The following is a 230,686-nucleotide window of genomic DNA, read 5'->3' on the forward strand; positions in this document are numbered from 1 at the left end:
ACTTAGGGCATTTGCTTTTTCAAACCAGTGGAAAAATCTTTATCTCTATAAATCAAGTCTATTTTCTCGTAGTGGTTTTCAATCAAAATCAGATGAGGACAAGTTTTTTTTCTCACCTATGGGAATTAAGGATCCTTACGCTGAACTAGTTGAGGCAATAAAAACTTTTCAAGAAAATAAGAAAGTTGGCCATATCAATTTAGAAGCAAGATGTGCCTTTCCGGCGCGCTATTATACTTTAAAAAAAAGATGGCCCTCACTTTTTAAAAATGAATCACAATGTCCAGATTTAGATGAGTGGTTAAGCAGGCTTGATACACAGGAAGTTTACCTCGTCTATGCTGGGCCATATCCGAATAATCCAGCTTCAATGTTTGGACATACATTTATTCGACTCAGGGCCAAACGAAATCCTCTTTTGGATTATATCGTTGGTTTTCAGGCCTCAGTTGATCCCAGGGATGGAATGATTAGTTATTCAATTAAGGGTATAACAGGGCAATATATGGGTTTTTTTAATTTAAAACCTTATTATATGAATATTGGTTTATACAATAATTTAGAAAGTCGAGGACTTTGGGAATACAAAATAGATTTTACAAAAGAAGAAATTCAATTTCTTTTAAAATTTATTTGGGAGATTTCAAACAATACAGGTTTTAAATATTATTTTTTAGATGAGAATTGTTCTTATTTTCTTTTAACTCTCTTAGAAGCAGTCAGGCCAGAATTAGACATTTCAACTTTTCATAGCTTAGCGATTCATCCAATTGAAACTGTAAAAAATGCGAAAAATATACTCGTCAAAACCAAATCCCTCTACAGAGCTCCTATAAAAAAGAAAATAATTCATCTATACAAACAATTATCTAGTGATGAACAAAAGATTTTTCAAAAATCATTAAAAAATGAAACAAAAATAGCTCAAGTATCTTCTCCTAAAGTTCTAGATTTAATTAACGAATATTGGAAATATGAAAACTACATTGAAAGAACCAAACTTGATGAAGAATCAAAAAAAATTATGAACACAGCACTTATTCAAAGGGCCTCATTGAAGTCCAAAAGTAATTTTATTCCACTAAAGAGTGATCTGGACCCAATACAAATCCACTCTCCAAGTAGAATTTCTGCTGGATTTAAGAAAAATAAAAAAAGCTCTGGTGAAACACTTTCTTATAAAATGGGCCATCATGGACTAACAGATTCTGAGAACGGTTTAACGAGATGGAGTTTTATTGATTTTTTGGAGCTCCAGTTCATAAGATCGAACAATAAAGTTCAATTTGAAAAATTTAAACTTGTTGAAATATTGTCTTTAGAGGGCATGGACCCCGTTTTTACCAATATCAGTTGGAGGGTAAAAGCTGAAACTATAAAAAATTGCTTTTTTTGCCGAGGACGACCTAGAACCTCAATTCTCACTTCGATAGGTCTATCAAAAAATTTTGAATCTTCTACATTTTGGTCTCTAATTGGGCAGGAATCTGTGTTTAATTTTTATCATTTTAACATCTATCCATTGCTCAATCTTGGCCTAAAAACAAAGTGGGATATCCTTTCGTACGCTTTAGATTTTAAAAGTACTTTTTGGAATGATACATATTTATGGGAAGTCATTAATTATTTAACAATAAATTTGAACGATGATTATACTTTAGAATTTTCACACCGTTTACAGACAGAAAACAGCAATGAGTTTGAAATTAAATTAAATTTGCATTTTTAAATAAGCATATAATCAAGATAAAAAAGAGGATACTTCTCCTTGAAGAAGGATCCTCGTTTTGAATCTATTCGTCCGCACATTCTAAGCATAATGAACTAAACGGCATTGCAGTAAGTCTAGCTTCAGAAATTTGTTCTCCACAAGACATACAACTTCCATAAGTGCCGTTTTCAATTTTCACTAATGCAGTATTAATCTTTTTAATTTCTTCACGTTCTAAATCACTTAAAGCGTCTAATACCTCATTATTTTCAACTTCTACGGCCTGCTCAGCAAAATCAGGGTTAATAGGTCCCTGTTTCTCTCTTCTACGGTCTTTTTCTATATTATTTATTCTACTTAGAAGTTTTTCCTTTTTCGCTACGAGTCTATCTTTAATTTCTTCTAGGTTTTGCATCCCCTTCTCCTTATACCTTTTTTAATCGTCTAGATTCTAGTAATATGTCCTCGTGAACGTAACGATTTTACGTGAATTATTTAATGATTTAAATCAAATTATGAAGCGATTTTTACCTATATTTTTACTTTTTTTACCATACGCCAGAGCAGCAGTAAAATTTCAACTCTATAAAACATCAAACTTTATTGAGATTATTCCCTATCATACCAAATTTAAAAATTTTATTGTTGGTGGGTTGTCTGACTTGACATGCCAAGGAAGTAAACTTCTTGCGATTAGTGATGACAGAGGAGATTATGGCCCTTTAAGAATATTTGAGTTTGAAAACGATCAAAAAATTAATCTTACTAATGTGATTCAAATTGGTATAAAAAATTCATCTGTAGATTTTGAAGGTTTAACTCAAGTGGGATCATTTTATTTTGCCACTTCAGAAGGACAGCTCTCACTGGCCCGGACAGTAAATTCTTATCTTTTTAAATTTGATCAAAAAGGAAATTTAATTAAAAAATACCCCTTTCCTTCTGCCTACAATATCTCTCCATTTAAGGGCATAAGAGATAATTCTTCTTTTGAATCCTTAACCTATAATCAAAGTAAAAATTTCATCATCACTGCTCTTGAAAACTCACTCATTCAAGATGATCAGCTCCCAAATTTTGAGGAAAAGACAGATTTGAGAATACTGCAATTCGACTTAGAAAAAGAGCGTTTTAAATCTGAAACATTCTATCAGCTAGAAAAACTTAAAAAAATAAATAATCAAAATACTGTAGGAAGCCTTGGTTTAGTGGCCTTAGAGCATCTAAAAGGCAATTATTATTTATCTCTAGAGAGAGCATGGATCCCGAAAATTAAAAAAAATTTCGCTCAACTGTTCCTTGTTGAAATAACAGATCATCATTTTGCTCCGGTAAAAAATCATGTCGAACGATCCCTTAGAAAATATGTAAATAAAACACTGATTGGAAATATTGAAGATTTCATCACGCCAAGTGAATTGAAAAATATTGATAATGTTGAGGGTTTATGTGTATCTCCACTTAAAGATGGTGAATACAAAATTACATTAGTCACAGATAATAATTTTAACAAATATCAGCAGACTATTTTTTTCCATTTTCTACTTAAGGAAGTCAAATGAGTTTTTTTTATCTAAAAGCACTGCATATTATATTTGTCGTCACTTGGTTTGCAGGCCTTTTCTATATTGTGAGACTCTTTATCTACCACAGTGAGGCCTTAAAATTTGAAAATACAAAAAAAGAAATACTTTGTAAGCAGTATACCATTATGGAAAATAGATTGTGGTATATCATCACATGGCCATCAGCGATTTTAACACTCATTTTTGGCCCTTCATTACTCCATATGTATTTTCCTCTCACTGATCACCCTTGGTTGCTTACAAAAATTGCTTTTGTGTGCTTTCTTTTCATCTACCATTTATATTGCGGTAAAATTTTAAAATCTCTTCAAAAAGGTATTGCTTATTCAGGTAGTAAGCTCAGAATCTTTAATGAAATCGCAACTCTATTTCTGTTCTCTATCGTTTTTTTAGTCGTTTTAAAAGATTTGATAAATGCGACACAGGGTCTAATAGGTTTTATGGCCTTATCAATTATACTTATGCTAGGTATTAAAGTTTACAAAAAATATAGATCTGATACATAAGATTTATCCACAAAAATATTTCAATCAATTCCTTACCTGAATTTAAAAGTAAATGACAATACCTTGAATTTTTGTCACGATAAGCGTGAATATACTATTTAGATCAAGGAGCGATCATGAAGTTTATATTACTAGCACTATTTCTGTCTTTTAAATTACATGCAACAGAATCTCAAAAAATTCTAATCAAACTAAAACCAGGAATAGATGTCTCTAAATTTTTAGAAGAATTCGACTTAGGCAAGGCGACTACTTATTTTGACAATTTGATATCAATAAAATTAGAGTCAAATATTGATCCAAATTTATTTGTTGAAAGACTCAGTAAATCTGAAAAAATAGAATTTGCTGAAATCGATTTAAAACGCAAGAGAGATTTTGGCATACCTACGCCAATTAAGAATAAAAAAAATTTAAGTATCTTTAATCAAAGTTTTTTTAATGATGAGTATGCTGGCCGTTTGTGGAGCTTTTACAATTCCACAGAATTTGGGACTGATTTAAATCTTGCTTATCTCAATGGATTAGTCACTCCTCAAAAAGATATCATCGTTGCTGTTGTTGATACGGGGGTTGATTATAATCATGATGACCTCAAGGCGAATATGTGGATTAATCATAATGAAATTCCAGACAATAATATTGACGATGATGGGAATGGTTATGTGGATGACATTTATGGAATAGATACCCTAAATAGAGATGCAGATGACAAGGCATCCAGTGATCCAATGGATGCTCATTACCATGGTACCCACGTGGCCGGAACAATAGGTGCAGTACAAAATAATAGAACAGGTATTCCAGGGGTCGCTCCAAGAGTTAAAATTATGGCCATCAAAACTGTTCCATCTCGAGGAGACGAAAAAGATTCAGATGTTATAGAAGCATTACTTTATGCTGCGAGAAATGGAGCGAAAGTAATTAACTGTTCGTTTGGAAAAAACAGTGTCTCTCTTGGTAAATCTCTTAGTGAAACGATAGATTATATTGGTAAAAATTATGGAACTTTAGTTGTCGTAGCTGCAGGAAACAACGGGCGTGATATTGATAAAAATCCAATTTTTCCAGCTTCTATGAAAAACCAAAATATTTTTACAATTGGTGCAAGTCAAAATAAAGGAGAACCTGCCTATTTTTCAAATTTTGGTCAGATAAGTGTTGATTTGTTTGCACCAGGAATGGCCATCTATTCGACTTCTCCAAGAAACAGCTATCGTGGATTATCAGGGACCTCAATGGCCGCTCCATTTGTGAGTGGAGTTGTTGCGTTAATATGGTCAATATATCCAGATATTTCTCTAAATGAAATCAAAGAGGTTCTTATGAAGAGTGTTGATATTCGAATCCCTTTCAGAGATAAGGCAAATGCTCCAGGCCATATCAATGTTTATAAAGCTCTATCCCTTTTAGAAGCTCATTAATTATTAAGAAAAAATTATACAATTGATACGCTAAAAAAATTGTTTAAAATCAATTTATAGAACATCATTTTAATTTGGAGAAATTATGAAATTTCTATGTTGTGTGATTTATCTTATCTGTTGCACTGAAGGGTTTTGTAGTAATTGGAAAATTGATATTGAGGCCTCAAAGATAAAATGGACTGGAAAAAAACTTTCTGGTCAACATTGGGGCCATGTAAAAATCAAAGAAGGTTATGTCATTATTCAAAAGAATCGACCAATAAATAGCAAAATTGTTGTAGATATGAATACAATAACATGTGAAGATTTAACTGATGTAAAATACAATCAAAAACTTCTGACCCATTTAAAGAGCGAAGATTTTTTTTCGACTAGCAAATATCCATACTCCCAAATTATTTTAAAGAAGATAGAAGACAAGGGTGAAAATCTTAAAATACAGGCAGACCTAACCATCAAAGGAAAAACTCAGTCTATCGAATTTTTAACAATAAAATCTATCGGTGATAAATTAGCAACTTTTAAGGCCAAGCTTATCTTTGATAGGACAAAGTATGGAATAAAATATAATTCCGGAAATTTTTTCAAAAGTTTGGGTGATAAACTTATCAAGGATGATGTGGAGCTTGATGTCACACTGATAGCTAAAAACCAACATTAATGTCCCAATACAGTACCAACTAAATACTAGGCATCACTTAACGCGATAATTTATTTATTATTTTTCAGATATTTAGGCAACTAAGCTTGTTTTTCTGTGAAAAATCTTCCATAGCGAATTTTCGTTGACTTCTAAATAAAATATCCGATATGATGAGTGTGTGAAACGAATGGCATGGAGAAAAAGCATGGTTCCACTAATACATGATGATGGAAAAGATTTAAAAAGAAACATTTGGGTTGAAGGGATTTGGGGTGAGCAAGTTGTATCTATTTTTGATAATGAAATTATTGAAACAATTGCTAAAGCACACCGAGCACTTGAAGAAAGCAGAAAACTCATAATGAAAAGAAAAGGATTAAACGAAACTGAAACCACTGTTGGAGAATGGGAAAACACTGTGAATGCATATCAAAGTATGCGATATCCAATTAGAGGATTATCGAAAAGTGAATCTTGTTTTCTGGTTGATGGTGAGCCAGTTTGTGCAACTATAATTGACTATGTCATCAGCTCAAAAAAAGGCCACAAAGTTACAATTGATGAGAGTAAACTTGATGAACTCGAAAGAGAGTGGTTTGGAAAGCTAGATAAAGTCTGCGCTTAAAAACTCTATCCAAATATTGTTTACAATAAAAAAATTCGCTGTGAGTGTAAAAATAACCATACAACATATTGAATTTTCGTTCACACTTGCTAAAGTTCTTATTTATGGGTAAGTAGACAATCCATGGCAGCAAATAAAGATGCAATTAGATTTATTTTAGGACTAAAAATCAAGCAACTCCGGGATGCAAAGGGGCTCTCTCTAAAAGGTCTCTCTACATTATCAGGTCTGTCACAGTCTTATATTAATGAAATTGAAAAAGGTAAGAAATACCCTAAAGTTGAAAAGTTAATCTCGTTAGCAAAATCTCTTGAGGTATCTTTCGATAATCTTGTATCTGCACAGTTAGACAAAAAATTACGCCCTATACTAGATTTTCTTGAAAGTGATTTTTATAAAAATTTGCCCCTTGAGATGTTTGGAATAGACCAATATGATCTCTATGAACTTATGTCGGATGCACCTGATAAATTTTCATCCTTTATCTTAATGATGCTTTCCTTGGCCAGAAACTACGACATGAACCCGGAAGAAATTCACAGGGCAGCTCTTCGTTCATTTATTGAGGCCCACAATGGTAGTTTTGAAGATGTAGAATTAGCGGTGGCCCAAGCAAGAATTAGATACAATCTACCAGAAAAAGGCCCGATTACAATTGAGAAAATTGAAAAGATTCTTATAGAGGAATATAAATATAAAATTGTCTTTGCGACCCCTGGCAAACATCCTCTGTTGCAAACTTTAAGATCAATTTACACTTTTGATAGAGGCCCTATTCTTTTTATCAATAAAGAACTTCTTGAGACACAAAAACTGTTCACTATCATCAAAGAGTTTGCCTTTTGTGCTTTAAATCTAAGAGAAGAAGTTTCAGAGACAAGGGTTGATGGAGTTAAAAATACATTCCGAGATGTTTTAAATGATTTTAAATCAAATTATTTTGCAGCTGCACTTCTATTGAACGAAGAAGTATTCATTGAAATTATGCAGAAATTTTTTGATAATCAAACTTTCTCAACTTCTTCCATCGAAGAAATTTTAAAAGAACTAAACATAGGCCCTGAAACTTTTTTTAATAGACTCATTCAAGTTCTACCTAAACAATTTGGGATTGATAGACTTTTTTATTTAAAGTTTCAAACCTCTGATGTTTTTAAAGGAATTAGAAGATTTAAAATTACAAATGAAATTCATCTTAATGGGCCACACGGTCCACAAGGAATTCGCTTAAATGAACATTATTGCAGAAGATGGATTACTGTTTCTTTATTAGATAGTTTTTGTGAAGATGATGCTCTGACAGATTATAAATTGGGAATTCAAAAATCAAAAATGCTTGAATCGGGAAAAGAGTTTATGTGTTTTTCTGTGGCCAGAGGCCCTAAAAAACCACATTTGCCAAATACATGTATTACTCTGGGGATTGAGTTAAATGAAAGGGCCCGTGAAATTATTAAATTTCACAAAGACCCTAGAATAATAACTAAAGATGTTTCTAAAACTTGTGAACGATGTCCATTAACTGATTGTGATGAAAGAGTAGCGCCACCGACTATTTATGAAAAGATCACTCAAGTTGAATGTAAAGATAATGCTGTAAAAGATCTAATAAAAGAAATTAAATCTTTATCCAACTGATATTTGGCATAAATCATTTAATTGATTTTCAAAAAACTTTTCTCTATCTTCTAGTAGTACACTTTTTTCTTCAAATTCTTCGTAAAACTCTTCTAGTTTCTTTTTTTTCTGTCCTAGATCTTTAGCTATTTCAGAAATTTTTCCAGGATTTCTGGCCAAAGAACTATCCATTAAGAGAAGTTCTAATGATTTGATATCATCTTCATATTCAAAAATATGTTCTTCTAATTTCTCTACCCTTTTTTTGAGTGGGTTTAACTCTTTTGATCGTTGGGAAATAATTTCTTCTCGGAGGTATTTGATTTCCTTTTTTGATTTCTTATTGCTGTTTTTTGACTTTTTATCCTCACTTTCTGGTTCTATCCAACCAATTTTTTCTAAGAAGTGGTCATAATCTCCATCAAAAAATTCAACTCTATTATCTTGAAAAACGATAAGCTTTGTTGCTAAGGATCTAATCATTTTTTCATCGTGAGAAACTAAGAGTACAGCACCTTCATAAATCTCTAACTGATTAATTAAAGACTGAACTGATTCTATATCCAAGTGGTTTGTTGGCTCATCCATAAGGAGCATATTTGTCTTATAGGCCAAAATTTTACCAAGCAACACACGACTTCTCTCCCCTCCTGAAAGTACTGATATTTTTTTTTCTGCTAAATCCCCTTCAAACATCAAATGCCCACAAATTGACCTTACTTGTGAGATGGAAAGATCACTATTTGCATTTTGAATTTCTTGAATAATTGAGTTGTCTTGAAATAATCGTTCAATATTTGTCTGTCCAAAGAAGCCTTGTTGCACTTTAGAATGAAAATTAATTTCACCAGTATTTGGACTTATATTATTTGCAAGTAAATTTAATAAAGTGGATTTTCCTTTCCCATTTGGGCCTATTATTGCTAAACAATCATCAGTCTTGAGGGAAAAGGATAGACCTCCTAGAAGCTCTGGCCCATTAGGATAAGAAAAAAAGAGATCTTTAACCTCAAGGATATATTTACTAGGACAAGGAGTATATTGAAAACAAGGTCCAAAATTTTTCTCTATGGAAAGTTTTTCAAGTGCTCCCAATTTATCTAATTTTTTTTGTTTTGATTTTGCTTGAGTTGCTTTAGAGGCCTTAGCTTTGAAACGAGTGATAAAATCTTCAAGATGTTTTTTTTTGCGTTCTAAATTTAGTCTTGTTTGTTCATGTATAATTTCTTCTTGAGTAATTTGCTCATAATATTTTTCGGTATCTCCTTTGATTTTTTTTACAAGTCCTCTTTTAATACCCATGGTGTGTGTAATAACAGCGTCCATAAATGTTCTATCATGGGTGATAATTATCATTTCACCTGGATATTTTTTTAAGAAATTTTCTAACCATCTAATTCCTAAAATATCTAGATAGTTTGTCGGTTCATCTAAAAGTAAAAGGTTTGGAGCTTGCAGCAATACCTTTGCAAGAGAAACTCGTAGTTGTAGTCCCCCCGATAAATCGTAAGGATTTTTTAAAATATCATCATTGTCTAAACCTAATCCAAGTAAGATTTTTTCTACTTTATATTGATCGTATTTTTGATCTTCAGGAAGTGAATCAACACATTCTTGCAATACTGTTGCTCGATTGAAATTGATATGTTGTTTAAGAATACCTATTTTATAATTTTTAGGAATAACAACTTCACCTTCATCTGGGGTCATTTCTCCGGCAATTATTTTAAACAAAGTAGATTTACCTGTTCCATTTCTTCCTACAAGTCCAACTCGCTCACCTGAGTTTAATAAAAAACTGACTTGACTAAATAATTCCTGCTTACCAAAACTCTTTGTTAAATCGAATACTTTGATCACGCGCTGCAACCCCTCTATTAATATGATGACTCATCACGTAGCTTTGTGTAAGGTTATAGCAAAACTTTACAGGAATTTATATGACGACTAAGCTAAAAAACATCGCCATCGTGGCCCACGTTGACCACGGGAAAACAACACTAGTAGACGGACTACTCAAACAATCAGAAACTTTAAATGAGAGAGAGCATATTGAAGAAAGAGTTATGGACTCTGGAGATATTGAAAAAGAACGTGGAATTACAATTACCGCCAAGAACTGCGCGCTAAAATGGAAAGATCATAAAATCAATCTACTCGACACTCCTGGGCACGCGGATTTTGGTGGAGAGGTTGAAAGATCTCTCAATATGGTTGATGGTGTTATCCTTTTAGTTGACGCCGCCGAAGGCCCTCTTCCTCAAACTCGATTTGTATTACAAAAAGCAATGGAAGCAAGAATTAAAGTCGCAGTGGTTATTAACAAAGTTGATAGACCTGATCAAAGGATAGAAGAAGTTAAAAGCGAAGCGGAAGATCTCTTATTAGAACTCGCAACCCATACAGAAAATGATGAATTTGATTTTGACATTCCTTTTCTCTACGCCTCAGCAAAAGAAGGTTGGGCCACAACAGATATGGAAATTCAATCTGATAATTTAAATTGTATATTGGATCTAATGATATCAGATTATTTTCCATCACCTAAGGTTCAGTTAGAAGGAGGACTTCAACTACTTGTTACGAATCTAACTTATTCAACTTACCTAGGTCAGCAGATTGTTGGTAAAATCACCCGAGGAAAAGTGAGCAAGAATGAACAAGTAACTCTTGTAGGGGAAGAGAAAAGTAAAAACTTCAAAGTAACGGCCATCCAAGTTTATGATGGTTTACAAATTTCAGAATGTGATAGCGCAACAGCTGGTGAAATTATCATTTTATCAGGAGCAGAAAATGCAAAAATCGGAGACTCTGTTTGTGCCAAAGAGAATCCAGCACCACTTCCACGCATTTCCGTTGAACCACCTACTGTTTCTGTTTTTGTTTCTGTGAACACTTCTCCACTTTCAGGAAGAGAAGGTGAATATTTAACATCAAGAAAATTAGAAGAATATCTTATAGATGCCTGCCATCACAATGTTGCCCTTAAATATGAGGCAACGGAAGACCCAAAAGTCTATAAACTTATGGGAAGAGGTGAACTGCAATTGGCCATTGTTTTTGAAGAAATCCGAAGACAAGGATATGAGCTCATGGTTGGACGACCAATGGTTCTTATGCAAGAAGAGGATGGGAAAAAAACAGAACCTTATGAACATGTTGTGATTGATACTCCAAGTGATTCAGTAGGTGCTGTTACCGAAAAGCTTTCACAAAGAAAGGGAATTATGATGCAACTTCAACCTTTAGGTGAAGCAAGAAGTAGAGTTGAATTTGAAATCCCATCTCGTGGTCTTATAGGTTATCGTTCAATTTTTCTGACAGATACTCGTGGAGAGGGAATAATGTCTTCTCAATTCATAGGATATCGCCCCTACGCTGGAGATATGTTGGCCCGACAAAATGGCGCTATCATCGCAGATAGAGATGGAAAAACTACGGCCTACGCTCTTTTTAATCTTTTAGACCGAGGTAGACAGTTTATTAAACCAGGTGAGCAGGTGTATTCCGGAATGGTTGTTGGAGAGAGTACAAAAACAAATGATATCAACGTCAATGTTGTCAGAGAAAAACATCTCTCCTCTGTCCGCACGGCCGGAAAAGATCAAAACATTATTCTTCCACCAATTCCCCCTAGAAACTTAGAGTGGGCCATGGATTGGATAGATAATGATGAGTGGGTAGAAGTTACGCCCGAGACAATTCGAATTCGAAAAAAAGAATTGGATACGACTAAAAGGTCCGTCATACGCTCAAGTAAAAGCTAAGTTTGGCCAAAGAAATTTATTTGAATATTTGAGGTTTTCTGAACAAAACTGCCTCAAATATTTGCTTTGTCGTAAAAAGTAATTTTATTTACTAAATATGAACAAATTTTCATACTTTTCTCCAATGCTTTTTTAGCATGTTAAGAGTCTTAACTTAAGATTATTTCAAACCTTAAATAAATCTATTGATGTTTTTCATCGGTCTTAAGATAATACACAGAAGTTAATAATTTTATTTAAAGAGTTAAGGAAAGTTAACTCTGTACTGGAGGCCCTATGATGCATATTACCATCGTGGACGACGTGAAAGAAAATCTTGATCTTTACAGTGAGCTTCTAAACGGTCGGTTTGAGCTTGAGCTCATCCAAGAGCCTTTACACTTAGTTGAGTATCTAAATAACAATGAAACAGATTTAGTTTTACTTGATATTCATATGCCTTCAATTAATGGTTTTGACTTGTTTGAAAAATTTAAGAATAGTTTTCCTGAATTACCAGTAATTTTTCTATCAGGGGACCCTTCAGAGGAATCTCTTGTAAAAGGTCTTAATTTAGGAGCAGTAGATTTCATTGTAAAGCCTGTTTCACTTAAAGAGCTGGTTGCTAGGATTGAAAATAAAATTAAACAGGGCCAAAAATTAAGAACAGAATCTAAGATTATAGCTATAGATAATTTTAAATTACACTGTGAAATGCAGCTTGCTGAAATCAATGACAAGAAAATCCAACTTACACCAATTGAGTATAAATTAATTCACCTTTTTTCGAAGAATCCCAATAAAATCTTCTCAAGAAAATATATTACAAAACTCATCTGGCCTGATGTACATGTTCAAAACCAAAATATTGATACTCACTTGTCAAATTTAAGAAAGAAACTGCGCCCATTTTCAGAAAATTTGAAAACAATTAAATCTCGAGGCTATATCTTAAGGATCTAATTTTATTTTGCACTTGTCAGCTCTAGGCCTAAATATTCTGCTGAATTAAAGTCTGATTCAGCAGTGGGTTTTGCTTGTTTTAAATTAATAATTTTATCTATTTCGAACATTATATCTTTCGAATCTAATTCATCTTCTTCAATAATTACTGATCCCAATTTTTCTACTGCTTCTTTAGCATTATAAAATTGTTCATTTTTCTGTGCTATTTTAAGAGGAATAAAAATACTTGGTCTCTTTAGGGCCAACAATTCACATACTGTACCCGCTCCGGCCCTGGAAATTATGACATCAGCTTTTTTATAAAGATCAATCATCCCTTGAGAGATGAAGTCGATGACTTTATAATTTGCGTATTTCTTAGAAAGTGTAGAAATACGTGGGTAATCTAACTTCCCAACTTGATGTATGATAAAGAATTGATCTGATAATTTTTCTATATGACTTATAATAAAATCATTAATTTTCACGGCACCATTTCCTCCACCTGTAACAAATAAAACTGGCAGGCCATTTACATTCTCTTCTAATAAAGTCAATTCTGATGTACTTTGGTTAAAACATTCATCCCTCACAGGATATCCAGAATAGTAAGTTTTATTCTTTGGAAAATATTTTGCTGACTCTTTAAAACTAATAAAAATTTTATCTGAAAAATAGGAAGCTATTTTGTTTGCTAGACCCACTCTACTTGTTTGTTCATGGATATAAACTTTTTGTCCAAGAAGCTTTGCTGCAATTACAGGAGGTAAAGAAACATATCCACCTGTTGAAAAGAGTATAAATTTTCCCTTTAATCTTAGTTTCAGTAAAATAAAAAAAGATTGAACAATCCCCATTAAAAATTTTAAAAAGTCTTTTACATTTTCAAAAGATAAATATCTTCTAAGCTTTCCGGTTGAAATGGAGTGATAATTGACATCATCTATTTCGCAGATAATTTCTTTTTCAATTGTTTTTTGCCCACCTATATAGTGGATTGATTCAAATTTACCTCTGATTTTATTAATAACTGAAACGGCAGGAATTACATGGCCACCACTTCCACCTCCAGTGAACACAACAATTTTCAATCAATCACTCCCCTTTTAAAGAACATATGCCATTTTAAACAGAAATTAACGTTTGAGAAGTATTAAGTTTGTTTTAACTAATTACGAGATGCAATAACAGCAACACATCTAACTTATATCTAATCAATTGTTATGTATGATTGAGAGACTTTCCCATATCTAAAGTTTAGGACTCAAATGTTATTGCATTATTTTTGAAAATGAAAATAACTATTATTTTTTTATGTGAAGTTTATTACTTGTTTTCATCTTCATAAAAATAGTTGGTACTTACATAAGCAAAACTCGTTGCAGGCATGTAGTCATTAACTTCCTTATGCTTACCCTTATTAACATCAAGATCTTCACAAAGAATATTGTAATTTCTGTTATTTGCAAATTTGTCTAGAACGGTTTTTGTACATGTACCAAATATAAGTACGGCAACTTTCTTAGTAATAAAGCGAATTTTAACTTCTTGTGATAACTTCTCAAATGGAGCAATGTAAACCGTACTTTCATTCAATTTAGATGGTAATGTTTCTATATACTCAACTGGTGTTGGAGTTTTATCTTTAAACTCTTTTGTAAATGTTTCTAATATATGATCATTTCCAGAAAATAATAGAATTGTAGCCGGCTGTTTCATAGACTTAATTTCATCAAGCATTCTCACAATTTTAGGTGCATCTGAAATATTACAAATTCCAACTCTTAAATACTTATCAGTATCTTTTATAATGAGATGGTGTGCATTTTCTTGATCATAATCTGTGACAACTTTTGTTTCACTATTTTTGAATGCAACATATACCTTATTTAATATTTCTTCAGAGCTCATTTCAAAGTTTTCCATTGAAGGCTTGTGAACAAAGTCACTTGCACCAAGTCTTAACGATTTCAGGGCAAGATCTTGATCATCCCTAGAGACAGAAGAAATCATAACAACAGGAGGATGCGATGAATTAAAATATTTTTCTAAATAATTAACACCATTCATCTCTGGCATATGAATATCCAGGGTTACAATATCTGGTTTAAGTTCAGCAATTTTTTTATGAGCTTCGATTCCATTTTCAGCGCTACCTAAAAATTCAAATCTATTATCAGATTTAAAAACATGCTCCAAAATTTTAATAACACTTCTCGAATCATCTACACTTAAAACACGAATTTTGGGCCGTGGGGCCTTTTTCGCAAATGAGGCCACTTGTGGGATAGAAATTTCATGTGGTTTTTCATCAGTATTATATTGATAAATTGAAGGGCCAATAGGCTTTAAATTTAACTCTAATGTACTCAGTGACTCGGAAACCCCTGTAAAAATGTATCCCGAAGGGAATAAATGTTCTTGAAATTTTTGAGTGATAGATTTTACATCATCCATTTTAAAATAAATAAATACATTTCTACAGAAGATGATATCAAATTTTACACCATTTAAATTAGGTGCAAATTTCATCAAATTATTTGTGAAAAATTTGCATTGGTTTCTAATATGGTCTTTTACTTTTACAAAATGAGCAATGTCACCTTTTCCTTTGGCAAAATGGTCTCCAAGATACTGAGCAGGTACTGCATCTATGTCCGTTTTTAAATAAACACCATTCATTCCAAATTTGACTGATTCGTCATCTATATCGCTACCCCAAATTTCATAGTCCATCATAGGTGCGATTTTTTTCATGTGATATTCTAAAAAGAGGGCCAGAGTATAAACTTCTTGTCCTTTACTACAGGCCGCAGACCAGATCATTATCTTGTTACGGCCCTGATCTTTTGCATTTTGAATTATTTTCTTGAGTCTTTGTTCTAGAACTTCAAATTGTAAAAATTCACGAAAAAAGAAAGTATGATGTGTGGTTAATAGGCTGATTAGAGCGTTTGTTTCTGTTACTTCATGTTTAGTATAAAAACTATAATATTCATCATAATCTTTCAACCCTAATTCTATTATTCTTTTTTTCAGACGACTTTCAATCATCGGAAATTGTTTGTCTTTAAGTACGTTTCCTGAAATCCGTCCTATATGGATCGCAATCTTTTTAATAACATCTATTGTTGTTAGTTTTTTTGCAGTACTCACAAATTATCCTTTCAGGCCGCGAATGCCCTAGATGAAGTAAAAACTTTTTCAAGATCTAATAAAGTCACAAGGACTCCATCGAACCTAGCTGATCCAATAAAATAGTCAGTATTTATTTTTCCTTTCAAACCTGAAATATCACTTAACTTAGTCATATCAACTTCTAAAACTTTATTAATTGAATCAACCACAATACCTAGATTGATCCCATGGATATCAACAATGATCACGGCCTCTTCTTTATGTTTGCATTCAGAGTTTATTCCCATTTTTTTACGTAGGTCGACAACTGTTATCACTTGTCCACGCAAGTTCATAATCCCTACGAAATAAGAAGGAGAATTCGGAATCAATGTGGTATCTGGTGTTGAAATAACTTCTCTTACCTTTAGGAGAGGAATTGCATAATTTTCTTCTCCGAGAGAAAATTCCATATAATGTGAATCTACATTTGAAGCTTGATTTGAAATGGCTTTATCGTTTTTATCATCATTTTCTTTTTGAGAGTCATTACTTATATTTTTTTCCATGTTGTTACCTATGCTACTCTTTTATTAAAAACATCTGATAGATTTTTAACTGAATTCAAATTACTAAACATTTCATTTAATTCTAAGATAAAAGCCGGCTTTCCATCTCCAAGAATGGAACTTCCCATAAATCCTTTTGAAACTTTTATCTCTGGCCCAATTTTCTTAATAACAACTTGTTGTTGATGGAGTACATCATCTACAACAACTCCGAATTTAACATGTGGAGAATTTACAATAATTGCAATTTGTTCATCTAATTTCTTTTCACTATTCCCTAAATTTAAGGCCTGAGAGAGACTCATCAATGGATAAACATCCCCCCTTAGATTTAAACAATTGCCTATTCCACTTACATAAGTAATGGCCTCATTTTGTGGTTTTAATGATTCACTGACTTGAGAAATTGGAACAATAAATTTTTCTTTTCCAACTTGAACAACCATTCCATCAATAATTGCGGTAGTTAATGGTAATGTAATTCTGAACAAACTTCCTTGTCCTACATCTGTTTCTACATCAACAAGTCCAGAGAGTCTTTCAATATTCGTCTTTACAACATCCATTCCAACGCCACGCCCGGAAACTTCTGAAACCTGTTCCTTTGTAGAAAAACCTGGAGCGAAAATTAATTGGATGATTTCATAATCACTAAGTTCAGCATTTGGAGCAATAATATTTCTCTCAATTGCTTTCCTTTTTACATTTTCAGGATCTATCCCTTTTCCATCATCTTTAATTTCAATAATTAAATTATTGCCTTCGTGAAATGATCTAATTTCAATCATTCCAACACTTCTTTTTCCAATAGCTCTTCTCTCATCTGGTAGTTCTAACCCGTGATCTAAAGCATTTCTTACAATATGTACGAGCGGATCAGAAAGGTGTTCTAATACTGTTTTATCAACTTCAGTTTCTTCACCAACAAGTTTTAAATCAACATCCTTTCCTAAGCTTTTAGAAGTATCTCTCACAATTCTATTAAGTTTATGCATTGTGGACTTAATTGGTGTCATTCTTAAACTCATGGATATTTCTTGTATCTCTTTAGATAATTTCCCTAATTGTGAAATTGATTTTATAGCTAATTCATCTTCGATTCCAACATACTTTCTTTGTTCTAAAACGGTTTGAAGAATGACAAGTTCTCCAACAAAGTTATTCAATTTTTCGACTCTCTCAAGACTTACTCTAATACTATCATCTTCATTTTTTTTAGATTTTGGTTGGTCTTTACTTTTTGAATTATCTTCTGTTTTGCTAAATTCAAATGAAAGCTCAGTTGATTCAATTGTAGGTGTGTCTTTCAGGTTTGGAACTTCATTAGTTGTTTTTATTGGAATAGGATTTTGAGTCACCTCGCTAAATACATTTGTATCAAATGAATCATCCTCAAATTGAGAAGCATTTGGAGTTGAGACTTCTTCTTTGACACTTTTACTTTCACTATCAAGTTCTCCGTTAAGTCCTCTCGTAATAGCATCTTTAACTCTATTTGCAAGAGATGAAAAATCAAATGAAGCATCAGGATTTGACCTTAACTCAACTAAAAAATTGTTTATTACATCATTACATTCTAATAATAATTGTATACAAAAATCATTAATGTGAATTCTTCCCTCTTTAAATTGAAGTATAAGATTTTCAATTTCATGAACAAACTCAGAAATAAAACCATACCCAACTGCTCTTGATGTTCCTTTGATATTGTGAGCAAGTCTAAATAGTTCGTTAATATGCTCTTGATTATTCTTATCTGATTCGAGTGCCAATAACATATCTTCCATGCCTTGAATATTATCTTTGGCCTCATCTAAAAAATCCATCTTGAGTTGTTTCTCGAAATCACTCATGTTTACATATCCTGATTAAGGTATAAGGTCAGATATTTATCGGGATTAATATAGATTTTTTTAGATAAATATATATATTTGAATGGTTTTAATGTACCATATTAGTGTAGTGCTTAATCAACTTAAAAAATGACTTTTATATGATTGATTTTTCTATATACAACCCCCCTGGAGTCGGTAATCATGTTCACGGTTCGACAATGGTTGAACGAGGAAATGAGATTGTTTTAGTATGGTATTCTTATAAAACTGAAGAGCATATAGATGGATCTTTATCCTTAAACACACTTGATATTACGAGAAATAAATGGAACAACCCTAGAAAAATTCTAGACGACTTTTCTAGTAGGTCATTGGGTAACCCAGTTCTCTTTTTAGATCAGGAAAAGCAAGTTCATCTCTTCTTTGTCAGATTAGAAGGAACTTATTGGGATTCAGCTCAAATTTTCAAAACGACATTACTAGAAAATACATGGTCCCCGCCTCAGAAAGTTAATACTCCTCAAGGGATGATGATTAGACATTCTCCTGTTTCGTTTGGAAAAAGATCTTTTCTTATTCCTGCCTATGATGAAAAAACTAAAACTACAATAATTTTTGAATCTGAATTTCCCTTTACTCAGTGGAATGAAGTTTCAAGAATTGGTGATGGTTTAATACAAGGCGACCTTTTGCAGGTTGATAAGAATCAATTTCAAATTTATTTAAGAGCAACTGATGATCCTCGTTTTGTTTTTCGAGCAGTTTCATATGACAACGCAAAAACTTGGGAAGAACCCCAAAAAACGAACTTATATTGTCCATTAAGCGGTATTGCAGCTTTAAAATCTCGCAGCGGTAAGATTATTGTGTCAAATAACCATACAGAACAACATAAAAGAAACCCCATAAATATCGCACTTTCAAACAATTTGGGTGAAAATTTTAACATTATTAATGAAATAGATACTACAGGTAATGAAATGTCATACCCATGTCTACTTCAAACATCTAATGGACAGATTCATATTTCTTATACCTTTAACCGAAAAATGATCAAACATGCTATTTATGATGAACATGAGTTATTATGCTAATCAATGGAAATGACATCACAAAATTCAAAAATATTCATACAATAAAACATGCTTTTATCATATCTTCAGGGCCTAGCTTAGAAGACTTAGATTTGAGTGCGATGGAAAGAAGAATATGTTTTGGACTAAATCGTTCTTTCTTAAAATATGAAAAGGCCTACTATCATTGTGTCATGGATGAAAGGCTTATAGAACAATATCCAAATGAATTCTCTTCGCAAAGACAATTATTTACAATCGAAGGAAGATCAATGGGTCTAGGTTTAAAACTTTTAGGCTCGGAAGGTTTTAGTTGGGACTTGGCAGAAGGTATATATTCAGGATATACAGTTAGCTATTTTGCCTTACAAATTGCTATCTATATGGGAATTAAAGAAATTTATTTTTTAGGACTCGATCTTAAAAACACTGAAAATAAAACTCATTTTTTTGGGCAAGACTACAGCTCATTAAAACATGACACCACTGAATATCCTAAAATGATTAGATGTTTTGAAAAAATTGCACCCACTTTAAAAGATAGAGGCATTAGAGTTTTTAATTGTTCAAAAGTAAGTTCTTTAAAATGTTTCCCTTATATGTCCTACGAAGATGCCATCAAATTATAATTCTCTTAAAAGTAAATTCTGATGGACATCAAATAGACAGGTACTTGCCAGTTGTTTGTAAAGACTTATAGAATAACATTAGAATTTAAGAAATCTATATAGAAATAACAATGGAGATATTTTATGAATTCAATTATATATAAATTTTTATATATTAGTTTTCCTCTAATTTCTCTTTTTTCTTGTGCAAGTAATGATAGGGTCCTAAAAGAAATCTATTGGCCCTGCATGGACAAACTCAATATCGCGTATAAAGACCGTCTTACTCTCTATGATGAAAATGGAAAATTTTTTGCAAGATCCGATTCTCCCAAAATAAGAGCACTCGCAGGAATTGATGTGACAGGAGTTCCATTTGTGCAAATTAAAGAGGCAAAAAAAATCTCTGATAAAACCAAAGTTCGAGAAAATATTATTAGAATCATCATTCAAGATGGGAGATGCAAGATCGTAAAAGGAGGATAGGAATCAAGATTATATGGCCCTTCAATCTTAATACACTTAATTTTTTTGCATAATGGTATCAAATTCATTTCTTTTTTCATTCGCGAAGGATCAGGACATCTCATCTTTGTAGATACACACTCATAAAAGTGTGTACCTTTTCCTTATAAGATTTTTTTATACCTGTAAGCCTCTCACAAGAACCTTTGATAAGCTCACAATTACGATCAGTTTTGCACTCAAATCACTCTCTCCTAAACTCCTCACAGGCCATACTCGTTCTAAAAAAGAATACAAATAAAATCATTTTCTTCACAAAAATTTCAAAAAATGAAAATAACCAAAGATAAAAATTTTTACCTTTTATATAATTTTGCATCCAATGAAAAGATTTCAAACTAAGTATATCTCAACCGAAGGTAAAGCAAGGATTCTTGGCATAAGTAAAAGGATCTCCAGGAGTATTAATAATTCCTTAAAATGTTTAGGAGCAAAAAGACAAATTAAATCGGGCGCGAGACTAAAATTCAGAAAGAATATAATCAAGCTCGATATAGTAAAATGGCAGAATATTATCTGTCGAAGTTGAAGATTTCATTTCTATCCAATTCCGAGTTATTGTCTTAACTTCTTTCAGAGTAAAAGAACTAATGTTTTTTTGAATAGTCAGGGCATATATCATTTCCCGTGGGTTAATCTTGGGATGGGCAGGAGTATCATAGAGGCCATTTTCAAAAGCTAAAAGAAGATTTTCTTCAAAATGAGGAGAACTTAAAATTTTTTCGACACAGGAAGTTTTCCATCCATAAATTACGGTTTCATTAATTTCTGTAACTTTGTGAATCTTCTGCATCTTGGAGTAATACTAATCGAGTACTTATGCGAATGTCCAGAATACAAATGTTTTAAAAATCAAATACTCTCACATCCTCCCGGATTCTCTAAGTAAAACAGATCTTTTAAATAACTTATAAAGCACAGTGTATCACATCTTGAATGGATAAGAGACATCCAAAAATCTTGGCCCACTAGTGGTCGATTATCGAACCAGTGTGACGGAAATAATTGAGCAAGGTATTGGTTTCTCATTATAGTCTTCCATAATTTTAGTCCCAATGCTCACCAATTGGACATTTTCTCCATGGATGTTGTTTTATTATCGGTCATTATTTTATTTCCGTTTTCGCTGTCTATTCTCTTGATAAATCTTTATTGCCATCAATCCTTTTTAGTAATATTTGAATTTGATTTTTCACACCTTATCCTTAATATGGCATACGTTAATTATTACGCTATCCCATATTATAGGCAAAGACGAAAATTTTTTAATTTTTAAGATCTGTTTTGAAACTTATGGCCACATCATTCTCAATGTAAAAGTCACTCACCTGGTCTAGAAGACCAGGTTTGAAGATGGGGCCTCGAAAGGCCCCTAGTATTGTCAAATCATGAGTGAATTTTACTGGAATACTCCCCAAAAATTGCATTTGAAAATTCCTCACACTTAGCATTGATGCAATGAGTTAATTTTATTGATTCACGAGCACTTCATTGTTTTTATAGAATAAAAGGATACAAAAAAGCACGTGTCGCGATAGATAAGATGATTGAAAGGTTTAAAAAATCGAACACCAAAGAGGTAAAAAGGCTTGGCGACATATTGCAACATTGGAGGCATGAAGTTCTTAATTATTTTAGAAAAAGGCTCATAAATGCTCGGCCGGAGGGATTTAATAATAAAGCTTCCTTTGCAAGAAGAAGAGCTTACGAATATAAGAACATCGGTTACGTCTCTTGTGTGTCTGTAGTTGAGCCGTTTGCCCACCATGAATCGGGAAGAATCAGAATCTTAATAGATTATTAATAATGGTGCCCAATAGTGGTCGATTATCGAACTAGCGTAATGGAAATAATCGAGCAAGATATTGATTTTACGTTATGATTAATGCTCAATTAGTCACATGCTAGAGGAAGTCTCGAACTTAATAAAAGAAACTGAAATAGCTATTATTAAACTTTGATATAAATCATGAGGCGATAACATTTCTTCAATTAAAAGTTCAAGTCTTTAAAAAAATATTCATTTTCTTGGTAGATTTTAGAATTTTTAATTCTTTTTAATAAGTCTTGATAAGATGAATATTTATATAATTTATTTTTATTTTTTAATAGACTGCTAATTATTACATAATAGGTTCCTGTATGTGTTTTTGATGAGTCTAATATTAAATTATAGGTTTGAATGGTGTTTTCATTTTGAATTTCGAGTTTATTAATAGATTTTGTGACATGCTCCAATGTAAGTGCATTACTTATTGGATTTTTAATAATATTATTTAAAACAGATAACTTGTCATCAGTAGAAATTTTAGAATCATTAAGTGCAAATGCAACTAGAGTATTTTGAAGTGGAGAAATAGAGTTTTTAACAATATCTTGATAATCATCTTTTATAAAAATGTCATTCTTTGTTAAAGACATCATTAAAGTTCTTTGAAAATCTAGTCTATTATGATCACTAAATTTTACGAGCTTTAAAAGCATTTTTCTTCCGGCATCTCTTATTTTTTCATCAATAAATGATGATATATCTCCATAAATTGCTTTGTAGAATGCGTAATAATCAATTTTGCGTAAAATCCCAAGTCGATTAGACATTATCTTTTTAAAAACAAATTGGTTAAGAAGAGTTGACTCTTTTAACTTCGTTGCAAATTTTTTGAATTTTAAATGAGAAGATTGTTGATACTGTTGTAATTTTGCCCAAAGAGAGCTGAAGTTATATCCAATGAGTCTTTCATCACTCAAAATTGAATCAATAATTAAAGTAAAATCTGTATCATTAAGAGTATTATCTTTTAATAGGCAATTTAATGTTCTGGCTTTTTCAAGTAATGGATTTCCAGCTTCTGCAAGAGAAGGAAATCCCATTAAGTCTGGATTGTTAAAGCTAAATGGTAGATTAACTTCTCTGCCCTGTCCATGATCAAGCCAAGCATCAATTGCTGTTTGTTCGATACCTACACTATACAAGCATTTTTTAGCACTGGACTTATTTCGATTTAATAGATCTAAAAGTGAATTTGAATATTTTACTGCAACTTCTACGGTCAAATCACCCTTAATCGGATCCATGAAATACTTATTATTATCATTAGTTAATCTTGTTATATGAGCTATATGATAGGGAATAGAATTTTCACTTTTTGATTTTGCTCCAGGAGCACTCTTGCTCCAGCCAAAAACGGTTGAGTTGGGGAAAATTCTTAAATAGCGACTGGAAAGCGGGTTATCTTGATCCATTGTTGCTGAGAATTCTAAATTAAGGGCGACGCTATTTTGATCTAAATTATCTTCTTCTAGTGCATTGGTAACTCTTTCCATATTTGAATCAGCAATAGACTCACCATCTCTTAGGCTTGCCGGGTCAACAATCTCACTTGATCCAAGTGTTCGGCAACCTTGAAGCCAAAGAGCACTAATATTCTCAAACCATTTTCTATACTTTGAGTTACATGAAAGACTTTCGAGAAAATCTAATTCAAGTTGTCCATTTCCTCTTTTTCCACCAAAACTACCTGTGTGATGACCACTGATAACCAATCCATCACATCTAACACCTGAGTTTACGAGTTTTTCAAATGAATCATTTGGGTTACTTCCCTCAAATTGATATTCAGAAACAGTAATTTTTTCGCTCGAATAGGGGGTGAGCTTTCCAATAAATTTGCGCATTGATTGGTACTCTTTTTCATTATTTAATGAAAAATAACAAATATGAGTTTCAGCTTTGGAGTTAAAAGAATATAGAGTAACAAATATTAAAACAATAGATAGAGTACTAAATTTCATAAAAAATTTTCGGTTTTTAAAAAAATATCTTGATTATAAAACTAGTAATCAGAATAGATTAATGGTGCCCAGGAGAGGACTTGAACCTCCACGCCAATGGCACTAGATCCTAAGTCTAGCGTGTATACCAATTTCACCACCTGGGCGCTTAAAATGAGTCACCTTTTTACATAATTTGCAATCTATTGACAAGAACTAAGAGGCCTTTTTCTTATATAATGCGACTTGTTTTTCAAGAAGTTCAATCTTATTTCGCATTGAATTATTTTCTGCCTTAAGCTTACCTGACTCAACTTTAGTTTCAGTCAAATTTGCTAAGGTCCTTTTTGAAGCTTTTGAAAGATTATTATTGAGCTCTTCAAGCTGCCTTAATTTAAGTTGTAACTGAGATATTTCCTTTTTATCGCCGCCCTTTGATGTAGATGATCCCATGTCAGCACCAAAGCCCAAGGTCCTTTGGGCCGCCTCATATACTTTTATTTTGTGTTCAAGTTCACCTATTCTAACATTGGCCTTTTCTAAGGCCTCTTTTAATCCATCTTGATTTTGAGTAATAGCACCTTTTTTGATGGCCTCTTCCATTTTTGATTTTAATTCATGGTTTTCCATCATTAACTCTTCAACTTTTTCTTGTGAATTTTTCAAAGATTCTAAATTTTTAGTTAGCTCTTCTACAGTACTTTGTAATTCCAATTTCTCCAATTTCAGATTATCCAAATTTTTCTCTGCAGATAATAGTGTCTCTCTAAATGAATTATCTTCAAATTTCTGGAGTCCAAATTCAACATTTTTGAGATCACTAATTTCATTAGACATAATGGCCATTTTCTCATTCGCACTATCAACAAGAGTTCTTAAACCTTCGCTTTGTTGTACGTGTACAAATTTATCGCTATTAATGTTTTTATTTTCTAGTTGCAGAGAATAATTTTTTACTTGTTCATCTAATGAAATTATTATTTGGTTTTTACTTTCCACAATCTCTGAAAACCGTTGTTTAACTCTCTGCATAGCGAGGTTCCGACTTTCTATTTCCTTTCTTAATTCATGTGCTTCATTTTTAAAGTCTATCAATTCATATCTATCCTGATCTGTTAACGAACAATTAAATACTGTATTTGCTTTCTTTAAGCTTAAAATTTCAACTTTAAGTGCATCAATTTTTTTAGAAAGATTTTCTACTTGAATATTTTTAAGTTCAATTTCTTTAATTAATCGCCCTTCATTCAATTCTTCTTCTTCAAATATTTCACGTAATTTATTATTATATCTTCTTTCAATTAGTTCATCAGAAGCATTGTCTAAATATTTACTCGTGAACTTTTTTGCTTGTGCTTCATCTAAATCGAAATTTTCCATAAGCAATTTTTTCGCACTATTTATCACGGTATCTAGATCTTCAATTTTTTCTTCACTAATTTTTACTTTTAGATTTTTGAATTTCTCCACAAGATTTTCTAAATTAATTTCAGGAACATTTCCTTTCACTAAAATATTTTCTTCACTTATATTTTGAGTTACACCTTCAATAACTTTGTAATCATCAAGAAAATTTTGTCCACTTAAGGTGATGCTACTAGATTCTTCTGTATTCATTAAAATTCCTTGAACTTCCTGCATATCTGCATTCAGAAAACGATTAATGAATTCTTCTACTAATTGACTTCTAATTTCTTTATTACCACTTACTTCCGTTAAATGCTCAGAAATTATTTTATCAATACTTGTATAAAGATCATCTGTCCAAAAACATTTGAGAAGTATGTCGTAATCTTGCGCCTTTAGTTTTTTTATTAGATCTTGTCCTGGGTATTTTTTAAGATAAGTTATAATATCCTTTAAGTTTAGGGCCTTAGCTTCTTTTGGAAAACTTTCTGTTTCTCTTTTTTTATTAATAAATCCTATTGTTTTTTTAAGATCTATTGGATGTTTAACAAACCATGATTTTGGAGTAAGAATTAACTCAGATAAACCTCCTGGAACATTCTTACTTTCAAGTTTTTCAATGATTTGTTCTCTTTTGGTATTTAAAGCAATTCCTGGTTGACCAATAAAATTAATCCAAGTTTCCTTTCCCATCTCAAATGTATTAATATTTCTGACATTTAGAGAATTAAATGAATCTTCTGATTTCAATATATCAGCAGATAACCATGCTGAAGTAATGACCAATTTTTCATTTTTCTTAAGAAAATGCATATCCATTATATGTGAATTTTGAAAACAATTCTGTAGAAGTCCAATATAAGGGTTTAAAAATGAATGTTGTGAAAATGACTTCCAAATTTCTTCTGAGATAAAATTTAAAATAGAAGTATGCACTTGCACAACGAATGTATTCGAATTATATCCGAAATCTAAAGACAATGGATAAATTGCTTTTTTCGCCTGTTTTAAATAAAAAAAGAAATTAAGGACAGAAGATAGATAGTTTCGAATTTGTATAGGATTAAAATTTCCTTCACTCGCATCTTGAATAACAATATCTGTTTTTAAACCAATATTTAAATGTCCATCAATTTTGATTGTTTTAAAAATATCTAAATCTTTTTCAAAATATGTTTCAAGAAAATAGCTTCCTTTTTTGTCAAATATTCTTTTTATCAGATGTTGAACTATTTTACTTTCCATATAGGATTCTGGAAAATATGAAGCTCCACCATAACTAAAAAAATCAATCTTGTCTTGAATTTCACTTAGAGAAATTATTGGTATTTCTTTGAGAAGTACATCAAAGCTTGTGTTTAATTGACTATAACTTTTTTGATAATTCCGTACAATAATCGCTTTGACCCGTTTTTTTTGACTTTCCTGAAGATAGGGAACAATTTCAAAATGAGCTTCTTTTATTACAGATTCTAGTTTTTCTGAAATTTTACCGGCCAAATTTAAGACAAGATTTTTTTCATTCATCAACTTGCCCTCTCACTATTTCGTCCAATTTCAGAGAAAATATGTGAAATCATATATTGAATTCTTTGAGACAAAATTTCAGAAATATTCTCAACTGGATTCGTAAACAATAACTTCTTTAAAATACCAGTTCCATCGTCTTGTTCTAGAGTGATATTAGTGAAAGTGAATAAATTATTAAATAAAATAATTGTCATTTCAAGGTCAGTTAAATTAATCTCTGAAAAGGAAAATGGAAATCCCTTACTATCTACTTTTTCATTAACCCTTTTAATTAGATTTATCACATCTGGTGAATTAAAAAGATGAGAAAATTTTTCATAAATTTTCTTTGTTCTTTCAAGTGGAGACTTTAAAAATAGATCCAGTTCTGGCCCAGGATTTTCTCCAATAAAAAGTAAAGACACTCCGGTTCCTGATTTTTGTCTTTCTCTTTCCATCGCTTTGATTGTGTTAAAACCAATACCTTTTTCTTCGACATTATAATTCATAAAAAATGCAAGTTTATAAATATCATTCAAAAAATTGAAATCTGTATAACCTAGGGCCATGGCGAAAGTAACAATAAAGGGAGCGACAATGATAGATCTTTTAAAAAAATCGAATGAGTTATCAATAAGATGGTTTGTCATTTCACTATCAAACTTGTAAAAAGTTCTTGAAAAAATTATTCCCAAGTCTAGTAGGCCACATTTCTTCTTTCCCATCCAAAAATGCTCATAAAACCAACTTAGATATTTTGATCTGGCCATTAATACTTCATTATAATTCCTGGCCTTCTGAAGCATCATTAAACAAACTTCACCATTTGCAATAACTTCACCATTTTTAATATATTCAATTCCAAGTTGGGATGAAAGTTTTGCATACTTATTTAGAAATGATTGTTCAATTGGATCGCCGGCCTTCAAAATCATTAAGGGTGTACCAACTTTTTTTAGCCAATAGATATTTCCTACAGAAACAATAGTTTTTTCAAGTTCTTTAAAATTAAGAACTTGAAAATTTAAAAATTTTTTTCCATGATATGTACTTTCGCTAGTAGTAGCAACTTCTTCTTCCAGAAGAAAGCTTCCACGGCCATCTTTATCTTCCATATATTTTCCTGTACTAATTCAAAAAAATCTCCACAACACTCGTACATATCGGAAAAATAAGGTTTTTTTTTACTCTGAAATAGGATGAAAACAACTAAAACTATGTGTTTCACTCAGTTTTTTGCTCTCAGGATATCGCATGAGACACTCTTCATTTGATTTCCAGCATCTCGGATGAAAGTGACAACCATTGGGTGGACTAAGAGGAGAGGGCAAATCACCGTTCAAAATAATTCTATGCTTTGTTGAATCTGTATTTAGATGTGGCATGGCCGAGAATAATGCTTTAGTATATGGATGGTGTGAATGTCCATATAATTCTTTGGGACTGGCCTTCTCAACAACTTTTCCTAAGTACATGACTGCTACTTCAGTAGATATGTACTCAACTACTTTTAGATCATGAGCTATAAAAATATAAGATAGACCAAGATCTTTTTGTAAATCCATCAAAATATTTACGACTTGTGCTTGCACAGAGACATCTAAAGCAGATACTGGCTCGTCACATATTATTATTTCTGGATTGACTGCAAGTGCCCTAGCAATACATATTCTTTGTCTTTGCCCACCAGAAAACTCGTGAGGATATTTATTTAAAGTATCTACGGGAAGTTGAACTTGATCTAATAGTTCATAAAGTCTTTTTTTACGATCTATTTTATCCATGTGTTCTTTATGTAAATCCATAGGTTCACTTAAAATATTATAAACAGTCATTCTAGGATTTAGAGAAGCGTATGGATCTTGAAATATAATCTGCATTTTTTTTCTAATTTTTTGCATTTGTTTATGATTATATTCGAGAATATTTTCACCATTTAGCAAAACCTCTCCACTCGTAGGTTCTGTCAATCGCATTAAACAACGGCCCAAAGTAGATTTACCACAGCCAGATTCTCCTACGAGGCCAAGAGTCTCTCCTTTTTTTAGTGAAAAACTAACATTATTTACAGCTCTTACAAGATTTGTAACACGATTTAAAATTCCACTTTTCACTGGATAATTTTTACAAAGATTTTTTACTTCTAAAATAGACTTAGACATGGTTGTTCTCCAGTAATAATGGCCGAAAACAACTTACCCAATGGCCAGAGTGTTCTAAAGATAATTCTGGACACCCTTTCACTCCCTTACAGTCTTCACTCACATAAGAGCATCTATCTTGAAATGAACAACCTTTGGGAAGTTTGAAAAGAGATGGGACGATGCCAGGTATTGTTATCAAACGATCTTTTTTTTCATTTGTAGTTGAATCAAACCTTGGGACTGAATTTATTAAGCCTTCAGTATAGGGATGAAGAGGATGTTTAAAAATATCATTACAACTAGTTTTTTCCACTATTTTTCCACAATACATAACAGCGACGTCATGGCATAGCTCTGATACAACCCCAAGATCGTGTGTAATAAAAATTATTCCCATGCCAAATTCTTCTTGTAGTTTAAGCATAAGCTCTAAAATCTGTGCCTGAATAGTAACATCTAAAGCGGTCGTTGGTTCATCAGCAATAAGAATATCTGGCCCACATATAAGAGATATTGCGATCATGATTCTTTGTCTCATTCCACCGGACATCTGATGAGGATATTCATTATATCTTTTTTCTGGATCCGGAATACCTACAAGCTTTAGCATATCTATACTTTTTTCAATTCTTTCTTTTTTATTAAGACTAGGAATATGCAATTTAACGACTTCATTGATTTGATTGCCTATTGTATAGACAGGATTGAGAGAAGTCATTGGTTCTTGAAAAATCATTGAAATTTTATTACCTCTAATTTTCCTCATTTCTTTGGAATTTAACGCCAAAAGATTTCGTCCATTATAAAGAATTTCTCCCTTTGTGACTCTTCCCGGAGGATTTGGAATTAGTCCCATAATAGATAAAGCTGTTACTGATTTTCCTGAACCAGACTCTCCAACAAGACCTAATGTTCTTCCTTTATAGACATCAAAGCTAACATTTCGAATTGCTTTCACAGGGCCTTTATCAGTAGCAAATTCAACCTCTAGATCTTTAATCTCTAAAATTTTATCCATATATATTATTTTCCTTTAAGTTTGGGATCTAGTGCATCTCTCAATGAATCACCTAGTATATTTAAAGAAAGGACAACAATAAACATTGCAGCTGTTGCAGCAACTAATTGCCACCAAACGCCATTAAAAAGTTCTTGCTTAGCATCGTCTATCATTTTTCCCCAGCTTGGTAATTCCTGAACACCAATTCCTAAATAAGATAATATGACTTCAGCTTTAATTGCGTATTGAAATTGTAGTGAAAAGTTAATAATAATTATGTGACCTATATTGGGCAATATATGAACAAAAAGTTTTCGCATGTGTCCACATCCAATAGCATGTGCGGCCTGAACATACTCTCTATCCCTGTGACGGATAACCTCTCCTCGTACAAGTCGACATAAATTTACCCAAGAACTCAACCCCAGGGCCAGGAAGACAACTACTAATCCCTTTTGACCAATTATAAATGATAGAGCAACGAGCATCAGAATATAGGGAATTGAAGAAAACGAAGTATAAAACCAAACTATAACTTCATCGACAATGCCACCAAAATATCCTGCGATTGCTCCCAAAGTAACTCCAATAAGAGTAGCGATTAATGCTGTCACTAATCCCACAGTAACAGCGACTTCTGCGCCTTTTATTGTTTTAAGAAATACATCTCTACCAAGTAAATCTGTGCCAAAGAAATACTTTGAACTTGGTGGTAAATACGAACTTCCCACATCAACATTCCAGTCATTTGCAATAATTCCACAGAAACTTAAAACTGCAACAAGGACATATATTGCAAATATTGAAAATGAAATTATAGCCATTTTATCCGACAATAATTTTTTAAAAGCATGTTGCCATAAAGAGAGTGACTCCTCTTTTTCTTGTTCTTTTTCTATTGAAATCATTTTTTCTTCGATCTGTGTTACAAGTTCACTCATGATTAACTCCTATTTCAATCTCGCTCTAGGGTCAAAAAGTGCATACATGACGTCTGTTAAAACACTAAAAAATATTAGTCCTACTGCACCTAAAATGGTCATGGCCTTAAGGACAGGAAAATCTGAAGCATTTATGGCATCTACTATAATACTTCCAAGTCCTGGAATACTAAAAAAATTTTCTAATAATAAGGAGCCCAAAATTAAATATGGAATCTGAATTACGAGATAAGTGAGAATTGAAATCATAGAGTTTTTGAGTACATGTTTAAACATAATTTTAAATTCACTAAGTCCTTTGGCCCGAGCAGTTCGTACGTAGTCCTGGTATATTTCATCTAGCATAATCGTTCTAAAAAAACGTACATCAGGCCCAACATTTAGAAAAATCCAAATAAGTACGGGAAGTGCAACATATGGTAAAAAGTTAGGAAATTCATAACCTGAAATTTCAAAAATCCCAAGTTTAAAAGCCAAGAAATATTGTCCAAATAATATATAGGCCAGTGAAGATATACTCATCAAAGCAACACAGGCAAAAACAATTGTTTTATCAATCAATTTACCTCTAAAAAAAGAAACGACTAATGAAATACAAATTGCAATAATGCTTGATAAAATAAAACTAGGTAGAGAGATAGTTAGAGAAGGAATAATTCCTTGTGAAATCATTTCTGAAATTTTTTGTTTTGTGGACCATGAACGACCAAAATCAAAAGTAAAAGCAGATTTAACCACATCGATGTATTGAACAACTGGAGAACGATTTAACCCTAGTTCACGTCTAATTTGCTCCATTTGTTCAACAGATGCATGTTTTCCTAACATAACTCTGGCCGGATCAGGGGCAACAACATTGAACATAATAAATATAATTAAACAAACTCCAAGCAATATAGGAAAAATGTAAAGAATTCTTCTAAAAACATAACTCCAGATGTTCATTTACAATCCTTTTAAAGAGTAGGAACAATTTCGGCTTTCTCTTTCAAATCTACATTCAAATATTTTGCTCTTCCAAATTCAAAATCTGAATGAATATAATTTTTTAACCACTTATGTTTAATAATATAAAATTGTCTGTGAACGTTTGGAATAATAGGAACATCTTCGGCCATTATCTGGTTAAGTTTTTCATAGATTTGTGTACGCTCTGGTGAATTTTGCATGATGGCCGATTTTTTATAAAGTTCATTATAAGTAGGATTATTATATCCAGTATCGTTTGTTCCAGGAGATTTATTTGGGCCATACAGAAGTTGAAGAAAATTTTCAGCATCCGGGTAATCAGCAGACCAAGCGATTCCAAATAGATCAACTTTTCTATCATTTATCTTTTGTTGTAAGACAGGAAATTGATTAGTAAAGACTCTTAATTTAATGCCTATTTGTGCCAGGAGTTTTGCAAAAAATTCACCTTGTTGTCTATGGGTTGTAGAGTTTGATGTATCATACGTTAATTCTGGAAGACCTTTGCCACCAGGGAAACCTGCCTGTGCTAATAACTCCTTAGCTTTTTGTATATTAAAAGTAAGATACTTATTTATGAAATTTGAATCAAATCCAGAAACTCCAGGAGGGATAATTCCATTTGCTTCTTGAGCAACTCCATTATGAAATAATTTATTATGTGATTTATTATCAAAAGCTAAAGCAATTGCTTGACGTAATTTTTTGTTTTTGAAAATTTCTTTGTCGAAGTTAAAACCAATATATGTTAAATCAAGTGATGGAGCAACTTCAAGTTTCACGCCTTTACTCGTGTATTCACTTTTAAGCTCTTTTTGATCATTGAGAACAGAATTAAAATTATCTTTTGGAATTTCAAGTGTATCAATATTACCTTTCGAAAAATTAAGCCACCGAGGTTGTTCTGTTGGCATAAATGATACTGAAATCTTATCAACTAAAGGAAGCCTTTTTCCAGCATCTTTAAGGTGTCCAAGCCTTTCAAATTCTGAATAAGCTTCCTTTGGATAATACATCTCTCTGAAAGTGGGATTTTTGTAATAAACAACTTTATTTGCGCCAGCGCTAAATTTTGATAACTTAAATGCCCCTGTACCTATGGGGTGATTTTGAAAATCTTTTCCATAGAAGTCGACAACTTCTTTTGCCACTACAAAGCAAAAAGGCATCGCCAAAGCATAGAGAAATTGTGGAAAAGGTCTTTTTAACTCAAACTGAAGGGTGTATCTATCAAGTGCTCTAATCCCTTTAACCACTTCGTCGTAGTCTACAGTCTCAAGTTCTGAATGCTTTTGTCTCCATTCATTGAGACCTACAAGTTTATCATCAAGAAGCCACCATCCTTTTGACATTAACTTTGGGTCGGCAAGTCTTTTAATCGAATAAACAAAATCCTCGGCCACAAGTTCACGTCCCTTATTATTAGGGAAGGCCTTGTCATCTTGAAAAACTACGCCTTTTCTCAATTTGAAAGTATAGGTCAACCCATCAGCAGAGACTTTGGGCATCTCCTCAGCAAGATTGGCCCTTAACTCAAAAGGTCTTTTTAAGTAATGATACTCCAGAAGTCCTTCATAAATTCTAGATATTTCTACTGATCCATATGTATCATTCGCTTGAATGGGATCATATCCTTTAATAACGGCCTTAATGCCAATATTAATTTCTTTTTCTGAAAATGTTTTCTCAGTTGTGCATGAACAAATTATTAATAAATAGGTCATAATCAAAGTTTGAATAAGGATTTTCATATCCACTTCCTCTGTTTGATGAAAATTCAATTAAATTTGTATACCATTGGAGAATTGATTATTTCCAGCCTAATGCAACAAATATCGCCAGGTGTAATTATATTTGAGTTTTGAGTTAAGATTTTAGATCATTTTCTTACTTCAAAGTAAGATTGGTGTCGGTTTGGCCCTCACCATTAAGAAAAACTTAATTTAGATATCAATGAGTAACCTTAAGCTCATAAGTTCACTCTCTGACCATTTAAAAAGAAATTTAAAGTCCTTTTTTAAGATAATATTCGTTAAGTCCTTTCCTTTGTAGTTTTCAGTTTTTGCAACAATATAAGGGAGGCTACTATTTTTGGCCTTCATTATAATTTTTACACTTTGAGATTTTGACTGATCTATACTGATAACTGCTCCATCTTTTGAACAGTTAATTTCTTGTTCACTACGAACACAATATTCGGTGAATTTTTCATTTTTTAAGTCTTGTAAAAACAGAAGTGATTTTGCAAAAAAAAGGACAAATTCCTTTTGTTCTTTTTCATATTGATAGTTTTTTCTTAAAAATTCATTCAATAAACTTCCATGGAGTTGAGCAAATTTTAGAGGATTTTCAAATTTCCAACTTACTCCAAATTCTTCTTCCCCTTTTCCGAAAATATTTGCATAGATCATATATTTAGTTTTTTCTAACACTGACTCAAATGAAAAGATGAGACGCTGGCCTCCAGCTTTAAATTCTCCTTTTCCCTCTCCTTCCAACCGCAAGGATGATACTTTTTGAGCAAGAATTTTTTTTTCATTTTCAAGTATAGGCCTATTTTTGTTTTGAAACATTGAACAAGAAGAAATCAGAAAAGATAGAACAGTTAGGGACCAGATGCCGGCATTCGTACGGCCTCGACTTCGCCTAAAAACGAACGAATCTTCTCTTTTTCTTTTTTGTCTTTGCATTTTGAAATCGCCTCCTTAAGAAACTTTACTGAATCATCATACAGTTCTAATTTCTGGTAGACCATTCCTAAATGTTTTAAAATGACATGATCACTCGGAGCATATTTGTTGGCCATTATTATTTGTTTTAGTGCTGCTTTAAAGTCACCAATCTTATAATAATACCAACCTAAAGAATCTCTAATATAGCCATCAGTAGGACTTAGATCAACGGCCTTTCTTATGAGCTCAAATGCTTTATCCAAATTTGAACCACTCTCTATATAAGAGTAGCCCAAATAATTCAAAGCATCAACGTTATCAGGTTCATCTGTAAGTATGTCCTTAAGTAGTTCTTGTGACTTTATTATTTCATTATCTTTCTCGTAAAGACCTGCCAAATAATATTTATGACCGTTAGTAAAACCTTCTACTTCAGAAATTTCTTCAACTGAAGCGATTGCTCGTTTGTAGCTTTCCTTTGCTTCGTAATAGTCTGCCAACAATATGTTCATTGTCAATCTTACATAGTCAGGCGAATTGACTCTATATTTATTCACAAACGACATAAACTTCTGGGCTTTTGATTCATCGATGAGAGCTTGTGTATGCAAAATTTCAGAAATATTTTTTATACTCTCGAAGTAATATTCACTTTTTTCTGAAATTTTTTCGTAGGTCTCTATTGAATTTTCATAATCATTTATTCGTTGATAAAGATAGGCCAAGTCATATAATATTTGATCCGATGTCGGTATCACTGCTAAAATTTCTTTGAATACAGCAATTGCTTTTTTATACTCTCCTTTTCGAGTATATAAGATCCCCAGCCTGGATTTAAGATCTAGGTCAGCTTGCTCAAGACCAGAAAGTTTTTCAGCGTATGGAATGGCCTCATCAAATTTTTCAGCTGCAAACATTAATTGAACTAATCTCGACAAAACTGGGTTGTTGCCCTCATTTTTATCAACAAAATGTTTATAGTTTTCGATTGCTTTTTGCACTTTATTATCTTGTTCATAGATCATTCCAATTGCAAGTGCAGCTTGATAATAAGATCCCTTTATTCGAAGTGCTTTTTTGAACTCACTAATGGCCAACATCGCCTGACCCTTATCTAAGCGAAGCTTTCCTGCGTAGTAGGCAAATAGTGGGTTTTTAGGCATATATTTTTGACAAGTTCTTAGTTGGGAAAATGCATCATTATACATATTGTCCAAAGAATATGATTTGGCCAAAAACACACAGGCCTCCTCGTTTTCCTTATTGAGTTCAATTAACCTACTATACGTTTCTCTGGCCTCTTTTCTGTTTCCTACTACAGTTAGTACTCCTGCGTAAACTAGTCCAACAGATTCATCCTTAGGATCTTGTTCGTAGACTTCTTTGAGAAACTCCAAAGATTTTTTTAGGTCCCCTATTCTTATTAACTCAACAGCATATTTTTTTTGCACGTATAAATCGTTTGGTGTTAATTTCAATAAGTTTTTGTAAAGATAAGACGCAAGTTGTGATTCCCCTCGAAGAGAAGCATCATTGGCCTTTATAAACAAATCAGTTGAAAGAAATCGAATGGCATCAGGGCCTTTTTTAATGGCCATCTCGATTGCTTTTTCCATTTGTTCTTCATCATTTTCATTTTCGTTTTTACCGCTTTGAATTTCTTCATTAGGAAAGATCGTATTAATTTTTAAAGACTGGCCTTTACCATCGACACTATCAATTATATTTTTATGTGCACAGCTGTTGGTTAAAACAGAAATGAATAAAAAAATAAATAACATCCTGTGCATATAGGTTCCTTCGCCCTGGCAACTCTATGGCCTATCGACATTTTTTCTTAAATATTTAGAATTTCGTAGTCGAGCGAAGCATCATTCTTGATATCTAACTTATTGTTTTTACTATTTTTAATGCAATTTTATATGCAACCTGCTAAGTTTACCCCAATCATGGTTGACAGCATCAAAAGGAATCTGATAATCCATGTCTTGTTTGTCATCAGACTTTTGTTTAGTGCTACGCTTAAATAAAATGAGTTGCTTAGCATCGTTTTAAACACGTTGTATCACTCAAAAGTTGACCAAACACAAAAAATATTCTAAACCGCAGTTGTTATTGTTAACACGCACCTATAGGGGAAAGTGATGAAAGAAGTAAGAACCATTAAGCGTTACCAGAACAGAAAACTTTATGACACTCATCAGAGCTGTTATGTTACTTTGGAAGAAATTGCTCAAATTATCAGAGAAGGTAATGAAATCCAAGTTATCGACAACAAAACTAAGAATGACATCACTTACATGACTCAAATTCAGTTACTTTTTGATCAAGAAAAAAAGTCAACTAAAGCAGGTGATGTTGAGCTACTTAAGAGAGTTATTCGTTCAGAAGAAGGAACTTTCACTGGCCATATTAGAGCATTAGAAGCTGAACTTCGTGGAGAAGATTCAAGTGCAGCTACTGAGCAAAATGATGGTTTTCAGAATTTTATGCAGCAAACAGAAAACAATGCATTATCTTCTGAGATTGCGCCAACTCTCAACTAATTATACAATCGTATTAATGAATAAACATAACCAACTGGCCTAAAAAGGTCCGTTGGTTTTGTTTTTATAAAGTTTTAGAAATGGATTTTTTATGAACTTTTTCAAAATCACTCTTTTATCAACATTACTTTTTACAAACGGCCTATTCTCTCAAGAAAGCAATACAGAAATTAAAGCTAACGAGAATAAGATTCCCGAAAATATCTCTAAAAAAACAATTGCTAGGCCTGCACCTAGTATAAATGGACTACAAGTTCATTCACTTGGAATTGGACTAGGACAAACCTTTTTAAAGGGAGACTTTGGCCGTAACGGAGAAGACTCAATTACAATCGATATCTATCACAATTATTCAGCAAGTTATTCGTTTGATTTTTTATCAAATATTCATCTTTCCAAACATACATATGGAAATCATCATACAGTTATTCCAGGTATTGCCTTTGCAATTAAATCCAAGTTTTTTCAATTTGATAACTTTTCTCCTTATGCTCTTGGAGGTTTAGGGTTCTACAGACCTTATGTAAAAGATGAGCTTGGAAGATCTGAGGCAAAAACTAGATTTGGAGCGAATTTTGGTTTAGGAGTAGAATTAAAACTTAACAATCGAATGACAACAGGTATAATTGGCCATTATCATAACCCTTTTGATACAAAACAGTTTGGGAGGCCAGAAATTGACGGATCGTATTTCAAACTACTCCTCACAGCTCTCTATTCATTCTCAGGATTTTAAAAACCTTTATATCGTCACAGGTAAAGGGGGAGTTGGAAAATCACTGTTATCTCTGTCTTGTGCTTATTACATTTCTGAACATACTAAAGGGAAAAAGAAAGTCTTGTACTTAAATTTTGATGACCAACTTCCAGTTGAAAAGAAAGTACTAGATGAGCTCAAAATTGAATATTTCCCACTTTCTTTAGAAAAAAGTGCACAAGAATATATGTCTCGGAAATTGGGTTCTGCAACTATTTCAAGCTGGATAATGAAAACTCCATTTTTCAATGGACTATTTAATATAGTTCCTGGACTTGGAAATCTCATTCTCATAGGACATGTAATAGATATTATAAATAAAGAACCAGACACGATAATTGTGGCCGACTCTCCTTCTACTGGACATTTACTTTCTATTTTGGAGTCTCCTAAAAACTTTTTCCAAATTTTCAAAGAAGGTGCAATTGTCAATGATATAAAAAAAATGCAGACGTTTATGGAAAACAAAGATTATTTTCAAATAATCATTTCTTCTCTTCCAACAGAACTATCTGTAAAGGAATCACTTGACCTTGAACAAGAACTTAAAAGTATAGGAGATTTTGCTATCAGATTGTGTTTAAATGAAACTCTAAGCGATTTTTTTAATGGCCCACAAATTCAGACTCAGTTTCTTAAAAACAAAGTCGAAACCGAAAAAAATTTATTACAACTTTTCAAAAATCAACATGTCACAAAGATAGCTTATTCAACAAATTTTGATACTGTTGATAAAATTCGTGATATTGCGAAGAATATAGGACAATTGGTATGTCACAAAGATGTGAATTAGAAGTATTTTGTGGGACAGGTGGCGTTGGGAAAACAACATTAGCAACATCTAGGGCCATTCATCTTGCTTCCCTAGGACGAAGAGTACTTCTCATCACAATAGATCCTGCAAGAAGACTAAAACAAGTCTTAGGACTAGACCTACATAAATTTGGGAAAATTGAAGAAGTTAATTTAACACTTGAAAACAATCAACACATTACTTTTGATGCTGAATTACTTAATCCAAAAGAAACTTTAAAAAGAATTTCTGGTGCAAATGATGATGTACATTCAAATCCTATCCTTGATATTTTATTAAGGCCATATGGAGGACTTAATGAAATTATGTCTGTGTTAGAAGTACAATTTCATTTAGAACAAAATAATTATGAGACGATTGTATTAGATACACCACCTGGTCAACATTTCATTGATTTTGTTGAGGCCGCAAAAAAAATAGAAACTTTCTTTGACAATTCCTTCTTAGATTTTTTTGCCTATTTAAATAAGAAAATTGAAACCAATGTGAGGCCACCATCTTTTCTAAAAAAAATTGTCTCTTCAGGTGTAAAGAAATTATTAGGATATCTCGAAATTGTCACCGGTAAAGATTTTGTCGAGCTGTTTGTTGACACAATTTATATCCTCAATTTAAATAAAGAAGTCTTTCTCACGGCAAAAGATTTTCAACTCCAACTTAAAAACGAAGAATATAACCATTGGTTTGTAATCTTATCTGTTGAACAGAGTAAAGTCGATAGTATGCAAGATTTACTTTCGCAGTTTAATGAAATCACAAAAGGGAAGAAAACGATTTTAATTAACAAATCCCTCAAATCTACTCTTGATGCAATAAATCTTGATACCATATCTGAAATTGAAAAAACTTTACTTAACAATTTCTTAACGAAAGAAAATATTGCATTGAACTCTTTAGACAAACATAATATTCCTGTTCTAAAATTTGGTCTGATTTCTGATCAAGACCCTTTGAATCAGGCCAAAGAGTTAGCTGTATATTGGAAATCTTATTAATTTTCATGGAGGAGCTATGGCCCATATTACAAGTAAACAGATGCTTGAAGAGTTTGTTCTGTCAAATTGGAATTGTATCAACAAACATATTGATAAGCTCATGGAAAAAACCCCTCCCCCGCTCTACACAAGTGTTGATATTCGTGAAGGTCATGAAAAATTTGCTCCAGTAGATAATAATCTCTTTCCTGCAGGGTTTAACAATCTTTGTCAGAGAGATCTCGATAACGCTTCATTAGTTTTTGCAAACATATTCGAAAAACAAAATATAAAAGTAGTTGGAATCTATCCCGAATCAAACACAAGAAATCTTTTTTACCTAGATCATCTGGCCATACTAGGAAAAACAATTCGAGATGCAGGGGTAGAAGTCTATTTTTTGACATTGGATGAAACTCTTTTCGAAGATAACGATCAGATCGTTTTAACCAGTCAATCAAAATATTCTTTAACGTTTCATTTAGCGAATGTCGTTGAAAATAGACTTAAAATTAAGGCGGCTCACAAGATTGATCTATGTATTTTGAACAATGACCAATCTAAAAAAATTGGAATTCATTTAGAAGATTTGGATACTAAAATTTGCCCACACCCGGAACTAGGATGGTACAATAGAGAAAAATCAATCCATTTTGAACTTTATTCACAAGTCCTTGAAGAGTTTTGCAAAGAATTTTCAATCGATCCAAACCTGATGCAAGCAAAGTTTAAGGCCGTTCACGATGTCGATTTTAGTGAAAAAGAAGGACTGGAGTTACTTGCAACTCAGGTAGACAACTTAAAGAAAGAAATCGACACAATGCAAAGTGTCTTTATAAAGGCCAATAAAGGTACATATGGAATGGGTATTAGTGTCGTCGAAAGCGGGCAAGAAATCTTAGATTTAAATCGTAAGGGCCGCAATAAAATGGATATAGGAAAAAATAACTTAAAATTCACATCAATTATTGCTCAAGAAGGTGTTGAGACCATCATAAAGTATGATAGTATGCCCGCCGAGATTACAATATATTTGGTGAATGGCCAAAGCGTAGGTGGCTTTATGCGGGCAAATAATCAAAAAGATGCTAGAAGTAATTTGAATAGTAAAGGAATGGTTTTCAAAAAGTTTTGCATCAGCGAGATTAAAGAAAACCAAGATCACAATATTAAAGAGGCGCTCTACTCTATCATAGCAAGGTTATCAACTCTTGCTGCAGGCCATGAGATAAAGAGATTTGGGGCCGAATAAAGGATAAGGATTTATTATGATGAAAGGGGCCAAAGAAAACATCTTGCAAGCAATTGGTAACACGCCCATTGTGAAGCTCAACAGTATTACTAAAAACATCGCGTCTGAAATATATGTAAAATGTGAATTTATGAATCCCGGTGGTTCTATAAAAGATAGAATTGGGGCTTATATTTTAGAAAAATCAGAAAAAGCTGGTTTAATTAAACCTGGTGCGACAATTATTGAAGGTACTTCTGGAAATACAGGAGTGGGTCTGGCCATGTATTGCAATATTAAAGGTTATAAATCAATCTTTGTCATGGCAGACAAACAGTCACAAGAAAAAATAAATAATCTTAAGGCCTTTGGTGCACAGGTTATTTTATGCCCTACCAATGTTGCTCCTGAATCGCCTGAATCTTACTATAGTGTTTCAAAACGACTAGCAAATGAAATTCCAAATTCAATTTATATTAATCAATACGACAATCTTTTGAACCGAGATACACATGTTAATATGACTGGCCCTGAAATCTATAAGCAAACGGAAGGTGATTTCGATGTTTTTATGGCCGGAATTGGTACTGGGGGAACAATTTCAGGGAATGGTATGTATTTAAAATCAAAAATGCCTAATTTAAAAGTTGTAGCAGTTGATATAGATGGTTCAATTCTTAGGCACTATCACGAAACTGGAGAAATCTCTCAGGCCAGGCCATATGTCTTGGAAGGTATTGGAGAGGATATTATACCTCTAAATGTAAATTTTGATATTATCGATCAATTTGTCACTGTCTACGATAAAGAATGTTTTCTTATGACAAGAAGACTTTTACAAGAAGAAGGGATCTATGCGGGAGGATCATCTGGAGCAGTTGTGCAAGGAGCACTAAGATATGCGGAGTCTCTTAAAGAACCCAAGAAAATCCTCTGCATCCTACCTGATTCAGGAAATCGTTATGCTTCAAAGATTTATAATGACGAATGGATGAAAAAGGGTGGCTACCTTTCAGAATAAGATTAATACTTTTTAGGAGCTTATATGTCCAAAAATTTTAAGGACCTGCATTTTGATAGTAAAATTATTCACGTGGGTAATGAACCGGATAGAACGACAGGATCTATCATTCCTCCCATATATCAAACTTCAACCTATGTCCAAAAATCCCCTGGTGACCATAAAGGTTATGAATATACCCGAAGCCACAATCCGACTCGATCTAGATTAGAAGAATGCCTGGCCTCATTGGAAAATTCAAAGCACTGCCTCGTCACTGCAAGCGGAATGTCTGCTGTGATGCTCATAATGCATGCTCTTCCGGCCAAGAGTAAAATAATCTGTGGAGATGACGTTTATGGAGGAACCTATAGACAGTTTTCGACAATTATGAATTCAATGCATGAATTTACATTCGCTGATACAACAGACTTAAAACTACTTGAGAAATTATTAAAAGATAAAAGGCCAAATCTTTTGTGGTTAGAAAGTCCAACCAATCCAATGCTTAAAATAACGGATATTAAAAAGGTTTGTGCCTTAGCTAAAAAGACCAACACAATGGTTGTGGTTGATAACACTTTTATGAGTCCGTATTTCCAAAACCCACTTGAATTAGGTGCTGATATTGTACTTCATTCAATGACGAAATATATAAATGGGCATAGTGACGTTGTTGCAGGATGCTTGATGACTAATGATAAAAAATTCTATGATCGACTTTGGTATATGCAAAACTCAATTGGCCCTTGTCAGTCTCCCTTTGATTCATGGTTAATTTTAAGAAGTTTAAAAACGTTGTCTGTTAGAATGCGCGCACATGAAGCGAATGCTAAAAAAATAGCTTTATTCCTAGAAGGACATCCCAAAGTAAAAAGAGTTATCTATCCAGGTTTGAAGTCTCATCCACAACACTTAATTGCAAAAAAACAAATGCATGGTTTTGGAGCGATGATTTCTTTTATGATTAAAGGGGATCTAAAAGCTGCAAAGATTTTTCTAAAAAATGTAAATCTCTTTTCACTAGCAGAAAGTTTAGGAGGAGTAGAGAGTTTAATTGAACATCCAGCAATAATGACTCACGCTTCAGTTCCTAAGAGTGAAAGAGAAAAGTTAGGGATATCAGACAGTCTTATTAGAATCTCTGTCGGGATAGAAAACGTAGATGATCTTATTGATGATCTTAAATCAGCTTTCGCCAAATGTTAAAACTCAACATTTGGCACAGGTGCTTGAGGAGTCTGTTCTTGTTGATCAGTTTTTTCATTCGAACTTGTTTCTGATGTTTCAAGAACAGCTTTGTAATCCTGTCCCCTCGTAAGGACTTCTTTATCTCTAAGATACTTAAGCATTAGCTGATAGGCGCAGAAAAATTTTCCATGGGAAGAGTCTAAATCTTCTTTATATCCTTCTGCAAAAATCAATCCATCATCCTGAACAATTGATACAAGCTCTGAAAAAGATTCACAAAAACTTGATTTGGAATTATTACAATTTTCCCATTTAAAAACATCTAGACCTGTTTCGCCATATTTAATATGAACTGGTGCCCTACAAACATCAACAATCCATCTTCTTTTGATAAAATGATAGCTTTGATGCTTTAGTTCAATGACACAACCTCTTTTGTTCACAGATATATTTCTTTGCAATAAACCAAACAAACCAGTTTTATGTGAAACCTCAGTTTTAAAGTTTGTATCAAGACATTGTTTTTCATCCATTGAGTACGTTGTAAGAGAAATGATGAAAGCAATAAGAATAAAATTAAACTTGGACAATAACATTTTGATCGACCTCGATTACAATGGCCGTTGCATCATAATCAAGAAAACTAGCGGCCATATCTTTTTTAAGCTGATAGAAGAGTTCAGTTAAAATCTCCCTCGGTTCATTATGAATGATACTTTCAATAAAGTCATCTATTTCCATACCATTTATGACATCATTACAATTTTTCAGAAAGCCAGGAGATAAAACAATTATTTTTTCTCCCCTATCTAGCATTTGAGAAATTGAGGCCTTCTTAAAGTTTTCAGGGACAACTTTTAGATCATTGCTCAAAAAGAGGTGTTGGTTAAAATTAGAGATAAAATGAGTTTCACCAAAATTATGTCCATCTACACTCATTGTCCGAAGATTAAATCGTAATAAGATGAGGTCAAGGTCTTTTTCCGTTGGTTTTTTAAATTGTAGTGTTGAAATTTCTTGATGTACACCTTTGAGAAAATTTTCCATTACTTCATCACTAAAATGAGTGAGTGATTTTATGGCCTCAAAATGAGACAAGATTATACTTGAAACAATATAAGAGCTAGATGAAGAGACAAAGAGAACAATTTCATTTTCTGTTTTCAAAATGTCATAAAACTCACCGCCAGATTTCACTCCTGCGGCATATTTACTATAGAGTTTGAGACCTTTTAGTTCTTCAGATCTTAAGGGAACAACTGCTTCATGGATCCTTTTAATTCGTTCGAGCTGTCCTACTGAATATTGGGTCAATTCTTCTACTTGCTGAACCATATTTTCATCAACAATCTTTTCATTTGTTTGAAAAAAACGTTTTAAAGTTTTCTTTAAATCCATGCCCAATAAGTCATCATTTGTAGAAATATCAATTATATCAACTGATCCCTCATTTAAATTTCCATAGGACGATATTTCTTTTGAGTCCTTATCTGAAATATCATTTGAGTTGTAAAGTATGACATAATTCTTATTTGTTTTTTCTAAATAAGAAATATAATGAATAGAGTCTTTGCTATACATCACAAAAAATAGATGCTTGGTTGTATTTAATTCCTTAAGTTCATCTATACTTTTGCAAATAGTAGATTCAACATCGGTAGGCAAAAGAGAGACAATCCTTTTTTCAAGTTTTAAATCAAAGTCGACCAGTATGATCTCCATACACCCCTCTAGAAAGATAATAGAACAATATGACACAAAAATGCCTCTTTTTTGAGGTTTTTTTTCAAAAAAAGTTATTGACTAGTAAATATAACATACTGAAATTGCACCTTTTTGAAGGATTTACTCAAGTTTGTCAGCAAATTGACCGAAAATAGTATCGTGCGTAGTTAGTAAAATGCATAGAGGAAATAGAGTTGAAAAAAGATAATGTAATACAACTTGATTCAGTTTACCTAAATGTTACTTTATTAAAGTTAATTGAGGAAAACAAAAATCTGAAAGTATTTAGTGAGAAGGCCTTTGAAAATTTATCCAAGTCTCTTCTTAAGGCCCTGCAATTAAAAGATGACTACACATACGGACATAGTGCTAGAGTTGCATTTTATTCAAGAAGACTTGGAGTTGAATTAGAATTAAGTGACCAAGAGTTATTTGAGCTTGAATTGTCTGGTTTATTTCATGACATTGGTAAAATTGGGGTACCGGATAGTATACTTAAAAAACCGACACGTCTTGATCATGAAGAATTTCTAATGATGAAAGAGCATCCAACGATGACCTATGAAATTCTCTTAGAAGTTGAGGGCCTAGAAAAAATTGCTTTAAGCGCCAAGCATCATCATGAAAGATTTGATGGACGAGGATATCCAGAGGGTTTAAAGGGTGACAATATCCCTCTCTTTTCACGTGTTATTCTCATAGCTGACACATTTGATGCAATGACCTCAACCAGACCCTACAGAAAAGGTCTTCCCTATGAAGTGGCCTTTCGAGAGTTACGTGATTTTGCTGGTGAACAATTTGACCCACATCTTGTTGAAAAATTCATCGAGGCGATGATCAAAGATCAAAATGAAAAAACAGATAATTTCTCAATTGAAGTTCTTGGTAAAAAATTCAATAAGGAAGCGGCCTAAGTTATTCTCTAAGAAATATAAATTTTATATATCTTTTTGTTCTTTTGGCCTTGTCATTTTTATGCGGCATCTTTCAGTATGCCTGGTCTTTTCTTGAAATTTTTGACAAGGTAATCTCCAGACAAGACTGCAATATTTTTATTATTTATAAAGATAGTGCCAAGAATTGATTTATGATCATTTGTAAATTCTTCAACCTTATTAAGAGTTGCTCCGATATCATCTATATTTCTTACCATAAGTCCAAATAATTTATTTTCAAATCTCACGACAATCACATTTAGAATATCTTTTTCTAGATAGATATCAGTTGTATTACTTCCAATTCCACCAATAATTTCAGGATTAATTAAAGGAAGCACTCCTTCTCGATAGCGCATGAGAGATAAAGATCCTGAATATTCAACGCTTTTAGATTTAAATTCTTCTAGTCTGTGTACAGAATCAAGTGGAATTGCATATTGCTGGCCATTAAGAAGAGAAAAAATCATATATTCATCTTCCTCACCTGCAACTTGATTACTACCAAAATAATTTTCATAATTTTCATCGAAATCATTCATGATATTGTTATTTTTTGCAATGCCTTTGAGATTAAGAATTAGTGCAATTTCATCATCTCCTATTAAAGTAGCACCTAGATAGTGTTCAATTGGTTTTAATTGATCAGAGAATTTTTTAACAACAATTTCTTCAATATCATAAATTTCATCTACAATAAGTCCAAACTTAAAACCTTCACCTTTCACTATTACGATCTTCTCAATAACTTCGTCTTCAACTTTCATAAGAACATTAGATAGAGAAAGTATAGGAATCAATTCGTTATGATGTTTAAGAACTTTCCCTCCTTCAATTTTGTGAATTTTGCTGTGATAATCTTTTTCATCAGTACTGGCCAACGAGATGACTTCTGCAACTTCATCAAGAGGTAAAGCAAATCTTTTATTTTTGCTGGTTATCATAAGTGAATTGATAATAAGAACAGATCGAGGCACAGGGAGAATCATTAGAAATTTTGTTCCCTCCCCCAATTTTGAATCAATGAGAATTTTGCCACCGATTTCTTCAACAGATGAGCGAACCATATCCATACCAACACCACGTCCTGAAATATCAGTAACTTTTTCTGCGGTTGAAAATCCTGATTCGAAAATCATCGTAAAAATTTTGTAGTCAGACATTTTAGAGACTTGCTCTTCTGTATAAAGGCCCTTTTGGATTGCCTTATTTCTTAATTTCTCTGGATCCAATCCTTTCCCATCATCTTTAATTTCGACAAAAATATTTTCGCCATCTTGATAGGAATTTAAAATAACAGTTCCCTGCTCAGGCTTTCCAGCGGCCTTTCGCTCTTGGGCATTTTCCACTCCATGGTCTACACCATTTCTGACAAGATGGACTAAGGTATTATTTAATATTTTAGCAATTATAGTATCTACTCGTAAATCATCGCCTTTTAATATAAGTTCAATATCTTTTCCTAAAGATTTTGAAGCATCTCGAACAATACGTTTCATTGGACGATAAATAACTTCCACAGAAACTTTTCGCATTTCTGTAATTTGTCCCTGAAGTAATGACATTACCTTTGATAGGTCTTCAAGATTTTCTCGAACACCTTCAACATCTCTATCCCCAAAAAACTTTTGTTCAAGTGATTCAGTCGACTTGAATAATGTATTTCTTAAAACAGTTAATTCTCCAGATAATTCCATAGATCGATCTAAAGTGTTAATCCCGACACTGACTTTATCTTGTTTTGCACCTTCCTCATTTTTTGCAACTTTTACTTTTTTCTCAGTCTCAACATCATTTTTTACTTTTGTTACATTTTCTTTTTCAAAATGTTCAAGATTAAATATTTTAACAGCTTCTGCTACATCAATATCAATTTTTCCAAACTCTTGATAAGAACTATACATATTTTTCAATGTATCAAGTCCTCTCAATAAAACATCAATCACTGTATCATTTACTGCTCGAATTCCATTTTTTAGATCATTCACCAGATCTTCATACTTATGGGTGTAGTCAGAAACTTTTGTTAATCCAACACATGCAGCTGTTCCTTTAATTGTATGGAGTAATCTGAAGTAAGTATTTAACGCTGAAATATCTCCTGGTTCATCTTCAAGAACAAGAATTAAAGACTCTATTTCTTCAAGCATAGGAGTAGATTCTTCAACAAAAGAAGAAATCATTTCGAATTCTTCCATGATCATTTTTTTTCTAGTCTGAGCAAAATTATCAATTATTTCATTTAAATCTTCAGGTTTAAATGGTTTATCCACAAATTTACAAATTTGACATTCCATGGCCTTAATGGCCATATCTCGATTCATATGTCCTGTGATCAATGCAAAAGGGATATCACTCAATTGTGGTAACATTCTTGATCTAAGTTCATACCCTGTCATTTTTGGCATTTTAAAATCTGAAAATACCATCAAAACACGTTTTTGGTTTAGATAGAGATAATCAATTGCTTCTTCTGGATCTGTAAACGTAACTAATTTTTCTTCTCTTGAAGCTAAAAATCCCTCATAGACTTCAAGAATATCCTCATTATCATCAATGCAGACGATCTCCAGTTGCATCTCTTAACTCGCTTTCAAATTTTGGAGTTCTTTTTTCTGCTCCAATATTTGTTGAAGATCTTTTTTCAGGGTCATTCTTATAGTTTCTTTACCTTCTTTTTTAAGAAATTGATCTAAGTCACTAAACTGATAGAGAATGAAGTTGATACTCTTATTAAGTAGCTTCATCGCCATGTGTTTTTTTACTGATGCTGTGACAATACTTAGAACTTTTGCATCTTTAAAAGGTTTTTCAATGAAACCATAAGCACCATAACTTAATGCTTCTAAAACAGTGTCTTTTGTTATGTAAGCACTATTTAGAATGACTGGTATGTCTGAATCTATTTCATGAATTTTTTTAGTAAATTCAACTCCAGTGATTCCAGGCATTTTTATATCAGAAAGAACTGTATCAGGTCTAATTCTTTCAATGTCTTTTAATGCTTCATCGGCCCTCAAATATGTATATGCTTCAAAACCTTCAGACTCAATAAGTGATTTTAAAATGAATATAATATCTTCCTCATCATCAACAATCATAATTACCCCTTTAGAATTTCTTTTCTTCTTCTTCGGAGTTAAAGATGTAACATTTTCAGTTTCATTTTCAATTTCAATATCTATTTGTTTCATTGATTCTTTTTTTGTAGGAGTCTCAACTTTGGATGTTTGACCCTTAATGACTTCTTCTAAGGTGTTATTTTTAAGTTTTAAAAATTGTTCCATATTTATACGTTGGAACTCGGCCTGTTCACCTTGTAAAAGTTTGCGAGCTACATCTATTCCATTTAGAAAATAATCAACTTGATTTCGTGCTAATATGTGCCCATCTTTAGTTGATTCAAATAAGCTCTCAAGTGAATGCATATGAGTTTGTAATGAATCCAACCCGAACATACCAGCAGCACCTTTAAGGCTATGAAATGCTCTAAAAATTTCATTAAAGTTATTGTCAAAGTCTGTGTCATCATTGTCTAAGTTTAAAAAGCCATCTTCTGCTGTATCTAGCATTTCTTCAGCTTCAATTAAAAACTCATTTAACATCAAATTATCCATCTTTGACCTTCTTAAAGTTGGTGACAGATTACTTATCGTTAGATAATCGTAAAATTTAATGTTTTTAAGGAAATTTTAGGTTAATTGAACTAGTCAACTTTTTGAAAAATAATAGACTCTTCCACTTTCTTTTGTTTGAATTTTACATTCATGCCAATAAGACTCTCACCAGCCCCCATAAAAAGATACCCTTCTGGCCTTAGAGCATCATAGAGCTTATTGATAATTTTCTCTCTATTAACGGAATCTTGATAAATGAGTACATTTCGACAAAATATAATATGGTATTTTTCTGAAGGAAAATCTTCAGTTAATAAATTGAGCTCTGAAAACTGAACTTTTGATCGAATTTCACTATTAATTGTCCAGCTTTCATCTTCATTCTGACTAAAAAACTTCATTAATAAGGCAATTGGTAGTCCTCTTTGAACTTCCAAACCGTTATAAGTTCCACTTTCACCCTTTTTAATTGCTTGAGTTGAAATGTCAGTTGCTGTCATTGTAATTCTAGATATGACTTCTGGTTTTGCAGTTGAAAAAATAGACATCAAGATTGAATAGGGTTCTTGTCCTGTACTGCAACCAGCACTCCAAATATTGATATTTCCTGCGGGGATTTTTTCCACAAATTCAGGAATCAAACTTCTTGTTAGAGTTCTAAAGGGTTTATTATCTCTTAAAAAATATGTTTCATTATTAGTAGACAAATCTACAAGTAAGGTTAGTGTTTTTTGATCAGGTCCAAGTCTGAATGCTTTATGTAATTCTTCAACTGATCCCAATGATAATTCTTTTACAAGAGTATTCAATCTCGCATCTAGACGATAATAATCGTTTTCAGCATATAAAATACCAGATTTTTTATAAATTAATTCCGCAAAGAATTTATAAATTTCATTTGATATCATCAGAATATTCCCATGACTAAATCGATTTTATTAAATAGGATATCACTAGTAAAAGGCTTCATAATATATTCACTTGCACCTAAACTCATTGCCTTTTTAATATAATCAGGTTTATTTTCAGTAGTCATCACCATGATTGGTGCTTGAGTTAAACTTTCTTTCTGATTGGCCTCTAAAAATTCAGGACCGTTCATATTTGGCATATTCCAATCAAGAAGAACTAAGTCAATTTTTTCATTATTTTTAATATGTTCAACTGCCTTTAGTCCATCTTCGGCCCATAAACTTTCGTGCCCACCTTCGTTGAGCATTTCTGAAACCATCATGTATATGGCCTTTGAATCATCAACAACTAAAACTCTCATATATTGAAACCCCTCATTAAGCTGCTAATAAAGTTAGAACTTTTGAATAATTATCTTCAAGTCCATCATTTGTTGCTTGCTTACCCTTTAAATTTTCTTTAATTTTTTTGAGAATGTCTACTGTTTGCACAACGACTTCTGTTTTATTTGAAAACCAAGACCTAATGTCTTTTTCTGTCTTATCAAATAAATTTTCGAGAACAGATTCCCATTTGTCTAAGAGATTTTCGATTTCATTAACTTCAGCTAAACATGCAGCTCCTTTAATGATATGAAAATCTTTATACAATGTATTTAAATATGTGTTAACATCACCTTCATTTTGAACAGCTTCCTTAATAATCGTATCAATCTTTAACAATTTATTAAATTGCTTTTCATCTAAGCTTTTAAGAAGTTCTTGAGCAAAAACATTATCTTCTCTAGTATTTGTTTCTTCAGTTCTCTTATTGTCACTGCTTTGTTCTAGATCAGCAATCATTGTTTCATCTGATATTCCAAGTTCCTTCAATGATTCCAAGGCAGCTTCGCTTATGGAAACGTTTTCATTGACTTTTTTAGGTTCTTCTTCTTTTTTAGCATCTTCAATTTTATATTTATCTACTGCATCAACCAATACCTGATGGGACAGTAAATTCTTTTCGAGGAGTACATCAATCAGTGTTTTCCCTGAAGAATTCATTTTATCAATTGCAATATTTAGTTTTTCTGCAGTAATAATTTTCTCTGTGATTAGAATTTCTGAAATGCTCAAATTTGACTTGAGTTGTTTATCGATTATTGAAATTGCTTGATCTTCTGAAATAATTTTTTCATCAATTAAAATTCTTAAAAGTGATGGTTGAGATTCACTTACTGTAGCAACAGCATATATTAAGTCTTTTTTTGAAACTAGATTATTAGTTACGAGGTAATTGACAAACATAAAAATTCCTATACACAATACTTTAAAAGTAGTTCATTTATTTTATCTAAAGGGATTATCTTTGCTCCAACATTTGCTCTATCAACTGCACCGGGCATTCCCCATACTATGCTTGTGTGTTTATCCTGAATAAATATATAAGTATCTTTTTTAGCTAGTGCTTTAGAACCCTCGGCCCCGTCATCCCCCATTCCAGTAAGGACAATCGACAATACTTGTCCATCAAAACAATCTGCTACAGATTTAAAAGTAACATCTACAGATGGTCTTACGTGACAAACTTTTTCACCTTGATTAAGAACAATTTTATAATTTCTTCCGTCTTTCAGCAGTTTCATATGATAATCACCAGGGGCCAGATAACATACTCCGGGTTCAAGATACTCACCCATTTTGGCCTCTCTAATTTCAACAGGAGTTAATTTATTCAAAGATTCAGCAAGTTTTGCTGTGAAATACGGAGGCATATGTTGAACTAATAAAATCGGAATACTTAATCTTGTGTCAATTCCTCTAAATATACTTGCCAATGCCTCTGGCCCACCAGTTGATGCCCCAATACAAAGAAGTTTAGGCTTTATCAGAAACTCTGGCATAGTAAAGATTTCAGAGTCTTTTTCAGCGTTCTTTTTTTCGTAAATATTCTTATCAATTACAGAACGTTTCACTTTACGACTGTTTAGTGCCTTAATTCTAGGAACTAATTCATTTCTTATCATTGTGATACTGTCTTCAATATCACCCTTACCTTCTATTTTTGCGACAAAGTCATCTGCACCAAGCGCCAAAGCTTCAATTGTTTTTTCTGCGCCTCTTACAGTGAGGGATGAAAATAAAATAACATTTACATCCCTATTAAAACTTCTTAGAACTTTAAGAGTTTCCATCCCATCCATAACTGGCATTTCAAGATCAAGAGTCACCAAGTCTATTTCTGAATTTTGTTTTAGATAATCAATTGCAATCTTCCCATTGGGAACAGCGTTCACAACATTAATGTTTTCCTCCCCCTCAAGGGCCTTGCTTATTGCAGATCTAAAAACAATGGAATCATCTACTATTAAAATATTCACGCTCTTCCTAACTGTTTAAGTTCCTAACCATCTCAGTAAGTCTATTTGCTAACTCTCCAAGTTTTTGCGAAGATGTTTGCGCACTTTGTGCCTCTTTACCTGTATTTCCTGCGGCCTGTGAAACTTGAGAAACATTTTCATTAATTTGGGCAACCCCTTCAGCTGATTCGGTTACAATTCTAGTCACTTCATTTGTTGTTGCTGCCTGCTCTTCCACTGAAGCTGCTATATTACTTGCATAACCGTTTACTTTTTCAATGGCATCTGAAATTTCACTAATAGAAGTTACAGCATTTTTTGAATCAGATTGAATAGTTTCAATTTTCTTAGTAATATCATTTGTTGCTTTGGCCGTTTGTTTTGCAAGTTCTTTAACTTCATTCGCAACAACAGCAAATCCTTTTCCGGCCTCGCCCGCTCTTGCTGCTTCAATAGTAGCATTTAGTGCGAGAAGATTTGTTTGTTGTGCAATTGAAGAAATAACTTTAATAACATTTCCGATATCCATGCTACTTTCACCAAGTTGATTGATAATTTCATTTGCATTTCTGGCCATACCAAGGGCATCATTTGTCATTTTTGAAGCTTCATTGGTTGTTTTTGTAATTTCTTTAATCGAAGCAACCATTTCTTCCATATTTGTTGAAACAGTTTGTACTCCAGCATTTACTTCTTCAGAGGCAACACTTGCTGTATTGGCCTGTGCTGATGTTTCTTCAGCTGCCGCTGACAGTGTATTTGCCGTTGCAAGAAGGCTGCTCGCTGCCTCAGTAAGTTGCTTAGAAGAATCAGTTAACTCATCAATTAGTTTAACACTTGAGGTAATTAGTGACCAGTTCACCATTGGCCCAAGAAATACGCCATCATTATCATAAACAGGAGAAATAGTAAGATCTAGAGTTTCTGGCCCAAGACGAATTTTTGCTCTATGTGGTAAATTGTTTGGATTAGAAAAAATTCTTTTTGCTCCGGCCGGATTTTTATGTACCAAATCTACACTCTTCCCAATTAGATTTTCAACACGGTCTGGTAAATATTGCTCTAATGTTTTTAATGTTTTTATTGATGTTTTATTCAAGTACTCTAGCGTTCCATCAGGAGAAGCAAGCATTGTATTAACAGGTGATAGATCAACCATTTGCTTCATTTTAATCATAATTTCTTCACTTTTCACTCTTTCTGTAACTACATCCCAAGTTACCATTGGCCCAATATATTCTCCAGACTTATCAACAATAGGAGAAACAAGAAGATCTAAAACTTCAGGTCCTAATTGTATTCTTGCTTTGTGAGGCAAATTTGAAGCAGAAGAAATAATTCTCCTTTGAACATCAGGGTTTTTATGAAAAATATCTATACTTTTTCCAATCAAGTTTTCAACTTTATCTGGAAGGTACTGTTCTAAACCTTTGAGGGTTTCAGTAGATTTTTTATTCATATAAAGAAGTTCACCAGTTCTACTGGCCAGCATTGTATTTATTGGTGATAAATCAATCATTTGATTAAGTTTAGAAGATTGAGATTCAAGTTCAAGCTTTTCAGTCACGATAGACCAGTTAACCATTGCTCCTAGATATTTTCCATTCTCATCCTGGACAGCAGATACTAAAAGGTCAAGTTTTTCAGGCCCAAGTTGAATAATTGCTTTATGAGGAAGATTTGAAGGATCTATAATAATTCTTCTTTGAACTTCAGGATTTTTATGAAATATATCGATACTTTTTCCAATAAGATTTTCAACTTTTTCTGGTAAATATTGCTCAAGTGTTTTTAATGTTTTTACTGAGTTTTTATTCATGTAGAGAAGCTCACCAGTTGGCGAAGATAACATTGTATTAATGGGGGATAAATCAAGCATACTTCTTCTAATAGATGCCTCAATGGATATTTTTTTGGAATCAGTAATGTCAGATCCATAAAAAACAATTTGGTCATCAGTCGGAATAAAAGTACCATGAATCCAAATGGGGTTTCCATTTAATGCAAGAAATTCAAAATCACCATTGACAGGCATTTTATTTTTAAGATCATTCCAAAGTCTTTTATACGACATTCCATCTATCAAATCTTTGCGAATGAGTTCTTTATAAGATTGAGGTCCCTTACGATTATCTTCAAATCCAAAAAGTGAACAAAATTTTTCATTTGCATTTAGAAGTTCTTGTGATTTGTTAAAAATTGCAAATGGAAAATGAGAGCTGAGAACTTCGAAATTATTTTCAGAGTTAACTGAAAGACCCTGATTACTTTTTAATTGACCCATAGATATATCCCCTTCCTAAAGATCGACACTTAATATCTTTTTTAAATCTAATAAAATTAATAAATTATCATTCAATTTATATACACCAGAAATAAACTTACTCAAATTTTCATTGATCGTATCTGGGGTATGCTCAAATCTTTTTTCCTCTACATTCATCACATCTAGGATTTCATCGACAATTAATGAGTAGAGAGATTCTTCTGAACGCACAATAATGTTCATATGAGATTGATTATTTGTTTCACCAATCTTAAAAAGTTTTTTCAGATCAATGCTTGTAACAATTTGCCCCCTCAAATTAATGAGCCCTTTTACATAATCTGGGGCCAACGGGACATCGGTTACTTTTTGAGATTTAATCACTTCTTGAACATCGAGAACAGAAATAGCATATAGGCCATCTCCTATTCTGAATCCACATAATTGATGCTCATCATTTTGAATTGATACTGCTTCCTGCATAATCTTCCTAGGCAATTAATTGCTTTATAGTTTCTATTATATCCTCTTTGTTTAATTTTTCCAGATGTTGTGTAAAACCAACCTCTTTAGATTTCCTTAAGTCTACTTGGTCAAAACGAGTCGTTAAGGCAATCAGAGGAATATCCTTATAATTATGACTTGATCTTCTAACTTCTTTTGCAAAAGACCAACCATCCATGTGTGGCATTTCAATATCTGAAATTACTAAGTCAATTTCTTCTTTTTTAAGTACTTCTAGTCCCTCTAGTCCATCTCTGGCCAATAGAACTTTCGCCCCAAATTCTTCGACAAGGTCCTTGATAACTTTTCTGTACATTTGAGAATCATCAACAACTAGAATCGTTTGATTCTTAAAGGCCGTTCCTTTTTCAATGTCACGGGAGACAAATCCAGATTTTTCAAGAATAGTATATATGTCAACTAAAGTAACAGTTTTTTCATTTACAAAAAGTGTCCCCATTATGCCTTCTCTATCAGATGAATCGAAATCTATTTCTGAAGTAGAGATAGCAATATCATTTATCTCTTTTACAACAAAACCCACATATTTATCTTTAATTTTTACAACTAAGGCGGGAATGATTTTTACACTTTTATCCTCAAGGATTGAAGGAATATTCAAATCTAGTTTTTTCTCAAGACTAACTAGAGGCATTGTTGTCCCCCGATATCTCACAAGAGGAATATCTCCGCTCCACTCCACTATAGATGAATCAATTTCTTCTAATCTATTTATCAATGATAAAGCAATTGCATAGGGCCTATTATCTGCCAATTCAAAAAGTAATGTTTCCGTAATATCCACACCTAGATCTGTTTTAACCGCATGTGATTTATCTTTCTCTTCACCCTTGAGAATATGTCCAGTATTAACCGTATTATAGAATCCAAGAGCATCTATAATAAGTGAAACTTGACCATCTCCCATTATTGTTGCTCCACCGTATAAAGAAAGGATTTTTAGTTTTCTCGATAATGGCTTAACAACAATTTCTTCAGTATCCAAAACAACATCTACAATCAGCCCGTAAGTCTGTCCATCAGCATTTAAAATGACTATATTGATATTTTCCTCATACAAATTAGTACTACTTCCTTCAACTAAACCTAGATGATCATTTAATCTAAAAATTGGGATGAGCTCACCCCTAAGTCTATAAAATTCTGAATTGTGGATTTTCTCAATAAGATTTTTTTCATTATCTTCGAGCATTACGAGTTCAACTAAGTTAGTCTGTGGTATAGAAAACCGTCGCCCACCAGACATGATAACTAGAGCAGGAACAATTGCTAGAGTAAGTGGAATTCTTAATTTAAAAGTAGTTCCTTCTCCTTCTGTGGAGTCAATATCAATTGATCCGCCTATTTTTTCTATATTGGTTCGAACAACATCCATACCGACACCACGGCCTGATATGTTTGTGACTTGTTCAGCAGTTGAAAAACCAGCTGTAAAAATCAAATCTAGAATTTGTTTATCACTTAGCCTCTCTGCTCTTTCTTGCGTAATAAGTCCTTTTGATAGAGCTTTGTTTAGTATTTTTGCTTTTGCTAATCCATTACCATCATCGGAAATTTCAATTGTGACTTGTCCACCCTCGTGATAGGCCCTAATTGTAACTTTTCCGGTTTCTTCCTTACCTTTTTCAACTCTTACATCTGGTAATTCAATACCATGATCCGTCGAATTTCGTACTAAATGAGTCATTGGATCTTTAATTGCTTCTAAAAGAGTTTTATCAAGTTCAGTGTCTTGTCCTGAAATTTCTAATTTTATTTTTTTATTTTGTGATCTGGCCAAATCACGGACAACTCTTTCAAATTTATTTAAAACACTACCCACAGGTTGCATTCTGGTAGTCATTATATCAGTTTGAAGTTCTGTGGTAATAACATTAAGTTGTTGGGCCAGACGATTTAAATCTGCTGACTCAAAATTATTTGCAAATTGTAATATTTGATTTCGATTTAGAACGAGTTCCCCAACAACGTTCATAATCTTATCTAATAATTGCACGTTTACCCGGACTACTGAATCTTTAAGAGAAGTTCTAGGTCCCATGGTTTGTTGAGTTTGAGATGTATTTTTTTCAACTTTCTCAGAGATCTGAATTAGACTTTCCCTAGGATTAAATTTTTTCAAATTGGATTGATTAGGTTTTACTGTTTTATTTGTGGCCTCTTTTCTTGAAGTATTTTCGTCCTTCATTCGATTAATACAAGCTGCCCCTGTTGATTTGTTTTCGATATTGTTTGATTTTGTGATTGGAGTAACGTTTTCGGGAAGTTTCAAATTTTCCAGAGCAGAATTATTCATTTTTTCATATTTTTGAAACTTTAATTCCTCGAGATTTTCAATTTCATCCCCTGAGCATGTTTTTTCAAGTTTACTTAAGAGTTCTGAATAATCTCCATCACCTTCTTCTGCTGAATTCTCAATCACTTTTAATATACTAAGACACGTATCAAAACTCTCATATAGAACATCAATGATATTGGAGTTGAGATTTAACGTACCTTCTCTGAGGTAATCTAAAATATTTTCACTGATATGGGTAATTTTCTCTAATTTTTTTAGGCCTAAGAAACTTGCAGAACCTTTTAGAGTGTGAACTTTCCTATAAATTGAGTTCAAAAGTTCGCTATTAGATACGTCTTGCTCATATCTTGTAAGTTCATCGCTTATATTGGACAAGTTCTCAAATGACTCGATTAAAAATTCTTTAAGAATAGGGTTATCATCTTCAGACATACAGTTCCCTAACAAATTATAAAGGGTGAATAAGCTATACAAATTTTAACATTTTAAACATTTTTATATAGCGGAAAAAATTACTTACACGAAGCAGGAATATTTGCATAACTGACTTTTTCAGTTTGCATAACTTCACATTCATCAGTTGTATTGTAGACTTCAACAGGTACACATTCTTTTTTTTGATTTTTTTTGGTTTTCAAATTGTAGTTTTTTTGACATCTTCGATATGAGGATCGATTGAGACAGGCCCAAAATTTCTCCTTACAATTATAAACAAGTCCTCTTCCCTGGGCCAAATAGTCAGGTGTTGTATTAATTTTCTCCATTTCTTTTTCACTAATTTTTTTCTTTGTTCTTAATTCCAACTCTTTTACTTTTTTTGCTAATTCTTCATTTTTTAAAATTGTTTCTTGAGAAGGAGTGTTAATTGGAACTAAGATTTTCTCTCCTTCATTAATTTTTTCAGTATATCCTTCTTTATTTAAAGGTAATTTATTTTCGTTTTTGACATTTGGTGGAGAGACTTCTTTATCATTTTTTTTAGTTTCTTGAGTATTTTGCTTAACTTTCGCTTCATTATCAGGTTTTTTTTTTAAATCTTTTACAACATTCTCTTTATTTTCAACTTTATTTTCTTTTATCTTTTTTGAATCTTTACTAACTTCTTTAGTTGTTTTTACTGTTTCATTGTCTTTCTTACCATTATCCACATCGAAAAAAATAAATACCAAAATAGCAATACCAATAATGACTCTAATTAAAATTTTCATAAACAGTACTCAATATTTGAGAAGGTACAAATTTATTATAATCAAAGATTAGATAAAAGGTATTAAATTTTTTATTTCCTGGTGATAGTCGAATTTTCTCTTTCCATCCTTTGATATTGTAATCAGCGATATTTTCATTTGGTTTCAATATAATGAACAGAGCAAACTCAAATTTTTTCAACTTTTTAGATATTTGATATGTAATGCAACCGATTGTATTTCTATAATTAAATTCAATAAGTGTGTGAACACAGTTTTGACTAACTAGTGAATCCATCTGTATAAAATCAACTTTTTCATTTTTGAAGATATATTCATTAATTTGATCTCTTTCTTTTTGAAAATTATTGTATCTGAGTTCACCAAGATAATTTCTGAGTTCTGTTTCATAATTTGTATCATTTGAAAAAAGTAAATTTCCTGCATACCTCCCTGTTTTTGTCGTTAATGACATAATCGTCACAGGTGTCTTTCCTCGTAAAAAAATTGTACTTAAATCGAGTTTTTTAAGCTCATATTTTGAAAATATCACTGGAAATTTAAATTCAGTGTTCATCTGCCTAGAAATTTTCTTAGACCCCATCCCTGAAAAAAGATAAAGGTCTCTCATAAATATCTCTTTTTCTTTTTCGAGATATATACTTGCTTCTTGTTTATTCTGAATTAACTGTGTATTTAACTTATCAATATTTAATTTTTTTGATAATTCAACTGCATATTTTTTATTATTTAGTTTTTTTTCGAGATTAGTATCCTCTAGTGCTCCCCACCAATTTTTAACTTCAAAATTTGTCTTATTTGTTATTTTTGGATAAAAACCAATTCTTTTAGATACTTCACTTAAAAAGTCTTCATCATATTTCAAATCAGTGACTAAATAATCATTTTGATCTTGAATATAAAAAAAAAGATATTCAAATTCATTTGGAATTTTTTTTGAAATATTAAAAAGTTCACACTCATAATTAAAATTACTTTTCCAATAATTTACATGATTGTCTTTTCGTAATAGTAAATTGATCATTATAACATTCCAGACTTTCCACAAAATCTACGTTAAGTTTTGCTTTAATCCTCAGATCTCGATTGTAATTGATGCCCTTCGATCTTTCAGGAGTTAATGGGTGTGGAAGATGTTCTAAATAATAGTCCCATAATTTGCTATTTTTTTTCCACTTGTTCAAATAGTGGCACCCAAATTGAACATGAGATATTTCATCTTTTAAAACAACTCCAAGAACATGTGCCGTGGCCTCATCTTGATAAAATTTAAATAGATTTTCATAGAAATAAGCAAAGTCTAAATTGGCCGATTCAAATGTTAGCGCCATAACACTTAAGTAATGAGATGGAGTTTCAAAATTATTTATATGTCTCCAAAAATAATCATTCAAAGAAAAGTCACCAAATTCATATCCTAAATCATTTAAACGTGAAACATAGAGTTTCAAATGTTTCTGCTCATCTTGTAAAGTTTTTGCAAGTCCAATAATAAATTTATTATCTTCCTTGGCCATATATGAAAATTTCAAAATTGCATATGCCATTATTTCAATGGCCAGTAATTCATGATTTGCAAAAAAATGGAGGGCCATTGCTTTTTCGTGATTCTTAAAGAGATTACCTTTTTTGGGAAATTTGACTTTATCATTGCTAAAAGAAATCTTCTTGATCCTCGCTGGGTCTTTGGGAAGTTCTCGATTAATTTTATGAGATAAATCAATCGAGTTCAGATCAATTTTAATAAGTTTGTCTTCAAGTTTTCCATGAAAAAGAATATGCTCGGAAATAGAAAATAGGTTCATTTTCTTGGCCCACTAAACTTTCTTCCCTTGCCTCTTCTTGTAGATTTCTTTTTATTACCGTGAGTTGCTTTATGAATGTGTCCTGGCCTAATTTTACGTTTAAATGAAAACCTTTTCAGATTAAAACACTCTTCGCATATATTAAAATTAAATTTAACCGGTAACTCAACTCCACAACTTGAACAAGTTGGAACCATCTTTTTAGAGAGTAGTTCGTTAAGTTTCTCAATAGCATTTCCTTTGTTTTCTAACAATTCAACTTCAGTGAAAACAAAGTTTTTATTTTGAAAATGTCTTGCTAACCATTGATAAAGTTCTGTGCACTTTATAGAGGTCTCCAAATAATCGATATCCTTCGATTTTGCATCTATTTTGGGAAATTCGATGGCCATACCTTGCACATAATAGGTCAGTATCGAATGAAAATACTCCACGTGATCAATTAATCCCAAATTTACAGGAGCACACGAAAACCCAAAAATTTCTGAAGAGCTTAAAATTTCCTTCTCATCGGCCTCTTCAACCATTTCGGCCAGTTCAATCATCTCTTTCAATTCCACACAGAAAAAAGGATTTTTAAAAGTCATCGTATTAAAAAGTCTTAAAAATTCAGAAAGTTTTAATAATGGTAGCCCATTGGTTTTCAAGGCAGAATTAACTTGATTATAAATTTCAAGATCAGGGCCAACCATTGCGTGTTCACTCTGTTCAAGAATTGTTTCAAGGGCCTTTTTAATATCTACTAATCCTGACTCCTCTCTCTCTAGACATGTCACATGCCCAATAGGAAATCTATTAAATCGCCCGGCCCTTCCTGCGATTTGCTTAATTTCACTATCTGAAATCCTAAATTCTTTGGAGTCTATGTATTTTAACAAAGTTGAAAATACAATTCTTTTGATTGGAAGATTCATACCCATTGCGATAGCATCAGTACTAACAATTATATCAGTTTCTCCAATATCAAATTTTCTGGCCTGCTCCCTTCTAACCTCAGGACTGAGTCGACCATAGACGATAGACACTTTAAAACCCAATCCTTCAAGTTCTCTTTTATATTTTAAGGCGTTTCTCCTAGAAAATACGATCAGAGCATCATTTTTTTTCAAACTTTTTAGAAGTATTGGAGATCTTTCGACAATTAATTCTGTCATTCTTTCATATTCTTTGACTTCGAGTTTATCTCCACAAAGATCACAAATTATTTTAACGAGATCGAGAACACTTTTATCACCACATAAATGAATCTCATCGGCCTGTAAATTAACAAGCGCCCTGGTCCATGCCCATCCCCTCTGAGGATCGCGAATCATCTGAATTTCATCAATTACACAACAATCAAAGTGATCTTGAAGTTTGGCCATTTCAATGGTGGAAGAATAGTGAGTGGCCCCTTGCGTTTCAACAACTTCTTCACCTGTTAATAGTGTCGTCTTAACACCTTTTGAATTCATCGTATCATACAACTCTGAGGCCAATAATCTTAGAGGAGCTAAATAGGATCCTTTTTGAGATTTACAAAGGGCCTCAATAGCGTGATATGTCTTACCTGAATTTGTAGGGCCGCAGTGATAAATAATTCTACGATTGATTCTTCTAGCATTGCTGTGAATCCAAAACTCGCCTAGATATTCTTTGAGAATATTTCCTGAAATATCTTTCCTTTTAAGCAACATGACCGATTGAACTAGTTTTTTAAATTCCCTTTCATGATAACGTTCATCTCGCCAAATATTAGTCTTAAGTTGAAGAAAGTAGCGCTCAAACTCTTTCTGACTGATAAGATCTCCCCTTAAACCTTGAGACCTTAAATTTTTTACAAATTCTATTTTAAGATTTTCACAATGTTTTGAGGCCAATTCTGAAGGAAATACAATCGCACTTCTAAAAGACTGTTTTAAATTTGACTCGAGTTTAGTTAATGTTGATTTTCTGAGATCTTTTTTGAACTGATTAACTAACTTTTCTAAAGACTTATTGATGGCAGAATAAAAATTTTCAAAAAGAATAAGACCTTCATCAACATTGGATTCAATTTCATCAATTCTCTCTTGAATAAGATTCTTTCCTCGCTTTTCAATCTGATCACGTAGTTTCGAACGAAACTCAGATTGGCAGTCCATACACAAACACTTGAGAGTACTTAAATTTAACTTTGGAAAAGAATCAACTTCAAAAACTTTCCTGATTTCATCCTTACTCTGTTCGTGATGAGTTAAAGTGGACTTCATCCACGATTGAACTTCCTCTATGGATTCAATCAACTTATTTTCAACAAAATTTCCTTCATCATCAGTAAATTTCCCTTTTAAAGCTTCTGGAAATAAATATTGTTCAAGTAGACCTGTCTCAATCAAATTATCTACATTGATGAAAATATCGTAAGGAATAAAATCTTTTTCAAAAATTGAACTTAAACTCGTAAACTCATGAAAAAAATCCTTCAATGACTTTGCTAAAGGACAAACTTTAGCAAGAAATTGTTCAACATCTTTTGTATTCCTTAAGTCACTTTCTTCTAAATCATTTTCTTCAATGAGTAGTTTTTTTGTTGAAATTATTAGTTCTGAAATCTGCTTTGAATTTAAGTCAATCATTCAATACCATTACCTATAGCGTTATAATAAATCAAGTGAGAATTGATTCCCAAACTTGCTGCTAAAACGAAAATTGTTGTGTAGAATTTAGCAACTAATCTTACCACTAAATTAAGGATAGAAAATGATTAATACATGGCTAACTGAAACTTTTCAAATTAAATATCCCATTATCCTTGCTCCCATGTTCCTTGTAAGCAATGAAGATATGCTCATCGCGGCCGCAAATGGTGGATTTATGGGTTGTGTACCTGCTTTAAACTACAGAACTCCTGAACTTTTTGAAGAGGCCTTAAACAAAATTAGAAAAGAAACACAAGGGCCCTTTGGTGTAAACTTAATTGTAAATAAATCAAATATACATCTAAAAAAACAATTAGATGTTTGTGCCAAAGTTAAACCTGCCTTCATCATTACTTCATTAGGTTCGCCTAAAACCGTCATTGAAGTTTGTAAACCTCTAGGTATCAAAGTTTTCTGTGATGTTGTTGATATTGAGTATGCATTGAAAGTTGAACAGTTAGGGGCAGATGCAATTATTGCTGTTAATAGTGGAGCAGGAGGACATGCTGGCCCAACGCCCGCTTCAATACTTATACCAATGTTAAAAAAGGCCTGTTCAATTCCGGTTATATCAGCTGGTGGAGTTGGAACTGGAGCTGGACTTCTTTCTGTGCTGGCCATGGGATCTTCAGGTGTTTCGATTGGAAGTCCTTTTATTGCAACAAAAGAAAGTCACGTAAGTGAAGAATACAAAAAAGCTGCGGTAGACTATGGAGCAAAAGATATTGTATTAACGACTAAAGTTTCAGGAACTCCATGCACTGTTATTAAAACCCCATATGTAGAAAAGATTGGGGTTGATCAAAATATGCTTGAGCGATTTTTAAATTCAAATAAAAAAATAAAAAAGTACGCTAAAATGCTCACCTATTACAAGGGCATGAAACTAGTTGAAAAGGCGGCCTTTGCAGCAACATATAAAAGTGTCTGGTGTGCAGGGCCCTCGATTGAATTCGTTCATGAAATTTCTTCAGTCAAGGAGATCATTGATCGTATTATTTCTGAATATAATATTGCTTTTGAGGAGTTAAAAAATTTAAAGAATGTTTGAAATCCTGAAAAAACCCAATTATCGAAAACTCTATATTGCTTCATCTATATCTGAGCTAGGATCTTTCGTTACAGATATGGCCCTTACGGTTTTTCTGTTTGAACTTTCTAACAAAGACAATTCAATTTTAGGTATTAACAGGGCCGTATTCTTATCATTCTATACACTAGGAACTATGCTTGGAGGTGTAAGCGCGGAGAAAATCAACCGCAAAAAAATTCTCCTTTTTTGTGAATTCATTCGTTTTCCAGTGGTTCTATGTCTTCTATTTTGGCAAAACGTTTCATTAGTCATATTCATCAACGGGTTCATCGGTCTATTTACTGGACTTTTCAACCCTGCAAGACAGGCCATGATTAATGATATGATACCTCCGATACAAATGAATCAGGCCAATTCATTATTTGGATCAACAATGGCCATTTTACATCTTGTGGCCCCTCTGATTGGGCCGGTGTGGTATTCATATTCTAAATCTATTAATGAAATCATCATTTTTGACTTGATCACTTATGCATTTGGTATTTTTTTACTTTTAAAACTTGTCTACAGGCCTCCTTCACATCAAGAAAAGAATAAAAAAGAAACTTCAAAATTTTTTCATGACCTTAAGGAAGGAGCAATTTTTATTTCAAAACGACCTGATCTAAAAGCAATGTTTATGAACTCTGTAATCACAGGTCTTTGTATTGGAGTTCTCATTCCCCTATTACTTCCCTATTTAAATGAAGAATTCTCTAAAGGAAGTGCCGAATATGGTTACTTGCTCGGGGCCTTTGGTGTTGGAGGTATCTTTGGTGGCCCATTATGTAGTTTTCTATCTAGAAAAATTAAAACTGGCCCACTAACAATATACTCGGTGATGGCCGAACCGTTTTTCATGTTTTTTTGGTTATTATCTTCAAATCTATACTTATCTATGCTTGTTTTTGCAGTTTGGGGAGTGGTTGTTATTTTCAGAATAACTGCTCACCTGAACTATATTTCTCAATCAGTTGAAGGAAATTATCTGGCCCGACTTCATTCTTTATTGGACCTCTCGTTCGTTTTTCCAAATGTCACTGGAGGAATTTTGATTGGGTTTATTGGAGACTACTATCCAGCAAGTAATATTTTATGGATAACACTTGCTTTTTTTGCATTTTTTATTTTTATTCGACTTCCTTCTTCGAATATGAAAGCTTTATTCAAAGGAATCGAAGGTCAAGTTTATCGTGATGAAAACTCATTTGATCAGGCCTAGATATTTTCTGAAATAAGTGTATATAATGAATTTGCCTATGCACTTCTTTGTCTTTTCAAATAGTTGAAGTCTGAATAAATATCCTCTGGAGTATGTATCTTTTACAATCATGCTGTGAACAAACTTTTGGGAATATATAATTATTGCGGACAATCTCTTCTTTAAAGAAGAGATTAACATCTTAAAATATAGGGTAAATCTATAAAAATGAAGTTTTATACATTATCTACATTTTTGATCATTTTAAGTAACATACTTATAAGTTCCATATCACTTGCTATTGAAATAAATACTAGTGATAGGATAGATTTTTTAGACTTTGAAGATTTCCAATACAAAATAACGAGTGTAGATTTTCAAAATGCTTTCAATCGTATTGTTCATCCAAGCTTAAAATATGAAAAAAACCTTAATTTTTTAAGAAATGATAACGGAATTTATGCGATTGAATTTCTAAGAAACCCTGATGAACCTATTCTTAACGAACAGTATCCTGACATATTATATACTCTCCATTTTGGCGATCAAACTGATCTAAAATCTACTCAAAATAAATGTTTTAGCTCTTCGGATGATTTAAGTGATCTAAACATTATTTTAGACCCAGGACATATGGATGAAGAATATGCAGATTTAGATGATAGAAGAGTTACAATGATTGAGACCGGTTACACTTTTACTGAAGCAAGATTAAACCTGTTCACTGCATATGCATTAAGAGATTTACTAGAAGCGCGAGGAGCAAAAGTTTTACTTACTAGAACACTCGAAAAGAAATCTACATTAGGAATTTCATTTAAAGAGTGGTCTTCTAACATTGAAAATATAGTAAAAGCATACCGCTCAAATGTAATTTTTAAACAAGGAAGACTTCCAACTGACATCGAACAAACAGAAGCTATAAAATGGTTCTTAGAACCTGGATCAATTATGTCTTTGTTTAGGTTGTATTCAAGAGATGAAAGGTTGGCCAGACAAGATTTTGTCAACCAACAGCACCCTGAATTTTCATATTCCAAGGCCGATCTCTTTTTATCAATTCATTACAATGGTATGCACATCAAACATGATATCAATGGCCAAAGTACATTTGATCCCAAAAATGAAAAAGGACTCAACATTGGACATTCATATAATTTCAATATGGGTTTTGTTCCTGGAAGTTTTATGAGTAATTCTGCTGGAGTTTCTGAATTAGAGGAAAATAGCTCTAAGTATCACTTTTTAAGACAAATTCTTGATAAGAACCTTATCGATGAGAGTATTAAATTCTGTAAGGCCATTGTAGATGAACTGTCCAACTCAACAGGTATAAGACAAGCAACTCAAGATGATGCTTATTACTTAGTTGACTATAGTACTCAGGCACATGACAAAAGTGGAGAAATTGTGCACGGAATTTTTCACCGTAACTTAGACATGACGAGAATGGCCAGCGTCCCCTTATGTGCAGCAGAGGCCTTAGTCCAAGATAATTTTGATGAAGCTGCAAGACTTTCTCGGTATGAAGAAAACCAAATTGACGGTTTAAATGGGCCAGATCGAGCACTTCAAGTTGCTCAAGGTTTCTACAAAGGAATATTAAAGTACATAAATCAAAAAAAATGTAACGCAGAAGACCTTTAAAGTAGACCAGCTCTTTTTAAAAGAGGTTCTATACTAGGATCATGTCCACGAAATTTTCTATAAAGATCCATCGGATGTTCGCTGTTCCCCTTAGATAATATATTATCTCTAAAAGAATTTGCAGTTTCTTTATCAAATATGCCTCTACTTTTGAAAAGCTCAAATGCATCAGCATCTAACACTTCGGCCCATTTGTAGCTGTAATAACCCGCTGAATATCCTCCGGCAAAAATATGTCCAAATGATGTAGAGAAAATAGCACCTTCTACAGGATCTAAGATTTGAAACTTTTTCATAACTTCTTTTTCAAACTCATAAATACTATGGATAGAAGATGGGTCTGTCACGTGCCAAGCAAGATCTATTGCTGCAAAAGATAGTTGCCTCATGGTCTGCCTGCCTTCTTGAAAAGAAAGTTCTTTTTTAATTTTTTCAAGCATTTCAGAAGAAAGTTTTTCACCAGTTTCATAATGTTCAGCAAATAAGTCTAAACACTCTTTTTCATAACACCAATTTTCTAAAATTTGGGAAGGAAGCTCAACAAAATCCCAAAGAACATTAGGTCCAGATAAAGTTTCATATTTCACGTTTGATAGCATTCCGTGTAGCGCATGTCCAAATTCATGAAACAGTGTTCTCACATCATTTAGAGTGAGAAGAGAGGGAGTTTTTGATGTGGGTTTAGGAAAATTACACACAATGCTCACATGAGGACGAACATTCACATCATTTTCGATGTACTGTCCTCTAAACTCAGTCATCCAAGCACCTTGTCTTTTAGATTCACGAGAATAAAAATCACCGTAAAATAGAGAAACTAATTCGTTTTTTTCATTGTAAACTTCATAAACTTTTACATCTTCGTGATAAACAGGAATTTTATTATTTTCTTTAAAACTTAAACCATATAGTTTACTTGCAACAGAAAATACTCCCCTAATGACTTTATCAAGTGAAAAGTAGGGCTTTAAATCTTCATCATTAAAATCCAAGACTTCTTTTTTCAATTTCTCACTATAATATGAATAATCCCAAGCTTTTAGTTCATCTTTTAATCCACTTGCCTGTGCAAATTTAAAAACATCTTGAACATCCTGCCTGGCCTTTTTGATTGATTTTTCGAAGAGACTTTCTAAAAAATCTTGTACTGTTTCGACATTTGTGGCCATTCTATTTTGAATTACAAAATCTGCATGATTCACAAATCCTAATAATTTTGCTCTTTTATTTCTTAAATTTAAAATCTTTTTGATATTTTCTTCATTATTGTTTTCATTTTTTTGGTTTGCTCTCATTGACGATGCTGTAAGAATTTTCTGTCGAAGTTCTCTGTTATCACAATATGTAACAAAAGGAAAAAAAGAGGGAAATTGTAAAGTAAAAACCCAACCTTCCTTTTTACGAGATTGGGCCTCGTGTTCAGCTGCTTCGATCACGTCTTTAGGAAGTCCTCTTAGATCATCTTCTTTTGTAATATGAAGCTCATAAGAATTGGTTTCTTTAAGTACTTTTTCACTATAGTCCAAGGATAGTTTAGAAAGTTCATTGTCTATTTTTCTTAATTCTTCTTTTTCTGAATCATTTAATAAGGCACCATTTCGAGTGAAGTCCGTATATGTTTTTTCAAGAAGTCTTTGATCTTCACCGGATAATGAAAACTGATCTTGCCTATCGAAAACACTTTTTATTTTAGTAAAAAGTTTATCATTCAATGTAATATCGTTGCTATATTCAGTAAGAATTGGTGAAATATCTTTGGCCAGTGCTTGCATTTCATCACTGGTATGGGCCGAGTTCAAATTAAAAAAAGCTCCTGAGACAATACTTAATTTTCTGCCTACTTTTTCCATCGCAATAATCGTATTTTCGAATGTAGGTTCATCTTCATTTGAAACAATATGATTGATATCTTCTTTTCCTTCTTCAATTAATTTCTTTATCGCAGGTAGATAGTCTTGAGTTTTGACTTTATCGAAAGGAAAAGACTGAAATGGTGTTTTAAATTCATCTAATAATTGGTCTGACATATACTCTCCTTTCTCAAGCGAAATCTGAGATTTATTGTATCAGAATTTGTTTATTTTTCATTAAAACTTCTGATCTTTTTTTAAATAAAAAAATCAAAACAACAAACCAGCTACTCAAGAAAAGACAAAGTGCACCATTTATAAAAGCGATACTTTGAAAATAGATGAGTACGATTGAGATAAGTCCTTTACTAAAACGATAGCAGACCATGTCGACTATATACTTTGCACCATATTTTTGTTTGTTTGTGAGTGGAAAATAGAGAATTTCTTTTGCTGTAGAAAAAAGAGAATAATCAACTCCTTTATAAATAATGAAAGTAATTGCAACTGGAATAAGTGAATTTCCATAAATTGCAAATCCAATAATTGTGGCCAGGGAATAGATTGTAGTAATAGAAAAATGTATATTTCTGTTTTTGAAATAGCGAAATAATAATGGTGTGATAAAAATTTGAACGAAGACTGATAATAAATTAATTAAACTGTAGAGAAGTCCAAAATAGCGTGTTTTTTCAGTTTTATCTGGAACTAATTCATGGAAGAGGAGATTAAACTTAAAATTTCCTACATTGATCACAAATTGAGTAATAGCTATAAGTAAAGTCAACATGGCGACGTATGATCCAACACCGTGAATTGAATTTAGGGGAGATTCATATTTCATTGAGCCATCATCACTGCGTGCTTCAAGGTTGAAACTGTGATCTGTTTGCCAAAATATAAATACTGTTGCTGCAATAAAAAGAAGAGAAAATAGAAAAATCCATTCAACTGGCCAGTAATTTGTAAGGAAGGAGGTTAACAGACCCCCTAATACGCCACCTATGCCACCAATGGCCCCGATAGGCCCATAGACTAATTTGGCCAATTTTACGTCTACGATACTGTTCACATAGCCAAAAACAATATTCACAAGCAAGACTATATATACTTCTTTGGCGACATAGAGAGGATAGACCCAAAAATTAACTCCGGCCTGTAAGATGAGAAAGGATAAAATAAAGAAGCAAACAGTAAAAATAGCAGAGATATTATAGATTCTTTGAATTTTAAACTTTATTTGAAATTTATTATAGAAAGCAATTGCTGCACCCAATACTATTATAGAGAGTCCCCACACAACTGGAGTATTTTTAGCTCCATAATGCTCCATAAAAAGGGCCTGAGTTGTTGAACGCATAAACGGGTATGAAAAAAGAAGAAGAAACATGCAACCACAGCAAAAAAGGAGATTTTGACGTGTTCGTCCTTCAACTTCTCCAAGTTCGTGATGGATATCTTTGATAGTCTGAATCAATGACATGCTTCCTCCGTTTAAGTGAAAGCTATATGAGAGAATTATATAAGGAGTCAATGACCGTGGACGTTTTTAATCTAGATAAAAACAAAATTTTCGCTAATGTATTGTTAAAAAATATTTCGTTTTTACTTTTTGATTACTTAGGCCACTTTTTGTTGCAAATTCAGTTTTTTTGCTTTTTAGGTTTTGGATTAACTCAGCAATTTCGATGGATTCACCAAGGTGAACGATTAAATTGGTAAGAATTTTTTCTTGGTTAAATACCACTGATAAAGAAATTTCATAGACATCTATGGCCTTTGACAAACACATCACACTCACTTCTTCTTCATTGATAGAAAATGAGCCCCAAAGACCTTCTGAGAGTAGAATACTTGTACTTTCATCTATGGTATCAAGATTTTTTTCGCTTTTAAGATTTAAAGTCGTACTCAGTTTAAGTGTTTGATTCTGTTTCTTGGTTTGTTTATTTTTTGATATATTGATTTTGCATTGTTTTTTTGTTGGTTCTAAATCATTCCAATACATTGATTTTACGTTGAAATTTCTACGAATAATCTTATCAATAAGTCCTTTTCGACTTTCTTCTGAATTGATTTCAATACAATTAGAATGTCTTTTAAGAGTAAAATCATCTTGCGGTTTAAGAAAATCGGAGACAGTTTTATAAACTTCATTTACTGAAGTTGTATCATCAAAACAATAGGTCTCAGCATAACTTTTAATCGTGATTAATGCAATAAAAGCTAAATATACAGGTATATACATACTCAGTCTTTTTTGAGAACAGAATCTCCAGTTTGTCTTTCTATGAATTCTTCTGCTGTATCAAACTTACACAGATCTAGAGTTGTCTTAAAATTGAAACTTTGTGGTAAGTCTGATGAAGGTATTTTCTCACATGTACAAACGAGTTCTTTCATAAAATCAAAAAATTTTGTCCTTGTTTGTTCGCTCATCAAGTGTTCCATAAGACATGCATCATTTTCTGCTGTTGATTCGTCAACACCAACAAAATCTTTTAAGAAATAGAACAGTAAGGTTCTTGATGAAAGTATTTTATGAACTTCGTCATGCCCTTTTTCAGTTAAAATTAAGAATTTACTGTCATCTTCTTCGTTTACTAATTCTTTTTTCTTCAGGTTATTAAGGGCAGTTGAAACTGAACCTTTGGTAAGACCCAGATCTTTTGCAATGTCAGTCACTCTAGCGTAACCTTTTTTTTCCTTTAATTTGTGAATAGTAAGTAGATAGTGAACCATTGAATGAGACAGTTCAACTTCATGATTTTGGTTAGTGGTTTTCTTTTGTGCCATTTCAAAAATCCATAGGGATAAGTGTCAATAAATGTTTGCATGGATAAAACTAATACGGCCTTACCCAAATGACAAGAATCATCAAATAATCAGTAACTTATACAAATTTCACATTTTTTCCTGCTTTTTGCCTTGTAAGTCTGTGTTAAAATGGGGTTTTGAGGGGAATTATGAAAGCATTTTTAATATTCATAACATTTTTTTTTCTTTCGGTTTTGAATGCAGAAGATACTACTGACCAAACTGAAAAGGATTATGACTCTCCTATTGTCAGAAATGGATCGGTTGTTAATTCTGGCGGCCTTACAGATCAAGAAAAACAACTCTCAGAAGAATATCATAATTCTTCTCGTTATAATCGAATTGTTAAAGAACAGTGTGATACTCTTAAAACTGATGCTTGCCATGAGGATGCAAATAACGCACTTATTGAATCGGTTGCAAAAGCATACTCAGCTTTTAATTTAGCTTCGGCCCCTGATATTACCAATAGTAAATTCTCTTTTGGTAAAGAAAGTGAAAAAAGCACACAGATAGCTACTGATGCTAAAACAGATCCTAATTCTACAGATGATACAAAATCGATGAAAGACTACTGCGTATACATTCCTGTTGGATTTGAAGCATTTGCTTTTGCTCAAGATATGGCCCAAGAAAAAACTCAGCTTTATGAATATGAAAATGCGAAGACAAATAAACAACGAGAGTCACTGGTTCAAATAAAAAAAGAGCATGAAAATCGAGCAAAAACAGCTGAATTTCAAACTATTGGATGGGGAGCAACAACAGCATGCTATCCCATAATGATAGCTTATAATTCAGGACTAACTAATTGGAAACCAGATGCTATGACAATGCTTAGATTTGCAGGAGCTGGTCTATTAACCTGGTTTTATAACGAGCAAGCTAGTGATCATAAAAACTATGCCAAGGACGTTGGAGATGTTTTAGAACATATGGATAGTCTTGGTAATTGTAACCCTGTGACGCAAAAAAAATGTTATTGTAATGATCCAAGTACTATGAATGATCCAAAATACTGTTCCGATGAAATTAAGGCCCGTATTGCAGCAAAGTATGATTCAACATTTAATAAGTGTACTAATTCACAACTAGATCAAGATCCTGATTGCGAATGTTTAAAAAATAATTCCTGTATAGATGAGGTTGTAATGAAGAGAATAACTGTTGATCCAAGTAATATTCACTTACAAAATTTCCCTCAGGATGTGGTTAAAGATGGTTTAACAGGAAAGATCAAAGATGCAGATTTAAACAAAAATGCAGCAAACACAAAAGCAATGGCCGATAAAGCGCTTGAGGAGCTTAAAAAGAATGATATTGATCCTATTGGCCGGGATTTGAATGCACAGGAGCTTAAGCAGTTTGATCTTTTAAAGAAATTAGGCGTTCCCGATGGGATTGCTTCAAATATTGCTGGTAGGCCATTAGATGATAAAGCAAAGGAGTTTATTGCAAATACGAAAGGTTTATCAAATATGCCTGACCTTCCAAAATTTAATCCCCAAGAAGACAGCAGAACACTTTCCTATACAAGTGGATCGGGTCTTAACAAGAAAAAGAAAAAAAGTTCAGATCAATTGGATTTTTTGAAACAATTTCAAGGAAAGAACAAAAATCAAGGTTCGGGTACAAGAGTTTCAGATTACGCAAATCAAGCACATGACAATGCGGCGATTTCAAATAAAAGAACAAAAAGCATCTTTAAAATTATTTCATACCGTTATCAAATGTCTGGATTGAAGGCACTTGAAAGGCCCTAATAAAAAAAGAATGAGTAAATCTATCAAGTTATCGAATTTTTTTCTCATATAAACATTTGCAATATAAAGCGTATAATTTGCTTATGACTCTTGGAAAATACCAATACCCTATTTTACTTTTTGATAGCGAATGTCCATTGTGTTTGCGTTTTAAGCAATCCCTTGAAAGAGTTATAGACTCTGAAATGCTGAATTATGCCTCTATTCATGACGAGGCAGTTTATAAAGTATATCCCTTTCTTACTAAAACAGCTTGCAATGAAGATGTTCATCTTATTCTATCGCCTGATAAAGTGTTGGTTGGAGCTGATGTTATTGAATATCTTATAAAAGATTTTCCAGTTGTAAAAAAATTCACTTGGTTATTAGATGGCGAAATGGGCAAAAAGGCCGTGGATCTTTTTCATAATTCAGTTAAAACTTATCGAAAATCCCTGCTTAAATGGTGTTCTAAGTGTAGGTGATTTATCAACTCAGAGCATAATTCAGATTAACCTTAAATTTGTAAATCATCCATCACTTGCAGATGATTGCTTATCTGGGCGTAAAGAGGTAAAACTTCTTTTTAAGAAATTCTAATGGAGGATCATTTTGCTGCCGTTTGACAAATCATTGGTAATCATCCCCACCTATAATGAAATCGATAATATTGAACGAATGATTAGAACTGTATTCAATGAGGTTAATTCAGATTTGTCTGTTTTAATCATTGAGGATGGCTCACCTGATGGAACTGCGGAAAAAGTTAAAGAATTACAAAAAGAGTACAAAAATCTCCATATGATAGAACGAAAAGGTAAGCTTGGACTAGGAACAGCATATGTAACAGGTTTCAAATGGGCATTGGAAAAAAGCTTTGAATTTGTTTTCGAAATGGATTGCGATTTTTCTCACGATCCAAAAGATCTTCCTAGGCTATTAGAAGCAGCACAGGAAAATGATCTTGTCATAGGTTCAAGATACATTGATGGTATCCGAATCATAAACTGGCCATTTAGAAGACTTCTCTTATCATATTGTGCATCTATCTACACTCGGTGTATTACAGGAATCCAAATTAAAGATGTTACTGGTGGGTTTAAGTGCTTTACTCGTAAAGCACTTCAGTCTCTTAATTTAGATAAAATCTTTTCCAATGGATATTCTTTTCAGTTGGAGCTTAACTACAAAATATGGGCAAAAAAAATGAGAATCAAAGAGGTTCCCATTATTTTTTACGAAAGAAGAGATGGCCAGTCAAAAATGAATGGGGGAATAGTATTTGAAGCGATCTTTGCTGTTTTTAAGTTAAGATTTAGAAAAATACTAGGTATCTTAAGTTAATTTTGTCGATCAATTTTTTTTGTTTTTAAAAATTCACTTTGTCTAAAAAATAGATGGATAGACGTTCAAAGTATTCTGGTGTTGTTATAAAAAATCCTTGAGAGGAATTTGACCTTCAGGCAATTAATACGTTTTTCGCATATCTTCAATTATAGCTAGCACTAATTTGGCCCATTTAGATAACACTATAGTTGCTTCCTGATTTACCGATTTCAACATCACAGACTTTGAAAGGGGCCGGAGCAATCAATCTGATTTATAGAGATCGTCATTCAATGGCCATAGACAGATAAGAAAGAAAATCCAAGTCGTTCCATATTCGAGAAGTTCACCCTTTTTGGGCGAAGGGCAAGTGGAAATCAAAGCAAAGAGAAATATTTGCGAGAGAATAAAAATATTTCTCGGGACAGGGATGGCCAATTTGCTTATATAATTTTTTATTTTTGAACTATATCTGTAGAGAACTGGTAGAATCAGAAGATAAAAGGAAACACAAATTCCCAGAAATGTTCCAAAGATAATTTTATTAATTTTTTTACCACCAAGAACAAGGTTATGAATGTTCATTTCTCTTTGAGAATTATTGTGCTTAAAAAACTCCGATGGCTCTATCCCAAAAAGTCTTTGTCCCCATGAAATTTCCTCTCCAGCACCAAAGAAAAATACTGCTGCGACTCCTAACATAAGTGCCAAAAATAAAAGGGATTTCTTTTTCCTTAACTTAACTACTCTAACGATCCAAAGAATGCACGATGACATTAGAGCAACTACAGTTAGCCATTCAATAGGGCCATCTTCGACCGTATAAACAGAACCTAAGTAAGTTTCATTGCAAAAACATAGGTAGTATCCATAAAATATTGGAAGGAAAATTAAAATTAAAGGAAGTATATGTTTTTTTTCTATATTAAGACTTAGTTTCACTTTCACCCAATCCGTTAAACATTTCAATTCTCATTTGATGTCTTCCACCTTCAAATTTGGAGGTGAGCCATGAATCTGTAATCGCAATTAATTCATCTACAGTATTTGTTCTTGCGCCCAAACATAGAATATTAGCATCATTGTGTTGTCTACTTAAAGCTGCGTCTTCCTTTGTTCGACAAAGAGCTGCTCTAACATTCTTAAATCGATTGGCCACCATTGAGACACCAATACCTGAGCCACATAGCAGTATTCCAAGATCATTTTCACTATTTGCAACTGAAGTGGCAACTTTTTTTGCAAACTCAGGATAATGACAACTTTTAGTTGAATTAGTCCCTAAGTCCACGACTTGAATATTTTCTGATAAATAAATCTTCAGTTGCTCCTTGGCCTCAAAAGCTGCGTGATCACATCCAATGTAAATTTTCAAAATTATTCCTTTAAAATATAAGGGGCATAATTGCCCCTTTTCATTTTTTAATAACGATAATGTTCTGGTTTATATGGGCCATTAACGGGAATATCAAGATACTCAGCTTGCTGAGTTGTAAGTGTATCTATATTAACATTTATTTTAGCGAGATGAGATCTAGCAACTTTCTCGTCGAGGTGTTTTGGTAACATATAGACTTTATTTTCGTATTTACTATGATTTTCCCATAATTCAATCTGGGCCAGAACTTGGTTTGTGAATGAATTACTCATAACAAAAGAAGGATGTCCTGTTGCACATCCCAGATTCACAAGTCGCCCTTGAGCAAGTAGGATAATATTTCTCTTACCATCTTTTGAAGTATACTTATCAACTTGTGGCTTTATATTCAATTCAGTGTAATTATTATGAAGATGTTTAATATTGATTTCAGAATCAAAATGTCCAATATTACATACAATTGCACCATCTTTCATCACATCAATATGATTTGCATTGATAACGTCAATACATCCTGTTGTCGTAACAAAAATATCGCCAATTTTGGCCGCTTCATCCATTTTCATGACTTCAAATCCTTCCATTGCTGCCTGAAGTGCACATATCGGATCAATTTCAGTTATGACAACTCTTCCTCCTAAACCTTTCAAAGATTGGGCAGAGCCTTTACCAACATCTCCATAGCCTGCGACGACACATGTTTTTCCTGCAACCATAACATCAGTAGCTCTTTTAATTCCATCGACGAGAGACTCTCTACATCCATAAAGATTATCAAACTTTGACTTTGTAACAGAATCATTAACATTGATTGCTGGCATTGTAAGAGTACCTTTTTTAATTCTCTCATACAGTCTATGCACACCTGTCGTAGTTTCTTCAGAAAGTCCTTTTATATCTTTAACAAGTTGTGGATGCTTATCAAGAACCATATTCGTTAAGTCTCCACCATCATCAAGAATTAAGTTCAAATATGTTCCATCTGGCCATTTAAGAGTTTGCTCAATACACCAGTCAAATTCTTGTTCGTTCATGCCTTTCCATGCAAAAACAGGAACACCGGTTGCTGCAATGGCCGCGGCCGCATGATCTTGTGTAGAATAAATATTACATGAGGACCAACGTACCTCTGCACCCAGTGCAGTTAGGGTTTCAATCAGAACAGCTGTTTGAATAGTCATATGAAGACAACCAGCTATCTTAGCACCTTTAAGGGGTTTGGACATTCCAAACTCATCTCTAAGGGCCATTAGACCTGGCATTTCAGTCTCGGCGATGGTGATTTCTTTACGGCCCCATTCGGCCAAAGAAATATCTTTTACTTTGTAATCAGACATCATTTCCTCCTATGTCTCAAGAGATTTTCACTATTCAAGTATTTAGGGTGTGAATATATCATCCCATTCTAGAGGTCTCAAGAAGAGTTTCTTTGACACAAGACTAAAATAAGGGCAGTATGCGCGCATGAATAATGAATTTTTTGTTTCATGCCCTGTTGGGCCAGAAAACCTTCTCAAACAAGAACTTTTAGATTTAGGTCTAAATAGTGAAGTCATTGTTAAAAGAGGTGGAGTACAATTTAAAGGTCTTTTCCGCGATGCTTTATCCGTTATAATAAACTCGCGTATTGCCAGTAGAGTCTATCACAAAGCATTTGCTTTTACTTTTGGAGTAGAGAAAGATCTTTATGATAAGGCACTTGAAAAGGAATGGGATCAATTAATTGACCCGTGGCAAAATTTAAAAATATCTACGCTTGTGGATCTTGAAGGGAAGAAAAAGTTTCCAAATACTAAATTTCTCTCTTTGAAGCTCAAAGATGCAATGGCGGATTTCTTTATAAATAAGCATAAAAAAAGACCTAACGTAGAACTTGATAATCCAGACGTTTCAATTTTGTTGCGAATAGATAAAAAAGAAAATTCTCGAAAATTTATTGCTCAAGTTTATATCGACTTGTGTGGAATTCCACTTAGTAACCGAGGGTATAGATTTGAAGGTCACACTTCACCACTTCGAGAAAACTTAGCAGCGGCAATACTGGCCTATATGAATTATGACTCAAGCAAAGGTTTAATAGATCCTATGTGCGGGACAGGAACATTTTTAATTGAGGCAATTTATAAACATTTCAATATTGTTCCAAGTCTTAAGCGAATAGAATCTTTTTTAGAAAATGAAGATAAAGCTTGGAACTTTTTAAAGTATAAGAAGTTTAAAAGTGAATTGCCGGTAAACAAGATTCATCAAATTTTGAAAGCAATATATATGCAAAACATTAAAAAGCTTGAATTAATTCCGTCGAAACAATTATTTGTTGGACTAGATAATGATGAGAATTCCTTAAAAATGACAAGGAAAGTTCTAAGAAAACTAAAGCTATTTAAGGCCTGTCGTATTGAGAACAGTAATTCCTTAAAAGTAAACCTTTCTCAATATAATGTTGATACTTTAATTGTAAATCCTCCCTATGGAGAGAGAATGAATCAACAAGATGAAAATCAACTTCATTTTGAATTTGCTGAAAATTTAAAACATAGTTTTAAAAATAGAACTGCTTTCATATTTACAAAAAAAGATTTACATAAAAACATTTCACTTACGGCCAAGAGAAAAATTCCACTTAAAAATGGAAATATTGAGTGCCGTTTATTGGAATATCAATTGTATTGAGAAAGTAGTGAACAAATTTATTCACTACTTTCAAGATTTCTGTTAATTATTTGTGATTTAAAATATCGCTATTTATTTTTGAAGCTTCGATCGCAGAGATAATTTGTTGTTGAATTGAGCTTGCTCCGTCAGGACCACTCGGCAGTAAAATTGTACTCATTTTCCCGGTGCTGGCCATTTTCTCAAGTGTTTCAAGATATTGAGTTGTTAGAATCATCGATGTTGCAGACATTGGGTCAAGACCTGAATTTCGAAGAGTATCCATTGACTCTTTTATACCTTTTGAAATTTCTTTTCTTAGATTTGCATACCCTGCACCAGTGAGTCTCTTACTTTCTGATTCAGCTTCTGCATGTTTAACAGTTCTAATTTTTTGGGCCTCTGCTTCGTACTCTGCCGCCAATTTATCTCTTTCTGCTGCATTAATTTTATTCATTGAATCTTTTACTCTTTCATCTGGATCAATATCAGTTACCAGAGCAGTAGATATTGCATAACCAAAATCATCCATAGATTCTTGTAGACTATCCTTAATTGCAGTGGCCACAGAATCTTTATTTTCAAAAACAGAATCAAGTGCCATTTTAGGAATTTCGGCCCTTACTACATCGTAAACATATGAAGTAATTTGACGTTCAGGGGACTCTAATTTGTAGAACGATTCATATATTTTATCTGGCATAACGTAAAATTGCACAGAAACATGAGTTCTTACAAAAACATTATCTTTTGTTTTAGTTTCAACTTCAACATCCAGTTGGTTGATTCTTAAGTCTCTATTTACACATATCTTATCAACTATTGGAATTTTTAAGTTAAATCCAGGTTGAGCTATTCTGTGAAACTTTCCCAACCTTTCAATAATTTTTGCATTTTTGTGGGACACAATAAACCAACCGTCTACGAGACATAAAAAAGCTATAAGAAAAAGTGGAACTAGAATTACTAAGGTAAAATTTATGAAATATCCTTCAAAATACATAGGAAATCCTTTGGAATATGTTAATATTTTTAAATATCATAATTGAGTATAGATTCAATCTGATAAATAAAATTTTTCAATTTTGAAGAGATATTATTATGGAATTAATAATCGCAAAATCTTTGAATTCACGATACGATTTAATTAAACAATGAGGTTTAAATGATTAAAACAGTAGGTTTTCTTTTCTTTTTTTTCTTCAATAATTCTTTTGCTCATGATTATAAAAATATTTTTGATGGACTAGATTTAAATGACCTAGAAAATGATGACCAGTATTATATAAACGATCAAGCTCCAATAATCTCTCCGATCAAAAGTACTTGGAAAAAAATAGCTTCACAAGAGTATCAACATTTGGGATCAATTGCTGAAAAATATGCTAGAAGTTATGTAAATAAATTTTTTGACCAGGAATATCGAATTGCTTCGAGTACCAATAGAGAAATGTTTGATCTTGGAAAAAAAAGATTTGAAATCCAATATGGTAGATCCGGTAAATATTTTAAGGGTTATGTTTTAGGAGCTGAAGGAGAACACATTCTATCGGGAACAGATTGTACTCGTTTTTTACATAAAATATGGGATCATGTAATTAAAATAAATTTCGCTAAACCAAATGTAACATTTCCCTATACAGTGACTCTCATTCTACATGATATTGCAAAGGCCTGGGAGTTAACCTTTGAATCAGCTCCAAAAAAGACAGATCTAACTCTATTAAAAGAAATCGCTTTCAAGAAATACAATCAATTGCTTCTCATGAAATGGAGAACCATAAATAAAGAAGCAAAAAAAAATCACTTACCTCGTTTACCACGTGAATGGGTAGACATTAATCTAGATAAATTTCATTATTATGAGTTCATCCCAAATTTCGAAGATGCTGTACCTGGCGATATTGTATTAAAAGTACTTAGTAATAAAAGACATTTGGAAAGAGGGCATGCCTATATGTATCTAGAACAGACAGGGCAGAAGGCCGGTATAGGAGCTCAGTCAGGGAAAAAAGGTCTAGCTTACAATAAACATTTTTCACATAGATTTCGATATATTCTAAGACCAAATTTAACTTATATACGTTCTCTCTAGTTTATATCGAATCGTCAAATAAATATTATTGCAAATGATTTAAAATCAGTCATGTGCAGTTTGTTATTTTAAACTTATTTTATTTTAATGAGTAATATTTTTATGTTTATCAAGATTTGAATAAGTTAATTTATTGATTTGAGGAAATATTGAATTGAGTTCAATACATTGAGATGTTAGGAGGTACGCAATTGTTTTCAGCAAGTTTTTTTGGGGGATAACATTATGGCCAAGAACCTATTATGGGTAGCAGTTTTGATTTCCATACAAATAATAAAGACTGCAAGTGCCAATATCCATACGGAATTTGCTGACTTCAAGTTAATCGATATTCTTGAACATAATAAAACACTCTCTACCATAGGTATAATAAAAGACGAAAACGAACTCAAAGAAATAGTATCACAGGTATCTGAATCTCATCTGAATTTAGTTGGAATAAAAATAAAGAGTAGCTTTTATCAAAAACTTGAAAGTGCAGTAGAGTGGTACAGACAATATTTTTTGATTCGCTCCCTAACTTATGAAAATGATCTCATACCATCCACTATCGGAAGAAAAACCAATATCATGCATAGGCCTGAAGAAGTTAAAGAGTTAAATATTGGCCCGGCCATGAGTTATATTCTAAATAAAAGAAATGCATTATGGAATCTACCAACAAATCATTTACTTGTTTATGAAATTGCTCAAGATATTTTACTTCGTCTTGGAGGAAGTTTTGATAATTCGGAATTTATCTCTGGTATTGGACCTGTTGTGAATGATGAAGATTCAACTAGAGATTATAAAAAGGCCCTCTATGTTTGGAATCAGCTTCAAGATATTAATCTTTCTATTTTAAAAACATTTAACTCTCAAAAATATTCTCACCTAATGAATAATGATCTATTGGAGCTATTAAAAGATATTGATCATCAACTATCGCAGATAGAACCCAAAAAAAATGAGACATTTTTAGTTGTAGGTAGGTCTAGATTTACGTCAATCCATTTAACTCAAATGGCGTATATAAAAATGGCCGTTAAAATCTGCAGTTCTATGAGAAGAATTTTCTATCGAAAAATTAAATCTCAATCTGTTTATACGAAGGCCATTAATGCTTCGTTTCAAACATTAGATATCGAGGGAGCAAATTCAGAAATGCTTGTAAGTGCAATTTTGTCTAATAGAATTAATTTTGGAGCAGTAAATGCAAATGCTATCGCTAAAAATCTTTTTGAAAATTTGCAATTAATATTTAAAAATATTCTTCCTTCAAACGATGATGAATTTCTCAATAATATTCCAACAACACATTTCGAACATTATAAGATTATGAAAAAAAATATTAATATATTACTTAATACTCCACTCAGTGTTGAGAACAATATACTAAGTGCAAAAATAGTTAATTGGCTCTTTTTAACGACTTATATGGGTGACAAGAAGAGTACCTATGAAGAGTCCGTGCTAAATTTTATAACTAGATTCAATAATTTAATTGAATATGACTATATCCTTGCAAAAGGGTTAGATCTATTTATTCAAATGAAATCTGAACATAAAGGAACAAAAGAAACAACAGCTTTACATTTTGAGCTTATGAACAGGTTTCTCTCTATCGTTGAGCAGTGGAAAAACAAAAATTTAGGAAATAATGCCTATCCTATTATTGAAAAAATATATAAAACTATATTCAATAATTTTGAAACTCATTTTTTAGAACGAGTTAGATATTCAAATTACAATGATGAGAATTTTCTAAACTTTAGAGTCTATGGAACACTAGATAGAATTGAATCATTTATAAACTTTTTGGACTTTTACCTCAAATACCCATCACACTTAGTGAACGAATCAATATTAACTACTACATTTATTACTTTTATAGAAAAGCTCTTGGTATTTTCAAATACTCTTAGTGGAATAGATGCTAAAAACAAAATATTTGCACAGAATTACATACCAAAGGTGCTAGTTCATTTATCAGAAGTCATAAATCGGTCGGATATCACTGATTCGACGAGGATTCAGTATATTTATTTGCTAACAGACAGCTTGATAAAACCAGATAAGATTTTTGAGTTCGAAAAGAGATTTGGTCCTTCAAGTTTATCTGTAAGTCCTTTAAATCGACAAATTATAGATCGAGAAAGAGAAATCATTAGAGATTCATTTAAGATAAGATTAAATACTGGATTTCCAAGACTTGTCGCTCCTGTAGATTGTGAGAAAATCTATACTGAAAATTGAGCCAAAAATTTTTTTTTAGATATTTCCCAACTTGAGGCCACTGAAAATTTTTTTCCATTATAATTCACATTTGTATTTTCTTTTTTTTGAAAGCCAATTTTCTGTAAAATTCTGGTACTACTAGTATTCTCATCGTAATTATGTGCTTTTATTTCATTGATATGTAAAATCTCAAACGCATATTTTAAAATAGCAATCGTTGCTTCTGTCCCAAGGCCCTTATTCCAATGTTTTGAAATTCCAAAACCTCCAATATCTGGCCCTTCTGTTGTTGGATCGACATCTTTTCGAAGATACTTTATTGAAGCAACACCGACAACTTCTTTAGTTTTTTTCAGATATACTAAATAATGTCCAAAGTTATATGTTTTCCAATGCCAAAAAAGAAAATCCTTAAATGATTTTTTAAAATCATCATCCCAAATTCCACCCATATATTTCATTAGTAATTCATTTTCTAAACAATTCTCTATAAATGCATAATCATCTAACGTAGGTTTTTTAAAAATTAATCTATTCGATTCAAAGATTATGTTATTCATTTTTTCATCCACCAAGTTTCAACCACATTGTAATCTCGATCACTCAATTGAGGATGAGTAAATTTTTTATCAATCGCAATGAACTTCTTTCGATTGACTCCCATTGGTATGATAAAATAATTGAACATAAAAAACCTGTCTAATACCCTTGTGAAATATGTTAATTTTTCATCATCTGAAGCCGAGGAGAGATTATCTAATAATGAATCAACAAATTCAGAATTTAGCCCCAAAATATTAAAAACATTCCCACTTCGATTTGAAGAAGAGTGTAGGGCCTCAAAGTAATTTGGAATAATGGGAAAATCATGTCCACGTAATTTAAAGTAAACCATATCAAAATTTTTATTTTTCAGAACATTAACATAGGCAGCATTATCAAAGTTTGAAATAGTAACTTCAATACCAAGTTTTTTTTCTAAAATACTAGCATAATAAAGAACAACTCGCTTAATATGATCACTTGATATGACAAATTCTATTGTAAAAGGTTTGCGCGTTTTTTTATTGACCAGCTTATAATCTTGTTTTTTATCAATTTCCCAACCAGCTTCATTTAATAATTTTTGTGCCTCTAATAATCCTGACCTTAGTTCTGCCGAAGTTTGATATTTGGGAGGGGTATACTTCCCTTGATAAAATTCTTCATCTAATTCTAAATTTGATTCTTTAAGTATTTTTAATTCGTCTTCTGAAATCTCTTCTTGATGAGAATATTTTGTATCACCAAATATTGTATCAGTTCGTGATCTAAAACTATGATAATACATTTTATTAATCCAATCATAATTGAATGCCTTTACCAGGGCCTTTCTAACTCGACGATCCTGAAACTTTGTATGGCGTAGATTAAAAAACAATCCATATGCATCTACAGGGGCCTTACTTTCGAGAGTTTTAAGCACAATATTTTCTTTCAAGTCTACATTCTTCTTGAAATAATTCACCCAAGAACCTTCACTATTTTCGTTCCATATATTAGTTTCACCTTTCATAAAGGCCATTCGTGCGATATCTGAATCCATATAGTACTGATAAGTAATTTTTTTAAAATTGAAACGTCCTTTAAAAATTGGAAGTTTATCGGCCCAATAATTATCGAATCTTTTAAATGTGATATACACATTTTCATCAAAATTATCGATATAATAAGGCCCAGATCCTATGGGTTTTATATTCAAACCAATACTGGATAATGGATTCTTCTCATAAAAACTTTTTTTAAAAATTGATAAAGTAAATAAATAAGGAAAAATATCTTTACCTTCTTGTCCTGATACATTGAAATTAAATTGAATAGTTTTTTCGTTTATAATGTCTACAGAACTTACTTTTTTAAAGATATTTTCATACCAATGGTGACTTTTTTTGATTGTTTCATAAGAGAATGAAACGTCTAATGCAGTTACATCGTAATCCTCATTTGGATCAGGATTAACTGTCATAAATCTGGCCTCTTTTCTCAAATTAATTCTCAAATATGAATAATTATCTGGATACTCAATACTTTCTGCTAAGAGTCCGTAATACGTACTTGGTTCATCGAACGAATTTATTAAAAGACGTTGAAAAATATTAGAATAGACACCTGCTGCAGAATTATATTTTGAAAAATCTATCCAGCTCAATGGATTGAAAGTATTAAATGTACCAATTTCACTTAAAATTATTTCACCATTTTTTGGTGCACTTGGATTAACATGTTCAATATACTTAAAATCATTCCGATATTTCGGGAAACCGATAACTGAAAAGGCGTGAGATTTAATAACCTTCGCAAAAGCATTGATTCCAAAAAGATAAATTAATGAATAGAGGATTAGTTTCATAAGGCGATGTAACATAAATTCAAAAAAAAATCATCGAACCTATCAAAATTACACATTTTTTTGCCAACAAGTGAAGTCTAAATAGACAAGTTCTCAAAATGTATTGTTACTCTTTGTTTTGAATTCAAAAAGATTTCTGAAACTATGTAAAAATTAAACACTTATAGCGATTTTCAGTTCTTAGATGTATAAAAATAGGATGACTATTTTAAAATTTTTAACATTATTTCTTCTAATTGCCAGTGGTGTACTTCAAGCGACAAATGTCAAAAGTAATAATGAATTGAAGCAATCTCAAGAAACATGTGAATCTTCTTTTATACCTTATTCTGAAGTTAAAAAAATTGTCCCAAATATTTACAATTTGCAAATTACACTTAATGAAAGCTTAAATGAGATAAAGGATCCAATTTTTAGAATAATCAAAATTTTAGATAGCATAAAGGGAATTGAATCAAGACCCAGTTTAGAATATGAAAAAAATCTCATTCCAATCGTATCAATTCTCACTGAAAATTTTTTATTAAAAAGTACACTCGGATATAGAAAAGAAATCTATGACCAAAAGTTAGATAAACAATTGCTTTCAATCATGAGATGGATCCAATTTATTGATTCCCCTGACATGTATGATCAACCAATTTGGATAAAATATTGGATCCTAAAAGGAGTTTTAACTTCTGGTGAATTTGTAAAAGACATTGATACTGGACTTGTTCACATTCACAAACGTTCAAAAAATTATGCAGGTCCATTTCTAACATTTGAAAAATTTGCAGTTGAAGAAATAGTAAAAGCAATCAGTTCTTATCCTGATCAAAATATTATTCCGTTTAAAGATGTCGGTATATTATTTCGTAAAGTATATAGTTACGTTGTAAATAAATATAAGAAAATGATAGAAAATACATCCGATCCAGCTGGGTTATTAAGTGATTTTTTGGTTAAGCAAAACTACCTCTTGGCCGAAGAAATCTTAAATAAAGGTTTAGAATACACACAAAGTAAGATGAGACAACTTGACTATGAAGAAATTAGAAAATTCAGAAAAGTCTGGGCCGCGGCTGAGCACGGGAAAATTATTCAAACTCCAATATCTTCATTAAAAATAATCTCGGATATGATCCATTTTAAACCTGGTGAAACTCTTGTCGATATTGGGAGCGGACACGGTGATCCGGCCATCATTTTTGGAATTTTAAATCCGCAATTGAATATTATTGGCCTCGAACTGGTTCCCTATAAAGTTGAAGGAGCGAATATTAACCTAGATTATTTAGGATTAAAAAACATCAAATTTATCGAGCAAGACCTGTCGAAAAATGACTTCGAACTTCCTGAGGCCGATTATTATTACATGTTCAACCCTGTAGATATAGATGTCCTTGAATCATTAGTTTCTCAAATTAAAAATAAACCAAACGCAAAGGTTATTAAGGTTTTAGTATTTTCAAATGGTTGGACACATGATGTACTAACAGATAACGGGTTTAAAGTTATCAACTTTAATATAAAAGCACACTTAAAAGTCTACTCATTATAGAGACTTATTTTTTTATTGAAATTTTTCAGCGATTTTCATAGCAAAATTTGGATTTGCATATTTTAATAAAGCAGTAGAATTTGCGACTTTATCGACATGCTTATCTGATTGACTAAAAAAATAAGGAGAAATATCAAGATCTTTCAAAAACATTGTGTGACCCTTACCAGAAAATTTTCTTTGTATAAAACCAGAATCAAGAAAACAAATCTCACGAATCATAAAGTTTCGAGAGAGATAGATAATAATTGTAAACTGGCTTAGACCTATAAGAGATTTTTTAAGTTTTACTCCTTTTGGAGATGATTGATCAGACCAATGAACTTTAATTTCAACCCGGTCGTTACCAAGAAAAAAGTCAAATCCCCTTTGTGAAGTTGATTTAATTTGATTAAGTCCAAAAATACATTTTCCGTACCATTCCCCTAATTGAACGGGAAGGTTTTTTCCATTCATGAGTATGTGTTCTTTTCTTAAAATATCATAAGAACTATTAATTAGTGCGACAGCATCAATAATAACTTTATTTTTGGGTATGTGAGCTATGGTAATATTTTTTGAAATTTTACTCAAAAGTTTTCTTGAAAACTGCTTTTCATACCACGTTTTAAAGCTATCAAGGGGGTAGAAAGTAAATGAGTCAAAGACGTGACCTAGTTTAGACAAAGTCTCTCGATTGATTTCTTGAGAAAGATTTTTACACACAAAACTAAGGGGAGCAAACTCCCCTTCATTCTCACCTTTTAGAAAGAGTTCATCCTTATAATAGTCTGTGCTACCATGGGTAGTCTTATTGAACTGTGCAATCTCCTTATTTATATCATCATTATTCATAGCGTCATGCTTCTACCTTAAGGTTAATACTATCCTATATTATCAGAATTAAATGAATGCACAACAGAATGCACAGCATTATTGGAAAACAATTATAAACTTAAACGTTAAAATCTGATATCGAATAATTATAGTTTAGTATTTTCTGAGAAATTCCAGCATTCTCTACCAAATAGTATCTGCAGAAAAAGCGAAAATCATCCAATTTACTTTGTAAGAAGAGTTTTTCATCTCCTTGTGTCGATTCAATCATTCCTTTTGCTATGATTGCACTTCTCAAGTGAAGCCATGCAGTTACTAAATGACCTGAGAAATTAAGAAAATCGGTTGCATGTTCTAAAATAGGTGCAAATTCATTTTTTTGCGCATGTTCAGCAAATTTTGCAACTATGGATTGTGCTTTTTCTAGAGATTTGCCAATAAGTGCAACCTCAGTTGGCCAACTACTGGCATTTGGATCAGTGAGTGTTTTTTGTATTTTCCCGGCCAAACGCATGAGAGTTTTTCCCTGATCTTTAAGAATTTTTCTAGTCACATAATCTATGGCCTGAATACCGTTTGTTCCTTCATAAATAGATGCAATTTTTATATCTCTTGCAAATTGTTCGATGGCATACTCTGTACAATATCCATAACCTCCGTGAACTTGAATTGCATCGACACTTACATTAAAACCGTAATCAGAACTATATGACTTACAAATTGGAGTTAAAAGAGCTAATTCACTGTGGGCATCTTTATCACCTTTTTGGGAAGCATCAAAAAGAGAGGCGGTATACAAATTCAAAGATCTCAATCCACGAGACATAGATCTCATTCTCAAAAGCAATCTTTTCACATCGGGATGTTTAAAAAGCTCAGTTTGGAATTGAGATCTTTCCTTGGCGTATTGTAAAGTTAGTTCATACACTAAATTTGCCTGAGCATCTCCTTGCAATCCACACTCAAGTCTGGCCTCATTCATCATGATGAACATATTTTGCATACCTTCAAGTTCATTACCTATAAGTTCTCCTATGCAATCGCTATTTTGTCCAAAAGCAAGTTCACACGTTGCCTGGCCATGTAGACCCATTTTCTCTTCAATTTTTGTACATACAACATCATTACTTGCACCGTTTGTACCGTCCTCATTAATGACTAGTTTTGGAACAATAAACAACGAAAGTCCCTTAGGGCCTTTAGGTGCGCCTGGTGTTCTGGCCAATACGAGATGAATAATATTGTCATATAGATTGTTATCACCGGAGGAAATGAAGATTTTGACTCCATTAATTTTGTATTTTCCATTGCCTAGTGGTTCAGCAGTTGTACTTAGGTTTCCGACATCACTACCTGCATCTGCTTCAGTTAGACACATAGTCCCACCATACTCCCCAGTCATCATTTTTGGGATATATTTTTCTTTTTGGGCGTCATTTCCGACGGCCATAAGAACATTCATGGCACCTCTGGTTAGGCCATAATACATTGAAAAGGAAACATTCGCTCCCACGGCCATAGCATCAGCGGCAACCATTACTGATCTTGGAACTGGTATTCCGCCAATTTCTTCAGGATAACCTAGTCCATACCATCCATTTTCATAAAAACCGCGTTGAACTGGAACTAAACACTCAGGTACACTCACTTTTGTATTTTCCCATTTGACGCCAACTTGATCTGATTCTTGTCGTGTAGGGTAAATTTCGTTAGCAACAAATTTATCAAATTCACTCATAATGTCTTTGATATCTTGCTCCGAATAATCTGCATTTACCTCTTGTGCGTTAAGTAGTCTAAAAAGGTTAAAATAAACATCCTGAAGATCCGTCTTATACTGTGCCATAAATAATCCTGTGATAAGAAGTTAATGATTAATGTAAACTACTAAGCATTATATACAATGACTTCAAAAAGAACTAGGGCCTTTGCAATATTAACTTTTTATCTGAGAAATCTAATGAATAATTTAATTAAGATGAAAGGCCAAGTGACAAATTTTTGTGCTTGGCCTTTTTATTTATAAATTAGAAGATGTGGTATTTGAAAGAATAAACCCTTCTTTATTATTGTTGTCTAAGAGAAACACTGGATTTGCTTCAAGTGGTTTTTGTAGATCAATTTCATAAGTGACTTTATCAGTAGTATAAATAGCGTAGTGGGTATCAGATAATCTAATAGAAAACATTTTTTTATCCAATATTTTTTGGACTATGAAAGTATGGATTTCATTTCTTGAAGTATCTCCTAAAACAACGTGGTTCACACTTTCAGCATTGTTATAAGTTCCTATTAAAAAGTCATTGTTGCTTCCATAACAACGATAGTCTTCAAAAGGTATAACTCCTGAGTAAGTATATTCCCAACTTATATCTCCATTACAAGGTGTATAAATATAGAGCATCCCATCAGAAGTATTTGCTTTAAACCTCATGTTTCTGACTTCATCAGCAAATACACTAAAAGTAGACCCTCCTGTTGGATTATCGATTCCATAGGGACTAATGCTATTAACATTATTAGTGTTGTGTTCTTTATTGCTTCCACAAGAGCTTGATATCAACAACAAAACATACCCTATGAAAAGGACGATTTTTGAATTTTTCATTTTTGTCTCCCTAAAAAAATATATTCATAGCTTTAGGAGCAATTTTTGTGCCAAAATGTTTGATATAAAATTAAGATGTTAAGAGTTAGATGATATAATAATAAAGTGTAAAAAAAACATCTGTCAAAACTTTAGACAATTCGCCGCCTCTCTAACAAAAAAGTTGAAGTTATTGAAAATTCATTGGTACCCACTTAGAGTTCAAAAATCCGCATACTTGGAGGATTTTAAGCTTAAAATACTGCATATTCCTATAACCATAAGCTCTTTTCTTTATTGTTTTGATGACGTTGTTTATTCCTTCTGAAAGTGATGAGGTAACAGGGTATTTGAAGTAGTTTCTGAATGTATCCCATCCATCATCAAACGTTTTCCACCATTTTTTTAGTTCATAGAAGATCCCTGCTTGATTTATCCATTCCCCCATCTCTTCAAACTTTGCTCTTGCTTCCGGAGCTGAAGCAGATTCAAATATCTGGTGCATACCTTCTTTAATGAGTTCTAGGTAAACAAAATATTCATTATCTCTCATGACTTCCCGAATATGCCGGTTCTCAGCTTTTGTTCTTCGATCAGATTTTTTAGTGAATAACTGTTTAAATTTGCCACGAGTCAGTCTCTTTTGTTCTCCTTTGCACATGTGCTCATTTAACCACTGTCTCTCACTATTAATATAGTTTTGAAACGTCTGCATGATATGAAAACGATCCCATACAAAAATAGCGTTGGGACAGTTCTCTTTCACGCTAAGTTTATATCCATCAAACTGATCTGCCGCTACAACTTCAATCTCTTCACAGCGCTCTTTTCCCATGACATGAAAAAACTCATTAAGTGCTTCTTTAGAGCGGCTTTCAGACACCCAAATAACCCTCCTAGTGTCCAAGTCACAGATTATCGTGAAAAAGCGTTTATCCCTGGACTCTTTGGCATGATACTTTTTCTTTCTGGCATAGACTTCGTCTACACAAATCCTCCTGACCTTTGGGATCTTGTAGTGTTGAAACATCCGCTTCATTCTTTTAAAATCAAACCGCCACATACTCATAGGATCATTGCCAGTGAACTCAGCGGCCCGAGAGACTGGAGTAATCTCACAAAGACGTCCTAACCACCAAGCATATTCCTCGGTTACGTGCGGAGTCTCCTCAGAGATCCAGTCAATTTTAGAAGTTCTAATTTTTTTACAATTACCGCATCGATGCTTAGTTCTTTTAAAGATGTAGTATCCCTTAAAACCATGAATATCCATTGTGCGAACTTTGACTTTATGCTCGCTAACTTTGGCTGCATCAAGCTCATGACAACACCTGGAACACTGTTTAACTTCACGTCCATCTTTGATAAATATCTCAATAAAGCCTTTATCTAACCACTCTTTAGTGTCTGTCACGTCAAAACCAGGGATGCAGTAACGGTGAATACGTCGTAAACTCATAGTTCAATCCTTTGAAAAATTAAGTATAAAGAGAGGATAACAATGAAGTTTAAATCGTATAAGAGAAAAGAAGGCCCATGTAGAATAGGGTCTATTGAGATGCCCAAATTAAGATTGAAACATTCAGATTTTTTTGAAGAAATAAGGGATCAAATTCCTGATAAAGATTATAAGGAATGGGAAGAAGATGCATTATTCTTTTTGTTTTTAAAACCTGAGATGGACCTGGACAACTTAAGACCTGAAAATATTGACGAGTATGCTGAGTCAATTATTGGTTTCCCTAAAATCAACTTTTTTGATTAAGATCCCAATTCGCCTAACTTAATTAATCCACTCTATGTGTGAGAAATATCCCATCGGGAGATTATGTTTAAGTTTTTGTCTAAGAAGAATTTTTTTTGCTTTTGTCTGTGTGACAATGCGCTCATCGAAAATCTTAAGTGATTCTAGATTGAGAGTGCCTCCAATATTTTTAGGAAGGTTTAGATTTGAAATTTCATAAATAAATCCCATTTCGACATCTCCTCCGACATACTCTGGTAATATTAAATTTGAATAATGTTCGAGAAAGTCGAGGTAGAGATCCCCTGACACATAGGTAGAGAGTTCAAGGTCATTTATCTCGGAATATAGACTAAGATCAAGACTTCCAAAGATGTATTTTGGGAGGGGAAGATTTTTGGAATAGTCTTCTTTTTCAAGGATAAGATTTCCGTAATGATAAAGTATATTTCCACTAAGGGCCTCTTCTTTGTTGGTACTGATTTTATCTTTGGAGACGTTGAACAAAAAACTAAGATCTTCTTTAATATTTCGATGAATAAGAATTTTTTCAATACGTTTATCTCTGTCATAACCGAAGCTTTGTATTTTTTCATCAACTTCATAGATAAACTTTAAATCCTCCTTGTTCAAGTTTTGTGATAATTGGTATCGTTTGTATAAATCTGTAAGTCGTTTCATATGAAATAACTTTTTGAAATAATTTTCTCCTTCATCGCCAAATTCTTTAAGCTTTTGAGCAAGAATATCTGTTCCAGCAATGACTTCATCTAGATTTTGATCTTCTGCAATTCCTCTAATTTCTGCAATATGCTCTCCTTCCATTCGAATAGCGATTCGAGGAAAAGTTGGTAGAGCGTTTTGATCTAATGTGTAATAAATATAGAAATCTCCCCTTTTGATTTGGTGTTCAGCTGTCGCAGTTTCAGCTGAACACCAACCTGTATTTTTCTCATTCAGACTATTAACTAAAATTGTAGGGTCAGAGTTTTTTTCATATTTTATCCAATTACCAATAATTGAATTTACATTATTTGGTGTCATATGATTTTTTTTAAACTTATACATTTCATGTGAATACATTTTTGAAAAATTAGTTCCCACAGAAATTCTTAAAAAATCATTATGTTCAAGTTCATCAAGACTTTCTTTGTTTACAATTTTCATAAACATGCCCATTACTTTTGCTAAGACTTCTCTATTAAGTTCTGGAAAAGGAGCAATTTGGTTACGAGTTCTTTTGGAATAGGTCTGAGTTTTTTCTTTGTGTCCTTTTTTGACAATCATTTTTTGCAGACCCATTTTGGTGACTGCATCAAGGGCCCAAAACTTTGCCCAAATTGGAAAACTATTAGAATCAGGTGATAAAAAATAATCAATCCACTTATCTAATGATTCTTTTTGGTTATTAATTATAATTTTTGTCTGATGTTTTATAAAATCTTGGGTTATCTCAGGAAAAATTTCTCCACGTTCTTCATGAATTCGTTTCAAATTTTTAAAGTGACTCATGGGTATATCGTCCATCTTTATAAGATATTTTTTGTGATAATACGATCTTATTCTTTGTGCGATTTTAGGGTTGTAAGAGCCTTTTTGAAGTAGGCCATGAAGGTATTCAAACCAACTTGCAATTTTTAATGAAGGACTAAGTTTGATTTTTTGATTATGAACCAGCATTTTTTTTGCAGTTATTTCAATATGTGTTTTTGTATGTAGTTTTGTGTACTTTGCATGAAAATAATTTCCTGCGCTCAAAAAATAATTAATGCTTTCATAGCAATTATTTGACTTCGCAGGAAGGATGAAAAGAAGATAAAAAAATAAGTATCTAAGCATAACTATTATCAACTTTGAAAGAGTGCGTAATATCTCACCAACTCATATTATGTAAAGTATGTGCGATTAAAATGATTACATATTGAAATCATTATATATTTGGAGTTATTGCCAAAAGTTTGAGTCGCAAATACGGTTGGCATTTTTTGACTAACTATCTGATATCATATGAAATGAAGAGTATTCTTGACGTATGGACCGTTTGAAGGATGTATACTTGTCTTGGTCGTTGATATAAAAGAGAATTTTGATATCTCTTAAAAGAAAGGGAGTCGACATGAAGGTCATTTCAATTATATTTTTAGTTTTGACAATGGTCAGTTGTATGAACAACAAAATAGAAAAGAATGCTGATGAATCAATAAACAATATTCAAAAAGATGATTTTTTAGAATTTGAAGTTAGTGGAATATTTGACTGTCCTGAAGTTAGAGTAGAAAAGAATTATGTGATCGAAAACTTTATCGACAAAAGTAGAACAACAGGTGAATCTTTAGATAAGATTTACCAAAGAGGTTATCAAAATACAGATCCAATATTTATGAGAGAAAATGATCGAGTTCTTTTCATTGAAGATAGTACTCAAATCTATGGATCAAGTTCATTTGATATCGTGGCAGTAAACGGGCCTGCAGATATTCATTTAGACGGGAACATTGAAAGAGTAGAGCTCACAAATCCGTCAAATCACTATGATATCATTGTAAAGGGAACAATTGTACAGTTTTTTAGTGCTTGTGGAAAAGAGTATCCTCTTCTTACTTTTTCAGGACTAAATCGTTCTGTAGAAATAGTCTTTGCTGATGGGAAGTCAAGATTAGAATTAAATTCAATCGGAAATGCCTCTTTGGGAGGGAAACAACTTTCTCAATAGGTTCACTCGAAGAACTTCATACATTTTGCATAAAGAACACGAGTTTTCGATTTTACAGAAAGCTCGTCAGTAATGACTCCATTTTCAATAAATGAATAGACCAAACGTTTATATTTCATTCTGATCAACTCACTTTTATTTTTAAAAATATTATATACATTATCAATTTCTTTAAGCATTGGTAGAAAATTATGACCTAAATTATTTAATTTATTGTATTCAATTAAAAAATATGAATGTCTGATCATATTTTTTAAAAATTTTTTAAACATTTCTTCTGATTTTTGACTCTCTTCTAACAGACGAGTATACATCATAAGCAAGGAATTATAGTTTTCTTTATCCACCTTGCCATCTTTTTTATCTAAATAATTTACTTCATCTAATCTCGTAATATTAAACAGTGTAGTATCAAGGAGTTCAAAAGCTAGTTCAAACACTTTATCGTCATCAAGCTTTGATGATATAACTTGGAACATTCTATATTCGAACCCACTTTTAGGGATAAATCTTTTAAGATCATATTGTACGTCTCTAATAAATTCTAGAGTATCTAGGATCTCACCTTTCTCAAAATGTTTGGCCAATTCATTTAAAAATATTTCATTATCAAAGACATGCGAAAATGGAGATCTAAAGTGATGATGATTTATTTGTTCCTTCCAATGGAGTAAGAAGGGTTCAAGTTCACCTCGTTCATTTAAGAGTGGCGCTATAGCTTCTAGGAAGAAGCTTTTATGAATATCCCAGATTCTACCATCTTTTCTAAAAAACATTTCTTTGCTATCTTCATAAATTTCTTCAGATTTTTTATTTTTATAAAATAGATATAAAAATTCAGGGAGTCTTTCTCTTTCAAATAATCTTTCAGGGAGATTTGGAACTTGGTAAGTAATTTTTTTTCCATTTTTAAATGAGACAATAAATTCAACCCCGTCTTCATATTTTATTCGAGAATTTTGCTCATGATTAATTTCAGAATTGAAAAGTCCTAAATTATAAGTAAAACCTCCATTCTTAACTTGAAATTTACCGATGGTTGTACTTGAAAATTTATTAAATTCTTTTATTGGTTTATTGTTGATGATAGTGGTTTGTTTTGTAAATCTTGAAATTTTTATACTCGCAACATTTTCAACACTTTTTCCAACTATATTCATAGTAACGTTGCTAATTTTGATTTTTTCTTGATCAAGGGCCTTATCTCTATCTAAATTTTCATGTGTAAAGTGTATATCTGCAATAAATGAAAAATTAATTGAAACACTCAAGGACTCTAACTCATCAATTAATGGAACAGTGGCCGTCATCTCTACTTCACGTGGGATGCAAAACGCATGAGAAAATATAAGTAGGCCAAATAAAAATAATTTCATAGAGTCTCAAAAAATTGACATTTATTTATCTCTTTTTCCTTAAAATTGATAGTTGAATCTTGGTATTTGAAATTTCTAACATGAATCTACTTAAGAATTTTGACCTTACCCAAAAAAATCTAACTCTTCATTCTCTAATTTCCTCTTAGAAAATGAATTTCACATATGCTACAAATATACAAAAAAGGAGAGAAATCATGAGTGAAGTATTCAACAGCGCAACGCGCTGTCTTCTAATGATTCTTGATGGATTTGGCATAAATCCAGAGAGTAAGTCAAATGCAATTCAAGCAGCAAGCACTAAATGTTTAGATAAACTCTTTTCTGATTATCCATTTACAACTCTTATACCCGGAGGTCAAAGAGTTGGACTTCCAAAAGGTGTTTTTGGAAATTCCGAAGTTGGACATATGAATATTGGTGCAGGAAGACCAGTTAGACAAGATTTAGTAAGAATCAATGAAGCTATCCAAAACCAAACTTTTAAAAATTTATTTCAATTAAAAGAACTTATAAAAACGGCAAGAAATAATAGTGGGCGAGTACATCTTGTAACACTACTTTCAGATGGTGGGGTACACTCTCATATAGATCATTTAAAAGAAGTTATTAAGTGTTTGAATGATGAAGATAAAAAAATTGAAATCTTTGTTCATGCGTTTATGGATGGGAGAGACACTTCACGAGATAGTGGAATAAAATACCTGCAAGAGTTATTAGACTTTAAAATAAATTATTCTTTCACATTGGCCTCTGTTCAAGGACGTTCAATTGGAATGGACAGAGATCGTCGCTGGGAAAAGATTAAATTGTGTATGGATACTTTTTGTGCAAAAGGAAAGATTCTCGACATTGACCCAATTTCTTATTTGAAAGAGGAATACGCTCAAGGAAGATATGATGAGTTTATCTATCCTATTTTATTTAAAAGAGAATACGCAATATTTGAAAAAGATTGTCTATTCACTTTAAATTTCAGGCCTGATAGAATGATTCAACTGGCCCTGGCCTTCAACTGGAGTCAATTCAAAGAATTTGAAAGAGACTTTATACCTCCCTATTATTTATGTATGACTCCTTATGTTCAAGATGAAGTCGAATTACCCATACTCTTTGATAAAGAGCCAGTTCCAGGAGGACTTACAGAGTATTTATCTGCTCTTGGTAAAAAACAATTAAAAATAGCTGAAACTGAGAAATATGCCCATGTTACTTATTTCTTTAATGGTGGACGAAAGGAACCTTTTCCAGGAGAGGAACAAATCCTCATTCCTTCACCAAAAGAAGTGAAAACGTATGACGAGAAACCAGAAATGAGTGCTTATGAAGTCGCTGATAAATTACGAGAGAAACTAGATGATGAATCAATTTCATTTTACTGTGTTAATTTTGCAAACTCAGACATGGTAGGACATACCGGAAACTTTGAAGCAGCAGTAAAAGCAATTGAGGCCCTTGATCAATGTGTAGAAAAAATAGCAAAGAAATGTCTTCAAGATGGTATCGCCCTAATTATTACTGCTGATCATGGAAATAGCGATATTATGAAATATCCAGACGGTTCACCACATACTTCACATTCTGATGCAAATGTCCCTTTTTGCTTAGTACACTCGAAATTTAAAAACAAAAAGTTTAAACTTAATAAAAATAACTTCGCTTTAAAGGATATTGCTCCTACAATATTATCGGTGTTGGGGATAAAACCTCCAGATAATTTTGAAGGTGTAAGTATATTTTGAGGTTAGGATGAAGAAAATTGCAGTTTTGTGTTCTGGAGGAGATGCTCCTGGAATGAATGCGGCCGTTCGTTCTGTTGTTAGAACTGGTTTGGGTGAAGGATTAGAAGTCTATGGTATTCAAAGAGGGTATTTAGGACTTTTAGAGGGTAAATTTCGCAAAATGAATGCTGCTTCTGTCGGTAATACTATCCAACATGGAGGAACGGTTATTCAAACTTCCCGCTGTGAAGAATTTAAAACAGTCGAGGGAAGAAAGAAGGCCCATGATATATTAAAGTCTCAACACATTGATGGTCTAATTGTTATTGGTGGAGATGGTTCCTTTAATGGAGCTCATCTCTTACATGCGGAACATTCTTTTCCAGTCATTGGAATTCCAGGTACTATAGATAATGATATTTCAGGAACAAATTATACAATTGGTTTTGATACTGCTGTATCAACTGCGGTTTCAGCAGTAGATAAAATACGAGATACTGCATCTTCACATGACCGAACCTTTATAGTGGAAGTTATGGGAAGAAGATCACCAGCAATTGCACTTCATGTAGGGGTATGCTCTGGTGCTGAGAATATTGTTTTTCCAAATGAGGAGCTAAATTGTGCTCAACTTGCAAATGATATAAAAAGAGGACTCTCAAGAGGTAAAATGTCTTCAATAATTATCGTTGAAGAGGGAGAAAAACCTGGTGATATAAGTTATGAACTCAAAAAGAGACTTGAGTTGGAGCATCAGTTACAGTCTCATGTTTGTGTTTTAGGTCATGTCCAAAGGGGTGGAAATCCCTCTCCGCTAGATAGATTTTTAGCGTCTAAAATGGGAAATCTTGCCGTCATGAGTTTACTTGAGGGAAAGACTGAACATGCGATTGTCTATACCCATGGAAAAGTTCAAGTTACAGACTTAAAGGATTGTTTAAAAAAGAAAACAGAGTATCTGACAGAGTACAAAGATTTAGCAAGAAAGCTATCAATTTAAGATTCTAAAGACTTACGCGCTCAACGTTTTTTTCATTTTTGAATTCGGAATCACTTGTAAAATAACATTTAAGCTTACCGTTTTTATTGGTTCCTACAAGTGAAGAATGATAGAGTTTATGTCCTCTTGCAAATTTAGATTTCAGATTTTGACAACTTGATTTTGGTGATTGGCAGAGATGCCCATCCCTTTCGTCACAAATAATTGTAAGTACGGCCATTTTTGCATTCTGGCACACAACAATTCCATCAGAGGAATCAGCGATACCTCTTAAAAAATCCGGATCACCTTTTGAATTTTTCTCGCAAAACTTATTCACATCTACAATCTCTCCCATACAGTCAACTTTTTGTATACCTTCTGTTGTAACAATTGGCCCTGTAGGAAGTTTCTGAGATTTGCAAACTTGTTTTAATTCAAATTTCTTTTCTTTGAGACCAGAAATCTTGTACTCAAGAACTCTGGCACTCAAAGAAGATAGAAATAAAAAATAAAAAATAATTGTATATTTAAACATTATGATGGAAACAACCCTCTTAATCTCATCGCCTTTTGTAGTCTTTCAAGTGCAGCAATAAAAGCTGCCTTTTTCATATCAATATTATAGTGTTTTGATGTATGGACAACTTTTTCAAAAGACTGCTTAAGAATGTAATGTAGCTTTCCATTAATTTGCTCAAGATCCCAAAAGAAATTTTGTAAACCTTGAACCCATTCAAAATAAGATACGATAACACCTCCAGCATTACAAAGAATATCTGGAATAATGAAGGAACCTTTTCCTGATAAATATTCTATTGCTTCACGAGTAAGTGGTCCGTTTGCACCTTCAGCAATAATCTTGGCCTTTACATTTCTCATGTTTTCTTTTGTAACAACTCCATCAATTGCCGCAGGAATGAGGATATCAACATCTAGTCCCAAAAGCTCTTCATTTGAAATATGTTGAGCACCAGGAAGATCTTTTAGAAACTTTCTTTCATGAACCCATTCAACGGCCTTTCTAATATCAATTCCATTTGGGTCATAAATCCCTCCTGAAACATCAGAGACGGCCACAACTTTTGCTCCCTGTTCATAAAGATCTTGGGCCGCTGGAATACCAACTTTACCAAAACCATGTATCGCCACAGTTGTTTCACTTCCAATATCCATTCCAATTTCATCAGCAGCAAAATTAATACAATACGCAACTCCCTTACCAGTGGCCTCTGCCCTTCCTAATGAGCCACCAACTGCAATAGGCTTACCTGTGACGACACCAGGAACTGTGTAACCTTTCTCTTGTGAATAAGTATCTAAAAACCAGGCCATGGTTTGTCCATCTGTTCCAATATCTGGAGCAGGGATATCAACTTGAGGCCCAATCATCATGCTGATTTCTGTAGCATATCTTCTTGTAAGAGACTGAAGCTCTTGACGAGATAATTCATTCGGGTCGACTTGGATTCCACCTTTTGCACCTCCAAGAGGTAGACCTACGAGAGCACATTTAAACGTCATAAGCATCGCAAGTGCCGCAGTTTCAGACAAGTCAACCTTTGGATGATAACGGATTCCACCCTTACCAGGTCCAAGAGTCATATTGTGTTGAACTCTGTAACCCATGAACGTTTTCACTGTTCCGTCATCTAATCGAATAGGAACAGCAACTTGAAGAGCACGTTTGGGATATTTTAGTCTCTCTACGATATTTGGATCTAGATTTCCAACTTGAGAGGCCTCTTCTAATTGTTCAAAAGCATCCTTAAATAAGGGACTATCAAATAAGCTCATGTAAACTCCTTAAAGAGTATTAAGTACTTTCTTTAAATAATTATGCGAATTTTTCTTACAAAAATCTAGCTATGGCAAGAACATCTTATCGAAATCTCTAAAGGCCCATATCATATCTTAGACCCACTGTGGCATTTGATTCTTTTGAGAAAAGAAGGGTTTTGTCATTTTGAGAAGAAGATATAAAGAGGTCTATATTATAAAAAACTTCTTTATCTAGATTAAAAACATATGAATTTTGATTTACTGCATAATCCAAACTATAACTTATTTTTTGCTTTTCAAAGTTTTTAAAGAGGTGAATCCCATACTCACCACTACGATTTAAATCTGCATAACTTACGATATAGGGATTAATGAAATTGAGCTTTAAGTTTCCTTCTATTAACCTGGCCTTAAGTCTAAGTTTGTAATTCTTATTAAATTCTACTTTTGTAGAAGGTTTTAGAGCTTTTTGAACGCTCCCAACTTTTGCCAAAGTTGATCCTTTTTCTGCATGCTTAATTTCACCGGAAAGTCTTCTATCGGCATATTTAATAAGATTTTTTGTTAAATTATTCTTTCTTTCTGTTTCGTCTGGTCTTGAAATATTTAATCCACTAAGGTTCCAGACTTTATACTCATGGTCATAGCGCTCCCAATTATTCCAATTGTCTATCATTTGTTGATAAATACCGGCCTCATCATGGACAAATGTGTAATCCATCCAGATTTTAGGTCTAAGAGGGGTCGGTGTGAGATCATCGTCTGGAATATGGCTTGCGATTGTTCGACTTTGTATCTTTTTAGTACTATTTGGATTTATCTGAGTCTTGTCATCTGCATTTGCTTTATGTGCACTACAAATAAGTGCAAAAATACACAGACTGTCTAATTTCTTTACAGTTTGTAGTATTTTCATACTCTGGAATAATGACCTAAATACCTTATATAACATAATATTTTTGCTCTCCAGCTTATTGTACTGCAAATTTTTTGCCAATTTTAGAGAGATGATTGTAAAAGGTGAACTTTTAAAAGTTGAGTTAAAACATACCACTGAACTCCAGATTTACTCGATGTTTCTTCTAACTCTTTGGAGACCAATTATTCTACTCTTTATCAAAAGGTAAAAATTCAAGTTGATTACCGTCGTCTCTAGAAATGGTTGGCAAAAGGCCACTTGGAACAGTTTTAGGGTGATTGAGTGAATTGTCAAAATACCCTTTTTTAACTGCATTTTGATCCCATAGACTGAAGGATATAAAATCTAATAGTGCTTCAATCTCAAAATTATTCAATTGTACTGGAAAAAGCATATTGCTTTTAGGTTGCCTAGTGAATTTCATATTTTGGTATGGAATAAGAGGATCAAGTTGAAAAAATGAATCGAAAAAGCCTGATCCGGCCTTTTTTCTTGCAATAAAATCTAAATCCACTGGCCCCCTAAGGTGATATTCAATGACTCTACGAAGTGTCTGTCTTGCTATTTTTTTCAAATCTCTGAAATCCTTTAATATCCCTTCGCCTCTTTCAGATCCATGATGGTAGTAAGGGTAGGTTTCAATAACATTTCTCAATTGAGGTACTCTGAATTGGAAACAATCAGTAAGGTTTTTTCCAATAATACCTTTTCCAATATCTGGATGGTAGTTTGTGTTTGCAAAATGAGTCTTTCCTGAAACGATACACTTTGGAGTTCTTCCAAATGGAGAGTCACCCGGTCTTATAAAACCTGTTCCACTTTGGAAAAGTTGAGCAGATTGAGTGAGTGGACTTCTTTTGTCACTTTTAATTCCTAGGGAAGCAAATCCATCTCCAAACAATGGAGGAGCATGGCATGATACACAACCAGCACCATTGTATTTTTTATCACCTAATCGAAAACTTTCGCCTATATCTGTAAGAAATACTCCAAGTCCAATAAGTTCATTTAAAGGGAGTATATTTTCACCTTTTACAAATCGGTCATATGGCGAGTTGTTTGCAACGTGAGTTGATACGAAAGAAGCGAGAGCAAGTGATAGATTGCGATCGTTTATTTTTCCATTTTTAAAAGTATTTTTAAATAGTTCCATATATTTTGCAGAGTTTTGTAATTTGGCAATGGCAATGGCCAAACATTCATTTCGGGTAGGTATTGAAAGTGCGCCGTTTTTTCTAAATGTTGGTACATGGGTAATGATTTCTTTAGGAACATTAAATCTACCCGTATCAATTCCTGTATGAGGATCAGCGTAGTGGGAATGAATTATCAGTATTTTTTTATTTTTAAAGATCGGGCCATTTTCACGGAAAGGATTTTTGTTATATAGAGGGTGAGGAACTGGATTTGTTCCACACATTTCCACTCCTGTATGGATAGGCAGCAATACTTGAAATTTTAAATCACCAAACCTTCCGTCATGGAAAAGACCTATATTTTTGTAAGGATCAGCTCTGTAAACAACATTAAGAGTTGAGAGGGAATTTCTGAACATGAATCTCTTACCTTCTCTTCCTAGTCCATCACTTCCAGTATTTCTATTGATAGATAATTTACCTGTTGCAAAACTTTCTCCAACATTATCACCGTTTGGGCCACCCTCACCTAATGCCCCAACATTCAACGAGTTTCCATCTGCAAATCCATGGTTTGTCAGATGGCACGTAGCGCAGCTCACATCATTATTCCTAGATAATATGGTGTCACTAAAGAGTAGTCTCCCAAGCTCAATTATTTGTTTAGAAGGAGTAAAACCTAGAACTTTGTCATACTCGGGAGTAGGAAGTTCTTTTAAATTTACTTTGAATTGAGTTCGAATTTCATCAGAAATTTTTGAAATTTCAAAATTAGGTTTCTGATAAAATAGTCCAAAAACATAAATAATATAGATGAAAAGTGGAGGAAGTATGAGAAATATTTGCCTCATATTTTTCCTAGTTTCCAGGAATATTTTGATAGGAACTGAGCCCAATTCTAGTTTTCTTTTGGTAATCATTGCATAATTCGTATGGAGATAGAGTTCCTTTATTTTTTCTAGTTTGAAATTCGCATCTATTACCTAAGATAAAATAGTAAGTCTCAATGAGAGATGGCCTATCTTTTTCTTTATTGAAATAAGTTACAAAACCTGCGCCTTCAACTGCGCGAGTATCTTCTAAAACTGGAAATTGAGAAATTTTCATTTTATTAATCGAATAATCTGTTGATAAACCATCACTCTTGAGACCATATTCGACTATGAAGAGTTGAGGAAACCAATTCATTGGAGCAGTTTCAATATCACCATCATCGCAGTTGCCTAGAGAACCCATAGGACAGCATCTAACGAAAATTTTGTCTTTGCCATTTTTTTTATAAACAAAAGGTCTTCTTGTTAATCCTTTTATTGATTCTATTTTAGTTTGATTATCGATTTTATCATCATTCATATTCAATAGACCCTCTGCAGGTGAACATCTTGATATAAATGTTGAATCAAGGTTTAATTTTATATTTAGTCCACCATCTGCGTTTTCATTTGGGATTTCAATTCTTCTATAAACTTCTTTAGTATGAGAATCGACAAGGAAAGGGATTTCATTTTTATTATTATACCCTCTTGATACAATCATATCGGACATAGAAGTTTGAATTTCGGTTAAGATTTCATTATTTTCTGAGTAATCAACTTTTTTCGATAAAAGTGTTTCAGAGTCATTCATTAGAGTATTATCCATATCAAAATAACGCCAAATAATATCCTTCGATCTTTTGACCATTTTAATAAATAAGATCCTTTGCATATGTTTTTGTTCTATCGTTTGTTCAGAATTAAATTTATGCTTTTGCATCTCGATGTATTGATGTTGCCCTAAGTATATCAATAAAGTTGATACAGTAACTGCAACCATCATCTCAACAAGTGAAAACCCCCTGGAGTCTACTTTTTCAGTTGTTTTCAATCACAATCCTTTGATCAATTCCCATTTTCGATAATGCTATTTTAATTTGAATAAACTTTTTAAAATTTCCAGCATAATGCCTATGGGCCAAATCTGAATCACTTGTTGAAAAATCTGAAGTAAAAAAAGACTTTGTTAATTTAACCATTCCTTCGTCACATGTGGTGCTTTGGTCAATATATTCTTTGAATGAAAAAGAATAATTGAAATTTCCCATATCTTTGAAACATGCCAGATGTGTTGGAGCAATATCATCTTCACAGTCGCTTCCTTTTACATATAATCCATATTTTTTATAGACAATATTCCCAAATTTATCAACAACAAGAGGTTTAGCGTTTAAACCATCATTTATACAAAACGCCTTTCGTCTAAACCAGGCCTTTGAACCATCATTTTTGGATGGATCAATTCTATACAAATAAAGTGAACCATACATATCTAAATTAGATTTTAATTCATCAGCAGGTTCACTTTGTAGTTTTACAGAACTATTCCATAAACCTTCCATAAAAGTTGAACTTGCGATAGAAGGAATTTCTATCTGGGAAGGTCTTTGCACATATTTATCAGTTCCTTGAATGAATACTTTATCATTCTCTTTTACGAGTGCAACCCATAGTGGATCTAAAATCTGAGAAACATCAGCTGGATTGTCGAAGATATCTATAAATTTAAAACCTTCTGAAATCCCACCAATTTTATGTGCTGGAAAAGTATGTCTGTAATGAATGGGCTGGACTAAAGAATAAGATTTAAGTAGAGACATAGGTGTAATTGGTGGAATAAAGACTCCTCCAGCATTATTACACTGAATATTACCATCATTTATATCTTCAGAACGATTGTCACTGCTTTTAAACCAGTTGTTGTTACTATCAAAACCCCTTGCTTCACCGTTAAAACTTGGTTTATCAGATCTAAAATATGATAGGGTTAACTTACCATTAGGGTCATTTTCTGCTTTTGCACAAAGAAACGCTTTTCTTTTCGTTAAGTCTGGTACATGATTCGAAACTCCAACTTTTGAAGGTCTATTTTCTTCCGTAAATAGTATTCCTCTATGTTGAATTGAATGAAAAAGCAAAGCTCCCTGTCTCATACTACTTGGATTTTTAAAAGCAGAATAGATATCGTAATTGATATCTCTGGCCTGAATTAGTCCTCCTCCATTAAAGTGAATGGCAAATCTTTGGGCATTACTATTTATTGTATCATTGAGATACTCATAATGAGGGAGAGGAAAACCAAAATGATCTCCTTCAATTCCAACCCAAAATTCTTTGTATGCCGATTCGAGATTATCAGAATTATGAAAAAAACTTTCTAACTGACCTTTTTGTGAATAATTTTCAGGAGCAATAAATATTCCTCTTTTGGCAAGATTGACATATTTATAATAAGAATTACCATCACTTGAGTTCACCAAAGAAATACTGGGCGATTTCTTTACAGGATCCATCAGACCTTGGGCCAACTCAGCTTTATTTGAAACTTCTTGAGTATCAAACATATCTTCTAAATTTTCTTTTCGAGAAAACTCAAGCCCCATTAATAAACATTTTTTATCAGCTTCATACTGTGAGTACGAGTTAATAGAAAATGTGGTATCAACTCCAAAATCTTTGTAAAGTCTATACTCTCCAAAAACATAACATAAAATGGGCAATTGATCTGTACATGGTCTTGAAAAGTATTCTAATTGACCAGAATCATTTATTTTTCCAGATACACACTTATGAACATTTAAATCACCTGAAATACTATTCGTTGTCGATTGAAACGTATCTAAATTTATACTTGAAGTTGCTTTTAATGAACACTCAGGAAATTGTGAATCAAGTGGTTCTGCCGGCAAATTTTCCATGGGGCCAAAGGTTTTTAATCCAAATCTATCGCAGGCCTTTGTGTAACAACTTGTACAATTAATTTCAGGAGATTCAATATCCATCTGTTCGTTGAAAAAGCTCTTACCACTTTCATCTATGAGGTGGTAACCAAGAATAAATTTAAAAAGTTGATTTCCTTCTTTAGAGTTATATTGTGTAGATGGAAGACAAACTTTTCTACATAGATTATTTGCCGAGTTAATACTTCCTTTATCTTTTATATTAAATACGAGGTTATAGATTCCACTTCTAGCTGAAGCTTCTCCTCCGATTCTCATTGGAAACTCAAGAAATGGTTCTTCTTTGAATACTTTTTCATTTAAATCATATATTTTTTTATAGTATTCATCCTCTTTACCCTCTTGTTCACTGACAAGAATATATTCTTGAATAACGGAATTCTCTGTCTCTATAACATGTCCCATCGTTAATTCAACAACAGTATCCAGATCCCCGTTAGAAACATTATAATCCTTTTCACCATTTTTGATTTGAGCAACTGGTCTAAATCGTGGATTTAAATTTCCATTTAATGATTTACTCTCTCTATTAAATTCAAAATTAGTTTGTACAAAAAGATCATCATATTCTCTTTGAGAACTTGACTCAGAAGGACATCTAAACCATTTTTCATTACATGATACAGCAACGTTTTGTTCTACATCAGACTTAATAAATTTTTGGCCATTTACTTCATATAGAAAACCGGTTTGAACTTGAGATCTACTATATTCAACATTTACAACGGGAGGTCTATCATTAACTAAATTAAAGGAACCTGTATTAACAACCAAATCTGGATCTCCTGTACCAGGGATTGTTCCCGTCATGCTAAGTTTTGCACCATTTGAGTGGCAATAATCAATATTTCCGGCCCAAAAAAATGATTCCTTACTATTGATTTTGATGATGGGATCATTATCATTATTTTCAGGATTATAAGTTCTTAGAGCTACGACACTACGAATTCTAAAACCAATATCTTTAACATCATCTTTTAAGTTCTTGTTCAAAGTAAGATCAATAATATCAAATAGCTTTGCCCCACTATCATTAATGGGATTTAAATTCATAGGAATGACTTCAACAACACCATACATTAAATCTTTATGTTTTTCAGGAGTTGTCTCTCCTACATTGTCTGAGCCAAGAATTCCCTCTGAGTCTTTATATTTGAAGCATTTAAAGTAATTCGATTCAACGAAATTTTTTTCCACAATGCAAGGGTGACTATCAAAGATATCTTCTTCAGGAATGGAGTTTACTAATTCCCAGTTTGGAATTTTATTCCATTCAGAGTCTGAAAATGTGGGAGAACTAGAAAGATCAGATTCACTCTTCCTTGAATCAAACAAATTAAGCTCAATCAGACCAACTCCACTGCTTAAGTTAGAACTTACTAGCTCACATAAACCTTTCGTATGTAACTTATCTTCAGACGAAGTATCTTCAACGTTTAAATATTTATCCTTACTGTAATTCAATATTTGACTTGCATAGGTTGAAAGGGAAACTGATGTTTGAATTTTAACTGTTGTTTGCGTCGCAGTTTGCATCAGTTTTGTAACAACAAGTCCTGCTCCTCCAAGTATTGCAACCGACACGAATAACTCAGTAGATGAAAAACCAAATATATTCTTATAAATATTTTTCATATTCTCTCCTAATGACTTGGCACTGCAACAAATCGAATTATAGTCTTAACTTCAGCAAATTCTTCTTCATGTACAGGAAGACCAATTTCACTATATTTTTTCGACCAGTCAGGCTCAAAAATTCGGCTTGGTTCCAATACTGCAAGAGATTTGGATTTATATTCATCAGGAAGAGAATTACATTCTACATTAGTTACTATAAATTCATCTCTATTTGCAGCATCGAGATCAAAACAGGAAACTTCTACAGAATAGTCGACTTGACCTCCATCATCATGATGCTGCTCTTGCCTTTTTTCTAAAGATGTTCCCGCATCTTCCGATTTCCCTATCAAAGAAGAGTTTGAAGTGGCTTGTGTTATTAGTCTCTCTTCTTTGACAATTTTTTTCATGTATTTACAGTCAACGTAATCTGTAATTTTTTTTGTTTGTCCAGGAAGTAGAGGCTCTTCAGTATTACTTACTATGTCTAAAGATCTGTGAAATCCAGTCCCAGACTTATCTGTGTAGTATTTAGGATTATAGGTTGTTTTTACATCCAATGAAAGGCGATAGATAATTCCAGGACCCTTATTTGTAATAACTAGAGGAACTTTGGCCTTAGAATCTAGGAATTCTTGAGGGCCCCTGCATGGAAAATTCGGGTCCATACTTATATTTGACTGGCAGTAGGCCGCACAACTAATATCGGCCGCTCCTGCATTGATATGAAGTTCAGAAAAGGGTCTTCTCACATCAGAATAAGATACAATTGAAGATTTTGCATCCTCATCTTTGATTTGTGTCTCATCGTTTCCGAGATTTTCTGGAGTGAACTTAGTTTTAACCTTGACGAGAACAACTTTTGTATCACTGTCATATAAAAGACTCTTGGGCGGAATTCCACCGATGAGACTTTCGTAAGTATTTTCCTTTGACCAGTCAACTAGCCTAAATCCGATGTATGTAGATCCAACAACACTTTTAATATTATCACTATATTTATTAAATTTGTAGGTTAAGAAATTTTCAAATCCCTCGGTTTTAATTTCTTCGGAAGTAGGGATTTCAAAATTATAATCATTTGGGTGGGCCTTAACTGACTCATCTTGGGTTACTCCTTTTAATTTATCACCACCCCAGATGCATTTTCCTGAAACAGATGAATTTTCTAAAATTTCACCTTCATATTCGCGACACCAAATTATATTTGCTGAAATCATATTTTCAGCTGCAGATAAGAGCCTAGAGTTAGCTAATTGCGCTTTATCCTCATTGAGAGCAAGAATTGCTTGATTTTTCCCAATATCTGTCAAATCTAGAATTGTTACTGCCGCTGCGGTCATTCCTGCTGTTAAAACGACAGTTGTTAAGAGTGTTCCGCCTTTTTGATTCAAACACTTTTTTGTATTATAGAAAAACTTTAAAATCAAAAGAATAGATTTCATACCCCTCCCTATCAAACTTCCCCACATCAAGCATATTCCAGGAGGTTAAAAAATAAGAAATATTTCCTATATCTTATTGAAAATATATCTGAACTACATCTGAAACAATGCCAATTTTTTTTGCCTTTACCTACACACCATCAACAAGTTCTCTAGATTCATCCATTAAACTCTTGAGTATTTTTTGAGTTTCTTTGTCAATATTCATATCTTTGGATTTTGCGTTCATTGCCTTAATGAATGCATTGGCCGACACATCTGCTGAAATTGCATTTTTCTTAGTTGTTTTTGACTTAGGTAAAACTTCTGCACTACCACTTTTAAGGGCCTTTTTTAATTGCGCCCTTTTTGTTATTTCACCTGCGTTTATTTTATTCAATATCTCTTTTTTAAGATTATTATTTGGAATTGCTGCAAATTCAATTAATACATACTTCTCAATGTCATAAACTTTTGCAGATTCTTTAATATTCTTTGGCAGCTTTGCAATGATCAAGCTTCTATGAACTTCAGTTTTTGAAATTCCAAGGGCCTCGACTATTTTTCTCTCACTTGATTTTGTTGCTTTTTGGTAATTATAAATTCCATCTGCCTTGTCTATATAATGTAGGGCCTCTCTTGAGGAGTTTTCAGAAAACTGTATGGCCATTAACTCTTCTTTAGATTTATTATCCAAAACAAAACATGGGGCCTTCTCCATATTTATAGAGCTCATTGCCCTAAATCTTCTTTCTCCACAAATCAATATATGTTTATCACCTTCTTTGTTCAAAACAAGTGGTTGAATAAGACCATTGGCCTTAATATTTGCTGCCAACTCTTTAATTGAATCATCATTGAATTTCGTTCGGACTTGGGCCTTAACTGTGATGTCCTTCAGTTTTATCTCAGTCAGCTTGGCCCCTCGAAGTAGTTTATCGTCAGATAAATTAAAAATTTCCTGACCTACTTTTTGTGCTAAATCAATTGAGTCTCTTTCTCTTTTAGATACTCTTGGTGCAAATTCTTTTGCCATAACACTCTCCCTGTGTATTCAGAAATGTAGTCTTTATAGATCTAACGATTCCCAAAGTGCATCATAGTCTTGCTTTCCTCTACTTCTTTTTCCAAACTTAAATATTGGTCGTTTTAGAGAAATTGATTCTTGCATCTGAACAAGATTACGCACAGGAGGGGTTATATCAAATGATTGAGCTAGCTCACCGATTCTTTGTCTTTCAATTTTCCTTCTTGAATTAAACATGGAAGGGATTATTGAAAACTGAAGATTTGGATTCTCTGTATCCTTAATAATCTCAAAAGTATCCATCAATTCTTCAAGTCCATCGATTGAATAATCCTGTGCTTGAGTGGGTATGAGTATCCTATCACTAGCAACAAGAGACATGATAAGTTCATCTCCTAACATCGGAGGGGTATCAATGACAATATAATCGAAATCTAAACTTGCTTCACTCAATCTCTTTTTGAGAAGCCTCTCTTTTCTTCCTGCATCTTTACGAATTTCACCCTCAGATAAAATAAGTAATTTTGATAAATTTGCAAGATGCCTACTCGAAGGAATGAGTTTTATATTCTTGTAAAACTCATCATCCCCTTCAATTTCAACGATGACATCCTCTGTTTCAACATCGCCAATCAGCCATTCAGGAATTAGTGTCCTCTGAATTGTCACGTTCAATGTTGAGCTTAAATTGGCCTGTGAATCTAAATCAATGGCCAAGACCTTTTTGCCCTTATTTGCTAGATGACATAAAAGTTGATAACACTGCATGGTCTTTCCGACCCCGCCTTTGTTATTGGCGACTGTGATAACTTCCATGATACCCCCTTCCTTGTCGCGTTTTAACGAAAAAGTTTTTCGCATCTAAATTGTATGAAGACAAAAAACACTTCGTCAAAAAAATTACTTTATAATATTCTTTTTTTACAAAGTTTATTTTAGACTCACTGCATATCGATATGTTTCTCCTCTCTTGCTAGAAGTGAAGAAAAATTCAAAAGGAAAGGTCATGCCTATTAAATCCCTCACTGTACAAGAACTAAAAGATAAACTTGATGCTGGAGAGTCACTGACATTAATTGATTGCAGAGAACAAGAAGAATGGGATGAAGGACATATTAAAGAGGCCATATTCATGCCTTTAAGTACATTTAAGGAAAACTTTAAAAATCTTAAAGTTGAAAAAGGCTCACAAATAATAATTCAGTGTAGAAGCGGTAGAAGAAGTATGAGCGCTTGCTATATTTTAGAAGATAATGACTTTACTGACCTTTATAATTTAGAAGGGGGAATTCTCGATTGGGAGAAGGCCGGACTTCCAGTAGAAAGATAAATTCGAGAAATATGATAGATCTATTTGGAAATAACATTGAAAATACAGAACCTATTACTCAAACTGAACTTAGCGATGAAGAAGTTCTTTTTGAAATTGATCAACTTAAAGCTGAGTTGAAAGAAAAGCTAATTATTTTAGGCCATCACTATCAGCAAGATGATATTATCCGCTTTGCTGATATCAAAGGTGATTCTCTAGCATTGGCCCAAAAAGCAAAAGAGACAAAAGCAGAATATATTATGTTTTGCGGAGTACATTTTATGGCCGAAACAGCTGATATCGTAACACATGGGAAACGAACAGTAGTTCTACCAGATCTAAGAGCAGGTTGCTCTATGGCGGATATGGCCAGTGCTGAAGATATCAATAAAGCATGGAGTTTTTTTAAAAGTGCTACAGATGAAAAAATTGTCCCTATTACATATATAAATTGTGCTGCAAGTTTAAAATCTTTTGTTGGTAAGAATGAAGGAAGTATTTGTACCTCAAGCAATGCCAAAAAAGTAATCAAATGGGCCTTAGAAAAAGGGGATAAATTACTCTTCTTTCCTGATCAACATTTGGGTAGAAACACTTGCTTTGAACTTGGAATACCACTTGAAGAAATGGTTGTTTATGATCCAAACTATCAAAATGGAGGACTCTCGTCCAAACAAATTCAAAACGCAAAAGTTATATTATGGTATGGACTTTGCTCGGTACATCAAGGTTTTACAAAAGAACAGGTGTTAACTATTAAGAAAAATAATCCTAGGATGGAAGTGATAGTTCATCCTGAATGCAATTTTGAAGTTTTTTCTGCTGCGGATGATGCTGGTTCTACGGCGTATATAATAGATAAAATTAAACGAGCTCCTGCAGGTAGTGAATTTGCAGTTGGGACAGAAATAAATTTAGTCAATCGTCTAGCGCATGAAATGACTGATAAAAAAATAATCTCCCTCTCTCCTTATCAATGTTTGTGTACAACCATGTATCGAATTCGCCCAAGATGGTTGCTTGCCTCTATGCGGGCCATAAAAAACAATAATCCCATAAATGTAATCAAAGTGGATAAGACAACGAGGGAGTTTTCTCTAAGAGCGCTTGAAGCTATGTTTAAAATTACTTAAGGATAATTTAGCTCTCTCATGACGCGATAAAAATAGACTCGATTTGCTGTTATGTTGGCAAGATTGTACCAAAATTGCTATAAAGATTCATTAACATGAGGTTCACATGATCTATGCAGATTACAATGGCTCAGCGCCACTTGCTGAGGAAGTTAAGGAATATATTACTAACCGAATTATCTCGGGTCCTTTTGCCAATCCAAATGCAATTCACTATTTAGGACAAAAAGTAAAAATGGCCATGGAGAATGCAAGATCGGTTTGCGCAAAAAATTTAGGTGCGACTCCAAGACAAATTATTTTTAATTCTGGCTCTACAGAGGGGATTAATACTGTTTTTCATTCCATAATGCATGGGCAAAAATCAGAAGGTAAAGGCCTTATGGTTATATCGGGAATTGAGCATTCGGCCGTCATTAAAACTGCCAAGTCCTACCAGTGCGAAGGATATGATTTAGAAATTATTGAAACTCTTCCAAATGGGGTTGTTGATGTAGAAGATCTAAAAAAAATAATTTCTAGAAACCATAAAAGAGTAGCAGTAGTTGCAGTAATGGCCGCCAATAACGAGACAGGGGTTATTCAGCCTTTTCAGGAAATTTCTCAAATTTGTAAACAATCGGATATACCATATTTTTGTGACACGACTCAGTATATCGGCAAATATCCCTTTAATTTTGAGGAATCGGGATTAGACTTTGCAGTTGTGGCCGGCCATAAAGTCGGGGCCCTCACGGGTACGGGAATTCTCATTGCAAAAAGGCCAACAAATTTGAAAACTCTCATTATTGGGGGAGGACAGGAAAATGGTTTAAGGGGTGGAACACAAAATTATCTTGGAAATGAAACTTTGGCCGTTGCTTTAGATGCAATTACAAAAAACTTTCACCGACTCGAAGCAATCAAGTCGAAACGTATCGAATTTGAAAATAAACTGAAACAAGCTTTCCCAAATATTGTCATTATGGGAGAAAGTGCTCCCAGATTGGCGTCAACTACCTATGTTTCATATCCAGGAGTACATGGACAGGCAGTACAAATTGAGCTAGAAGCTCAGAATATATTTGTGACTACATCTTCAGCATGTTCTGACAATGAACCAGTAACTTCAAGGGTGCTTAGAAGTATGAATGTTAGTGATGAGGTTGGAAGAGGGGTTGTCAGAATTAGCTTGGGAACCTGTTGTTCACTAGACGTTTATGACGAAATTTTTGAGGCCTTAGTAAAGGCATATAAAAAACTTGGTAAGATTGATAGCTTTTAAAAATAAATACATATTTGCAATACTGATTGTCTTGGGTTGTTCACATCAAGTGGCCAATTTGGGAAGTATGCCCAAAAATAGTCTTCTTGAACCTATTGAAAGTGGAAATTATGTTCAATATTTTCTGATTACTGCCAGTAGTCTTGCTCAAAATAATCAGACTGATTTGCTTCACGAATACGTGGATATTTCAAAAAAAGAGTTTGGAAATTCGTTTAAGTCAATTCACTTAGGAGATATTCAAGAAAGTGATAGTGGAATATTTGACATTTACGGAATTTCTTCTCCTTATAATAAAAAAATAAACTCTAAATTATTAGGTAGTAATATTGAGAGGATTAGAGGTCCTTTGCAAAATGAACTTGCAGAAAAAAATATCATTTTAAAAAGTGGTAAAAACAGGATTGGCCTAATTCATATTGTTAAACGTCCTAAAGAAACAGATCTTGATCACTTATACGAGGACTCAATACTTACATATCTCAAACAAAAAAGTATACTCAATTTTAAGAAGGTGGATTCACTTGTAGTTCTGGCAAATTTTGGTTCAAATTGTGTTGGTTTTGCCAGAGGAGATCAAATTTCATTTACAGATTTTCCTAAAACTCAACTATACTGTGACAATGATGATCCTCTGCTTATTTTTATTAAGCGACTTCCATTTGACAGACCAAAAGTTATCATCACAACAGGCGAACGATTTGCAGTTGGAAACATCAGAGATATTCCAGTCATACAAATCCAAAATGATTCAAAAAAATTTCATCTCTTAAAACTAGTATTCAACGGAGAGTATAAAGAATTGAATAAGAGTTTATCAGTTGTGACATGGCCAATTCAAACCTGCTCTTATTTTTATGAAATTGATACATGTGAAAAGGGCCTAGGGGACAGTAAAGAGACTAGAAGTGCACAATTTCTAGGCCATAAAATTAGATCAAATACACTATAATTGTTAATCTTTGCAAATGAAGTTTCCTGTTTCATCGCAAACAACTTTTAAGCCTTTTTGACAAAATCCAGCAGAATTCTCACTTTTACAATTGGTTTTCAGAAATTTTCCAGTATACAGATTTCCTCTTGGACAAGCAGGTGAGCCCAACTCTCCACATCTATCAATTCCACAATATTTATTATATTTTCCAGGGCATTTAGAATATATGACTCCATAATATCCATACTTACATTGGAAACATTTGTTGGCCAATTTGATATTACAATTTTCATCATAGAGCTGACAGGCAACTGCTCCATTAGAATATGTGTCTGTTTTTTTTCCAAGGGAAACATTTTGAATGGGAACAAAATTTGGATCTAAAATAAAGGTTCCTTTTATAAAATTCTTTGTTGAACTTTCTTCATATCTACTAAATGAATTGTCATCTATGTTTTTTGATAGATTATAAAAATTTATTGAAAATTTTCTTGGATCATTTTTATAATTAAAACTAAATATCATTTTCGATTTTTTATAAAATGAAAATTTTAAAACAAGATCTTTTATCTCACTGACTTTGCTAATTAATTTCCCTTTGGCAAATGAGCAAAGTTCTTGTTTTTTTACTTTAATCAACTCTAAATTTCCATTAGATGAAGTCTCATTAGAAGGTACCTTATAGATCAAGCAAAATTTTTCTTCTTGAGTATTCAAAAATGAAAACAATGGCCTAAAGGTATTGTAGGGATGAATTATTTTTTTCCCACTTTTAAGATTTGTATCAATTTTTTCTACAATCACAGAATGAGAAGTTGCTAGAATAAGGTGAGATTTGAAGAGATCAAAATCACTATGAAAAAGTTGACTTGCAAAAAGAGAAGCAGAATAAATAAAAAAACAAAGTTTAATCATAAAAAACTTCTCTCATACATCGAAACCCAACCAGATATTGGTCACTCCCACCAAATTCTTGAATTTGACGATTCTCATCTGACCAATAAACTCTTTTACCTAGTTCGTGCCATTTTGAATGTGGTTCAAGAAACTGTCCACTAAGTTTTAGGTTTTTCTGAGGTTCAATAGGGTTATACATGACTTCGAGACCTCCTCCAATGACACTAAAAATGCCAGTCCAAGATGATCCAGAAAATAAAGGGTCTTGATTAGGGAGAAGTTCTGGGCAACCTTTCACCCATGCAAGTTTGCAATCTTCAGGTCTAAGTTGATATATTTCATTTTCTTTATTTAGGTCTGCAGCAATATTTAGGAAACTTTTACTGTTCTTATTTGACCATGGGTATCGCCCTCGAAGTTTGCTTGGAACGCTAAACTGTCTACCTTGATCTACAGGTTTGAAAGAAGCTGCATCGAAGACATGTGCTTGAAGTAGTTTTTTTCCTCTTGAAGCGCAAAACAGTTGCATCTCTTCAATACTTAAATCAGAGGCGGCCATAAAGTCTTCATCATTTCTAAGTTTATATCCAATATTTTTCCAAATTTCTATTTCACTGCGCAACACAGGGCGTTTATCGACAAAAAGATGTCGTCCATGATTATCCCAAGTCCATAACTCTTTTTTAGGATCAACTTCTCCATAGGCATAAATTTTTTGAGGAAGATAGGCCTCATGACACGTATCCTCTAACAGGACTTTATAGATTTCATTTTTCATTCTTGAGGTATGTATATTGAGATAATAACCAAATCTAGGGCCTACGATACCAGAAGAAAATTCTTTTGGTATCACATTCAAATATTGGCCATTTACTTTTTCAATGTAGGCCATAGATTCATTAGTTTGGATATGAGGACGTTTATTTTTCTCTTGTGATTCAAAGTAGCAATCCAGAAATTTTGGATTGCAACGTAAATGTTCATTGTCCAGGCGTCTTAAAAGTTCGAGATTACTGCAAGAGATTTTTTCACGAAAGAGAAAGTCTGAAAAATCACCTTCAAACCACAACTTGCTTACTTCTTTAATCGCTTCTTGAATTGCAATAAGGTTACTAGATCTGTTGATAATTTTTTCATTTTCTAAATAAGAATTTCCCAAAAAGAAGAGACAAACAACAAAACCCATCAAAAGGACAAGAAGAAAATTTTTCCTCATAAAAAAATTCTCCTTTTTGAGGATTCACTAGATACTGGCGCTGCCATAAACTTAAAGCTATAATATAAGAGGGAAAATAACAAGGAAGTAATATGGATTGGATTGAAATTGCAAACAGCGAAAATAAAAAAGAAAGAAATATCCTTTCTTACCATGATTATTACACTCTATTTGAAAGAACTCCGAGACAACATGCAAGACCTTCTTTTGTTTATCTGAAAGATATGTTTGATTTTTATGGGAGAGATTCAGAAGATCATTTAAATTTGTTTCTCCAAAAGGATGATGAGACAACTCCAGTTCATGGGCAGTATGACACTCAAGAGCAAATCTACAGAAATCTCGTTAATTTTTATGAAGAAGGTCTCAATAATAAATTTATTTTATTAGTTGGCCCAAATGGATCTTCTAAATCTAGTCTTGTCAAAAAAATGATGCGAGGTCTTGAAAATTATTCTCAAAGTGAAGAGGGGCAACTCTACACTTTCAGTTGGGTTTTTCCTATTGATAATTTTGTGAAAGGAACACTAGGTTTAAATAGTTCTCCTACTGAGACTTCTATCAATACCTATGCCTATTTAGATGATAAAGATATAAATGCCATTTTAAACTCTGAGCTAAAAGATCATCCACTTCTTCTCATTCCTAGGCAGTATAGACAAAAGCTTTTTGATGATTTTTTTCAAAATGATATAGATTATTTAGATGCGATCAAAAAAACCTACCTATACCGAGGGGACTTATCAAAAAGAAATAAACTTATCTATGATGCTCTTTTAAAGAATTATAAAGGCAATCATTTTGATGTACTTAAACACATTCGAGTTGAACGATTTGAAATCAGCAAGCGATATTCTAACGGAGCAGTTACAATTGAACCTCAACTTCATGTTGATGCAAGATTACAACAAATTACAATGGACAAAAGACTTGCCTCTCTTCCTCCGAGTTTACAATCGCTCAATTTGTTTTCAACTCAAGGAGAAGTTGTACTGGCCAATAGAGGAGTGTTGGAATTTTCTGATCTACTGAAAAGGCCTCTTGACACTTTTAAATATCTTTTGCAAACGATGGAAAGCGGAAACATAAATCTTCAAGGTATTTTAACTGAACTTGATATATTCTTTATTGGTACTTCAAATGAGATCCATCTAACAGCATTTAAACAACATCCCGACTTTAATTCCTTTAAGGGCCGTTTTAATTTTATTAAAGTTCCTTATCTTTTAAATTATATACTAGAAGAAAAAATTTACGAAGATCAGGTCCAAGGTCTTTCAGATAATGCTCAGTTTGCTCCACACGCAATTAGAGCTCTATGTATGTTTGCAGTTTTCACAAGACTTCGTTCACCTTTGGCAAAACACTATCAAAATAATAAATTGGCAAAGATTGTGACCACACTTACTCCACTTGAGAAAGCACAATTACTAAGTGAAGAATTTCTGCCACAGAGATTAGACTCTGAAAGTAAACAGCTGCTTAAGCAAAATATCAAAGAAATAAGAGATGAATATATAAATTCTAACCTTTATGAAGGAAAATTTGGTATTTCCCCTAGAGAAATGAAAAAAATTATTTTCGATTTGGTCGCTGAATATAAATCTATTACCTATATAGAGGTATTAGATTTTCTAGAGCAACTTATAGAAAAAAGGGATGAATTTGACTTTTTAAATATGACTCCTCAGGGCGACTATCATCATCCTGGCCATTTTGTTAATCTCTTACGCGATTATTCACTCGATGAATTCGATAAAGAGTTACGCTCGTGTCTTGGTTTGGTAGACAATAGGTCTTACGAAGAATATATCAAACGATACGTTGAAAACATAAATGCTATGATCAAGGGAGAAAAAATTAAAAATGCGTTCTCTAATCGATTTGAAGATCCAGATCAATATTTTATTAATGAGTTCGAAAAAAATATAAATCTGAAAGAGGATCCAAAAACATTCCGTTCTCATTTAATCTCAAAACTTGGCGCCTATTATTTAGATAATCCTCACACTACAATAATTTATATTGACGTGTTTCCAAACTTGGTAAGCAGGCTACAAGAATCCTTTCGAAATGAACAAAAACAACTTATTGAAATTATTTCAAATAATCTTGTGTATTTCACTTCCGAACTAAATGACGATGGACAGTCCACTCCTATGTCTAAAGAAGGCAGAGAACTCATTACAAAAGTTTTAAATAATTTATGTAAAACCTTCAATTATTCTCAAGAGGCCGCTATATCATTATTAAAGGAGCTCATTAAAACCAAATACTAGTGATATGGCATTAAGGAACAAAACATTTACAACTCAACTCTATAGAGCTGAGTATTCTGTCGACGAAGAGCAAGTTGGTTTGCGCTTAGATCAATTCTGTCAAATTTACCTTGAGAGTTTTAGTCGAGAGGATGTTAAGAAGAAAATTAAAGTAGGTGATATCAAAATTTTGGATCGCCCTGGTAAAAATCGACCACATTCAAGACTTCTCTTTAGAGATATTGTCATCATCGAAACAAAGAAAACTACACATGAAGACGAATACTGGCAAGGAGAGCTTGTTCAACTCAAAGAGAAACCAGAAATAGTTTTTGAAGACGATAATATAATTGTGATTTCAAAACCACCTTTTATGTCAACACATCCTACTGGCAAACACATTTTTTATTGTGCTACAGTTTATTTTGAAATGATCTACGGACACACAATTCATAGCATTCACAGATTAGACAGAGAAACCTCCGGAATTCTTCTTTTGGGAAAAAACCCAAAAGCTTCTGCAATTTTAACTGATCATTTTGAAAAAGAGCTTGTTAGAAAATGTTATTTTTTTATGGCAAAACCAAAACGTCTAGTAAAAGAGGGTGATGAATTCTCTGCAGATGAAAGGCTTGGAGCAACAGAAGAAGGATTGAAGAGGGTCTATATACATCACTTCCCTATTGATTCGATTCATGGAAAAAAAGCATTTACTCATTTTAAAATTCTTAGGGTTGAAGGAGATTACTGCCTTGGGCTTGCTTTTCCAAAGACTGGCAGGCAGCATCAAATCCGTGTTCACGCTATGATTAGAGATATTCCACTTATTGGAGATAAACTTTACCTTGGAAGTTTTGAGATGTTTCAACGTTTTAAAGACAATCTTGCAAGTAGAGAAGATCACCAATTAATGGAACTTCCAAGACATGCACTTCATTCCATTGCTTTGAAAATTCCATATCAGGGAAAAGATCAAATCTTTCAGGCCCCCATTCCACACGATTTTATTCCTTGGATCACAAAGAATTTCACATGTTCACTAGACGAGATTGAACAAATGATAAAATTACAAATTAATGAGTATTTCTCAAAAAATTGAGTACTCCATACGGGCCTTCATTGATTGGGCCTTCCAGAATAGTATGAGGACGATACTTTAATTTACTTATAATATTAGAAATATTACTCACACCAACAGTATGCTTTAAATGCTTAAACATGGATTCATCATTTAAAGAATCTCCAAAAAAAACAGTTTCATCTAAATCTACTGCAGGAAAATACTTTTCAACTAAATATTTGACTGTTTCGTATTTTGAGATTTCTCCATACCAAAAATTTAAATGAACGTTAGATTGAGAATAATGAACACCTTTTTCATCGAAAAGTGATTTTACTTCTCTCATTATCGTTTCATCTTCTAAACTTCTAAGTTCAATCGCTCTATCTGTTTTTCTCCCGGCCGAGTCAACAGAAAGTGAAAGCATTGGAAAATTGGAGATCACCTCTGTTGCAATATTTTCGAGCTTGTTCAAATTTTCTTTAGACACAAGAAATTCTTCTTCGAGAAGTCCATGCTTATTTTTCTTAACGATTACACCTCCCCCTTCCATGATCGCAAAAGGCATAGGGAGATGCGAGATAAAAAAATGCCCCCATGAAACACTTCTACCGGAAACAATAATTAACTCTGCCTTTTTTGAATGTATTTCATTAAGGATATCAAAGAAAAGAGACTTTAAAACATGTCCATGAGTTAAAGTCCCATCAAAATCAGAAAAATATAATTTAAAATCCATTCAAAGCTCTTAATTTAAAGGGAAATTTACCCCCAAAAATACAGCAGTGACAGAGTTTCGTAAATTGATTGTTGTTTCTAAACTTGCTGTTAAATGTTCATAGTTTTCAAAAGGTATTTTTCCTGAAATTCCAGCACCTGCAGCAACAAATGTGTCATAGGTCTTGTAGGTATCATTTAAACCAATTCCTACAGGTAAAGAAAGAAAGGGATAGGCCTCTTTTCCCCAAAATGAGAATCCTTTAGAAACGATGGGGGTTAGTGAGAATGAATTTTGAGTTGCCCTAAATTCTTTTGTAAATTCATAATTTAATTTTATTGAGACTTTTGGTTGTTTCATATAATCAGGGATAACTTCATAATCTGCACCAATAAACAATCGTGCAACCCGATCTCCACCAGATATCCCCATTCCAGCATCGGCCACAATTTTTTGGGATACTTTTTGAGTAAAACGTCCTTGGAAGCCCATCCCTCCACCACTTGAGAAAATACCTGTTGCTTCAGCTGAAATCATTTTTTTATCAACTAACATGGGATAATTAGAAATTCCAAGTCCATAGGAAAAAGCACTTGAAGTTAAAATGAAACAAATGACACAAAAAAAGTTTTTAAACATAGAACACTCCTTGCAAATAAAACCATCTTAATCTGCTTTAAATGTATCAGTCAAAATGCGCAACGAATCATTTGCAATATTTTGATTGACGATATTCATACAGATCTTTATAAATACACATCCAACTAAGCATTTATGGTGGACGTAGTTCAGTTGGTAGAGCGCCAGATTGTGGTTCTGGTTGTCGTGGGTTCGAGCCCCATCGTCCACCCCATTTTTCCCCTAAATCAAAACTTTGTCCTCCAAAGCCACAAACCTCTGGTAACCAAACAATCTCTAGTTTATTTTCCTTCAAAACTTTGATTTCTTTAATTAGGTTGTTGAAAATAGCCTTTTTCATATCATCGCTTGCTCTGCTCAACTTCTTAAAGACTTCCTTCATAATCTCCTTTAAAGGCATACAGTCTAAAGACTCAGAACGAATTTCATCTCTTTTTAACTGAAGGCTTTCTACCGTATTTAATAATTCATCTTTCTTAACTTTTGATTTAGATACGTTCTCAGAAACTATCGAAATTAACTCTTTCATTTGCTCAGAGCTTCCAATTTCAGTCATACTTTTCACATATCCCTGAATTTCTCCCTCAATCATATCGATTTCTTTTTGAATATCGAGAATACTAGAGTCCACTAATTCCAACCTATCATTCTTTTTCTTCACCATCTCTCTAACAAGAGAAGCCATCTCTAAATCATTTTCAAAGATTTTAAATGAGTCTATTACGGCCTTTTCTAAAGCAAGAGCATCCAACCGCTTATCATGCTTCCCTGCCTGATAATAAATCTTATCTCCCCCCATTGCCCCTGTGTACCTTTGCCCTGCCTCTGACTTAATCAAACCAGAAAGTGGGTAAATCCTATTTTTACCTTTTCTATTTACGTTCCCTGACTTTTCCATTCTTTTTATTTTATTTTGTACTTGTTCAAATAAATCAAAAGGGACAACTTCGCCTGTGGGTAAATCTACATATATATCAGGACTCATGTCATCAATGTCCTTTGGAACTTTTAATTTACCAATATATTTCTGATTAACTAACAAACGACTCAAATACTCTCTCGTAAACTTTTTATTTGTCTTTGAGCGATAACCATAACTATTGATTGTTTGTACAGCTTCAGTATAAGTGGAACTATTCAAGAAAATCTCCATTACATGGACTAGGATTTTCTGCTCTTTTTTATTTATTTTCCATACTCCCGTCTTCCCCTCAACCTTATCAAACCCTAAAATAACTTTACCTCCATGAATTGTTGCATTATTTAACGCCCTTGCACGAATTGAGGAACGGGTTCTCTCTATAATTAACTGTCTTTCAAATTCAGCAATAACAGCAATAATTTTCACAATTAAATCTGAAAAAGGGTTGCCCGGTTCATAGGATAGCCCTCTCATGTGAATTTCAACATTGTGCTTTTTGCAAAGCTCTATAAAACCACAAAAATCTCCTAAGTTACGACTTAACCTAGAAAGCTCTTTGGCCAAAACAACATCAATCTCACCTCTACGAATTAACTTTTTAAGCTCTTTATATTTCGGTCTATCCGCAGTTCCACCACTTATTGCATCCTTTTCTGCTAGTACATGAATTATTTTATATTCAATACCTGAACTCAAAGACTTGCCTTGTGCTAACTCTTTGCAAATGTTGCCTTGCTGTTCAACTGAGTTATGTTCCTTTGCCATTGTTTCTTCGTCTGAAGTCCTTGCATACACAGCACAATATTTAATCTTTTTATTACTATTCTTCATAAACTCCCTCTTCTAACAACAATCTCAGCCCTTCAACAAAACAAGGGCGGTTCACATCTAAAACCCTAACATTGAAGGACTGTAAAATTTTTCTCTTATCCTTTCGTCTTTTCTCTTTCTTTTCTTTATTCACACATTTTTTGCACCGTGAGCTATAAGCATTTCCTTTTTTGTGAAAACTGTCTAAAGGCAACAATTCTCCTTTAAATTTACAGTTTTTATTTGTACACACCTTCATCTCTACTCTCTCCTTAAAGAAAGCGAAGGTGGTTCTTCCTACTCAACGCTTAATACAAATTGATTAAAATAGTCTTGATGTTACTTTCTTCTCTAACAGAACAACTGAACCGTTCTTAAAAGAAACCGTCATCTCTCCCCAAGCACCTGTCTCATAAAACTCATCAAAGATACTGCGAACCTCTAGTAAAGCTCCTTCAAGTTTCTCGTTTTTTGAGTGTGCATAAAGGCCTAGGGCCATCAAGTTATTATCTTCTTTATTCTCAATCTTTTCATTGCTCATAACTTCCTCCACTTAACGCCTCATTCATTCCCTTCAACACTTCAATCTTCTTATGCTCCCAATATGCAGGGTCATGCTCCATTTGATATTCTTTATAGAGACTGAGAAAATCCTTCACCAACTCCTTTCCCGTTTTAAAGATGCTATTGCAGTCTTTTTGAATGGTGAAAGAAGCATAATCAAACGCATCGTAATCGAACCCTGCAAGAGTCTCTATAAGAAGCCCCTCTAAGAATTGCCTTTCTAAATAATTCATATCCAACACCCTATACCTCCTTTTGAATGAGTGATTTCATACTATCTGCTAATTGGTAGTTACTTTTTCGCTGTTTATAGACAAGGCCAGCCTTCACAAGTTTGCTGATTGAGCGATACAAGTTAGGTGACAATGAAGAGTTAATTCGACAAAATCCATTTCCAACTTTGAACATATCTATAATTTTGTCTGAATACTTAGGGCAGAGTTTGCGAAACTTCTTTTCGCAGGTCTCATACGGATAACTTAGCTCATTCAACTGAAATGAATTACTTAACAGCTTCACAAATAGGGATGATGCTCGTTTCCTAAGTCCTGCCAAAGTTTGGATTGGGCAAACTTCTAAAAAACGATAATCTTTAGTTCCTTTACCGAAGTAGTCTGAAGTGAACTGAACCTCGAACTTGATAAGGTCATCGTCAAACCTATAAATTTTAAGAACGACTCCACCAAGCTCATCATTCTGAAATCTGAATTTTATTTCATCTTGAATTGTGCCTTCAGTAGTTATTCTTGCTGTAACATACCCATATCTATCCTCGATGAGTTTCACGAGTCTTTTATAATCCTCTTTCGGACTGAAACTTCTAATTACCCAAAAGAACTCTACCGTCTTAAATTTATGGCGAAACTTATAATCCCTCTTGAACCTGTGTTGTTTGAAAATAAAAATAGATTTATAAAACCTTTCTGCTTTATCTATCTCTCTTTTTAAAACCTTCTTAACTTCACGAAAGACTAAGTCATGTAATGAGTAAATCAATTCATTCTCGTGGGCGTTATCATTGCCTTGAAGAGTGAGCTTCAGCTTATCATCAAAGAGATACGCTCCGAAACGAACACCATTTCCAATGGTAATAATCGTTCCCCTCTCATCATAAGTTCCAAGAGAGAGAAAGGTATAAAAACCAGACTCATTTCTTTTAGAAATATTCTTAGGAGTTGAATGATGGCTTGGGTAATTAAAATGTGCAATTACCTCTCTTGAATGTAGCCTATCGTAAAACCTGATATAGCTATCACCTGAAGGGCCATAACTAGAACTTATCTCAAGTTTATCCAAGCAAGGATTTTCTAACTCACTAGAGTCCTCACTTTGTGCAATCGCTTGCATCTCGTCTAAGGTTAGAGGCAATTTGCCTTTACGCATTAACTTCTTGTTTTTAAGGAAACCTCTCTTAGGAATTACAGATTTTTCTTTCTCTTTGTATTCTTCCCCAAGAGAGGATTGCTTTGCCTTTTTCTTTATCATGTCCTTCTCCCAATATTCGTTTTTCTTGAGAGCAAATAGAACATTAAACAAGATTGATTGGCCCTGTTTTGGAGGGTCGTGAAAAACTCGAATTGGGTCGTATGATTTCAGATTTAGGTAGTTTCTTTGATAACGCAAAGTTTAATTCTATTATTTAAAGATGGATAGACTTCTCCTTCTTCACTCTCTCCAAGAATAAACTGATAGGCCTTAGAGTCTTTAGGAGATTGGCTTAAAATTGGGTCTATACTATCTCCATGAACAAAATCAAACTTCTCAAATAGCTTATAGTATTTATTTGTTTTGGATTGCTTGCCATCAACTTTTCCGAAGCGAACTTCACTAAACTTAGCCATGACTTCATCTTTCTGAACGGTATTTTTCCCTTCTTCAAACAAGCTATACGCAGAAACAACTCCTGCTCCTGAGAGGTCAGAAATATCAACGATACATTCTCTAAACAAGAGTAGTGGGACTCCCTCTAGTAAAACCAACTCATCTCTTGGTGAAATTGAAAGCAAACCACTATCATCAACAAAAGAAAAAATCGCATCTAAGTTAATTATGTTGTCGTTGCATAAAGAGGCGAACTCGTTTCTTTTTAAGTAATCAATGAAAATATATTTATCTTCTTCAATAGGCTTTTGGAGCTGAAGCACTTCCTCAAGTCCTTCTTTGCTTATCTCAAAAGTATCTTTCTCCTTCGAGATTAAATTAAAGTGGTTTCCCGTTTTACTAAGTAGATTTTTTTCTGGAAGTTCAGGAGCAGACCTTTTTTCATTCAAATTTACATAAAGTCTAAGCTCATTTTTGATAGCTTTCGCAATCACACCAAAAATATCAGTAGATAACTTTTCTGCTAATTCTTGAATATAAATTCGTTCTCTAACCCTGTTACTCAAATCAATTTCTCTTGTTCCTAAAACAATTCTCATAGGGACGGAGTCCAAAGACTCCTTCCGTTCCTAAAACCTGTATTTACTGTAACCTATCGGAATATCTAGGTTTTTCATGAGTAAATAGGTGTAAATGACTGAATTAAGGCTGATTTTGCTCTAGGTACTTTTGAACTATTCGATAGCAATTTGAACTACTGGACTTTGAGGCTTCTGCAATCTGCCTATATGAGAGACCCTGCTTAAATAGATTGATTACCAAATCGTGGTCTATCTTTCTCGCTCGGCCAAGAGACTTTCCATTGGCTTTAGCTAACTCAAGACCTCTGCGAACACGAGCTGAAATTTGCTCACGTTCTAATTGAGCGATACTACCGACAACTGCCAAAATCATTTTGCCAATAGGTGTAGAAAAGTCGATTTGTTCTTGAATGGATATAAGCGTCACGCTCATCGAGGATAATTCATTTGTGACATCTAATAAGTGACTAAGGGAACGGGACAACCGAGATAGTGAAATCACTATGACAGTATCAATCCTTCCTTCTCTGCAATCTTCAAGCAACCTTCCTAGTTCTTTCCTGTCAGCTCTAGCACCACTGACCTTATCCGCATAAAACTCAATGCCTTCAAGGTCAAAGCCCCTTCCTTTGCAATAATTTATTGCCTTTAACCTCTGGCTTTCCAGACCAGTATCTTGCTTATCTGTACTAACTCTAAGATAGATAGCCTTCTTAGAAAGATAATCTCTATACTCCATGTTTAATTATAACACGTCACACCATTTTATGCCACCGTTTTATGGTATCATATATTGCAACTACTTAAATACAGGTGAACTTATGGCAAAATTCAAACCGAAAAAAGAAGGTAAACAACAAGAAGTCGCTATAACAGTCAGACTTCCAGAGGACATTCATAAAAGATTGGCAAAGTTCTCTGACAAGGAAGACTTGAGTATCAATAAGATGATTACTCAAATGATAGAACACTGCTTAAATGAAGCTAATGGATAATTTCAGAATAAGCTCTGTCCTGCTCTGCTTGTCTAGTGGCCCAATAAATATTTGCATCTCTAAGCTCATCTAAAAATGTATAGGCCCTCTTCTCCGAATAATCCTTAACATAAGAAGAATAACGCATCCTAAAGTATTCCCTTGGATAAAACCCATCTCCACAAGGACTCATATACATTCTCTTGCAATACTTATCCCTTTCTCCTGAAACCCGATACCAAAAGAGGTGGCCATGCCTTGGTAACCATTGAATACAAAACCTAAAATCCATTATAAGAGGCTTTCTATCTTCACTAAGATTGGTGGGCATTATGCAATGAACTCTAATAAAGTCCTGACTCAACTTTTCACTTCTCACCATTAGTTGCAATGACAAGCCCTTAAAATATTCATTATCAGGTAAATAAGTAGTGATATTCTCCCAATTTGTAGAGCTTTCCATATTTTTGATTTCATCAATTTTTAATAATTCTGTTATATCCAAATGAAGAAATGACTCTTTCAACATTGGCTTCTCTTCATCCGCCAATACAAGATATTTATTTCGGTCTATACCTAAATTTTTAGAAATCTCTGGGTCATCTATCGGATAATCAAATAGTTCTGAGTTAAAAATCCTACCTTCTTCAAGGTAGAGTGAAAATAATGGTTGTTGCTTTCTCCTTTCAATCACAGAGTCAGCTAGGGCAAAAGCATAAGCAGGATTTCCTACAGGCTGGCCCGTTGCTGACTCAATAGCACTAAAGATTAAATTATGTTTCGTATGATTACACCACCACTCTTCACCGCATCTTTCAAGCCCTTCTTCAATCATCCCTAAATAGAAACGAAAGTAATCTTCCAATGCTTCAAAACATAAATCATTCGTGGCAAAGCTAAACTTCTTCGCAATTCTTTGGCCAATCTGCTTTTTCGTTAATGAAACATATTTGCTCAAGAGCTTGTAAAAACCCCATCCTGAAGCCTTAGACATCTTGGCTACGATTTGTACTAAACAATAATCCTCATAGCTTTTAAATTGATTTGCAGGCTTATTTATAACCGAAAGAGGGCGACCACGACTTTTCTCTTCTTTCCTTCGAGGCTTCGGTGTAAATGTCCTTCCACACAACTTGCAGAGATACCTCTGCACATAGTTGCGACCTCTCCTGAACTTTCCATATTTCCTTGCCACACTCTTAGATGGTCGTGATGACCTCTTTCGACAAATGCAATCGCTTGCATTACTTTTCTTATCTTCCATTCAACGATTTTATACGAAGAATGAAGATGATATTTGACCAGAACAATTTCAAGAGCTTAATCAAATGCAAATGATTGCATTTAATTCGAGGGGTACAACTTCTTCCAATCTGAGTAATTTAACAAATGAAAGTTAGCCTCAGGGGCACAACTAAATGTTCTGTGCTTATATCTTAGTTGGTTTTGAAGCCTGACACTCTCTTTTTTATTTGAAATATCAATTTCTATATCTGTGTAAATGTTTATTTGTAATCCTGTCGTTTTATCCGTCAACTGAGAGGGTTCTGTAAAAACAGCCTTTCCTAAAACTGACACATCTTTTTCTGACTTAATTTTTCCCGCAAAAACTTCCTTCGAGCTACTGAAGCCAAATAGCTTTTCCGTCTCCCTATACTGAAGCATATATTTTATTTTTGAAGCAAAATGACTAGGGTTTTGTATTAGGCCCTCCATTAAATTGCTCGTTACTTTTTTAGAAACATCTTTAACTAAAGCCTCTCTTATTTTAAACAGTTCTTTCAAATCACCATTTTTAGAAAAATCTTTTACCATTACTTTCAAGTCAGCCTTTTTAAAGATTTCTGATATTTCTTTTAGATTTAAGCTCTTCAATGAAGAAATATCCCCACTGAACACAGCCCTCTCTTTACCATCTATTATTACTTTCCCTTTCGACAGTTTCACAAAGCCTCTACTGTAACAATCTGCAATAACGGTAATCAAGTAACTCGCACTAAGTTTAGGGGCGAACTCCCAAAATGGTTCTTTAAACTTTTTGATAGGCTTCTCACAAAAGGTTTCTAACAACTGCTCAAAACCGCTATTTCTTATGATTTTGCTAGAGTCTTTTAAAGACACTCCCATTCCATCAACATAAATATCAGAACTGTCCTCTTTATGATTTTCAACACCAGACCAACTCAGGTTTTTTCCCACTAGGCCATAATCACTTTTTAAAACATTTGAAAGCTCAATTCCCCTATCAAAAAGATTTATATTTTTTTCAAAATCTTTTTTAGAGACACTGATTTTGCCTTCTCCGTACTTTGCAACTGTACCAATAAAAGACTTATACTTTTCATCAACGCTTTTACTAATAATGTCTTTATCAATAAAGCCAACTAATACTGAAATTTCGTGAATATCTGATACTTGAGCAGGCATGACTTAGGTGTTGAAAAAGTCAGACAAAATGTCCAACTCATCTTGTCTTGAAAAGGGCGTATTGGCTTGTTCATCACACAAGATTGCTTTAACCTCATCCTCAATAAGCTCATTTGCGACCTTATCCACTTCAGCTAGTCTTAAAAAAGTTTCAAAATTAAAACCTAAAGACTCAAGGTCTTTCCTTATACCAAGCGTAAAGAGATTGGATTTCTCTAAAAGAGCATAATTTTCTAGCTCTTCCAAATCGCTTGAACAGCCAGAATAGAAAAAACAAAGCGGTCTCTTTGAAATCACTTCGTTATGGTTTGAATACCTATCAAATAGTATAATTTTGTGCTGATTTTTTGGATTGTTTTTGCTTAAACGAGCTAACTCCATGTATCTCTCCGTTGATACATAAAATTCTATTTTGCAGAAAGCAAAGAGTCAAAAGAATAATTATTTTAAGGTTTTAACCTTTCAAATATGAAATTTACTTCTTAAATACTTTTGGCCACAACTCTTCTATTCTTTTTGCTAAATGATAGGCTAATAGAGGCGGAACTGCGTTACCAATTAGCTTGTAGGCTTCAGAACTACTAACACCCACGCCTCTTTTTTCTCCAACAAACTTATAGGTATCAGGAAAAGTCTGAACTCTACAACACTCTCTAATCGTTAGCCTTCTTTCAGATAATCCTTTATTAAGTTCTTTTGAGATTTCTCCGCCATGTTCTGAAGACAGTCTTCTAAACTCAATATTGCCATGATGCTCTGCCCTTATCGTTGGACCAATCTTATCTAAGTTAATTTCTTTATTACCCTGACAATGCTTTCCATACCACTTTGCTTTTGAATAAGACTTTTGGTCAGGGTCATTCGTAAATTCAGGCTCTTTTAAGTCTTTGAAGACTTTTTTCAAAGGAACAAAAGGCACTAAAGTTCCGCAAGTATTTTCTTCTTTATTTAAGTAATGTGTTTTTTTAGGAAAAGGCGTGAAATCTTCAGGAATTTCATTTTTAGATAGAGCTTCCAAAGCCTTCTTTTTAAGCAGGTCTTTTCTGAAACCAATAAAAAATACTCTCTCCCTAGACTGAGGTACACCATAATAGGCGGAGTGTAATACTTCTCCATTTACTACTATATAGCCATCCTCTCCAATTTCTTGAAAATCATTTTGAATTATCTCTTTAACGTCACCTAGCGAAATAAGCCCTTTAACATTTTCAGCTATAAACATTTTTGGGCGAGTGATGTCTATAACTTCTCTCATCCACATATAAAGTTTGCCTCTATTCTCTTCAGTAGGGCCTTCACCTAATAAACCACCATGATGACTTTTATGTGAGCTAAAACCTTTTCTTTTCCCTGCTACAGAGAAATCCTGACACGGAAATCCGCCTGTTACGACATCAATGTTTGAAGGAAATACCCCCTTCTCTCCATCCCAATATCGTTTTACCCTATCGACAATACTTTCTAAGTGAAAAGAACCATTCTCAGCATCGTAATTGTTAATAAAGAAATTATTCCATGCCTTTTCAGCACCCGGACGAATATCATTAGCAAAAACTGTCTTAAATCTTGTTGGTGCTAGTTTAATCCAATCTTTTCGAGTTTCTTCCTGTACCCAATCAGAATGAATATTTTGATTAACGCTATCTTTATGAACCTCAAAAGCACCTTCAAAGCCCAAATCCATGCCTCCGCACCCACTAAAGAGGCTAAGAACATTTAAGTCTTTTAAACTTTTATCTGTTTTTGTACCTGATTTCTTTGATATATTTTTAGACTGATTTAAAGCACTATCAAGCATTTCTTCTCCATAAACCTTGTAATAATAAGTAATTGGAAGTTTAATTTCGCGTTTAGCATCATGTCAATTCTATATTTAATGTAATTTCCCAATCTCAGTTTTTCTAACTACTTAAACTTTTTTTAAAACGGCAAGAAGCTGTTTCCAAAACCTTAGTTAATACAAACCCACTCTAAGGTTTAAAAACTCTATTTAAGAGGAAGTTATTAAATGCAGTCATGAAGCATACAATCAAACAATGAACCAAGCTAGGGGCTATCCTATATCCCTTAGAGACAAAATTTGATAAACAGTTTTTCCGTGCCATTTCCCTCGCCCTGTTTTTGTGGGAACTTTCATTGTGTTGAGAACTTCAGCAATCTTCCTATAACTAAAACCTTTGTCCCTAAGTTCACGCATTTTCCGAATTGTTTCAGCCTCTCGCTTATGTTCAATCAATTTTCTCTTCTCTACTTTTTCTCCATACCCAACGCCACGCTTTCTTTTCTGGTTAGACCCAACTGGTCGAAGTTCGATATTGCACTCTTTAAGTCGTTTTAATATAGTCGTTCGGGAGGACGCCACAGACCTCGAAATTTCGGCACAAGAGAGGCCTTCTAAGACATATTTTTGGTGGAGGAACTCTTTGGTCAAGACTTCAGGCTCATGAAAGAAGTCAATGATATTCGACATTTCTGAGGGAGGACGGTATTCTCGATTAAAGGGGCATAGACCACCCCATTTTTTTTTCTAGGACAAAATGATCTCCTGGGCTACACTAATTATGACTCCCATCCCTTCATGGTGGAACACGCCGCACTCAACACCTCAACGACAGGCATAAAGCACTTTCAATCGATAGTTATTGAAGTTCCTATATCCGTAAGCCCGCTTCTGGAGCTGCTTACAGACGTTGTTATAACCTTCTGTTCTTGCATTCGTCAGCCTTCTTTTAAAATAATTTAATATTTCTACTCGCCATTTTTGTAGTGTTTATCGAAAAATTTTGAGTTTAAGGTCAAGCTGGAGCAAACACATAGAAATGGATTCGTCTACATAAAGAGGACGAAAAAATTAAAAATAAATTTTGCTAATAAATAATGTTAAAGGAAGATTTAAGTTCAGGATAAGTAGGGCACATGTAACAAATAGAAAAAGAAAATATATTAATATGATTTTTTCTTAGGATCGTGAAGATTAATAAAATCCAATAGACGTTCTCGAGTAACGGTTTGGTTGTAGTAATAGAAATCTCCTTTGTTTTGTGACAAGGATTCATTAGATTGTTGACTTAACCATAATATAAAATCTTCAGCTTTGGGGCCAGAAAATGATTGAATTTCATTACTTTCATATCCATCACTAATTTCACAATATGAAATAGATCCGTCATGCTTTATTAAAAGCCCTGTACCACAGTAGTCTCTATGAGAATAAAAAAGACCTTCAAAATTATTAAAATTATTCGTTGTTTCTTTTGGTTTCAATGAAAAAAGCTTATTATAAACTTTATTAGCAATCTCTATTCCAAATGGAGTAGTGTTAGACTTAGTTATCCAAGTCATGATTCTTTGTTCAATCTCATAAAATCTTGGCCAAACTGTTCTGGTTACTTCAGATCCTTGTAGGACATTTAAGCCAGAGCAATTCCATATTATAATGTCACCAGAATTTTTTTTATTACTTGAGTCGTTGGAGGTTAATATGATTTCAAAAGTGTGTTTTTCCAAAGTTTTTTGATCATGAATCTCAATTAAGCAATCCTTAAAGACAATTTCTTTTTCATGAGAATATTCCGTAGAAACTGGATTTTCATGAGGACCAAAACTCCAAAGATTTCTTTTAATCAAACTACTGATTGGATGATAAGCTAGAACTTCAGTATTTGGTAAAGAGTCCTTATCTAGTCTTATTAAAATTTCAAAATCATCACACACGATTGTTTTCCTTTGAAATAATCTTTAATTTTATGTTCATAAAGGTCACTTACACGTTTTCCCTAAGATCTTTCGTGGCATTTTTTAACGGTTATATTTTCTAAAACTATATAAAAGATTTAATATATCATCAGACCTATTTGCAAATTCAATTGGTTCCATTTTCCTATCTAAAAATTCAGTAAATCCCTCAATTTCATTCTTGTCATTCTCGGTCAAATATTTAAAACCCATCGACCAACCTGGAAATAATCTCTCTTCTACTTCTTTGCTAACTAATGTTATACAACCTCGATGTCTATTATCTTGTTTTATAATCTCATAAAGTGATTTCACCTTATTTTTCTCACCTTCAATAATTTGTATAAAATTTCCTCCTCCATAAAGTAGCATTCCGGTTAAATTATTTTTCTTATTATTTTCTACACTGTGATCTAATAAAGTTAATAACTCTTCTTTACTCATATCACGTACAGAAGTACTCACATAAATCAATTGAAACATATTCACTCCATATAAAGATATCTACTCACAATCTTTTCTCTTATGATAAAAGCAAGAATTTCAAGTTGCAAGTCTTACTCGATCAAGAATATCTAGATAAACCTAAGTCTTTAGCTAAACTTCTTAGAAAAAACAATTTAATGGATGACAAAACAACTGGAGTTATTATCAAGGAACAAAGTTCCCAGAAAAATTCAGAAAGAGAAGAGTTATTACAGCTATAATATATTTCAAAAATTCTTGGTAAATACTGATTACTTTCGCATTCAAGAGTATTCTCCATCATTGAACGAGTCAAATTTCTCACTGGAAATCAATCAAGAATCATCATACGAGTATTGATTATAATTTTTTTCTATTTCGCATTTAAAAATTTTACAATCCTAATTTCACAATAATTAATGGAGTAATCAGTTTTAATTAAATTTAAAAATATCTGTAGTTAGAAAATTTATCTGTTAAAGAAAAAATTTAAACCCTTCCTTAAGAAATACTTCTTATAGGATATAAATATACTGAAATTCAGAAGTTTTAAAACTTATTGTTATTAATATTGCAACAATGATATCTATTAATGTCCCCTATTGCAACAAACTCGAATAACTCATAATGTAATAGAATAAACTATCTTGAAGGTTAATAAATGTCAGTGAATACAGATTATACAATTCATTTGTTAAAAGATTTACTGGAGGTCTTAAGTGTTTTCAAGCAAAAAAAAAGTAAAATACAATTTCCGTAATATACATAAACATTGGGTTGGGGATGGCTTTCATGTTTATAATTTATTAAGGCCATCAGAAGAATTAAATAAATTCATCAGTCCATTTATACTTATCGATTATGCAAGTCCAGAAATATTCCCAAAAACAGATATACCAAAAGGAGTTGGTGAACATCCTCATCGAGGATTTGAGACTGTAACATTTGCTTACCAAGGCGAAATAGAACACAGGGATTCTTCTGGTGGTGGAGGGATTATAAAACCCGGAGATGTACAATGGATGACCGCAGGTAAAGGTGTCGTACATGATGAGTTTCACTCTGTAGAATTTTCTAAAAGAGGCGGAATCTTTGAAATGGTTCAACTCTGGGTAAATCTCCCAAAAAAAGACAAACTAACGAAACCAAAGTATCAAGGAATTAAAAGTAAGGATATTCCAGTCATTAAAATAAACAATAGCACAAATCTTAGAGTAATCGCCGGTGAATATGAAGGAACAAAAGGCCCATCATCTACTTTTACACCCATAAATATTTTTGACATTTCTAGTTCAGCAAAAGAAAACCTGCATTTAGAGTTAGATGAAAATACAAATACTGTTCTTTTGATTCTAAGTGGAGAATTAGATATAAACAACACAAAGTACATGGACCAGAGCGCAGTGATTTTTGAAAGAGAGGGAAATGACTTAAATTTTACCACATCATCAAATTTCAAAGCACTCCTCTTAAATGGAGAACCAATTGATGAACCGATGGTCGCTCATGGCCCATTTGTCATGAATACAGAACTTGAAATTGTTGAAGCAATTACTGATTACCAAAATGGAGTAATGGGCAAATTATAATTTATATTTCTAATCTACTCATTCATTGATGTAACTTGTCGATTCTATTTTATTTCTATAGAATTTTTAAAAAATCTTCAAATATATTACACTAGGTGGAATATGATCCATACAATTTTAAAATCTGACATTCGAATTTTCCAAATTATTGTCATGAGTTTACTGCTAGGAACAGGTGTTTTCGTCTATGATTTTACTCTAAATTACCAACAAGTTGCTTTAACATTTATCGCAGGAATTCTTAGTCAGATTTTTTGGATCCATCATCTTGGTCTTAACAAAAGTAGTCTTTTAAGTGCGGTCATAACATGTTTAGGACTGGCCCTACTTCTTAGAGCAAACTCCCTTTGGGTGCACCCTTTAGTAAGTGTAATTGCTATTAGTTCAAAGTTTTGGTTTCAGGTGAGTAAAAAACATTTTTTTAACCCTTCGGCCTTCGGTATTGTACTGGCCTTGTTGTTTTTTCCTAACACTTGGTTATCACCTGGTCAATGGGGTTCAACTACCTCAAGCGGAATTTGGCTGGCAGCAATCGGTTGTCTTATTGCCTCAAGAGCAAAAAGAATAGATATCTCTTGGTTGTACTTATTCTTTTATTTAGGTGGTCTGTTTATACGAAATCTTTATCTCGGTTATGAAATAGAGATTTTCTGGCATTCTGCCTCTAGTGGTTCACTTTTGCTCTTTGCATTCTTTATGATTTCAGATCCTAAAACATCTCCGGATCATATTTTTGGTAAAATCATACTAGCGTTAATCATTGCCACTCTTTCTTTGTTCATGCAATATTATCTATATATAACAAACGGCCATATTTACGCTTTGATTGGTACCTCTTTTTTTGTTCCCTTATTGAACAAATGGATTCAGGCGGAATCTTTTAAATGGAGAAATAATGAAGATTTTAGGGTTTCAAATAATCATCTTAATGTCCATAGCTAATCACCTCCAAGCATTTTGCGGTTTCTATGTCGCGAAAGCAGACACCTCTCTGTATAATAAGGCCTCTCAAGTAGTTTTAGTAAGAGATGGAGATAGAACCGTAATTAGCATGATGAATGATTATGAAGGCGAACTTCAAAATTTTGCCATGGTTGTGCCAGTTCCTACTGTACTAAAAGAAGGACAAGTTAACGTCGGTGAAAAAAAACTTTTTTCTAGAATCGATTCGTTTACAGCACCAAGACTTGTTGAGTACTTTGATCCAGATCCTTGTGCACCAATCATTCAAAAGTCATTTTTTAGTGGAATGAAAAATTTGCCAACAGATACAATGCGAAACACAGGAGGGGGAAGCAATTCTCATGGAGTTACAGTTGAAGCTCAGTACACTGTGGGTGAATATGATATCGTCATTCTCTCCGCTAAAGAATCAAATGGTCTTGAAACATGGCTAAGAGAGAATGGATACTCAATCCCCAAGGGAGCAAATCAAGCTCTCGCTCCGTATATTAAACAAGAAATGAAATTCTTCGTCGCTAAAGTAAATCTTGAAGAACAAAATAAAATGGGTCTATCTTATTTAAGACCACTTCAATTTGCTTTCAACTCAGAGAAATTTATGCTTCCAATTCGATTGGGTATGCTTAATGCAAAAGGTCCACAAGAACTTTTTGTCTATGTTCTCACTAAAAATGGACGGGTAGAGACCACTAATTATCAAACTGTAAAGTTACCTACGGATGTAAATATTCCTGTTTATGTAAAGAAAGAATTCGATACATTTTATCGCTCAATGTTTGACCAACAAGTGAAAGAAGAACGAATGAAGGCCGTCTTTACTGAGTACTTTTGGGATATGGGTTGGTGTGATCCTTGTGCCGCTGACCCACTTTCAAAAGAAGAGCTAAGAGGTCTTGGTGTTTTTTGGGTCAATTCTGACAATGCTCAAAGTCAGCTACGCCCATTTGGAACAGGAGCACAACCAGTTAAAGTTACTCGACTTCATCTTCGTTATACTAAAGAAACCTTTCCTGACGATCTTATGTTCCAAGAAACTAAAGATAAGTCGAATTTTCAGGGACGTTATGTGATCAATCACCCTTGGGCAGCTGATGTGACAAAATGCAGTGAAGCGAAAACATACTTAGACTCACTTCCTTCACGTTTTGAAAAAGAAGCACAAAACCTCTCGAACCTCACAGGGATAGACATTAATGAAATCCGCAAAAAGATAAAAATTCAGTTTCCTCAAGTAAAAGAAGATAACAAAGAAAGTTGGTGGGAAGGTCTGTGGAAAAAATGAAGAATTATCCAAAACAATTTCAAAATTAAGTTGCCTATAAATTTCAAATAGTTATATGAAATAAATTATCTGACTAATGTGTACTGGTATATCTACCGATAAGTAGCCAGAGGGCAATCATGTCGAAAACAAGATTTTTGATAATTTTAATCACTCTACTCACTTCCTGTGCTCATAGGCCAATCCACTTAAAATCGGATCCTAAAATTAAACCCACAAAAGGGGTCAGTCCTAAGGTCATATCAAACAAACCTAAAAAATGGGGTACAAATCTTGAAGGAATATTAACGAATATTAAAACTAAAAGAAAAATCATGGCCCTTACATTTGATGCTTGCGATAATTTTGCAGGTACTGATTATGAATTAATAAACTATTTAATTGAAAATAAAATTAGGGCGACATTATTTGTGAGTTATAAATGGATAAAGCATAACAGAGAACTTTTAAAAAAAATTTCAGCTCTCAATTTTTTTCAGATTGAAAACCACGGTTTCACTCATAGGCCATTATCAGTTAATGGAGCAAGTGCATATGGTATAAGGGGTACAAATTCATACCTAGAAGTAAAAAATGAAGTTCTAGAAAATTCAAGACAAATTGCAAGTATCACTGGAATAAATCCTCAACTGTTCAGATCAGGAACTGCTCATTATGATGAAATGAGTATAAAAATTTTAAAAGATATGAAAGTAAAACCCATAGGTTTTAGCATTAATGGTGATGGAGGGGGTAAATACAGTGGAGATCAACTTTATTCAGCACTCACAAGTAACCCACGACCTGGAGATATTGTCATAATGCATATGAATAAACCATCGGCCTCTAGATTAAAGGGATTTAAGAGTGCAATTGAAAAATTAAAAAGTGAAAAATTTGAGTTTGTTCTTTTAAGAAATTTAAGCACTCCTAAATTTAATAATAACTAATCACCTAGAGCGAAATCATCATGCCCTGGAATACTTTCAGGTTTTGGCTCAATTAAGTTCACTCCTAAATGTAAAACTCTGGTGCCTGCATCACAATTGGGATTAATATTTTTGCCGATCACAACACCATTTTTATTGGCAAGAATTTCTTCTCTAATCTGACCAAAAACATCATAAACAATGGCTATACGTTGTCCTTTTTGTACCTTATCTGCCAAAGAAGGATGAACATCAACAATTCCACCTTTTTTAGAATAGATCCAGTATGAATTATCACAAATGATTGCATCAGTGACCATGTCTTTTACTTCTCCCTCGATCATACCATAGTGTCTCATGGTGTTGAGAATACCTTCGAGGGTTTCATCAATAAGAGAATGTTGAAAGGCACTTGGATTACCAATTTCGATCGTAATAGAGGGAATACCATTTTCATTGGCCCACCCTCTTAATGTACCTTCTACATCAAATTTTTTAACGATAATTTGTGGATTTTGTAAATAGGCCAATGTTCTTGTTACCTCATTATCAAGGTCAGCTCGGATATATAAGCTATTAACTCTTCCATGACTGGCAGTATGTAAATCCAATAAATAATCAAATTTTTTAACAATTTTTGATGTGAAATAATGAGCATAAAGGTTACTTGTTATTCCATCAGGTTTACCTGGCATAATTCTATTTAAATCAACAGAATCAGAAAAGTATCTACTTTTCATCAAATAGCCAGGAATGTTACTTATGGGGACTAGAATGAGGGATCCTTTAAGTTTCTTTGGATCTATTTCTTCAATAAGTTTGAAAATGGTGGAGATCCCATTTAGTTCATTTCCATGTAAAGCAGCAGTAATTCCAAATATAGGACCCTCTTCAACCCCTTTAACAACGACTAAGGGTACTTTCCATGGGACTCCAAGAGAATTATCTGTTAGCTGAACATAAATCCTATGAACTTCTCCTGGTTCAAGTTCAGAAATTTCAAGGTCATCTTTGGTTTTAATTAATACAATATCATTACTCATTTTCTATACCATAATCTCTCTTATCAGAGCTTCATCGTTATCAAGAGATTTGAACAACTTCATTTTAAAAAGACCTTTAGAATTTATCAGATTTTGTGCCATTTTATCAATCGCGATTATTGTTAAAGTTGTTTGAATATAGGCCTCGATTAAATCATCAATACCAATCCCAAGTGAGTTAAAATCTTTTCTATCCATAAGTAATAAACGTGATGTTTCAGAATCCCACTGATTCTCACCTAGTTTAACGGATAGATTTGTACCAAGAATATCCCAACTATTTCCTTTAATTTCTGATTCAAGGGGTGATCTCGCACGGCGGGCATATAAAGCGCAAGGTAAAAATCCATTTTTTGACGAGCAAACCATGACTCTTAAATCTGAAATATATATATTCCCTTTTTTATTTGGAACAGTTCCAACATGAAAGAACTTTCCATGCTTACTAGTTGAACTCCAATCATAGTGACCAATTAAACTCTGAACGATGAACTGGTCGTAACTATAATCATTTTCCATAAATTTTTTAAGTTCTTTTTCATTTGTGATTGTCCATACTCCTTGCCCAGCATTAGAGTAAGGATTTTTGATGACGGCCTTGCCTCCAAAGCGTTGAACCCAAAGAGGAATTTCTACCTTTGAGACATCTTTTATCGTTTCTGGCATATTTATTTGCAGGCCAGAACCTCCAACTTCTGAGTTAAAAAGTTCATAGGCCTTATTTGCAAGCAATTTATTTCTACCTCCAGATAAACAAACAAGAGTTGAATTACAAATGAAGGTCTTTGTTACGGGTGGAATTCTATTCCACGGTTTTTGAGTGACATATCGGATTGCGGCCCTGATAGGAATTTCTTTTTTATTTTGGAGTGTTACTATCATTATTCCATTTTCAAATTTTATATTTTTCTTTTTATCATTATCAAAGAGTGGAACAAGATAAACGTCTTCTTTTGTGATATCGGCCAGAGTTTGAGCATATCCGGAAGTTTCCATGTAGTTTTTATCGTAAACAACAGCAAGTGCGCCTTTAGGTAGTTTTTTTCTTTTTAGTGCAGGAAGAAAAGCATTTTCAACTAAATAGAGATATCCACGATGTTCATCATAATCACTTCGTGGTGGCATTGATTTTTGCCCGGATGGACACGAGTTTGTTTCTAGAACGACCATTCTTCGATTGCCTGTTTCTGTGGTCACATAAAACAAATCAGCTCCACCCCAAAAAAAGTGTTTAGGTTGATAAGAAAGAATATCTATTAAAGTAGATTCATTCACTTGAGGATTTAAGTGTAAGTATCTTTTGATAATTCTATCTTTATTTAAATTAAAGAAGTGGTTTACGATTGGATGCAATTGAGAGTTCAATGCTTTAGGGTAAAAGTGATTGTCCTGCTCAAAATTATTGGGTTTAATGATTTCGATTTCTTTTTTCATGTGTCCATGATACTGCAAATTTTGTAAAAAGAGTTCAATAAATACTCAACGCATTGCATTGATTCAAATTTAGATTTTCTGTACAAAAATAATTTATTTTAAATATTTTGGTACCAACGATTTTAGCAACAATCTCATAAACTATATGATTATATATTTTAAAATTCAAAATTGAGTTGATTTGAATATCACTTATAATCGTAATATATTAGGCCTATTATTAGACGTTAATTGGATTTTAGAATTGTATTTAAAGCAACAGGGGGTCATTAATTATGTCTGGGTTCTTTGATAATGTTGTAAAGTTGTTTGAAAGTTTACCATATTTAAAAACAGTCATTTTATCTCTTCTACTTTTAATTTTTGCAACAATTATAAAAAAACTTTTAGTATTAAACATTGCAAAAAAAAATATTAACCGACCTGAGAAAATATTTTTGCAAAAAAAAATCTCACAATATACGAACTATTTATTTCTTATTTTTCTTTTTATTCTATGGTTTTCTCAACTTCAAGTTGTATTTGTCTCTTTTGTTGCGGTAGCTGCCGCTGTTGTTGTTGCAACCAAAGAAATTATTATGTGTGCTATGGGTGGAATTTACCTAAGACAAAATAATCTTTTTAAAGAAGGTCATCGTATTGAAATAGATAACATAAGAGGTTTTGTTGTTGAAAGACTTTTTCTGACAACCAAGGTACTTGAGATTGGCCCAGAAAAATATTCACAACAAACTACTGGTGATGTTGTATCAATCCCGAATAGTATTTTTTTGAGTAAATCTTTAAAAAATGAATCTTATTTTAAAGGATACTCAATAAAATCATTTCAGTTCAAACTTAACATCAATGAAAATATTGACGAATTTGAAGTGCAGTTATTACAAATCTCAAATGAAATTTGTGCTTCATATATTGAAAATGCAACTCGAAGTATTAGTAATTTTTGTGAAAAAGAAGGTATTCTCATACCTTCATTAAGCCCTAGAACGAAGATTGTTTTTGAAAATGATGATAAAACTGATAATAAAGTTATAGTTTTATTGAAAATTCCTGTAAAAAACACTCAAATTGCTGATATTGAGCAATCCTTAAATCGCTTAGTTTTATCATGGAAAAAAATGCATAGTGGAAACATTTCACGATCTTAAAATGATTTACGAATGAAAATAGTTAGTTTAATACCATTCAACTTGAAACTACACTCTAATGAAATAATCTTAGTCTTAGGAGTTTCCTATTGGGTAACTAAAATACTTAAGCAATTAATTTTGAAATTCAAATTGAAATATATTGAAAATTATTTTTTCAAATAGGAGATAAAAGTGATACTAGGAATACTTTCTAGAGAACCTGGGAATTACAGCACGAAACGCTTGGTAAAGGCCGCTAGGGCCAGGGGACATAAGGTCAAAGTTCTAAATACAACCAAGTTTGCATTAGATCTCGAAGAAGAAAATCCAGATCTTTATTACAAACAAAAACTACTAAGTCACTGTGATGCTATTTTGCCAAGAATAGGATCCTCGATTACCTATTTTGGTACCGCAGTTGTAAGACAATTTCAACAGATGGGAGTCTACACTCCTAACTCTGCAGATGGGATCCTAAATTCAAGAGACAAATTAAAGAGTTTTCAAATACTAAGTAAGCATAAAATAGGGATACCTTCTACAGTCTATGTAAAAGATAAAAAAGATATAATTCCTGCACTTGAAAGAGTTGGAGGGGCACCGGTCATCATTAAATTACTAGAGGGTACTCAAGGTATAGGTGTACTTCTTGCTCATTCACTTGAATCGGCAACATCAATAATTGAACTTCTCCAAAGTCAAAAGCAAAATATCCTTATTCAAAAATTTGTGGCAGAAAGTAAAGGAAGAGATATTAGGGCCATCGTAGTGGGTGATCAGGTTGTTGCTGCGATGAGAAGAGTTGCCCAAGGGCAAGAATTTAGAAGTAATGTGCACCGAGGTGGATTAACTGAAAAAGTAGAATTAGACAATTCTTACAAAGAAATTGCCATTAGGGCCGCAAAACTCATGGGCCTTGGTATCGCCGGTGTTGATATGCTGGAAGGAAAAAACGGTCCTCAAATTATGGAAATAAATTCTTCTCCAGGGCTAGAAGGAATAGAGGGTTGTACTCAGATTGATGTCGCAGGTGCATTTATAGATTACATTGCAGCAAATGTTGATTATCCAGATATTGATCTCAATGAAAAACTTACTGTAAGTAAAGGCCATGGAATAGCTGAAATTGTCATACATAAAAATTCTGAATATGTGGGAAAAACGATTAGTGAATCAGGATTGAGAGATAAAGATATTAATCCCTTATCGCTTCATAGAAATGGAAAAGTATTTACAAATCCGAAAGCTGAAAGAGTATTAGAGCCAGAAGATAAGATTTTGTGTTACGGAAAAATAGAAGTTATGAAAGAACTCATTCCAGAAAAAACGAGACGAAGACGTAGACCTCGTCCTAAAAAACTTAGAAAAGATGAAATCGAAGAGTTTAAAGAAAGTATGTCACATAAAGAATAAGAAGAAATTAATATTTATCCATCATTTTATAAATTTAGTTCATCTTCAAAGTATCTAGTGCTCTTAATACGTTCGAATATTTTTCTGAAGTAAATCGATAATGGAGTTTTTCGATGATGCTAGAAATATTCGCATCTTGGTTTTCATTTTCTAAAATTTTATCACACAAGGCCTCTGCGACAATGAACACTATGGCCAAAGGTGAAATATTGTCTCCATAATATTTAGCAAATCCAATCCCATTTCTACTGCCGTGATGTTGTTTAATAATTGTATCCGCTCCAATCGGAGCTCTAGGATAGTCTTTCACTATTTTAGCGGCGAGCAAGGCATGTTTAGATATTCTTTCTTTGTCCTCTTTCGAAAAATGTGATTTTGAAAGTTCATCTTCATTGTGAATTTTTGCAAATTCATCTCGAGTGAGGGCAATATCATGAAAAAAAGAAATAAAGGCCATTTTATTTTTTTGCTCCTTTGTTCCCCACTCCATATTATCCAGAGCATGAAAACATAGAAATGTAGTAAGTTGAGAGTGCTTATAAAGATATGAAGATTGATTATTAATTAAGGCCGACAAAAGAGTTTTTAAGCTTGGCGCTTGATCAACAACGGTTCCAAGTGATTCAATTGCAGCGTTTGCCAGCTCTACAGTTTCTTGGTTGAATCCTTCGAGCTCAAGTCCAACTTTATCACGGATGAGATTTACAGTTGCTTCATTTGAACGTATTCGCAGACCTGTATCAAGATTTTTATTTCCAAGCTGTTCAACTATTGCGCTTGTTACTTCTGATACGAATTTTAGTCTATAGTCTTTAGACACATAAAAATTTTCAATCCCTAAATCAATTCTATTCTTTACATCCTCATGTTTTATCAACATACCGATATCAAATAATATATTGTAATCATCTCCAACTTTTTCAAAAATTTTGCAAAAACTTTTCTCCAGACAAGTAAAATAATTAATACTTATTGGATAAAAATCTGGAACAATTTGTTGGACCATTGTTTGAGCACTTACTCCAAGTATCGTCGCAGCTGTTTTTATAAGGGGTTTTACTTCTTTTGTTTGAGGGATAAATGTTGCTTTAATTTGAGTCTGAAATTTTTCACCGATAATTATTATGGGTGTCTCTTTTTTATTTTGTAGTAAATAAGTCTCAAGAATATTAATTGTTTCACGACTATCTGTCTGCTTTTGAGTAATAATCAGATCTAGTTTTGGCAACACTTTTAAGAGATCAATTGCTTCTTGAAAATTCTTTTTTCTTAAAACTTCACATCCAACATACATCTCTAAATTGAGAGAATAGAGATCTAAAGTTTTATCATCATCACCAATTAATAAAGTTAAACTCATGCAATTTCTCCAATATTTAATTGGTGCCTAAATAGTCCAAAATTAGCTAGTAGCTCATCAATTGTTACTTCTCCAAAAGAATGGACCCAATGTCCATCTTCTTTTGAGTCTTTTAAATCAACTTCTCCTAAACAGTTCGTCCCATGGAGTAATTGTCGTAGAGAGAGACCTTTATTTTGTGAATCTAAGTCATATTGCTTTATGGCCATATTCATAAAATTGGCACTTACTAAAAAATTGTCATGTATATAATTTTTTGAAAATGATTCAAGTCTTGCTACAGAGTTAGCGACTGTTCCAAATATATAATCACGTGAAACATTAAATGTATCGTGATTTATTTCAATTTTTCCTATACAACAATGTGCTGTGTGAAGACCCATTCCAAAAAGAAGTGGAGCAGTACTCAATTTTTTACTAACATCTGTGTTATATTTTTCTAAAGAGATGTTTAGAAATTGATAGATATCAAGTGCAATTTTCAAGCAAGTTATTGCATGTTGTTCATCCCAAAAGACACAAAGACATCCATCACCTGTATCATTAAATGCAAATTTAGAGGGTTCGGCCAGATTTGATAATGCATTTAGAATTTTAGAATTTAATTCTAACATAAAAGTGACATGCTTTCTAAGAATATCCTTTTCAGATAGTTTTTTTACTAATCCTGTTGAATTTCTAAGATCAAAAATGAATGACGATGCTTCACCCTCAAATGACAATATTTTTTCTTCTTTATCCAAAAAAACATCCTTTTTATTGTTACTCCTTTTTATTTTATAACAATATCTGATGAATTACTTATGGGCAGGAATATTTTTGATTTGACTTTTATGGTTGGTTAAATCACTTCTATTTTTGAATTTGATTTTACGAAAAAAATTATTAAAATTATTTTTAACTGGGATATTTTATGAAACTTTTTCCTTACCTTTTCTCTTTGTCTATTCTGATTTCATGCGGAGACTTTATAGATGAACTAAATACAAATAGAAAATTCATAGATAATGATGCTACTTTTGCTAGGAGCATAGGACAATCGTTAACAAGCTCAAAATTAATAACGACTAAAGATTTATCTCTTGTAAAAAAATTTTGTAATTCCCTAGAAGCAAAGGAATATCAAATCTCAACAATTAATGGAGCAAAACACTATTATAATCTTAAAACACAGTCATGCACAGATAGTGAACTTATAGATCAGGATAATTTTTGGGGGGAAATTGATTCGAACAATGGTACTGTACTATATAGCTCGGGAACTGCCCCAAGTGATGAAATTTTTTCAGATATTCTTTTTAGAAGTTCTCTCATGACTAAAGAACTTTGCAATAAAATTTCAGCGGGACTAAGAAATGATCAATTTACATTAGCAGACGATAATACGGTTTATTTTTTTATGACTGATGAAAATCCAAATGACGAATACATCCAGTTAACCGTCTCATTTGCTAGACCTAATCAATTCAATCCAAATAAAAAAGTTGTTTATAAAATTGGCGAATATACTATTAATTTAGTATCAACTTCTAAACTTGGGGTTCCTGGAATTGTGACAGAAAGAAAAGAGGCCACACAGTGTGGAGAAACAGATTCAAAATCTATAAAAGTTCAAAAGTTTATCGACTCAGACTTGTAGAGTTTTTTCCAAATTAACTTCAATTCCCTCTTCTGAAATTTCAAAAGTAAATTCTCCCTCTTTTTCTTTAGCAGTTTGAACAATTTCCTTGAGATCATCTGGTGTAATTTCAGGATCGAGTTCGAAATCACCGCATACTGCACAAATAAAATTCAATGCGAGTATATAATCCCTTTCAACTTTAAACTGATCACAAAAAAATGTAATGAGGGCCATCTGATCTTTTACGTTTTCATTTATATAAATATTCATTCCCACTTCAATCTCCAAGATAATAACAAATTGTTTTGTTCCAAAAAAATCAAATAAAAAAACAATTTCTAAGAACTTGTGATATCTATATCTAAAATTAGAATTTGTGAACAAATTTTAGTGAAGGATAAAAATGAAAGCAGAATTTTGGTTGAACAAATGGCAAAACAATGAAATAGGTTTTCATAACGAAAGCGTCAACCCGGCCCTTCTAAAACATTTTAATATTCTCCATATGAATACTGGAGATAAAATATTTGTACCATTATGTGGAAAAACTCTTGATATTAAGTGGTTTATTAACAAGGGCATAGAAGTTGTAGGAGTTGAATTATCTGAAGTGGCCATTGAGCAATTATTCAAAAATCTCGATATAAAACCCACAATAACAAATACGCAAGATTTTCAAAAATATCAGACAAATGGTCTTGAAATATGGGTAGGTGACTTTTTTAAGCTCACACAAGATCATCTTGGATTCATCAATAGTGTTTATGACCGAGCTGCTCTAGTTGCACTTCCTTTTGATATGAGGTCTAAATATGCAGCTCATCTAAGAAAAATTACTAATCATGCTCCGCAATTGCTAGTCACTCTTGAGTTTGATCAGGATAAGTCCCCTGGCCCCCCATTTTCTATAAGTGATAATGAATTAAAAGATCACTACCCCACAAAGGATTTTCACTTAGAATGTCTCGATTCAGTTCTCTCACCCAAGGGTCTTAAAGGAAAAGTAGATTGTAGTGAAAAGGTATGGTATGTTTGCCCATCATATTAATGTAACAGCTTTATTTTTCTCTTAACTGGCCAGAGAGGATATCAAGGGCCGCTTTACACATCAAAGTAAACAGTAGTGCACCAAAGGCCCAAATTCCTAAGCAAATGAAGAATTCATGAACAGATGGAGAGTATTCAACAATTGAACCTAGAGGAGAAGGTACAAACCCTGGAATAATTAATCCCATACCTTTTTCAATCCAAATACCAACGAAGCCAATGATGCATGTTGGAATTAATATTTTGTCGTTATTCGAATGTTTTGAACTGAGAAAAACATAAGTTGTCCAGATTCCGAAAATAATTGCCGCCCAAATATAGGGAACAAGTAGGTAGTTTCCATGAAGTCCGGTAAATAAATATTCGGCCGAAGCAACATGTGCAGTATCGGTATAGAATTCCTTAAATACTTCACAAAAGAGTAAGAAAAGGTTTATTGGAAAGGCAACACGTGCGATATTTTTTAAGAGTTCAAAAACGCTTTCTTTAACTTTGAGATGTGGATAGTACTTATTTACACAATAAAACACCAATATCAAAAGAGCAGGACCTCCAGCAAAAGCACTGATTAAAAATCTAGGTGCTAGAATTGCAGTGTTCCAAAAAGGACGCCCACCTAATCCACTATATAAGAAAGCGGTTACAGTATGAATACTAATGGCCCAAAAAATTGAAATAAACACAAACGGTTTGTAGTAGCTATCTTTGGGAGATTGGTTTTGATAATGTCTATAAAGCAAATAACCTGGAATATGTAGATTTAAGATTAAATAACCGTTTAGAACAATGACATCCCATGCGAGGATAGACTGTGGAAAATTCAATCTCCCAATAAACGGAATAACGTGTAAAAATCGATCAGGTCTCCCCATATCGACTAGAATGAAAAGTAGACACATTATAATTGCAGTTACGGCCATAATTTCCCCAAGGATAACGACTTCTTTAACTGCCTTAATTTTAAAAATGTACGCTGGAACAACTAAGAGTACCGCTGCAGCAGCAACACCAACTAAAAATGTGAAGTTAGCAATATAAGCTCCCCAACTTACTTCATCAGTCAAGTTCGTCACAGTTAAGCCTACTGAAAATTGATGAGAGTAGAAGCCAAGTCCAATTAAGGTTAACACGAAAAGAGAGCCTAGAAGTAAGTAATAGTTTTTAGTACCACTGAAGGCCGATAAAAGCATTCTTTTCCAAAAATCTAGATACTGTGCCATTTTATTCTCTTATTTTTTAGTCAAAGTAGTAAAAGAACTGAGGTAATGTATTTAACTCTTCTTTTAAAACAAAAACTTTTTTATGTTTAAAAATTTGTGCAACTTCACTGTTTTCATCTAAAATGTTTCCGAACTTTCTTGCTCCAGTAGGACATGCTTCTAAACAAGCTGGGTATTGTCCATTTCTAGATCTGTGGAGACAGAAAGTACATTTTTCCATCACTCCTTTTGGTCTTATCCTATTGCTTAAATAAGATTGCTGAGGATTAATTTTAGCTCTATCAATAGTTGGTTCTTTGAAATTAAAGTGTCTAGCTTCATATGGACAAGCGGCCTGACAATATCGACATCCTATACACCAGTCATAATCAACTACTACAATCCCATCTTTTTCTGTCCAAGTTGCTTCTACAGGACAAACTTTTGTACAAGGAGCATTTTCACAGTGATTACATTGGACTGGTAAATAATACTTTCCATCCTTAGGAACTGATTTACCCTCATAGAATAGAGATCCTTTTTCCGGATTCATACTCCCAATAGGCATCTCAAGTACACGAATATAACTTCCTATTTCTTTAGGAATGTTGTTTTCTTCCGCACATGCTGTCACACATAATCTGTTTCCATTGCATGTTGAAAGATTTAAACAGTAAGCATATTTAACACCATCAAGTGGTTGCGGATCATCTACATTGACATCAACCCCATAGTTTTGCTTAGTTTCTTTTTTAATTCTTTCAAAAACTTTCTTTTTCTGCTCAGGAGTCATTTCCTTATAGTGGCGTTGAAAAAATTTTTCAAAAGAAAATGCTGAGGCCGTCTTTACTGGAACAATTGTTGCTGCCGAAGCACCAAGAAAAGTCTTGATAAAGGAACGTCTTTTTATTTTTTTATCTAGGGTATCCAGAATTTTTTGCTCATTCATCAGTGATTTCCTCCATGAACGAAACCTTTCCTAGGATGGACAGGCCCAGGTACTGCCTGCATTTTTCGAAATTTTGGATGATGGGGCTCATGACAACTTGCACATGTGAATTTGTACTTATCTCCACTCCAACTTCCAATCGATTTTCCATGAATGCCAAGCTCCCAATCACGTTTTTTTGTACCATGACATTGAAAACATTGCTTATGTGACTCGTTGAAATTAATTTTTTCACCATTCAATAAAACCAACTGATTTCGATCAGACTTATCATGGCACTGAAAACAATTCTTTACAGAATCCATATGCTTAAACTCGAGCCTGTCATGAGGTTTTTGAAGAGGAAAATTCGCTTGAGAGTTATTAATATTGGAATGACAGTTCATACAGGGGAAGTTTTTAATCTTCAACCCACGATCTTCCAAAGTAATCTCAGCGAAAGAAACTACGCTAAGGAAAATCAAAAAGAGAAAAGAAGCTAACTTCATTTCAGTATCCTACATCTCAATTTTGGGTTCTAAGTTTAGTCCAGAGGATTCTCGAGCTATACCAGTCACTCTCTTAGTCAATTCTTCCATCAACCAATCATCATATCCCGCATCGTAAATATTATTCGGGATATCTACAGAAAAGGCCTTTATAGTACCTATGTACTTTCTGTTCCTTTCTTCAGCGACAAAAACTTCTGCGACATGAGTTTTTCCGTGCTGAACTAATGCTGCGTAAAGATTAATTGCGGTATTAGAATCGTCTATAGGACAACCTTTACCCATATTAATAAAAGGCCAGTGCAGAAGCTCAAAGATAGCAGTGATCTCTGGAGCAAACTGAGGCCTAATCCCAGTTCTTTCATCAGGGAGAATGAAACCTCGTGGCTCAGGCATACTCATTAGTGCATCTGAAATATCAGTAATCTGAATTGTCTGATTGACGAGGTTTTCTCCACTCATTATTTATTATACCTTTTCTTAAATTCTTCAGCTGCGTCTTTACGTCTTTTCTTTTCATCGTCACTCATTTTACCTAGGTACCATTTATGACTATCCATATTTAAAACTTCTTCTAGGGCCTTTAAAACACCTTCACCTTGTTTTTTCTTCTCAGCATTTCCTGAATGAATTGCTTTTTCTGCTAATTCTTTTAGCTCTGGAACCATTTCAACATAGAAGTGTTTAGCAATTTCATAAGTACCGTGCCAGTGAGTATAGTCTGGTCCCATCATGGCAGCACCATGGCGTGCTCTTCGACCTTCATGATGCCATAGTTCAAACCAAATGAAGTCAATTTTATTTGTAAACTTAACAGGATTAAGAAGCGGCTTAACTGCATCCATTAGCTTAAGACCTGGTTTTGCAAATTTCTCGTTATAAAATTCAATTAAAGAATCGTACTGTACATAGAAATTATCTACATAACTTGAATTGTGACAGCTAGTACAAACACTTTTCATATTTGTTCTTCTTGTCTTCCAATCAACATTTTGACCTGGCAATCCAAGTTTTTTATCAGATTCTTCAGGTCTTATAGAAGTTACAGGTCTATTATTCCATGAAATTCTTAGACCTACGTCATGAGTGACAGGAAGATCTTTAGTTGCAGACATGTGACAAGTGGCACACGTTGGAGCTGCATTATAATCTTCTCCAGGTATCCACTTAGAATTATCCATATTCATTTTGTGCTTATTAGCTCTAAAGGCAATTCCATGTTTTGATTCATTATAAATTTCAAGTTGTGGGTGATCTGGTCCCATGTGACATTTTCCACAGTTTTCTGGATTACGTGCTTGTTCAACAGAAAATTTGTGTCTTGAGTGACAGGCAGAACAGGCACCACGAGAGCCGTCTGGATTCAAACGTCCAATACCAGTATTAGGCCATGTTGCTGGATCAAGTTTTCCATCCTTAAGTACTTTAACCTCTGATCCATGACATTGCCAACAGCCATTGACTGCAGCAGCACTGTTTCCATGAGGAAACCCTGGAGTGATCATTGATCTATCACCCTCAACAACTTCAGCAAGAACGTTATCTAAAGATCCTAAAATTTTTCCACCTTGAGCGTGGTGGGACTCATCAAACTCTTTAACTTCCTGAGCATGACATTTAGAACAATCTTTAGGTGAAACAATTGTAGCAATTCTTTCACCATGGTGTAAAAACTGATCCTTATCAGTTGCTTCAGCTTGGTGACACTCAAAACAACCAACATTACCTCTGTAGTGCTTTGAAGATCCCCACATTTCATAAACTGCTGGAGTCGTTTTTTGGTGGCAACTAGCACAAGCTTGAGACTTCTTTGACAGTGTATCGAGCTTTCCCGTTGCCATCAAAGAAGGACAAATAAAAAGTGCTAACAAAACTAACAATTCTTTAGACATAATACACCTCTGTCCTCTTAATTTAGTAATCTTTTAAAAATATATGGTTACAGTAACTATACACCCCTTATACATAAATGCTATATAAATCTAAATATTTTTTATTCGGACAATATGACAAATATCAGCAAATTTCGAATAAAAGTTTTAAACCTAGCAGCTAGACGCAATTATAAAAAAGCAAAAGGTAAAAAAATTCTAAAAAAAAAAGAGAATACGTATGAAAAAAATTCCCCCACTTTTTTACATCTTAATGTTGTCTCAAGTTTTGATTTCTTGTGATCAAAAAGATTACACGGTGAATGTTTATGAAACTAAAAAAGAGACGAACTCTTTATTTCAAAATTCAATTCCTGAAGAAAATACTCAAACTCTTTCATGGACTGCTCCCAAACATTGGGTTAAAGGAAGTGCAAACGGAATGAGAATCGCATCTTTTAATATAAACGAGAAAGATAAAAAGGCAGAAGTTACAATTATTACTTTATCAGGTATGGCCGGAGGATTGGCTCCAAACATAAATAGATGGAGAGGACAAATTGGTCTGCCAGATGTGAGTGAACAGGAAGTTAAAAACTCTATTTCCACAGTTGATGGGACTTTAACAAACTATCTTTATCAATTCATTGAGAATCCAGAAAAACAAAAAGGAATACTTGCAGCGATCGCTAAACATAATGGTATGTCGCTTTTTATAAAAGCAATGGGAGATTTAAGTGTTATCAAAAATGAAGAACAAACCTTTAAAAACTTTCTAAAGACTATTCATGAAAATAAAAATTAAGAAACTACTTACACAATTGTGTGATACCCGAATTTTTTTCATCTCTACTGGTTGGCTAATGGTCCTCTTGCTTGTAGGAACAATAGCACAAAAAGAAATTGGACTCCATCAGGCCCAAGTAAAATATTTTTCATCTTTGATATGGTGGTTAGGTCCACTTCCTCTTCCTGGAGGGGCCACTACAATGACAGTTATTTTTGTTGGATTATTGTCAAAGCTCACTTTTAAAACAAGCTTTAAAAAAAAGAATATTGGAATTGCAATTACTCATTTTGGTTCATTTCTACTCCTATCAGGAGGTATTTTAACTGGTATGTTTAGTTATGAAGGGAGCATGGTCATTCCTGAAGGGCAAACAAGTTCATACATTCAAGATTATCACAAACTTGAACTATCAATTATAGATACATCCCCAAAAGAAAAAAATATTACTTATGCATTTGGTGATGGATTCTTAGAAGAAGGAAGTCTTGTCTCACACTCAAATATTCCATTTTCTTTAGAAATTCTTAAATTTTGTAAAAACTGTGAAATTTTACAACGTGAAAATCCTAGTGATGAATATAAGGGATTTGCAAAAAGATTTGAAATTCAAGATAAAAAACTCGACAAAGAAGATAGTGAAAATAGATCAGGCGCTATTTTCAAAGTTACTGGTAGTGATAACGATGGAATCTATATGGCCGTAGAAACTATGCCGGTAGAACAAACAGTGACAGCAGCAGGAAAGATATTTAATGTCGGAGTTAGACACAAAAGATACCAACTCCCTTTTTCAATTGAACTCATAGATTTTGAAAAGAAAGTCCATGCTGCGACTTCAATGGCAAAAAGTTATAAATCAATTATTAATCTCATAGATAATACATTAAAACAAAAAACCATCATTCAAATGAATGAACCCTTAAGATATAAAGGATTTACTTTTTATCAGTCCTCATTTGTCGAGGCCCCTGGACAAGAAACAACCATCTTAGCTGTCGTTAAAAATGTAGGCCGACTCTTCCCATATATTTCAAGTTTAGTTATCTGTTTTGGTTTGCTTGTCCATCTTCTTTTAATGACTCCTTCACTTTTTAAAGCAAAAAAGGAAAAAGAAGCATGATTTTTAATAAATTTCTTACTATTTTTTTAGTTTTATACTCAACAGTCCTTTTCTCTTCTGACAATAAATTTAAAAATTCAGATTTTGCAAAGATTCCCATCCTAGAAGGAGGAAGGATTAAACCCCTTGATACTTTTGCTCGCAGTCAACTTCTTATGATATATGAGAAATCTAAATTAGAAGATATGTCTGCTATCGAATGGTTGCAAGAATTACTTTTTAAACCAGAAATTGCTTTTAAAAGAAACATATTCAGAATACGAAACAAAGAAGTTATTAATACATTAGGACTAAAATTTAACCCTAAACACTTATATTCATTTATAGACGTTTCTATAAGTATAAAAAAAGAAGAAAAACTTATTCATGAAATTAATAAAATAAATCAAAAAGAAAGAACACCTTCACAACAACAAATTTTTGAACTCTACTTTAAAGTTAGAAATATATTGGATATTTCAAGATCCCTCTCCCTTCTACTTCCACAGTTTGTAATCGAAAATGCTGAGCATGCCAAAAGATTAAGGCTAGAACCTAATCAAGCATTTTCATATTTAGAAATTTTAAAAAGTAAACCTCTCTACCAAGAACTCGCTAATAGTATTTTTGAAAAAAAACATGATGCTCACACAATAGATGAATCAGACATACTAAGTTTAGGTAGAAAACTCGAAACAATTTCTATGGATAACGATACGACACTACTAAGAATCATTCCACCTCCCTTCCAAAAGAACTTAGATACAAAATGGACTTCTCCATGGCAAACAATACAACAAGGACTCGGAACTCCACTTTCAGTTAAATACTTTAAACTCTGGGGTCAACTATACCTGGCCTACAAGAATAATGATATTGGCCAATGGATGAATATCTCAGCTAAAGCATTTAACTATTCAACTGAACTTGGAAAAGACCTCATCAATCAACAAAAAATTATTTGGGAAGTGAGGTATAATAATATCGATTTTTTTACAAAATCTGTTGTCTTCTATATTTTTGCATTTTTACTTTTAAGTTTGAGTTGGATTGTAGGTGCAAAATACTTACAAAAAGCATCACTCGTTTCAGTTGGAATTGGCGCAGTTTTGCATACTATTGGCCTAACAATTAGATGTTTTATCATGGGTAGGCCTCCAGTATCAACATTATACGAATCAATTATTTTTGTATCGATTGTCTGTGTTATTAGCGCCCTTTTTATGGAATATCGGCTAAAAAATACCCTTGGAACTTTTATAGCGTCATGCCTAGGTTCAATTCTTCTTTTTGTAAGTTTTTCCTATGAAAAAGATGGTGATACAATGGGAATGTTATCAGCTGTTTTAGATACTAATTTCTGGTTGGCCACACATGTAGTCACAATTACAATTGGATATGGATGTTGTTTTGTTGCCAGCATCCTTGGACATGTTTACTTATTTAAAGAAGTCAATTTAAGTATATCGGATTCTGGCCCGGATAAAAAAACAATTCAAAAAAACATGCACGGGGCGTGTTTGTATTCATTGTTTTTTACAGTTCTTGGAACGATACTCGGAGGTATTTGGGCCGATCAATCTTGGGGTAGATTCTGGGGTTGGGATCCTAAAGAAAATGGTGCAATGTTAATTTGTATGTGGATGTTGTGGGCCGTTCATGGCCGCTTAACGAAGTATTTTAATGATTTAACTTATGCACTCGTAGTCTCTCTTACAAGTATCGTTGTCGTCTTGGCCTGGTTTGGAGTAAATCTATTAAATGTTGGACTCCACTCATATGGTTTTACTTCAAATATTGCTACAAATATTGCACTTTTTTCGTTCTTTGAAATCTTTGTTTGTTTCGGGGCCTTTATCTATATTAAAAAAAGAGCTGTACTGTGAAATTCATAGCTATTACAACTTCACTTATCGTTGTTTTCCTTATCACTCATTATATCGATTCATCATCTATACCCAAATTAGATGATCAAAAAAACATTGTATCGAATGATATAAAAGAACTAATTCCCCTTCCAAATTTTAATTTTACAAACCTTGAAGGAAAAAAATTATCAATAGATGATTTTAAAGGAAAAGTTATCATTCTTAATTTCTGGGCCAGTTGGTGTGGACCTTGCGAGCAAGAATTTCCAGAAATGGCCAAGATTGTCAGTAGTAATAAGGACACCGTTCTTGTGGCAATTTCAAATGATGAAGAAAGAAAAGATATTGATAAATTTTTAAAACGTTTAAAAAAAGAATATCCAAAACTCGAAAATGATAGAATCATTTTTGCCCACGATAAATATAAAGAAATTTCTACAGACTATTTCAATGTCTTACGTTTACCTGAAACTTTCATTGTTAATTCACAATTTAAAATTCTAAGAAAAGTAATTGGAAGTCAAGAATGGCTCGATGGAAGTATGACATCTTTCATTAACGAACTTTTTAAAAAATAATATCAAAAATGTAAATTTTTTATTATCTCATAGTTATTGATAAAACAAAATCAACTTCAGTAAAAAAAATTCTTACAACATTAAAATTACATATTCACATGATTCTTGTCAGTATTAGAAATGAGATTAACGACATTGACTCATAACCCTTATAGTGAAAGAATTTAAGATGGACACTTTTTCAGGAGAACCTTATCAAAATACAAAAAAAATATACTCATTCCCTTTCTCATCCCTATGAAAATATTTTATTTGAAGAACGTGATAGTGAAATTAGATCTGTTGATGGTAAGTCTATGGCCCACTATAAAATAGTCGTTCCTAAAAATTGGTCACAAGTCGCAACTGATATACTTGCACAAAAGTATGCTCGCAAAAGTGGAATCAATACAAATGGCAAATTTACAGAACAAGGAGAGAAAGATTCCAGACAAATATTTAATCGGTTGAGTGAATGTTGGAGAAATTGGGGTGAAAAATATCAATATTTCGACACAAAAGAAGACGCAGATAATTTTGAAGATGAAATTAAATTTATGCTTGCAAATCAATTTTGTGCCCCTAATTCCCCTCAGTGGTTTAATACAGGTCTATATGATTCATATGGAATTAAAGGAAATCCACAAGGACATTTTTTTGTAGAACAAAATAATGGCAAGTTAACAAAATCAAAATCAGCATATGAACGACCTCAACCTCATGCCTGTTTTATTCAATCTGTAGATGATGATCTTGTGAATAAAGGTGGAATCATGGATCTTTGGTCAAAAGAGGCCAGATTATTTAAATATGGTTCAGGAACAGGAACTAATTATTCAAATATTCGCTCAAAGGGTGAGAAACTCGGTGGAGGAGGTGAATCATCCGGACTTATGTCATTTCTCTTAATAGGTGATCGATCTGCTGGAGCAATTAAATCAGGTGGAACAACGAGAAGGGCCGCTAAAATGGTATGTTTAGACATAGATCATCCTGATATAGAAGATTTTATTGAATGGAAATCAAAAGAAGAACATAAAGTTGCATCTTTGGTCACAGGATCAAAGACATGTAAATATCATCTCAATAAAATCATGGAGACAATCTCCAAATCAAAAGAAGAGGACAAATATTCTCTGAGGAAAAATGAAAATCTTAGAAAAGCTGTAAAAGAAGCAAAAGAACATTATGTTCCGATAAATTACATTAATAGGGTGATTGAATTATCGAAGCAAGGATTTGATCATATCGAATTTGAAGAGTTTGATACTGACTGGAACTCTGAGGCCTATATGACAGTATCTGGACAAAATTCGAACAATTCAATTAGAATTTCAAATCAATTCTTTAAAGCTCTTGAAGAAAATGCTCAATTCAATTTAAGGAGAAGAACAGATGGAAGTGTCTCAAAAACAGTTCATGCAAAAAGTCTATGGAAAAAAATAAATCAGGCCGCTTGGCAGTGTGCTGACCCTGGATTGCAATTCGATGATACAATTAATGAGTGGCATACTTGTCCGGAAGGAGGAAGGATTAATGCTTCAAATCCTTGTTCGGAATATATGTTTTTAGATAACACTGCTTGTAATCTGGCATCCCTTAATTTAATTAAATTTTACAATAAAGATAAAAATTTATTTGATGTAGAAAGTTTTATTCATGCCTGTTCACTTTGGACAATCGTTCTTGAAATTTCAGTCCTCATGGCACAGTTTCCTTCTAAGGAAATTGCTCAAAATTCATTTGATTATCGAACTTTGGGACTAGGATTTGCCAATATTGGTGCACTCCTTATGCAAATGGGTCTTGCCTATGATTCGCAAAAAGGTAGAGCTATCGCAGCGGCCATTAGTTCCATTATGGGAGGAACGGCCTATAAAACTTCGGCCTTAATGGCCAAAGAATTGGGCCCATTTTCTAAGTTTAAAATAAATAAAAAGCACATGTTAAGAGTTATTAGAAACCATAGAAGGGCCGCTTACAGTGAAACTGATAATTACGAAGATCTCACTATACTTCCTCAAAAATTTGAGGGCCAATTAATTGAAGAATATCTAGTGAGGGCCGCACGAAATTCTTGGGATGAAGCTTTAGAATATGGAGAAAAATATGGATATAGAAATGCTCAAGTAACAGTCATTGCTCCAACAGGGACGATTGGATTATTAATGGATTGTGATACTACAGGAATAGAGCCTGATTTTTCATTAGTCAAATTCAAAAAGTTAGCAGGGGGGGGATACCTCAAAATTATTAACCAGTCAGTTCCTTTAGCACTTTCCCATCTGAAGTATTCAAAAAAAGAAATTGATGAAATTATCCCATATATCACTGGATATGCAACGTTAAGAGACTGTCCTTTTATAAATAACAACTCTCTCAAAGAGATTGGTTTTTCTGAAGAGATAATAAATCAAATTGAAACAATACTTCCTGGGATATTTGATCTTCAATATGCCTTCAATAGGTATAGCATAGGGGATGAATTTCTCAAAAATAAATTAAAAATATCAGAAGACCAGCTCAATGATCCACAATTTTCAATATTAAAACATATTGGTTTTAATAGTGAACAAATTGAACTAGCAAACGAATATGTCTGTGGATCGATGACAATGGAAGGGGCCCCACACATCAAGGATGAACATTTGTCGGTATTTGACTGTGCTAATAAGTGTGGAAAGAAGGGCCTCAGACAAATACCTCCTCAAGCTCATTTATCCATGATGGCCGCAGTCCAACCTTTTATCTCAGGGGCGATTTCAAAAACGGTTAATATGCCAAACGAAATCGGAATCAATGAGATTGGTAATATTTACTATCTGTCATGGAAAATGATGTTAAAGTCCAATGCCATTTATAGAGATGGTTCAAAATTATCGCAACCTCTTAACAGCACTCTTTTGAATGATCTTGATATTGAAGAAGTAGATTCAAATATTGAAAAAATTGAAAAACTGGCAAAAAGCATGTCTACAGAGTTTATACATACAGTGAAGAGGAAGACTTTACCCAACAGAAGATCTGGATACACTCAAAAGGCCACTGTTGGAGGGCACAAAATTTACATACGCACAGGTGAGTATAAGGATGGAAAACTAGGGGAAGTTTTTATTGATATGCATAAGGAAGGTGCAGCATATAGGTCTCTTCTAAATTGCTTCTCAATCGCTATTTCACTTGGACTACAGTATGGTGTTCCATTAGACGAATTTGTAGATGCTTTTACTTTTACTCGCTTTGAACCAAACGGCATTGTTATAGGACATGACAATATAAAGATGGCAACATCTGTTATTGATTACATCTTCCGAGAGCTCGGAATGAGATATTTAAATCGATATGATCTCGTACATGTCCAACCTGAAGACTTGAGACCAGATAGTGTCGCAAGTGAAGAAGTAAAAGAGGAAACTCTGGTTAAAATTATGAATAAACATGAAGAACAGATAGGGGGTTCATCTCAACTAAGTACTCAAAAAGTTTATAGCATTTCACAAAACTCTGAAATGATAAAAAACCAGCGAAAAAGACAAGAGGCCAAAATTAAAGGGTATGAAGGTGATGCTTGCAGTGCATGCGGATCACTAACATTGGTTAGGAATGGATCTTGTTTGAAATGTGATAGTTGTGGAGAAACGACAGGGTGTTCATAACGTTTTTTTGGCAAAAGTATGATACAAATAAACTCAATGAAAGAAATAGAGCATATATACATTCAAACGGAACGATTAATTTTAAGACAGTGGAAAAACTCTGATCGAGATATCTTTGCACAGATCAATGCCGATCCAGAAATGATGAAATTTTTTCCGAGTACTTACGACAAAAACAAAAGTGACAATTTTATTGATAAAACTATCGAATTGATTAAAAAAAACAATTATGGGTTCTTTGCAGTAGAGCTCAAAGAGACAAAAGAGTTTATTGGTTTTGTTGGTTTCACTGACACTGATTATGAGGCCTATTTTGTTCCAGCGATAGAAATTGGCTGGAGGATTCATAAAAAATATTGGAAAAAAGGCCTCGCAACAGAGGCCGCATTTTCTTGTCTTAAGTATTGTTTTGAAAAATTTAATTTCGATGAAATTGTTGCGTGTACAGCAACGGCCAATAGGCCTTCTCGAAACGTAATGGAAAGAATTGGAATGAAACAAGATCTTAATGGTACTTTTTTCCATTCTCAAATTCCAAAAGGTCATAAACATTCAGAACATGTCCTTTATAGGATGAGAAAGGATGATTTTTTTGCTAGCAAGTAAGTTTTAAGCTAGTTTATTTTTTGCTTATTTCAACTTTTGCACACAATTCTTTTTCTCTTTGACTTAGTTGTTTCTCTACATTTTTATGACATTTTAAATGTTTAAGAGTTCCATCAATATTATATTCAAAATATGAGACTTCATTATTCCAAATATATTCAACTTTCATTTTGTTTCCATTTTCATAATACACATAGTTTGGGCCAATATTAATTCCATCTTTGTATGTATATTGTCTTTTAGCTTTACCATTTGTATGAAAATCGATTATTTTTCCGTGACGCTGTTTATTCTGGTTAAAATTTTGTTCTGTCTTAATTTTTCCATTTTCGTCAAAAAAGATTATTTTCCTTTGAATGCCTGAATTCATCATTATCTTCCTTTGAATCTTTTCATCTCGTTTACAAATCACTTCTCCAGACATTTTCTTTAAAATTCCACCATGATTCATATTTATAATTTTGTCACCCTGAGTACATACAACGGCTGAGCTATATGAAGATATAGAATAGATTACAAAAATACATGCTACTAATATTTTTAGATACACAGACTAATCTTTCTAAGAATTAAGAATTTTATTAATTCCATCGAGCAATATTTTTTTATTAAATGGTTTCGATATAAAACCATTACAGCCTGACAATTTTAAAGCTTCAAAATCTTTTTCATAAGTTGTGGCTGATAGAGCAATTATTTTCATCTTATCATTAGAATTTTCTAACTGTCTAATTTGATTCACTATCATAGCTCCATTTTCATTTTCAAGTTTCATATCGATAATGACAAAATCAATATGGTTATTTTTAAAATACTTCATGGCACTTTTGCCATCAAGAGCAAAAAATATCTTATTACAAATTGATCTGGTGTATATATTTAGTATAATTTTAATATCGGGATCGTCGTCAACAACAAGAATGTTATATTTTTTATTTGATTTCGATTTCTCAATATCTCCAATATTGTGCATGTTTTTATATTTTCTTGGAAGAATTACTGAGATTGTTGTTCCCTCTCCGTAGATAGAATCAATCTCAATATTACCACCACAATTCTCGATGAGTCTTTTCACTGTGGCCATCCCGATTCCATGTCCATCAGCTTTAGCGTTTACATTCTCTAGTCTACTAAATTTCGTAAACACCTTATTTAGATCTTCCTCTTTAAATCCAATTCCATTATCAATTACTTGAATAATAATTTTCTCATCAATTTCTTCGGTTTTCATTATCACATTTGGAATCCTCTCTGGAGGAGTGTACTTAATTGCGTTTGAAACAATATTTGTCAAACTTTGAGTAAGTGAAGATTTTCCACAATACACTTTTTGAATTTTAAAATCCGAAGTAAAACTCGCATTTTTTTCTTGTATTAAATCATGAAGTTGAAAATTTATATCATTAAATACTTCTTCAAACTGAACCTCTGAAATTTCCTCTTTTCCACCTTTAAGTGCAATCTTAAGCATTTCATCTATAATATTGAGTGCCTTTTTTCCCGCCCTGCGTACGTTATAAAGTAATTCATCTTTATTGTGATGTTTGATTTCTTTATCTAAAATAATATCAAGATAATTATTAATTGTATTTATTGGATTTTTCAAATCATGTGCAACTGCATGATCATATTGCTTTAGTTCTTCGTTTACTTTCTCTAATTCATTATTAGCTGTTTCAAGTTTTTTTAAAAACACTTCATTTGCAAGAAGAAATTCTATACCTTTGATAATAAATCTATTTATTTTGATCACACCTCTCGTTAAATTGATGCCTAATAAAACAAGTAATATTCCCAAGATTGAGTACATTTCATTGCCTTGCATAAAAACGGCAAATACAATTGGTATTAACAAAATTAATAAATAGCTAACAGATATTTTAATTGATGAAGCATATGATGAAATTGAGCCGGCCATAAGACCAACCAAAATAAGGATCACAAAAAGTTGATGAATAACAGATTCTTTTGGGAAAAAATAAAATGCTCCCAAACTGATAATGATCGCAGTCAGACAACTAAAACAACAAAAGCGATTTTCCCATTTAGAATAATTTCCGAACTCTTTATTACTTTCATTTTTTTGAAATAAATAACTATTTATAACTCTTACAATTGTTAAGAGAAATATTATTCCATACCATAGATTAATTTCAATATAATTGACAGTGTCTCGAAGTACATAAACCAATAAAGAGATCACAAGTAATAAGGAAAAGAACGTTGAATAACTTTTCTCATAAACTTGACTAACTCTAATATAATTCAACCTGTTATCAGATGATTCAAAATCATTTTTCATACTTATAAGTTAAAGTATCTAGTGACTCTTATCCAGAAAGAAAAAATGATCCTATAACCTATATTTTTACTATTTATAACTTAAATCTTCAAAAGCAGTAAGTGCGGCCTTAGCTCCCTCTCCCATTGAGATTATAATCTGCTTATATGGAACAGTCGTTACATCACCTGCGGCAAAAATGCCTGGAACAGTAGTCCGACATTTTTCATCAATTATAATTTCTCCTAGTCTATTTATTTCAACTAAATCTTTAACAAAATCACTATTGGGAGAAAGTCCAATTTGAATAAAGATTCCATCAATATCCATTTTTTTTATTTCTTGATTTCTTCTATCTTCAAATTCTAGTCCTACGACTTTTGAACCATCACCTATAATTTTTGAAGTTCTGGCAGACATTATGATTTTTGTATTTTTAAGAGAATTAAGTTTATCAACTAAAACTTTATCAGCTCTTATTTCATCAGCAAATTCGAGTAACGTTACAGATTTTACAATACCCGCTAAATCAATTGCCGCTTCAACTCCAGAGTTTCCCCCTCCTACGACTACTATATCTTTACCTTTATAGTATGGCCCATCACAATGTGGACAAAATGCAACTCCTCTTCCGATATATTCCTTTTCCCCTTCAATTCCTAATTCTCTCCACTTGGCGCCTGTTGCAATGATAACAGATTTAGACTTGATTATTTCATTCCCTTCAAGAATGATATTTTTTAAATTGTTATTTACAATTTTTGCAACTTTTCTATGTTCGAAAATACTTATATTGTATTCCTGCATATGCTTTTCAATCTGGGACGATAATATTGCTCCCTCAGTATAAGGAACAGAGATAAGATTTTCTATTCCCTTAGTATCCTTAACTTGTCCTCCTACTCTATCTGTAATAATTGCAGTTCTAAGTCCTTTACGCGCACTATAAATAGCACTTGCTCCCCCCGCAGGGCCTCCACCAATGATAACAACGTCGAACTCTCCCAATTCAACCAATTCATTTTTTTCTTTATCAACTGTTGCAAATTTGTCTTCTAATTTTTTAAGGATTTCAATTAATTCAGTCTTTCCAGATGAAATTAACTCGTTTTTTGAAAAAACTGCTGGAACTCCTTGGATGGATAAAGATTGAGTTTCTTCGAGTGCAAATTCTCCATCAATCATTTCATGAGATATGTTCTTATTAAGGATTGTAAAAAGATTTAAAACTTGTACGACATTAGGGCAATTCTCACACGAAAGTGAAACATAGGTTTTTAGGGAAATATTACCTTTAAGATTTTTTATTCTTTGTACTATCCCAGGATCAGGCATTTTTCCTTTACCATCACTATTTAAAATTGCTAGAACAAGTGAAGAAAATTCATGTCCTCCAGGAATACCTCTAAATGAAACACCATTAGCATTATTTTTATATTTTATAATAAAAGTTGGAGTCTCTCTTAATTCATCTATTTCTTCAACCTTCAGCAATTGAGAAGTACTTGCGACTTCTTCCAACATTTCAATTAACTCATCTTGTTTAACATGTTGAGTTTTAAAATATGAAAGAGTTATTTCGTTTTCCAATACTTCAAAAACACTCTTTAGTTGATTTTTTATTTCTTGTTCTAGCATTTTACATTCCTTTTAAAAGAGTACCCTGAGGTACTCCTGTTAAATCTTTCCAATCAAATCTAGACCTGGTTTTAAGGTTGCACTTCCAGGTTTCCATTTTGCGGGACATACTTCATTTGGATGTTCAGCAATAAACTGTGCGGCCTGTACTTTTCTCATTAATTCATCTGCATTTCTTCCAATTCCGTTATCATGAATTTCAGCGATTTTAATTTTACCATCTGGTGCAATGAGAAAAGTTCCCCTATAGGCCAGACCTGCTTCTTCGATATGAACTCCAAACGCTCTCGTTAAGTGTCCTGTTGGATCTGCAATCATTGGGTAATTAATTTTTTTAATAGTTTCAGAAGTATCATGCCAGGCCTTATGTGTGAAATGTGTGTCCGTACTTACTGAATATACTTCAACGCCCATTTTTTGAAACTCTTGATATTTATCGGCCATATCTCCTAATTCAGTGGGACATACAAATGTAAAATCAGCAGGGTAAAAAAACAAAATAGACCATTTACCTAATAAGTCTTGTTCAGTTACAGTAATAAAATCCTCATTTCTGTATGCCTGGACTTTAAATTCTGGAAGTTGAGAGTTGATTAATGTATTCATGTTTTCTCCTTTTATACATGGTTCAACAAAAAAATTATCGAATAGAATTCAATAGATTTCAAATATCAATTATAAATCAATCAATTTATAAAATAAATTAATCTAATATTTATCTTTAGCACCCAAAAAAAAGGGTTAATTTTAACCTAATTTCAAATGACTGATTTTTATAAAAAGATCTACCCCCCAAATCAGACATTTATGACATAAAAAATTATGTTTTCCTTTGGCCAGAAGCCGCATTCTATATTAATAAAAAAGAAGTTAAAAACAGTTAACAAATATAATCAAACACTTAACTTTTTTTAAATTCCTAATTAATTTGATATAATGAAAATTATTAGGTTTACACGGAGCAAGAATGAACATTGAGGCAAAAAGATGCAATAATATTTTCTTTGTCGATGACGAGTCCTCACTACATACTTTAATTAAATTTAAATTTAAAAATGAAATTAAAGAGGGATATGTTAAAACATTTCACTTTCATAGCGCAGAAGATTGTCTAAAATACTTAGATGCGAATCCAATTGATGTTGATATTTTGTTTTCCGACGTTAATATGCCTCAGATGAATGGAATTGAGCTTGCGCAAATTATCAGATCAAAGTTTCCAAGTACCACCATCTTTCTGGCAACTGCCTACAGTTTAGATCCTACTAAAATTGAATACAAAAATATTGGAATAAAATCTTTCTTCTCTAAACCATTAGATTTTACTCATATAAAACATACTATTTCACAAAACTTTCTTGATTAACACTTTACTCTGTATACTCTAGAGGCCATATTTCAGGAAATAACTCTTTCAATGGATTTCTATGTTAAATGTTGCGAATGTATCAAAGATCATCAGTGGACAAACATTGTTTTCAAACGCAAGTTTTCAAATATATGAAGGCGAAAAAGTAGGTCTTGTAGGTCCAAATGGAGCAGGGAAATCAACTTTCTTCAAAATGATTGTAGGTGAAGAAAACCCTACCGAAGGCCAAATTAGTCTTGTTTCAAAAACAAGAATTTCATATTTCTCACAAAATGTAGGAGAAATGCATGGTAAGTCTGCGCTCCAAGAAGTTTTAGAGGGAAATACAGATCTCTCATCACTTGATAAAAAACTTAAGCAATTCGAAACTCAATTATGTGATCCTAATATAGATCCTGACGAAATGAATAATGTCTTAATTGAAATGGGTGAGGTTCAAACAGAATTTGAAAAGCTAGGGGGGTATGAGCTTGAATCAAATGCGAAAGAAATACTCACTGGATTAGGAATTGGTCCTGATGAATTTAATAAGAATGTAGAAGATTTTAGTGGCGGTTGGAAGATGAGAATCGCTCTTGCAAAAGTTCTTATTAACCTTCCCGATCTCATTTTAATGGACGAACCAACAAACTATCTAGATCTTGAAACAATCATTTGGCTTGAAGGATGGCTTAAGACCTTTAAAGGTTCTGTATTTATGACAAGTCATGATAGAGATTTTATGAATGCAATTGTGAAGAAGGTCATTGAAGTTTCTAACGGAAGGGTAACAACATTCTCTGGAAATTATGATTTCTATGAAAAAGAAAAAGAACTTCGTAAGGGGCAGCTAGAAGCACAACATGCCAAACAAAAAGAAATGTTAAAAAAAGAAGAAGAGTTTATTGCAAAATTTCAAGCTCGGGCTTCCCATGCGGCACAAGTTCAATCACGAGTAAAAAAATTAGATAAAATTGAGAGGATTGAACTTGAAGCAAATATTGAGCAGATGAGTATTTTGTTACCCGAACTCCCTAGAGGCGGAAATGATGTTGTTGTTATCAAAGATCTATCTAAATCTTTTAAATTAAAAAGTGGGGAAATTAAAAAAGTTTTTGAAGGTCTGAGTACTACAATAAGTAGACAAGATAAACTTGCAGTTGTTGGAGTAAATGGTGCGGGGAAGTCTACACTCTTAAAAATAATTGCAAATAGATTAGGGCCCTCTGGAGGGGAGTGTAAAATAGGGCCAAGTATTAACATGGGATACTTTGGTCAATATTCCCTAGAAGTACTTAATCCTGAAAATACTATATTTGATGAAGTACAGGCCCAACTTCCAAGTGCGAGTGATGGATTCATACGTAACTTGCTTGCTGCATTTTTATTTAAAGGAAATGATGTCTTTAAAAAAATTAAATATCTCTCAGGAGGAGAAAAATCGCGTGTCATTCTATCCTATCTTCTATCTCAAAGAAATAATTTACTTCTTTTAGATGAACCAACAAACCATTTGGATATTGGTTCTAGAGAAGTACTTTTAGATGCTCTTCAAAGATATGAAGGTACATTACTAATTGTAAGTCACGACAGATTTTTCCTTAAACACCTTGCAAATAAAGTTTTAGAAGTTGATAAAGGTGAAATTCACCTGTATCCAGGTACGTATCAAGAATATGTGGATGGCCATTCAAAGAATTAATTCTTTTTGCAAGATCAAAAAAATTTAAAGATGTTTAACGTCTAGTGTTTGTGAAATTATTCGTCATCTGATTTTTAATTTAATTTTTTTCAAAAGGCACATTAATCTTTAACTCCTTATCCTTAACATTAGTAAGATCAAAAATTCCAAGATGGCCACTGACGCATTTTATAAGAACATCTTTTTTATTATTGTTCGCAACTTTTTGTAATAACTTTGAAAGATCTTCAAGCCTATGGATTGTCTGACCATTTACATGATGAATGACTTCACCTACAATCCATTCTTCTTTATCAGCGACTGAGTTTCTTTCAATATTTGTAACAACAATTAAAGGATTTTCTGAATCTATATACTTCAAAAGATCCATTCCGATAATTGGATCAAGCACATAGAAGGCCTCTAGGATTTCAAGGGATAACTCCTGAAACATAATACCAAAAATTTCAATGAACTTTCTATCCTTAACGATTGGACGAGCTGGTATGGCCCTTTTTGGAAGAGAAACTGCTTTGCCTTTAAGAGAGAGATGCTTTCCATTCCTTTGAATCTCGACTGTAACTTCTTCGCCAATAGGAATAAGTTTACACACATCAAATATATTTTTATGATGATGCTGATCTCTATATTCGACAATTCCATGACGATCAAAATATTCACCATCCAAGGAGATAATAATATCTTTTTCCTGAACTCCAATATTTTCTAAAAAACCACCTTTAAGCAATTTTGAAACAATTATTCCACTAGGCCCATTTTTTTGTTTGAGATATTTAGAGAGCGCCAGAGAATTTTTTTGTACATCTGCTCCTAGTCCTGAATAACAAGCCCCACTGCCTTTCACTAGATTATCAAAAATAATATTGATAAAACTTACAGGTGTTATAAACCCTATATTTTCTGCTTCCTTAATAATTGCTGTATTTATACCAATAACTTCACCAAATTCGTTAATGGCCGGGCCTCCAGAGTTTCCTGGATTTATCGCTGCATCAGTCACATACTTTTCAGTCTCATATCTATTTCCTGAAATAAAATTTGTCACTTCTCCTGCAGTAATATTTGGTTCCACCATCCCCATAGGATATCCAATGGCCTTAATAGGAAGCCCTCTTTGAATAACAAAATTGTTTGCCATTTTTAAATATACGATGTCACGTCCAGCGATTTTTTTAAATCTTTTGAATTCTTTTTCTTTTAGTTTCAACAATGCAATATCTGGTTCAAGAGAAGTGACCAGTCCAACGATTTCAGCTTCAAATCTCTCTTCACTTGTCATCATTGACATTATTTCAATGTTTTTGGCGTTCCTAACAACGTGAGAATTGGTGATAATGTATCCTTGGTCACTTGGACCTTCTACAAAAAAACCTGACCCACTCCATACGGCATATTCACTTAATTTTGGGTTTAATATACTATGGGCCTCATCTCCAATAAAGCCATCAACATGAACCTGTACTACACCCTTCATATTTTTTCTTGAAATCTCAATAAAACCTTTCTTGTCCACCATTTTGAATACCATAAAAATTTATTTTTTTTTGATTATACTCCGAATAATGTTTCATGAATATATTAGTTGTAGATGACTCAATGTTTTTTCTAAAAATCATTAGAGAGGAATTATCAATTGCTGATTATAATATCAAAATAGCAAACTCTCCACACGCGGCCAGAGAAATTCTTGAGAAAAATGTATTTGATTTATTGATTCTCGATATTGAAATGCCCGAGAAAAATGGTTTAGATCTTCTTCAGGAATTAATAAACGATAACCTTATAGATCTCGAACGAACTAAATGCTTATTTATTTCAGCAAGTGATAAGTATGAATATCGAATTAAAGGTTTTGAGCTTGGAGCTCTTGATTTTATTAGTAAAAATCTATCGTCAGGAGAGATTCAAGTACGTGTTGATAAAATACTTAAATCAAATTCAAGATTTAAGGGCAAGACAGTCTTGATTGTAGATGATGACAAACATATATGTAAAATTGCATCTTACATTTTAAATGAAGAAGGAATAGAAACAATTGTAACTCATTCTTATGATGAGGCCATTTCCGTTGCTCAAAATAGAAACAATGATATAAGCGCAATTGTATTAGATAAATATTTGCATAAGAAAGATGGATTACAACTCATAAAAGATTTAAAACAAAACTATAGTATTGATGTGCCATTTATTATTGTTAGTGCTGAATCCAATAATCAAGAGATAGTTAATTTCTTTTCTGCCGGTGCTTGTGACTATCTAATCAAACCTTTTTTAAAAGAAGAATTTAAAGTTCGTGTCTTAAATATTTTAGATAGAAATAGTGAAAACAAAACAAATCAGACGATGATAAAGAGATTTAAGGCGCTCCAACAAATGAAAGACGAAGTACTAAGTGTTTGTTCTCACGATATCAGAACTCCCATTCAGGGTATAATTGGACTTTCAGAAATGATCAAAGAATCAAATAATCTCAATAATGATCAAATTGAATCAATTCAGATGATTGAATCTTCTGCAAATTTCTTACTCAAAATGGTAAATGAAATTCTCAATTTAAGAAGAATTGAAGAAGATGATGAAATCAGTTTCGAGTTTGTACCTGTGAAAAAATTATTCGATTCAATTAACAGTTCAATGAAACCATATTCTCAATTAAAAAATATACAGCTCAAATTTAAAATTTTGGCCAGTCAAGACGTACTCGTGAAAATCAATCTCAATTCTTTTATAAGACTTTTTAATAATATACTTTCAAATTCAATTAATTTTTCAAATTATGGAAGACCTGTTGATATTACTTATTCTCAAGAAGAAAACTATCATATTTTTTCCGTTCAAGATTATGGTAAGGGTCTTACAGATATAGAATTAAATTTATTGATGAATGATTCTGAAAAACTTTATTCAAAAGAAAGTGAGACTAATGGAAAAGGTACAGGTCTAGGAACGAAAATTATTAAAAGCGTTGTAAAAAATCATCATGGTACAGTAATATTCAAAAGTGACGGCCAACTAAAAGGTAGTACAGTTATAGTTAAGTTACCATTGTCAATTTAATGTTCTGTATTCTAAATATGCAATTCTCAAGAGTAATCTCAGTTGAATAAAAATGTTTCATATTTTGAAATCAAAACCTATCTTACAAAAAATGGTAGAATCTTAATTTTGGAAAATATACGCATAAAGTTTTTGTTATCCAAATGAAAAATTTATCTTCAAGATTAATATAGAAGTGAATTACAAAGGCAGAACACTTTTATATTCCATTAAATGACTGAATTTAAAATTTAACGGCCAGTTTTGGTAAGAATGTTCTCTATGACGTGATTAAAAGTAAATGCTAGAGTGTCACCGTCTGGAAATAATGGAGGTTCCAATGACACGTGTATTATTTATTTTTCTTTTCATACTCTCGACTAAAATTTTTGCTGAAAATAGGTGTTACGCTTATAAATTTTCACGAGGAAAATTCTATGATCTTAAAGTTTTCGTTAAAGAAGAAAATAGCAACGAACTAGCATCTGTAAAAATTCAGTTAGGTAAATTAATTCCCGGTCAGTACCACAATGATCAAAACCCTAGAACAATCAATTCGTATGAATATGGTACATGCAATATGGAAAATGGAGAATGCTTACTCCAATGTAAAACAAGCAAGATTACGATAATTGATTCACTTAAGATTAATTTTGGATTTCTCTCCACTTTGACTTCAAATGGTAAAAAAATTAACTGTGAATCCACCGGAGAAAATAATAGTATCCTACTACAGAGGGCCCCACTCGAAGAGTGCGGTAATAAGTCATTTTATTAGTTCAAAAAAGGCCCTATGCATTGGAGAAGGCCAGTTATTATTAAGTTCAGGGTGAAAAGTTGTACCCATAAACTGATTTTTATCTGTGATCCAAACTGGAAAGTCGTCTCTTCTGGCCAGAACTTCAATTTCCTTGGAAATTGACTTAATGATTGGTGCTCGAATATAAGTAATTGTATAATTTTCTAAAAAATCTTCTTTGGAATCTAGTTGACTCCCATAACCGTTTCTTTCTACAGTTATATCAATTAATCCAAAAGATCTTTGCTCTGGATGTTTAACTGTTTTGGCCATCAGAATCACGCCTGCACATATTCCCCAAACAGGTTTATATTGAAATTCTTCTCTAAGTAGACTTTCAAGACCAAAAACATCTATAAGCTTTAACATTGTGGAACTTTCGCCCCCTGGTAATATATAAGCATCAATATTTTTGATATCTTCTTTTCTTTTTATGAGTACAGCTTCGCAACCTAATCCATGGATGTGAGGAATATGTGGAGTAACACAACCTTGAAGCGCCAAGATTCCTATTCTTTTCACTTGTTTACCAGCCTCTTTCGGCCATACGTTCTTCAAGAGATATTTTTGAGATTTCTAATCCTTTCATAGCACTCCCAAGACCTCTTTGTGCTTCAAGAACAACTGAAGGCTCATTCCATCTGGCCGTTGCTTTAACGATGGCATTGGCAAATTTTACAGGATCATTAGATTTAAAGATTCCAGATCCAACAAAAACGGCCTCTGCCCCTAACAGCATACAAAGTGCCGCATCAGCTGGAGTTGAAACTCCACCGGCAGCAAAATTAGGTACAGGCAATTTTTTTTCATGTTTTAAACGTAGAAGAAGTTCATAGGGAGCACCTAGATTTTTGGCCTCTGTCATGAGTTCATCATTTTCCAAAAGGGTGATTCTTTTGATCTCTTGATTTATTTTTCTTAAATGTTTTACGGCCTCGACAATATTTCCGGTACCTGGTTCACCTTTAGTTCGAATCATGGCCGCGCCTTCACCAATTCTTCTTAGGGCCTCGCCTAAGTTAGTAGCTCCGCAAACAAATGGCACATTGAATTCATGTTTATTAATATGATATTCATTGTCTGCAGGAGTAAGAACTTCACTCTCGTCTATATAATCTACGGCCAATTCTTGGAGTAATTGTGCCTCAGCAATATGACCAATTCTACACTTGGCCATAACAGGAATGTTAACTGTATTTTTAATTTCTTCAACTAATTCAGGAGGAGACATTCTTGCGACACCACCTTCTTTACGGATGTCAGAAGGGACTCTTTCAAGGGCCATAACAGCGACAGCACCCGCATCTTCAGCAACTTTGGCCTGTTCTGCATTGACGACGTCCATGATCACACCGCCCTTTAACATTTCAGCAAGTCCTGTTTTTAAAATTATACTTTGTTTGTTAAAAACATTCATATCTCTACCTCTTCTAGTTTAGTATGCTCCTTATAAAATGCGTAGAAGAGTTTGAAAAGATGAATATTTTTAATGCATGGCAATGCTTATTGATTTTGAAAATGGAAAATGAAATTGCTTATATAATTTTTAAGATTTTTTTTAACCGTATCTTTTGGTAGATAGTAGATTGTAAATCCGAGATATATTTTGTCGGGATTTGTAATTAATTCTCGATTAAGAAACCAGAGATGATACCAATAGCGCGAAGAGCCATATAATTTCTTTGAAATTTTCTGTAACGTATCATTATTATTTGAAATAAGGTAAGGACTTCCTTCCCTATCATTCAATGATTTTTGTGGATCCTTCACTTTTAAAATACTTCCTGTTTTTAAAATTTCGGGTTGAGCGATCGTGTTTTTATTGAGTTCATAGATTTGTTTCCATTTTGAGTAGTCTTGATAAAGTTTTTGGGCAATTAACATTAAATTTTCACCTTTTTCAACTTTGTAATTTACAATTTCGCTATCAACTAATTCTAAATTTTTTTCATCCACTTTTTTAACTTCAGTTTGAATGGCCTCGACAACAACTACATTGGCCTGTGACTTAACTTTTTTAATTTGCTCTTGATCATCATAGATAAAAGTTGGAGCAACACTTTCATTGACCTTTTTAATTTCTTCATCAGCTCTATCGACTAATTCAATTACCCCGTCCTCTGTTTGTCTAAAGACCATTCCGCCCATTTCTTGATCAGAGGATTTTTGAGAGGCACAGGAGAGAAAATGTGTTATAAGAAATGTAGCTAGAATGATTCTCATTAACCTTCCCTCTATTTTAAGATATAACCAATACCAATTCCAAATCTGAAAGAACTTAAATCTGAGCTTCCTGACATTGTATGATACTTTATAAGAGAGTGAGCGAACCAATCTTTGTGAATTTTGTGAAAAATATAGCCCATAAATTTAAATCCACTTATTTCGGTAGAATCAGTTGATTGAGAGTAACCAAGAGTTGTGGATGAAAAGATTGATCTTGAAATGCTTAGTTTTGAGAAAAAATTTTTCTTAAAAATTGTAAATGTTTTTGATGCTCCAATGGTTAAGTAAAATACTTTGTGTTCATCGGCCAAAAGCTCTTGGTTATTCTGTAATCCTTCAAGATTAAGTGAACTAAATCGTTCAAAATCAAATCCTGAATATCCGCTAAATTTAAATTTAAATTGGTCAAAATATCGTTCAATATATGATGTAATTCCAATCTCTGCAGGAATTGAGAGTTCGTTTTGATTTATATTATTTGTTGCGGCCACCAGTGTTGAAAAATATAGGCTACCTGAAAAGTTATAGGGAATTGATTGAGGATAATAACTTGAGGCAATTCCTAGGGTTACGGGTGAGTTTTGGAAAAAACTTAATTGAGCTCTGGTAGGGTTTTCTTGCTGAAATTTTCCAACAGAAACCATATAAAATAATGATGCTCTCCATCCTTGTGGTTTGGTTTTATTTTTTTCAAGTTTTTTAATATTTTCTTTAATAATTTGAAATTTTTGAAACATTTTTTTGTCGTAAGCAAGAAGCTTTTTTTCATCAATATGGATAAGCTCTAAGTAAAGCGAAAATCTTGTTTTATCCTCTATGTTTTTCCAATTATCGACTAGTGAATTTGACAATTTTGTTCTATTTAAAAATTCAGATTTTTCATTTACTATAACATCTTTTTTCGTGAATTCTTTATAAATACTCACAATATTTTGATTCTTCTTAGTGGTTGTATATTTTATTTTCAAGAACTGAACATTTCCAAATGCATTTTGAATTTTATTTTTAATTTCACTTTCAGCATAAATTTGGAAAGTGAATAACATTATTAAAATATATTTCATTATTTTAAACCGTACCTCATGTGTATTAATTGTAATTCATCTCTGGATTTAACTCAAATAATTTCTTATGCTTATGCTAGCAATGCAACTGAAGGAGAAGTATGACAGATCAATTTGCACGGGTTAATAACACATGTATTGTTATAATAACGATCATTCTAGTCACGTTCTCACTCAATTTTACAAAACCTGTGTTGGTTCCCTTTGTTTTTGCTTTTATTATTTATGAAATTTTAAATCCAATGATCAATTTTATGCAATCTAAACTTAAGTTAAATCGTGTTCTATCTACATTTATTACAATGGCCGTAATTATTTTCTTTTTAAGTTTAGCTATTTTTTTTATTGCAAATTCTTTAGAACATTTCATTAAAAGTGCAAATGTTTACAAAAATAGGCTCGTGACCTCAATCCAATGGTTTAGTGATACCGCTCATCATTTTGGGTATGACATTAACGCAAGTGTCATTCAAGCTGAAATTCGTGAAATGCCGCTATTAAAAATGGCAAATAATGTAACAGGAAATGTCTTGGGCTTTATAGGAAGTTTTTTTCTTATTTCAGTGATGTCCTTATTTCTGGTTTTAGGGGGTACAACCAAAGAAAGCAGCTCTCAGACAGTAAGAGATATTCAAAATAAAGTTTCAAGATATCTGGCCACAAAATTTTTTACTTCTACAGTCACTGGTTTGGTGACTTGGATTTTTCTAATCATTGGAAAAGTTGATTTAGCACTCATGTTCGGAATAATTACAATTTTGCTCAATTTTATCCCTACAGTTGGTTCGATTCTCGCAACAACGCTCCCTTTACCAATAATCCTTTTACAATATGGCCTAGGTTGGCAATTTTATTTTGTATTAATTGGAACAAGTTTTGCTCAAATTATCATTGGAAACATTATTGAACCTAAACTTATGGGTGTAACTTTGGATTTACACCCCATCAGCCTTTTAATTTCATTAATCTTCTGGGGATTGGTTTGGGGATTACCTGGCATGTTTTTAGCAGTACCAATTACCGCATCAGTCAAACTCGTTTTTGACAGGATTGAAGCAACCAGACCTCTTGCTGAACTTCTGGCCGGAAGATTCAATCCTTCAAAATAGTTCATTTCAAATAGGTATAGCTCTTCAAACACTCTTCGTAAAAATCTACCAATCTTACTCCCTCTCGAGGTTGTATTTTTCCTCTTTGAATTTGGCGATCAATATTCTTTTTCATTACCATGGCCATATAGTCGGGATTGTATTGCATTGTAGAGAGTACTTGTTCGGAAGAATTTCCTTGAATAACTTCTTCAATATAAAAGTCAGTTGGATCGTCATCATCACAAAAAACATGAACTTCATTCAAGCGTCCAAAGAGATTATGCATATCTCCCATGACATCTTGATATGCTCCAGTTAGAAAAATACCAATATAGTATTCTTCCTTTCCCTCAATATCATGCAAGGGTACAGTCTTGCTTTTTCCATCCATAGAAATAAATTTATCTATTTTCCCATCTGAGTCGCAAGTAATGTCGACCAGGGAACAGTTTTTTGTAGGACGTTCATTCAAATAAGATATGGGGACAATTGGTAACAATTGATTAATGGCCCAAGAATCAGCAGTTGATTGAAAGACTGAAAAATTGCAAATGTACTGTGAAGACAACTCCTCGTTAAGATTTTGAAGTCCTGAGGGTACTTTTGAAATTTTATTGGTGATTTCCTTAATACTTTCAAGAAGCTCCCAATATATTGTTTCAATCTTAGCTCGTTCCTCTAACTCGATAACCCCTAATCTAAATGCACTCATACAGTCAGTTTTTATCTGAAGGGCCTCATTATATGTTACTTGAAAATTATCTGCACTAAGATCATTATATAGAGCTCGAATATTGCTTACGAGTATATGTTCTCCAGTAACTTTATTCGTGTTGAAGTGTTTGGTCTTTTTTTCGATGGAATCAATAACGTTCGTAATAACACATGAGTGATGAGCAGTTATAGATCGTCCACTTTCAGATACAATATTGGGGTGAGGAACTCCTTCTAAATCACAAACTTGTTTGAGTCCATAAACCACATCTTCAACGTATTCATTCAAATTGTAGTTTTTAGATGAGTCACTTACCGATTTAGAGCCGTCATAATCAATGGCAAGTCCACCTCCAATATCAAAATAATCTATGGGTACACCCATTTTACGTAGTTTTGCATATATTCTGGCAGATTCTGAAACGGCCTCAGAAATAGTTTTAATATCAATTACCTGGCTACCAATATGAAAGTGGATCAATTTAATAATACTAAGCTTTTCTTTATCTTTGAGTTCTTTTACAAGTTCTATGATTTCAGGGATCGTTAGGCCAAACTTTGCATTGTCCCCTCCGGAATCTGCCCATTTGCCGATTCCACGGACTGAAATTTTGGCCCTAATTCCAATCATGGGCTTTATCTTCATTTCTTTTGCGACTTCAAGTAAAGCTCTGAGTTCAGAAAATTTTTCAATAACAAAAATGACTTTTCTTCCAAGTTTGCTACCTAAAAGTCCTAATCTAAAAAAATCTTTATCTTTATACCCATTGAGAATAGTCAGTGAGTTTGTATTTGTGTTGTAGGCCAGTGCTGATAAGATTTCAGGTTTAGATCCTGCTTCTAATCCGTAATCGTAATTTGAACCTGCATCGACAATTTCTTCCACGACTTCACGCATTTGGTTGACTTTAACGGGATAAACTCCGAAATATCTTCCCTCATATTTAGACTCTTCAATTACGTTTCTAAAAGTTCTATTAAGTTTTTTAATTTGAGATCGAAGAATATCATGAAATCTAATAACTGCAGGAAACTGGATTCCTTCGGATTTAATTTCTTTAATGACTTCATCAATATCAATATTGACTGTATGATCGCCTTCCACAGGTAATACGGCCATATTTCCTTTTTCATTGACTGTAAAATACCCTTCGGCCCATTTTTCAATACAATAAGTTTGAATTGCTTCTTCTATGCTCCACTGTTTACTCATTGTCACCTCTGTCTAAAACTAAAAGAAGTTCGCGAACTACTTTTGCTGCAAAAACATCGCTATTACCTGTACTATCAATTTGAGGAGATAGCTCCACCACATCACAACCTACAAAATTCTTATTCTTTAATATTTTTACAAGACTGATAAAAGAATGAAAATCTTCTCCTCCTGGTTCAGGGGTCCCTGTGCCTGGTAAAAATGAAGGATCAAAATAATCTAAATCCAAAGTGAGATAGATTGGTCTATCATTCGAAATTTTTTGTACTTTTTCTAAAAATTCTTTTCTAGAATGACACTGTGTTTTATTTTCCTTCATCCAGTCAAACTCTTCCTTCGTCCCTGAGCGGATACCGTATTGTATAAGTTTATGGTTATCTCCAAAATGATCCAAAGCTCTTTTTATTATGGAAGCATGTGAAAAATGATGCCCTAAATACCCATCTCGTAAATCTGCATGAGCATCTAGGTGTAATAAAACTAAATCCTCATAGGCCATCAAATACTGAGTAATAGGAGCGTAGCTTATAGAGTGCTCTCCTCCAAGTGTCATTACTTTCAGTCCATTTTTTATTAATGATGGAGTAAAGTTTTCAATAAAGAAATCTGTTCCGCTTTGCCATACTTCATCTACATCATCTGTCTGATTTAAGGGAAGATTTCCAAGATCGTAAAACTCTATATCTTGAAGATCTTTATCGAGATAAGGTGAATAAGTTTCAATTCCATCTGAAATTTTTCTTAAAGCATTTGGCCCATCAACTGTACCTTTTCTGAAGCAGGCCGTTCCGTCAAATTCAAATCCGACCATATTTATTTTGCTTGGCACAACGGATGTTGAGTATTTCGAACAATCATAAAAAACTTCACTTTTATGAAACATCATAAACTCCTAAAACATTGATTTAAGAGTTATGGTCATATTCTTTTTATTGCTTATGGTCAATAAGAATCAGTGGATACGGCACTCTTTTTAAGGTCAGTGTTTTGGGGGGAAGAGGGCCGTATCCACTTAAAGTGAGAGAATGACCTGCAAAAAAGTTTGGAGGGCCTTTTTACGGTATGGACGCAGGCCATTCTCTCTTTACTAAAACAAAAACACCAACAAGGAGAATATCTTTTTAAAAATGGTTTAGTCCGTAAACAATTCATTCGAAGGATTAAACCAGTGAGGACTCTTTCCACGCAACCTCCTTTAAAAAGTTTTTTAGGTCTCGTCCTCACAAGATTGATAATGCCTTTTTTGAATGCAAAGTTTGTCATGCGTGTGTTAAATAGATGTCAAAACCCATTGAAATTATGTCAAAATTTATTAAATTTTGCTTTAAAAGGATGAACATGGATAAAAAAATACTTCTCACCGCAGCATTATTAGGAATCTCAACATCAAATGATGTACTGGCCATGGGGGATATGACTGGAATGGAAAAATGCAAAGGTGTTTCACCAATGGCGGCCAATTCTTGTGGGGCAAATTCTCATGCTTGTGCTGGTTTTGCTAAGCAGCAGTTTGAAAAAAATGAATGGATAAAAGTAAAAGAAGGGACATGTGACAAAATAAAAAAAGCACTGGAGGATGAGGATTTAAAAAACTATATCAAGCAAATTGCTGAAAATGCAAACATGTATAAACGCTTTTAAATCTTTTGTGAGATAAACACATGCCAAATCATTTAGACGTTGAAAAAGAGCGCTTAACAGTTTTTGAATTTTTTTTTAAGTACTACTCTTTTTTTGCATTAATTTTAAGTCTTCTTTTTCTCGTTTTATTTAATGATCTTGTATTTATTATTTCAAAAGAAAATTTTCTGACCTATTTTTCTCTTTTTGTTTTAGCTTGGGTGCTATGTGATTTTTCAATAACTCTTTTTGCAAATCAAAAAAGTATACATGGCCTACTTTTGAAAAGAGACGATTTAAAAATGCGTTCACTTCATATTAAGTTGCCTTATCTCGAAGGTATATTTTTAACTAACTATAAGCATTTCTTAGAGTCTCATGGAAAATCATCTTTTATAACAAAGCTTATCGTTTCTCTTATTTTTTACATTTTATATTTTTTTCTTTTTTATTTTATCCTTATCAATTTCATTGATTTTTTTAAATATCTTCTCCCTCTTATTGTTGCATTTTTTGGGCCTAGAATTGGTGCTTTTTTGGCCTCAAAAAGGATTTCAAGATCTATAGAGCTGAATCTTTTTGTCGATGAGATTTATCTTAAATATAATCTGCTCACTATTGGTGACTTATATATACTCACTCTAAAAAATGAATGACATCATTTTACCTTAGGTAGCTCTCTCCACGAAGTTGTGTAGCGTGGAGATTTATGCTCCCTTAGCATTTTCCATGCATTATTATCTACACCACACGAAGCAGAACGAATCATTTGAGGGCCTTCTCTTAAATTGACTTGGTCTATTGTTTTCATTAACTGTTCACTCAGAAGACTATCGGCCTGCTCAAAAAGGCTGATTTGGTTTTCGTCTTCTTCGATGATGTCACATAAACGTACACCGGCCTTCTTGTACTCAAAACCTGAACGATAGTTAGTCTCTACGAGTTGTATGGCCTTTTCTATGAGCTTTCTAGTATCTAAAGTTGCAGTTAAAAATTGATATGTATCATAAGCGTAGTATTGCTCATTGTCTTTAAAGGGAGATGTTCTAAAAAACACATCAATCCTCCTACACACAGATCCTTGTTTTCTTAATTTTTCAGCAGCAGAGCTCACATAGTTTGCAACTGACTCCTTAAGGGCACTTAAATCGAACACCCCCTGCCCAAAAGAGCGAGAGCACATAATTTCTTTTTTTTTCTCAATTTCAATCTCAATAGGAAAGCAACTGATGCCGGCCAACTCTTGTTTTGTTTGAAGGCCAACTTTTGTAAGAATCTTCTTAATATACGTCTCATTTTTATAATCACGAAATTGCTTGGCGTTTTTTATTCCTAAAGATTCTAGTTTTTTAGCATTTGCTCTTCCAATCCCCCAAATATCACTCACCCCCACTCTCTCAAGAGCAATATCTTGAAGTCTTTTCTCGTTGAGAACAACAACTCCTTTGGCCTTATCACTTCTTTTACCTATGAAATTTGCAATTTTTGCCATTGTTTTTGTAGGAGCAATTCCTACACTAACGGGTATTCCTACTTCCTTTTCAATGGTTTCTTTAATATGTCTTCCGTAATCGGCCAACTCGTTTTCACGTATTCCTTCTAAGCAAAGAAATGCCTCATCAACGGAATAAATTTGCAGGGTTGGAGTCAGAGTGGCCAAGGTTCTCATCACCCTATCAGAAACATTCGTATAAAGGGAAAAGTTGGAGGAAAAAACGGCAACTCCTTTTTCTTTGCAAAGATCACGAATTTTAAAATAGGGATCTCCCATTTTAATTCCCAAACGTTTGGCCTCATTAGTTCGAGCGATGGCACAACCATCATTATTGCTTAGTACTATTACTGGTACATTTTTAAGATCTGGGCGAAACAAACGCTCACAGCTGCAAAAAAATGAATTACAATCAACGAGAGCAATCATTTGAAGTGTCTGGCCACGCCGACGACAACGCCAAAAATTTCAAGTTCTCCATCGGCGATAATGATGGGTCTAGTCGTTGTATTATCTGAATGTAAGACAACGTGATCTCCTCGATGAAAAAATCGTTTACAGATCATGCTACCTTCAAAGTGTGCGATAACGATTTGGTTATTACAGGGGCGAATTGAGCGATCCACAATTAGCACATCTTTAGGCATAATGAGAGGTAACATAGAGTCCCCTTCTGCTTCAAAAAAATAGGTGGACGCCTTATTTTTCACAAAGCGCTCATCGAGGGAGAGATAATTTTCAAGATGGTCTTCACTAATCCCAAATAGGCCACATGCCGCTCTGGCAGTATGTTTCAATTTAACTACATGCATAAAGAAAAGTATACCATACGTATTACTTACGTAAAAGACGCAGCAAGGATTGCCGTGTATTTGGTGTTCATCCTAGGAGGTTACTGTATTAACGCATCAAGTCTTTCTTAATTTAAATTGTTCTCTCCCATGACTCATCACTTTGTTATATCTTCGTACTGAACGTACTTATGGCCTTGAGACTCACACAACTGCTTTCTTGTGACCTTACCACTTTTAACAGCATCTCCACAATTTGTTGTATACATTGATTTACAAATCTTTTGATCAAGTGAGTCTTCCCAATCCTTAATCATCATTCGAACGTCACCAGAACATTTGTCAACAGAACAGGTATTAAGTTTTTTGTTCACATAAATCATACATTACGGAAAAAATGAAAAAGCAGACGTTGAAAAAATTAAAAATATTAAAGTTAAAATCTTCATATAACTCCCTTTTTGCGAAAAAGAACATAAATGATAATTATACCCAATCTGATTTAAATATCTCATTATTTTATTATATCTTCGTACTGAACGTACTTATGGCCTTGAGACTCACATAACTGCTTTCTTGTGACCTTACCTTTTTTAACAGCAATTTCACAATACGTTGAATACATCGATTTACAAATCTTTTGATCAAGTTCGTCTTCCCAATCCTTAATCATCTCTCGAACGTCACCAGAACATTTGTCAACAGTACAGGTATTAAGTTTTTTGTTCACATAAATCATACATTGTGGAAAACGTGAAAAAGCAGACGTAGAAAAAATTAAAAATATTAAAGTTAAAATCTTCATATAACTTCCTTTCCGCAAAAATGATATCAAGAATCTTCATCTAAGGAAAATATAATTTTCTTGCTTCGAACAGAATGAGAACAAAGATTTTTGTCATAATATCTATAATTATTCTGACATGGATTATACTCCTCTCTGGCCCATTGTTCATCTTGATAAATGTTTCTGATAAAATATGTTTTGGCCGGCATGAATTCGGGAATATGAAGATATTTAAAACTAAGCATTTCAAGAGATTCTTCTCGATTCCATCCCATATATTCTTGAACATAAATGGCCGTGGCCTCTCCTGTTCGATCTACCCCTGCTCGACAATGCACTAAAATAGGTCTTGGTGCGTTTTTATAGGCATCAAGAAGTTTAATAAGATCTTCTTTGTGCGGTAATCTTTTAGCACTCATCTTTATGTTAATGAGTTCGGCATCATAAAGTTTTGCAGTCAGTTTTTCTGTTTCAAACCAAACTTCTCCGGGAGCTTCTCCTCTCAAATTAATAATTGTTTTAATTCCATATCTGGAGATGGCCTTCTCAAATTCTTCTCCTGTAAGTTGTGCTGAACGATAAAAATTTCCAGGATCAATTTCATGAAAATTTTTGGGTAAATGACATCCACAAAAGAGGAAACAAATAAGTATCATCAAGTTTGAGTGCATAATTCATTCCTTTGAAAATAGTGTAAATATCTATCGGCAAATAGAATAAAATTTTTCGTATTAGAATTGTGTGAGAAAATAGTTAGACATATTTTATGATTGAGTAATCGTCTCAAGCAAATAGAATAAAATACAAATTGGTTTCTTTCTTGTCCATAGGTATAATATATTATGTGTTTTTCAATTGAAGTAGACAGAAATATTAAACGTCTTTCAGGCCAATTTGAAGCAACAGCTGATGCTCAAGCATTTGCAGATTTTTTAAGTTTTGAAAAACAATATCCAAAAATCTTTAAACGTCCGCAGAAAGATAATAGACTTTATCCAAACTATTCAACACCTATTCTTCTAAATTTAAAAAATCAATTAACGTTACGTCCTTTTCGTTATCGCATACGACCCAATGGAAGTCCTAAGGAAATTCCCTCAAAGTATAATTTGTTCAATGCTAGGTTAGATTCACTAGAGAGTAGAAAAACGTGGAAGGGAATTTTCATGCGTAATCATTGTTTAGTTCCATATTTAAGTTTTTATGAATGGGTTGAAGATAATGGAAAAAAACGGCTTATTCATTTTTTTTCTAAAGATGATAAATATCTAATGGCCCCGGGGTTATATGACAGATGGATTTCTCCTGACAAAAGTTATTATATCGACTCCTTTGCAATTATTACAACAAATCCTCCCACAGAGATCGAGCAGGCAGGGCACGACCGATGCCCGATATTTATTAAAGAAGAATATTATAATGAATGGCTTAATCCTAAGATGTTAAAAAAGAAAGATGCATTTGAAATTCTCAAGGATATTAAAAAAACTCACTATTCTCACGAATGGGCCTAAAAAGATTTATCTCCATCCTTGTTTTACAACAAAGGATGGAGAAGATTAGTCTGTTAAATAGAATCTAAGATTTCTTGTTTGAACTCATCAAGAAAAATTCCTAAACAGGCCAATTTCCCTTGGTCAATTAAACAAGTCTGATCAACTTCTTCCAAGACTTCTTGTATAAGATTGCTACCGGCAACTCCTTTGTACAGGCCTTCCATTCTAACAGATTTTACGTCTGGATTGTCTGTTGAAATATTACAAGTGTAGGCGTCAACACTTCCTAGGTCACAAACGATTGTATAAGTAAAACCTTGTTCGATATAAGATTGCATATAAGAATTGTCATCAACTTTCACGATATTTAAATTGACATCTTCAGTGCTAAATTCAGATACAAAACCAAAAGGATAAAAATTGGTTACAGTTTGAAATCGAGGAGGAAGACCTTGAATTTCTTGTTTAACAGCGGCTTTCTCCAAAGTATAAGTGTTTCCCTTGTGAGTTTTAATAGTAATAAACTCTGATTCGGACACGGAACTCACATTCATAGAATCCACAACTAAATTTACAGATGTGAGTTCAGAGTAAATTCCTTTATCTGCCATGGCCTTTTTCATAATTGCGTTCATACGCCCAAGAAATTCTTGTTGAATGGTATTAGCAAAAAGTGGTGATACTGTGACTAATGAAAATAAAACTCCGGTAAAAAATTTTTTCATATGACCTCCAAGTCAGTTTCAAGCGAGCAACCTTACTCGATAGAGAGAAGGAACAATGAATCATAGAAAAGTAAAATGGTCTGGTAAAGAAAAAATATTGATATTATCATATTTGAAATATGTTGCATTGAAACATTTTGGTCTCCCCAAAGAGGAGACCGACTATTTAATTAGATCTTAGGTGACGCGTTAAGGATTTCAGAGGAACATCCGGCCTCAAATAATTTGAAGTTTTCAACAAATAAGGAAGCGAGTTGCTTCTTTTTGTCTTCAAAAGCTTTTTGATCTTTCCAAGTATTTTTAGGAATGAGGATTTCAGAAGGAACATTGTCAACTTCAGTCGGTATTTCAAAACCAAAAGTCTCATCAACGACAAAATTTGCATTTTTAAGTTTATGATTGTTAATGGAGTCAATAATAGAACGAGTATGCTTAAGAGACATTCTCTTACCTTCACCGTAAGCTCCACCAGTCCAACCAGTGTTAACAAGCCAAACATCAGTGTTAAATTTTTTCATTTTATCAGCAAGAAGCTCAGCATACTTACTTGGATGCCAAACCATAAATGCTGCACCAAAGCAAGCTGAGAAAGTAGCTTCAGGCTCAGTAACACCCATTTCTGTACCTGCAACTTTTGCGGTATACCCTGAGATAAAATGATACATTGCTTGTTGAGGAGAAAGTTTACTTACTGGAGGTAAAACCCCAAAAGCGTCACATGTGAGAAAGACGATATTTTTAGGATGTCCACCAAGGCAAGGTATTTTAATATTTGGAATATACTCTATTGGGTAAGAAGCACGAGTATTTTCAGTTATTTTACTACTTGTATAATCTACTTCTCTTGTTGATTCGTTGAAGACAACATTTTCAAGAACCGTTCCAAATTTTATAGCATTAAAAATTTCAGGTTCTTTTTCAGCAGAGAGATCAATACATTTGGCGTAACATCCGCCTTCAATATTAAAGACACCTTCATTTGTCCAGCAATGCTCGTCATCTCCAATCAAACGTCTTTTTGGATCAGCTGAAAGGGTTGTCTTTCCTGTTCCTGATAGTCCAAAAAAGATAGTAACATCATCGGACTCATCAACGTTAGCAGAACAATGCATTGAAAGGACATCATTTTTTGGCATGATATAATTCATGATGGTAAAGACACCCTTTTTCATCTCACCAGCGTAGAGAGTTCCAAGAATTACAAATTCTTTTCTATCAAAGTTAAGACTTACTGAGGTGGAAGAGGTCATTTCAGGAGTAAATTTATTGGCCGGAAAGGCCCCTGCATTGTAGATGGTATAATCTGGTTCACCAAAAGTTTTAAGTTCTTCTTGAGTTGGGCGAATAAGCATATTATGCATAAACAGTGCATGATACGCTCGATGGGTTACAACTCTCACTTTGATTTTGTATTTTTCATCCCAGCCAGCGTACCCATCAACGACATAGATTCTCTTTCTACTATTAAGATAATCTATGGCCCTTTCACGATTAATCATGAAAGTATTTTCGCTTAATTCCATATTTATATCGCCCCACCAAATATCCTCTTTGGTTGAATCTTGAACGACAATTCTTTTATCTTTGGGACTTCTTCCTGTTTTTTCACCAGAACTTACAATAAGTGCACCAGTACTTGAAATGGCAGAGCCTTTTTCAAATGTGAGAGCTTCTTCATAAAGCTGAGCAGGATGTAAATTTCTAAATATATTATCGGCCTTGATACCAACAGAACTAAGATCAATAGTTTCCATAAAAAATCTCCTCAAAACAAATTTCAGCAAATTTATAGTATTAATACTGAAGTGAGAACCTTAAAAAATGATTAATTGCCAAAAAAGCTCTAGTTCTTTGCGCTGCGATACATCCCAAGGAAAATGAATAATATGACTACGACAAAAACAGTTATATGAATACCCTCTATTGCAAAAGTTGACATAATAGTTTCACTATTTCTAATTGACTCTAAAACAGCATTTTCTGCAACAATAGACGTTGGATAAACTTGATTTCCCATATTTACCTCGAAGAATTTTTTAACTAAACAACCTTATAACACGAAGCTTAGTGATTTGTGCTATTTTTTTAGTAACTTTATGTGGTAATTTCTGCCCAAAAATTCAATGTCTCTCCTCTAATGACGATAAGTTCTTATAATGTCAAAGGAAAGAAATGAAAGCACTATTTATCAGTCAGCAAAAAGATAAGTGGGAGCTATTTACAAACTTATTTAACGCACACTTTAGTAAAATTGTGCTCCGTCCTGCTTCAGCAATACCTGAACTTGTTGAGTCTCTCAGTACAGAAAGTGACATTGGGCCAATTATTATCGATACGTATATTGAAATAGACATACTCGACTTTATGGTTGCCATCAACGACTTAGTGGGTGAGAGGCCGGTCATATTTTTTGGAAGCCATTCAAAGTTAAAACAAAAAGTAACTGATGAATTATTTAATTCACACCAAGACAACGCTTTCATTTATGATCCAATTAACAAACAGCAATTTATAGACGCTATAACTCCTTCAGTTGATTGGAAAACTCAAGAAAATTTTGAAGATTCACTAGTTGAACTTAGCTTAGATGATTTTCTTCCAATGAAGATTAAAAATTTTTATTATTTTGATAGTTTTCCTTATGATGTTTACTTACAAATTACACCTAAAAAATTTGTAAAGCTTATAGCAAAAGATACAAAATATAGTCACTCAATGGTTCAAAGTTATGTGAAAAAAAAGGTGAAATACTTTCATGTTGCCAAAGAAGACCAACTTCAATTCTTAGAAGAGACAATCCTTTCACTTTCTCGATCTCTTAAAAATAAAAATGTTCCCTTAAAAAATACGATTAATACTCAAATTTTTTCTGCCTCAATTATACATCAATATGTGCGAATTGTAGGAATCAGTGAAACGCTTCGAATGTTTGTTAATATTCTTATGGATTCAACGTTTCATGTTTTTAAAAAAACTCAGGAGCTCACTAGTATATTGAAAGAATTCGAAACTAATGAAGATACTGTAGGTTTTGGAACACTGGCAATTATGACTGCTTATGTGAGTGATGTTATGTTACATAAAATGGGTTGGAATAGTTCTTTAACAAGAAAAAAAGTAATGCTTGCTTCCTTGTTATTAGATTCAACTCTCACGAATGATGATTTATTATATATAGACGATCAGAATTCAAAAGAATTTGAACAACTCGATGAAGAAGATCAGCAAGCTCTCCTAAATCACCCCAAAGCAGCTGGAATAATTGCAACACAGTTTACAAAATTTCCAGACACAGATTTTCTGATAATCCACCATCACGAATCACCTGATGGGAAAGGCTATCCCTACGGATTGTTGCCTCACAAGGCAACTGAGATTAATTGTGTCATGATTGTCGCCTATCAGTTTTCTTTAAGAATTTTAAAAAAAGGCTATACACTAACTAACGCCATGCTGGTTTTAAAAGAACTCAATGAAACTCACAATTTTTCAAATTACAAAAACCCTTATAAAGCGCTAGAACTTATTTTTAAGCAAAAACTATAGTTTTTTTTAAAAATTAGACTTTTAGATGAATAAGTTGATCTATAATTTTTTTATAGGTACTATTCGAAAATTTCTCTTTAAGTTCTTTAATAACTTCTTCTACATTGAAGTTGTATTCTTCTCGAGGGTCCATGCTTTTTAACAAGTATTCAACGCAGGCCTCAGCAATTATAATCACTTTCGCTAGAGGAGTTATATCATCTCGATAATGAACGGCAATACCTTTTCCATCGGTCATCCCATGATGTTGGAAAACAATAACATCTGCCCCCATAGGACATCCTTTGAGTTCTCGAACAATATTTCCGGCCATAGAAGCATGATTTAGAACAATTTCTTTTTCGCGGTCAGTAACACCTTCTAAAAACAAATAATCATATTCATTTTTTATCATTGGGAATTTCATGGAAAGTGGTACTAAAAATATATCATGAAAGAATAAAACAAAGGCAACTTTATCTTTTTGGGCCTGATTTCCCCAACTAACTTTATCTAAAAGAGTGTGTGCCACATGGGTTGCTAGAATTGTATGCATGTACACAAAACTCGTTTTATTTTCTAGGAGCTCTGTTAAAAGTGCTCCAATCTTAGGCATATCTTTTATGGCACTATTAATAGATTTCGCACATTCCTTAGCTAGTGGCATAACAACATTGGGATTTATATTTCCTGTTGAAAGTTTTGCTGCAAGTGAGTCCATTCCTATTTCCGTTAATGAAACTCTCTCTTGAGCGGATAATTTTTTCTTTTGAAGATTCGTAATAATTGATGCTGTGATATCGTTAATAGCATGAAGGCGATTCATTTTATTGATATATAAGGTGTTAACCTCAATATCCCTTAATCCTTTTAAAATTTTTCGATCAATGATTGTATTCGCTTCAAATAAGATTTCATACTGCTCATTGTATTCTTTATAGATATTACAAAACAAACTATCAGTTGCATATAGAGATGCTAAAGGGATGGGAAAAAAATCAGGAACTTCAGTATTCATCATATCTTGAGCAGTTATTCCTTTTTCTTTTGCAAAAGCACGGACTATTTCTCTGATATTAAAAACTGATTTTACACAAACTCCAAAATCAGAATTTTCCATCCCTAATAAAATAAATTTTTTACCTTTGAATTGGGTTAACCCAATAAGTTCTTTATGATCGACATCAGAAATTTTTCTTGTATCGACTATAAGAATTTTAAAATCATCATTAACTTCATCAAATTTAGAAATTTTTTCTAAATTCACTCCGGCGTACGCCATAAAATTAATGGCCATTAATTGAAAAAACTCAATATCCTTGGTGAAGATAAAATATTCGTTCAAAAATGCCTCCTAAAATTAATATTTTAACATAATTAACTTTCTGAAATCAGAGGCAATTTTGATCAATAACTTAAGTGAGGAGCTAGCCATTTCTCTACATCTTTAACAGACATTTTTTTTCGATAAGCATAGCTTTCAATTTGTTCCTTACTTATTTTACCCAAAGAAAAATAGCAAGCTTCTGGATGATTGAAATATAATCCAGAAATTGTACTCGGAGGATCCATTGCATAACTACTCGTGAGTTTTGCTCCAGTATTTTTCTGGCCCTCAAGTAAATCCCAAATAATTTGTTTTTCAGTATGGTCAGGGCAAGAGGGATAACCTGGAGCAGGTCTAATCCCTCTATATTTTTCTTTAATCAGGTCTTCATTATTCAATTTTTCATTCAGTCCATATCCAAAAATATTTCTAACTTTTTTATGTATACACTCTCCAAGAGCTTCTACAAATCTATCTCCCAAGGCCTTTACCATAATCGAAGTATAATCATCGCCTTTTTCTTCAAAACTCTTTGCAAACTTATCCACCTCATCTCCAGATGTAACGATGAAAGCACCTAGATAGTCTTTGAGTTTATTTCCTTTTGAAAGAACAAAATCAGATAAACAATAATTTGCTTTGCTATCTTTTTCATTTTGTTGACGCAAAAAATGCAACGTTTCAAAATGCTTTCCAAATTCATTTAACAATTCAATATCATCACCATTACTTTGTGCTGGCCATATCCCAATAACGGCCTTGAGGTTAAATCGATTATTTTTAATGATATCAACAATTAATTTCTGAGCATCAGCAAAAAGTTCTTTGGCCTGTTTGGCAGTTTTATCATTTTCTAAAATTTTAGGATAAACTCCTTTAAGCTCCCATGTCCAAAAGAAAGGAGACCAATCAAAGAATTCGTAAACTTCTTCGAGAGAGATATTATCAAAGACCTTTACTCCTATAAAATCTGGTTTTGCAGGAATATAATCTGAACTTATTTTAAAAGAATTCTCTCTCGCTAGTTCTATACTTTTTAATTTTATAGTTTGCTGATTTTTAAAGAAGCTCTCTCTCAGAGCTTCTTGTTTTTCATCAATTTCACGAATATATTTTTCTTTAAGATTGGGAGCAAGTAGTTTAGAGCAAACCTCAACAACCAAAGACGCGTCCCCCACTCTTATAATAGGACCACTATAGTTTGGAGCAATTTTTACTGCTGTATGGGCCAAACTTGTTGTTGCCCCACCGACAAGCAAAGGAACATTGAATTTAAGTCTTTCCATTTCACTTGCGACATAAATCATTTCATCTAGAGATGGAGTGATGAGTCCACTAAGTCCTATAATGTCAGCGTCAACTTCTATGGCCTTCTTTAAAATTTCATCGCACGGAACCATAACTCCCATATCTATAACATGATAACCATTACAAGCAAGGACAACACTGACAATATTTTTACCAATATCATGAACATCACCTTTCACTGTTGCAATTAAAAAAGTGCCCTGACCTTTTTTATTTGATGCTTTTTTCTCTTCTTCCATAAAGGGTTCTAAATAAGCAACGGCCGCTTTCATCACTCTTGCACTCTTAACCACTTGTGGAAGAAACATTTTGCCCTCTCCAAATAAATCTCCAACTACTTTCATACCATCCATTAAAGGGCCTTCAATAACGTTGAGTGGCATTTTGTATTTAGTTCTAGCTTCTTCAGTATCCTCATTAATATGAGTGAGAATTCCTTTTACAATCGCATGACTCAAACGTTCTTCAACTGACGTTTTTCTCCATGTTTCTTCTTTTTCAAAGATTTTCTTTTCTCCGATGTTTTTTAATTTCTCAGCAAGTTCAATTAATTTTTCGGTTGCATCTTCTTTCCTATTAAGAAGTACATCTTCGATTTTCTCAAGTAACTCTTTATCGATTTCATCATACACTTCAAGCATTCCAGCATTAACAATTCCCATATCGAGTCCAGCATGTTGAGCATGATAAAGAAACGAAGAATGCATGGCCTCTCTAACAGTATTGTTTCCTCTAAAAGAAAAAGAAACGTTACTTATCCCACCACTTGTAAGAGCACCAGGACAAACCTTTTTAATCTCTCTTACGGCCTCAATGAAATCAACAGCGTAATTATTATGTTCATCCATACCTGTTGCAACAGTTAAAACATTTGGATCAAAAATAATATCCCGAGGATCAAAATTGATTTTCTGGGTAAGTAGATCATAGGCCCGTTTACATATTCTAACTTTGTCATCTTTGGTTGCAGCTTGTCCGTTTTCATCAAAGGCCATTACTACTGCTGCCGCACCATATTTCTGAATAAGTCTGGCCTGTCCAAGAAACTTTTCTTCTCCTTCTTTTAAGCTTATAGAGTTCACAACAGCTTTACCTTGAATATTTTTAAGGCCCTCTTCTAAGACTTCCCATTTTGAGGAATCGATCATAATTGGAACAGAAGCAATATCTGGTTCTGAAGCAATTAATCTAAGGAATCGCTTCATGCAATCAACACTATCAAGCATTCCTTCATCAAAATTAATATCAATAATATTTGCTCCATTTTCAACCTGCTGCCTAGCAATTTCTAAAGCTTCATTAAAATTTCCTTCCTTTATAAGTTTTTTAAATTTTGGTGATCCGGTTACGTTTGTTCTTTCTCCAACTAAAATGAAAGGATGGTTATCTACAGAAATCTCTAAAGGCTCAAGACCTGCTAAATAAGTGGCCATTGGTATTTGGTGAGGTTTTCTTGGAGTAATTTCTTTAAGTTCATCTACTATTTTTGCAATATGTGATGGAGTTGTACCACAGCATCCACCTACGATATTAACCAGACCAGATTTTGCAAAATCCGTAAGATGACAGGCCATACTTTCGGGAGTTTCATCATAACCAGTTGGGGCCAGAGGATTAGGAAGTCCTGCATTAGGATAACAACTAATAAAGCAGTCTGCTTTTTTTGAAAGGGCCTCAATATAAGGACGCATCTCTTGTGCCCCAAGGGCACAGTTAATGCCAACACTTATTGGGTGGGCATGTCTCACGGAATTCCAAAATGCTTCCACAGTCTGGCCAGATAAAGTTCTCCCTGAATTATCAGTAATTGTTACTGATATCATAACAGGAATTTTTTCAGGAAGTTCGTTTTGAAGTTTTTCAATTGCAAAAAGAGCGGCCTTTACATTTAGTGTATCAAATGTTGTTTCAGGTAAAAGAATATCTACTCCACCTTCGACTAATGCTTTAGCTTGTTCATAATAATTCTCTACAAGTTCATCATAATCAACGGCCCTAAAACCTGGATCATTAACATCTGGAGACATAGAACATGTTTTATTTGTAGGGCCTAGAGCTCCAGCAATGTAACATTTTCTACCGGGATTTTTTGCCTCAAACTCATTAACAGATTCGCGAGCAATAATTGCTGATTGATAATTAATTTCATATACGATGTCCTGAAGATCGTAATCACTTTGAGCAATTTTAGTTCCACTAAAGGTATTCGTTTCGATGATATCTACTCCAGCTTCGAGAAACTTAGTATGAATTTCCTTTATGACTTCTGGTTTAGTTATACTAAGCAGATCATTATTGCCTTTGAGATCACATTTGTGATTTTCAAATCTTTTACTTCGAAAATCTTCTTCTGAAAGTTTGTATTGTTGAATCATTGTTCCCATTGCACCGTCTAGGAAGAGTATTCTTTTGTTTAATATTTGGGAAAGTTCTTGATAGGCCTTTGATTTCACTTTGAACCTTTTGTTATGGTGCTTATTATTTAATTGGTAAGCAATCTATCAAACTTTTATGTATCAATCTACGATTGTCTTAAAGTAGAGACAGATAAACTTATCAAATTGGTGACCTGTGCAATTGATATTGCTTAAAATCCTCTGTGATCGAGTAGGAAGAGGGCCTAGCCCCTGTCCCCTCACTCCATCTGGCATACGGCTCCGTACCATGGCGGTTGATTAAACTTTATCAATCTTTGCAAAGTTGTCCAAGACTCCCTTAAAACCATGTTCAGTAATCTCTTCAAAAATTTTTTGCGAAGTTAAATTATAAAGTTCCAATCTTTGATCTATATATTTTGAATGTTCATCTAAGATTGATTTCGATTTTTTTCTTTCATATCTTGCTGGTTTGTTTTTATCGAGCTGAGATCTTACTGTCTTTCTATCAACCCCAAGTCTTTTTGATATTTCTGTAATATTTAAACCAGACTTTTTTAGTTCCTTGATCATTTTCCAGTCCTCCATACCTAGCATCGAATCCTCCTGAATCAATAAAATTAATTCATTATATCAACGCTAGGTGTGAGGAATTTTCAAATGCAATTTTTGGGGGAGTATTCCAGTAAAATTCACACTCATTAACCAATTAAAACGGCCGTTAATTTACAGTGTTTTATTCAATAAAAAAGCAGGTTTGAGTACAATTCAAATATTTTGAAATTTTTTAATTGTGAAATAATCTTTGCTTAAGACTACATAAAACTTGATATGAAAATTTTTTTGTGCTACTAGTCGTAAAGTAAAAATTAAAAGGAGATACTAAGATGAGTACACATATTGGAAAGAGAAATTGTACTACATTTGGAGATCATTTTAAAAAATATATGCGAGAAACGGGCCTTCCAGTTCCTCAAACAGTTTTTAATACAGCCGCTTCTACTTTGGCCACAGTAGGAGCGATAAGTCACAATATGGACAGGTATCCAAATATGACATTGAGTTATGTCGTAGGAACTATTTCACCTGGTATGCTTTCTGTTCCAGCTGCTGTTGAACTAACCAAAGTAGCTGGAGGAATTCTTGCAAGCTTTTATTTAGGTGTTTGCATTGGTTCATCTCTTCAAAGTCTAATTGATATGGGGGCGTGTAAATACAATGAGGTAAATGAACAGAACTATTGGAGATTTTATGGTGAAATAGTAGAAAAACCATCTAGACCACATTGGTTACAAGTACAAATAGCGACCAATAAAGACAAATTGTTTCCGAAATGTGAAAAATTATTTTTAAAAAAGTACTAGAATATGAAAAAATTCAAAATAATTTGGAATTCTAGGCCCTTCAATATTATTATGTGGTCCTTTGTCGCCGTAGTTTTTATACACGATTTCATTGAAAGCAAACATTGGTTCCATCTTTTTTTTGGAATAATAGGTATAATCACGTCTCTAGGTTTTCTTCTAGAATTAATAAAAGAAAAACAAAAAATTAAAAAATCTGAATAAGAAATTTTTTAAAGTAAAGAAATCATCTCTTTCGCTTTTGAATTCTCTTTGAAATCTACAGTACCAGTATTTTCTATGACCAAAACATATACAAGTTTGTGAATTCTTGAACTTTAGATATTTTCCAATGAGTTTTTATCAAAGAACAAGCGGTGACTAAAGCATGCTCATAGGCAATAGGTTGTCAAACTTGTTTACACAGTATGTAATCTTCGTACAAAGAGTACTTTTCCTGGCCAAAAGAGCTAAAATCTATACAATTTGAGACCAACAAAATCGGAAATTCAAATGTTTATATATTTTTTACAAGTTTTATTCATCTTTCAGGTACTTAATAGTTTACCTATATATGCCTCTGATGAGTTAGATTTTTTTAAGTGTCAGAGAAATATGCTCCAGACAAATAAGGAGGCCCGATTAAGATCAATTGGGCCAGGTCCTTCTAGTGCTAATCATCAAAAACATGATGTTGTTCTCATATTTGGAGATGGAGTTTACTCAACGGCCTTTGCTTCTATGCTTGCGACCTATAGTGCAAAACTTGTTATAATAAAATCAAGAAAGCAAAATCAAGTCGATTTGATTAATAAAGGTTTTCATCACAATCCTAAGCTTTTAGTAAGAGATCATAGTGGAAATGAAAATGAGGAGATGCTCCCCAATAATATTATTGCTTCTACAGATATGAGTGAAATTAAACAGATCATTAGGAAGCATGATTTTAAGGTTGATCTAGTATTAGTTGGTGTCACTTCAAAGGGTACTGTTTCTGTCATTAGAGATAATCTTCAAGATATTATTGAACTCACGCAGTTTGGCCATGAAGTTCCTGCACCAATCACAATTTTAGATAAGGGCCCTGATCCTAAGACTAATCTTCCCAAAAACCAAGTTTTAAGTAAAGAATTTCCAATGTTAGAAAATCAGTTCAGCTTTTTAGGAGGAGGAGCATTTGCCAGAGGAATCGTCACAGGAAGTCAACTCACAGCAGTATCGCTAGCGGGAAAACAGGGAACAGATGAATCGTTACGTCTGGCCAAAGATGTTTTATCTACCCCACATTTTGTGGTGAGAAGAACTAGAGATGTTGATGGACTTGAGTTAGGAGGTTACCTCAAAAATATTTTGGCAATTCTGGCAGGTTGTATAGAGGGATATTATACAGATAATCCAAAAAAGAGAGACAAAACGAAAGCAAAACTTTTTCAACTAGGTCTTAATGCTAATCAAATTTTTTCAGAAATTTACAATGCCAATAAAAAAACATTTTTGGGACCATCTGGAATGGGAGACCTATACTTAACAATGAATCCAGGGAGTAGAAATTATAATTTTGGTAAACGAATTGCTGAGGAAAATGCAAAGATTGATGGTTTAACCGCCCAAGAAATTTTAAAAGAAATTGAAAATTCTGGCGACACGGTAGAAGGAGCAAGTTCAATTGACTCTGTCATACAAGTTCTAAAAGATTATAGTGAAGAGATACACAAACGTGGGATTGAAAGCGCTATTCATTTGTTTGTACTTGCAAACAAATTAAAAAAAGGACATGTGACACCAAAAGATATTGCTGATTTTGTAAATAATGAATTCCAAAATGAGCTTGAGAACTTTGAACGAGAACTTTCTCACTTTAATTCCAATGGACAAATTAAAGAAGTTTTTGGTGAAAATATTTCAGTGAATGAAAAAGCTCAGAATTTTAAAGTGAATCCTTTTAAATTATTAAAACCTAAAGATCAGATGGCTGAGCAGTATAAATTAGGTGCAAAGATAAAGGATATATTATCTTTCTCTGCTGGATTAATAAAAGGTATGGAAGGCGAAGTAAATGCGGCCAATCCTCTTTCTGTTCTATTAATTGTTGCCAGAAAAGAAATCCATAGGATTGCTAAATCTCAAAGAGCTTCTACTGAGGCCATCTTTGGACCAACTTTTATGGCCGACCTCTACTATGTAATTGGACCCCAAGGTAAAAATATTTCACTTGGAGAAGAATTTGCCAAATTGAGACTTCAAGGCAAGGATATTGATAAAAAAAAGATGGAGACTCTTAATTCAGGAATTTCAGTATCTGTCATGAATAAATATTTAGAAAAATATAATATAGATTCACCACTTATCAAGACTCTCTATCAAATTGTCTACGAGAAAAAAGATCCAAGAACAATTTATCAAACCTTAAAAAAATCAGCAGAGGGAGATGATAACTTGTACTCTCAGCCTTAATTTCGAACAAGATGGAGTTGATCATAGGAGTAGAGAACTTCTCCATTCTCCGAATCCATCTGTTTTGAATTTATAACTTTAAAATTGGCCATCTCGTTACATTCTACTCTTTTGGCACCTAGATAAAATGAAATAAAAAAGGGTGCCTTCCAGGTATCAAAAGTAACACAATCAGCAACTCTTTTATTCTTGGTCAATATCTCATATTTGGATGAGTGTTTAAAAAAGTTCTCTGCCATGCGATCCTTATAAAATAATGCAGGAAAAAAAGAGGATATCACGAGAAGAAACAAAATTATTTTTATAAAATAATTCTTGTATTTATTTAAATTTATTTTTTCAGCTAAAAGGTGTGCCGCGACTCCCCCAACTATCAGCCAAGTCCCCATAAAATGGATATTAATATACCAAGGAGCAGAATGTTTACTTATTGAAAATCCAAAAAACATGCCAAAGAGATATATAAGACCTAATATAACAAAATCCCTGTGTTCTTTAAATTTTTCAATTTTGATAAAAAAATAGATCATGGAAAACGTTGCTAAAAATGAAAATGGAATAAATCGTTCGTAATATCGTTTAATATAAAAGAAAATCGGAAAAAAACCTCCTGTTTGTCTTCCATTGATTGAATATATAATTTGCTTATTAAAATGTGTTTTCCAGAAAGAATTTCCTACGACTAAAAAGTGCCAAAGATCAATTAATCCTAAAATAGTTATGATTACTGCCAAGACAACGGTTAGCCATTTCAGATATAAATTGACTTTATCGCGCAAAGACCCTGTTGATACAATCATTATAAAAATGAAACAAACTCCTAAAGGCATAATTCCAACTATACCTTTTGACATTATTGCACCAGTAATGGATAAACCGCTATAGAGAGCATTCTTAACTTTTCCTTCTTTTTTCACATATCGAAGAATAAAATAAAGAGATAGTGAGAGAAAGAGCATGAGGGGAACTTCAAGCATTGGTCCTCGTCCATATTTGATGAAGAGATGATCAAAAAATATCATTGTTAAAAAAATGATTCCGGATTTTTCCCCTAAAAATTCATGGGTCATTTTAAAATAGACTAAAATGATTAAACTAGATAAAATCAAAGTTGGTAAAACGGCTGAAAAAGTGCTTACTCCCAATATTTTAAAGCTTATAGCATTCATCCACATAAGAAAATGGGGATGATCATAAAACTGTCCCATGGGCCATGTTAGAGATACCCATTCAAAAATATTTTTCAAATACATTTCTTTCGCTATTTGTGCATAGACAATTCCATCTGTTGTTCTTAACGATATAGAGCTAGAGTTGATCCAAAGAGGCACTAGAAAGATAAAGTAAAAAAGTTCAGATTTATTATTTTTGTAATAAGTAAAAAGAGAATTCATAAAACTCACTTGTTTTTCATTTAGTGAAATCGGTAAATGTGTTCATTAAATTCAATGAAAACAATTTGAACTATACATTAAGGCCCATCATTGTTAAAATATTCTTTTAACATATTGCAGTGTGTAGGTTTTTGTACAATATTAATATTCCTGACCATATTCAGAAACTGGCCGTTGGATTATTTGGCCAAATAAACACAACACAAGCTGTGAAGTTTATCACGCTTTCAAAGGTTACTTTATCTTTTACTAAAGGTAGTCCAGAAACTTACTTCATTGTAAGTGGTCTAGTTAGGGATAATAAATCTCATGAATCAAAAGTAGTTTACAAAAAAAGATTGGAAGGAACTGAGGAAGGTCCTATAAAATCTAATTGCGATTGCCATCTGTGGAGTGTTTCCAAACATTGTCCACATACAACTGCCTTGTATATTCTATACATGATTAAAAATGAACAGAAAGATGAGCACATTCAAATTGAAGATGATAAACCTCCACTCCCTTCATTTGCAGGACTTGGTGTTACAGTAGAAGAATATGGAACAATTATAAATGCTCCTCATAAGCTTATTGGAGCAAACGCGACAAGTACTTATTCTTCTTTGCAGTATCTACTACACACAAAAAAGACTATCAATTTTCCAATCCCTACAAATACTCTTTGCAAAATTGGTCTGAACTACATTAAACATTTCAAGACGGATGATTCGTTTGAAAAAAATACGATTAAATTCTTTCTTATAGACGAAGAAGACAAAAAAAATAAACATATAAATCTCTTTGAAAATCTTTATCTTTTTGACTGGCAAAAAGGACATGCCTATCATTTAGCTCCAGGAATGAAGGAATTTGTTCAAAAAATTCGTTACAGCGGCCCACATATTCTAGAACTTGATGAGATTATAAAATTGAGTGAGCTTTATTCGTTGAGAGATAATCTTGAGTTATTTGTCAATGACCACAAAATTAGTGAGTTAAAAAAAATAACTCCTTCACTAAGAGTAACAATAGATTCAGCAGAAACGAGAAACTTGATCGAGTTTAACTTGAATTTTGTTGATGAACATGACAATACCTATCCTATTCCTAATATTATAAAAGCGTTCACTTTTAATGTAGGTCTATTAAATTCCTTTAAAAAGAAAAAGGATGCATACGAGTTTGTTACCTCTCTTGTTGATTTCTTTGACGAAGAGCAAAGTGATTTCAAAAAATTATTACATAACTGTACACAAAAAAAAGAATGGATCTCATTAATTGATTATCTGATACAAGAAGAGTCGACATATTGCTATAATGAGTATTTAAATAGCCTTGTTGTATACGAAAATAAGTTTCTTATATTGCTTATATCATCATGTTATAAGTTTTTTGGGGAACTCTTTTTCAGGTTTTCTTCTTACAATGAGGACTCTCAAAAAGTTAGCTTTCAAATCTCTTTTTCAAATCTATTATCTGGACTTAGTGGATTTTACACAAAAATGTTTCCCTATGGAGTCGAAGTTCTCTACAACAATGACAAAATAAAGACCTGGTCGGGGAAAATCCGATTCGAACGAGGACGATCTGATCTGAATTGGTTTGATGTCAATCTTGAGATCGACGATAAGGATCTCGAGATTCTTAAAAAAGTTGATCTTGAAAATAATATCTCTCTTTCTAAACACGGACTTACACTATTTACTCCTGAGCAAAAAACATTTGCTAAACTTATTCAAAAATACACTAAGTATGTTGGAAAAGAAGTCGAATCAAATGAGAAAGGGGTAAAAAAGTTTACACTCCCTTTTAATCGAGCAAGTATATTCGAGCTTTTTGAGCTTAAGAAACTAGGAATTGATGGGATATTAACTCAAGAGGAAGAGGAAATTTGTGAAAAGCTACTCTCTTTTGAAGGAATACCAGAGTATCCACTTCCACAAAACTTGGAAAACGTTCTAAGGCCATATCAGGTCACTGGATTTAGATGGCTCAAATTTCTCTATGAATATAATTTGGGTGCATGTCTTGCCGATGATATGGGGTTAGGAAAAACACTTCAGACAATTTCATTTCTGATAAGTATTTATGAAAACGTCGATAAGGTCCTCATCGTATGTCCGGTTTCAATACTTTTTAACTGGGAAAATGAGTTTAAAAAATTCTCAAACATTAATGCCCTGATTTATCACGGTGGAGATAGAGAAATTGATCATGACAAAAAAATCATTTTAACCAGTTACGGTATCATGAAAAAAGAGGCCGAAAGCGTCTTTTCAAAGATTAACTTTGACGTCATTATCCTAGACGAAGTACAACACCTCAAAAATATTAGGTCCATGGGGGCATTTGCCGTCAGACAATTGAAATCAAAATTTAGAATATGCTTAACTGGTACTCCTGTAGAAAATGATCTTGCTGAATTTTATAATATTTTGGATTTATCAATTCCTGGAATTTGGGGGGATTTGAAACTTATTCGTTCTTCTTCAAACAAACAAGGACGTCTTAGTGCAAGAAAAACTGCGCGCCCTTTTATTTTAAGAAGAACAAAAGCTCAAGTTTTAAGTGAATTACCCCCTAAAATTGAAAACACTGTCCACCTTTCATTTTCTGAACAAGAAAATACTTATTATCAAAATAAAATGATTTCTATAAGAAAGAAAATTGAAACCTCTCCTAAAAACAAAAAATATGGCGAGATTCTTAAAGGAATCTTGGAGCTACGACAAGCATGTTTGTGGGATAAAGAAGATCCCATGAAATCAACAAAAATTGAATTTTTGATTGAAACACTTGAACAAATTCTTGAAGAAGGACACCAAGCAATTATTTTCTCTCAATTCACCACATACTTGGACTACATGCAAACGGCTATTAATAAAAAAAGTTGGACATATGCCAGAATTGACGGATCCCAATCTGTTAACAAGCGCCATGAACAAGTAAAGAAGTTTCAAGAAGGTAAATGCCCTATATTTCTCATTTCTCTGAAGGCCGGAGGTGTTGGTCTAAACCTTACAGCTGCTAGTTATGTTTTTATTATGGATCCATGGTGGAATCCTGCAGTTGAAAACCAGGCCATAGATAGAGCTCATCGTATTGGCCAGTTGAACACATTAACCGTTTACAGACCAATAATAGAACATTCCGTAGAAGAAAAAGTATTAAAACTACAAGAGTTGAAACGTGAACTATTCAAAGACCTACTACCAGATGAAGAAGAAGAGCTTTTCACAGGAAAACTCTCCATGAAAGATTTTGAAGATTTACTAAATTGAAATTTTTTCACTCGTTCTTAATAGAGACAATCGAGGATGTCAGTTTTAGATTGCCTTCAAAAAGAAAAGTTGATTTTTGAAGAGACTGTTTACCTACGGTGATTTTTGTTCTTTCATCCTTATTTAGCACAATATTATAACGGTCAAAATGTTGATTGCGCCAATTTAAAAATCCCTTAGATAGATCCATTGAAATATTATTTGAAAGTGATTCGAGAACAATATTCAACTGACTTCCGGCCATATTAAACTTTACACCTCTTGGAAGAAAGACCATGCAACTCGAATATGGGGGGATTTCAACAATTAAATTTTTTTTCTCTTTTACATTAATCCGGTCTTTCTCATCATTATCTGTACTACATTGATATTTAAACTTATCGGATTCTCCCCTTATATAAAAACGTGATTGATCAGAAACTAAATTTATATGCTCTACCGTAAGAACATCATTTTCAAATTTAAATAATTCTTTTGATGAAATACTTCCTAAAAAACTCTCTGGAGTTTCCGGAATAATGAGATGGGAATTAAATAACCTTACTTCACCTAAGTTATGATCAAACTCATAGATCGGTAGATACTGACTAAACCATAAGTAGATTAACACCGCATAAAATAAGAATAAAAGAAAAAATACTGCACTTATTTTAAAAATAAATTTAATTAGCTTTGAAAAGAAACCCTCATTCAAACTATCAGTTTTACTCTTTTCCAATCTTTGACCTACTTACTTTACGTTAACACTTTAGAGGCCTATACTAAACGTAGGATAAAGTTATGGCCAATACAAGAATTATGACAGCGAATATCAGGTTCGACTCCCCGCAAGACAAGCATCAGCCGTGGGGTGCAAGAAAGGATGTACTTGCCAAAATCATTAAAAAATCAAACCCAGATATTCTCGGCACTCAAGAAGGCAGGCGTCCTCAATTACTTGAACTTGAAAATCTCATCAGTCCTCAACTTTCATTAATTGAATCTCATCGAGATTGGATTGAACAACGAATGTATCCATGCCTTTTTTATGACAAAAAAAAATACCACCTCATTCAAAGTGGTGATATTTGGTTATCTGAAAAACCCTATGTACCTGGATCAATTTCTTTTGGATCAGCATTTCCAAGGCTTTGCACGTGGGCCAGATTAAATGATATTTCAGATGAAAAAACTCTAACTGTCATTAATACCCACTTAGATCACATTCTTACTCCTATAAGATCTAAACAAATCGAAGTGTTACTTCGAGAAATTTCAAATATTATAGAAAGCAATGATCTCATTATACTTTTAGGCGATTTTAACGAAGCTCCAGGTGGTAAAGTTTATAACCTCGTGATGAATGCTGGTTACAAATTTGTAGACCCTTGGAAAATTCTCAATAAAGAAGAAGAAACCAGCTACCACAAGTTCAAAGGTAAATTTGAACAAGGAGCAAGAATAGACTGGATATTCACTTCTGATGAAGTACAATTTGAATCGATTGACATGATAAAAACTTCTGAAAATGATATTTATCCTTCAGATCACTTCCCTATTTTATTGACACTCAGCTAGAGCCTACCTCATCCCCAAGTTGTATATATGTTTCCAACCCTTTCTTTGTATTTTCAATAATATCTTGTGATGGTTTCCATTTTCCCTTTTCACCTATGAGAATCACAGTTGAACCACCAAATAGAAAGTAGCCCTTCTCCCCACCTCTTTTAAACTTTTCACCCATAAAAGTTTGAATTATTTTACCCACACAAATAGCACCCACTTCAATATAGGCCAGTTTTCCAAAATCAGAAGTTTCAAGGATATTAATTTGTCTTTCATTCATTAGAAAAATATTATCTTTCTTTTTCAAAGCGATTGGATTTACAGAATGATATTGCCCATGAATTCTAAAGGAGTCTAAAAACTTACCATCCACTGGAAAATGAAACCTATGATAGTCGACTGGACACAAACGAGCAATCAGTAGAGGCCCGTTAGAAAATACCCCTTCCCATTTTGAACTCGCAATCATTTGATCCGGAGATAAAAATTTATTTTTGACTGGATAGATTGATTTTTCTGAAATGTCCTCATATCCAAAATATCTGGCCTCAGCGAATGCTGGAAGTATGTTAGAATCTTTTTTGAAATCTCGAACACCACTTTTAAACTTTCTAATAAAAAAACTATTGAAATTTGAATAGGGATATTTTGCTCCAATATTTGCCTCTGGTACAAATTCATCCATATTAATATTGAATTCTTTAATAAAAGAATCGACTTTAAATTTGGAAAAACTGCTAGACTGAATTAATCCATAAAACTTTGAAAGCAAGGGGCCAGTGACGAGAGGTGACAATGTTTGCCCCAATTTTGTATCGTAAAGCCAGTTTACAAAAGTCTCGCCATAAACGTTTTCTTTTTGAATTAACTCATCTTTTCGATTATAAAAATTTATATCCATATTCATTCCTAATACTTGAATTATATTGTAACTTACTGAAAAGGTGAATTTTTTAAAAACTTTTACAAATGATTTGAAATATTTTTGACATTTTTTTAACAATTGAAAAAAGTTATTCGTATATTAATAGTAGTGGAGGTTATTATGAAAAAATATTTTCTATTTCTTCTTTCTCTAGTGTTTTTGTCAACTCTCGCATGGGCAAACTCTATTGATCCTTCGAGCAATGATTTAAACAATTTAACTGATAGTGAGAAAAGTAATATTAATGTCTTCAACACAACCGTTAAATCCGTAGTGAATATTTCATCAATAAGGACGGTAAGGGATTTTTGGAATATGCGTTATCATGAAATCCCCGCTGGAACTGGTTCAGGATATGTGTGGGACAACCAAGGACATATTGTTACAAATGCACACGTTGTCGATCAAGGTGAAGATTTTTTTGTGACCTTTCATGGAGATAAAAAACGTTATCAAGCAAAGCTAGTTGGACTCATTCGAGAAAAAGATATTGCTGTCATTAAACTCTTGGATCGTCCGGGACAACTCATTCCACTCAATATGGCCAGTTCAAAAAATCTTAAAGTCGGCCAGAAGGCCATTGCTATTGGAAGTCCCTTTGGACTTGATCACACAATGACTGTCGGAATTGTTTCAGCTCTTGGTAGAACGTTAAGAGGATATGGAAACGTGCAAATTACAGGTATGATCCAAACAGATGCTTCCATTAATCCGGGCAATTCTGGAGGGCCACTGATAAACTCAAATGGAAAATTAATTGGGATGAACACAATGATTTTCTCAAATTCAGGAAGCTCGGCCGGAGTTGGCTTTGCCGTTCCTGTTGATACAATCGCTTCTATTGTACCACAACTTATAAAAAATGGCCGTGTAGAGCGCCCTATCATAGGTGTTCAATTACTTCCAGACCATATACGAGATCAGTTTAAAATTAAAGAAGGGGTAGTAATCACAGAGGTTTTCGATAATACTCCGGCCGGTAAAGCTGGTTTAAAAGGATTTTCAAAAGATAAATCTGGCAGATGGGTATTAGGGGATATTATTTTAAAAGTTGATAAAAAAGCGGTTAATAATTATGAAGATATATACTCAATTTTAGGGGATTATCAAGTTGGAGACACGGTAAAAATCACTTATCAAAGAGGAAATAAAGTTTTATCAGAAGAGATTAAATTAATATCAGCAAACAAGCAATTAGAACAAAACTAAGATGCCGGCCCAATCATTGGATGAGAGGATTTGCTATATTGATTTGATCCCTATGAAAAGGAAGCATTTTTTTAGATTTTATAATCAGAATTTGATCGACTTTGTTTTTCAAATATTCCCAATCATGGGAGACAATGATGACGGTTTTATGTCTAGAAACTTCTTTAATTTTTTGAAAAAATATCTCTTTTTGTTTTATATCAAGAAAAGAAAAAGGTTCATCTAGAAATATGACCTGACTTCTTTTTGCCAATACTTTTGATAAATTGACAGATTGTTTTTGCCCTTGACTTAGGCAATTATAGTTTTGATTATACAAATGCGAGATTTCATTATAATTGTCAGAATTAACTTCTTTTAATTCTCCAATAGATAAATATTCCTTTACAGGGCCATCCCAAAAATTTTCTTCGTGCAGATAGATTGAAAACTTTTCAACATTGTTTGAATAATCAGCAGGACTTAAATGTTTTCCAAACAACTTTAAATCCCCTGAAATAACCTTCGTTTGATTAAAAAAGGATTTCAAAAATGTTGTTTTTCCGCAACCATTTTCACCAATAATTAATGTTATGCCAAAAGATTTAAAAGAACATGAAATATTTTTTAAAATTTCACATCCTCCAATAGCTATTGAATAATTTTCTACTGACAAGCTCATGCAAAGCTCCTCTTTTTTCCAATCAAGAGATAAATCAAAGATGGAACGGCCATGAGGCTTAATAATGCATTAATTGGTATATTTTGTTCTAATACGATTTGAATATAGATAATAGACGTTGTTAAGATCCCTGAAATAATGACAGATCCCTGAATGAGTTTACTTGTAGAATTTGTATTAAATATAATTCTTGCAAAATGAGGGACAATCACACCGATAAAAACGATTGGCCCACAAAAACTGGTTATCATTGAAACCAATAAACCTACAGATAAAATCATTTTTTTTTGTACTCTTTCCACATCAAGCCCATATGAAATTGCTTGAACCTGTCCTAATTGATACAAGTTAAGCTCACTTGAACAATTAAAAATATATAGTAAAAAGCAAATTACACTCGCAAATAAAATCAAACTTTGAACAATATCTGTTGTTGAAAAACTTCCAAGCCCCCAATAAATATATTCTCTAAGATTTTCGGATGATAAATACTGTTGAATAATACTTAAAATACCTGAACATAAAAAAGAAACGAGTAGGCCTACAATAAGTAAAATATAGTGATTGGGATTATTTTTTAGAAAATATAATATTATGCCCATTACAATAAGGGCCCCTAAGAACGAAGGGATCATCCCAAAATACAAAGAAGCACTGTAGGGAAAAAGTAATAAAAAAATCCCTAAAAAAAGAGTTGCCCCAGAATTCACTCCTAAGACAAAAGGCCCGGCCAGTGGATTTTTAAAAATAATTTGCATGACAAGTCCAGAAAGAGAGAGTCCAACTCCTGCACTAAAGGCCGTTATTAACTCTGGCAACCTAATATTTAAGATTATTGTTTTTACAACTGAAAGATCCGTATAATCGTGCTTTGAAAAAAGACAAATCCCAAAGAAAAAAATCAAGAAAAAAATGAGTTTATATTTCTTCATAATAATAAAGAGACTTATGTTGTTTTTGTTTGATATTGATAAGATCTCGTAAAATCAAATCTGGACGAAAGACACCAGATTCCCAATAATCATAGGCCCCATATTCATTGACTCTTGCTGAATAACTAAATATTTTCAAAGAATTCATAGATGGGTGTTTATTTTTAATTATTTTTAAGTTTTCTTTCTTTCCAGAGGCCAGTAAAAGATCTGTTTTGGACAGCTCTTTTAAAATAACTTCAGTTCTTAGTATCTTTGGGGACTGAGAAGTATTTGTGATTAAGGGTTTAAGTCCAGCGTCCTTCAGCAAAACAATCGTATCGCTATTTTCAGATGGGATGACCCACTTACCACGAAAGTAGTCTGCAACGATGACTGTACCATCTGTGGATTTATTCTTTTTAGACAGAAGCTGGTAATTCGACTCAAGCATTGAAAATAATTTCTTTGATTGCTCGAATTTACCAAGAACAATTCCAAAAGCAACAATCCATTCTGCTCTTCCTAGTGGGTGAGATTCTAAAAAATTTGATAATGGAAAAGAAGCAATATTTAATTTATCTAATTTACTTAGAGAAAAATTTCCCCAATCAAAAAAGAGAAAGTTAATTTTTTTTTGCAAAAGTGACTCTGTTCTGAGTGGGTAAGAAAGCACTTGAGTTAATTTAAGTTTACGATGACTATAAATAAACTCAGGTTGAGAGATAAATTTAAGTAACTTAACTGAGTTTAATTCCATAAATGGGTATATTGCTGCACCTGTCACACTTGCAATATTGAGTTCATGAGTATTTAAGTAATGAGCATGACAATGGAGTGAAAAATTTTTATCATTTGTTAAGAGATAGTAAGAATCATTTTTAAGTTTTAGTTTTAAAACAAAACCACCTTTAGATTTATTTAACTCAAATCGTTTTGCGTATAAATTCTTGTAAAGTCTTTCAGTATAGCACTGGCCATCTTTTGCAAAAGTCTGTCCAGGGTTAATTAAAAGAAGAAAAAGTAAAAATTTACTAAAGTTCAACATACTCTTTTCCTAAGTTTCGCGCCATATTACAATATTTGCATTATGATTAAAACCTCTACCTACATTCCTAACAAACTGTATTTATTGAGATCAATTTTTTAATTTTTTTACATTGTCCTGACCAAATAATTAATTTGTTGCGATATAAGTTTCCTGGAGGTGACGATTGAGAGTATTAACAATTTTGACAATGGTTTTTCTTGTCTGTTCCTGTGCATCAAGTCAAAAAAAATCAACTCCAGATGATTTACTTTTTAATAGCGCCTATATCAATCAAAATGATCTCGTTCAGGCGGTTGAGCAATTTGCCGAAGCATATGAATATTATACAAATTCAACAATCATTAAAGGTGCAATCAATTATATCAAAGAGACTAACTATAATGAAATGTTTGTGGGACGAGCAAAATCTCACAAAGATTTTTTAATTTTTGAGAAATATCAGCAGAAAATTAATAATGCTCAGATTTCAAAAAAAATTGAAGCACAAAAACTTAATACAATCTCAAAAGAATCTTTTGACAAGTATTTTTCAAATTTGAGCAGTATCGATTTTATTGAGCAGAGAATAGATCTCTTTGAAAGACTTATTTTCAATACTTTTCCACATAAAAGACATTCTGTCTTTTTTTCTGAACTTGCAAAGTCAATTTGTCATAATTTAACACAAAATGAATTGGAGACGCTTAAGGAGAGAATCAAAACCCAAAATTATCTTATTACATTAAAGTTAAATCTCTATTTTTTTCAAAATGTTAAAAATAAAGATATAATAGAGCTTCTCAAATTACACGAATCCGTTGAGTTTAAATACACGAGAGATTTCATAGAAAAAATCCAAGTACAAACGAATAAAAAGTTCTTAGATGATCTAAAACAAAAGCTAAAAAGTCTGGACAACACAGAACCTGATACAACATTGATAGGATTTCTATAATTCAAATTTCTAAACAAGCAACAACATGCTCTGGCCCATGTTCCTTAAGTTCAGGAATTTGTTTTTTACAGTTTTCAGTAGCAAGGGGACAACGCGTGTGAAATCGGCATCCACTTGGTGGATTTAATGGAGAAGGTACATCTCCTTCAAGAATTTGTATTTTATGCCTTAGAGTTGGATCAGGAAGAGGAATTGCTGAAATCAATGCTTTTGTATAGGGATGCAAGGGAGATTCATAAAGTGTTTGTGAATGTGCAATTTCTACAACTTTACCTAAATACATAACCACAACACGATCAGAGATATGTTTGACGACGGAAAGATCGTGAGCAATAAAGATTAGGGTTAAATTCATTTCTTTTTGAAGTTCTAATAGGAGATTTAGTATCTGTGATTGGACTGAAACATCGAGTGCCGAGACAGGCTCATCACATATGATAAGTTTCGGTTTAAGGGCAACAGCTCTAGCAATTCCAATTCTTTGTCTTTGTCCTCCTGAAAATTCATGGGGATATCTTAAGTAAGCACTTTCGGGAAGACCAACACGTTTTAATAACTCTAAAACTTTTTCTTTTCTTTCCTGTGGAGTACCAATTTTTTGAATAATAAAAGGTTCTTCAAGAATATGTCCAATTGTGTGTCTCGAATTCAATGATTCTGCAGGGTCTTGAAAAATCATCTGCATTTCACGACGTATACTTCTCAGTTCATTCTTGGGAAGGTCTGCTAGGCGCTTTCCTTCAAAGAAAACATCTCCTGCACTTGGTTCATAAAGGCGAAGAATGGTTTTTCCTAGGGTAGATTTTCCACAACCTGACTCCCCTACAATACCTAAGGTCTCACCTCGTTTTATTTCAAAACTTACATCGTCTACCGCATGAACTTCAGCAATTTTTGAATATAAAATACCTCCGTATACAGGATAATATTTTTTAAGATTTTTAACTGTTAATATAGTCTCACTCATTGCAATTCCTTCCACCTATGGCAACGAATAAAATCACTATCCATTTCAATTTGATGATTAGTACACGACTCTTCAACATATGGACATCGATTCTGAAAGCGACAACCCGTTGGCAGTGCATTTAAATCTGCAACCATACCTTCTATAGTTAAAAGATGAGTTTTGGGAGTTTGATCTAACCTTGGGATAGAGCTTAGTAAACCCTTTGTATAGGGGTGCTTTGGGTTTTTAAATATTTCAAAGCAATCACCTTTTTCAACCACTTGCCCACAATACATAACAACCACTTCGTCACAAATTTGAGCAATCACACCAAGATCGTGAGTAATAAACATCACTGACATTTTATATTTATCTTGTAATCCCTTTAAAAGCCCCAATATTTGTGCCTGAATTGTAACATCAAGAGCTGTCGTAGGTTCATCAGCAATAATAAGTTCTGGCCTACAAGCTAAAGCAATAGCAATAACAACTCTTTGTCTCATTCCTCCTGAGAGTTGATGAGGGTATTCATTTATTCTTCTTTCGGGTAGGGGGATTCCTACATCTTTAAGCAACTGGATTGATTCTTTGATTATTTCGTGTTCACTCATCTGTGGGAAATGAAGTCTAAAACACTCTCCGAGTTGTCTGCCAATTTTATGAACAGGATTGAGTGCAGTCATAGGTTCTTGAAAAATCATCGAGATTTTCTTCCCTCGAATTTTTTTCATTTCATCAATCGGTATTTTGGTTAAATCAATACCATCAAAGATAATTTCTCCACAATCGATCATTCCTATTGGTCTAGGAAGGAGTCTCATAATAGAAAGGGAAGTTACACTCTTTCCACAACCAGACTCTCCTACAATTCCAATTGTTTTACCTTTTGGAATATCAAAACTCACATCATTTAATACATTGATTAAACCAGACTCTGTTTCAAAAGAGGTACTTAAATTTTTTATACTTAGTAATGTTTCACTCATTTTAACTTATACTTATCAAATATGATTGTTTTTTCCCCAAGATTTTTACCTGATTTCTGAGCATCTAAGATTTCTTTCTTCTTGGCCTCATCAATCCAAAACATCCCACCGAAATTAACTGTAAAAGGAAACATTATATAACCTGAAAGTGCAGTAGTAGGTTCTTTAGGAAAGTCAAACCATCCCCAATGGGCAATTCTTTCAAATGGCTCTAGCCACAATGGAATAATCGCTCCATCGTCATGAATCCATCTTTGAATCTTTCTAGATAAAGCTTCTCTTTCCTTATCACTTGTTCCATTTCTAAAGTTCATAATGTCTTTATCAAGCTCTTTATCAGATGTGTTTGAGACGTTGTTTTTATCTGGTTGATTAGCGTTTTCCGAATGAAACATTCCCCAATATTGTGGATAAAATCCTGCGGCCCATCCGATATAGGCCGCTTCAAATTTATTATTTGAAAAGGCCTTAAAAGAAGCAGCACCATCAAGCTCTTTAATTTTCATTTCTATTCCAGCTTTCTTTGCTTCTTCTTTTAAAACAACTATTCGATTTCTGTGCTTAGGTCTTCCGTGAGTTAAAGTAAAAGAAAGCCTTTTTCCATTTTTCATCCTAATTCCATCAACATCACGTTCTGTCCAGCCCGCCTTCTTAAGGTACTCATCTACTTTGGTCAGATCATAGGCCCTTGCTTTGATACTTGGATCTGAATATCCACGATAACCTACCCACATTGATTGTTGTCTAAGAGTATCTCCTCTTAAAATTGTCTTGTTTACTTTATCGACATTAATTGCATGTGCAATAGCTTTTCTGACGTTGATATCTTTGAATAAGTCATGAGATTTGTTAAGAGTAATACTCCATGAAGGTTGAGGAGCACTATTATAAGACCACCTTTTATAGATATATCCTTTTTTAAATGGTTCACTATTTGTCTTATCATGCCAATATTCAGGTTCATAGAGTCTAAAACGATCAACTTTTCCTTTTAGAAATTGTTGAAAAGCAACGTTTCTGTCTCTTATTAATTTAAAAATAACTTTATCTACATTAAATCGATTTTTAAAATATTTGTGATTTTCTCCCCACCAATTTTTTATTCTCGTTAAAGTAATTGATTTACCTTTTTGAACATCTGAAATTTCGTACGCGGCCACGGTAGGATATATTTTCCAGTTATATTTTTTGATAAAATCTTTTGGAATTTCTCCCTTATAAAAATGCTTTGGCGTCGGGAAAATTCCAAGATTAGCGTGCAGAAGATTTGGTGATTTAGCAGTACTTGCAGTGAGACTAATCGTGTAGTCATCGTATTTTTGGATATCTTTGACTTGCTCTGTATAATAAGTATTGTACCAAGGCGCTACAATGTTTTTAGATCTCATCATTTCGATTGTAAAAAGAAAATCATCCGCAGTTAGAGGTTTTCCATCTGACCACTTGGCCTCTTTGTTAATCCGGTAATACATAGTCTTTTTGTCCTTACTTACGGCCCACTCCGTAGCGAGAACAGGAATAATATTTCCAGTATTTGGATGAATATCAATGAGACCGAATTCCATGGTAAGAGGTCTCGTGTGGTTGGCAAATTGTCCATTTGAATCTGGTCCTACTAATCGTAGAGTAAGTGGAAATGTTTCCAAATCCAATGTGTAAGTTCCACCTTTTTTAGCATCTGGTGATGAATAGACTGGATCATTCCAATTTGTTTCCCATTTTAAATCTTTGGGAAGTTCACTTGCGCCAATGCTAAGAGTAAAAGCTAATAATAAGAGTAAACGCATACTATCTCCCTATTCATATGTTAGATGCTTCTTCGGATCATAGGCCTCTCTGATTCCTTCGCCAATGAATGTAATCATAATCAGAACACTGGTTAATGAAAAAACCACTGGCCCTAAAATCCAAAAAGAATCTAAATTGTCTATTCCTTGTTTCAAAAGCTCTCCCCAACTGGGAGTGGGCACTGGTAAACCAAAACCTAAAAAATCAAGTGAAGTTAAGGCAGCAATTCCACTGGCAACCGAAAAGGGAATAAAGGTTACAATTATCGAAATTGAATTAGGTAAAATATGATGAAAAATAATTCTTGATTCACTAGCACCTAAAGACTTTGCGGCCATTACATAATCTCTTGTTTTTTCTTTATAGGTGGCAGTTCTCATATACCAAGTCATATGAATCCAGCCAAAAAAGACCATAATAAAACATAATGAATAAAAATTAGGTACGATAATTGAAGATAAAATTATCACAACGTAAAGAAAAGGAATATTCGACCATATTTCAATAATTCTTTGAAATAACAAATCAAATAATCCTCCAAAATAGCCCATGATACATCCAACACTTATTCCTATCAGATAATTAAAAAAGAGTAAAAGTAATGAGAACATAATGGCGATTCTAAAACCAAAAACTAGTCTGGCCAAAATATCTCGTCCAACAGAGTCAGTACCCAAAAAATGAAAACTAGAAATATCCGGAGATGTGGGAGGATATACTCCATCAGGGAGATCATTTTCAAACGGATTATAAGGGATAAGTGGCATAATGACATAATTTCCACTATTTTCTTTTGCAAACTTTTCTTTTAACTTTCTGTAATTTGCCTCATAACTATAATTTTCCCCGAAATCTTTACCACTTCTATAAGATGAAACGATAGGAAAATAAATATTTCCTTTGTAATGAACGATGAGTGCTTTGTTATTAATAAAAAGCTCTGCAAAAAGAGAGAGAAAAACAAGTAGTGAAAGAATAAGGAGAGAAAAATAAGACCTTTTAATCGATTTAAATCGTTTTATTTTTTTAAGAGTAAGAGGATTAAATTTTATCAAAAAACACCTCACTCAAATTGCACTCGAGGATCAACTAGAGCAACGCATATATCAGAAATAATATTTCCGATAAGAAATAAAAATGAACTGATCACAACAACTCCTAGAACGACAGGATAATCTCTTTCCACCAAAGACTCAAACATCAACAGACCCATTCCATTGATATTAAAAATTGTTTCTATAAGAAAAGATCCTGTTAAAAGTGCTGTCAAGTTTGTTCCAAATGAAGTTGCTATTGGGATGAGTGAGTTTCTCATTGCATGTTTTAAAATAGCATTTTTAAAAGAGACACCTTTTGACATTGCAGTTCGTACATAGTCAGCTGCCAAATTATCCATTAATGAGTTTTTCATCATAAAAGTAACAACTGCAAAACTACCGGCCATATATGCACTAAGTGGTAGAACTGCATGTTTAATTACATCGACAACTTTTCCCCAAAGGCCCAAATCATCATAATTGTCTGAAATAAATTGACCCATTGGAAACCATTCTAATTTAAAAGCAAAAACATAAAGTAAAGCAACAGCTAGAACGTAGTGAGGAATTGCATAACCAACAAAGACCATAATAGAGGTTACATTATCTATAATTGAATTATGCTTAACTGATTTTAAAACTCCTAAAGGTATACACACTCCATAAGTGAGAATCAAAGTCATAATACTGTAAAAAAGCGAGACAGGAAGTCTTTCTTTAATTGTATCCCAAACAGGATCACCATACTTCGTTGACTCTCCAAGATCTAACATCAACACTTTTCCAAGCCATATAAAATAACTGACTAGAACAGGTTTATCAAAACCGTAATATTTTTTAAGATCTTCTAGCTGTTGCTCACTGAGGGCTTCTGATGTTGAAGCTGCGTTTGAACTAGCTTGAGCTTGTCTAGCTTCTTGCAGCATTCTTTCAACAGGGCCACCAGGTACAAAACGTGTCATAACAAAGACAACAATCGTAACACCTAATAGGGTGGGAAGAATAAGTGTAAATCTACGTAAAAAATAGGCCATCATCTTTCGAACTCCTGCCAAATATTGTGGCAAAAGAATCGGCCATTGAAAAGCATGTGGGCCAACATTTTATTACTAAGTGCTTGAGTTATTTTCTATAGTATAGACGCGAATCAAGGGACCAGCGGTCAAGTTTCATATTTTGATCGTGAATTCTATATCTTTCCATCTTCAAATCAATTTCATCAAGACGTATCTTTAGATCATTGTACTCTTTCATCGAAACGGCCCTATCATTTGCAAGATTTGAAAGCTCTTGCTCCCACTCTTGTTCCAATTTTTGTCTTAAAACATCATACCTACTATTCACCGCACCAACTTTTTGAACATAAGTCTTTATTTCAAGTTCTCGATTTCTAAGTATACTTTCAACGGCCAATCTTTTTTTCATCAGTACTCTATAGAGTTCACGGCCCATTTTTAGATTATTTTCCAAATCTTTACTATAAAATAATGCATAAGTCCCAAGAGTTAAGCTAATATTTATTTTGCAAAAATTAAAGTCAGGTACACGGATAAGAATATAATCATTACTTTTGCCATTCACATAACCTTTACATCTCTTAATATCACTATATTCATTCCAAAACTCAATTTTGTCTTTTTTATTAATATATTTAATATTATCAAAATCTACTTTGAATCTAACTAATGAAGCACGTTCATTTACTTTTGAGATCCGGCCAGAGAAGTAACCATCTAATTTCTCTGCCAAAATAGAATTTGATAAAAAAAGTATGGTAATTAGATAGACTATTCTCATGTTAATATCATGACAGGTCTTAAATATTTTTTCTATGCGGAAGGAATATCAGGTGTCTCATCATCATAAGACTCTTCATCAACAAAGACTTCCTCACCTTCAATAATCTCATCATTATCTTCAAGTAAAGAAGCAAAAACATTTTCTGGTTTTAAAGTCTCAATTTCAGCATTTGCATACAGGGAAACTTGTTCAATGTAATTTCTAAGATCTTTAAAATCATGATGTAGCTTTTTTGAAATCATCACAGGTAAATCTTCTGTTTGAAAAAGATACCATTTAATTTCATCGACTTTTTTATAGAACTGGTCAAAGGCCGTAATCAGCTCATCAGTCATAAGTTTCAAGTCTGCAACACCAACATTGTCATATCGATTTTTAAAAATATCTTTAAAGTGTTCGCGAGTTCTTCTCATTGACATTATATAAAGGTAATCGGCTTCTCTATAAACGATCCTTTCAAAAAGATTGGTTGCATCTTGCTTTAAGATTGTAATCACATTTAGTTTTTCTTGCTTTTCATCCATTGTTTATATCCGCTGGCAATTTGGCCCTTTTACCACCTGGCCATCTCTCTAAACTTCTATCATTTTCAAATATAAATTGGCAGATTTTTTTTCCAATGTATTCTACTGGCATTGGTAAACGAATCGATTTATAAGTACCTTTCTTGTGGATTGCTAAACTATTTGGAGTTTCTGAAAAAGAAGTAATTTCAATTAAGTTTACTTTTCCACTTAAAATCCCCAATTGAAAGAAATTATTTCTTATTTTTTTAAATTTTTCAAGTTCAGCAATGGTTTTGATGATGCAAATGACGTTGTTATTTTGAGCGGATAATACTGTTGAAAGATTGGAAAAATCTATCGGTAATAACATACATCCATAATCAGATAATTCGACAGATAGTCGTATAAAATCATTGTCCAATTGGTCTTTAAGTTTAAGAAAAAAAACGGTGTGTATTTGCTCGACATCACTCATGGATATCATATCGAACGTTAGATCTTAATAATTTAGGAATCAAATTGTGATAGGCAAAAATGCTCTCATAAGATTTTTGAAAAGCAATACAAATATAATACCTAAAAGTAAAGAACCTAAAAAACCACCTATAGGAGGATCTGAATCATCATTATTTACGAATTCAACTGTTCCACACCCAACAAATAATGAATTACTTTTTGAGTTTGAAATGCTAAAAGGTGAAATATATCCAATTTCTTGTTTATGTTTCATATCTTCAAGTGCGGCCAAGGCCCCTTCGATATCATCTAGTTGTAAAGTAGTAATACCATTTGCTCGTGCAGACATAATTGTACCCCCATCAGAATGGTCTAATCCTATAGTATGCCCAAGTTCATGGAGAATTGTTGACAAAAGAAGTCCATCCTCATTGTTTTTTAACCTTGGATTTCCAGCATTAAGAATAATTTCAGTTCTCTCAAAAAAAGTTCCCACAGCATAGCGTACAGTAATGGCCAAAGTACTTACAGGATCATGTCCCGTCTCTACTCCAAAGTCATGAGACCACCTAATATTGTTTTCCCTCAAAATTTGGTCAATGCTAATAATACCATTATCAAACCAAACGTTCTCTCCTATACTACTTTCCCAAATCTCAATAGATTGATTTAGTACGGATCTCAGTTCTTCTCTTTCATCCTGATTGTCTGAATAAAAGTAAAACTCAATTGGAAAGTTTTTCCAATACATCCCTTTTTGAAAATCGTTTGTAAAAGTATAGGCAAACAGGTTAGACATAAATGTCAAAGCTAAAAGAAATTGTAACATCTATGATATCCTAGTTTTCTTTTTCATATGTAGTGACATCACATACAAGGCCGTTTCTTAAACTTAATTTATAAGTTAGACCTCTAATAAAATTCAAAGGGCCATACTTTAACAACTTTAATGTATAAGAGTTACCAGTACTTAAATTGGCCATATTTGTTTTAACCACTTGAAAATCATAATTTGTATAAACATGCTGAGATTCTTGTGATGAAATGTCGCGTTGTCCTGTTAGCTTGGCAATCAATTGGTCAGGACACGGAATTGTTACTTTAAGAGTTGAGAATACTGGATGGTTAAAAAGAATTAAAAGGAAAAAAAATAGACGTTTCACACGAACTCCTTTTCTTGTTCAAACGCAACTTTCCATCCTGGAAAGCTAAAGACATTAAACATATGCGAACAAGATGCCAACTTACAAAACCTTAAACCTATAAAAATACTAACTTGATTAGGGCCTTCTACTACGTCTTGGGGTCAAAACGACATATGCAAGGTGTCAATAAACGACTTTCCCCTTTAAAAGATACAACCATTCGAGTAAAAACATTTATGCATATTTTAAATTTTTTTTGTCTCCTTTTTCTATATCCCTGTATTGCGCTTGCGAACTATGCGAACTATAAAGTAACGGGGGAAGGGAATGACCCTAAAAATTACTTTTACCGTCCAAACAATTTTAAAGGGAATAAACTTCCTTTAATTGTGTTACTTCATGGTTGTAATCAGACAGCTAGTGACTTCATCAAAATCACACAAATTCACAAGTTTGCAAATAGCTCAAACTTTCATTTTATATCACCTCAGCAGTCTTTACTTTATAACCCCAAAAGATGTTGGAATTGGTTTTTTAAGGCCAATCAAGAACCAGAGGGTGGTCTTGAATTAGAAGATATTTACACTCAGATTAGAACTTATGTTCAAAACAATAATGTTGATGAAGATCGAATCTATATTGCAGGGATCTCTGCCGGTGCAATAATGGCAACAAATCTTATATTCACGAGACCCGAACTTTTTGCTGGTGCAATCCTGCATTCAGGTATGCCATATGCTAGTAATACTTTTAGTCGTTTTACATTTTTCCTGGACTATCATCGAAATTATCAAAAGATAGTAAAATCTATGAAAAATGGCCCTAAAAAAAGCCACCATAAGCTAATGGAAGAAAGTATTAAATATTTGCAACCTGAACATCAAATAAAGTTAAAAAGAATCATGATCGTACATGGACAAGATGATCCTTATGTTACAAATCTCCATTCAAAATTATTATTTGATCAGTTTCACTTTTTTTTAGAACATGCTGTTGCCGCAAACAAATTAAAAACGTTCACAAGAAAAAATAAGAAAATTGAGCACCAGAAATTTCCTTATGAGTATCAGAGTTATATTTCAAATGTGCTCGATATTAGACTAGAGCTTTATGATATTGATAATCTTGGCCATGAGTGGAGTGGAGGAAGTCAGGGAATGCCCTATAGTAATCCATTCTCCCATAAGGTAATGGCCCATTTTTTAAAATCAACACATGTACAGCAAGGAAACAGGTTTTGTGAGAATAAGCTTGCATCAGTTAAGGATTTTATTCGATAGTCTTTTGATTAAGTAAAACACTCATTTTCCAATAGAAATCTTGCGACATTATCCATAAATTTCAGATAAATAAGCAAAAATACTCAATATCCGATCAATCTTCTAAGCTATTGATAAATTCTTCCGACAAGAGCACTAGGGAGTATAAATTTATGAGTGAAGAATCGCATGAAAATTCAGATGAAGTGAAGGAAGATGGTTCTGTTTGGACTTCCTATAGTGACATGTTCACAACAATGGCCATTATATTTTTAGTTATGTTTGTTTTTGCTCTAATTAGAGTTGGAGTAAACTCAATTAAAATCGTGAAAGTAAAAAAAGAAAATCAAGATTTTCTTGAAGGTAAAATTTCAAAAGAAGAAAAGCAAAAAAATCAAAAGAAACAAGAGCAACTAAGTGAGGCCATTAATGAGATGAAAGAGTTCGATCAAATCATTGATGACAAAGTAAAGAATCTAAATCAATTTTCTAAAAAAATGCAAACTCATAAAAAAGTAGTTGAAGATCTTTTAAAACAACAAGAAAAAAATAATGTTGCGCTAAGTGAGGCCAACCAAAAAGTCAAAAAAACAACTGATCAAATTAAAGAGATTAATGAGTACGTAAAAAAATTAGAAAAGAATTTGAAATTCAAAGAAGATCAGTTAAAAACTGCAAATAATGAAATCAAAACGAAATCAGAAATCATTATCAAAGAAAGAGAAATCACTTCTAAAACAAAAGACGATTTTAAATCCTATAAAGCAAGAGTTAAAGACCAAAATGAGGACATGAAATCACTAAATTCTGAAATTTCAAAGCTAAAAGAAAGTATAAACTCAAAACAGATTGAAAATGAAAAGCAAATTACATTATTAAAAAAAGAAAGTGAAAAATCACAGAAACGAGGAGAAAAAATTCAAGAACTTAATAGTCAAATCAAAACAGCAGACCAAGAAATCAAAAATCTAAATCAAAAAAATACCAAAACAACTTCTATGCTTGAAAATTTGGAGCAAGAAATTAGAAAAAAAGACAGCGAGATCGGTACACTAAAAACGCAATTGAAAAATAATAAAAATGAGTTATCTAAACTAAGTGAGATAAATACTAAGAATAATCAAGAAATTAAGCAACTTTCAGGAAAGCTCTCTCAAAAAGAAAAGGATTATGAAAATTCGCTTCAAAAAATTAGTTCCCTGCAGGGTCAATTTAGAAGTGAGCAAGAACAATCTCGAGGTCTGGCCTCGACTCTCAAGGGGGTTGAAGCAGAGTTAGGTAAAGCAAAAAATGGTCTGCAAAAAGAATCGGATAAGAACAAATTTCTTCTCGGGAAAAATGATTCATTAAAAGGTGAAAATCAAAAAATAAAAGTTGAAATCAAAAGAATTGCAGATGGGCTGAACTATATTCAAAATCAATTTAGAGCAGAAGTTGCAAATCGAATTGCCAATAAATTAAAAGAAAATAATTTAAATGTTGATGTTGATCCAAATACTGGAAGTATCATTCTTAGGACCGATAGCTCTATTACATTTGATCGAAATGACTTTCATTTAAAAGATGAAGCGAAGTTTACTTTGCGAAAGATAATTCCAATTTATGTCGCTGAGCTATTTAGGGATACTTCAATTCGGGATAGAATTTTATCTGTTAACATTGAAGGGCATGCTTCTCCAAGATATCAAAAACAATTCATTGACCCATCAAGTGAACTATTTGCTGAAGCGTATAATTTCAATCTCGATCTATCTGCAAATCGTGCAAAAGAAATCGTAAAATACATTTTTAGTAATGAATTCGGTACATTTGATTTCAAGGGTCTTTTTAGATCAAAAGTTTCATCAGTTGGTAAATCTTTTTCTACTCCTGTCATACTTAGAGATCTGGCCAGTGCTTCTAAAGAACAAAGGGGATGTGGAGAATTTGATTGCAAAAACTCCAGACGTGTTGAGATCAGTTTTACATTAAAAGAAGATAAAGAAATATATAACAAACTTAAAAATTTACAGTAAGGAATTGCCAAATGGAATTAATATTTAGTTTTTTTTCAAACTACTTAATTGAATTTATGAGCTGTCTTCTGGCCATTGGGTTGGGATTTAGATTTGCGTCCTACAAATCTAGTGTACGCAACCACAACTACTTTCAAACTTTTACGAGTGAACTACAAAAATCACTTATCAATATGAAAACTGAAGGAGAAGTTAAAGATGTTGAACAGTTTATTGATAATGTACTAGAGGATGTCAGAAATAAACTTCCCTCTCGTTCTGTTAGAAACTTTAAAAAATCTGATGAAGCATCAAAATCCTCAGTAAAAGGAAATGTAGTAAGTCTTAGAGAATATGTGCATGGAGAACAAAGTTTTTACCATTCAATTAAAAATGAAAGTGTTGCCTTTCAAAGTAAATTCCCCCCCAATTTTTATGACCTGACTCAAAGAATATTAGAAAAAGATGATCAGTATAATAAACTTTTTAGCCTTTTCCCAATTGGACCTGTTTCCAGATTAATTAACGTATTACCTGGATTATTTGTTGTTTTAGGTATTTTTGGTACTTTCATTGGAATAAGTATGGCCCTTCCAGAAATTGCAAAGATGGATTTTTCAAATTTAGATGGGGCCGGAGAAATTTTAAATTCATTTGTTCTTAGAGTGACTTTTGCTATGTCTACTTCAATTGCAGGAATCTTTTATTCACTAATCACAACTATTTTAAATACACTTGCTCCGGTTAAGGGATTGAGGGAAAAGACAAATAAACAAGTTGCAAACTGTTTTGAAAACTTATGGAAAACTATTCATGGGCAAAAAACAATTGAAACAGAATTGAAAGAAGCACTTCCGGCCCTTATTAGTGAAGTTAAAATGCTTCGATCTGACATGAAAGAAAAAAAACTCTCAGCATAGGTAAAATATGTCTATTGTAAGTTTAGTTAAAGGTTGCCCACTTTTTCATGAAATCTATGATAAAGAAATTGAGCAAATCTTAAAGCAATGTAGTGTAGCAAGCTTTAAAAAAGATGAAGTAATCATCCAGCAAAATGATACGAGTTCGGATATTGGTATTATTCTCGCAGGTGCTGCAGATATTTTAGTTGAAAAAAATGGAAAAGAGCAATTTATAGTGAGCATTGGACAAGGAGATCTTTTTGGAGAATTAGTTCTTATTAATGAGCTAAAAAGGACAGCAACTATTCGGGCAACCAAAAACACAGATATTCTTATTATTAGTTATGATAATTTCTATTCTTTTTATAGTAAAAAACCTGCAGTCTTTGCCCTTATGGTTCTCAATTTAACAAGACTAATTACCAAGCGTCTCAAATCAGCAAATACTCTTATTGAAAATCTTTCAAAGGAAATGCAGGATCTAAAAAAATCGGCATAAACAGATACTTTTTTCATATCAAATTTCATTTTGAAAAGGATGAAGAGATTGCGTATTGAATCACATAAAAGATACCGAAGCCTAGTTCTGCTAGAACAGAAATCTTAATATATTTTTAATTAGATTTCCGTGGATTGGTAGAGGGAAATTAAAACTAAGCTTGTTTTTTCATGACAAGCTTTTCAAGAGCACTAACCCTATCTTCAAGTGATGCTTCGTTCTTCAAGTAATTTGATAATATTTCTCTGACGAGTTGTTGGTATTTGATACCTCTTTCTTTTGCCTCTTTTTGAAGATTTCTTTTAAGCTCAACGTCTAGGAACATTGTTGTTCTAATCATAGGGGTTGACTCAAAGTCTTTATCGACTTCGATATTCCCATAAGTAATTTTATTCTTCTCCTTCATATTCTCTCCAGGCGATCATTAGGTCCTCAGAATACTTTAAAACACTATCTGAGAGTCGATTAATCGCTCTTTGTGAAAACCCATGAGCACTAATACACTCACCAGTTTCAATTATAAACTTCGCCTCACATTCAACTCCAATAATATGAATGTGTGGGGGCCTGTGATCATGCGGATAAATGTAAAACTTCAATGTCCCAATTTTTAGAATAACATGAATGAATATAATGTATATAATTTGTATTCACTTGTTAATATCGGTGTTTAAGTGGCCGTATTTTCAGTGAAATACTTAAAGAAATACATTTATTTCAATTAGAGATTATCGCTTATTGACTCATAAGAAAATGTAACTATCGGGAAGAACATCCTAAACCGCTAACATCGATTTTTCATTGAGTCATAACGCTACAAGAACCTCTATGATTAAATGAGGGAGATTGAGGAGTTGGCCAGAGAAAGATTTTGCTAAATCAAGTCAAATTATTTTTCAGAGATACTTATAAAAAAAGCGCGACATTCGCCGCGCTTCGTGTTTTTGTTTTAGTTTTTTAGGACGAATGATTACATCATTCCAGGCATTCCACCCATTCCGCCCATTCCACCTGGCATTCCACCAGCAGCACCATCTTCTTTAGGAAGATCTGCTACCATTGTTTCTGTTGTTAGCATTAATCCTGCAACAGAAGCAGCATTTTGAAGAGCAGAACGAGTAACTTTAGTTGGATCGATAATCCCTGCTGCTACTAGATCTTCATATCTATCTTCTCTAGCATTAAAACCTTTTGTTACGTCATTTGAATTTTTAACTTCATTAACAACAACAGAGGCCTCAAGACCTGCATTTGTGACAATTTGTCTAAGAGGTTCTTCTACAGCACGTCTAATAATTTTAATACCAAATTCTTGTTCAGAATTTTCAACTTTTACACTATCAAGTGCTTTAGCAGCATGAATAAGAGCTGATCCTCCACCAACAACAATTCCTTCTTCAACAGCAGCTCTTGTTGCATTAAGCGCATCTTCTACTCTGTCTTTTTTCTCTTTCATTTCAGATTCAGTAGGAGCACCAACATTAACAACAGCTACACCACCTGCTAATTTAGCAAGTCTTTCTTGAAGTTTTTCTTTATCATAATCAGATGTAGTTGCTTCAATTTGTTTTTGAATTTGAGCAACTCTATCACCAACATCTTTTGCATTTCCTGCACCGTCAACAACAGTTGTATTTTCTTTATCTATTGTTACTCTTTTTGCAGTTCCAAGATGAGCAAGTTCCGCTGACTCTAAACTCATACCGAGTTCTTCAGAAATAACTGTTCCACCTGTTAAAATTGCAATGTCTTTTAACATTTCTTTTCTTCTATCCCCAAAACCAGGAGCTTTAACAGCTGCAACATTGAGGCTTCCTCTTAATTTATTGACAACTAAAGTTGTTAAAGCTTCACCTTCTACATCTTCAGCAATAATAATAAGTGGCTTACCTGTTTGAACTGCTTTTTCCAAAATAGGAAGAAGTTCTTTCATTCCTGAGATTTTTTTATCAGTGATTAAAATGTTTGGATGATCAAAGGCAACTTCCATTTTTTCAGCGTTTGTTACAAAATAAGGTGATAAATAACCTCTATCAAATTGCATACCTTCAACAACATCTAAAGTCGTTTCTGCTGTCTTAGACTCTTCAATTGTGATAACGCCATTATTTCCAACTTTATCCATCGCTTGAGCTAAAAGTTGACCAATTTCTTTGTCATTATTCGCTGAAATAGTTCCAACTTGTGCAATTTCTTCAGAAGTTTTTATTTGCTTAGACATTTTCTTTAACTCAGCAACAAGAGCTTCTACAGCAAAATCAATCCCTTTTTTAAGGTCCATTGGGTTATGTCCCGCAGATACAAGCTTAACTCCTTCTCTGTAGATAGACTGAGCTAAAAGAGTTGCAGTTGTTGTTCCATCACCTGCATCATCATTTGTTTTTTGCGCAACTTCTTTAACCATTTGCGCGCCCATGTTTTGAAAATTATTTTCTAATTCAATTTCTTTGGCCACTGAAACACCATCTTTTGTAATATGTGGTGCACCAAATGATTTTTGAATGATTACGTTTCTACCCTTAGGGCCTAAAGTAACTTTTACAGCATTTGCTAATGCGTTTACACCTTCAAGAATAAGACTTCTTGCATCTTCACTATATTTTAATTCTTTTGCCATTTTGAAACTCCTTATTATTGTGCAAACTTATTATTGGATAATTCCGAAGATTTCATCTTCTTTCATAATTAAATAATCTCTACCATCTACTTTTACTTCAGTACCTGAGTACTTTCCAAAGATTACTTTATCGCCTTCTTTAACGTCTAATGCTCTTAGACTTCCGTCATTGAGAACTTTGCCAGGTCCAACGGAAACAATTTTTCCTTGCGCAGGTTTTTCTGTATGGTTATCAGGAATAATGATCCCACCAGCTGTTTTCGTTTCCTCATCCAATCTCTCAACAAGAACTCTGTCTTGTAATGGTCTCACTTGCATAAATTCCTCCTTATACGCTATGTAAAACTTCATACATAATAACTAGGCACAATTTAATAGCGGCCATCTAAATGTCAAGGGTCCCCAAAATAATAAAAATATTCATTTTTTTTAATCTATGCATTAAATTATAATTATCGGATAGTTATGCATATTTACAGTTTGACTGGCCTAATTAAAATTTAACCTTAATTTTGCTTTGCACTGGACAAGAAGAAGCGTATAAAAAAGATAAACAAACTTTTCTAAATAAAAAACGATGATTACTGACCGCATTAAAATTTCTAAATTTATTAAATTTTCACTTATTCAAAAATTTCTCAAAAATGAAATCACTGAAGAGCGAACTTATTTTGCCTTAACACTTCTTACTGGTGTTTTATCTGGTATTGTTGCCGTTGTTGTCAGTAAGAGTATTAAATTTTTAACAAATTATTTTGGCACGAATCAGGCCTTTGATTTGAATGCATTTGTGTATGGATTAATTGCAATTTCAATTTCAGGCTGGATTATTACAAGAAAATTTCCAGAAATTAAAGGATCTGGTGTCCCAAGAGTTCAAGTTGTATTGGCCGTCTATCATGGCAAGTTACCGATTAAGGAAACATTGGCAAAATTTCTAACTTCTATTTTTTCTCTAAGTTCAGGAATATCTCTTGGAAAAGAAGGACCTATCGTTGCGATTTGTGCAGGGGTAGGTTCTTGGCTAGGTAGCTACTTTCACCTCACAAAAAAAAGAGTTAAATCTCTCCTGGCCATCGGTTCTGCAGGAGGTATCGCTGCTGCCTTTAGTACACCAATTACAGCAGTTGTTTTTACCATGGAAGAAATTGTAGGAGATCTTAACGCAAAAGTTTTAGGGTCAATTGTCATTTCATCAGTAGTTGCTGCTGTTACGGCCGAAGCGTTACGTGGGCAACATATATTGTTTGAAGATCTCCATTATACTCTCAAAGATCCACGAGAACTTTTATTCTATCTTATTGTTGGTTTAAGCTGTGCTTTTATTGGACCACTTTGGGTCAAGTCAGTCATGACTCTTAGAAATTTTAATAATAAGCTTTTTAAAACTCATCAATTAACGATCATGATTGTTTCTTTCTGTTTAATGGCACTCATTTCTCAAAAATATGCTGAAGTACTAGGAGCAGGAACAGAAACAATCAATAATATTCTTCAATCATTAATTCTTGATTGGAAAACATTGGCGATTTTATTTTTAATGAAGTTTCTTGCTTCAACCATTTCTTATTCTTCAGGAATCACTGGTGGTCTCTTTATGCCTACTTTGTTAATGGGCGCCATGCTGGGTGGTTTTATTGGAACTCTTGCGAATTTATTATTTCCTGAAATTACATCAAATACAGGAGCATATGCACTTGTAGGAATGGGAGCCTATTTTGCTGCGGTTATGAGAGCACCGTTCACTTCAATTATACTCGTTTTTGAACTTACAAGAGACTACCAAATTATTCTCCCTCTAATGATTGCCAATATTGTCTCCTATGCTATTGCTTCAAAAATCCACAAAGGTTCAGTTTATGAAAATCTCTCTGAGCAAGATGGTATTCACTTACCAAGCCGAGAAGATAATGAAGTTTTAGAAACTCTTCTTATTGAAGAAGCAATGATTAAAGACATTGTAACGATCAATGCCTCTTTAACTGTTAGAGAGGCCTTTAAGGAAGTAAAAGTTAGTGGAATTTCAGGGTTTCCTGTACTAAAGAATGGAATTTTACATGGAATTATTTCAATTAATGAATTGGGGCAAATCTATGCTAAAGGAAACGGAAGTCAACTTGTCGGAGATGTATGTATACGAAATCTTCAAAAAATTTATCCTGATCAATCACTGCTTGTTGCATTTCATAAACTTAAAAAATTTCAAATTAGCCGTCTACCTGTTGTTAGTCGAGTAAATAACAAACGTCTCGTTGGAATCATCACTGCAGAAAATATTGTTTCACATTTTGGTTTTCATGTGAAAGAAGATGAAAAAAATGAACTCATAGAAAGATATGAACAAGAGTTTTTATCTAATCAGCAAAAAGAACATACAATTCAAGAGACTCAAGACAAGTAGTTCTTAATTTTCTCTAATAAAGACTTCGGATTGAATGGCTTCCCTATGATTTCAACTACGTTTCCAATATCTTGAAGTTCGCTTAGATTTACAAGCCCAGGTGATACTGTTAAATAAATAACTTTGATCCCTTTCCACTTTTCATTTGCACTTAATTCTCGAAGAATATCTTCACCTTTTTCTTCTTTAAGAAAATTGTCTAACAATATAATAGATGGTTTATTTTCTTCAAGATATTGAATGGTTTCTTTTTTGTTTGAAGCTATCTGAACTTTTACCCCTGGAAATTTTTTAAATGTCATTTTAAAAAACTTTTGCAAAATAATGTCATCTTCAACATAAAGAATATTAAGTTCTGAGTTTTGAATATTTTTGTTTTTAATTGAGTTTGATTCTAATTCCTTTTCGAAAATATTTTTCAAGTTTTGCTGAAAGTTTTCATCTTGGACAACAAAAAAATCTGCTCTTGTTTCAAGACTTGAGTCTTTTGCAAAATCTTCAATAGATGAAACTAAGATAGTTTTAATTTGTGAGTTTAAAGAGTTTGAAACCTTTAGTGCGGTTATAAGAGAAGGGCCGTCAAGTTTTCGTAATATATTATTTGTAACTAATATATCAAAGCTGTCTGAATATAATTTATTCAATGCTTGCAGTCCATCTTTAACAACGGAGTAACTTAAGTTTAAATCGTTCGCAACACCAATTTCCAATTTAGAAACAATTTTTGTACTCTCAACAAATAAAACTCTCATTTTATCTTTTTCAACTTCCGTTTTAAGAGTACTAGCACCAACAATATACTTATCTATATCTTCAACTTGTCCATCGAGAAAATCATTTGCGCACTTTTTTATAAGTTCGACATATTCAAGCCCAACATTTTTAAATTCATCAACATTAACACTTTTAAAGCTATTACTTAAAAAGTCTTCAAAATGATGAAAAAGTGTAGTGAGTTCTGATAATTCTAATGAACCAGAGCCCCCTTTTAAAGAATGTGCAACCCTAAATATTTCAGAAACTATTTTAGAAGGAGATTCACTTTCTTCTAAAATATAGAGATTATCTTCCACATTATCCATTTCATAAAATAAATTTTCAAAAAATTCTTTTCTGAGTTCTTCTAATTCGTAATCTAGATTAAAATTATTTGCCATAAAAACAGTTTATAAACCTGTCATGAATTTTTCAAGACTGTTTATTTCGTACTTACTAAACTATTTTAAATCAAACCAATTCACTCCGATTCCCATATCAACCTTTAAAGGAACTTTTAGAGCAGTCACTGTTTCCATTCCTGAACGAACAATCGCCTTCATGGCCTCTAGTTCCTCTTCCAATACCTCAAAAATAAGTTCATCATGAACCTGAAGAATCATTTTCGATCTAAGATTTTCTCTTTTCATTTCTTCATCAATCTCTATCATGGCCTTTTTAATGATATCTGCAGCAGTTCCCTGGATAGGACTATTTACGGCGAGACGTTCTGCCATTGACTTAATAGTACGATTATTAGACTTAAGATCAGGAAGGAAACGTTTTCTACCAAAAAGTGTTTCCGAATAACCCTTTTCCTCGGCCATATCTTTTAGTCCATCGAGATAAGATTTTATATTGGAAAACTTCTCAAAATATTTAGTAATATACTCTTTGGCCTCTTTTCTCCCAATTTTTAATTGTCTTGATAAACCAAAAGAAGACTGGCCATACATGAGCCCAAAATTTACAGCTTTGGCCTGAGATCTCATATCAGAAGTCACTTCACTAATTGAAACTCCCATTATTTCAGCGGCCGTCTGTGCATGAATATCTTCATCATTTAAAAAAGCATTCACCATCGTCGGATCTTCTGAAAAATGAGCTAAAAGTCTCAACTCAACTTGAGAGTAGTCTGCAGAAAGAAGGAGCTTTCCAGGAGTTGCGACAAAGGCCTTACGGATTAGTTTTCCGTTTTCACTTCTTACTGGAATATTTTGTAAGTTAGGATTATTAGATGACAATCTGCCTGTCGCAGTAACAAATTGGTTAAAGGATGTATGTACTCTATTTGTTTTAATATTAACAAGAAGAGGCAAAGCTTTCACATAGGTTGACAATAGTTTGTCTAATTCTCTGTACTTTAAAATCTCTCCAGGTATATCACTTAACCCTCTGGAGTCTAATTCGGAGAGAACCTCTGAATCAGTTGAAGGCCCTGTTTTT

207 protein-coding genes, 2 tRNA genes and 2 pseudogenes (2 of these 211 only partly in view) are annotated in these 230,686 nt (G+C 33.1%); 78 read left to right on the forward strand and 133 right to left on the reverse strand.

Annotation, left to right across the window (positions count from 1 at the left end; genetic code table 11):
• Nucleotides 1-1,729, forward strand: partial view of a DUF4105 domain-containing protein gene (locus H6622_10400; GenBank protein ID MCB9061922.1) — the 3' portion only. 71 nt of this gene lie to the left of the window's left edge; only the last 1,729 of its 1,800 coding nucleotides appear in the window; the start codon falls outside the window, past its left edge; it ends in the stop codon at nt 1,727-1,729.
• A 64-nt stretch (nt 1,730-1,793) separates the two neighbouring features.
• On the opposite strand, the gene H6622_10405 is transcribed toward H6622_10400, so the two are convergent.
• Entirely contained in the window at nt 1,794-2,126 is a 333-nt protein-coding gene (locus H6622_10405) for a TraR/DksA family transcriptional regulator (GenBank protein MCB9061923.1), read from the reverse strand.
• Nucleotides 2,127-2,178: 52 nt separating this feature from the next.
• Between H6622_10405 and H6622_10410 the strand changes: the two genes are divergently transcribed.
• The 6 genes from H6622_10410 to H6622_10435 all read left to right on the forward strand — a co-directional run bounded on the left by H6622_10410 (nt 2,179) and on the right by H6622_10435 (nt 8,136).
• On the forward strand, nt 2,179-3,273 hold the full coding sequence (locus H6622_10410; protein MCB9061924.1) for an esterase-like activity of phytase family protein: 1,095 nt from the start codon (nt 2,179-2,181) through the stop codon (nt 3,271-3,273).
• Nucleotides 3,270-3,803, forward strand: a complete 534-nt coding sequence (locus tag H6622_10415; GenBank protein ID MCB9061925.1) for a CopD family protein — start codon at nt 3,270-3,272, stop codon at nt 3,801-3,803. The genes H6622_10410 and H6622_10415 overlap by 4 nt, the downstream gene beginning before the upstream one ends.
• Nucleotides 3,804-3,919: 116 nt before the next feature.
• Nucleotides 3,920-5,227: a S8 family serine peptidase gene (locus tag H6622_10420; GenBank protein ID MCB9061926.1), complete on the forward strand. Its 1,308-nt coding sequence runs from the start codon at nt 3,920-3,922 to the stop codon at nt 5,225-5,227.
• A gap of 85 nt (nt 5,228-5,312) precedes the next feature.
• The gene (locus H6622_10425; GenBank protein ID MCB9061927.1) at nt 5,313-5,891 is read left to right on the forward strand and encodes a YceI family protein; all 579 of its coding nucleotides are present in this window, start codon (nt 5,313-5,315) and stop codon (nt 5,889-5,891) included.
• Between the two features lie 187 nt (nt 5,892-6,078).
• The gene (locus tag H6622_10430) at nt 6,079-6,498 is read left to right on the forward strand and encodes a hypothetical protein (protein MCB9061928.1); all 420 of its coding nucleotides are present in this window, start codon (nt 6,079-6,081) and stop codon (nt 6,496-6,498) included.
• Nucleotides 6,499-6,621: 123 nt separating this feature from the next.
• A complete protein-coding gene (locus H6622_10435; GenBank protein ID MCB9061929.1) occupies nt 6,622-8,136 on the forward strand; it encodes an ImmA/IrrE family metallo-endopeptidase in 1,515 nt (504 codons plus the stop codon).
• Here H6622_10435 and H6622_10440 read toward each other — a convergent pair.
• Nucleotides 8,125-9,975 carry an ABC-F family ATP-binding cassette domain-containing protein gene (locus H6622_10440; protein MCB9061930.1) on the reverse strand — a complete coding sequence of 617 codons (1,851 nt, stop codon included), beginning with the start codon at nt 9,973-9,975 and terminating at the stop codon, nt 8,125-8,127. The two genes, H6622_10435 and H6622_10440, sit on opposite strands and share 12 nt — an antisense overlap.
• Nucleotides 9,976-10,055: 80 nt before the next feature.
• Between H6622_10440 and typA the strand changes: the two genes are divergently transcribed.
• Nucleotides 10,056-11,882 carry a translational GTPase TypA gene (gene typA / locus H6622_10445; protein ID MCB9061931.1) on the forward strand — a complete coding sequence of 609 codons (1,827 nt, stop codon included), beginning with the start codon at nt 10,056-10,058 and terminating at the stop codon, nt 11,880-11,882.
• A 279-nt stretch (nt 11,883-12,161) separates the two neighbouring features.
• Nucleotides 12,162-12,824: a response regulator transcription factor gene (locus tag H6622_10450; protein ID MCB9061932.1), complete on the forward strand. Its 663-nt coding sequence runs from the start codon at nt 12,162-12,164 to the stop codon at nt 12,822-12,824.
• Nucleotides 12,825-12,826: 2 nt separating this feature from the next.
• Here the strand turns inward: H6622_10450 and H6622_10455 are convergent, their stop codons facing one another.
• The 4 genes from H6622_10455 to H6622_10470 all read right to left on the reverse strand — a co-directional run bounded on the left by H6622_10455 (nt 12,827) and on the right by H6622_10470 (nt 18,345).
• Nucleotides 12,827-13,897 carry a UDP-N-acetylglucosamine--N-acetylmuramyl-(pentapeptide) pyrophosphoryl-undecaprenol N-acetylglucosamine transferase gene (locus H6622_10455; GenBank protein MCB9061933.1) on the reverse strand — a complete coding sequence of 357 codons (1,071 nt, stop codon included), beginning with the start codon at nt 13,895-13,897 and terminating at the stop codon, nt 12,827-12,829.
• A gap of 235 nt (nt 13,898-14,132) precedes the next feature.
• A complete protein-coding gene (locus tag H6622_10460) occupies nt 14,133-15,962 on the reverse strand; it encodes a response regulator (protein ID MCB9061934.1) in 1,830 nt (609 codons plus the stop codon).
• Nucleotides 15,963-15,973: 11 nt separating this feature from the next.
• Nucleotides 15,974-16,492: a purine-binding chemotaxis protein CheW gene (locus tag H6622_10465; protein MCB9061935.1), complete on the reverse strand. Its 519-nt coding sequence runs from the start codon at nt 16,490-16,492 to the stop codon at nt 15,974-15,976.
• 8 nt (nt 16,493-16,500) lie between these two features.
• A complete protein-coding gene (locus H6622_10470) occupies nt 16,501-18,345 on the reverse strand; it encodes a chemotaxis protein CheA (protein ID MCB9061936.1) in 1,845 nt (614 codons plus the stop codon).
• Nucleotides 18,346-18,485: 140 nt separating this feature from the next.
• Here H6622_10470 and H6622_10475 point away from each other — a divergent pair, with 140 nt between their 5' ends.
• The 3 genes from H6622_10475 to H6622_10485 all read left to right on the forward strand — a co-directional run bounded on the left by H6622_10475 (nt 18,486) and on the right by H6622_10485 (nt 20,494).
• Nucleotides 18,486-19,421: an exo-alpha-sialidase gene (locus H6622_10475; GenBank protein ID MCB9061937.1), complete on the forward strand. Its 936-nt coding sequence runs from the start codon at nt 18,486-18,488 to the stop codon at nt 19,419-19,421.
• Nucleotides 19,415-20,029: a hypothetical protein gene (locus tag H6622_10480; GenBank protein ID MCB9061938.1), complete on the forward strand. Its 615-nt coding sequence runs from the start codon at nt 19,415-19,417 to the stop codon at nt 20,027-20,029. The genes H6622_10475 and H6622_10480 overlap by 7 nt, the downstream gene beginning before the upstream one ends.
• A gap of 123 nt (nt 20,030-20,152) precedes the next feature.
• Complete coding sequence (locus H6622_10485; GenBank protein ID MCB9061939.1) at nt 20,153-20,494, forward strand: hypothetical protein; 342 nt, start codon at nt 20,153-20,155, stop codon at nt 20,492-20,494.
• Nucleotides 20,495-20,993: 499 nt separating this feature from the next.
• On the opposite strand, the gene H6622_10490 is transcribed toward H6622_10485, so the two are convergent.
• Together H6622_10490 and H6622_10495 are read right to left on the reverse strand one after the other, a co-directional pair.
• A complete protein-coding gene (locus H6622_10490) occupies nt 20,994-21,326 on the reverse strand; it encodes a hypothetical protein (GenBank protein MCB9061940.1) in 333 nt (110 codons plus the stop codon).
• 472 nt (nt 21,327-21,798) lie between these two features.
• Entirely contained in the window at nt 21,799-21,960 is a 162-nt protein-coding gene (locus H6622_10495) for a hypothetical protein (GenBank protein ID MCB9061941.1), read from the reverse strand.
• Between the two features lie 44 nt (nt 21,961-22,004).
• Here H6622_10495 and H6622_10500 point away from each other — a divergent pair, with 44 nt between their 5' ends.
• The gene (locus tag H6622_10500) at nt 22,005-22,337 is read left to right on the forward strand and encodes a transposase (GenBank protein ID MCB9061942.1); all 333 of its coding nucleotides are present in this window, start codon (nt 22,005-22,007) and stop codon (nt 22,335-22,337) included.
• A 188-nt stretch (nt 22,338-22,525) separates the two neighbouring features.
• On the opposite strand, the gene H6622_10505 is transcribed toward H6622_10500, so the two are convergent.
• The 11 genes from H6622_10505 to H6622_10555 all read right to left on the reverse strand — a co-directional run bounded on the left by H6622_10505 (nt 22,526) and on the right by H6622_10555 (nt 36,736).
• Nucleotides 22,526-24,325, reverse strand: a complete 1,800-nt coding sequence (locus tag H6622_10505) for a hypothetical protein (GenBank protein MCB9061943.1) — start codon at nt 24,323-24,325, stop codon at nt 22,526-22,528.
• 62 nt (nt 24,326-24,387) lie between these two features.
• Nucleotides 24,388-24,471, reverse strand: a tRNA-Leu gene (locus tag H6622_10510).
• A gap of 49 nt (nt 24,472-24,520) precedes the next feature.
• Nucleotides 24,521-27,238 carry a hypothetical protein gene (locus H6622_10515; GenBank protein ID MCB9061944.1) on the reverse strand — a complete coding sequence of 906 codons (2,718 nt, stop codon included), beginning with the start codon at nt 27,236-27,238 and terminating at the stop codon, nt 24,521-24,523.
• Nucleotides 27,238-28,335 carry a hypothetical protein gene (locus H6622_10520; GenBank protein ID MCB9061945.1) on the reverse strand — a complete coding sequence of 366 codons (1,098 nt, stop codon included), beginning with the start codon at nt 28,333-28,335 and terminating at the stop codon, nt 27,238-27,240. The genes H6622_10515 and H6622_10520 overlap by 1 nt, the downstream gene beginning before the upstream one ends.
• Before the next feature lie 69 nt (nt 28,336-28,404).
• Nucleotides 28,405-29,382 carry a dipeptide ABC transporter ATP-binding protein gene (locus tag H6622_10525; protein ID MCB9061946.1) on the reverse strand — a complete coding sequence of 326 codons (978 nt, stop codon included), beginning with the start codon at nt 29,380-29,382 and terminating at the stop codon, nt 28,405-28,407.
• Nucleotides 29,375-30,382, reverse strand: coding sequence for an ABC transporter ATP-binding protein (locus H6622_10530; GenBank protein MCB9061947.1), 1,008 nt, complete (start codon nt 30,380-30,382; stop codon nt 29,375-29,377). Before H6622_10530 ends, H6622_10525 begins: the two co-directional genes overlap by 8 nt.
• A gap of 5 nt (nt 30,383-30,387) precedes the next feature.
• Nucleotides 30,388-31,305, reverse strand: coding sequence for an ABC transporter permease (locus H6622_10535; GenBank protein ID MCB9061948.1), 918 nt, complete (start codon nt 31,303-31,305; stop codon nt 30,388-30,390).
• 9 nt (nt 31,306-31,314) lie between these two features.
• On the reverse strand, nt 31,315-32,250 hold the full coding sequence (locus H6622_10540; GenBank protein ID MCB9061949.1) for an ABC transporter permease: 936 nt from the start codon (nt 32,248-32,250) through the stop codon (nt 31,315-31,317).
• A gap of 11 nt (nt 32,251-32,261) precedes the next feature.
• A complete protein-coding gene (locus H6622_10545) occupies nt 32,262-34,025 on the reverse strand; it encodes a hypothetical protein (protein MCB9061950.1) in 1,764 nt (587 codons plus the stop codon).
• A gap of 192 nt (nt 34,026-34,217) precedes the next feature.
• Nucleotides 34,218-34,964 carry a hypothetical protein gene (locus tag H6622_10550; protein ID MCB9061951.1) on the reverse strand — a complete coding sequence of 249 codons (747 nt, stop codon included), beginning with the start codon at nt 34,962-34,964 and terminating at the stop codon, nt 34,218-34,220.
• Nucleotides 34,880-36,736: a tetratricopeptide repeat protein gene (locus H6622_10555; protein MCB9061952.1), complete on the reverse strand. Its 1,857-nt coding sequence runs from the start codon at nt 36,734-36,736 to the stop codon at nt 34,880-34,882. Before H6622_10555 ends, H6622_10550 begins: the two co-directional genes overlap by 85 nt.
• Before the next feature lie 354 nt (nt 36,737-37,090).
• On the opposite strand from H6622_10555, the gene H6622_10560 reads away from it, so the two are divergent.
• The 7 genes from H6622_10560 (at nt 37,091) to H6622_10590 (ending at nt 43,477) form a co-directional block, all read left to right on the forward strand.
• Nucleotides 37,091-37,492, forward strand: a complete 402-nt coding sequence (locus H6622_10560; protein ID MCB9061953.1) for a polyhydroxyalkanoate synthesis regulator DNA-binding domain-containing protein — start codon at nt 37,091-37,093, stop codon at nt 37,490-37,492.
• A 91-nt stretch (nt 37,493-37,583) separates the two neighbouring features.
• Entirely contained in the window at nt 37,584-38,228 is a 645-nt protein-coding gene (locus H6622_10565) for a hypothetical protein (GenBank protein MCB9061954.1), read from the forward strand.
• Nucleotides 38,170-39,042, forward strand: a complete 873-nt coding sequence (locus H6622_10570; protein ID MCB9061955.1) for a hypothetical protein — start codon at nt 38,170-38,172, stop codon at nt 39,040-39,042. The genes H6622_10565 and H6622_10570 overlap by 59 nt, the downstream gene beginning before the upstream one ends.
• Nucleotides 39,021-40,058, forward strand: coding sequence for an AAA family ATPase (locus H6622_10575; GenBank protein ID MCB9061956.1), 1,038 nt, complete (start codon nt 39,021-39,023; stop codon nt 40,056-40,058). The genes H6622_10570 and H6622_10575 overlap by 22 nt, the downstream gene beginning before the upstream one ends.
• Nucleotides 40,059-40,074: 16 nt before the next feature.
• Complete coding sequence (locus tag H6622_10580) at nt 40,075-41,289, forward strand: glutamate--cysteine ligase (protein MCB9061957.1); 1,215 nt, start codon at nt 40,075-40,077, stop codon at nt 41,287-41,289.
• Nucleotides 41,290-41,308: 19 nt separating this feature from the next.
• On the forward strand, nt 41,309-42,289 hold the full coding sequence (locus tag H6622_10585) for a cysteine synthase family protein (GenBank protein ID MCB9061958.1): 981 nt from the start codon (nt 41,309-41,311) through the stop codon (nt 42,287-42,289).
• Between the two features lie 24 nt (nt 42,290-42,313).
• Nucleotides 42,314-43,477 (forward strand): PLP-dependent transferase, encoded by a 1,164-nt coding sequence (locus H6622_10590; protein MCB9061959.1) that lies wholly within the window; start codon nt 42,314-42,316, stop codon nt 43,475-43,477.
• On the opposite strand, the gene H6622_10595 is transcribed toward H6622_10590, so the two are convergent.
• Together H6622_10595 and H6622_10600 are read right to left on the reverse strand one after the other, a co-directional pair.
• Nucleotides 43,474-44,055 (reverse strand): hypothetical protein, encoded by a 582-nt coding sequence (locus H6622_10595; protein ID MCB9061960.1) that lies wholly within the window; start codon nt 44,053-44,055, stop codon nt 43,474-43,476. The two genes, H6622_10590 and H6622_10595, sit on opposite strands and share 4 nt — an antisense overlap.
• The gene (locus H6622_10600; GenBank protein ID MCB9061961.1) at nt 44,036-45,181 is read right to left on the reverse strand and encodes a hypothetical protein; all 1,146 of its coding nucleotides are present in this window, start codon (nt 45,179-45,181) and stop codon (nt 44,036-44,038) included. Before H6622_10600 ends, H6622_10595 begins: the two co-directional genes overlap by 20 nt.
• 197 nt (nt 45,182-45,378) lie before the next feature.
• On the opposite strand from H6622_10600, the gene H6622_10605 reads away from it, so the two are divergent.
• Nucleotides 45,379-46,101: an HD-GYP domain-containing protein gene (locus H6622_10605; GenBank protein MCB9061962.1), complete on the forward strand. Its 723-nt coding sequence runs from the start codon at nt 45,379-45,381 to the stop codon at nt 46,099-46,101.
• 59 nt (nt 46,102-46,160) lie between these two features.
• Here the strand turns inward: H6622_10605 and H6622_10610 are convergent, their stop codons facing one another.
• The 13 genes from H6622_10610 to H6622_10670 all read right to left on the reverse strand — a co-directional run bounded on the left by H6622_10610 (nt 46,161) and on the right by H6622_10670 (nt 63,689).
• Complete coding sequence (locus tag H6622_10610) at nt 46,161-48,701, reverse strand: chemotaxis protein CheW (GenBank protein MCB9061963.1); 2,541 nt, start codon at nt 48,699-48,701, stop codon at nt 46,161-46,163.
• Nucleotides 48,702-48,704: 3 nt separating this feature from the next.
• Nucleotides 48,705-49,739, reverse strand: a complete 1,035-nt coding sequence (locus H6622_10615) for a response regulator (protein MCB9061964.1) — start codon at nt 49,737-49,739, stop codon at nt 48,705-48,707.
• A gap of 89 nt (nt 49,740-49,828) precedes the next feature.
• Entirely contained in the window at nt 49,829-50,647 is an 819-nt protein-coding gene (locus H6622_10620) for a protein-glutamate O-methyltransferase CheR (GenBank protein ID MCB9061965.1), read from the reverse strand.
• On the reverse strand, nt 50,647-51,012 hold the full coding sequence (locus tag H6622_10625) for a response regulator transcription factor (protein MCB9061966.1): 366 nt from the start codon (nt 51,010-51,012) through the stop codon (nt 50,647-50,649). Before H6622_10625 ends, H6622_10620 begins: the two co-directional genes overlap by 1 nt.
• Nucleotides 51,013-51,028: 16 nt before the next feature.
• A complete protein-coding gene (locus H6622_10630) occupies nt 51,029-51,937 on the reverse strand; it encodes a hypothetical protein (protein MCB9061967.1) in 909 nt (302 codons plus the stop codon).
• A gap of 8 nt (nt 51,938-51,945) precedes the next feature.
• Nucleotides 51,946-53,010, reverse strand: coding sequence for a chemotaxis-specific protein-glutamate methyltransferase CheB (gene cheB, locus H6622_10635; GenBank protein ID MCB9061968.1), 1,065 nt, complete (start codon nt 53,008-53,010; stop codon nt 51,946-51,948).
• A 7-nt stretch (nt 53,011-53,017) separates the two neighbouring features.
• Complete coding sequence (locus tag H6622_10640) at nt 53,018-55,273, reverse strand: methyl-accepting chemotaxis protein (GenBank protein MCB9061969.1); 2,256 nt, start codon at nt 55,271-55,273, stop codon at nt 53,018-53,020.
• Between the two features lie 15 nt (nt 55,274-55,288).
• The gene (locus tag H6622_10645) at nt 55,289-55,738 is read right to left on the reverse strand and encodes a chemotaxis protein CheW (protein MCB9061970.1); all 450 of its coding nucleotides are present in this window, start codon (nt 55,736-55,738) and stop codon (nt 55,289-55,291) included.
• Nucleotides 55,739-55,745: 7 nt separating this feature from the next.
• Nucleotides 55,746-58,511 carry a chemotaxis protein CheW gene (locus H6622_10650; GenBank protein ID MCB9061971.1) on the reverse strand — a complete coding sequence of 922 codons (2,766 nt, stop codon included), beginning with the start codon at nt 58,509-58,511 and terminating at the stop codon, nt 55,746-55,748.
• An 80-nt stretch (nt 58,512-58,591) separates the two neighbouring features.
• Nucleotides 58,592-59,287, reverse strand: a complete 696-nt coding sequence (locus H6622_10655) for a hypothetical protein (protein MCB9061972.1) — start codon at nt 59,285-59,287, stop codon at nt 58,592-58,594.
• Nucleotides 59,271-60,311, reverse strand: a complete 1,041-nt coding sequence (locus H6622_10660; GenBank protein ID MCB9061973.1) for a hypothetical protein — start codon at nt 60,309-60,311, stop codon at nt 59,271-59,273. Before H6622_10660 ends, H6622_10655 begins: the two co-directional genes overlap by 17 nt.
• Nucleotides 60,259-61,092 (reverse strand): DUF455 family protein, encoded by an 834-nt coding sequence (locus tag H6622_10665; protein ID MCB9061974.1) that lies wholly within the window; start codon nt 61,090-61,092, stop codon nt 60,259-60,261. The genes H6622_10660 and H6622_10665 overlap by 53 nt, the downstream gene beginning before the upstream one ends.
• Nucleotides 61,089-63,689, reverse strand: coding sequence for a hypothetical protein (locus H6622_10670; protein ID MCB9061975.1), 2,601 nt, complete (start codon nt 63,687-63,689; stop codon nt 61,089-61,091). The genes H6622_10665 and H6622_10670 overlap by 4 nt, the downstream gene beginning before the upstream one ends.
• A 124-nt stretch (nt 63,690-63,813) precedes the next feature.
• Here H6622_10670 and H6622_10675 point away from each other — a divergent pair, with 124 nt between their 5' ends.
• The 3 genes from H6622_10675 (at nt 63,814) to H6622_10685 (ending at nt 67,672) form a co-directional block, all read left to right on the forward strand.
• The gene (locus tag H6622_10675) at nt 63,814-64,803 is read left to right on the forward strand and encodes a nitronate monooxygenase (protein MCB9061976.1); all 990 of its coding nucleotides are present in this window, start codon (nt 63,814-63,816) and stop codon (nt 64,801-64,803) included.
• Nucleotides 64,796-66,046 (forward strand): MFS transporter, encoded by a 1,251-nt coding sequence (locus H6622_10680; GenBank protein ID MCB9061977.1) that lies wholly within the window; start codon nt 64,796-64,798, stop codon nt 66,044-66,046. Before H6622_10675 ends, H6622_10680 begins: the two co-directional genes overlap by 8 nt.
• A 207-nt stretch (nt 66,047-66,253) precedes the next feature.
• Complete coding sequence (locus H6622_10685; GenBank protein ID MCB9061978.1) at nt 66,254-67,672, forward strand: N-acetylmuramoyl-L-alanine amidase; 1,419 nt, start codon at nt 66,254-66,256, stop codon at nt 67,670-67,672.
• Here the strand turns inward: H6622_10685 and H6622_10690 are convergent.
• The 4 genes from H6622_10690 to H6622_10705 all read right to left on the reverse strand — a co-directional run bounded on the left by H6622_10690 (nt 67,669) and on the right by H6622_10705 (nt 72,318).
• Complete coding sequence (locus H6622_10690) at nt 67,669-69,699, reverse strand: M3 family metallopeptidase (protein ID MCB9061979.1); 2,031 nt, start codon at nt 69,697-69,699, stop codon at nt 67,669-67,671. The genes H6622_10685 and H6622_10690 overlap by 4 nt on opposite strands.
• 31 nt (nt 69,700-69,730) lie before the next feature.
• Entirely contained in the window at nt 69,731-71,005 is a 1,275-nt protein-coding gene (locus H6622_10695; GenBank protein ID MCB9061980.1) for a hypothetical protein, read from the reverse strand.
• A 93-nt stretch (nt 71,006-71,098) separates the two neighbouring features.
• Nucleotides 71,099-71,770: a hypothetical protein gene (locus H6622_10700; GenBank protein MCB9061981.1), complete on the reverse strand. Its 672-nt coding sequence runs from the start codon at nt 71,768-71,770 to the stop codon at nt 71,099-71,101.
• Nucleotides 71,771-71,772: 2 nt separating this feature from the next.
• The gene (locus H6622_10705) at nt 71,773-72,318 is read right to left on the reverse strand and encodes a metal-dependent transcriptional regulator (protein ID MCB9061982.1); all 546 of its coding nucleotides are present in this window, start codon (nt 72,316-72,318) and stop codon (nt 71,773-71,775) included.
• 170 nt (nt 72,319-72,488) lie between these two features.
• Here H6622_10705 and H6622_10710 point away from each other — a divergent pair, with 170 nt between their 5' ends.
• From H6622_10710 to H6622_10720, 3 genes are all read left to right on the forward strand, one after another.
• Nucleotides 72,489-74,102 (forward strand): hypothetical protein, encoded by a 1,614-nt coding sequence (locus tag H6622_10710; GenBank protein ID MCB9061983.1) that lies wholly within the window; start codon nt 72,489-72,491, stop codon nt 74,100-74,102.
• A 56-nt stretch (nt 74,103-74,158) separates the two neighbouring features.
• Nucleotides 74,159-74,566 (forward strand): DUF393 domain-containing protein, encoded by a 408-nt coding sequence (locus H6622_10715; GenBank protein ID MCB9061984.1) that lies wholly within the window; start codon nt 74,159-74,161, stop codon nt 74,564-74,566.
• Nucleotides 74,567-74,693: 127 nt separating this feature from the next.
• On the forward strand, nt 74,694-75,425 hold the full coding sequence (locus H6622_10720) for a polyprenol monophosphomannose synthase (protein ID MCB9061985.1): 732 nt from the start codon (nt 74,694-74,696) through the stop codon (nt 75,423-75,425).
• Nucleotides 75,426-75,671: 246 nt separating this feature from the next.
• On the opposite strand, the gene H6622_10725 is transcribed toward H6622_10720, so the two are convergent.
• From H6622_10725 to H6622_10735, 3 genes are read right to left on the reverse strand one after another with little or no spacing between them, the layout of a single operon-like run.
• Nucleotides 75,672-76,349, reverse strand: a complete 678-nt coding sequence (locus H6622_10725; protein ID MCB9061986.1) for a hypothetical protein — start codon at nt 76,347-76,349, stop codon at nt 75,672-75,674.
• Complete coding sequence (rpiB, locus tag H6622_10730; GenBank protein ID MCB9061987.1) at nt 76,333-76,782, reverse strand: ribose 5-phosphate isomerase B; 450 nt, start codon at nt 76,780-76,782, stop codon at nt 76,333-76,335. The genes H6622_10725 and rpiB overlap by 17 nt, the downstream gene beginning before the upstream one ends.
• Before the next feature lie 47 nt (nt 76,783-76,829).
• Complete coding sequence (locus H6622_10735; protein MCB9061988.1) at nt 76,830-78,122, reverse strand: adenosylhomocysteinase; 1,293 nt, start codon at nt 78,120-78,122, stop codon at nt 76,830-76,832.
• A 127-nt stretch (nt 78,123-78,249) separates the two neighbouring features.
• On the opposite strand from H6622_10735, the gene H6622_10740 reads away from it, so the two are divergent.
• A complete protein-coding gene (locus H6622_10740; protein ID MCB9061989.1) occupies nt 78,250-79,458 on the forward strand; it encodes a hypothetical protein in 1,209 nt (402 codons plus the stop codon).
• A 46-nt stretch (nt 79,459-79,504) separates the two neighbouring features.
• Here the strand turns inward: H6622_10740 and H6622_10745 are convergent, their stop codons facing one another.
• Complete coding sequence (locus H6622_10745) at nt 79,505-80,440, reverse strand: SPFH domain-containing protein (protein ID MCB9061990.1); 936 nt, start codon at nt 80,438-80,440, stop codon at nt 79,505-79,507.
• Between the two features lie 162 nt (nt 80,441-80,602).
• On the opposite strand from H6622_10745, the gene H6622_10750 reads away from it, so the two are divergent.
• Both H6622_10750 and H6622_10755 read left to right on the forward strand, forming a co-directional pair.
• Nucleotides 80,603-81,532, forward strand: a complete 930-nt coding sequence (locus H6622_10750) for a hypothetical protein (GenBank protein ID MCB9061991.1) — start codon at nt 80,603-80,605, stop codon at nt 81,530-81,532.
• 225 nt (nt 81,533-81,757) lie between these two features.
• Nucleotides 81,758-83,767 carry a hypothetical protein gene (locus tag H6622_10755; protein MCB9061992.1) on the forward strand — a complete coding sequence of 670 codons (2,010 nt, stop codon included), beginning with the start codon at nt 81,758-81,760 and terminating at the stop codon, nt 83,765-83,767.
• Here H6622_10755 and H6622_10760 read toward each other — a convergent pair.
• Together H6622_10760 and H6622_10765 are read right to left on the reverse strand one after the other, a co-directional pair.
• Nucleotides 83,752-84,309, reverse strand: a complete 558-nt coding sequence (locus H6622_10760; GenBank protein MCB9061993.1) for a GNAT family N-acetyltransferase — start codon at nt 84,307-84,309, stop codon at nt 83,752-83,754. The two genes, H6622_10755 and H6622_10760, sit on opposite strands and share 16 nt — an antisense overlap.
• Nucleotides 84,306-86,138, reverse strand: a complete 1,833-nt coding sequence (locus tag H6622_10765) for an ABC transporter substrate-binding protein (GenBank protein MCB9061994.1) — start codon at nt 86,136-86,138, stop codon at nt 84,306-84,308. Before H6622_10765 ends, H6622_10760 begins: the two co-directional genes overlap by 4 nt.
• A gap of 199 nt (nt 86,139-86,337) precedes the next feature.
• Here H6622_10765 and H6622_10770 point away from each other — a divergent pair, with 199 nt between their 5' ends.
• Nucleotides 86,338-87,681: a class I SAM-dependent methyltransferase gene (locus H6622_10770; GenBank protein ID MCB9061995.1), complete on the forward strand. Its 1,344-nt coding sequence runs from the start codon at nt 86,338-86,340 to the stop codon at nt 87,679-87,681.
• Between the two features lie 12 nt (nt 87,682-87,693).
• On the opposite strand, the gene H6622_10775 is transcribed toward H6622_10770, so the two are convergent.
• From H6622_10775 to H6622_10790, 4 genes are all read right to left on the reverse strand, one after another.
• Nucleotides 87,694-88,515: a hypothetical protein gene (locus H6622_10775; protein ID MCB9061996.1), complete on the reverse strand. Its 822-nt coding sequence runs from the start codon at nt 88,513-88,515 to the stop codon at nt 87,694-87,696.
• Between the two features lie 100 nt (nt 88,516-88,615).
• Nucleotides 88,616-90,343, reverse strand: coding sequence for an acyl-CoA dehydrogenase (locus tag H6622_10780; protein ID MCB9061997.1), 1,728 nt, complete (start codon nt 90,341-90,343; stop codon nt 88,616-88,618).
• A gap of 174 nt (nt 90,344-90,517) precedes the next feature.
• Nucleotides 90,518-91,105, reverse strand: a complete 588-nt coding sequence (locus tag H6622_10785) for a hypothetical protein (protein ID MCB9061998.1) — start codon at nt 91,103-91,105, stop codon at nt 90,518-90,520.
• Nucleotides 91,106-91,274: 169 nt separating this feature from the next.
• Nucleotides 91,275-92,543: an ISL3 family transposase gene (locus tag H6622_10790; protein ID MCB9061999.1), complete on the reverse strand. Its 1,269-nt coding sequence runs from the start codon at nt 92,541-92,543 to the stop codon at nt 91,275-91,277.
• 42 nt (nt 92,544-92,585) lie between these two features.
• Between H6622_10790 and H6622_10795 the strand changes: the two genes are divergently transcribed.
• Nucleotides 92,586-92,849, forward strand: coding sequence for a hypothetical protein (locus tag H6622_10795; protein ID MCB9062000.1), 264 nt, complete (start codon nt 92,586-92,588; stop codon nt 92,847-92,849).
• An 18-nt stretch (nt 92,850-92,867) separates the two neighbouring features.
• Here H6622_10795 and H6622_10800 read toward each other — a convergent pair whose 3' ends face one another.
• The gene (locus H6622_10800) at nt 92,868-94,667 is read right to left on the reverse strand and encodes a hypothetical protein (protein MCB9062001.1); all 1,800 of its coding nucleotides are present in this window, start codon (nt 94,665-94,667) and stop codon (nt 92,868-92,870) included.
• Between the two features lie 277 nt (nt 94,668-94,944).
• On the opposite strand from H6622_10800, the gene H6622_10805 reads away from it, so the two are divergent.
• Entirely contained in the window at nt 94,945-95,541 is a 597-nt protein-coding gene (locus H6622_10805) for a hypothetical protein (GenBank protein ID MCB9062002.1), read from the forward strand.
• Between the two features lie 2 nt (nt 95,542-95,543).
• Here H6622_10805 and H6622_10810 read toward each other — a convergent pair whose 3' ends face one another.
• On the reverse strand, nt 95,544-96,917 hold the full coding sequence (locus H6622_10810; protein MCB9062003.1) for a hypothetical protein: 1,374 nt from the start codon (nt 96,915-96,917) through the stop codon (nt 95,544-95,546).
• Nucleotides 96,918-97,114: 197 nt separating this feature from the next.
• Between H6622_10810 and H6622_10815 the strand changes: the two genes are divergently transcribed.
• Entirely contained in the window at nt 97,115-98,659 is a 1,545-nt protein-coding gene (locus H6622_10815; GenBank protein MCB9062004.1) for a 2,3-bisphosphoglycerate-independent phosphoglycerate mutase, read from the forward strand.
• 7 nt (nt 98,660-98,666) lie between these two features.
• Nucleotides 98,667-99,638, forward strand: a complete 972-nt coding sequence (pfkA, locus tag H6622_10820) for a 6-phosphofructokinase (GenBank protein MCB9062005.1) — start codon at nt 98,667-98,669, stop codon at nt 99,636-99,638.
• 4 nt (nt 99,639-99,642) lie between these two features.
• On the opposite strand, the gene H6622_10825 is transcribed toward pfkA, so the two are convergent.
• The 9 genes from H6622_10825 to H6622_10865 all read right to left on the reverse strand — a co-directional run bounded on the left by H6622_10825 (nt 99,643) and on the right by H6622_10865 (nt 112,113).
• Nucleotides 99,643-100,155: a hypothetical protein gene (locus tag H6622_10825; protein ID MCB9062006.1), complete on the reverse strand. Its 513-nt coding sequence runs from the start codon at nt 100,153-100,155 to the stop codon at nt 99,643-99,645.
• Nucleotides 100,155-101,414 carry a Glu/Leu/Phe/Val dehydrogenase gene (locus H6622_10830; protein ID MCB9062007.1) on the reverse strand — a complete coding sequence of 420 codons (1,260 nt, stop codon included), beginning with the start codon at nt 101,412-101,414 and terminating at the stop codon, nt 100,155-100,157. Before H6622_10830 ends, H6622_10825 begins: the two co-directional genes overlap by 1 nt.
• A 97-nt stretch (nt 101,415-101,511) precedes the next feature.
• Complete coding sequence (locus H6622_10835) at nt 101,512-102,315, reverse strand: hypothetical protein (GenBank protein MCB9062008.1); 804 nt, start codon at nt 102,313-102,315, stop codon at nt 101,512-101,514.
• A 190-nt stretch (nt 102,316-102,505) separates the two neighbouring features.
• The gene (locus tag H6622_10840; GenBank protein ID MCB9062009.1) at nt 102,506-104,305 is read right to left on the reverse strand and encodes a hypothetical protein; all 1,800 of its coding nucleotides are present in this window, start codon (nt 104,303-104,305) and stop codon (nt 102,506-102,508) included.
• A 7-nt stretch (nt 104,306-104,312) separates the two neighbouring features.
• Nucleotides 104,313-105,320 carry a prepilin-type N-terminal cleavage/methylation domain-containing protein gene (locus tag H6622_10845; protein MCB9062010.1) on the reverse strand — a complete coding sequence of 336 codons (1,008 nt, stop codon included), beginning with the start codon at nt 105,318-105,320 and terminating at the stop codon, nt 104,313-104,315.
• Nucleotides 105,307-108,864, reverse strand: coding sequence for a hypothetical protein (locus tag H6622_10850; protein ID MCB9062011.1), 3,558 nt, complete (start codon nt 108,862-108,864; stop codon nt 105,307-105,309). Before H6622_10850 ends, H6622_10845 begins: the two co-directional genes overlap by 14 nt.
• 8 nt (nt 108,865-108,872) lie before the next feature.
• Complete coding sequence (locus tag H6622_10855; GenBank protein ID MCB9062012.1) at nt 108,873-110,291, reverse strand: hypothetical protein; 1,419 nt, start codon at nt 110,289-110,291, stop codon at nt 108,873-108,875.
• A gap of 130 nt (nt 110,292-110,421) precedes the next feature.
• On the reverse strand, nt 110,422-111,306 hold the full coding sequence (locus tag H6622_10860) for a ParB/RepB/Spo0J family partition protein (GenBank protein ID MCB9062013.1): 885 nt from the start codon (nt 111,304-111,306) through the stop codon (nt 110,422-110,424).
• 33 nt (nt 111,307-111,339) lie between these two features.
• Nucleotides 111,340-112,113, reverse strand: a complete 774-nt coding sequence (locus tag H6622_10865; protein ID MCB9062014.1) for a ParA family protein — start codon at nt 112,111-112,113, stop codon at nt 111,340-111,342.
• A 190-nt stretch (nt 112,114-112,303) separates the two neighbouring features.
• Between H6622_10865 and H6622_10870 the strand changes: the two genes are divergently transcribed.
• From H6622_10870 to H6622_10885, 4 genes are all read left to right on the forward strand, one after another.
• Nucleotides 112,304-112,627 (forward strand): rhodanese-like domain-containing protein, encoded by a 324-nt coding sequence (locus H6622_10870; protein ID MCB9062015.1) that lies wholly within the window; start codon nt 112,304-112,306, stop codon nt 112,625-112,627.
• A gap of 11 nt (nt 112,628-112,638) precedes the next feature.
• The gene (nadA, locus tag H6622_10875) at nt 112,639-113,742 is read left to right on the forward strand and encodes a quinolinate synthase NadA (protein ID MCB9062016.1); all 1,104 of its coding nucleotides are present in this window, start codon (nt 112,639-112,641) and stop codon (nt 113,740-113,742) included.
• A 106-nt stretch (nt 113,743-113,848) separates the two neighbouring features.
• The gene (locus H6622_10880; GenBank protein ID MCB9062017.1) at nt 113,849-115,006 is read left to right on the forward strand and encodes an aminotransferase class V-fold PLP-dependent enzyme; all 1,158 of its coding nucleotides are present in this window, start codon (nt 113,849-113,851) and stop codon (nt 115,004-115,006) included.
• Nucleotides 114,984-115,958: a hypothetical protein gene (locus H6622_10885; protein MCB9062018.1), complete on the forward strand. Its 975-nt coding sequence runs from the start codon at nt 114,984-114,986 to the stop codon at nt 115,956-115,958. The genes H6622_10880 and H6622_10885 overlap by 23 nt, the downstream gene beginning before the upstream one ends.
• A gap of 3 nt (nt 115,959-115,961) precedes the next feature.
• Here the strand turns inward: H6622_10885 and H6622_10890 are convergent, their stop codons facing one another.
• Nucleotides 115,962-116,855 (reverse strand): hypothetical protein, encoded by an 894-nt coding sequence (locus H6622_10890; protein ID MCB9062019.1) that lies wholly within the window; start codon nt 116,853-116,855, stop codon nt 115,962-115,964.
• Nucleotides 116,848-118,053: a hypothetical protein gene (locus H6622_10895; GenBank protein MCB9062020.1), complete on the reverse strand. Its 1,206-nt coding sequence runs from the start codon at nt 118,051-118,053 to the stop codon at nt 116,848-116,850. The genes H6622_10890 and H6622_10895 overlap by 8 nt, the downstream gene beginning before the upstream one ends.
• 92 nt (nt 118,054-118,145) lie before the next feature.
• On the opposite strand from H6622_10895, the gene H6622_10900 reads away from it, so the two are divergent.
• Both H6622_10900 and H6622_10905 read left to right on the forward strand, forming a co-directional pair.
• A complete protein-coding gene (locus H6622_10900) occupies nt 118,146-120,332 on the forward strand; it encodes a hypothetical protein (GenBank protein MCB9062021.1) in 2,187 nt (728 codons plus the stop codon).
• Nucleotides 120,333-120,336: 4 nt separating this feature from the next.
• A complete protein-coding gene (locus H6622_10905; protein MCB9062022.1) occupies nt 120,337-121,410 on the forward strand; it encodes an RluA family pseudouridine synthase in 1,074 nt (357 codons plus the stop codon).
• Here H6622_10905 and H6622_10910 read toward each other — a convergent pair.
• Together H6622_10910 and H6622_10915 are read right to left on the reverse strand one after the other, a co-directional pair.
• The gene (locus H6622_10910) at nt 121,385-122,110 is read right to left on the reverse strand and encodes an HAD family phosphatase (GenBank protein ID MCB9062023.1); all 726 of its coding nucleotides are present in this window, start codon (nt 122,108-122,110) and stop codon (nt 121,385-121,387) included. The genes H6622_10905 and H6622_10910 overlap by 26 nt on opposite strands.
• Nucleotides 122,111-122,119: 9 nt before the next feature.
• Nucleotides 122,120-122,728 (reverse strand): hypothetical protein, encoded by a 609-nt coding sequence (locus H6622_10915; protein ID MCB9062024.1) that lies wholly within the window; start codon nt 122,726-122,728, stop codon nt 122,120-122,122.
• A gap of 138 nt (nt 122,729-122,866) precedes the next feature.
• Between H6622_10915 and H6622_10920 the strand changes: the two genes are divergently transcribed.
• Nucleotides 122,867-122,942: transfer RNA gene (locus H6622_10920), tRNA-His, on the forward strand.
• A 684-nt stretch (nt 122,943-123,626) separates the two neighbouring features.
• Here H6622_10920 and H6622_10925 read toward each other — a convergent pair.
• The 7 genes and pseudogenes from H6622_10925 to H6622_10955 all read right to left on the reverse strand — a co-directional run bounded on the left by H6622_10925 (nt 123,627) and on the right by H6622_10955 (nt 128,165).
• Nucleotides 123,627-123,881, reverse strand: a pseudogene (locus H6622_10925) (recombinase family protein).
• 108 nt (nt 123,882-123,989) lie between these two features.
• Nucleotides 123,990-124,481, reverse strand: a pseudogene (locus tag H6622_10930) (recombinase family protein).
• A 301-nt stretch (nt 124,482-124,782) separates the two neighbouring features.
• The gene (locus H6622_10935) at nt 124,783-125,001 is read right to left on the reverse strand and encodes a hypothetical protein (GenBank protein MCB9062025.1); all 219 of its coding nucleotides are present in this window, start codon (nt 124,999-125,001) and stop codon (nt 124,783-124,785) included.
• Nucleotides 124,991-125,257 carry a hypothetical protein gene (locus H6622_10940; protein ID MCB9062026.1) on the reverse strand — a complete coding sequence of 89 codons (267 nt, stop codon included), beginning with the start codon at nt 125,255-125,257 and terminating at the stop codon, nt 124,991-124,993. The genes H6622_10935 and H6622_10940 overlap by 11 nt, the downstream gene beginning before the upstream one ends.
• 10 nt (nt 125,258-125,267) lie before the next feature.
• Nucleotides 125,268-126,509, reverse strand: coding sequence for a hypothetical protein (locus H6622_10945; protein MCB9062027.1), 1,242 nt, complete (start codon nt 126,507-126,509; stop codon nt 125,268-125,270).
• A gap of 113 nt (nt 126,510-126,622) precedes the next feature.
• Nucleotides 126,623-127,444, reverse strand: a complete 822-nt coding sequence (locus H6622_10950) for a hypothetical protein (protein MCB9062028.1) — start codon at nt 127,442-127,444, stop codon at nt 126,623-126,625.
• A 103-nt stretch (nt 127,445-127,547) separates the two neighbouring features.
• Nucleotides 127,548-128,165: a recombinase family protein gene (locus H6622_10955; protein ID MCB9062029.1), complete on the reverse strand. Its 618-nt coding sequence runs from the start codon at nt 128,163-128,165 to the stop codon at nt 127,548-127,550.
• 82 nt (nt 128,166-128,247) lie between these two features.
• Between H6622_10955 and H6622_10960 the strand changes: the two genes are divergently transcribed.
• Nucleotides 128,248-128,421: a toxin-antitoxin system HicB family antitoxin gene (locus H6622_10960; GenBank protein ID MCB9062030.1), complete on the forward strand. Its 174-nt coding sequence runs from the start codon at nt 128,248-128,250 to the stop codon at nt 128,419-128,421.
• Here the strand turns inward: H6622_10960 and H6622_10965 are convergent.
• The 9 genes from H6622_10965 to H6622_11005 all read right to left on the reverse strand — a co-directional run bounded on the left by H6622_10965 (nt 128,411) and on the right by H6622_11005 (nt 135,045).
• On the reverse strand, nt 128,411-129,394 hold the full coding sequence (locus tag H6622_10965) for a hypothetical protein (protein MCB9062031.1): 984 nt from the start codon (nt 129,392-129,394) through the stop codon (nt 128,411-128,413). The genes H6622_10960 and H6622_10965 overlap by 11 nt on opposite strands.
• A 62-nt stretch (nt 129,395-129,456) precedes the next feature.
• Nucleotides 129,457-129,645 (reverse strand): hypothetical protein, encoded by a 189-nt coding sequence (locus H6622_10970; protein MCB9062032.1) that lies wholly within the window; start codon nt 129,643-129,645, stop codon nt 129,457-129,459.
• 99 nt (nt 129,646-129,744) lie between these two features.
• Nucleotides 129,745-130,827 (reverse strand): hypothetical protein, encoded by a 1,083-nt coding sequence (locus H6622_10975; GenBank protein ID MCB9062033.1) that lies wholly within the window; start codon nt 130,825-130,827, stop codon nt 129,745-129,747.
• 3 nt (nt 130,828-130,830) lie between these two features.
• On the reverse strand, nt 130,831-131,208 hold the full coding sequence (locus tag H6622_10980) for a hypothetical protein (protein ID MCB9062034.1): 378 nt from the start codon (nt 131,206-131,208) through the stop codon (nt 130,831-130,833).
• A 94-nt stretch (nt 131,209-131,302) separates the two neighbouring features.
• On the reverse strand, nt 131,303-132,625 hold the full coding sequence (gene dcm / locus H6622_10985) for a DNA (cytosine-5-)-methyltransferase (GenBank protein MCB9062035.1): 1,323 nt from the start codon (nt 132,623-132,625) through the stop codon (nt 131,303-131,305).
• A 255-nt stretch (nt 132,626-132,880) separates the two neighbouring features.
• Entirely contained in the window at nt 132,881-133,297 is a 417-nt protein-coding gene (locus tag H6622_10990) for a recombinase family protein (GenBank protein ID MCB9062036.1), read from the reverse strand.
• 135 nt (nt 133,298-133,432) lie between these two features.
• A complete protein-coding gene (locus H6622_10995; GenBank protein ID MCB9062037.1) occupies nt 133,433-133,573 on the reverse strand; it encodes a transposase in 141 nt (46 codons plus the stop codon).
• 197 nt (nt 133,574-133,770) lie between these two features.
• Complete coding sequence (locus tag H6622_11000) at nt 133,771-134,541, reverse strand: hypothetical protein (protein MCB9062038.1); 771 nt, start codon at nt 134,539-134,541, stop codon at nt 133,771-133,773.
• A gap of 84 nt (nt 134,542-134,625) precedes the next feature.
• Nucleotides 134,626-135,045 (reverse strand): BLUF domain-containing protein, encoded by a 420-nt coding sequence (locus H6622_11005; GenBank protein ID MCB9062039.1) that lies wholly within the window; start codon nt 135,043-135,045, stop codon nt 134,626-134,628.
• A 65-nt stretch (nt 135,046-135,110) separates the two neighbouring features.
• Between H6622_11005 and H6622_11010 the strand changes: the two genes are divergently transcribed.
• From H6622_11010 to H6622_11030, 5 genes are all read left to right on the forward strand, one after another.
• The gene (locus tag H6622_11010; protein MCB9062040.1) at nt 135,111-135,269 is read left to right on the forward strand and encodes a hypothetical protein; all 159 of its coding nucleotides are present in this window, start codon (nt 135,111-135,113) and stop codon (nt 135,267-135,269) included.
• Between the two features lie 519 nt (nt 135,270-135,788).
• The gene (locus H6622_11015) at nt 135,789-136,616 is read left to right on the forward strand and encodes a pirin family protein (protein ID MCB9062041.1); all 828 of its coding nucleotides are present in this window, start codon (nt 135,789-135,791) and stop codon (nt 136,614-136,616) included.
• A gap of 102 nt (nt 136,617-136,718) precedes the next feature.
• Nucleotides 136,719-137,558, forward strand: a complete 840-nt coding sequence (locus tag H6622_11020) for an RnfABCDGE type electron transport complex subunit D (protein ID MCB9062042.1) — start codon at nt 136,719-136,721, stop codon at nt 137,556-137,558.
• Nucleotides 137,512-138,861, forward strand: a complete 1,350-nt coding sequence (locus H6622_11025) for a DUF2330 domain-containing protein (GenBank protein ID MCB9062043.1) — start codon at nt 137,512-137,514, stop codon at nt 138,859-138,861. The genes H6622_11020 and H6622_11025 overlap by 47 nt, the downstream gene beginning before the upstream one ends.
• Before the next feature lie 119 nt (nt 138,862-138,980).
• A complete protein-coding gene (locus H6622_11030) occupies nt 138,981-139,790 on the forward strand; it encodes a polysaccharide deacetylase family protein (GenBank protein ID MCB9062044.1) in 810 nt (269 codons plus the stop codon).
• Here H6622_11030 and H6622_11035 read toward each other — a convergent pair.
• Both H6622_11035 and H6622_11040 read right to left on the reverse strand, forming a co-directional pair.
• Complete coding sequence (locus H6622_11035; GenBank protein ID MCB9062045.1) at nt 139,787-140,812, reverse strand: succinylglutamate desuccinylase/aspartoacylase family protein; 1,026 nt, start codon at nt 140,810-140,812, stop codon at nt 139,787-139,789. The genes H6622_11030 and H6622_11035 overlap by 4 nt on opposite strands.
• A 3-nt stretch (nt 140,813-140,815) precedes the next feature.
• Nucleotides 140,816-142,246: a hypothetical protein gene (locus H6622_11040; GenBank protein ID MCB9062046.1), complete on the reverse strand. Its 1,431-nt coding sequence runs from the start codon at nt 142,244-142,246 to the stop codon at nt 140,816-140,818.
• A gap of 275 nt (nt 142,247-142,521) precedes the next feature.
• Here H6622_11040 and H6622_11045 point away from each other — a divergent pair, with 275 nt between their 5' ends.
• Both H6622_11045 and H6622_11050 read left to right on the forward strand, forming a co-directional pair.
• Nucleotides 142,522-143,394 carry a mechanosensitive ion channel gene (locus H6622_11045; protein MCB9062047.1) on the forward strand — a complete coding sequence of 291 codons (873 nt, stop codon included), beginning with the start codon at nt 142,522-142,524 and terminating at the stop codon, nt 143,392-143,394.
• A 174-nt stretch (nt 143,395-143,568) separates the two neighbouring features.
• Nucleotides 143,569-144,789 (forward strand): RimK family alpha-L-glutamate ligase, encoded by a 1,221-nt coding sequence (locus H6622_11050; protein MCB9062048.1) that lies wholly within the window; start codon nt 143,569-143,571, stop codon nt 144,787-144,789.
• A gap of 34 nt (nt 144,790-144,823) precedes the next feature.
• Here the strand turns inward: H6622_11050 and H6622_11055 are convergent, their stop codons facing one another.
• Entirely contained in the window at nt 144,824-146,149 is a 1,326-nt protein-coding gene (locus tag H6622_11055; GenBank protein ID MCB9062049.1) for a hypothetical protein, read from the reverse strand.
• On the reverse strand, nt 146,146-146,892 hold the full coding sequence (locus tag H6622_11060) for a hypothetical protein (protein MCB9062050.1): 747 nt from the start codon (nt 146,890-146,892) through the stop codon (nt 146,146-146,148). Before H6622_11060 ends, H6622_11055 begins: the two co-directional genes overlap by 4 nt.
• A gap of 170 nt (nt 146,893-147,062) precedes the next feature.
• Here H6622_11060 and H6622_11065 point away from each other — a divergent pair, with 170 nt between their 5' ends.
• The gene (locus H6622_11065; protein ID MCB9062051.1) at nt 147,063-147,788 is read left to right on the forward strand and encodes a hypothetical protein; all 726 of its coding nucleotides are present in this window, start codon (nt 147,063-147,065) and stop codon (nt 147,786-147,788) included.
• Here H6622_11065 and H6622_11070 read toward each other — a convergent pair.
• On the reverse strand, nt 147,777-148,046 hold the full coding sequence (locus tag H6622_11070) for a hypothetical protein (GenBank protein ID MCB9062052.1): 270 nt from the start codon (nt 148,044-148,046) through the stop codon (nt 147,777-147,779). The two genes, H6622_11065 and H6622_11070, sit on opposite strands and share 12 nt — an antisense overlap.
• A gap of 127 nt (nt 148,047-148,173) precedes the next feature.
• On the opposite strand from H6622_11070, the gene tmpT reads away from it, so the two are divergent.
• The gene (gene tmpT / locus H6622_11075; GenBank protein MCB9062053.1) at nt 148,174-148,818 is read left to right on the forward strand and encodes a thiopurine S-methyltransferase; all 645 of its coding nucleotides are present in this window, start codon (nt 148,174-148,176) and stop codon (nt 148,816-148,818) included.
• 10 nt (nt 148,819-148,828) lie between these two features.
• Here the strand turns inward: tmpT and nrfD are convergent, their stop codons facing one another.
• The 5 genes from nrfD to H6622_11100 are packed head-to-tail and all read right to left on the reverse strand — an operon-like array spanning nt 148,829 to nt 153,345.
• Complete coding sequence (gene nrfD, locus H6622_11080) at nt 148,829-150,007, reverse strand: polysulfide reductase NrfD (GenBank protein MCB9062054.1); 1,179 nt, start codon at nt 150,005-150,007, stop codon at nt 148,829-148,831.
• Between the two features lie 46 nt (nt 150,008-150,053).
• The gene (locus H6622_11085) at nt 150,054-150,965 is read right to left on the reverse strand and encodes a 4Fe-4S dicluster domain-containing protein (protein MCB9062055.1); all 912 of its coding nucleotides are present in this window, start codon (nt 150,963-150,965) and stop codon (nt 150,054-150,056) included.
• A complete protein-coding gene (locus H6622_11090; GenBank protein ID MCB9062056.1) occupies nt 150,965-151,453 on the reverse strand; it encodes a hypothetical protein in 489 nt (162 codons plus the stop codon). Before H6622_11090 ends, H6622_11085 begins: the two co-directional genes overlap by 1 nt.
• A 9-nt stretch (nt 151,454-151,462) precedes the next feature.
• Complete coding sequence (locus H6622_11095; protein ID MCB9062057.1) at nt 151,463-151,915, reverse strand: hypothetical protein; 453 nt, start codon at nt 151,913-151,915, stop codon at nt 151,463-151,465.
• Nucleotides 151,915-153,345: a hydroxylamine oxidoreductase gene (locus H6622_11100; GenBank protein ID MCB9062058.1), complete on the reverse strand. Its 1,431-nt coding sequence runs from the start codon at nt 153,343-153,345 to the stop codon at nt 151,915-151,917. The genes H6622_11095 and H6622_11100 overlap by 1 nt, the downstream gene beginning before the upstream one ends.
• Nucleotides 153,346-153,565: 220 nt before the next feature.
• On the opposite strand from H6622_11100, the gene H6622_11105 reads away from it, so the two are divergent.
• The 6 genes from H6622_11105 (at nt 153,566) to H6622_11130 (ending at nt 161,900) form a co-directional block, all read left to right on the forward strand.
• The gene (locus H6622_11105) at nt 153,566-154,129 is read left to right on the forward strand and encodes a hypothetical protein (GenBank protein MCB9062059.1); all 564 of its coding nucleotides are present in this window, start codon (nt 153,566-153,568) and stop codon (nt 154,127-154,129) included.
• Complete coding sequence (locus H6622_11110) at nt 154,113-155,234, forward strand: cytochrome c biogenesis protein ResB (GenBank protein MCB9062060.1); 1,122 nt, start codon at nt 154,113-154,115, stop codon at nt 155,232-155,234. The genes H6622_11105 and H6622_11110 overlap by 17 nt, the downstream gene beginning before the upstream one ends.
• A complete protein-coding gene (gene ccsA / locus H6622_11115; GenBank protein ID MCB9062061.1) occupies nt 155,231-157,099 on the forward strand; it encodes a cytochrome c biogenesis protein CcsA in 1,869 nt (622 codons plus the stop codon). The genes H6622_11110 and ccsA overlap by 4 nt, the downstream gene beginning before the upstream one ends.
• Nucleotides 157,096-157,659: a TlpA family protein disulfide reductase gene (locus tag H6622_11120; GenBank protein ID MCB9062062.1), complete on the forward strand. Its 564-nt coding sequence runs from the start codon at nt 157,096-157,098 to the stop codon at nt 157,657-157,659. The genes ccsA and H6622_11120 overlap by 4 nt, the downstream gene beginning before the upstream one ends.
• Nucleotides 157,660-157,955: 296 nt before the next feature.
• Nucleotides 157,956-161,294, forward strand: a complete 3,339-nt coding sequence (locus H6622_11125) for an adenosylcobalamin-dependent ribonucleoside-diphosphate reductase (protein ID MCB9062063.1) — start codon at nt 157,956-157,958, stop codon at nt 161,292-161,294.
• A 36-nt stretch (nt 161,295-161,330) separates the two neighbouring features.
• A complete protein-coding gene (locus H6622_11130; protein ID MCB9062064.1) occupies nt 161,331-161,900 on the forward strand; it encodes a GNAT family N-acetyltransferase in 570 nt (189 codons plus the stop codon).
• A gap of 13 nt (nt 161,901-161,913) precedes the next feature.
• On the opposite strand, the gene H6622_11135 is transcribed toward H6622_11130, so the two are convergent.
• From H6622_11135 to ahpC, 4 genes are all read right to left on the reverse strand, one after another.
• Entirely contained in the window at nt 161,914-162,351 is a 438-nt protein-coding gene (locus H6622_11135; GenBank protein MCB9062065.1) for a hypothetical protein, read from the reverse strand.
• A 111-nt stretch (nt 162,352-162,462) separates the two neighbouring features.
• Entirely contained in the window at nt 162,463-164,202 is a 1,740-nt protein-coding gene (locus tag H6622_11140) for a response regulator (GenBank protein MCB9062066.1), read from the reverse strand.
• Nucleotides 164,203-164,271: 69 nt separating this feature from the next.
• Nucleotides 164,272-165,819 carry an alkyl hydroperoxide reductase subunit F gene (ahpF, locus tag H6622_11145; GenBank protein ID MCB9062067.1) on the reverse strand — a complete coding sequence of 516 codons (1,548 nt, stop codon included), beginning with the start codon at nt 165,817-165,819 and terminating at the stop codon, nt 164,272-164,274.
• 39 nt (nt 165,820-165,858) lie between these two features.
• On the reverse strand, nt 165,859-166,425 hold the full coding sequence (gene ahpC, locus H6622_11150) for a peroxiredoxin (protein ID MCB9062068.1): 567 nt from the start codon (nt 166,423-166,425) through the stop codon (nt 165,859-165,861).
• 361 nt (nt 166,426-166,786) lie between these two features.
• On the opposite strand from ahpC, the gene H6622_11155 reads away from it, so the two are divergent.
• Nucleotides 166,787-167,185: a response regulator gene (locus H6622_11155; GenBank protein MCB9062069.1), complete on the forward strand. Its 399-nt coding sequence runs from the start codon at nt 166,787-166,789 to the stop codon at nt 167,183-167,185.
• Between the two features lie 61 nt (nt 167,186-167,246).
• A complete protein-coding gene (locus H6622_11160) occupies nt 167,247-168,869 on the forward strand; it encodes an ABC-F family ATP-binding cassette domain-containing protein (protein MCB9062070.1) in 1,623 nt (540 codons plus the stop codon).
• Between the two features lie 79 nt (nt 168,870-168,948).
• On the opposite strand, the gene H6622_11165 is transcribed toward H6622_11160, so the two are convergent.
• Nucleotides 168,949-170,385: a trypsin-like peptidase domain-containing protein gene (locus H6622_11165; GenBank protein ID MCB9062071.1), complete on the reverse strand. Its 1,437-nt coding sequence runs from the start codon at nt 170,383-170,385 to the stop codon at nt 168,949-168,951.
• A gap of 53 nt (nt 170,386-170,438) precedes the next feature.
• On the opposite strand from H6622_11165, the gene H6622_11170 reads away from it, so the two are divergent.
• On the forward strand, nt 170,439-171,926 hold the full coding sequence (locus H6622_11170; protein MCB9062072.1) for a response regulator: 1,488 nt from the start codon (nt 170,439-170,441) through the stop codon (nt 171,924-171,926).
• A 319-nt stretch (nt 171,927-172,245) separates the two neighbouring features.
• Nucleotides 172,246-172,683, forward strand: a complete 438-nt coding sequence (locus H6622_11175) for a hypothetical protein (protein ID MCB9062073.1) — start codon at nt 172,246-172,248, stop codon at nt 172,681-172,683.
• Here H6622_11175 and pdxT read toward each other — a convergent pair.
• From pdxT to H6622_11195, 4 genes are all read right to left on the reverse strand, one after another.
• A complete protein-coding gene (gene pdxT, locus H6622_11180) occupies nt 172,672-173,262 on the reverse strand; it encodes a pyridoxal 5'-phosphate synthase glutaminase subunit PdxT (protein ID MCB9062074.1) in 591 nt (196 codons plus the stop codon). The genes H6622_11175 and pdxT overlap by 12 nt on opposite strands.
• Entirely contained in the window at nt 173,231-174,121 is an 891-nt protein-coding gene (gene pdxS, locus H6622_11185) for a pyridoxal 5'-phosphate synthase lyase subunit PdxS (protein MCB9062075.1), read from the reverse strand. Before pdxS ends, pdxT begins: the two co-directional genes overlap by 32 nt.
• A gap of 86 nt (nt 174,122-174,207) precedes the next feature.
• Nucleotides 174,208-174,927: a LysM peptidoglycan-binding domain-containing protein gene (locus H6622_11190; GenBank protein MCB9062076.1), complete on the reverse strand. Its 720-nt coding sequence runs from the start codon at nt 174,925-174,927 to the stop codon at nt 174,208-174,210.
• A gap of 11 nt (nt 174,928-174,938) precedes the next feature.
• Entirely contained in the window at nt 174,939-175,994 is a 1,056-nt protein-coding gene (locus H6622_11195; protein ID MCB9062077.1) for a hypothetical protein, read from the reverse strand.
• Between the two features lie 101 nt (nt 175,995-176,095).
• On the opposite strand from H6622_11195, the gene H6622_11200 reads away from it, so the two are divergent.
• Entirely contained in the window at nt 176,096-177,103 is a 1,008-nt protein-coding gene (locus tag H6622_11200; protein MCB9062078.1) for an AI-2E family transporter, read from the forward strand.
• A gap of 1 nt (nt 177,104) precedes the next feature.
• Here the strand turns inward: H6622_11200 and speA are convergent, their stop codons facing one another.
• Nucleotides 177,105-179,012, reverse strand: coding sequence for a biosynthetic arginine decarboxylase (speA, locus tag H6622_11205; protein MCB9062079.1), 1,908 nt, complete (start codon nt 179,010-179,012; stop codon nt 177,105-177,107).
• The gene (gene speB, locus H6622_11210) at nt 179,005-179,898 is read right to left on the reverse strand and encodes an agmatinase (GenBank protein ID MCB9062080.1); all 894 of its coding nucleotides are present in this window, start codon (nt 179,896-179,898) and stop codon (nt 179,005-179,007) included. Before speB ends, speA begins: the two co-directional genes overlap by 8 nt.
• 452 nt (nt 179,899-180,350) lie before the next feature.
• On the opposite strand from speB, the gene H6622_11215 reads away from it, so the two are divergent.
• Together H6622_11215 and H6622_11220 are read left to right on the forward strand one after the other, a co-directional pair.
• Nucleotides 180,351-180,653, forward strand: coding sequence for a DUF2282 domain-containing protein (locus H6622_11215; GenBank protein ID MCB9062081.1), 303 nt, complete (start codon nt 180,351-180,353; stop codon nt 180,651-180,653).
• A 20-nt stretch (nt 180,654-180,673) separates the two neighbouring features.
• On the forward strand, nt 180,674-181,288 hold the full coding sequence (locus H6622_11220; protein MCB9062082.1) for a hypothetical protein: 615 nt from the start codon (nt 180,674-180,676) through the stop codon (nt 181,286-181,288).
• 2 nt (nt 181,289-181,290) lie between these two features.
• On the opposite strand, the gene H6622_11225 is transcribed toward H6622_11220, so the two are convergent.
• The 5 genes from H6622_11225 to H6622_11245 form a co-directional block, all read right to left on the reverse strand.
• Complete coding sequence (locus H6622_11225) at nt 181,291-182,553, reverse strand: Y-family DNA polymerase (GenBank protein ID MCB9062083.1); 1,263 nt, start codon at nt 182,551-182,553, stop codon at nt 181,291-181,293.
• The gene (locus H6622_11230; GenBank protein MCB9062084.1) at nt 182,550-182,936 is read right to left on the reverse strand and encodes a S24 family peptidase; all 387 of its coding nucleotides are present in this window, start codon (nt 182,934-182,936) and stop codon (nt 182,550-182,552) included. Before H6622_11230 ends, H6622_11225 begins: the two co-directional genes overlap by 4 nt.
• 137 nt (nt 182,937-183,073) lie before the next feature.
• Nucleotides 183,074-183,289 (reverse strand): hypothetical protein, encoded by a 216-nt coding sequence (locus tag H6622_11235; protein ID MCB9062085.1) that lies wholly within the window; start codon nt 183,287-183,289, stop codon nt 183,074-183,076.
• A 140-nt stretch (nt 183,290-183,429) separates the two neighbouring features.
• The gene (locus tag H6622_11240; protein ID MCB9062086.1) at nt 183,430-183,720 is read right to left on the reverse strand and encodes a hypothetical protein; all 291 of its coding nucleotides are present in this window, start codon (nt 183,718-183,720) and stop codon (nt 183,430-183,432) included.
• Nucleotides 183,721-183,746: 26 nt separating this feature from the next.
• Nucleotides 183,747-184,373: a tyrosine-protein phosphatase gene (locus H6622_11245; GenBank protein MCB9062087.1), complete on the reverse strand. Its 627-nt coding sequence runs from the start codon at nt 184,371-184,373 to the stop codon at nt 183,747-183,749.
• Nucleotides 184,374-184,544: 171 nt separating this feature from the next.
• On the opposite strand from H6622_11245, the gene H6622_11250 reads away from it, so the two are divergent.
• Nucleotides 184,545-185,216 (forward strand): SOS response-associated peptidase family protein, encoded by a 672-nt coding sequence (locus tag H6622_11250; GenBank protein ID MCB9062088.1) that lies wholly within the window; start codon nt 184,545-184,547, stop codon nt 185,214-185,216.
• Nucleotides 185,217-185,269: 53 nt separating this feature from the next.
• On the opposite strand, the gene H6622_11255 is transcribed toward H6622_11250, so the two are convergent.
• The 3 genes from H6622_11255 to H6622_11265 form a co-directional block, all read right to left on the reverse strand.
• Nucleotides 185,270-185,923, reverse strand: coding sequence for a hypothetical protein (locus tag H6622_11255; GenBank protein MCB9062089.1), 654 nt, complete (start codon nt 185,921-185,923; stop codon nt 185,270-185,272).
• A gap of 170 nt (nt 185,924-186,093) precedes the next feature.
• On the reverse strand, nt 186,094-187,677 hold the full coding sequence (pckA, locus tag H6622_11260) for a phosphoenolpyruvate carboxykinase (ATP) (protein ID MCB9062090.1): 1,584 nt from the start codon (nt 187,675-187,677) through the stop codon (nt 186,094-186,096).
• Between the two features lie 89 nt (nt 187,678-187,766).
• Nucleotides 187,767-187,940 carry a hypothetical protein gene (locus H6622_11265; GenBank protein MCB9062091.1) on the reverse strand — a complete coding sequence of 58 codons (174 nt, stop codon included), beginning with the start codon at nt 187,938-187,940 and terminating at the stop codon, nt 187,767-187,769.
• Nucleotides 187,941-188,095: 155 nt separating this feature from the next.
• Between H6622_11265 and H6622_11270 the strand changes: the two genes are divergently transcribed.
• Nucleotides 188,096-189,469, forward strand: coding sequence for a hypothetical protein (locus tag H6622_11270; GenBank protein ID MCB9062092.1), 1,374 nt, complete (start codon nt 188,096-188,098; stop codon nt 189,467-189,469).
• Nucleotides 189,470-189,482: 13 nt separating this feature from the next.
• Here H6622_11270 and H6622_11275 read toward each other — a convergent pair whose 3' ends face one another.
• The 3 genes from H6622_11275 to H6622_11285 all read right to left on the reverse strand — a co-directional run bounded on the left by H6622_11275 (nt 189,483) and on the right by H6622_11285 (nt 195,055).
• Nucleotides 189,483-190,793, reverse strand: a complete 1,311-nt coding sequence (locus H6622_11275) for a hypothetical protein (protein ID MCB9062093.1) — start codon at nt 190,791-190,793, stop codon at nt 189,483-189,485.
• 62 nt (nt 190,794-190,855) lie between these two features.
• Nucleotides 190,856-194,536 carry a methionine synthase gene (gene metH, locus H6622_11280; GenBank protein MCB9062094.1) on the reverse strand — a complete coding sequence of 1,227 codons (3,681 nt, stop codon included), beginning with the start codon at nt 194,534-194,536 and terminating at the stop codon, nt 190,856-190,858.
• A 222-nt stretch (nt 194,537-194,758) separates the two neighbouring features.
• Complete coding sequence (locus H6622_11285; protein MCB9062095.1) at nt 194,759-195,055, reverse strand: transposase; 297 nt, start codon at nt 195,053-195,055, stop codon at nt 194,759-194,761.
• Between the two features lie 290 nt (nt 195,056-195,345).
• Here H6622_11285 and H6622_11290 point away from each other — a divergent pair, with 290 nt between their 5' ends.
• Nucleotides 195,346-195,822: a hypothetical protein gene (locus H6622_11290; GenBank protein ID MCB9062096.1), complete on the forward strand. Its 477-nt coding sequence runs from the start codon at nt 195,346-195,348 to the stop codon at nt 195,820-195,822.
• A gap of 492 nt (nt 195,823-196,314) precedes the next feature.
• Nucleotides 196,315-198,255: a hypothetical protein gene (locus tag H6622_11295; GenBank protein MCB9062097.1), complete on the forward strand. Its 1,941-nt coding sequence runs from the start codon at nt 196,315-196,317 to the stop codon at nt 198,253-198,255.
• Here the strand turns inward: H6622_11295 and H6622_11300 are convergent.
• A complete protein-coding gene (locus tag H6622_11300) occupies nt 198,252-199,649 on the reverse strand; it encodes a glycosyltransferase family 39 protein (GenBank protein MCB9062098.1) in 1,398 nt (465 codons plus the stop codon). The two genes, H6622_11295 and H6622_11300, sit on opposite strands and share 4 nt — an antisense overlap.
• 131 nt (nt 199,650-199,780) lie before the next feature.
• On the opposite strand from H6622_11300, the gene H6622_11305 reads away from it, so the two are divergent.
• On the forward strand, nt 199,781-202,909 hold the full coding sequence (locus tag H6622_11305) for a DEAD/DEAH box helicase (protein MCB9062099.1): 3,129 nt from the start codon (nt 199,781-199,783) through the stop codon (nt 202,907-202,909).
• A gap of 7 nt (nt 202,910-202,916) precedes the next feature.
• Here the strand turns inward: H6622_11305 and H6622_11310 are convergent, their stop codons facing one another.
• The gene (locus tag H6622_11310) at nt 202,917-203,519 is read right to left on the reverse strand and encodes a hypothetical protein (protein ID MCB9062100.1); all 603 of its coding nucleotides are present in this window, start codon (nt 203,517-203,519) and stop codon (nt 202,917-202,919) included.
• A 170-nt stretch (nt 203,520-203,689) separates the two neighbouring features.
• Between H6622_11310 and H6622_11315 the strand changes: the two genes are divergently transcribed.
• A complete protein-coding gene (locus H6622_11315; GenBank protein ID MCB9062101.1) occupies nt 203,690-204,466 on the forward strand; it encodes an endonuclease/exonuclease/phosphatase family protein in 777 nt (258 codons plus the stop codon).
• On the opposite strand, the gene H6622_11320 is transcribed toward H6622_11315, so the two are convergent.
• Nucleotides 204,459-205,355 (reverse strand): phosphatidylserine decarboxylase, encoded by an 897-nt coding sequence (locus H6622_11320; GenBank protein MCB9062102.1) that lies wholly within the window; start codon nt 205,353-205,355, stop codon nt 204,459-204,461. The genes H6622_11315 and H6622_11320 overlap by 8 nt on opposite strands.
• 144 nt (nt 205,356-205,499) lie before the next feature.
• Between H6622_11320 and H6622_11325 the strand changes: the two genes are divergently transcribed.
• Nucleotides 205,500-206,588 (forward strand): trypsin-like peptidase domain-containing protein, encoded by a 1,089-nt coding sequence (locus H6622_11325; GenBank protein MCB9062103.1) that lies wholly within the window; start codon nt 205,500-205,502, stop codon nt 206,586-206,588.
• 13 nt (nt 206,589-206,601) lie between these two features.
• Here the strand turns inward: H6622_11325 and H6622_11330 are convergent, their stop codons facing one another.
• From H6622_11330 to H6622_11340, 3 genes are read right to left on the reverse strand one after another with little or no spacing between them, the layout of a single operon-like run.
• Nucleotides 206,602-207,249 (reverse strand): ABC transporter ATP-binding protein, encoded by a 648-nt coding sequence (locus tag H6622_11330; protein ID MCB9062104.1) that lies wholly within the window; start codon nt 207,247-207,249, stop codon nt 206,602-206,604.
• A complete protein-coding gene (locus H6622_11335) occupies nt 207,246-208,181 on the reverse strand; it encodes an iron ABC transporter permease (protein ID MCB9062105.1) in 936 nt (311 codons plus the stop codon). The genes H6622_11330 and H6622_11335 overlap by 4 nt, the downstream gene beginning before the upstream one ends.
• On the reverse strand, nt 208,168-209,208 hold the full coding sequence (locus H6622_11340; protein ID MCB9062106.1) for a hypothetical protein: 1,041 nt from the start codon (nt 209,206-209,208) through the stop codon (nt 208,168-208,170). Before H6622_11340 ends, H6622_11335 begins: the two co-directional genes overlap by 14 nt.
• A gap of 166 nt (nt 209,209-209,374) precedes the next feature.
• Here H6622_11340 and H6622_11345 point away from each other — a divergent pair, with 166 nt between their 5' ends.
• On the forward strand, nt 209,375-210,145 hold the full coding sequence (locus tag H6622_11345; GenBank protein ID MCB9062107.1) for a hypothetical protein: 771 nt from the start codon (nt 209,375-209,377) through the stop codon (nt 210,143-210,145).
• A 1-nt stretch (nt 210,146) separates the two neighbouring features.
• On the opposite strand, the gene H6622_11350 is transcribed toward H6622_11345, so the two are convergent.
• From H6622_11350 to H6622_11395, 10 genes are all read right to left on the reverse strand, one after another.
• The gene (locus tag H6622_11350; protein MCB9062108.1) at nt 210,147-211,112 is read right to left on the reverse strand and encodes a dipeptide ABC transporter ATP-binding protein; all 966 of its coding nucleotides are present in this window, start codon (nt 211,110-211,112) and stop codon (nt 210,147-210,149) included.
• Entirely contained in the window at nt 211,109-212,080 is a 972-nt protein-coding gene (locus H6622_11355) for an ABC transporter ATP-binding protein (GenBank protein MCB9062109.1), read from the reverse strand. Before H6622_11355 ends, H6622_11350 begins: the two co-directional genes overlap by 4 nt.
• Nucleotides 212,077-213,867 (reverse strand): ABC transporter substrate-binding protein, encoded by a 1,791-nt coding sequence (locus H6622_11360; GenBank protein MCB9062110.1) that lies wholly within the window; start codon nt 213,865-213,867, stop codon nt 212,077-212,079. Before H6622_11360 ends, H6622_11355 begins: the two co-directional genes overlap by 4 nt.
• A 9-nt stretch (nt 213,868-213,876) precedes the next feature.
• Entirely contained in the window at nt 213,877-214,923 is a 1,047-nt protein-coding gene (locus H6622_11365; protein MCB9062111.1) for an ABC transporter permease subunit, read from the reverse strand.
• A gap of 8 nt (nt 214,924-214,931) precedes the next feature.
• Nucleotides 214,932-215,942, reverse strand: a complete 1,011-nt coding sequence (locus tag H6622_11370; GenBank protein MCB9062112.1) for an ABC transporter permease — start codon at nt 215,940-215,942, stop codon at nt 214,932-214,934.
• 85 nt (nt 215,943-216,027) lie between these two features.
• Complete coding sequence (locus H6622_11375) at nt 216,028-216,702, reverse strand: hypothetical protein (GenBank protein ID MCB9062113.1); 675 nt, start codon at nt 216,700-216,702, stop codon at nt 216,028-216,030.
• 32 nt (nt 216,703-216,734) lie between these two features.
• The gene (locus H6622_11380; protein MCB9062114.1) at nt 216,735-217,229 is read right to left on the reverse strand and encodes a hypothetical protein; all 495 of its coding nucleotides are present in this window, start codon (nt 217,227-217,229) and stop codon (nt 216,735-216,737) included.
• Nucleotides 217,222-217,686: a hypothetical protein gene (locus tag H6622_11385; protein ID MCB9062115.1), complete on the reverse strand. Its 465-nt coding sequence runs from the start codon at nt 217,684-217,686 to the stop codon at nt 217,222-217,224. The genes H6622_11380 and H6622_11385 overlap by 8 nt, the downstream gene beginning before the upstream one ends.
• Before the next feature lie 39 nt (nt 217,687-217,725).
• On the reverse strand, nt 217,726-218,466 hold the full coding sequence (locus H6622_11390) for a hypothetical protein (GenBank protein MCB9062116.1): 741 nt from the start codon (nt 218,464-218,466) through the stop codon (nt 217,726-217,728).
• A 40-nt stretch (nt 218,467-218,506) separates the two neighbouring features.
• Complete coding sequence (locus tag H6622_11395) at nt 218,507-218,830, reverse strand: hypothetical protein (protein MCB9062117.1); 324 nt, start codon at nt 218,828-218,830, stop codon at nt 218,507-218,509.
• 155 nt (nt 218,831-218,985) lie between these two features.
• On the opposite strand from H6622_11395, the gene H6622_11400 reads away from it, so the two are divergent.
• The 4 genes from H6622_11400 (at nt 218,986) to H6622_11415 (ending at nt 223,466) form a co-directional block, all read left to right on the forward strand.
• A complete protein-coding gene (locus tag H6622_11400; protein MCB9062118.1) occupies nt 218,986-220,092 on the forward strand; it encodes a prolyl oligopeptidase family serine peptidase in 1,107 nt (368 codons plus the stop codon).
• A gap of 152 nt (nt 220,093-220,244) precedes the next feature.
• A complete protein-coding gene (locus tag H6622_11405) occupies nt 220,245-222,086 on the forward strand; it encodes a hypothetical protein (GenBank protein MCB9062119.1) in 1,842 nt (613 codons plus the stop codon).
• An 11-nt stretch (nt 222,087-222,097) separates the two neighbouring features.
• On the forward strand, nt 222,098-222,985 hold the full coding sequence (locus H6622_11410; protein MCB9062120.1) for a hypothetical protein: 888 nt from the start codon (nt 222,098-222,100) through the stop codon (nt 222,983-222,985).
• A gap of 7 nt (nt 222,986-222,992) precedes the next feature.
• Nucleotides 222,993-223,466 carry a cyclic nucleotide-binding domain-containing protein gene (locus H6622_11415; GenBank protein ID MCB9062121.1) on the forward strand — a complete coding sequence of 158 codons (474 nt, stop codon included), beginning with the start codon at nt 222,993-222,995 and terminating at the stop codon, nt 223,464-223,466.
• A gap of 154 nt (nt 223,467-223,620) precedes the next feature.
• Here the strand turns inward: H6622_11415 and H6622_11420 are convergent, their stop codons facing one another.
• The 4 genes from H6622_11420 to groES form a co-directional block, all read right to left on the reverse strand.
• On the reverse strand, nt 223,621-223,872 hold the full coding sequence (locus H6622_11420; protein ID MCB9062122.1) for a hypothetical protein: 252 nt from the start codon (nt 223,870-223,872) through the stop codon (nt 223,621-223,623).
• On the reverse strand, nt 223,856-224,065 hold the full coding sequence (locus H6622_11425) for a DUF4160 domain-containing protein (GenBank protein ID MCB9062123.1): 210 nt from the start codon (nt 224,063-224,065) through the stop codon (nt 223,856-223,858). Before H6622_11425 ends, H6622_11420 begins: the two co-directional genes overlap by 17 nt.
• 371 nt (nt 224,066-224,436) lie before the next feature.
• Entirely contained in the window at nt 224,437-226,083 is a 1,647-nt protein-coding gene (gene groL, locus H6622_11430; GenBank protein MCB9062124.1) for a chaperonin GroEL, read from the reverse strand.
• Between the two features lie 30 nt (nt 226,084-226,113).
• Nucleotides 226,114-226,401, reverse strand: coding sequence for a co-chaperone GroES (gene groES, locus H6622_11435; protein MCB9062125.1), 288 nt, complete (start codon nt 226,399-226,401; stop codon nt 226,114-226,116).
• 259 nt (nt 226,402-226,660) lie between these two features.
• On the opposite strand from groES, the gene H6622_11440 reads away from it, so the two are divergent.
• Nucleotides 226,661-228,484, forward strand: coding sequence for a chloride channel protein (locus tag H6622_11440; protein ID MCB9062126.1), 1,824 nt, complete (start codon nt 226,661-226,663; stop codon nt 228,482-228,484).
• Here H6622_11440 and H6622_11445 read toward each other — a convergent pair.
• Nucleotides 228,472-229,641 (reverse strand): response regulator, encoded by a 1,170-nt coding sequence (locus H6622_11445; protein MCB9062127.1) that lies wholly within the window; start codon nt 229,639-229,641, stop codon nt 228,472-228,474. The genes H6622_11440 and H6622_11445 overlap by 13 nt on opposite strands.
• A gap of 60 nt (nt 229,642-229,701) precedes the next feature.
• Nucleotides 229,702-230,686, reverse strand: the final stretch of a protein-coding gene (polA, locus tag H6622_11450) for a DNA polymerase I (GenBank protein ID MCB9062128.1). The gene runs 1,739 nt beyond the window's last position; 985 of the gene's 2,724 nt are visible here — the last part of the coding sequence; its start codon lies beyond the right edge, outside the window — the gene reads right to left on this strand; the stop codon is at nt 229,702-229,704.

The organism is Halobacteriovoraceae bacterium (assembly GCA_020635115.1).
Lineage (GTDB): Bacteria > Bdellovibrionota > Bacteriovoracia > Bacteriovoracales > Bacteriovoracaceae > JACKAK01.

Bases quoted from the DNA above. Each gene is read 5' to 3' on its own strand.
- H6622_10405 (MCB9061923.1), bottom strand. From the start codon at position 2,126: ATGCAAAACCTAGAAGAAATTAAAGATAGACTCGTAGCGAAAAAGGAA.
- H6622_10415 (MCB9061925.1), top strand. From the start codon at position 3,270: ATGAGTTTTTTTTATCTAAAAGCACTGCATATTATATTTGTCGTCACT.
- H6622_10420 (MCB9061926.1), top strand. From the start codon at position 3,920: ATGAAGTTTATATTACTAGCACTATTTCTGTCTTTTAAATTACATGCA.
- H6622_10425 (MCB9061927.1), top strand. From the start codon at position 5,313: ATGAAATTTCTATGTTGTGTGATTTATCTTATCTGTTGCACTGAAGGG.
- H6622_10430 (MCB9061928.1), top strand. From the start codon at position 6,079: ATGGTTCCACTAATACATGATGATGGAAAAGATTTAAAAAGAAACATT.
- H6622_10435 (MCB9061929.1), top strand. From the start codon at position 6,622: ATGGCAGCAAATAAAGATGCAATTAGATTTATTTTAGGACTAAAAATC.
- typA (MCB9061931.1), top strand. From the start codon at position 10,056: ATGACGACTAAGCTAAAAAACATCGCCATCGTGGCCCACGTTGACCAC.
- H6622_10450 (MCB9061932.1), top strand. From the start codon at position 12,162: ATGCATATTACCATCGTGGACGACGTGAAAGAAAATCTTGATCTTTAC.
- H6622_10465 (MCB9061935.1), bottom strand. From the start codon at position 16,492: ATGGAAAAAAATATAAGTAATGACTCTCAAAAAGAAAATGATGATAAA.
- H6622_10470 (MCB9061936.1), bottom strand. From the start codon at position 18,345: ATGAGTGATTTCGAGAAACAACTCAAGATGGATTTTTTAGATGAGGCC.
- H6622_10475 (MCB9061937.1), top strand. From the start codon at position 18,486: ATGATTGATTTTTCTATATACAACCCCCCTGGAGTCGGTAATCATGTT.
- H6622_10480 (MCB9061938.1), top strand. From the start codon at position 19,415: ATGCTAATCAATGGAAATGACATCACAAAATTCAAAAATATTCATACA.
- H6622_10485 (MCB9061939.1), top strand. From the start codon at position 20,153: ATGAATTCAATTATATATAAATTTTTATATATTAGTTTTCCTCTAATT.
- H6622_10490 (MCB9061940.1), bottom strand. From the start codon at position 21,326: ATGCAGAAGATTCACAAAGTTACAGAAATTAATGAAACCGTAATTTAT.
- H6622_10495 (MCB9061941.1), bottom strand. From the start codon at position 21,960: ATGCAATTTTTGGGGAGTATTCCAGTAAAATTCACTCATGATTTGACA.
- H6622_10505 (MCB9061943.1), bottom strand. From the start codon at position 24,325: ATGAAATTTAGTACTCTATCTATTGTTTTAATATTTGTTACTCTATAT.
- H6622_10515 (MCB9061944.1), bottom strand. From the start codon at position 27,238: ATGAATGAAAAAAATCTTGTCTTAAATTTGGCCGGTAAAATTTCAGAA.
- H6622_10520 (MCB9061945.1), bottom strand. From the start codon at position 28,335: ATGGAAGATAAAGATGGCCGTGGAAGCTTTCTTCTGGAAGAAGAAGTT.
- H6622_10525 (MCB9061946.1), bottom strand. From the start codon at position 29,382: ATGTCTAAGTCTATTTTAGAAGTAAAAAATCTTTGTAAAAATTATCCA.
- H6622_10530 (MCB9061947.1), bottom strand. From the start codon at position 30,382: ATGGATAAAATTTTAGAGATTAAAGATCTAGAGGTTGAATTTGCTACT.
- H6622_10535 (MCB9061948.1), bottom strand. From the start codon at position 31,305: ATGAGTGAACTTGTAACACAGATCGAAGAAAAAATGATTTCAATAGAA.
- H6622_10540 (MCB9061949.1), bottom strand. From the start codon at position 32,250: ATGAACATCTGGAGTTATGTTTTTAGAAGAATTCTTTACATTTTTCCT.
- H6622_10545 (MCB9061950.1), bottom strand. From the start codon at position 34,025: ATGAAAATCCTTATTCAAACTTTGATTATGACCTATTTATTAATAATT.
- H6622_10550 (MCB9061951.1), bottom strand. From the start codon at position 34,964: ATGCAAAGACAAAAAAGAAAAAGAGAAGATTCGTTCGTTTTTAGGCGA.
- H6622_10555 (MCB9061952.1), bottom strand. From the start codon at position 36,736: ATGCACAGGATGTTATTTATTTTTTTATTCATTTCTGTTTTAACCAAC.
- H6622_10560 (MCB9061953.1), top strand. From the start codon at position 37,091: ATGAAAGAAGTAAGAACCATTAAGCGTTACCAGAACAGAAAACTTTAT.
- H6622_10565 (MCB9061954.1), top strand. From the start codon at position 37,584: ATGAACTTTTTCAAAATCACTCTTTTATCAACATTACTTTTTACAAAC.
- H6622_10575 (MCB9061956.1), top strand. From the start codon at position 39,021: ATGTCACAAAGATGTGAATTAGAAGTATTTTGTGGGACAGGTGGCGTT.
- H6622_10580 (MCB9061957.1), top strand. From the start codon at position 40,075: ATGGCCCATATTACAAGTAAACAGATGCTTGAAGAGTTTGTTCTGTCA.
- H6622_10585 (MCB9061958.1), top strand. From the start codon at position 41,309: ATGAAAGGGGCCAAAGAAAACATCTTGCAAGCAATTGGTAACACGCCC.
- H6622_10590 (MCB9061959.1), top strand. From the start codon at position 42,314: ATGTCCAAAAATTTTAAGGACCTGCATTTTGATAGTAAAATTATTCAC.
- H6622_10595 (MCB9061960.1), bottom strand. From the start codon at position 44,055: ATGTTATTGTCCAAGTTTAATTTTATTCTTATTGCTTTCATCATTTCT.
- H6622_10600 (MCB9061961.1), bottom strand. From the start codon at position 45,181: ATGGAGATCATACTGGTCGACTTTGATTTAAAACTTGAAAAAAGGATT.
- H6622_10610 (MCB9061963.1), bottom strand. From the start codon at position 48,701: ATGCAACTGGAGATCGTCTGCATTGATGATAATGAGGATATTCTTGAA.
- H6622_10615 (MCB9061964.1), bottom strand. From the start codon at position 49,739: ATGGATAATTTGATGTTAAATGAGTTTTTAATTGAAGCTGAAGAAATG.
- H6622_10620 (MCB9061965.1), bottom strand. From the start codon at position 50,647: ATGATATCAAATGAAATTTATAAATTCTTTGCGGAATTAATTTATAAA.
- H6622_10625 (MCB9061966.1), bottom strand. From the start codon at position 51,012: ATGAGAGTTTTAGTTGTTGATGATTCAAAGGCCATATACATGATGGTT.
- H6622_10630 (MCB9061967.1), bottom strand. From the start codon at position 51,937: ATGTTTGTCAATTACCTCGTAACTAATAATCTAGTTTCAAAAAAAGAC.
- H6622_10640 (MCB9061969.1), bottom strand. From the start codon at position 55,273: ATGGGTCAATTAAAAAGTAATCAGGGTCTTTCAGTTAACTCTGAAAAT.
- H6622_10645 (MCB9061970.1), bottom strand. From the start codon at position 55,738: ATGCAGGAAGCAGTATCAATTCAAAATGATGAGCATCAATTATGTGGA.
- H6622_10650 (MCB9061971.1), bottom strand. From the start codon at position 58,511: ATGTCTGAAGATGATAACCCTATTCTTAAAGAATTTTTAATCGAGTCA.
- H6622_10655 (MCB9061972.1), bottom strand. From the start codon at position 59,287: ATGAAAATTTTAATTAGAGTCATTATTGGTATTGCTATTTTGGTATTT.
- H6622_10660 (MCB9061973.1), bottom strand. From the start codon at position 60,311: ATGATCAATTTACTATTACGAAAAGACAATCATGTAAATTATTGGAAA.
- H6622_10665 (MCB9061974.1), bottom strand. From the start codon at position 61,092: ATGAACCTATTTTCTATTTCCGAGCATATTCTTTTTCATGGAAAACTT.
- H6622_10670 (MCB9061975.1), bottom strand. From the start codon at position 63,689: ATGATTGACTTAAATTCAAAGCAGATTTCAGAACTAATAATTTCAACA.
- H6622_10675 (MCB9061976.1), top strand. From the start codon at position 63,814: ATGATTAATACATGGCTAACTGAAACTTTTCAAATTAAATATCCCATT.
- H6622_10680 (MCB9061977.1), top strand. From the start codon at position 64,796: ATGTTTGAAATCCTGAAAAAACCCAATTATCGAAAACTCTATATTGCT.
- H6622_10685 (MCB9061978.1), top strand. From the start codon at position 66,254: ATGAAGTTTTATACATTATCTACATTTTTGATCATTTTAAGTAACATA.
- H6622_10690 (MCB9061979.1), bottom strand. From the start codon at position 69,699: ATGTCAGACCAATTATTAGATGAATTTAAAACACCATTTCAGTCTTTT.
- H6622_10695 (MCB9061980.1), bottom strand. From the start codon at position 71,005: ATGTCATTGATTCAGACTATCAAAGATATCCATCACGAACTTGGAGAA.
- H6622_10700 (MCB9061981.1), bottom strand. From the start codon at position 71,770: ATGTATATACCTGTATATTTAGCTTTTATTGCATTAATCACGATTAAA.
- H6622_10705 (MCB9061982.1), bottom strand. From the start codon at position 72,318: ATGGCACAAAAGAAAACCACTAACCAAAATCATGAAGTTGAACTGTCT.
- H6622_10710 (MCB9061983.1), top strand. From the start codon at position 72,489: ATGAAAGCATTTTTAATATTCATAACATTTTTTTTTCTTTCGGTTTTG.
- H6622_10735 (MCB9061988.1), bottom strand. From the start codon at position 78,122: ATGTCTGATTACAAAGTAAAAGATATTTCTTTGGCCGAATGGGGCCGT.
- H6622_10740 (MCB9061989.1), top strand. From the start codon at position 78,250: ATGAATAATGAATTTTTTGTTTCATGCCCTGTTGGGCCAGAAAACCTT.
- H6622_10745 (MCB9061990.1), bottom strand. From the start codon at position 80,440: ATGTATTTTGAAGGATATTTCATAAATTTTACCTTAGTAATTCTAGTT.
- H6622_10750 (MCB9061991.1), top strand. From the start codon at position 80,603: ATGATTAAAACAGTAGGTTTTCTTTTCTTTTTTTTCTTCAATAATTCT.
- H6622_10755 (MCB9061992.1), top strand. From the start codon at position 81,758: ATGGCCAAGAACCTATTATGGGTAGCAGTTTTGATTTCCATACAAATA.
- H6622_10760 (MCB9061993.1), bottom strand. From the start codon at position 84,309: ATGAATAACATAATCTTTGAATCGAATAGATTAATTTTTAAAAAACCT.
- H6622_10765 (MCB9061994.1), bottom strand. From the start codon at position 86,138: ATGAAACTAATCCTCTATTCATTAATTTATCTTTTTGGAATCAATGCT.
- H6622_10770 (MCB9061995.1), top strand. From the start codon at position 86,338: ATGACTATTTTAAAATTTTTAACATTATTTCTTCTAATTGCCAGTGGT.
- H6622_10775 (MCB9061996.1), bottom strand. From the start codon at position 88,515: ATGAATAATGATGATATAAATAAGGAGATTGCACAGTTCAATAAGACT.
- H6622_10780 (MCB9061997.1), bottom strand. From the start codon at position 90,343: ATGGCACAGTATAAGACGGATCTTCAGGATGTTTATTTTAACCTTTTT.
- H6622_10785 (MCB9061998.1), bottom strand. From the start codon at position 91,105: ATGAAAAATTCAAAAATCGTCCTTTTCATAGGGTATGTTTTGTTGTTG.
- H6622_10790 (MCB9061999.1), bottom strand. From the start codon at position 92,543: ATGAGTTTACGACGTATTCACCGTTACTGCATCCCTGGTTTTGACGTG.
- H6622_10795 (MCB9062000.1), top strand. From the start codon at position 92,586: ATGAAGTTTAAATCGTATAAGAGAAAAGAAGGCCCATGTAGAATAGGG.
- H6622_10800 (MCB9062001.1), bottom strand. From the start codon at position 94,667: ATGCTTAGATACTTATTTTTTTATCTTCTTTTCATCCTTCCTGCGAAG.
- H6622_10805 (MCB9062002.1), top strand. From the start codon at position 94,945: ATGAAGGTCATTTCAATTATATTTTTAGTTTTGACAATGGTCAGTTGT.
- H6622_10810 (MCB9062003.1), bottom strand. From the start codon at position 96,917: ATGAAATTATTTTTATTTGGCCTACTTATATTTTCTCATGCGTTTTGC.
- H6622_10815 (MCB9062004.1), top strand. From the start codon at position 97,115: ATGAGTGAAGTATTCAACAGCGCAACGCGCTGTCTTCTAATGATTCTT.
- pfkA (MCB9062005.1), top strand. From the start codon at position 98,667: ATGAAGAAAATTGCAGTTTTGTGTTCTGGAGGAGATGCTCCTGGAATG.
- H6622_10825 (MCB9062006.1), bottom strand. From the start codon at position 100,155: ATGTTTAAATATACAATTATTTTTTATTTTTTATTTCTATCTTCTTTG.
- H6622_10830 (MCB9062007.1), bottom strand. From the start codon at position 101,414: ATGAGCTTATTTGATAGTCCCTTATTTAAGGATGCTTTTGAACAATTA.
- H6622_10835 (MCB9062008.1), bottom strand. From the start codon at position 102,315: ATGAAAATACTACAAACTGTAAAGAAATTAGACAGTCTGTGTATTTTT.
- H6622_10840 (MCB9062009.1), bottom strand. From the start codon at position 104,305: ATGAGGCAAATATTTCTCATACTTCCTCCACTTTTCATCTATATTATT.
- H6622_10850 (MCB9062011.1), bottom strand. From the start codon at position 108,864: ATGAAAAATATTTATAAGAATATATTTGGTTTTTCATCTACTGAGTTA.
- H6622_10855 (MCB9062012.1), bottom strand. From the start codon at position 110,291: ATGAAATCTATTCTTTTGATTTTAAAGTTTTTCTATAATACAAAAAAG.
- H6622_10860 (MCB9062013.1), bottom strand. From the start codon at position 111,306: ATGGCAAAAGAATTTGCACCAAGAGTATCTAAAAGAGAAAGAGACTCA.
- H6622_10865 (MCB9062014.1), bottom strand. From the start codon at position 112,113: ATGGAAGTTATCACAGTCGCCAATAACAAAGGCGGGGTCGGAAAGACC.
- H6622_10870 (MCB9062015.1), top strand. From the start codon at position 112,304: ATGCCTATTAAATCCCTCACTGTACAAGAACTAAAAGATAAACTTGAT.
- nadA (MCB9062016.1), top strand. From the start codon at position 112,639: ATGATAGATCTATTTGGAAATAACATTGAAAATACAGAACCTATTACT.
- H6622_10880 (MCB9062017.1), top strand. From the start codon at position 113,849: ATGATCTATGCAGATTACAATGGCTCAGCGCCACTTGCTGAGGAAGTT.
- H6622_10890 (MCB9062019.1), bottom strand. From the start codon at position 116,855: ATGATTAAACTTTGTTTTTTTATTTATTCTGCTTCTCTTTTTGCAAGT.
- H6622_10895 (MCB9062020.1), bottom strand. From the start codon at position 118,053: ATGAGGAAAAATTTTCTTCTTGTCCTTTTGATGGGTTTTGTTGTTTGT.
- H6622_10900 (MCB9062021.1), top strand. From the start codon at position 118,146: ATGGATTGGATTGAAATTGCAAACAGCGAAAATAAAAAAGAAAGAAAT.
- H6622_10905 (MCB9062022.1), top strand. From the start codon at position 120,337: ATGGCATTAAGGAACAAAACATTTACAACTCAACTCTATAGAGCTGAG.
- H6622_10910 (MCB9062023.1), bottom strand. From the start codon at position 122,110: ATGGATTTTAAATTATATTTTTCTGATTTTGATGGGACTTTAACTCAT.
- H6622_10915 (MCB9062024.1), bottom strand. From the start codon at position 122,728: ATGTTTAAAAACTTTTTTTGTGTCATTTGTTTCATTTTAACTTCAAGT.
- H6622_10935 (MCB9062025.1), bottom strand. From the start codon at position 125,001: ATGAGCAATGAAAAGATTGAGAATAAAGAAGATAATAACTTGATGGCC.
- H6622_10940 (MCB9062026.1), bottom strand. From the start codon at position 125,257: ATGAATTATTTAGAAAGGCAATTCTTAGAGGGGCTTCTTATAGAGACT.
- H6622_10945 (MCB9062027.1), bottom strand. From the start codon at position 126,509: ATGATAAAGAAAAAGGCAAAGCAATCCTCTCTTGGGGAAGAATACAAA.
- H6622_10950 (MCB9062028.1), bottom strand. From the start codon at position 127,444: ATGAGAATTGTTTTAGGAACAAGAGAAATTGATTTGAGTAACAGGGTT.
- H6622_10955 (MCB9062029.1), bottom strand. From the start codon at position 128,165: ATGGAGTATAGAGATTATCTTTCTAAGAAGGCTATCTATCTTAGAGTT.
- H6622_10960 (MCB9062030.1), top strand. From the start codon at position 128,248: ATGGCAAAATTCAAACCGAAAAAAGAAGGTAAACAACAAGAAGTCGCT.
- H6622_10965 (MCB9062031.1), bottom strand. From the start codon at position 129,394: ATGTCTAAGGCTTCAGGATGGGGTTTTTACAAGCTCTTGAGCAAATAT.
- H6622_10970 (MCB9062032.1), bottom strand. From the start codon at position 129,645: ATGCAAGCGATTGCATTTGTCGAAAGAGGTCATCACGACCATCTAAGA.
- H6622_10975 (MCB9062033.1), bottom strand. From the start codon at position 130,827: ATGCCTGCTCAAGTATCAGATATTCACGAAATTTCAGTATTAGTTGGC.
- H6622_10980 (MCB9062034.1), bottom strand. From the start codon at position 131,208: ATGGAGTTAGCTCGTTTAAGCAAAAACAATCCAAAAAATCAGCACAAA.
- dcm (MCB9062035.1), bottom strand. From the start codon at position 132,625: ATGCTTGATAGTGCTTTAAATCAGTCTAAAAATATATCAAAGAAATCA.
- H6622_10990 (MCB9062036.1), bottom strand. From the start codon at position 133,297: ATGTCGAATATCATTGACTTCTTTCATGAGCCTGAAGTCTTGACCAAA.
- H6622_11005 (MCB9062039.1), bottom strand. From the start codon at position 135,045: ATGTTTCAATTGATTTATGTGAGTACTTCTGTACGTGATATGAGTAAA.
- H6622_11020 (MCB9062042.1), top strand. From the start codon at position 136,719: ATGATCCATACAATTTTAAAATCTGACATTCGAATTTTCCAAATTATT.
- H6622_11025 (MCB9062043.1), top strand. From the start codon at position 137,512: ATGAAGATTTTAGGGTTTCAAATAATCATCTTAATGTCCATAGCTAAT.
- H6622_11030 (MCB9062044.1), top strand. From the start codon at position 138,981: ATGTCGAAAACAAGATTTTTGATAATTTTAATCACTCTACTCACTTCC.
- H6622_11035 (MCB9062045.1), bottom strand. From the start codon at position 140,812: ATGAGTAATGATATTGTATTAATTAAAACCAAAGATGACCTTGAAATT.
- H6622_11040 (MCB9062046.1), bottom strand. From the start codon at position 142,246: ATGAAAAAAGAAATCGAAATCATTAAACCCAATAATTTTGAGCAGGAC.
- H6622_11045 (MCB9062047.1), top strand. From the start codon at position 142,522: ATGTCTGGGTTCTTTGATAATGTTGTAAAGTTGTTTGAAAGTTTACCA.
- H6622_11055 (MCB9062049.1), bottom strand. From the start codon at position 146,149: ATGAGTTTAACTTTATTAATTGGTGATGATGATAAAACTTTAGATCTC.
- H6622_11065 (MCB9062051.1), top strand. From the start codon at position 147,063: ATGAAACTTTTTCCTTACCTTTTCTCTTTGTCTATTCTGATTTCATGC.
- tmpT (MCB9062053.1), top strand. From the start codon at position 148,174: ATGAAAGCAGAATTTTGGTTGAACAAATGGCAAAACAATGAAATAGGT.
- nrfD (MCB9062054.1), bottom strand. From the start codon at position 150,007: ATGCTTTTATCGGCCTTCAGTGGTACTAAAAACTATTACTTACTTCTA.
- H6622_11085 (MCB9062055.1), bottom strand. From the start codon at position 150,965: ATGAATGAGCAAAAAATTCTGGATACCCTAGATAAAAAAATAAAAAGA.
- H6622_11090 (MCB9062056.1), bottom strand. From the start codon at position 151,453: ATGAAGTTAGCTTCTTTTCTCTTTTTGATTTTCCTTAGCGTAGTTTCT.
- H6622_11095 (MCB9062057.1), bottom strand. From the start codon at position 151,915: ATGAGTGGAGAAAACCTCGTCAATCAGACAATTCAGATTACTGATATT.
- H6622_11100 (MCB9062058.1), bottom strand. From the start codon at position 153,345: ATGTCTAAAGAATTGTTAGTTTTGTTAGCACTTTTTATTTGTCCTTCT.
- H6622_11105 (MCB9062059.1), top strand. From the start codon at position 153,566: ATGAAAAAAATTCCCCCACTTTTTTACATCTTAATGTTGTCTCAAGTT.
- H6622_11110 (MCB9062060.1), top strand. From the start codon at position 154,113: ATGAAAATAAAAATTAAGAAACTACTTACACAATTGTGTGATACCCGA.
- ccsA (MCB9062061.1), top strand. From the start codon at position 155,231: ATGATTTTTAATAAATTTCTTACTATTTTTTTAGTTTTATACTCAACA.
- H6622_11125 (MCB9062063.1), top strand. From the start codon at position 157,956: ATGGCCCACTATAAAATAGTCGTTCCTAAAAATTGGTCACAAGTCGCA.
- H6622_11130 (MCB9062064.1), top strand. From the start codon at position 161,331: ATGAAAGAAATAGAGCATATATACATTCAAACGGAACGATTAATTTTA.
- H6622_11135 (MCB9062065.1), bottom strand. From the start codon at position 162,351: ATGAATCATGGTGGAATTTTAAAGAAAATGTCTGGAGAAGTGATTTGT.
- H6622_11140 (MCB9062066.1), bottom strand. From the start codon at position 164,202: ATGAAAAATGATTTTGAATCATCTGATAACAGGTTGAATTATATTAGA.
- ahpF (MCB9062067.1), bottom strand. From the start codon at position 165,819: ATGCTAGAACAAGAAATAAAAAATCAACTAAAGAGTGTTTTTGAAGTA.
- ahpC (MCB9062068.1), bottom strand. From the start codon at position 166,425: ATGAATACATTAATCAACTCTCAACTTCCAGAATTTAAAGTCCAGGCA.
- H6622_11155 (MCB9062069.1), top strand. From the start codon at position 166,787: ATGAACATTGAGGCAAAAAGATGCAATAATATTTTCTTTGTCGATGAC.
- H6622_11160 (MCB9062070.1), top strand. From the start codon at position 167,247: ATGTTAAATGTTGCGAATGTATCAAAGATCATCAGTGGACAAACATTG.
- H6622_11165 (MCB9062071.1), bottom strand. From the start codon at position 170,385: ATGGTGGACAAGAAAGGTTTTATTGAGATTTCAAGAAAAAATATGAAG.
- H6622_11170 (MCB9062072.1), top strand. From the start codon at position 170,439: ATGAATATATTAGTTGTAGATGACTCAATGTTTTTTCTAAAAATCATT.
- H6622_11175 (MCB9062073.1), top strand. From the start codon at position 172,246: ATGACACGTGTATTATTTATTTTTCTTTTCATACTCTCGACTAAAATT.
- pdxS (MCB9062075.1), bottom strand. From the start codon at position 174,121: ATGAATGTTTTTAACAAACAAAGTATAATTTTAAAAACAGGACTTGCT.
- H6622_11190 (MCB9062076.1), bottom strand. From the start codon at position 174,927: ATGAGAATCATTCTAGCTACATTTCTTATAACACATTTTCTCTCCTGT.
- H6622_11195 (MCB9062077.1), bottom strand. From the start codon at position 175,994: ATGAAATATATTTTAATAATGTTATTCACTTTCCAAATTTATGCTGAA.
- H6622_11200 (MCB9062078.1), top strand. From the start codon at position 176,096: ATGACAGATCAATTTGCACGGGTTAATAACACATGTATTGTTATAATA.
- speA (MCB9062079.1), bottom strand. From the start codon at position 179,012: ATGAGTAAACAGTGGAGCATAGAAGAAGCAATTCAAACTTATTGTATT.
- speB (MCB9062080.1), bottom strand. From the start codon at position 179,898: ATGATGTTTCATAAAAGTGAAGTTTTTTATGATTGTTCGAAATACTCA.
- H6622_11215 (MCB9062081.1), top strand. From the start codon at position 180,351: ATGGATAAAAAAATACTTCTCACCGCAGCATTATTAGGAATCTCAACA.
- H6622_11220 (MCB9062082.1), top strand. From the start codon at position 180,674: ATGCCAAATCATTTAGACGTTGAAAAAGAGCGCTTAACAGTTTTTGAA.
- H6622_11225 (MCB9062083.1), bottom strand. From the start codon at position 182,553: ATGATTGCTCTCGTTGATTGTAATTCATTTTTTTGCAGCTGTGAGCGT.
- H6622_11230 (MCB9062084.1), bottom strand. From the start codon at position 182,936: ATGCATGTAGTTAAATTGAAACATACTGCCAGAGCGGCATGTGGCCTA.
- H6622_11240 (MCB9062086.1), bottom strand. From the start codon at position 183,720: ATGAAGATTTTAACTTTAATATTTTTAATTTTTTCTACGTCTGCTTTT.
- H6622_11245 (MCB9062087.1), bottom strand. From the start codon at position 184,373: ATGCACTCAAACTTGATGATACTTATTTGTTTCCTCTTTTGTGGATGT.
- H6622_11250 (MCB9062088.1), top strand. From the start codon at position 184,545: ATGTGTTTTTCAATTGAAGTAGACAGAAATATTAAACGTCTTTCAGGC.
- H6622_11255 (MCB9062089.1), bottom strand. From the start codon at position 185,923: ATGAAAAAATTTTTTACCGGAGTTTTATTTTCATTAGTCACAGTATCA.
- pckA (MCB9062090.1), bottom strand. From the start codon at position 187,677: ATGGAAACTATTGATCTTAGTTCTGTTGGTATCAAGGCCGATAATATA.
- H6622_11265 (MCB9062091.1), bottom strand. From the start codon at position 187,940: ATGGGAAATCAAGTTTATCCAACGTCTATTGTTGCAGAAAATGCTGTT.
- H6622_11270 (MCB9062092.1), top strand. From the start codon at position 188,096: ATGAAAGCACTATTTATCAGTCAGCAAAAAGATAAGTGGGAGCTATTT.
- H6622_11285 (MCB9062095.1), bottom strand. From the start codon at position 195,055: ATGCTAGGTATGGAGGACTGGAAAATGATCAAGGAACTAAAAAAGTCT.
- H6622_11290 (MCB9062096.1), top strand. From the start codon at position 195,346: ATGAGTACACATATTGGAAAGAGAAATTGTACTACATTTGGAGATCAT.
- H6622_11295 (MCB9062097.1), top strand. From the start codon at position 196,315: ATGTTTATATATTTTTTACAAGTTTTATTCATCTTTCAGGTACTTAAT.
- H6622_11300 (MCB9062098.1), bottom strand. From the start codon at position 199,649: ATGAATTCTCTTTTTACTTATTACAAAAATAATAAATCTGAACTTTTT.
- H6622_11315 (MCB9062101.1), top strand. From the start codon at position 203,690: ATGGCCAATACAAGAATTATGACAGCGAATATCAGGTTCGACTCCCCG.
- H6622_11320 (MCB9062102.1), bottom strand. From the start codon at position 205,355: ATGGATATAAATTTTTATAATCGAAAAGATGAGTTAATTCAAAAAGAA.
- H6622_11325 (MCB9062103.1), top strand. From the start codon at position 205,500: ATGAAAAAATATTTTCTATTTCTTCTTTCTCTAGTGTTTTTGTCAACT.
- H6622_11330 (MCB9062104.1), bottom strand. From the start codon at position 207,249: ATGAGCTTGTCAGTAGAAAATTATTCAATAGCTATTGGAGGATGTGAA.
- H6622_11335 (MCB9062105.1), bottom strand. From the start codon at position 208,181: ATGAAGAAATATAAACTCATTTTTTTCTTGATTTTTTTCTTTGGGATT.
- H6622_11340 (MCB9062106.1), bottom strand. From the start codon at position 209,208: ATGTTGAACTTTAGTAAATTTTTACTTTTTCTTCTTTTAATTAACCCT.
- H6622_11350 (MCB9062108.1), bottom strand. From the start codon at position 211,112: ATGAGTGAGACTATATTAACAGTTAAAAATCTTAAAAAATATTATCCT.
- H6622_11355 (MCB9062109.1), bottom strand. From the start codon at position 212,080: ATGAGTGAAACATTACTAAGTATAAAAAATTTAAGTACCTCTTTTGAA.
- H6622_11360 (MCB9062110.1), bottom strand. From the start codon at position 213,867: ATGCGTTTACTCTTATTATTAGCTTTTACTCTTAGCATTGGCGCAAGT.
- H6622_11370 (MCB9062112.1), bottom strand. From the start codon at position 215,942: ATGATGGCCTATTTTTTACGTAGATTTACACTTATTCTTCCCACCCTA.
- H6622_11375 (MCB9062113.1), bottom strand. From the start codon at position 216,702: ATGAGAATAGTCTATCTAATTACCATACTTTTTTTATCAAATTCTATT.
- H6622_11380 (MCB9062114.1), bottom strand. From the start codon at position 217,229: ATGGATGAAAAGCAAGAAAAACTAAATGTGATTACAATCTTAAAGCAA.
- H6622_11385 (MCB9062115.1), bottom strand. From the start codon at position 217,686: ATGAGTGATGTCGAGCAAATACACACCGTTTTTTTTCTTAAACTTAAA.
- H6622_11390 (MCB9062116.1), bottom strand. From the start codon at position 218,466: ATGTCTAACCTGTTTGCCTATACTTTTACAAACGATTTTCAAAAAGGG.
- H6622_11400 (MCB9062118.1), top strand. From the start codon at position 218,986: ATGCAAGGTGTCAATAAACGACTTTCCCCTTTAAAAGATACAACCATT.
- H6622_11405 (MCB9062119.1), top strand. From the start codon at position 220,245: ATGAGTGAAGAATCGCATGAAAATTCAGATGAAGTGAAGGAAGATGGT.
- H6622_11410 (MCB9062120.1), top strand. From the start codon at position 222,098: ATGGAATTAATATTTAGTTTTTTTTCAAACTACTTAATTGAATTTATG.
- H6622_11415 (MCB9062121.1), top strand. From the start codon at position 222,993: ATGTCTATTGTAAGTTTAGTTAAAGGTTGCCCACTTTTTCATGAAATC.
- H6622_11420 (MCB9062122.1), bottom strand. From the start codon at position 223,872: ATGAAGGAGAAGAATAAAATTACTTATGGGAATATCGAAGTCGATAAA.
- groL (MCB9062124.1), bottom strand. From the start codon at position 226,083: ATGGCAAAAGAATTAAAATATAGTGAAGATGCAAGAAGTCTTATTCTT.
- groES (MCB9062125.1), bottom strand. From the start codon at position 226,401: ATGCAAGTGAGACCATTACAAGACAGAGTTCTTGTTGAGAGATTGGAT.
- H6622_11440 (MCB9062126.1), top strand. From the start codon at position 226,661: ATGATTACTGACCGCATTAAAATTTCTAAATTTATTAAATTTTCACTT.
- H6622_11445 (MCB9062127.1), bottom strand. From the start codon at position 229,641: ATGGCAAATAATTTTAATCTAGATTACGAATTAGAAGAACTCAGAAAA.